Genomic DNA, 227,391 nt, shown 5'->3' with positions numbered 1-227,391 from the left:
GCGCCGGGCTGTCCCTAGGGCGCGTGGCGATCGCGCGCGCCGAGGCCCTCGTCGTCGACGTCCGACCACAGCGCACTGTTGTACGGCGCGTCGGGGACCGGAACCATCTCGGGGCGTGGTCGCTCCTCGGGAGCGGTCTCGCGCAGGAGGGCGAGGCTCTCGCGGAGGTGGTCCGCGTCGGTGCGGACACGGCGTATCTCCAGCCCGCCGGCGCCCACCCGCTGCTCCAGCCGGGAGACGGAACGGACCAGGTCATCGAGACAGCGCTGGACGGCCGTCAAGTCGTCGTTCAAGGACATGACTTGCCCTCACTTCCGCGGTTGCGGTTGGCGACGCTCATGCGACAGCGAGTGTTACGCGCCACGGTCGTGGTTGTGAAGGGATCTGTCGCGATTGGCGGCGCCACCGGCGCGATTCCGCCGCCGCGCGCCGGAGTGCGCGCCCGCCGCATTGATCCGGACGGGTGATCCTTTCCCCTCATGGCCGTCTCCATGGCCTTCTCGGCGTGCTGTCCCATGAACCGTCGCTTTGAGTGAGGAGTATATGCGATCAGCGTCACACTATGCCAAATGCGCATATATCCGTCACCCTGCGGAGGTACGAGCCATGCCCCTCACCAAGCGCCGCCGCGCCATGCTGCTCGCCACGGGGGTGATGCTGCCGCTGCCCGTACTGGCCGGCTGCAGCTCGGACGACGACGGCCCACCGCCGCCCGCCGCCTGGGACATCGCCTCCGCGCCGCGCAGCGCGACTTCCGGCACCGGCACCCTGCGCTGGGCCCTGGACACGGCACCCACCACCCTCAACGCGTTCCAGAAGACCGCGGACACGGGCACCCAGCGGATCGCGGGTGCCGTGCTGCCCTCCCTCTACACCCTCGACGCCCGGGGCAGGCCGCAGCGCAACGGCGACTATCTGGCCGCCGCCGACGTCACCTCCTCCGACCCCAAGCAGGTCGTGGTCTACAAGCTCAACCCCAAGGCGGTGTGGAGCGACGGCCGCCCGATCGGCGCGGAGGACTTCCAGGCCCAGTGGCGGGCGCTGCGCGGCACCGACGAGGCGTACGGGACGGCGCGCAACGCCGGCTACGACCGGATCGCCAAGATCGAGCCCGGGGACAAGGAACACGAGGTCAAGGTCACCTTCGCCAAGCCGTACACCGACTGGCGCTCGCTGTTCACCCCGCTGTACCCGAAGAGCGTGATGGGCAACCCGGCGGTCTTCACCGCACCGGCCACCAAGGGGCTCGCGGTCGGCGCCGGGCCCTTCATGGTGCGCGAGGTCTCGGACGGCTCGGTCACCCTGGTCCGCAACCCCCGCTGGTGGGGCGACCGGGCCCGGCTGAGCCGGCTGGTCTTCCGGGCGGTGCCGGCCGAGAAGCGGGACGAGGCCCTGATCGACGGGCAGCTGGACCTGGCCGAGGTGGACCGGGCCACCGCCCGGCGCATCCGGGCCACCGCCCCGGACAAGCAGGCCGCGGGCACCCGGCAGGGCTCCTCGGCCCCGGGCAAGGCGGGCGCGCCGGAGCCGTCCACCGGCGGGCGGGAGGCGGCCGGAGCCGAGGGGGCGGCCACCGGGGCCACCGGGGACACCGGGGCCACCGGGGACACCGACAAGAACCGGTCGCAGACCCGGGCGCTGAGCAGGTTCACCCTGCGCAAGGCCCTGGACTCCGCCTACACCCAGCTCGCCCTCAACGGCACCAAGGGCCCGCTCGCCGATGAGCGGGTGCGCCGCGCGGTGGCCCGCGCGATCGACCGGAAGGCCCTGGCGAAGCTGGTCCTCAAGCCGATGGGGCTGCCGTCCGAGCCGCTCGGCAACCATCTGCTCATGGCGGGCCAGCCGGGCTACAAGGACCACAGCGGCGCCCTCGGCGACCCGGACACCAACGCCGCGCAGTCGCTGCTCGCCGACGCGGGCTGGCGGGCGGGCGACGCCAATAGGCAGAAGGCGGTCGACGGCAAGACGGACGACCGGGGCAGGCGGCACAGCGCCCCGACCGCCACGGCCACGGACGGCGCCACGGACGGCGCCACCGGTACGGACGCCGCCACGGACCCGGCTACCGGCAGCGCCTCCGCAAGCGCGTCCGCCTCCGCCACGAACTCCGCCACGCACTCCGAGCGCCGCTCCGACGCCGCCCCCGCGGCCGGTGACGCCGGGCGGTCCGGACGGCTCGGCGAGGCGGCCGTCGTACGGAAGAAGGGGCGGCCGCTGGTGCTGCGCTTCGTCCTCCCCGACGACCGCACCGCCGCCCCGCTGAGCACGGTGGGTGAGCGCATCGCGCGGATGCTGGAGAAGATCGGTGTCCGGACCGAGATCACCAAGGTCCCGAGTGAGAGCTACTTCCGGGACCACATCGCCACCGGCGACTACGACCTGGCCCTCTACTCCTGGCCCGCCTCCGCCTACCCGGCCACCGACGGCCGCCCCATCTACGCCAAGCCGCAGCCCGCCGCGGACGGCTCGCTGGTCGTCGAGCAGAACTACACGCGGGTGGGCACCGACCAGATCGACCAGTTCTTCGACCAGGCGCTCTCCGAGTTGGACGGCGGCGCCTCCCGCTCCCTGGTCAGCCGCGCGGACTCCCGGATCTGGGCGGCGGCTGGGTCGATTCCGCTCTATCAGCGCCCCCAGCTGATCGCGATGCGCAAGGGCCTGGTCAACGCGGGAGCCTTCGGCTTCGCCACCCCCCGCTACCAGGACATCGGCTTCCGCCGCTAGGGGGTGGCGGCGGGCTCTTCCCTTCCCCGCCCCTTCCCGGAACTGGGACTCCGCCCCAGGCCCCGGTCCGGGGCTCTGCCCCTGCCAAACCAGCCCCTCCGGCGTTTGAGGGGCGGGGTCCGGGGCGGAGCCCCGGTGGGGGGGGCCAGGGGCGGAGTCCCTGGTGGCGGGAAGGGGCGGGGAGGGGAAAGACCCGGCGGGGACGGGCTGCGGCATCCGTCTCCGCGCCGTCCCCGTACCATGGGGGTGAGGCCGAGGCGTGATCAGCCCGGCGGAAGGCGCGTCGCACAAGGAGCGCGCCGCCACCCACGAAACCGGGAGAAGCGCGCTTCTATGCCCACGCGCCACGACATTCGTAACGTCGCCATCGTCGCCCACGTCGACCACGGCAAGACGACCCTCGTCGACGCCATGCTCAAGCAGGCGGGTGCGTTCGCCGCCCACCAGCAGGTGGACGACCGGGTCATGGACTCCAACGACCTGGAGCGCGAGAAGGGCATCACCATTCTCGCGAAGAACACCGCCGTGAAGTACCACCCGGCGGACGGCGGCGACCCCGTCACCATCAACATCATCGACACCCCCGGCCACGCCGACTTCGGCGGTGAGGTCGAGCGCGGCCTGTCCATGGTCGACGCCGTGGTCCTGCTGGTGGACGCCTCCGAGGGGCCGCTGCCGCAGACCCGCTTCGTGCTGCGCAAGGCGCTCCAGGCCAAGCTGCCGGTGATCCTGTGCATCAACAAGACGGACCGCCCGGACTCCCGGATCGACGAGGTCGTCAACGAGGCGTACGACCTCTTCCTGGACCTGGACGCGACCGAGGAGCAGATCGAGTTCCCGATCGTCTACGCCTGCGCCCGTGACGGTGTGGCCTCGCTGACCAAGCCGGAGGACGGCACCGTCCCGGCCGACAGCGACAGCCTCCAGCCGTTCTTCTCCACCCTGCTGGAGACCGTCCCGGCGCCGGAGTACGACGCCGCCGCGCCGCTGCAGGCCCATGTCACCAACCTGGACGCGGACAACTTCCTCGGCCGGATCGCGCTGCTCCGGGTCGAGCAGGGCGAGCTGAAGAAGGGGCAGACGGTCGCGTGGATCAAGCGCGACGGCACCATCTCCAACGTCCGGATCACCGAGCTGCTGATGACCGAGGCGCTCACCCGCAAGCCCGCCGAGGTGGCCGGCCCCGGTGACATCTGCGCGGTCGCGGGCATCCCGGACATCATGATCGGCGAGACCCTGGCCGACCCGGAGAACCCGATCGCGCTGCCGCTGATCACCGTCGACGAGCCCGCGATCTCGATGACCATCGGCACCAACACCTCCCCGCTGGTCGGCCGCGGCCCCGGCGGCAAGGGCGCCGACAAGTCGGCCGTGAAGGACCGGAAGGTCACCGCGCGGCTGGTCAAGGACCGGCTCGAGCGCGAGCTGATCGGTAACGTCTCGCTGCGCGTGCTGCCCACCGAGCGCCCGGACGCCTGGGAGGTGCAGGGTCGCGGTGAGCTGGCGCTGGCGATCCTGGTGGAGACCATGCGCCGGGAGGGCTTCGAGCTGACCGTCGGCAAGCCGCAGGTGGTCACCCGGGAGATCGAGGGCAAGGTCCACGAGCCGATCGAGCGCATCACCATCGATGTGCCCGAGGAGCACATGGGCGCCGTCACCCAGCTCATGGGCACCCGCAAGGGCCGGATGGACAACATGTCCAACCACGGCTCCGGCTGGGTCCGCATGGAGTTCATCGTCCCCTCCCGCGGTCTGATCGGCTTCCGTACCGAGTTCCTGACCGCGACCCGCGGCACCGGTATCGCGCACTCCATCCACGAGGGCCACGAGCCGTGGTTCGGCGAGCTGAAGACCCGTAACAACGGGTCGCTGGTGGCCGACCGCTCGGGCGCGGTGACCGCCTTCGCGATGACCAACCTCCAGGAGCGCGGCGTGCTGTTCACCTCGCCGGGCACCGAGGTGTACGAGGGCATGATCGTCGGCGAGAACTCCCGCGCCGACGACATGGACGTCAACATCACCAAGGAGAAGAAGCTCACCAACATGCGGTCCTCCACCGCGGATGTGACCGAGTCCCTGGTCCCGCCGCGGCTGCTCTCGCTCGAGCAGTCCCTGGAGTTCTGCCGCGACGACGAGTGCGTCGAGGTGACCCCGGAGACGGTCCGGATCCGCAAGGTGGTGCTGGACCAGAAGGAGCGCGCCCGCTCCGCCGCCCGCGCCAAGCGCTGACGCTCGCGCCCGGGCGCCGGGCGCCGGGGCCGGCCCGGAGCGCCGATGCGCACTCCGGAGCCGATCACGGAGCGTAGGCGCCCCCCGGTGCGTCAGTGAGCTGTCAACGGCCCGGACTCCCCGCTTCCGCAGCGGGGGCCCGGGCTGTTGTCATGTCAGGAAGGTGCCAGTCAAGCGGTTATCCGGATCCGAGCGTCCGGGTATCGGATCCCAGGCTCCGCATGATGTGTTAACAGTCCGTTTCGCGTGTGTCTGTCTGGGGCAGTTTTGTCCGGATTTCGAAGCTCCGCGCGTAGATGCTGTGACCAAAGCGAGACCCATAAGGTGTGGTTTAAGGGCCGGACGTGCTCAATCATGGGGTCCATTGAGCTCGGGTCAATGGGTCACACGCTGTGGGGAGCGCGGACCTACGAGCGCATCTGGGGGGTTCCGGTCCCTTTCGCTGTCAGGGGTGTCAGCGTGTCTCCGGGCGCCCCCTCTCGTAGTGACAGTGGACTCCTGAGGAGGCAAACCCATGCGCGGTGCCAAGAGCGCCAAGTGGGTCGCGTTGGCAGCTGTCGTGGCGCTGGCCGCGACCGCCTGCGGTGGTAACGACAGCGACAGCGGCAGCAACGATATGAACAAGGGCACGGCGGACCCGAACGGGATACTCACCGCCCAGCTCGGCGAGCCGCAGAACCCGCTGCAGCCGGCGAACGCGAAGGAGAGCCAGGGCAGCCGCGTGCTGCGGGCGATCTTCGCGGGGCTGGTGGACTACGAGCCGGGCACCGGCAAGCTGGTGTACGTCAACGCCGAGTCGGTCACCCCCAACAAGGACTCCTCTGTCTGGACCGTCAAGCTCAAGCCGGGCTGGAAGTTCCACAACGGCGAGGCCGTGACCGCCAAGTCCTACGTGGACTCCTGGAACTGGTCGGCCAACGTCAAGAACAACCAGACCAACTCCAGCTGGTTCCAGGACATCAAGGGCTACGAGGACGTCCACCCGGAGAAGGGCGCGCCCAAGGCCGACAAGATGTCCGGCCTGAAGGTCGTCAACGACAACGAGTTCAAGATCGAGCTCAACAGCTCGGTCTCGTACTTCGCCTACAAGCTGGGCTACGACGTGTGGGCCCCGCTGCCCACCGGGTTCTTCAAGGACCCCAAGGGCTTCGGTGAGAAGCCGGTCGGCAACGGTCCCTACAAGTTCGTCTCCTGGGACCACAAGAAGATGATCAAGGTCCGGAAGTTCGACGGCTACCAGGGCCCGAACAAGGCCAAGAACGGCGGCATCGACTTCAAGAACTACACCACCGCCGACGCCGCCTACTCGGACCTGCGCTCCAACAACCTCGACTGGATCGAGCAGGTCCCGACCACCGCGCTGACCAACTACAAGTCGGACCTGGGCAAGCGCGCGATCGACGAGGAGTACTCGGCGGTCCAGTCGATCGTCCCGGCCTTCTACACCAAGCAGTTCAAGGACATCGACCCCAAGGTCATCCAGGGTCTGTCCATGGCGATCGACCGCAACACGATCACCAAGACCGTGCTCCACGGCTCCCGCACCCCGGCCGACAGCTTTGTCGCCCGCGGCGTGCTCGGCTACAAGGCCGGCGCGCTCAAGGAGCAGGTCTCCTACGACCCGGCCAAGGCCAAGGCCCTCATCAAGGAGGGCGGCGGTGTCCCGGGCAACAAGATCTCGATCCAGTTCAACGCCGACCAGGACCACAAGCCCTGGGTGGACGCGGTCTGCAACAGCATCCGCAAGGCCACCGGCGTCGACTGCGTCGGCGACTCCAAGCCCGACTTCCAGGCCGACCTGAACGCGCGCGACAAGCACCAGGTCAAGTCGATGTACCGCGGTGGCTGGGTGCTCGACTACCCGGTCAACTCGAACTTCATGAGGGACCTGTACGGCTCCAAGGCGGCCGGTAACACCAGCGGTTACGCCAACAAGCAGTTCGACGAGCTCGCGAACAAGGCCGACAAGGCCGCCACCCTGGACGAGACCGTCAAGCTCTACCAGCAGGCGGAGCAGGTCCTCGCCAAGGACATGCCGGCGATCCCGCTGTGGTTCTACAAGGTCAACAGCGGCCAGTCCAACAAGGTCCTGGGGAAGATCCCCTACGGCCAGGACGGTGACCCCATCTTCACCGACGTTCAGGTGAAGAAGAAGTAATCATCGGGACCGCCGGCCGGTGCCGCCACTCCTCCCACCGGGGAGCGGCGGCACCGGCCCGCAGGCGTGAGGCCCGCAGCTCATCCCCCCACCCGCGTGGCGCAGACGAGACGTGGCCTCCGCCGCCCCCCAACGGCATGGAGGCATGATGGGGCGCTATGTCGCCAGGCGACTGCTCCAGATGATCCCGGTGTTCATCGGGACTACTCTGATTATTTTCCTCATGGTCCACGTACTGCCCGGTGACCCTATCCGGGCGATGTGGGGAGACAAGGCCGCGGACCCCGCGCAGGTCGCGTCCCTCCGCCATGAGTTCGGGCTGGACCAGCCTCTGTGGAGGCAGTACATCGACTACATGGTCAACCTCTTCCAGGGAGACTTCGGCAAGACCTTCGGCGGTCGCCCGGTCTCCGAGGAGATGGGGATGGCCTTCCCGGTGACCCTCCGCCTCGCGGCGGTGGCCCTCACCATCGAGATCATCGTCGGCATCGGGCTCGGTGCCTGGGCCGGTCTCAAGGCCGGCCGCGCCGTGGACACCGGCGTCCTGATCTTCACGCTGATCGTCATCTCGATGCCGGTCTTCGTGCTCGGCTATCTGGCCCGGTTCATCTTCGCCGACGAGCTCGGCTGGCTGCCACCGAACGTGCAGGACTCGATGGACGTACAGCAGCTACTGCTGCCCGGCTTCGTCCTCGCGATGCTCTCCATGGCGTATGTGGCCCGGCTGACCCGGACCACGTTCGCCGAGAACCTGCGCGCCGACTACATGCGCACCGCGCTCGCCAAGGGCCTGCCGCGCCGCCGCATCATCGGCGTCCACCTGCTGCGCAACTCGCTGATCCCCGTGATCACCTTCCTCGGCACCGATGTCGGCGCGCTGGTCGGCGGCGCGGTGGTCACCGAGGGCATCTTCAACGTCCAGGGTGTCGGCAATCTGCTGTTCAACGCGCTCGGACGGCGGGAGGGCTCCACGATCGTCGGGGTCGTGACCGTCTTCGTCCTCGTCATCCTGCTGATCAACCTAGTCGTCGACCTGCTGTACGCGGTCCTGGACCCGAGGATCCGGTATGCCTGACGTGACCAAGACCGAGGCCAAGACCGACACGGGGGTCGACGCCGGACCCTTGCAGGCTGCTGCGGACGCCGTCCTGGCCCCCGGCGGCGCCTCCCAGGGCAAGCCGCGCTCGCTGTGGGGCGACGCCTGGTTCGAGCTGCGCCACCGGCCGCTGTTCTGGGTCTCGGCGGTGCTGCTGGTCCTGCTGCTCAGCATCGCGATGTTCCCCGGTCTGTTCAGCGGCGCCGACCCCAAGGACGGCGACCTGACCAACCACTTCCTGACCAAGCCGGAGCTGACGCACTTCTTCCAGGCCGACTGGTTCGGCTACGACGGGCAGGGCCGCTCCATCTACGCCCGCGTCATCTACGGCACCCGCGCCTCCATCATGGTCGGCGTCGGGGTGACGGTCGTGGTCACCATCTTCGGTGGCCTGCTGGGCATGCTGGCCGGGTACTTCGGCGGCTGGATCGACTCGATCGTCTCCCGCATCGTCGACATCTTCTTCGGTCTGCCGTTCCTGCTCGGCTCGATGGTCGTGCTGAACGCGTTCACCGAGCGCAAGGTGTACGTGGTGATCGCGGCGCTGGCCTTCCTGGGCTGGACCACCATCGCCCGGGTGATGCGCAGTTCGGTGATCACGGCCAAGCAGGCGGACTACGTCACCGCGGCGCGCGCCCTCGGCGCGGGCACCAACCGGATCCTGTTCCGGCACGTACTGCCCAACGCGCTCGCGCCCACCATCGTGGTCGCGACGATCTCGCTCGGTGCCTATATCTCCGCCGAGGCCACGCTGTCGTACCTGGGTCTCGGCCTCGCCGACCCGACGATCTCGTGGGGCATCGACATCTCGTCGGCCAAGGACGCCATCCGGGACAACCCGCATGTGATGCTGTTCCCGGCCGGAATGCTGAGCCTCACGGTCTTCGCATTCATCACGCTCGGCGACGCGGTGCGCGACGCCCTCGACCCCAAGCTGCGCTGAGGAGGGCGTACGTGACCACCATCGAGAAGACCGCGGACGACGCCGTCCGCGAGGGTGCCGGCGACGACGGCACCCCCCTGCTGGAAGTCCGCGATCTGCATGTGGAGTTCCACACCCGGGACGGTGTCGCCAAGGCCGTCAACGGCGTGAACTACAGCGTCGACGCCGGTGAGACGCTCGCCGTCCTCGGCGAGTCCGGCTCCGGCAAGTCGGTGACCGCCCAGGCGATCATGGGCATCCTCGACATGCCGCCCGGAAAGATCCCGCAGGGCCAGATCCTCTTCCGCGGCGAGGACATGCTCACCATGTCGGGGGAGGAGCGCCGGAAGATCCGCGGCCGGAGGATCGCCATGATCTTCCAGGACGCGCTCTCCTCGCTGAACCCGGTGCTCTCCGTCGGCTATCAGCTCGGCGAGATGTTCCGGGTCCACCAGGGGCTGTCCAAGAAGGACGCCAAGGCCAAGGCCATCGAGCTGATGGACCGGGTCCGCATCCCGGCGGCCAAGGAGCGGGTGAGCGACTATCCGCACCAGTTCTCCGGCGGTATGCGCCAGCGCATCATGATCGCCATGGCGCTCGCGCTGGAGCCGGACCTGATCATCGCCGACGAGCCCACCACGGCCCTCGACGTCACCGTCCAGGCCCAGGTGATGGACCTGCTCGCGGAGCTCCAGCGCGAGTACAACATGGGTCTGATCCTGATCACCCATGACCTGGGCGTGGTCGCGGACGTCGCCGACAAGATCGCCGTGATGTACGCGGGCCGGATCGTCGAGACCGCCCCCGTGCACGAGCTCTACAAGCGCCCGGCCCACCCCTACACCCGGGGCCTGCTGGACTCCATCCCGCGCCTGGACCGCAAGGGGCAGGAGCTCTACGCGATCAGGGGGCTGCCGCCCAACCTGCTCAAGATCCCCTCGGGCTGTGCCTTCAACCCGCGCTGCCCCAAGGCGGAGGACATCTGCCGTACGGACGTCCCCGCGCTGGTGCCGGTCACCGAGCAGGACGGCACGGAGCTGCCGGGCCGCGGCAGCGCGTGCCACTTCTGGAAGGAGACCCTCCATGGCTGACACCGAGAAGAACGAGGCCGCCATGGAACCGGCCATGGAACCGGCCGTGGACGCCACCCCCAACGTCACGGAGGTGGAGACGGTCGACGCCGCCACCGAGGACGAGGCGGTCGCGGCCCTCGAGGCCAAGGTCGACCGCGGCGAGCCGATCCTGCAGGTGCGCAATCTGGTCAAGCACTTCCCGCTGACCCAGGGCATCCTCTTCAAGCGGCAGATCGGCGCGGTCAAGGCGGTCGACGGAATCTCCTTCGACCTCTACCAGGGCGAGACCCTCGGCATCGTGGGCGAGTCCGGCTGTGGCAAGTCCACGGTCGCCAAGCTGCTGATGACCCTGGAGACCGCCACCGCGGGCGAGGTCTTCTACAAGGGCCAGGACATCACCCGGCTGTCGGGCCGCGCGCTGCGGGCCGTCCGCCGCAACATCCAGATGGTGTTCCAGGACCCGTACACCTCGCTCAACCCGCGGATGACGGTGGGCGACATCATCGGGGAGCCCTTCGAGATCCACCCCGAGGTGGCTCCCAAGGGCGACCGGCGCCGCAAGGTCCAGGAACTCCTGGACGTCGTGGGCCTCAACCCCGAGTACATCAACCGCTATCCGCACCAGTTCTCCGGCGGTCAGCGCCAGCGCATCGGCATCGCGCGCGGGCTCGCCCTCAACCCGGAGATCATCATCTGCGACGAGCCGGTCTCCGCGCTCGACGTCTCCGTCCAGGCACAGGTCATCAACCTGATGGAGGGTCTGCAGGACGAGTTCAACCTGTCCTACATCTTCATCGCCCACGATCTGTCCATCGTCCGGCACATCTCCGACCGGGTCGGCGTGATGTACCTGGGCAAGATGGCCGAGATCGGCTCCGACACCGAGATCTACGACCACCCGACGCACCCCTACACCCAGGCGCTGCTGTCGGCCGTCCCGGTCCCGGACCCTCAGGCGCGCGAGGGCCGCGAACGCATCATCCTCACCGGCGACGTCCCGTCCCCGGCCAACCCGCCCTCCGGCTGCCGCTTCCGCACCCGCTGCTGGAAGGCCGAGGACAAGTGCGCCAAGGAGATCCCGCTCCTGGCCATCCCGGAGCGCTTCGCCGGATCGGACTCGCCCGCGGCACACGAGTCGGCATGCCACTTCGCGGAGGAAAAGGACGTGGTCCACGCCTGACGCCCCTTTCGCGGGCCGCAGTGTGAACGACGAGGGCCGCCCGGGACGTGGATCACGTCCCGGGCGGCCCTCGCCGTCGTTCAGGCCGTGTCCGACTCAGGCCAATGCTGTACGTGCGCGGTGGGCTGTGTGCTCACGGCGCTGTCTCCTCCGGTATGCCGTAGGTCGTCCACGTAGGGTGATCGCTTCAGGCCGCGTTCATCCAGTTTGCCCCATCACGTGTGGCGGCGGGGTCAGCGTGAACCATACGGCCTTGCCGGTGACGCCCGTGTCCTTGTCGGTGTAGTCGTGCACGCCCCAGGTGTCGGAGCACGACTCGACGAGTGTGAGCCGAACTCGCCGCCGACCCCACCGGCACTCCTCACCTCCGCGAAAGCGACGACCCGGAGGTCGTCATATCCGCGCACCCCGCCGCGCTCCGTGCGTCCCTGCGGGCCGCGAAGGCGGGGGAGTTCGACCGGCTCGAAGGGTGAGCCGCGCCCCTTCCGGCACCTGTTCCGAAAGTGCTTGATCTGGCGCAACTAATTTGTCAATCGTTTTCCAGAGGGGTACCCCACCCCCCCCGCCAACCGCCAATTCGGAAGCGGCCCGGCAGTCCGGCAACGGCCCCGGCCCCCCGAGCACGGACGCCGCCACCGGCGTCCACTCCTCGGCGGCCGGCGCCCGGCGACGGCGCGCCGCCCGTCACCCCCCGCCCCATGTTCAAATGCGCCGAAGGCGCGAGACGAAAGCCGCGCCCGACCGAGCCGAGGAGCCGAGCAGGCTGCCCGTCCCCTCGTTCGGATGAACCGCCCTCAGCCCGCGCCCAGAACGGACGGGCCGCCCGTATGATCGCCAGTATGAGCCTCGAGCGTGTCACGATCACGATCCCGAGCGAGACCCTGAGCGCCGCCAAGGAGGCGGCGGACCGTGAGGGAATGAGCGTCTCGGCCTGGCTCTCGCGCGCGGCCGAGCGCGCGGCCAAGATCGAGGCAGGGCTGACCGCGGCGGAAGAGGTGCTGGCGGAGATCGGTCCACCCACTCCGGACGAGCAGGCCTGGGTGGATGAATTCATGGACACGGTCACGAGGCCGACGGCGGGTGACAGCTCCGGCGCTGACGATCACGCGGCTTGATGTCGTCAGCGCCGGGGGGATAACCGATGTCCGCATTGCGTCCTGTTGTCTACGACGCGGGGATGTTGATCGCTGCCGAGCGTTCTCAGACCAAGGTCTGGAGAGCGCACCGGGCCTATCTCACGGCGGGCGGCGTGCCTCAGGTGCCCGCGGCTGTGGTCGCCCAGGTGTGGCGGGACGGAGCGCGGCAGGCGCGCCTGGCGCAATTGCTCAAGGGGTGCGATGTGGCGGTCATGGACGAGACGGCGGCGCGGGAGATCGGGGAATTGCTGGCTCTGGCGGGAACGTCGGATGCGGTGGACGGAGCGGTCGCGGTGCTCGCCGTGCGGCAGGGGGCGGCGATCGCCACCTCCGACCCCGACGACATCCGGCATCTGCTCGACCGGTTCGGCAGCCGAGGCAAGCTGGTGGCCGTGCAGCAGGTCTGAAGACCAGTCGCCCCCCCCCGGGCGGACCCGGGCCGGGTCGGCGGTCCGCCGGGGGCTCAGGGCTCCGGTACGGGGCCGTAGACGGCCGCAGGCGCGGCCGTGGACCAGGCCCAGTAGCGGTCGCCGTAGGACCAGTGCCACCACTCGGTGGGGTAGTTGACCATGCCGACCGAGAACAGCGCCTCGATCATCAACGCCCGGTTCCCACGGGCCCGTTCGGGCACGTCGGGGGCGTGGGTGTAGCAGGCCCCGGCGCTCTCCTCGGGGGTCGCGGCCTCCGGGCTGCCCATGTCGATCTCGGCGCCGTCGCGGGTGCATACGGTCAGGTCGATCGCCGCCCCGGCGACGTGTCCGGCCGTCTCCGCCGGGGCGCACCAGCGGCTGGTGGCCGTGTGGATCCGCTCCTCGTCGGCGTCCGGGTCGAGTCGGCGCAGCGTGGCCGCGTAGCCGTCGAAGATCTCCTGCTGGAGGGCCCGGGGCCGGTAGCCCTCGACCAGCAGCCAGCGCCAGCCGTTCGGCAGCAGCTTCTCGGCGCGCTCCAGGCGTTCGACGACTCCGGACCGGAGGTGCGCGAAGTGTCCCGCGGGGTCGGCCCGGCGGGTGTCCACGCGCAGTCGGCCCCGGCAGTCGACCAGCGGTTCGCCGCAGTCGCGTACCGGGACCGCCCTGACGCGTGGGTCGCCGATCAGGACGATCCGGTGGTCCGCCGGGAAGGGCGAGTTGGTCATCGGGCTCTCCTCGCGGGTGCTGGTCGGCCGTCCTCCCTACCTGCCCAGCGGCTCGTTCGCATGAACCGCCGTCCGTGGGTGCCCGCAGGGGGCGGGGTCGGCTTCCCTCACGTACCCCACGCCATGTTGACGAGGGCCACGCACATCACGAGGACCATGCCCACACCCTGCACGGCCGTGCCCCAGGCAGGCATGGACTCGCCCCTCCGGGTCGCAGAACGCCGCGCGAAGAAGGAGGTCACCAGCGCGATGACGCCGATGGGAGCGAACACGATGGACAGCCAGTCGGCTTGCACAGGGGTCATGGCGGACTTCCTTGGTTTCTCACCTCGACGACAGGGCGGCCATCATCCGCCGGAATGCTCGGGACCCCTCCCGAGCAGGGGGCCACCGGTAAGGGCCCCGGTCAGCGCAGGGCGCGGAAGAACGTCCGTACGTCACCCACCAGCAGTTCCGGGACCTCCATCGCCGCGAAGTGGCCGCCCGCCTCGAACTCCGACCAGTGGGTGATCGTGTGGTGCGGCTCGGCGAGGCGGCGGATCGCGGTGTCGCCCTGGAAGACCGCGACGCCGGTGGGGACGCCGGAGCGTTCGGGGGGTGTGCCCCAGACCGAGGCGGCCTCCTTGTAGAGGCGGGCGGAGGGGCCCGCGGTGTTGGTGAACCAGTAGAGGGAGACGTTCGTCAGGACCGCGTCGCGGTCGAGGGCGTCCGGTTTGTCGCCGTGGGCGGCGAACCAGTCGAGGTTCCAGGCCAGTTGGCCGGAGGGCGAGTCGGCGAGGCCGTAGGACAGGGTCTGCGGACGGGTGCCCTGGACGGCGGCGTAGCCGGACAGCTCGCGGTGCCAGCGCTCCCGCCCGGCGAGGCGGGAGCGCTCCGCCGGGGTCAGCTCCTCCGGCCCGGCCGGGTCGGCCGGACCTACGGTCACCAACGCGTTGACGTGGACGCCGACGACCCGGGACGGCGCCACCCGGGCCACCTCGGGGGAGATCAGCGAGCCGAAGTCGCCGCCCTGTGTGCCGTAGCGCTCGTACCCCAGGCGCCGCATCAGCTCCGTCCACGCGGTGGCGATGCGGCGGATGCCCCAGCCGGGTTCGCGGGGCGGGGCGGAGAAGGCGAAGCCGGGGAGGGACGGGATGACGACGTGGAAGGCGTCGGCCGGGTCGCCCCCGTGCCCGCGTGGATCGGTCAGCGGGCCGATGACCTCGGTGAACTCCGCGACCGAACCGGGCCAGCCATGGGTGATCAGCAGCGGCAGGGCATCCGGCTCGGGCGAGCGGACATGGAGGAAGTGCACCCGCTGCCCGTCGACCTCCGTCGTGAACTGGGGGAACGCATTCAGCCGCGCCTCCTGCGCCCGCCAGTCGAACCCGGTGGCCCAGTACCCGGCCAGCGCGCGGACATGGTCGAGTGAGGCCCCGTCGGACCAGCCGGGGCCCGGGAGCGGTTCCGGCCAGCGGGTGTTTTCCAGGCGCCGGCGCAGATCGTCGAGGTCGGACTGGGGGACGGCGATGCGGAAGGGATGGATCTCCATGGCCCGCACGGTAGAGGCGATCGCGGACGGGGAGCGTCCGCGACTCTCGGCGGCCTGCGGCGTCCGGGGCCTGCGGCGTCCGGGGCCTGCGGCGTCCGGGGCGTGCGGCGTCCGGGGCGTGCGGCGTCCGGGGCCCGCCACCCCGGACAGCGGTCATCGACGTGCGCCGTCGCCCCGGTGGATGTCAGATGGGGCCTAAGGCGGATCTTGGACCGGATCCTCGGGAGGCGCCATGCGCGGAGCCCCGTATTCCCTGCGTGCCCGGCGCGCGCTGTCCGCGCTCTGCGTGTCCGCCGTCGCCCTGCCCCTGACGGCCTGCGGCGGCGGGGACGGCGGTGCCGAGGACGGTGTCGTCCGTTCGTCCTGGGGCGATCCGCCCAATCCGCTGGAGCCGGCCAATATCAACGACGTCCAGGGCGGCAAGGTCCTCGACATGATCTTCCGTGGGCTCAAGCGCTACGACCCCAGGACCGGCGAGGCCAAGAACGCGCTCGCGGACCGGATCGAAAGCTCCGACCAGCGGAACTACACCATCACCCTCAAGAAGGACCGGCGGTTCGCCAACGGGGAGAAGGTCACCGCCGCGTCCTTCGTGAACGCCTGGAACTACGGCGCCCGGATCGACCACGAGCAGCGCAACGCCTACTTCTTCGAGTACATCGAGGGCTACGACAAGGTCCATCCCGCCTCCGGCGGCGCCCCCACCGCCAAGACCCTCTCCGGGCTGCGGGTCAAGAACGAGCGGACCTTCACCGTCCGGCTCACCCAGAAGTTCTCCACCTGGCCCAAGACGCTGGGCTACAACGCCTATGCGCCGCTGCCCCGGGCGTTCTTCGAGGACCATGCCGCCTGGCTGAGGAAGCCCGTCGGCAACGGCCCGTACCAGGTGCGGTCGTACATCAAGGGCTCGGTGATGAAGCTGCGCGCCTGGGACGGCTACCGCGGTCCGGACAAGGCCCGTAACAAGGGCGTCGATCTGCGTGTCTACACCGACAACAACACCGCCTACACCGATCTCCAGGCGGGCAATCTCGATCTGGTCGACGATGTCCCGGCGCAGCAGCTGAAGTTCGTCCGCTCCGATCTCGGCGACCGCTACATCAACCAGCCCGCCGGGATCATCCAGACCCTCACCTTCCCGATGTACGACCGCGCCTGGAGCGGCCCGGCCAAGGCCAAGGTCCGCCGGGGCATCTCGATGGCGATCAACCGCGCGCAGATCACCGAACGGATCTTCCACGGCACCCGCACCCCGGCCACCGACTGGACCTCGCCGGTCCTGCGCCGCCAGGGCGGCTATCAGCCGGGGCTGTGCGGGGACGCCTGCCGCTACGACCCGGCCCGGGCGCGCAAGCTGATCAAGGCAGGTGGCGGGCTGCCCGGCGGCCGGATGACGATCACGTACAACGCCGACAGCGGCTCCCACAAGGACTGGGTGGACGCGGTCTGCAACAGCGTCAACACCGTGCTGAGAAGCGACCGGGCCTGTGTCGGCAAACCGATCGGCACCTTCGCCGACTACCGCAACAAGATGGCGGGCAAGGAGATGACCGGGCCGTTCCGGGCCGGCTGGCAGATGGACTATCCGCTGATCCAGAACTTTCTGCAGCCCCTGTACTACACCGGCGCCTCCTCCAACGACGGCCACTTCAGCGACACCGGCTTCGACCGGATGGTGAACCAGGCCAACGCCGCGTCCGCGGACGGCCGGGCCATCGCCGGCTTCCGGGACGCGGAGAAGGTCCTCGCCGAGCAGATGCCCGCCATTCCGCTGTGGTACCAGAACGGCAGCGCGGGCTATTCGCGGCGGCTCAGCGAGGTGGCGCTCAACCAGTTCAGCGTCCCGGTCTACGCACAGATCAGGGTCGGCTGAGCCATGGGCCGCTACGCACTGCGCCGACTGCTGCAGATGATCCCGGTGTTCATCGGCTCCACCTTCCTGATCTTCTTCATGGTGTACGCGCTCGGCGATCCGGTCGCCGCGCTCTTCGGCGACAAGGCCCCCGACCCCGCCACCGCCGCCCGGATCCGCCAGGACCTCTATCTGGACGAGCCGCTGTGGCGTCAGTACGCGCACTACATGGGACAGGTCTTCAGCGGGCAGTTCGGCACGGCCTTCAACGGGCAGCCGGTGACCGAGCTGATGGCGAGCGCGTTTCCCGTCACCCTCCGGCTCACCGTGGTCGCGGTCGTCTTCGAGATGGCGCTGGGCATCACCCTGGGCGTCCTCAGCGGGCTGCGCCGCGGCCGGGGTCTCGACACCTCGGTGCTGCTGCTCACCCTGGTCGTGGTCGCCGTCCCGACCTTCGTCAGCGGCACGGTGCTGCAGTATCTGTTCGGCGTGACCTGGGGGTGGGCCAGGCCCTCGGTCTCCCCGGAGGCGCCGCTGGCCGAACTGCTGCTGCCCGGGGTGGTGCTGGGGCTGGTGTCACTCGCGTACACCACCCGCCTCACCCGCACCTCCATCGTGGAGAACGCCCGCGCCGACTACGTCCGCACCGCCGTCGCCAAGGGGCTGCCGCGCCACCGCATCGTCACCCGCCATCTGCTGCGCAACTCGCTGATCCCGGTGGTGACATTCATCGGCACGGACATCGGCGCGCTGATGGGCGGGGCCATCGTCACCGAGCGGATCTTCAACATCCACGGCGTGGGCTACCAGCTCTACCAGGGCATCCTGCGCCAGAACTCGCCGACCGTCGTCGGCTTCGTGACCGTCCTGGTGATCGTCTTCCTGCTCGCCAATCTGCTCGTCGACCTCCTCTACGCCGTGCTCGACCCGAGGATCCGGTATGCCTGAGCCCCTTGACCCGCGCTACGACATGACCGAGGCGATCGCACCGGCCGGCAGCGGCGGCGGTCCCGTGGACCTCACCACCTCCGGCCCCCAGAGCCTGAAGGGCGGACCACGGCGCGGCCCCTGGCGCCTCCCCCTCCCGTGGCGCAAGGAGCCCGGCCGCCGCCCCGGCGGACCGGCCGCGCCCACCGGCCGGGGGCTGTGGTCGGACGCCTGGCACGATCTGCGCCGCAACCCCGTCTTCATCGTCTCCGCGCTGACCATCCTCTTCCTCGTCCTCATCGCGATCTGGCCGCAGCTGATCGCGAGCGGCAACCCGTACCACGGCGACCTCGCCAGGGCGCAGGACGGCCCGGCCCCCGGCCACCCCTTCGGCTACGACCTCCAGGGCCGCGACGTCTACACCCGCACGGTCTACGGCGCCCGCGCCTCCATCACCGTCGGCATCTGCGCCACCCTCGGCGCGGCGCTGCTGGGCAGCGCGCTGGGCGGGCTCGCCGGGTACTTCGGCGGCTGGTGGGACGCGCTGCTCTCGCGGATCGCCGATGTCTTCTTCGGCATCCCGATCCTGCTGGGCGGCCTGGTCTTCCTGTCGGTGGTCACCAGCGGCTCGGTGTGGCCGGTCGTCGGCTTCATCGTGCTGCTGGGCTGGCCGCAGATCTCCCGGATCGCGCGCGGCTCGGTGGTCACCGTCAAGGAGCACGACTACGTCCAGGCGGCGCGGGCGCTGGGCGCCGGCAGCGGCCGGACGCTGCTGCGCCATATCGCGCCCAACGCCGTGGCCCCCGTGATCGTCGTCGCGACCATCGCGCTGGGCACCTACATCTCGCTGGAGGCCACGCTGTCGTTCCTCGGCGTGGGGCTCAAACCGCCCACCGTCTCCTGGGGGATCGACATCTCCTCCGCCGCCACCCAGATCCGCAACGCCCCGCACATGCTGCTGTGGCCCGCCGGGGCGCTGTCGGTCACGGTGCTGGCGTTCATCATGCTCGGCGACGCGGTGCGCGACGCCCTCGACCCCAGACTGCGGTAGGTCCGGCCATGACCCGCCTGCTGGAGGTCCGGGACCTCCGCGTCGAATTCCGCACCCGGGACGGGGTCGCCGAGGCCGTCGGCGGGGTGAGCTACGGCCTGGACGCGGGCCGCACCCTCGCCGTGCTGGGCGAGTCGGGGTCCGGCAAGTCCGTGACCGCCCAGGCCGTCATGGGCATCCTCGACTCCCCGCCCGGCCGCGTCACCGGCGGCCAAGTGCTGTTCCGGGGACGGGATCTGCTGACGATGGGCGCACAGGAGCGCCGCCGGATCCGGGGCGCCGCGATGGCGATGATCTTCCAGGACGCGCTCTCCGCCCTCAACCCGGTGCTCCCCGTGGGCGCCCAGCTCGCCGAGATGTACGAGGTGCACCGGGGGATGTCCCGCAAGGACGCGCGGCGGCGGGCGGTCGAGCTGATGGACCGGGTCCGCATCCCGGCGGCGGGGCAGCGGGCCGGGGACTATCCGCACCAGTTCTCCGGGGGGATGCGCCAGCGCATCATGATCGCCATGGCGATGGCCCTGGAGCCGGAGCTGATCATCGCCGACGAGCCGACCACGGCCCTGGACGTCACCGTCCAGGCCCAGGTGATGGACCTGCTCGCGGAGTTGCGCCGGGAGTACGCCATGGGGCTCGTCCTCATCACCCATGACCTGGGCGTGGTCGCGGACGTGGCCGACACCATCGCGGTGATGTACGCGGGCCGGATCGTGGAGACCGCGCCGGTGCGCGACCTCTACCGCCGCCCCGCCCATCCGTACACCCGCGGCCTGCTGGACTCCGTGCCGCGCGTGGACCATCGGGGCCAGCGGCTCTACGCGATCAAGGGCGCGCCGCCCAGCCCCCTCGCCATGCCCTCCGGCTGCCCCTTCCACCCGCGCTGCCCGCGCGCCCAGGAGGTCTGCCGCACCGAACGGCCGCCGCTGTACGAGGTGGTGGCGGACGCGTCTCCCGGGTCCGGGGCGCACGGTGCGTCTGCCGTATCCATTGCGTCCTCCGCGTCCCCCGGGTCCGGGGCGTCCCCCGCACCCGGCGGGCGGACCAGCGCCTGCCACTTCTGGAAGGAGGAACTGCATGGCTGAGCCCGATGGGCCGGTCCTGGAGGTCCGCGATCTGGCCAAGCTCTATCCCCTGACCCAGGGCGTGGTGGTCAAGCGGCGGATCGGCGCCGTCCGGGCGGTCGACACGGTCTCCTTCGCCCTGCGGCGCGGGGAGACGCTCGGCATCGTCGGCGAGTCCGGCTGCGGCAAGTCCACCGTGGCCAAGCTGCTGGTCAGCCTGGAGCGGCCGACCGCCGGGACGATCCTCTACCGGGGCGAGGACATCACCCGGCTCTCGGGCCGCGCGCTGCGGGCCGTCCGCCGCAACATCCAGATGGTCTTCCAGGACCCGTACACCTCGCTCAACCCGCGGATGACGGTGGGCGACATCATCGGGGAGCCCTTCGAGATCCACCCCGAGGCGGCCCCCAAGGGCGATCGGCGGCGGGCGGTCCAGGAGCTGCTGGAGGTGGTGGGGCTCAGCCCGGAACACCTCAACCGCTACCCCCACCAGTTCTCCGGCGGCCAGCGCCAGCGCATCGGCATCGCCCGGGGCCTGGCGCTACGGCCGGAGGTCATCGTCGCGGACGAGCCGGTCTCGGCGCTGGACGTATCGGTGCAGGCGCAGGTGGTCAATCTGATGGAGCGGCTGCAGGACGAGTTCGGCCTGGCGTACGTCTTCATCGCCCACGACCTGTCGGTGGTCCGGCACATCGCCGACCGGGTCGCCGTGATGTACCTGGGCCGCTTCGCCGAAATGGGAACCGGCCCCGAGATCTACGACCACCCCACCCACCCGTACACCCAGGCCCTGCTCTCCGCCGTCCCGGTCCCCGACCCCGTGGCCCGCACCCGCCGGACCCGCATCCTGCTCCCCGGCGACGTCCCCTCCCCGGCCAACCCGCCCTCCGGCTGCCGCTTCCGCACCCGCTGCTGGAAGGCAGCGGACCGCTGCGCGACGGAGACCCCGCTGCTGGCGGTGCCGAGCGCCCTGGCAGGCCCCGCCGCCCACGCCTCGGCCTGCCACTTCGCGGAGGAGCGCGCGGGGGTCAGGGCATGATGTCGAAGATGCTCCCGCCGGACCCGTACCCCGGACTGCCGCCGTACCCCGGCCCGCCGCCCTGCCCCGGGCGCACCCGGTGCACCGGGTGGACCCGCAGCTGAACGTGCGGGGCGAACGCCCGCACCGCGGCGGAGAGCCGGGCGTGGTCCACCTTCCAGAAGACGATGACGCGGTTGTTCCTGACGACCGGGTACTCGATATGCGGCGCCGCACTCGCGGCGGCCTGCGGGCTGATCTTCGCGTCGGGGCCGGGAACGTCCGGCACACCAGGCCGCAACTTCAGACCTATCCGCCGTATCGGCCGCTCCATGTCCTTTTTCGTGGCCCATACGACGACGGCTTCGATGTCCCGCCACGGCACGACGCCGGTGAACCGGCGGTATCGCGTCACCGGGCCGCCCAGGGTGACGCCCGACTCATCGGCCCGGAAGGCCACCAGCCGCTTCCAGCCGACGCCGGAGAAGAGCTGGAAGGGTGTGCGGGTGTAGTACTCCTGATAGACCGGAGGATGAGGAACAGCCATGCCAGAACCCTATGATGTGCGGCGCGCCCAGGACTTCCGGATCTCCTTTGCCCGTCGTCAGGCCGGTGAGGTGCGGGAGGTGCCGGGGGGATTCCTGGTGCTGCACGGGGGTTACGCGCGCTCCCATGAGCACAATCAGCTGCATATCGTCGGGCCCGCCGACCCCGAGGGGCTGCCCGCGCTCGCCGACGAGGTCATGGCCTTCCTTCCGCACCGCCGGATCACGGTCCATGACGAGGCGCTGGGACTTCTCTGTGTGCCCGCGCTCGAAGGGGCCGGGTACGGCCATATGACCGAGGTGCTGATGGTCCACACCGGGCCGGTGCCGGAGGCCACGGCGGCGGATGTGGTGGAGCGGGAGCTGGGGCCGGATCCGCACGGGCCGCTGCGGCGGGCGGTGACGGCGCAGCAGCGGCGGTGGATGCCGGACGCGGACGAGCGGACCGTGCACGACCTCGTGGAGCGGCGTACCGCGCGGCGGGCCGGGGCCGAGGAGGTGCTCTTCCTCGCCGCCCACGACGACAGCGGCGAGGTCGCCTCCTGGGCCGATCTGTATCTGGAGCCCGCCACCGGGATCGCCCAGATCGAGGAGGTGGCGACCGCCGAGCCGTATCTGCGCCGCGGCTACGCCGACGCCGTCCTGACCGCGGCGCTGCGCCGCGCGGCCGCCGCGGGGTGCGGGCTGCGGTTCCTCGTCGCCGACCAGGACGACTGGCCGCTGCGCTGGTACGGCCGCCGCGGGTTCACCGCCATCGGCCGTGCGCATGCCTTTTCGCGCTTCTGAGACCGAGAGGCCAGTTCCTTACGGCTCCTCACGGCTCCTCACGGCTCCTCACGGCTCCTTGCGCGGTGGCGCTCCCGTCCCCGACTCCGCCGCGATCAGCGCCGGGTCGAGGACGACGTCCTCCTCGCGGGCCTCGAGGGTCGGGTCCTCGGGGAAGTGACAGGCGGACAGATGGCCCTCGCGGTTGCCCTCCAGGCGCAGAAGCGGCGGCTCCTCCCGCGCGCACTTGTCCCGGGCCTTCCAGCAGCGGGTGCGGAAGCGGCAGCCGGAGGGCGGGTTGATGGGGGAGGGGACGTCCCCGGCGAGCCGGATGCGTTCGCGGCGGGCGGTCTCCTCGGTGGCCGGGGCGTCCGGGGCGTCCGGGGCGTCCGCTGTGTCCTTGACGTTCTCGGCCATCACCGCCGCCGCGTCCGGCACCGCGGACAGCAGGGCGTGGGTGTACGGGTGGCGGGGGCGGCGGTAGATCGAGTCGCGGTCGCCCACCTCGACCACCTTGCCCAGGTACATCACGGCGACCCGCTGCGAGAAGTGGCGTACGACGGCGAGGTCATGGGCGATGAACAGGAAGGCGATGCCCAGCTCCCGCTGGAGCTTCTGGAGCAGATTGACGACCTGCGCCTGGATGGAGACGTCCAGCGCCGAGACCGGCTCGTCGGCGACGATCAGCTTGGGTTCCAGGGCGAGCGCGCGGGCCACGCCGATGCGCTGGCGCTGGCCGCCGGAGAACTCGTGCGGGAAGCGGTTGTAGTGCTCGGGGTTGAGGCCCACGATCTCCAGCAGTTCGCGCACCCGGGCCTCGCGGCCGCCCGGCGGATTGATGCCGTTGATCTCCATGGGGCCGGAGATGATGGTGCCGACGGTCTGCCGGGGGTTCAGCGAGGAGTACGGATCCTGGAAGATCATCTGAATCTCGGAGCGGATCGGGGCCAGCTCCTTGCGGCCCGCGTGGGTGATGTCCCGGCCCCGGTAGGTGATCTTCCCGGCGGTGGGCTCCAGCAGCCGGGTCAGCAGCCGGCCCGTGGTGGACTTGCCGCAGCCGGACTCGCCGACCAGCCCGAAGCTCTCCCCGGCGTGCACGGTCAGATCGATCCCGTCCACCGCCTGCACGGCCCCGACCTTCCGCTTGAACGGAAAGCCGCCCATGATCGGGAAGTGTTTGGTCAGCTTCTCGGTGACCAGGAGGGGTTCGGGTGTGCCCGACTCGATGCTCATGCGTCAGCGCTCCTAGGCCCTAGCCCAGCCGGGGCTTGATCTGCTCGGTGAAGAGGGTCTGTTTCCGCTCGGCGCTCAGGTGGCAGGCGGCGCCGCGGCCGTCCGGCAGCACGGGCCGCTCGGTGGCGCAGCGGTCGCCCTCCACCTGGTCGGTGTAGTGGCACCGCGGATGGAAGGGACAGCCCGGCGGGGGGCTGAGCAGGCTCGGCGGGGAGCCGGGGATGGGGTTCAGCGGCTCGTCCACGGCGGAGGTCAGCCGCGGCATGGAGCCCAGCAGCCCCCAGGTGTACGGGTGCTGGGGCGCGCGCAGCACCTCGCGGACCGTACCGCGCTCCACGGCCCGGCCCGCGTACATCACCAGCAGATCGTCGGCGGTGTTGGCGACTACGCCCAGGTCATGGGTGATGAGGATGATCGCGGAGCCGAACTCCTGCTGGAGGTCCTTCAGCAGATCCAGGATCTGGGCCTGGACGGTGACGTCGAGGGCGGTGGTCGGCTCGTCGGCGATCAGCAGATCGGGGTCGCAGACCAGCGACATCGCGATCATCGCGCGCTGCCGCATCCCGCCGGAGAACTGGTGCGGATAGTCGTCCACCCGCAGCCGGGGGTTGGGGATGCCGACCTTCTCCAGCATCTCGATCGCCCGGGCACGGGCCTCGCTCTTGGAGGCGCCGGTGTGCTTGCGGTACGGCTCGGCGATCTGGCGGCCCACCGTGTAGTACGGCGACAGGGCGGTCAGCGGATCCTGGAAGATCATCGCCATGGTGTTGCCGCGCAGCCGCTCCAGGGTGCGCTCGGGCGCCCCGGTCAGCTCCTGCCCGTTGAGCAGGATCTCGCCGCTGACGGTGGTGGTGCGCGGGTCGTGCAGGCCCAGGACGGTGAGGTTGGTGACGGACTTGCCGGAGCCGGACTCGCCGACGATGCCGAGCGTCCGGCCGCGTTCGAGGTCGAAGGAGAGGCCGTCGACGGCCTTGACGACGCCGTCCTCGGTCGAGAACCGGACGTACAGATCGCGTACGGACAGGAAGGCGCCGTCGCCGGGGCCGGCCGGTGGGGGCGTCGCGCCGTCGTCGGGCTTGGTGAGTGTGGTCATCTCGGCAGCTCCGGGTCTGTCAGGCGAGGCGCACGCGCGGGTCGATGAAGGCGTAGGCGGCGTCGACCAGGATGTTGAACACCACGATGGCCGCGGAGCTGACCAGCATCACACCCATCAGCATGGGCAGATCGGTGAGCTGGACGGATTCCACCGCCAGCCGCCCGATGCCGTGCAGGGTGAAGGTGTACTCGGTGACCATGGCCCCGCCGAAGAGCGATCCGAGGTCGATGCCGAAGATGGTGACGATGGGGGCGATGGCGCCGCGCCAGGCGTAGCGGAAGAAGACCGTACGGCTGGAGAGCCCCTTGGCTCTCGCCGTGCGGACATGGTCCTCCTGCAGCTGCTCGACCATCTGGGAGCGGGTCATCCGGCTGTAGTTGGCCAGGAAGATCAGTGACAGCACCACCCAGGGCAGCAGCATCCCGCTGAACCACTTCGCCGGATTGTCGGTGAAGGGGTAGTAGGCCGGCTGGTCCATGATCCCCAGACCGCTGACGAACCAGGCCAGGGCGAGCACCCCGACGAAGTAGATCTGCATCGAGGCGCCGAGCAGCGACAGCGAGCTGAAGAACTTGTCGATCCAGGTGCCGCGCCGCCAGGCCGCGATCATGCCGATGCCGATCCCGCAGACCAGGAACACGGCGGCACCGCCGAGGGCGAGCGAGAGGGTGGTGGGGAAGCGGTCGGCGATGGTGCCCCAGACGGGCTCCTGGCTGACGAAGGAGTAGCCGAAGCAGGGGGCGCTGCAGTGCCCCACGGCGAAGTCCCGCCCGGCGACGATCCCCACCATGAACTTCGCGTACTGGACCGGCACCGGCTGGTCCAGGCCGAGGTTCTTGTTGATCATGGCGAGCGAGACGGGGTCGCAGTTCTTGCCGCAGGCGAGCCGGGCCGGTTCGGCGGGCAGGGCGAAGAAGAGGAAGAACGTGATCGCGCTGATCAGGATCAGGATCACGATCGCGCCGAGGGACCGGCGGGCGAGGAATCTCAACATGACGTCGGTGATCTTCCGCTAGAGGGTCCCGGCCGCACCCGCCGATACGGGTGCGGCCGGGGTCTGCGCTGCCTGGGTTCGGCCGCGGCTACTTGATGAAGATGGCCGTCGGGTCCACGGCCCCGTAGACCGAGTTGAACTTCACTCCGCCGATGCCCGAGCCCCAGAGGGTGAACAGCCGGTTGTAGAAGGTCGGGACCGCGGGGACCTCATCGGTGAGGATCTTCTCGCTGAGCTTGATCCACTCCGAGGTGGCCCGGCCGAGGTCGCTGACCTTGGCGACCTTGCCGATCTCCTTGTTGATCGCCGGGACGTTGAGGTGCGAGTAGTTAGAGGAGTCGTCGTAGACGTTCTCGCCGCCGTACACCGGCGGGACCACGGTCGAGGCGGACGGCCAGTCGGCACCCCACGAGGACCGGTACAGGTCGAACTTGTTCTTGACCTTTCCGATCTGCGTGTAATAGGTCGACTGGTCGATCTCCTTCTTCTGCACCTTGAACCCGGCCCGCTCCAGGGCCTGCTGGACGACCACCGAGGCGTCCTGGTGGGTGTCGCCGTTGCCGTAGGCGTAGACGAGCTCGTAGTTCTCCTTGCCCGCCTCCTTCAGCAGCTCCTTGGCCTTCTTGGCGTTGCCGCCGGGGTACTTCTTCTTCTGGAACGGGTCGAACGAGGGGTCGTAGCCCTTGAGTGTCGGGCCGACCAGCCCGCCGCCGACCTCACCGCCCTTGGGGCCGCCGAACTGCTGGAGGTACTGCCCGCTGGGGAAGGCCCAGGCGATCGCCTCGCGCACCTTCTTGTCCTTGACCCGATCGGTGTTGATCGAGACGACGTCCACATAGGGCTGCGTCTCGGTCAGCGACCGGGCCATCGCCTCCTTGTCCTTGAGGACCGTGGAGATCTGCGAGGGGTCGACCGCGTTGGTGAGCGTCATCCCGTTCCGGTCGGCGCCCTTGCTGGCCTGGAGCCGGCGGGTGGAGTCCACCCACTGGTGGCCGAAGGAGACGTCGAACTTGTCGACGTACTGATGGCGTATCGAGTCGGTCTTGGGGTCCCACTGGTCGTTCTTGACGAACTCGACGCCCTTGCCCGACTTGAAGTTTTGGACCTTGTACGGGCCCGAGGCCAGCGGCGCCTTGTCGTACTTCTCCTTGGTGTCCTTGCCCGGCGGCACCGCGGTGATATTGGGCATGGCCACCGCGAACGGCACCTCGGCGCGCGGCTGGTCGAAGTGGAAGACGATGGTCTTGTCGTCCGGGGTGTCCAGCACCGACGAGGGCAGATGCTTGCCCTTGTAGGGGCCGTCCGGAAGCGCCTTGCGGTACTTCTGGCCCTCACCGGAGAGCCACTGCTGCAGATAGGTCGGCCCGTTCGTCTGGTACGGCGCGTAGAGCCGCTCGACGGCCTGCCGGACGTCCTTGGAGGTGATGGGCGAGCCGTCCTCGTACTTCAGCCCGTCCTTGAGGGTGTACGTCCAGGTGCGGCCGCCGTCGGAGGACTTGCCGGTGTCGGTGGCGAGGTCGCCGACCAGCTTGGCCTTGCCCGTCTTGTCGTCGAACTGGTAGTTCGTCAGCGTCCGGTTGTAGAGGGTCTGCGCGATCAGCTCGTCGCTGACGTAGATCTGCCCCGGGTCCAGATGCTCGAAGGCGTCCCGCTGCAGCACCGTGACGGTGCCGCCCTTCTTGGCGCCCGGCAGGTCCTTGGCCGGTCCGGTGGAGTCGGCGGCGGTGCCGAGGGTGACGTCCTGGGACTCCATCTTGGGCTCGTTCGACCCCTTGGGGTCAGAGCCGCCGCCTCCGCTGCTGCACCCGGCGAGCGCCAGGGCGCCCGCGGTCAGGGCGACGGCGTAGGTACGGGCTCTGCGACTGTTCTTCTTCGGCGTCATCGTGGTCACTGCACCTGCCTCATCGGACGGAAGACTTGCCGTTCTCTGCCTTGGGACCTCCGGCCCCCCGGTCACCGCGTGGTCTTCGGGTCCATCGCGTCCCGGACCGAGTCCCCGAGCAGGTTGAAGGCGACCACGAAGACCACCATGGCGATGCCGGGGAAGAACATGTAGGTGATGTCGCCCTCGTAGAAGTTCGCGCCCTTGGCGAACATCCGGCCCCAGTCGGGGGTCGGTTCCACCACGCCGACGCCGAGGAAGGACAGTGCCGCCTCCGTCGTCACGAAGTTCGGCAGCATCAGCGTGGACTGCACCAGGATCGGCGTCACGAGGTTGGGCAGCAGCTCCTTGCGGACGATCCGCCACGGCGAGGCGCCGGTCACCCGGGCCGCCTCGACGAACTCCCGCTCCCGCAGGGACAGCACCTGGCCGCGCAGCAGCCGGGCCAGCTGCATCCAGCCCAGCAGCCACAACACCATCACCAGGGCCGTCACCCGGAAATAGGTGGGCGTCTCCTTCTGCGGGCTGACGAACAGCGCGGTGACCACCGGCATGAAGGCGACGAAGAACAGCTGCTGCGGAAAGGACAGCAGCAGATCGATGAGCCGGCCGAGGAAGTAGTCGGTGCGGCCGCCCAGATAGCCCGCCACCACGCCGATCACGATGCCGGTGACCGTGGACAGCACGGTCGCGGCCAGCCCGATCAGCAGCGAGGTGCGGATGCCGTAGACCAGCTGGGTCAGCACATCGCGGCCCAGCTTGGGCTCGATGCCGAACCAGAACTCGCCGTCGATGCCCCCGTTGGGCTTCATCGGATAGCTGGTGAGGGGGTCCAGCAGCTCGGGCCGGTCCAGGCCATAGGTGGTGTACGGATCCTTGCCGTACAGCCAGGAGATCACCGGGGCCAGCACGGCGACGGCGAAGAAGAAGATCACCACACCCGCGGAGATGACACCCGTACGGTCACGTTTGAAGCGCCGCCACATCAGCTGGCGGGGCGCCAGACCGGCCGGCGCCTCGCCCTCCGCGCCCGGTGCGGTCTTCTCGACCACGCCGGACTGGGATGGACTCGTCATCGCGTAGCGTCCCCCCGCACTGGTGTCACACCGTCAACTCGCGCTATCTATGCGCGTCATGTCGCCGCCCGCTCGCCAAGGTGGTGCGTGCGTACCGGGTTGAGCGGACTTTCGCAATCGGGGAACGGCCCAGTCAAGAGGCCGGGGAGGGCGGATGTGCTGCTCATTCGAGTCTTGAGCGAAGATTTGGCAGATCGAGGTCCGGGCGTGCTTGACAGGGATCCGCCATGAGGGACAAAGCATGTTCTATGGGCAGGAAGCGCGTTAACACACCGGCAACTCACCCGTCGCAACACCGATATACGGACGCGTCAGGCTGAACTGCGTACGGCCGTGCGGGTGCCGTGGACCGGCCGGGGCGCGCCATGTGGCCCCGGCCGGTCGCACCCCGGCCGGCGGCCTCCGGACGGCCACGATCCGTATTTTTCTTCGCCCCGCGACGGTTGCCCGGGGTACGAGGCGGGGGAAACCTACGGCTATGGGGCAGGGACGGATACTCAACAGCGGAGGGCGCCTTTTCGGGGCGCTCGTCTGCGCGGTCCTCGGGCTGATCTCGCTGGCGTGGATCATCCACGACCTGGACAAGGCCGACGAGGCGAACCATCTGTGGTGGACATGGGCGGGGCTGCCGTTCCGGGCCACCGGAGGGATCTTCGGTTCCTCCCTGCTCGACCTCGTGCTGCTGCTGGTCTACGCGGTCGTCGGAATCACCGCCCTGCGCTCACCGGCCGCCGCGGGCGCGCTCGGCACGGTCGCGGTGGTGACCGTCGCGGTGCGCCTGCCCAGCCTGTGGAACCTGAACTCCGACTGGCTGCAGGGCATCCCCGGCGATCTGAAGACGCGGGGGAACCTCAGCGCCTGGGCGCAGGTGGTGCTCGGGGGGCTGCTGCTGGCCGTGGTGGCCGCCGCCCGCCGCCCCGCCGACCTCGCCCCGCCCGGACATCTGGCCTCGCCCGCCGACCGGCCGCCGGGCCGCCCCTCGCCCGGAGCGGCGGTCACCGGCGCGCTGTTCCTGGGCGCCGCCGGGGTCGTCATCGCCGCCTGGCAGATCTACTGGGCCCAGGAGCGGGGCTGGGAGATCTACAAGTACCTGCTCACCGGCAAGCACACGCTGCCCACCCTGCTCTCGCCGCCCGGTGCCTGGACGGCGTGGGCGGCGGTCGCGCTGTGCCTGGCCGCCGCGGCGGCCGCGCTCGGGCGTGCGCCGCTGGCACGGCCGCTGGGGATGACGGCGGCGGCGCTGGTCATGGCGACGGGGATCAGCGAGGCCTCGCTCTACATCAAGCTGGACTACGTGGACCACCTCAGCGATCTGCCGACGGTGGGCGTGCTGAGCGTGCTCACCGGCTTCTTCGAGGCGATCGCGGGGCTGATCGCGCTGCTGGCGCTGGCTCGGCGGGGCCTTGAGGAGGGCGCGGGGTTCATCGGGGAGCCGGGGCCGGGCGCCCCGGCGTACGGCGGCTATGACGGCTATGGGTCCGGGGGTTATGACGGCTATGGGCCCGGGGGCTACGACGACGGCTCCGGGGCCGGGGGCTACGGCGGTGGCTCCGGGGCCGGGGGTTACGGGAGTGGTGGCTACGGGAGCGGTGGCTACGGCGGGGGTGGTGGTGGTTACGGCGGGGGTGGTTACGGCGGCGGGGGTTACGGCCCGCCGCCGCCCAGCACCCCGCCGCTGGTGCCCCCTCCGCCCGGAGCCCCGCCCGCCGCGCCCCCGCCACCGTCCGCACCGCCCGCGCCCCCCGCACCACCGCCGGGCTGGTGACGGCGGTTCGGCGGGCCCCGGGGCCCAAGCGGATCGGCGGAAGTCGGCTGCGGTTCGGGTGCGCCCCGAAGGGGCGCGGGGAACTGCGCGACCGGCCACGATGGCGCCGCGGACGGTCGACGGCAGGCCAGGGCACTTCCAGCGGAGCGCTTAGCCCCTGTCCGGTGCGGTTCGGGTGCGCCCCGCAGGGGCGCGGGGCTGTGCCGATGTGCGGCTTCGCCGCGGCTGTGCCGATGTGCGGCTCCGCCGCGTGGGCGACCAGCCACGACGCAGCCGCGGACAAGGGACGGCAGCTCGCGGCCCTCCCCGCGGAGCGCTACCGCATCCCGAGGGACCGCTTGAGGAAGTCCACCTGCAGCAGGAGCAGATTCTCCGCGACCTGCTCCTGCGGGGTCATATGGGTCACCCCGGACAGCGGCAGCACCTCGTGCGGACGGCCCTCGGCCAGCAGCGCCGAGGAGAGCCGCAGGGTGTGCGCGGCCACCACGTTGTCGTCCGCCAGACCGTGGATGATCATCATCGGCCGGACGGTCTCCGCGGCGCCGGACAGCCCCTCGTCGGTCATCAGCGCGTTGGCGGCGTAGACCTCGGGCTGTTCGTCCGGCAGGCCCAGATACCGCTCGGTGTAGTGGGTGTCGTACAGCCGCCAGTCCGTCACCGGGGCGCCCACCACGCCCGCGTGGAAGACATCGGGGCGCCGCAGCACCGCCAGCGCGGCCAGATAGCCGCCGTAGGACCAGCCGCGGATGGCCACCCGGCCGAGGTCCAGCGGATAGCGCTCGGCGAGCGCCGTCACCGCCTCGACCTGGTCCTCCAGGGTGACCGCGGCCAGCTCGTCGCGCACCGCCTTCTCCCAGGCGGGGGAGCGGCCGGGGGTGCCGCGGCCGTCGGCGACGATCACCGCGAAGCCCTGGTCGGCGAACCACTGCGAGGTGAGGTGGGCGTTGTGCGAGGCGACCACCCGCTGGCCGTGCGGTCCCCCGTAAGGATCCATCAGGACCGGCAGCGGTCCGTCGCCCTCCCGGTGGCCGCTGGGCAGCAGCACGGCACAGGGGATGTCCCGCTTGCCCGCGAAGAGGAGCTCGGGGCGGGCGGTGATGACGGGCCGCTCCGCGTACGAGGGGATCTGGGCGATGCGCTCGGCCGCGCCGTGGTCGGCGGGCCGGAGGAGCTCCACGCTCACCCCGGGCCGCTCCAGCTCGGTGTACGCCAGCGCGAGCACCTCACCGCCGCGCACGGCGGAGTGGACCGCCGGGACGGGCCGCTTGCCGACCGGCTCCCAGCCGCCCTGGTCGCCGCTGCCGCGGAACCAGGCGCGGTAGACGTCGATCTCGCCAGGCCGCTCGGGCAGCGGGGCACCGGCCCCGGGGGAGGCGGAGAACAGCACGTCGTCCGTGCCGATGTCGAGGACCGCGCGCACGTGGAGGGCGCCGGACGTCAACTTGCGGTCACCGACCATCAGCACCCGGGCGCCGCCCTCGTCCGCGATGCGGACCAGTCGTCCGTCCTCCGTCCAGGCCGGCACCCCGGGGAAAAGATCCAGCCAAACCGCGTCCTCGTCCACATGGACCGTGCTGGTCCGTCCGGTGTCGGTGTCCACGGCCAGATAGAGCTGGCTGCGCTGGTCCCTGGCCTGGACCAGAAGCAGGGGCGGACCGTAGGCCGACCAGTGCACCCGCGCGAGGTACGGATAGCGCTCCCGGTCCCACACGATCTCCGTACGGGAGCCGTCCAGACCGAGCAGAACCAGCCGCACCTCGGCGTTGGCGGTGCCCGCGGCCGGATAGGCGGCCTCCGCGGGCTTCCGGCCAGGGTGGGCCGGGTCGGCGGTCCACCAGCGCTGTACGGGGGCGTCGTCGGCCCGGGCGGCCAGCAGGGCGTCGCTCCGCGGCGACCACCAGAAGCCGCGTGCGCGGTGCATCTCCTCGGCCGCGATGAACTCCGCCAGGCCGTAGGTGACGGTGTCCTCCTCCGGCTCCGCGAGCGCCCGGTCGCCCTCGCCGTCGGCGCCCGTGACCCGCAGCGCGCCGCCCGCCGCATAGGCGATGTGGCGGCCGTCGGGCGAGGGGCGCGGGTCCACGACCGGGCCGGGGACGCGCAGCTCACGGGTGGTGCCCGCGGGCAGATCGGTGGTGAAGAGCCGTCCGGAGAGGGCGAACGCGGCCCGCTCGACGGCGGCGTCCACCGCGTAGCCGACCACCCCGGCCGACCCCTCGCGGCTGCGCTCGCGCCGCGCCCGCTCCTCGGGGGACAGCTCCTCGCCGGCGCCGCCGAGCAGCTCGGCCGGGTCGGCGGCGGGGTACTCGCGCTGCCCGGCGAGGTCGTGCACCCACAGGAGGCCGGTCCGGTCGGTGCCCGAGCGGGAACGCAGGAAGACGACGCGTGAGTCGTCGGGGGCCACGGTCAGGGCCCGCGGTGCCCCGAGGGTGAAGCGCTGGGTCCGCGCGTGCTGCCGTGGGAACGAGAGCTGTCCGGTCATAGGGCGAGCGTACGGCTCAGGATCATCGCGAGGGAGGGTACGGATCGGTAGGCCGGGGCGGCATTGCCCCTGGCACGGTCCGGCCGGAACGGCGCGGGGGCCAACCGGCCCCGCCCGATGGCGAGATGGCGCATAACCACCGAGAAACCGCCCCGGGGGCGCGGAAGTTCGTGCGATCAGGCATGCGCCCCTGTCATGCTCCCGTGCACCGAGTCGTGTGCACAGCGCCATAGTTATGATCGATTGCGCATAGTGGGTAGGCCCCCTGTGGCATCAATATGTTGTCCGTCCGAGTGCGTGTATCTGGAGGTGAGCCGCTGTGGCGCTCTCGATCTCGATGTCAGTGCTGCTGCTGATCATCGTCTTCATGCTCGTAAACAAGGCAGGGCTGAAGGCGGTTCATGCGGTCGTCTGCGTCCTCCTCGGCTTCTACCTGGCGAGTTCTTCGGTGGCCCCGACGATCGACGACCTCACCACCAATGTGGCGGACATGATCGGCGGCGTGAAGATCTGACCCCGAGCGGGGCCGGGACGTGCGACCCGTGGGCACTGGTGTGCGAATCGTAGGCTGTGCCCATGACCGCTCTTCCCGCCCGTCGTCTGCTGCTGGTGCACGCACATCCGGACGACGAGTCGATCAATAACGGCGCGACCATGGCGAAGTATGCCGCCGAGGGCGCACACGTCACCCTGGTGACCTGCACCCTCGGTGAGGAGGGCGAGGTCATCCCGGCTGCCCTCGCGCATCTCGCCGCCGACCGCGACGACGCGCTCGGTCCGCACCGGATCGGCGAACTCGCCGCGGCCATGGACGCCTTGGGGGTCGTGGACCACCGCTTCCTGGGTGGTCCTGGCCGCTATCGCGACTCCGGGATGATGGGCGCCCCGCAGAACGACCGGCCGGACTGCTTCTGGCAGGCCGACCTGGACGAGGCCGCGGGGCACCTGGTGGCCGTGGTCCGCGAGATCCGGCCACAGGTTCTCGTGGCGTACGACACCCATGGGGGGTACGGCCACCCCGATCACATCCAGGCGCACCGCGTGGCGATGCGCGCCGTGGAGCTGGCCGCCGACGCGGACTTCCGCCCGGAGCTCGGCGAGCCGCACGACATCGCGAAGGTGTACTGGAACTGCGTACCGCGCTCGGCCGTCGAGGAGGGCTTCGCCCGGCTGCGGGCCGCGGGCCGCGACTCCCTCTTCCCCGGCGTCGCCACGGTCGACGACATCCCCGGAGTGGTGGCGGACTCGGACGTCACCGCGTTCATCGACGGCACCGCCCACGCCGGGGCGAAGGCGGCGGCGATGCGCGCCCACGCCACCCAGATCGCGGTGGACGGCCCCTTCTTCGCGCTCTCCAACGACCTGGGCCAGCCCATGTTCGTCCATGAGCACTATCGGCTCGTCAAGGGCGAGGCCGGGGCGGACCGCGAGGACGACCTGTTCGCGGGGGTGGCGGCATGACGGCCCTGCGCCTGGGCGGATACGCCCTGCTCGCCGTGGCCGGGGTGCTGGTCGGCGCCGCGGGCGCGCTGGTCCAAGCGGCATGGTTCCCCGGCGGATTGCTGCTGGCGCTGCTCGCGATCGCGGGCCTGTGCTACGGCGGGGTCAAGGCCACGGGTGCCCGGATGGGCGGCGGAGTGCCCGCGGGGGCCTGGACGGTGGCCGTGTTGCTGCTCACTTCCTCCCGCTCCGAAGGGGATTTCCTTTTCGGTGCCGGGCTGGGGTCGTACGCTTTCCTCCTCGGCGGAATGTTCATCGGTGTGATGTGCGCCACGTTGCCTTTGGTGCCGCAACCTCCTGGTCCGCCGGTCCGACTTGGTAAGTGACGTGACGTTTTCGGCACGACGTCCCCGGCACTTGGCGGCCCTTCGGACATGCGGCGAAGGGTGCGCCTCGGGCGTACCGGATGCGGTGATCCGGCGGCCGTCAAGTGCGCGTCCGCACCGCCCAGTATGGTGGTGCCGCCGCCGAGCCGCCCGCGCGAGGTCTGACGGGCGGCGGAGCTAACTGGGAGAACCTGCTTTGAGCCGTGAATCTGACAGTTCGTCCTCCGGGCCCCGGGAGGGAAGCGGCGGTGCCGCCTACCCGTCGGGCACCCCGCCGTACGGATCCCGCCAGTACCCCTCGCCGAACCCCACGCAGGAGGCTCCGCAGGAGTTCGCCGACGACGGGCAGGCGCGGGCCGCGGCCAAGCCGGAGGAGCCGAAGACCGAAACCACGCTGACGACCCGGATCAAGATCAACATTCCGGGGTCGCGGCCCATCCCGCCGGTGGTCATGCGCACGCCCGTCGCGGAGGACGGCGTACCCGCGCCGCGTTCCGGCGGGGACGACGAGGCCCCCGAGCCCACCGGCGCGCTGCCCCGGGTCGACTACACGCCGACGCCGGAGCGCGGTGTGCCGGCCGAGCCCGGCGGGTCCGGCGAGCCTTCCGAGAGCCGCGAGAAGAAGGACGAGGGCGAGCAGCGGACCAGCGACTGGTTCTCGCCCCGCAAGCCCAGGGGCGGTTCGTCGGCCACCGGCAGCACGCCGACGCCGCCCCCGGCCCCGGACACCACGCAGGGATTCCCCGCCCCGGACACCACGCAGGGATTCCCCGCCCCGGACACCACGCAGGGATTCCCGGCCCCGGACACCACCCAGGGGTTCCCCGCTCCGCAGCAGGGCGGCGGCCCCGTCGCCGACCTGCCGTACTTCACCGACGCCCAGGCCCCGTCCGGCCACCCCGAGCCGACCGGGCCCACCACCGGCCCGATGACCGGCGACATGTTCATGCCGCCGTCCGGCCCCGGTGCGGGCCCGCACGACAGCGAGTTGCTGGCCCCGCCCGGACCGGGCCCGGCCGGCGGCCCGTACGGCGGTGACCCGCAGACGCCTCCGGGCGGTGTGGGGCCGCTGGCCGGCGGCGGCCCGGGCGCCCAGCCACCGACCCCGCCGGGCGGCTCGCCGATGTCCGGCAGCCTCGGCGCCACCACCGGCGCGGGCCCGCGGACCGGCCCCGGGGACGGGTTCAGGGACGACCTCGGGAGCGATCCGTCCCCTTCGCTGTTCCGTGACCCCGAGCCCACACCGGGCAGCGGGGTGCCGTCGGACCAGATCTCCAGCGACACGCTGGTCAGCGGGGTGCCCGTGGTGCCGTCGGCCGAGGGCCGGTCCAGGCCGCCGGCGCCGCCCGCCCCGGGCGGTCCGGGAGCCCCGGCGCCCGGCGGCGACAGCGCCCCGGCGCCGTCCGCCCCGAAGGCCGGCAAGCCCAAGAAGAAGGGCCGCTCCAAGGTCGTCATGGTCGCGGGCCTGCTGTTCGTGATCGCGGGCGGGGCCTACGCCGCCGGTCTGGTGATGAACCACGCCGATGTGCCGAACGGCACCACCGTCCTCGGCGTCGACATCGGCGGCAGCTCCAAGGAGGTCGCCGTCGACAAGCTGGACACCGCGCTGGGCACGCGCACCACCGCCCCGCTGACGGTGTCGGTCGACGGCCAGCAGAAGGAGATCAAGCCCTCCGTCGCGGGCCTGGCGCTCGACACCGAGGCCACGGTCCGGGACGTCGCGGGCCGGGACTACAACCCGGTCACCGTGATCGGCTCGCTCTTCGGCGGCACCCATGAGGCCGACCCCGCGGTCACGGTCGACGAGGAGAAGCTGCGGGACGCCCTGGAGCGGCTCGCGGGCGACTCCGGCACGGCCCGCGAGGGCGGCATCGACTTCAGCTCCGGCAAGCCCGTCGCGGTGTACGGCAAGGAGGGCAAGGGGCTGGACGTGGACAAGGCGGTCAAGGCCGTCTCGGACGGGTTCCGCCTGCGCGCCGAGACCGGCCGGAACAAGGCCATCACCCTGCCGGTCGCCGTGCGCCGCCCCACGGTCAGCGACGCCGAGGTCGACCGGAAGATGAAGAGCTTCGCCAAGCCCGCGATGTCCGGTCTGGCCACGGTGCGGACGGACGCCCAGCACTCGATTCAGTTCGGCCCGGACAAGTCGCTGCCGAAGATCCTTTCCATGAAGGTGGTCGACGGCAAGCTGGTGGAGCACTACGACCTGTCCGTCATGAAGCAGCTGTACGGCAGCACCTTCGACGGCGTTCTGCTCGAACGGGGCGACGGCAGCAAGAAGCCCGTCACCCCGGAGGACGTGGAGTCCGCGCTGCGGCAGGCGCTGCTCGGCAAGACGCCCAGCGAGCGCGTCGGGGTCATCGGCAAGGACAACTGAGCGGGCCCCGCTCGTTCGTTCACCACGCGGCCCCCGCCCGGCACCGGGCAGGGGCCGCGTGGTTTTCTCCCCGGTCTTGTCGGGTCGGGCGGGTCGTGTCGTGTTTCCCGGGTCGCGTCGTGCCTCCTGGCCGCCTCGTGTTTCCCGGGTCGCGTCATGCCCCGACCCATGACATCTGTCATCCCCAGGTCACGACCGCTGACACTGCCGGGCACCGCCCACCCTCGGCCAGGCTGGTGGCATGACCGCAACGACCGCTGTTTCCGCCCCTGGCACCGGGGCCGCCACCACGGGCGCCCCGCCCGTAGTCCGCTTCGAGCAGGTGAACAAGAGCTACGGCAGCGTGCGCGCCGTGGCCGATCTCGATCTCACGCTGTACCCGGGGGAGACCGTCGCCCTGCTGGGCCCCAACGGCGCCGGCAAGTCCTCCAGCCTCGATCTGCTGCTCGGCCTGCGCCACCCCGACTCCGGCCGGGTGGAGGTCTTCGGCACCACCCCGCGCCAGGCCATCGTCCGCGGCCGGGTCGGCGCGATGCTGCAGAGCGGCGCTCTGATGGAGGACGTGACGGTCCGCGAACTGGTCGGACTGGCCTGCGATCTGCACCCCAAGGGCCACCCGGTGGACGAGGTGCTGGAGCGCGCGGGCATCGCCGAGATCGCTTCCCGCAAGGTGAACAAGCTCTCCGGCGGTCAGGAGCAGCGGGTGCGCTTCGCGTTCGCCACCGCCGGCGCCTCGGATCTGATCGTGCTGGACGAGCCCACGACCGGTATGGACGTGGCGTCCCGGCAGACCTTCTGGGGCGCGATGCGGGAGCAGACGAAGCAGGGCCGCACCATCCTGTTCGCCACCCACTACCTCGAAGAGGCCGACGCCATCGCCGACCGGGTGATCGTGCTGCACGGCGGCCGGGTGCTGGCCGACGGCTCGTCAGCCGAGATCAAGGCGATGGCCGGGGCCCGACGGATCTCCTTCGAGCTGGACGGGCCGATCGACGAGACGGCGCTGCGCGCCCTGCCCGCTCTGACCGGGATCGACATCTCGGGGCGTACCGTACGGATCCGGTCCACCGACGCGGACGCGACCGTGCACGCGGTCTACGGGCTCGGGCTCTATCCGCGCGGCCTGGAGGTCACCGGGCTCGGCCTGGAGCAGGCGTTCCTCGCCATCACCGATGCCGCCGCCGGTACGGCCACCGAGACGGCCCCCGATACGGCTACCGACGCCGCTCCGACAGTTGAGGAGTCCGCCCGATGAAGGCGCTGGTCAAGCTGGAGATCGCGCGGACCCTGCGCAATCGCAAGTTCATGTTCTTCACGATCATCTATCCGTCCGTGCTCTTCCTGCTGATCGCGGGCAGCACCGACGCCGACGACCGGGTGCCCGGCACCGGGCTGTCCATGCCGCTCTACTACATGGTCGCGATGGCCTCCTTCGGGGCGCTGACCGCCGGGCTGATGGGCAACGGCGAACGGATCGCCAAGGAGCGCGAGGGCGGCTGGACCCGGCAGCTGCGGCTGACCCCGCTGCCCGGCCGCGGCTATGTGGCGGCCAAGATCGCGGTGGGTGCGGTGGCCACCCTGCCGTCGATCGTGATCGTCTTCGTGGTGGCCGCCGCCCTCAAGGGCGTACGGCTGGACGCCGCCTGGGAGTGGGCGGCGTTGACCGGCGCCATCTGGGCGGGCTCCCTGGTCTTCGCCGCGCTGGGGGTGGCCATCGGCTATCTGGCGACCGGGGACGCGGTACGCCCGCTGACGATGATCATCTACTTCGGTCTGTCGATCCTCGGCGGGCTGTGGATGCCGACCACGTCGTATCCGCAGTGGCTGCGGAACATCGGCGACTATCTGCCCACCCACGCCTACACCGCCCTCGGCCAGGCGATCGAGCTGGGCGGCGCCCCGCACGTCAAGGACGTCGCGCTGCTCGTCGGCTATCTCGCGCTCTTCGCGGGCGGCGCGGCGTGGCTGTACCGCAAGGACACTCGTAGGGCGTGAGGACGTCGACCGTAAGGCGTGCAGGACAGCCGTAAGGCGTGAAGGACGGCCGTAAGGCATGACCGGGGGCGTGATCCGAAGCGTGACCCGAGGCGTGATCCGAGGAGAGAAGAACCATGGCTGACCGGGCCGAGTGGACCGACGACGGCGATCCGGAGCGCCGCCCCGGCGTGCGCGGTCGGCTGACCTGGTGGGCCGACGCGATGGCGTACGACGACGAGAACGACCGGCTGGCCGCCATCGGCCAGAGCCCCGAGAACCGCCGGCAGGCCCTGATCAAGCTGATGTGGATCGGGATCTGGATGGCCTATATGGGCGCGCCGGTGAGCGATCTCGCCGATGGCCACCACGCCGTCCCCGCCACCGTGTGCGGTGCGCTCGGTCTGCTGGCCTTCGTCGCCATCTATCTGGTGCTGATCTTCCGGCACACCGGCCGGGCGCTGAGCCGGGCCGCGGTCTTCGGGGCGCTGGGCACGTCCTGCGTGCTCGCCGCCGTTCTCACGCTCACCATGGGCGACGCCTGGCTGGTGCTGTGCGTCTATGTGTCCGTCGCCTACGGGGCGGTGCTGCCGCTGCGGCTCGCGCGGTGGGCGATTCCGCTGAACACCGCGTTCATGGTGGCCGTCGGGGTGCTGGTGCGCGGCTCGCACGGGCTGTTGTCCGCCCTGGTGATCCCGTCGCTGCTCGGCGGGTTCGCGATGAGCGGGGTGCGGCAGATGGTCCGCACCACCCGGGCGCTGCGCGCCGCCCGCGCCACGGTGGCCCAGCTCGCCGCGAACGAGGAGCGGTTGCGGCTCGCCCGCGATCTCCACGATCTGCTGGGCCACTCGCTCTCCCTGATCACGCTCAAGAGCGAGCTGGCGGGCCGGATGCTGCCCGACAAGCCCGAGCAGGCGGCGCGGCAGGTCGCCGATATCGAACGGGTCAGCAGACAGGCGCTGGTGGACGTGCGGGAGGCGGTCAGCGGCTTCCGGCGCCCCACGCTGGAGGCCGAGGTCGCCGGGGCCCGTACCGCCCTCGCCGCCGCGGGCATCGCCGCCGACCTGAGCCGGGCCGCCACCCACCACCCCGACCTCCCGCCCGACCAGGAGGGGGCGCTGGCCTGGGCGCTGCGCGAGGCGGTCACGAATGTGGTGCGGCACAGCGGGGCGCGCCGCTGCGCGGTCACGCTCGACGAGACGGACGACGAACTGTGCCTGACCGTCACCGACGACGGCCGCGGCGCGACCGGCCCGCACGGCAACGGGCTCACCGGGCTGGCCGAGCGGCTCCAGCTGGCCGACGGCCGCCTGGAGACCGGCCCCGGCGAGCGCGGGGGCTTCACCCTCCGCGCCCTGGTCCCGCTCTCCCGCGGCGTCCGCGTCGAAGTGCCCTCGCGGGCCGCGCCATAGCGCGGGCCGCGCCGTAGGGGGGCGGCCGGGCGCCGGGGGCCGCGTTGCCGGGGTCCGCGTCGGGGGCCGGGCGGTGGGGTCTGCGTCGGCGGGGCTGTTCGGCGGGGGTCTGTGTTTGGCGGGGCTGCTGGGTGAGGATCCGCACCGGCGGGGCGGCTCGGCGGGCGTCCGCGTCGGCGGGGCTGCTCGGCGGGGTCTGTGTTTGGCGGGGCTGCTGGGCGAGGATCCGCACCGGCGGGGCGGCTCGGCGGGGGTCCGCGTCTGGCGGGGCGGCTTGGTGGGGTCCGCGTCGGCGGGGCTGCTCGGCGAGGATCCGCACCGGCGGGGCGGCTCGGCGGGGGTCCGCGTCTGGCGGGGCGGCTTGGTGGGGTCCGCGTCGGCGGGGCTGCTCGGCGAGGATCCGCACCGGCGGGGCCGCTCGGCGGGGGTCCGCGTCTGGCGGGGCCGCTCGGCGGGCCGCGCCGTCAGACCGCGCGGAGGGAGCGTGCGGTAGAGCGGATACGCTGCGGGGCGTGATCCGGGTACTGCTGGCCGAGGACCAGTCCATGGTGCGGGAGGCGCTGGCCGCGCTCCTCGGGCTCGAGGACGAGATCGAGGTCATCGCGCAGGTGGCCCGCGGCGACGAGGTCGTGGACGCCGCCCGGACCCATCGCCCCGATGTGGCGCTGTTGGACATCGAGATGCCCGGTATGAGCGGGATCGAGGCCGCCGCCGCGCTGCACCGGGCCGCGCCCGGGATCCGGATCGTGATCCTGACCACCTTCGGCCGTCCCGGCTATCTGCGTCGCGCCATGGAGTCCGGCGCCGATGCCTTCCTGGTCAAGGACGCCCCGGCGGCCCAGCTCGCCGACGCGATACGGCGGGTACTGCGCGGGGAGCGGGTCATCGACCCCACGCTGGCGGCCGCCGCGCTCGTGGACGGGGCCAGTCCGCTGACCGCGCGGGAGCGCGAGGTGCTGCACGCCTCGGCGGACGGCTCGACCAACGCCGAGCTGGCCCGGGCCCTGCACTTGTCGCCGGGTACGGTCCGCAACTACCTCTCCACGGCCATCCAGAAGACCGCGGCCCGGAACCGGGCCGAGGCCGTCCGTATCGCCCGCGAAAAGGGTTGGCTGTAGCGGCGCGGGCTGGGCGTGGCGGCGCGGGCTTTCCCTCCCCGCCCCTTCCCGTAACCGGGGCCCGGCCCCGGCCCCCGCCGGGGCTCCGCCCCCGGGCCCCGGCTCCTCAAACGCCGGAGGGGCTGGAAAGCCGGGCCGCCGCCCCGCGACGGTCGGCCCGCCGGAGGGGCCAGGCCGCCTTGCCCGGCGGGATGTTCCGGGGCCCACGACGCCCGTACGACGCCCCCGCGTCCGCCACTGGCCCCCGGCCACCACCGGACAGCCGCCAGGCCCCGCCCGGTGGATCTTCCCGGGCCCCCGCACCCGGATGGCCCCGGCCACCGGGCCGGACGCGGCGGGCCGACGGTGCCCGGCACGGCGCCCCAGCGCTCGTCACTGGGCCGCTGGCCACCACCGGGAGGCGCCGCCCCCTGTACCGGGCGCGCCGAGCCGACGATGCCCGGCATGGTGTTCCTAGCGCTCGTCACTGGGCCGCTGGCCATCACCTGGAGGCGCCGTCCCCTGTACCGGGCGCGCCGAGCCGACGATGCCCGGCATGGTGTTCCTAGCGCTCGTCACTGGGCCGCTGGCCACCACCGGGAGGCGCCGTCCCCTGTACCGGACGCGCCGAGCCGACGATGCCCGGCATGGTGTTCCTAGCGCTCGTCACCGGGCCCCGGCCACCATCAGGAGGTGGCCCCCGCCGCGAGCCGACGACGCCCGGCACGGCGCCCCAGCGCCCGCCACTGTGCTCCCGGCCACCACCGGGACACGCCGCCTGCCCCAGAGGCCGCGGCCCCGGGGCCGAGCCGCCACCGATCCCACAGGCGCGAAGACCCACCAGCCATCGCCTGGTGAAGGCTCACCAGGCACCCACTAGCGAAACCCACCAGGCACCGGCTAGTGAAGACCCACCAGGCAGCGGCAGACGCTAGTTCAGCATCGCGCGGGCGGCGCGCGCCTCGTGGCGTACGGTCTCGGCGGCGTCGGGTCGCACCGCCTCCATCACCTCCGCGTACTCCTCCAGCTCCTTGGCGCCGGTCATGAAGTCGCCCCGCTCCACCAGGAGTTGCGCCCGTTCGTAGCGCAGCTCGGCGGGATGGCTGGGCAGCAGCAGGGAGAGCTCGACCGCCCACAGCCGGACATCGGTGCGTTCGGGGCGGGCGGATGCCCAGGCGCGGATGTTGTTGAGGATCCGCAGGACGATGTCCAGCGACCCGGCCGGGCTCAGCATCGACGCGGAGAGCGGGGCGCCCGTGGCGCCCGACACCAGGGTCGCCGCGTCCTCACGGGACAGCGGCCGCCCGCCGTCGAAGGGATCGGCCAGCACATGGCTGCCGTAAGGATCGCCGAAGCCGACCACGAAGTGGCCGGGCAGCGCCACCCCGTACACCGGCGCGCCCGCCCGCCGTGCCACCTCCATCCACACCACGGACAGCAGGATCGGCAGTCCCCGGCGGCGCCGCAGCACCGTGTGGAGGAGCGAGGACCCCAGCCGCCGGTAGTCGGCGGGGCCGCCCCGGAAGCCATGGCGCTCGCCGAGGAGGCGGTTCAGCGCGGCGGCCCAGTCCTCGGGGCCGCCGGGGGAGAAGGGGAGCTGACCGGCCAGCCGGTCGAGCTCGATCTGCGCTTCGTCGATTCCGGTCTCGTCCAGTCCGGAATCGGCCTCCATGCCGACCAGCAGGCACAGCAGCGCCAGATCGGGGCGCTCTTCGCGGGCCGCGTCGGCGAACCGCCGGCGGCGGGACGTGTCGTTCATCCGTGGCATAGCCGACTCGTACCCTGCTCAGCGCGGATCGTGTCGGGATGCGCGCCAGTGATGGTAGCTGTGGTGGACGGTGAAGCCCATGCCCTCGTAGAGGGCGTGCGCACCGTCATTGTCCGTCTCCACCTGGAGATACGCGGCCGAGGCGCCCTCGTCGAGCGCCTTGCGGGCCAGCGCCGTCATGACGGCCTTGGCCAGGCCCTGGCGCCGCCGCTCCGGGGCGACCTCCACGGCGGTGAACCCGGCCCAGCGGCCGTCCACCACACAGCGCCCGATCGCGGCCGGGGTGTCCCCCTCCCGCCCCGGCACGGTGGCGAACCACACGGACGGGCCACCCGACAGCACAGTCCGCGCCTCGGGGGAGGGCTCGCCGGAGGACCGCTGGTAGCGGGTCAGCCAGGCGTCGTCGAGCCGGCGGGAGAGCGTCACCGCCGAGGTGTCGGCGTCCTGGTCCCCGATGGGGGCGAGCGCCGCGATGCGTATCAGCGACGAGACCTCCCGCGTCCAGCCGCGGGTCTCCAGCTCGGCCGCGAGCAGCTCCTGGGTGCCCTCGGCGCCCGTGCTGACCTGGAGGTACGCGGGCAGCTCCCGCGCCGCGTACCAGTCGGTCACCCGGCGCAGCGCCTCGTCGAGAGCCATGCCGGGGTCGCCGAGGGGCAGCACCGAATTGGCGCGCCGGGTGAATCCGCCGGAGGCGCGCAGCGTCCACTCGCCCAGCGGCTCGCTGACCAGGGGCGGCCAGGCCCGGGCGGCGACCCGGTCCAGCTCGGGCGCGGTCGCGGCGGGGCCACGGCGGCGGGCCGGAGCGGCGGGCACCACCTTCCCCGCCACCAGGGATGACTCGGCGATCCGCACCGCCTCACCGGTGCGCCGCGTGATGGAGAGCGAGCCCTCGGTCCACGATGTGAGAACACCGACCACGTCGGTGAAGGTGGGGGCGGGCTCACGCTCTCCGGTGATCAACCTGACCGAGACGCGTTTTCCCACGTCATCCGGGGTGATCCGGACTTCGAGACGTCCGCCAGTGGTGAAATCCACAGCTCAGTCAGCCCCTCATGTGCGTCTGGTGCCCAAGAACGGAGATACTAGGTGCGGGCATCGACGACGCCGCGCTCCCGCGCGATAGCAGCCCTAACGAGGAGGAACGACAGCGTGACCTACGTCATCGCGCAGCCTTGTGTCGACCTGAAGGACAAGGCGTGCATCGAGGAGTGCCCCGTCGACTGTATCTACGAGGGCCAGCGGTCCTTGTACATCCACCCGGACGAATGCGTCGACTGCGGGGCCTGTGAGCCGGTTTGCCCGGTCGAGGCGATCTTCTACGAGGACGACACTCCCGAGGAGTGGAAGGACTACTACAAGGCGAACGTCGAGTTCTTCGACGAGCTCGGTTCGCCCGGTGGCGCGAGCAAGCTCGGCCTGATCGAGCGGGACCACCCCTTCATCGCCGCGCTTCCGCCGCAGGAGCACGACGAGTAACCCTGCCCCCGGCGTCAGCGCCCGGAAGCAGCCGGCGGTCCCGTATGGCCTGTGGCCTGCGGGACCGGGCTGTTTCCCGGGCGCTCCCGGCGCTTCCGGCGTTCCCGTGGGTCCCGGGTCTCCCCGGGGTCCACGGATTCGGCCGGAATCCACCGGGTTCCCGGGCCCTCGGCCCGGGCAGTTCCGAAGAACCCGGGCAGTTCCGAAGAACCCGGGCAGTCTGAAGAAAGTGAGCCACCCCGTGCCACCCGTATCCGCCCGCCTCCCGGTCTTCCCCTGGGACCGGCTCGAACCGTACAAGGCGATCGCCGCGGCCCACCGCGACGGCATCGTCGACCTCTCGGTGGGCACCCCCGTCGACCCGGTCCCCGAGCTGATCCGCGCGGCCCTCGCCGACGCCTCGGACAGCCCCGGCTATCCGACCGTCTGGGGCACGGCCGCGCTGCGCGACGCCCTCACCGGCTGGGTGGAGCGGCGGCTGGGCGCGGCCGGGGTGACCCACACCCAGGTGCTGCCGGTGGTCGGCTCGAAGGAACTGGTGGCCTCCCTGCCCGCGCAGCTGGGCCTCGGCCCCGGCGACCGGGTCGCCTTCCCGCGGCTCGCCTATCCGACGTACGAGGTGGGCGCGCGGCTGGTGGGCGCCGAGCCGGTGCCGTACGACGAGCCAACCGATCTCGAGCCCGCGGGCCTGAAGCTGCTGTGGCTCAACTCCCCGTCCAACCCCACGGGCCGGGTGCTGTCCAAGGAGGAGCTGCGCACCGCGGTCGCCTGGGCCCGCGAGCACGGGGTGCTGGTGGTCAGCGACGAGTGCTATCTGGAGCTGGGCTGGGAGGCGGACCCGGTCTCCGTGCTCCACCCGGACATCTCCGGCGGGTCCTTCGAGGGGCTGGTGGTCGTCCACTCGCTGTCCAAGCGGTCCAATCTGGCGGGCTACCGGGCGGCCTTCCTCGCCGGTGACGAGGCGGTGCTGGGCGAGCTGCTGAAGATCCGCAAGCATGGCGGGATGATGGTGCCCGCACCCGTGCAGGCGGCCACGGTCGCGGCGCTCGGCGACGACAAGCACGTGGCCGAGCAGCGCGAGCGCTACGAGCGGCGCCGGGCCGCGCTGCGGTCGGCGCTGGAGGGCCGGGGCTTCCGGATCGAGCACAGCGAGGCGTCGCTGTATCTGTGGGCGACGCGGGACGAGCCGTGCTGGGACACCGTGGGCGCCCTTGCCGAACTGGGCATTCTGGTGGCTCCGGGCGAGTTCTACGGCACGGCGGGGGAGCGGCACGTCCGGGTCGCGTTCACGGCGACGGACGAGCGCGTGGCGGCGGCGGTACGGCGGCTGGCGGGCTGAACAGCGCGAGCCAGTTGGCGGGCTGAGCGGCAGAAGCGAGTTGGCGGGCTGAACAGCGGAAGCCGACTGGTTGGGCTGAATGACCAAGAGGGCCCCGGGGAGTACGAGACTCCCCGGGCGCCCGTGTTTGGACCTGCGGGATCAGCCGAGCAGCGGCAGGCCCTTGATCGGCAGGTCCTTGACCGGGAGGTCCGGGCCCTGCGGGGCGGGCGCGGGGGCCTGCGGGGCGGCGGCCTGAGCGGGCTTGGCCGCCTTGGCGGCCTTGCCCTTGCCCTTGGCGTGGGCGCCGCCCTTGCCCTTCCCCTGTCCGAGGGCCTTGCCCTCGCCCTTACCGGCGGGCTTGGCGTGGGCGGCCCTGGCCGGGGCCTTGGCGGCCTTGGTGGTCTTGGTGGCCTTCGCGCCCTTCGCAGGCTTCGCGGGCTTGGCCGGGGCCGCCGTCGCCGGGGCGGTCTTGCTCGGCAGGATCCCCTTGACGGTCCCGCCGGCCTTGCTGCTGACGTCACCCGCCGTGCTCCCGACCTGCTTCGAGGCGACGTCGGCGACCTCACCGACCGAGGCGGGGTCCAGCGAGGACAGCCCCAGGTTGGAGGACTGCGGCTGAGCCGGCTCCGCCGCACTCGCGACGCCGGCGGCGCCGACGACGGGTGCCGCGCTCGCCGCGACCAGCAGTGCGGCGCGGGCGATCCGACGGGTGAGAGGGAGGGACATGGTTCTCCTTTGGCGGAGGGACAATTGGCGTGCGGTGCCCGGCGATTCGGACGCAGTGAATACCGCGTGAACCTCGCGAAGGTTGCGGTGAGACAAGGCAAAGAGTTGGCAATGCGTCGCATTATCCGGTTCTGCGTGTAATACGTCCGGCCCATTCCTCCGTACGTGCCGCACAACGCGCCGTCAACCGCCCTGAACTGCGGTGATTCCCTGCGCTATCGCATGGTGACGATCCGCACTTCCGCCCCGGAAATCGCCTTGACCCGACGCCAACCCGCCGCGGAATTCCTGGCGTTCCATTCGCGCTCGCCGTAAGAGACACGTTCGATGCGCAACTCGTCCGAGTGGGCCACCGCCCAGTGTGCGATCTCCCAGCCGCGCTGCCCCGCGCGCCCCGGAGCCGCCGCCTTCGGCACCGGAACCACCACCGTGTGCGGCGAGGGGGCGGCCTGTTTGCCGCCGCCGTGCCCGGCCGCGGCCGGCCGCGCCTCCGTCTCGGAGCCGAACTCCCGCTTCAGCGATGCCCGTACCCGCAGGGGATCGCCCGCCTGGCCGTCGTCCGGCGGCCCCGGGCAGCTGAGGGCCGCCCCGGAGCGCCCGGTGAGTGCGCCGGTCAGCACCACCGCTTCGGTCTCGTGCTTGGCGTACGCCTGGGGGAACCCGCTGCGCTGCACCCGCTGCGCCGCCACCGTCAGCGGCAGCCGCGAATAGCCGGGCATCCGCACCAGGTCGTCGTAGAACTTCCCGGCGGCGTAGACCGGATCGCGGATCTGCCGCACACTGCCCCAGCCCTGGGAGGGGCGTTGCTGGAACAGCCCCTGCGAATCCCGGTCCCCGTGGCGGATGGTGCGCAGCCCCGACTCCTGCAGGGCGGTGGCCAGCGCGATGGTGACGGCCCGTTCCGGCAGTCCGCGGGAGGCGGCCACGGCCTCGATCGTGGCGGCGTTCACGGTCTGTTCGGGGGAGAGCCGCACATCCTCGCCGTTCGCCCGTACGACACAGCGCGGCGGCCCCACACCACCCGTCAGCAGTTGCGCCGCCAGATATCCGGCCAGCGCCAGCAGTACGGCACAGGCGACCGCGGCCCGCAGCAGTCGGGCGCGTTGGGAGAAGACGGACAGGGGCACGCGCCACACGGTACTGGAGCTCACGCGGCCCCGCCGGATCACGGGCGCGGGGTGGGGAACGCCACGTCGCGAGCGGCTTGAGGGCCGGGATGTTGGGCGCGGGGATTCGCTGGCTTGAGGCCGCCCGGGGTCGCCGGGCGGGGGCCGCTGGGGTCTTCGGGGCGCCCGGGGCGTCGGACCAGGACCGGCCGGACCGCCGGGCCGGGGCCGGGGTCGTCGGGCCGGGGCCGTCGGGGGCCGGGGCCGACCGCTAGGGTCGGCCGTATGGCACATCCAGAACTCGACCTGTCCCTGGACGCGGCCCGGCTCACCGCCCGGCTCGTCGACTTCCCCTCGGTCAGTGGTGAGGAGAAGGCGCTCGCCGACGCCGTGGAGCAGGCCCTGCGAGCCCTGCCGCATCTGACCGTCGACCGGGACGGGGACGCCGTCGTCGCCCGTACGAACCTCGGGCGGGACGAGCGGGTCGTGCTGGCGGGCCATCTGGACACCGTGCCGATCGCCGACAACGTGCCGTCCCGCCTCGACGACGACGGCCTGTTGTGGGGCTGCGGCACCTCCGACATGAAGTCCGGCGTCGCCGTACAGCTGCGCATGGCCGCCACCGTGCCCGAGCCCAACCGCGACCTCACCTTCGTCTTCTACGACCACGAGGAGGTCGCCGCCGAGCTCAACGGGCTGGGGCGGCTGGCCAGGAATCACCCCGAGTGGCTGGCCGGGGACTTCGCCGTGCTGCTGGAGCCCACCGACGGCAAGGTCGAGGGCGGCTGCCAGGGCACCCTGCGGGTACGGGTGAGCACGCAGGGGCGGCGCGCCCACTCCGCGCGCAGCTGGCTCGGTGAGAACGCCATCCACAAGGCCGCGCCGATCCTGGACCGGCTGGCCGGGTACGTCCCCCGGCGGGCGGAGATCGACGGGCTCACCTACCGCGAGGGCCTCAACGCGGTACGGATCGACGGCGGCCACGCGACCAACGTCATCCCGGACTTCTGCACGGTGACGGTGAACTTCCGTTTCGCCCCCGACCGCTCCGAGGAGGAGGCGCTCGCGCACGTCCGCGAGGTCTTCACCGGCTTCGACATCGAGCTCACCGACAGCGCGCCCGGCGCCCTGCCCGGTCTCGCCCACCCGTCGGCCGCCGCGCTCGTGGCGACGCTCGGGGTGGAGGTGGCCCCCAAGGACGCCTGGACCGATGTCGCCCGCTTCTCGGCGCTGGGCGTGCCCGCGGTGAATTACGGGCCCGGCGATCCGAAGCTGGCCCATACCCGTGAGGAGCACGTGCCGGTCGCGGCGGTCCTGGAGGCCGAAGAGCGACTGCGCGCCTGGCTGGTCGGTTAGCGCCAGCGGCGCGCCGGGCGGTTGGCCCCGCCGCTGGGGCCCGGCGCGCCTTTCCCCTCCCCGCCCCTTCCCGCAGCATCGATATGCGGCTCCGCCGCGTGGCGGGGCCCGGCCCCGGCCCCCCGCTGGGGCTCCGCCCCGGACCTGGCTCCTCAATCGCCGGAGGGGCTGGAGTACCGCCGCGTGGGGCTCGGTCCTGGCGCCTGCTGGGGCTCCGCCCCTGGCCCTCGCTCCTCAATCGTCGGAGGGGCTGGGTTGCGTCGATGTGCGGCTCCGCCGCGTGGCGGGGCCCGGCCCCGGCCCCCCGCTGGGGCTCCGCCCCGGACCTGGCTCCTCAATCGCCGGAGGGGCTGGAGTACCGCCGCGTGGGGCTCGGTCCTGGCGCCTGCTGGGGCTCCGCCCCTGGCCCTCGCTCCTCAATCGCCGGAGGGGCTGGGTTGCGTCGCGTCGTAGGGGCTGGGTTGCGTCGATGTGCGGCTCGGTCGCGTGGGGACGCGGCCCCGGCCTCCGCCGGGGCTCCCCCAGACCTCGGCGGCGGGGTCTGGGGGAGCCCCGCACGCTACGGAGCCGCATATGTTGGGGGGCGGGGAGGGGAGCGGCCCGCCGCAGGCGGCTAGGTCCGTCGGGCACCCTCTGACGCCGCTTCGCGGCCGTTGGACCTGTGATCAGCGGTTCGGTGGGTGAGCGTGGCCGGGATTTCGGCTCGAAGCCGCCCGGGGGGCCTACCCTGAACCACAGATCTTTGACCAGATCTTGGTCTTGGCGAAGGGAGCACACAGTGGGCAACGCCGAAGAAGAGCGAGCGCTGCACGAGCAGCGTCTGGGCCCGGTCGTGCGCCGCCGCCATCAGATGCGACCCGAGACGACCGATCAGCGGCTCCTGGACACCCAGGGGGCCACGCACTGGGTGCACGAGGACCCGTTCCGGGTGATGCGCATCCAGTCGGAGTTCGTCGAGGGCTTCGGCACCCTGGCGGAGCTCGGCCCGGCGATCAGCGTGTTCGGCTCCGCCCGTACGCCCGAGGGGTCCCCGGAGTACGAGGCGGGGGTGCGGATCGGCCGGGCCCTCGTCGAGGCGGGCTTCGGGGTGATCACCGGCGGCGGCCCCGGCGCGATGGAGGCCGCCAACCGCGGCGCGACCGAGGCGGGCGGCGTCTCGGTCGGCCTGGGCATCGAACTGCCGTACGAGCAGGGCCTGAACCCGTACGTCGACATCGGCGTCAACTTCCGCTACTTCTTCGTGCGAAAAACGATGTTCGTGAAGTACGCCCAGGGGTTCGTGGTGCTTCCCGGCGGGCTCGGCACGCTCGACGAGTGCTTCGAGGCGCTCACCCTCGTCCAGACCAAGAAGGTCACCCGCTTCCCGATCGTCCTCTTCGGCAGCGCCTACTGGAAGGGCCTGGTCGACTGGCTCACGAACACCCTGATCGCGGAGGGCAAGGCGTCCCCGCACGATCTGGACCTGTTCCACCTCACCGACGACATCGACGAGGTGATCGACCTGGTGACCAAGGAGTCCGGCGTCTGACGGCGCCCGCTCCTGGTCGCCCCGCTGGGCCGGTCCCGAGTGGGCCGGTCCAAGCGGGCCAGCCTCAAGCGGGCTGGCCCCAAGCGTGCCGGCCCCAAGCGGGCCGGTCCGCGGCGGGCTTCCTCAGGCCAGTCCCCGGCGGGCGACCGCCGGGGGCCGGTGGCCCGCGATGGACGACACCATGTCCAGCACCTGACGGGTCTCGGCCACCTCGTGCACCCGGTAGATCTGGGCCCCCAGCCAGGCCGATACGGCGGTCGTCGCGAGCGTGCCGATCAGCCGTTCCTTGACCGGCCGGTCCAGGCTCTCGCCGACGAAGTCCTTGTTGGACAGCGAGACCAGGACGGGCCAGCCGGTCTCCGTCAGCTCGCCCAGCCGGCGCGTCGCCTCCAGTGAGTGGCGGGTGTTCTTACTGAAGTCATGGCCCGGGTCGATCATGATCCCGTCGCGCCGCACCCCCAGTTCGAGGGCGCGCTCCGCGAGGTCCAGGGTGACCCGCAGGATGTCCTCCACCACATCCTCGTAGCCGATCCGGTGCGGGCGGGTGCGCGGCCGGGCCCCGCCCGCGTGGGTGCACACCAGCCCGACGCCGTGGCGGGCGGCGACCTCGGCCAGCTTGGGGTCCACCCCGCCCCACGCGTCGTTGAGCACATCCGCGCCCGCGGCGCAGACCGCCTCGCCGACCTCATGGCGCCAGGTGTCCACGCTGATCACCACGTCCGGATGGCGCCTGCGCACCTCGGCCACGAAGCCCACCGTGCGGCGCGCCTCCTCCTCGGCGCTCACCTCGTCACCCGGTCCGGCCTTGACGCCGCCGATGTCGATGATCGCGGCGCCGTCCGCGATGGCCTGCTCCACGCGGGCCAGGGCGGGCTCGTCGCGGAAGGTCGCACCCTGGTCGTAGAAGGAATCCGGCGTCCGGTTCACGATCGCCATGATCACTCGATCGTTCTCGCCGAACTCACGTCGTCCCAGCCGCAGCATCCGAACTTCCTTCATGTCTTCTTCCAGGTTGCGGGCAGCGACGATAACTGTCGGAGGGGCATGGCACGATCGGGGCAGACAGTTATCGAGGCCGACGGACACAGACTCAACCATGCATCTGACGGGGAGACGATCACCGTGTTCTTGTTCTTGCTGATCGCGCTGGTCGTGGTGGTCGGCGGGGTCACGCTCGCCGTCGTCGGCGGCGGTGACGGACCGCTCACCGAGGCGCCCCCGGACCGGCTGGACGAGCCGCTGCCCGCCGACCGGCCGCTGGCGCGCGCCGATGTGGAGGCGCTGCGGCTCCCCATGACGCTGCGGGGCTACCGGATGGCGGATGTCGACGATGTGCTGGGCCGCCTCGGTGCCGAGCTCGCCGAGCGCGACGCCCGGATCGCCGAGCTGGAGGCAGCGCTCACGGGCCCGCATCCGAAGCCGTCGTCGCCCCCCGGGCCCGGCCCCGATCCCCTGTCGGCCCCGGAGAGCGACCACGGCTTCGGGCGGGGCGGCCGCGAGGGCCCCGGCCCCGAGTGGCCCGGCTTCGACGAGGACGGCTTCGACGAGGACGGCTTCGAGGGAAACCTCTTCGAGGGGCGCGGTTACGACGGGCGCGGCCTTGAGGGACACGGCTACGAAGGGCATGGCGCATGAGCGGGCAAGGTGTGGTTCCGGGGCCGGACGGGCTGTTGCGCTGTCCCTGGGGGCTGGAGGCCGAGACCATGGCCGACTACCGCGTCTACCACGACACGGAGTGGGGCCGCCCGGTCCACGGCGATGACGCGCTCTATGAGCGGATCTGTCTGGAGGCGTTCCAGTCCGGGCTGTCGTGGCTGACGATCCTGCGCCGCCGGGAGGGGTTCCGGGCCGCCTTCGCCGATTTCTCGATCGCGAAGGTCGCGGAGTTCACCGAGGCCGATGAGCAGCGGCTGATCGACGACCCGGGGATCATCCGCAACCGGGCCAAGATCGCCGCCACGATCTCCAACGCCCGCGCCGCGGCGGCCCTGGCACCCGGTGAGCTGGACGAGCTGATCTGGTCCCATGCCCCGGCCCCCGACGGCCGCCCCGTCCCGCGGACCGCCGCCGATGTCGCGGCGATCACCCCGGAGTCCACGGCCCTCAGCCGCGACCTCAAGAAGCGCGGCTTCCGCTTCGTCGGCCCCACCACGGCCTATGCCCTGATGCAGGCATGCGGCCTGGTCAACGACCATCTGGCCGACTGCCACAGCCGCGACACGGTCTGATCGCCCGGGCCGCGACACGGTCTGATCGCCCGGGCCGCGACACGGTCTGATCGCCCGGGCCGCGACACGGTCTGATCGCCCGGGCCGCGACGCGGCCCGATCGCCACAGCCGGGACGCGCTCCGAGCTCCGGCCGCGACACGCTCGGGTCCCCGGCCGACCGGGACGCGCTTGCGCCCCGGCGGCCGGGGCGAGCCGGTCAGCGGCCGGTGAACCTGGGCTTCTCCTTGTTCACGAACGCGTTCACCGCGATGGCGTGGTCCTCCGAGGCCCCCGCGCGGCGCTGCAGTTCGTCCTCCATGGCCAGCGACTCGGTGAGCGTGTGGCCCGCGGCGAAGGCCAGGGACTCCTTGAGCGCCGCGTAGGCCGCGGTGGGGCCCTCGGCCAGCCGCCGGGCGACCGCCGCCGCCTCGGCGGCCAGCTCGTCGGCCGGGACCACCCGGTGGGCGATGCCCAGGTCGAGCGCCTCCTGGGCGTCGATACCGCGCGGGAAGAGCAGCAGATCCGCCGCGCGGCCGTAGCCGATCAGCCGCTGGAGGGTCCAGGAGACCCCCGAGTCGGCGGTCAGCGCGACCCCGGCGAAGGAGGTGTTGAAGGAGGCGGTGTCGGCGATGATCCGGTAGTCGGCGGCGAAGGCGAAGCCCGCCCCGGCGCCCGCCGCGACACCGTTGACGGCGGCGACCACCGGCTTCGGCATCCCGGCGATCGCGGTGACGATCGGGTTGTAGTGCAGCGTGACCGTGCTCATGGTGGAGCCCTCGCCGCTGCCGTCACGGTCGGCGGCCAGCAGGCCGATGTGCTCCTTGAGGTCCTGGCCGACGCAGAAGGCCCGCTGCCCGGAGCCGGTGAGCAGCACCGCCCGCACCGCCGGGTCCTCCGCGGCCTGCAGCAGCGCGTCGCGCAGCGCCACCTTGGTGTCGATGTTCAGGGCGTTCATCGCGTCGGGACGATTGAGCGTGATCGTCGCGAGGCCCTCGGCGAGGTCGTAGAGCACGGTGTCGGCCATGGCGGTCCTCCGGCGGTGGGGCGGGGCGAGTTGGCGGGTGGCGCGGGCTGCGGCCGCACCGGCGGGCCCGGAAGGGACCCGTCGCGGCGGTCAGCGCACAGCATGCCGGAGATCATGACCGACCGACATGTGACCTGCGTCAAAGAACCGACCCTTCGTTCGGTGACGGCGGGCGTACGCTACCGCGACCCCCTCCCCGAATTGGGTGGTTTTGGGGGAGCGCCTCGTACAGGCGTTGCCGACCGATGTTGGTCATCGGGTCATGCCATGCGGGATAATGAGAGTGAAGCAACGTGTTCGATGCCGGTGACACCTGGGTTGTCGGCTGCGATGAGCTGGTTTCAGGAAGGGGAACGAGCATGGCGGCCATGAAGCCGCGGACGGGCGACGGCCCGCTCGAGGTGACCAAGGAGGGGCGGGGCATCGTCATGCGCGTTCCGCTCGAAGGCGGCGGTCGGCTCGTCGTCGAGCTGACACCGGACGAGGCCGACGCCCTCGGCGACGCCCTGAAGAAGGTCGTCGGCTGACGGCTTGCGGCCCACCATCACCCGCGCGCTGCCCCGGCGGCCGGTACGTCAGGTACCGACCGCCGGGGCAGCGCATGTAAGGGGTTCCGGGGGTTCCGCCACGAGGCGGGGGACCGGCCGGGCCGGCCGTTTCAGCCCCGCTTGACCGCGCAGAGCAGGCCGTCGCCGACCGGCAGCAGGGATGACTGCAGCACGGTGGACTCCCGTACGGTCCGCAGCAGCTCGCGCACCCGCAGCACCTCCGTGGGCTGGGCGGCGGAGTCCACGGTCCGGCCGTTGGTGAAGACCCCCTCGAAGCAGACCAGCCCGCCGGGCCGCAGCAGACGCAACGATTCGGCGAGGTAGTCCAGGCACTCCAGCCGGTCGCCGTCGCAGAAGACCAGGTCGTATCCGCCGTCGGCCAGCCGGGGCAGCACATCCAGGGCGCGGCCGGGGATGAAGCGCGCCCGGTTCCCGGTGAACCCGGCCTCGCGGAACGCCTGCCGGGCGAACTGCTGCATCTCCGGTTCGGTGTCCACGGTGGTCAGCACGCCGTCCGGGCGCATTCCGCGTAGCAGATGGATCCCCGAGACGCCCGTCCCGGTGCCGATCTCGGCGACGACCTTGGCATCGGCGGCGGCAGCGAGCAGCCGCAGCGCGGCGCCGGTGCCCGCCGACACCGAGCGCAGCCCTGCCTCCCGGGCCCGGTCACGGGCCCAGTGAAGGGCTTCGTCCTCGGCGACGAACGCGTCGGCGAACGCCCAGCTCGTCTGCCGGTTGCCGGTAATGTCCCTCTCCTGTCCCCGTAGTTGGCGCAACGGTGACTGTATCCGCTGCGCACGGGAACCCGCAGATGGGACCAGGCGTTGGAGAAGCCGGGGGGACCGTATGGATCACGACCAAATGCAGGTCAAAAATGCTTATCCGGAGCTAACGGGCGAGGTGGATATGGTAGGGGCTCTACTGGACACCACCAGAGCCGACAGGGGAGGTGCGGCTGCGGCCGGTGACCGGCGAGTGCTGAAGCGCTTTCGCAGGTCAGTGGGCGAGCCGAAATCCGTGACCAACACCGCTGACCGTTCTCGCCCCCGTAGCCCAAAGGGCACGGGAGGTGCGCCCCTCGCCGAGCCCGCCACCACCGCGACCTTCGCCACGGACGCGGACGCGCCGGCGTGGACGCCTCCTACCTGGGAGGAGATCGTCAGCACGCACAGCGCACGGGTCTACCGCCTCGCCTACCGGCTCACCGGTAACCAGCACGACGCCGAGGACCTCACCCAGGAGGTGTTCGTCCGCGTCTTCCGCTCGCTGTCGACGTACACCCCGGGCACGTTCGAGGGCTGGCTGCACCGCATCACCACCAATCTCTTCCTCGACATGGTCCGCCGTCGGCAGCGCATCCGCTTCGACGCCCTCGGCGAGGACGCGGCGGAGCGGCTCCCCAGCCGCGAGCCCTCTCCCCAGCAGCACTTCAACGACACCCACTTCGACGCCGATGTGCAGCAGGCGCTGGACACCCTCGCCCCGGAGTTCCGCGCCGCCGTGGTGCTCTGTGACATCGAGGGGCTGTCCTACGAGGAGATCGCCGCCACCCTGGGCGTCAAGCTGGGCACCGTGCGCAGCCGCATCCACCGCGGCCGCTCGCATCTGCGCAAGGCGCTGCAGCACCGTGCCCCCGCGGCGCGGACCGGTCAGCAGCATGAGGTCGCCGCGGTGGCGCCGCGTGTCACGGCCCCCCGGCTGAGCGGGGAGGTCGGAATCGCGTGACCCGATCAGGCGGTCCGTCCCCCGCCGAGCAGCATCTCGGCGACCGCCTTGCGGCTCTGGTCGACGGTGAGCTGGGGCATGACGCGCGTGAGCGCGTCCTCGCCCATCTCGCCACCTGCTGCAAGTGCAAGGCGGAAGCCGATGCTCAGCGTCGGCTGAAAAACGTGTTCGCCCAGACGGCGCCCCCGGCACCGTCCGAGGGCTTTCTGGCGCGTCTGCAGGGCCTGCCGGCCGCGGGCGACGACGGTATGGGCGGCTCCGCCTTCGGGGGCCCGAGCGTCTTCGGCCCGCGCGAGATGCGCGGCACCCCACGGGACGTGCGCGAGCTGCGCGACGTCCGGGAGCCGGAGGAGAGACGGGAGCGGGCGTTCGCCTTCGTGCCCGCGATGCCCCCGGGCACCGCGATCGCACCGGCGGCATCGGCCCGTGCCTCACGTCAGCGCGGCTTCAGGATCCATGAGGTCGAGCGCCTCGCCCCGCGCCGCAGGTTCGCCTTCGCGGCGGCCGGAGCGGTCTCGCTGGCGGCCTTCGCGCTCGGCGCCGCCCTTCCGCTGGACGCGGCCGTCGACCCCCCGGGAAGTTCGGCCGACGGCGCCGACACCGCGGTCGCCCCGGTCGAGGCCGACACCGCGGTGAGCACCGGCGTGCGGGAGCGGACCCGCCAGGAGGTGGGGCTGCTGGCCACCACGGGCACCCGGACGGGCACCCCGTCCCCGACGGCCACCCCGCATCCACCGGCCCTGCGCCAGCCCGTCGGGGCGGCGCTGAATCCGCTGATACAGCCGATTCTCTCGGTCACCGAGCTGCTGCGGACAGCGAGCTCCACGCCCCCGGCCCCCGCGCCGACCCAGCTGGAGGTCCCGTCCCGGCCCACCTCGGGTGGCTCGCCGTATCTCGGGGTCAGCGCGCCCCCGAAGTAGTGCGACGGCGGTGACGGTGCGATGTCGCCGGCCGCCCGTCCCTTTGCCGATCATGACAAGGTCTTTTCGTCCGCCCTGCGCGAGCGCCGACGGACCTGATTGAATCGGCTCCGGGCAGCGCGGCTTGGGCGGGTGAGCCTAGGGGCGCGGTGCCCTGGTCCCGGGTGCTTGGCCTTACCGGCCGGGGGGCATTCCCACGGTGGCTGGGGTAAGCCGAAGGGCGCCGTATTGTTTCCGGGTGCTTGGGCTGACCGGCCGGGGGCACCTCCCAGCGGTAGCTGGGGGCGAGCCGAAGGGGCGCGTCGCTGTCGAAAGGGAGACGCGCACAGGGAGCGAGGGCTGCGATCGATATGCGGCTGCCGCCGCGTGGGCGACCGAGCACGGTCGACCGTCGACAGGGGGCACCTCCCAGCGGTAGCTGGGGGAGGCTATTGCGCCCCGGAGGCCAACCGAGCCCTCAAAAAAGGGGAGATCATGGACGAGCCGAAGGCCCCCAAGCCGAAGTGGTGGAGCCGCCCGGTCGCCGCACGACCCGGCGACCGGTCGGGCGATGCGGCCCAGGGAGCCGAGGAGCGTACGGAGGCTGCCGCCGCGCAGGCGCCTCCGGAGCCGGTGGACGCGCCCGTGGAGGGCCGCACGCCCGAGGAGGCGGCGCCCCGGCCGTTGCACGAGCCCGACCCGTACAGCACCCCGCCCTACGGCGGCCCCGGGCCATGGGCCCCGGCCCCGCCCGTCCAGCACCCGGTGGCGACCCCCGCGCAGGGCACGCATGTCCCGCCCGGGATGGCTCAGACACCGCCTCCGGCCCCCGGCATGGCCCAGACCCCGCCCCACGCCTCCGGAATGGCCCAGACGCCGCCTCAGGCCCCCGGGATGACCCCGCCCCACGGCACCACCCTGCCGCCCGCCGCGGGCCCCGTACCGGCGCAGAGCGCGCCCGTACCCATGCCGTCGCACCCCGGGATGACCCCGCCGCACGGCACACAGCTGCCCGCGGGCCCCGGAGAGCCCCACCGGCCTGCCGCCACGATGGCGCAGCCCGCCCCGACCGCCCAGTGGCGCGGCTACGACCCCTGGACCGTGGTCCCGCCCGCCGCCCCCAAGACGCGGAAGACGGTCTCCCGCCGTGGCGCCTGGATCGCCGTGCTGCTGATCGCCCTGGTCGCGGGCTGTATCGGCGGCGGCATCGGCGCGTACGCGGAGCGGGACAACGCCTCCGGGGGCGTCGATGTGAAGCTGCCGCAGGCCCCGGTCGAGAAGGAGGCCAGGGCCCCGGGCAGCGTCGCCGGGATCGCCGCCGCCTCGCTGCCCGGCGTGGTGACGATCCATGTGCGCGGCAGCTCGGAGGAGGGCACCGGCACCGGCTTCGTCCTCGACAAGCAGGGCCATATCCTCACCAACAACCATGTCGTCCAGCCCGCCGGCGCGGACGGCGACATATCGGTGACGTTCAACAGCGGCCAGGACGCCAAGGCCGAGATCATCGGCCGCGACGCCGGCTATGACCTGGCGGTCGTCAAGGTCGACCGCGTCTCCGGGCTCACCCCGCTGCCGCTGGGCAACTCCGACTCGGTGCGCGTCGGCGACCCCGTCGTGGCCATCGGCGCCCCCTTCGACCTGGCGGGCACCGTCACCTCGGGGATCATCAGCGCCAAGGAGCGGCCGATCACCGCGGGCGGCGAGAAGGAGGACGGCAGCGACGTCAGCTATGTCGACGCGCTGCAGACCGACGCCCCGATCAACCCGGGCAACTCCGGCGGTCCCCTGGTCGACCGGAAGGGCCGGGTCATCGGGATCAACAGCGCGATCCGGGCGGCCGATGACGGCTCGGGCCTCGGCGGCGGCCAGGGCGGCAGCATCGGCCTGGGCTTCGCCATCCCGATCAACCAGGGCAAGCGGGTCGCCGAGGAGCTGATCAACACCGGGAAGGCCACCCATCCGGTGATCGGCGTGACCCTCGACATGGGCTACACGGGCGACGGTGCGCGGGTGAACACCAAGGGCGCGGGCAGCGGCCCGCCGGTCACCTCCGGCGGCCCCGGCGACAAGGCGGGGATCAAGGCCGGTGACGTGATCACGGAGGTGGACGGCGTCCCGGTGCACAGCGGACAGGAGCTGATCGTGAAGATCCGCAGCCACCGCCCCGGTGACCGGCTCGCGCTCACCGTCGAGCGCGCCGGTAAGAAGCGCACCGCGGAGCTGACCCTGGGTTCGGCGAGCAGCGGCTGACGCGCGATGTTGGCCCGGCCGTCTCCCGCGCCGACCCCGCCGCCAGGTACGGTGTTGAGTGGCCCAGGCCGGGGCCCCAGACGTCTTGAGGAGCTGCAAGGTGTTGGACATAGGACCTCTCGAGCTTGTCGCGCTCGTTGTCCTTGCGGTGCTCGTCTTCGGCCCGGACAAGCTCCCGAAGGTGATTCGGGACGTCTCGCAGTTCATCCGGAAGATCCGGGAGTTCTCCGACAGCGCCAAGGAGGACATCCGCTCCGAGCTGGGGCCGGAGTTCAAGGACTTCGAGTTCGAGGACCTCAACCCCAAGACCTTCGTGCGCAAGCATGTGCTGGACTCCGATGAGCTCGGCCTGAAGGAGATCCGTAACGGCTTCGACCTCCGTAAGGAGATGGCGGAGGTCGCCGACGCGGTGCACGGCCGGGAGAGTGATCCGCCGCAGGGCTCTTCAGGGGCTTCCGGCACCACCCCGCCGTCCCTGTCCAAGGGCGACTCCAGCACGCCTGACCTGCTGCGCAAGCGCGAGGAGCCGAGCCGCGAGGAGCGTCCGCCTTTCGACTCCGACGCCACTTGATCCCCCCGTATGCCCGGCCTGGTTGACCCGTATGGCTATCCTCCCTTTGTCCGGGGTGAGGGTCGCCCGAGGGGGGCGGGCCGCCCACAACGCAGGGCAACGAGGAGGCCGCGCGCACATGGAGACCACGGGTCGGCTAGGGGAACGAGGGGTGGCAGCGGCTGCGCAGGGGTTGCCCGCCGAGGCCCGGCGGAGCGTCGACGGCTATCTGATGGCCGGCTTTCCCTGGTACGGGCTTGACGAGGCGTTCACCGGCCCCCGCTGGCTGATGCAGGTGGGCGCGGCGGCCGACGGCATCGTCGAGTACGGCTCGACCGGCCATGGCGAGGAGCCGTCGCTGCGCGTCGAGACCGATATGGACCAGCAGCGCTTCACGGTGGTCGTCACCGTCGCCAGCCGCCCGGGGCGGGACAGCGCCGACGGCACCGGCAAACTGGAGGCCACCTCGGTCTCCTCCGCCGCCTGGCTGGCCGGCTCCGGTCTGTTGTCGTGCACCTGGCCGACGCGGATGGAGCGGGCGCTGCGCCAGGACTGGCTGGACCAGCAGACCGCGATCGCCTGGGAGCTGGCGGACGATCTGGAGGGCGAGAGCTGGTCGCAGCTGTCGCTCCCGGTGGACGGGGTGCCGACCGACTTCCACTACCGCGAGTCGGAGTACGGCTGGGTGCTGGCCGGAACGGCGGGCGAGGACGTGCACATCGGCGCGTACGGGCGCGGGATGAGCGCTTACGGCCTGGGGTTCGCGGTGGTCAAGGACATCACCCGCTACGACGCGTAAGGCGGGCGCCAAAGGCTCAGGGGCGGCTTCCCGAGGAAGCCGCCCCTGAGCCGTAGGGCCGTGGCCGAGCGCGCACCCGGAGCTTGAAGCTCAGAGCTTGGCGCTCAGGCCCTGGCGCCCAGACCTTGGCGCTCAGGCCCTGGCGCTCAGAACTTGTTGCGCGGGGTGACGCCCAGCGACATGCCCGCGAGGCCGCGCTGCCGTCCGCCGATCTTGCCCGCGATCGCCTTGAGCGCGCTGCCCGCCGGGGAGTCGGGGTCGGTCAGCACGACCGGCTTCCCCTCGTCGCCGCCCTCGCGCAGCCGTACGTCGATCGGGATGGAGCCCAGCACGGGCACCGTCGTGCCGGTGGTCCGGCTGAGCCCGTCGGCGACCACCTGGCCACCACCGGTGCCGAAGACGTCGACCATCTCGTCGCAGTGCGGGCAGGGCAGCCCGGACATGTTCTCCACGACGCCGACGATCTTCTGATGGGTCTGGACGGCGATCGCACCGGCCCGCTCGGCGACCTCGGCGGCGGCCTGCTGCGGCGTGGTCACCACCAGGATCTCGGCGTTGGGCACCAGCTGGGCCACGGAGATCGCGATGTCGCCGGTGCCCGGGGGGAGGTCGAGGAGCAGCACATCGAGGTCGCCCCAGTAGACATCGGCCAGGAACTGCTGGAGCGCGCGGTGCAGCATCGGGCCGCGCCAGACCACCGGGGAGTTTCCGGGAGTGAACATCCCGATCGAGATCACCTTCACGCCGTTCGCCGACGGCGGCATGATCATGTTCTCGACCTGGGTGGGCCGTCCGTCGGCGCCCAGCATGCGGGGCACCGAGTGGCCGTAGATGTCGGCGTCCACCACGCCGACCTTGAGCCCGTCGGCGGCCAGCGCGGCGGCCAGGTTGACCGTCACCGACGACTTGCCGACGCCGCCCTTGCCGGACGCCACCGCGTAGACCCGGGTCAGCGAGCCGGGCTTGGCGAAGGGGACCTCGCGCTCGGCCTGGCCGCCGCGCAGCGAGGTGGCCAGCTCACGGCGCTGCTCGTCGCTCATCACATCGAGTTCGACCGTGACTCCGGTCACGCCCTCGACCTCGGCGACCGCGGTCCGCACGCTGTTGGTGATCGTGTCCCGCATCGGACAGCCGGAGACTGTGAGGTAGACCACCACGGCGACCGAGCCATCCGCCGCGATCTCGACGGATTTGACCATGCCGAGGTCGGTGATCGGCTTGTGGATCTCCGGGTCGTTGACCGTCGCGAGCGCGGCGCGTACCGCGTCTTCGCTCGGCGCTGGGAGGGTGTCGGTAGCCATACGGAGATGGTACGGCGCCGCGGGCGGGACGCGGGATGGCCGTCAGCGGTCGCGTTCCTCACTCGGCCGTGGGCGTTCGCCGTGGACACCGGGCCGTGGGGCGCTCCGTCCGCCGTCCGGCTCCCGGCGCAGGTCCTCCAGCTGGTCGCGGAGCCAGTCGCGGGTGGCGACCTCGCCCAGGCCCGTCCGCAGCGCCGCGATCTCCCGGGTGAGGAACTCGGTGTCGGCGATCGACCTCTCGTTCTGCTTGCGGTCCTGTTCGAGGTTGACGCGGTCGCGGTCGGCCTGGCGGTACTGGGCCAGCAGGATGAGCGGGGCGGAGTACGACGCCTGGAGCGAGAGCATCAGCGTCAGGAAGATGAACGGGAACGGGTCGAACCGCAGCCGCGGCGGCGCCAGGATGTTCCAGGCCAGCCATGTCGCGACGAAGGCGGTCATCCAGGCGATGAACCGCCCGGTGCCCAGGAAGCGCGCGATCCGCTCCGACGCCCTGCCGAACGCCTCGGGGTCCCAGCGCGGCAGCGGGCTGCGGCGCCGCGCCTTGGGCCGGTCCAGCCGGATGCCCTCACCGTCCATCGGCGGCCTCCGGCAGCGCCATCCCGGCGTACAGCTCGCGCTCCCGCCAGTCGGACGGCAGCAGATGGTCCAGCACGTCGTCGACCGTCACGGCGCCGAGCAGGGAGCCGGTCTCGTCCACGACGGGCGCCGCGAGCAGGTTGTAGGTGGCCAGATGGCCGGCGACGACGGGCAGCGGGGTGTCCGGCGGCAGCGTCGGCAGATCGGTGTCGACGGACGCCCCGACGAGGGTGAACGGCGGGTCGCGCAGCAGCCGTTGGAAGTGGATGGTGCCCAGATAGCGGCCGGTGGGCGTCTGGTCGGGCGGGCGGCACACATAGACCTGGGCGGCGAGCGCGGGCGTCAGGTCCTGGTCGCGCACCCGGGCGAGCGCGTCCGCGATGGTGGCGTCCGGGCGCAGCACGATCGGCTCGGTCGTCATCAGACCGCCCGCCGACCCCTCCTCGTACGACATCAGCCGCCGCATGTCGGCCGCGTCGCGCGGGCGCATCAGGTCCAGCAGCCGCTCCTTGTCGGGCTCGGGGAGCTCGGAGAGCAGATCGGCCGCGTCATCGGGGTCCATGGCCTCCAGGACGTCGGCCGCGCGCTCCTCCTTGAGCTTGCCGAGGATCTCCACCTGGTCGTCGTCGGGCAGCTCCTCCAGGACGTCGGCGAGCCGCTCGTCGTCCAGGGCCGCCGCCACCTCGCCCCGGCGCTTGGCGGACAGGTGGTGCAGCACATTGGCCAGGTCGGCGGGGCGCAGCTGCTCGAAGGTGGCCAGCAGGTTCTCCGCGCCCTGGCCCTGCTCCTCCAGTGAGAAGCCGGTGACCGCGGACCAGTCCACGGTCAGCGCCTCGCCGCGGCGGCGCAGGGCGCCGGTCTTGCCGCGGCGTACGAAGACCTTGTCGATCTCCCACTCCCGGCGCGCGGGCAGCTGGGTCATCGCCACGTCGAGGACCGTCACCGGCTCGCCGGTCTCGACCAGGTGCACCGTGCGGTCGAGCAGTTCGCCGAGGACCAGGGTTTCGGTGGGGCGCTGTTCGAAGCGGCGCATGTTGAGCACACCGGTGGTGATGACCTGGCCGGACTCCACACCGGTCACCCGCGTCATGGGCAGGAAGATCCGGCGGCGGCCGACCACCTCGACCACCAGGCCGAGCACCCGCGGCGGGCGGCCGGCCAGCCGCAGCATCGCCACGACATCGCGCACCCGCCCCACTTGGTCGCCGTTCGGGTCAAAGACGGCGACGCCCGCGAGATGCGAGACGAAGACCCGGGGGGCGCCTGCCGGCATGCCCTGCCTCCCCTCGTATATGGGGCTTTGTGGTCATTCAAGGTAATGATCCGCTCTTCACCGGGTTCAGGCTAGCGTGCCCGCACCTGCCCTGCCGCCGGGCGAGGGCAGTGCGGCACCCTGCGGACACCGCGGGACGGCACCGGTACGCTGCCCTACTGCACCGGCATCAGGAGGCAGAGCGGACGTGCGCACCCGGAACAGGGCTGTCGTTGCGGCGATGTGCGCGGGGTTGGCCGCCACGCTCGCCGCGTGTGGCGGCGGCGGTGGGGAACAGGACCCCGACGCGGGGACGAACGGCGTGGGAAAGCTCCCCGCCACGAAGATCGAGAGCAAGGTCCGTCAGGCGGTCGCCGGCGCCAGTTCGGTGCGGCTCTCCGGCACACTCGTCACCCAGGGAGCCACCTACAAGCTGAACATGCGGCTCAAGGCCGACGGCGGCACCGGCCAGGTCTCCACCAAGGGCTCCAGCTTCGAGCTGCTGCGCGTCGGCAAGGAGCTCTACCTCAAGGCCGGCGCGGGCTTCTGGTCCCACGACGGCGGGGACGAGGGACACAGCGGCGCGGCCGACGCGGCCGGGAAGCTGGACGACAAGTATGTGAAGGTCCCCTCCGGCGACCCCTCCTACCAGCGGCTCAGCGGTTTCACCGATATGAAGCTGCTGCTGGACGGGCTGCTCGGGCTGCACGGCAAGGTCGCCACCGGCGACCACGGGCAGGTGGACGGCGTACGGACGATCCGCATCAGCGCGGGCAAGGCCGGTGAGGGCGGATCGCTCGATGTCTCCCTGGAGGGCCGGCCCTATCCGCTGCGGCTGCAGCGGGCGGGCGGCGCGGGCGTGATCCAGCTCGCGGACTGGAACAAGGGCTTCGAGCTCGCCGCCCCGGAGAAGGGCCATGTGCTCGACTACGGGCAGCAGATCCCGGAGGCGCCGTAGTCGGGCCCGCGGGCGCCGTAGCCGCGAGCACGACCGTAAGGGCGGCGAGGGCGCGCCCTTGAAACCGGGGCGCGTCCTTGAAGCCGGGGCGCGTCCTTACGGCGGGCGTCAGGGCTGGACCGCGGCCTTACCGGGCGCCGGAGCCAGGACGCGGCCTCACCCGGCGTCAGAAGCCACGTCAGAAGCTACGACGCGTCCTTACGGGCGCCACGGCCGCGCTTCTTACGGCGGGCGAGGAGCTTTGGGAGCGCCGCCGGGATCGGCCGGCGGGTGGTCGCCGGGGACGGCAGCGGGGTCGCCGCCAGGGAGCCGGTGGGGTGTTCGGCGAGTGCTCCGGGCGCGGGCTCCAGCCGCAGCACCCGGCATTCGCGCGCCCAGCGCTCCGCGATGTGGTCGGCGTCCGGCGCGTTCAGCCGCTTGCCCTTGAGCTCGTCGACCGCCGAGGTCCACGCCTCGCCGCCGGGGGCCAGCTCGACCACCCGCGCGGGCCAGCTGACCAGGCGCCCGCCCTTGTCCTTGCTGCGCACGGTCACCGTGGCGGTTCCGCCGTCGGCCAGCCCGAGGCCCTGGAGGGGCTGTTCCAAGGGCCCGTCCCCGACGAGGCAGGCCGCGCCCTCGTGCCAGATGTGCCACAGGGCGCGCGGGGCGCCCTCGGTGCCCTGGACCCAGATGAGGGCGGACTTCTTGGCCGCCTCCTCGACAAGGGCACGGTCCATCGGCGTCTGCGTCATGCCGACAGCCTAGGCCAGTCGGGCACCCGTCCCAGCCTGTGAAATGTCAGTTCCGTCGCCTGCTCATGCGCCTTACGCTGGCGCCGTGCCCACCGCCCGCGCCGCGCGCACCCCAGCCCCCGCCACCACCCCCGCCGCACCCGGTGAGGGCGGCCGTCCCGGTGGTGGCGTTCCCCTCGACATCGCGCTCCTTACGGTCGCCATCGCCGGTGTCTCGCTCTCCGCGCCGCTGGCCGCCGCGACGGTGGCGCCCGCGCTCGCCATCGCCTTCTGGCGCAACGCCATGGCGGTGGGCGCGCTCACCCCGTTCGCGCTGTGGCGCCACCGGGGCGAGCTGCGCGGGATGGGCCGCCGGGCGGCACTGCTGTCGGTCGGGGCGGGGGCGCTGCTCGCGGTGCACTTCGGGGCCTGGCTGCCGAGCCTGCACATGACCTCCGTGGCCTCATCGACCGCGCTGGTGACCACGACCCCCATCTGGACGGCGCTGCTGCTGCGGCTGCGCGGCCACCGCCTCCCCACGCCCGCCTGGCTGGGCATGGGACTCGCGATCCTCGGTGTGGTGATCCTCACCGGGGTCGATCTGTCCGCTTCCCCGCGCGCCCTGCTGGGTGACGCGCTCGCGCTGCTGGGCGGGGTGGCGGCGGCCGGGTACGTGCTGCTCGGGGCGGAGGTGCGGCGTTCGGTGAGCACCACCGCGTACGCCTACGTCTGCTACGCCACCACCAGCGTGCTCCTGCTGCTCACCTGCCTGGTGGCGGGCGCGCGGCTCGGCGGCTACAGCGGCACCACCTGGCTGCAGCTGGCCCTGCTGACGGTCACCGCGCAGCTGCTGGGGCACACCCTCATCAACCGGGTGGTCAAGGGACTCGGCCCCTCCATCACCTCGACCGCGATCCTGCTGGAGACGCCGGGGGCGGCCCTGATCGCGGCCCTGTGGCTGGGCCAGATGCCGCCCGTGGCCGCCTATCCGGCGCTCGCGGTGATCCTCGGCGGGCTCGCGCTGGTCATCATGGCGGACGGCAGGAAGCCCCGCCCAAGCTGATGAAGGCCCCCTCGGACGGGCCCGGCCGCTAAGAGCCCGTCCGACAGGAGCCCAGCCGCTGAGGGCCCGGCCGATGAGGGCCCGTCCGCTCGGCTCGGGGAGCGGGCCGGCTCTACAGCCAGCCGTTGCGCTTGAAGCCGCGGTGGATCGCGAAGCAGATGCCCACGGTGACGACGAGCACGGTCGGGTAGCCGAACTTCCAGCGCAGCTCCGGCATGTAGTCGAAGTTCATGCCGTAGATCCCCGCGATCATCGTCGGCACGGCGAAGATCGCCGCCCAGGACGTGATCTTCCGCATGTCCTCGTTCTGCGCGACCGTGGCCTGCGCCAGATTGGCCTGGAGGATCGAGTTCAGCAGGTCGTCGAAGGCCAGCACCTGCTCGTTGACCCGCGCCAGATGGTCCGCGACATCCCGGAAGTAGGTCTGGATGTCCGGGTCCACCAGCCGCATCGGCCGCTCGCTCAGCAGCTGCATCGGCCGCAGCAGCGGCGAGACGGCCCGCTTGAACTCCAGCACCTCGCGCTTGAGCTGGTAGATCCGGCCCGCGTCGCCGCCCCGCCGGGAGGTCGCGGCCGAGAAGACATCGATCTCGACCTCGTCGATGTCGTCCTGGACCGCGTCGGCGACCGCGAGATAGCCGTCGACGACCTGGTCGGCGATGGCGTGCAGCACCGCCGAGGGACCCTTGGCGAGCAGCTCGGGGTCCTGCTGGAGCCGGTGGCGCAGGGCGCGCAGCGAGCCCTGGCCGCCGTGCCGCACGGTCACGATGAAGTTCCGGCCGGTGAAACACATCACCTCACCGGTCTCCACCACCTCGCTGGTCGAGGTGAGTTCGGCGTGCTCGACGTAGTGGATGGTCTTGAAGACGGTGAAGAGGGTGTCGTCGTACCGCTCCAGCTTGGGCCGCTGATGGGCCTGCACGGCGTCCTCGACCGCCAGCGGGTGCAGCCCGAACTCCTGGGCGATCCCCGCGAACTCGCGCTCGGTCGGCTCGTGCAGCCCGATCCAGGCGAACCCGCCCTCCTCGCGGACCCGCTCCATGGCCTGCGCCGGGCTCACGTGGTCGCTGACCCGCTTGCCGTCGCGGTAGACCCCGCAGTCGACCACGGCGCTGGTGACCGACGGGTCACGCGTCGCGTCGTAGTCGCTGGAGGTACGGCCCCGGCGCAGGGCGGGACGGACGGCTGCACGCAGGTCACGGATCATCGACATGACGGGCTCCTTCACGGGCCGGCCGTCAGCGGCGGGCGCGCGGCGCAGCGCTGCGCCCGGAAGGTGGACGTACGACACCCGGTGCCCGTACGTCCGCAAAGCGGGCGGCGCTCCGTGCGATGGCGCTGACGGAAGTTCGCGGAACTGAACAAAGCGGTACGAAGGCGCTCTACCGTCAGCTGCCCTGGATGCGAGGTGACTTCGCGTGTTTCACCGCCGGGGGGCGGGGTACGGAAGGCTTCAGATCATGGAGTCGCATACCAAGGGGAAACGACGGGAGAACTGTCGGTACTGCACGGTCGACTAGGATCCACCGCAGCCCCACCTCCTCCGGCCGGTCCCCCGTGAGGGACGACGTGTAACTCCCTGGGCAGGGATTAAGGCTATCAGTCGGCAGAACCGTTACGTCGCCGCTTTGCCCGTTCGATACGCGATCTATGCTCACCGCATGTCAGACGTTCTTCAGCTGGTCGAGGCCCGGTTGATCACCGCGCTGGGCGAGCCGGACGCCCGCGCCGCCATCACTTTCGTCGGTACGGACCGCATTGACGTGCTGCGATTCCGGGACGAGAGCGATGTGATCCGTTACGCCACTCTCGGTATGTCGGACCATCCGATGACCAGCCCGACCGCCGCCGTCGCCGACCCGCTGCGCGGGCCGCGCGCCGAGCTGGTGCTGACCGTACGGGCCGGCGGCCGCGGCCCCGACCTGGCCGTTCTCGACGAGGTGCTCCGCCCGCTCGCCGTGCTGGCCGCCTCCCCCCAGGTCGAGGGGGTCGTGGTGGCCCCTGGCGCGTCGCTGGAGCTCGGCGGGCCGCTGTGGCCCGGGGCGTCCTTCAGCTCCGTCCTGGTCGCCGAACCGGGCGGCCTGGTCGAGGACTTGGAGTTGCTGGAGCCGATGGAGCCGGTGCGCTTCCTGCCGATGCTGCCGATGACCGCGAACGAGGCGGCGTGGAAGCGGGTGCACGGCGCCGGCGCCCTCCAGGACCGCTGGCTGCGGCACGGTACGGATCTGCGCGACCCGGTGCGATCCGGGGTGCCGCTGACGGGCTGAGGCCCGTAAGGACGTCCCTCGCCGGGCCGCCGCTGGGCCGCCGGAGTCCTGAGAACGTCGGCGGCGACGGCCCATCCCTCCCGGGCCGGGCGCCGGACGGGGACTCCCGCCGGACCGGACGGGAACTCCTGAGGGAAGTGACCTCCGGACGGGTGATCGTCCTTGACGCGACGACGACCGGGGAGGACCGTGGGGGCCTATGAGGGGCGAACCCAGTTGCCCGAAATGCGGTGGCCGGGTGCGAGCACCCGGTCTCTTCGCCGACTCCTGGCAGTGCGGAGTGCACGGCACGGTGCACCCTCTCCAGCCGGTCGTTCCGCCGAGCGTCGAAGCGCTCGTGGTGGTCACCAATCGCGCCCGGGTGCCCGTATGGATGCCGTGGCCGCTGCCCGTGGGCTGGCTGTTCACCGGTGTGGCCTGCGCCGGGGACGACCGTAGCGGCGGCCGCGCCACCGCCGTGGCCTGCTCCGGCCCGGGACCGCTGGGCGGCCCGGGGGAGCTGCTGCTGATCGCCGAGGAGCTGGGCGTCGGGCTCGGCGCGCGTTTCGCGGGCATCCCGGGGCCCGATCCGGGGCCGGGGATGCGGGTCGACAAGCCGCCGCACGTCAAGGTGCTGGCCGCCGGGCGGCCCACCCCGCTGTGGCATGTCGAGGGCACCCCGGACGACCGCGCCGTCTTCGCGGGCGAGGCGTGCGGGCTGTGGCTGTGGGCGGTCGTCTGGCCCGAGCAGACCGGGCTGCTGATGTACGACGAGATGGTGCTCACCGATCTGCGGGACGCGGGGGCCGAGGTCGATCTGGTGCCGTGCGGGGCGCTCTCGCCGAGGCTGCTCTCGCCCTGATCCGCCTCACCTGATCCGTTCCCCCCTGATCCGCCCCGCCGTCGGAGCCGCACGCCGGGAGCCGCGCCGTCGGAGCCGCACGGCGGGAGCCGCGCCGTCGGAGCCGCACGCCGGGAGCCGCGCCGTCGGAGCCGCGCCGTCGGAGCCGCGCGGCGGGAGCCGCGCCGTCACCGCCGGAGCCTCGCCGCTGGTGGCGGCTCCAGCGCAGGTCAAGGGGGGCTGACCCGGGCATCTCCGGGCGTGGTTATGCTGAGGCGTCCCACCGGTCCGTCCCGAACGCAGCTTGGAGCCCGTGCCGTGCGCATCGATCTGCACACCCACTCCACTGCCTCGGACGGTACGGACACCCCCGCCGAGCTGGTGCGCAATGCCGCCGCCGCGGGGCTGGACGTCGTCGCCCTCACCGACCACGACACCGTCGGCGGCCATGCGGAGGCGACGCGGGCGCTGCCCTCCGGGCTGACCCTGGTCACCGGCGCCGAGCTGTCCTGCCGCCTCAACGGGGTGAGCCTGCACATGCTGGCGTACCTCTTCGACCCGGACGAGCCCGAGCTGGCCGCCGAGCGCGAGCTGGTGCGCGACGACCGGGTGCCCCGGGCCCAGGCGATGGTCGCGAAGCTGCGCGACCTGGACGTGCCGATTACCTGGGAGCGGGTGGCGGAGATCGCCGGGGACGGGGCCGTCGGACGGCCGCACATCGCCACCGCGCTGGTCGAGCTGGGCGTCGTGGAGAGCGTCTCGGACGCCTTCACCCAGGACTGGCTGGCCGACGGCGGCCGGGCGCATGTGGAGAAGCACGAGTCGGACCCCTTCGAGGCGATCCGGCTGATCAAGGGCGCCGGCGGGGTCGCGGTCTTCGCGCATCCGCGGGCCGTCAAGCGAGGCCAGTGCGTTCCCGAGAGCGCGATCGGCGAGCTGGCGGCGGCTGGCCTCGACGGTATCGAGGTCGACCACATGGACCACGACGAGGACACCCGCGCGCGGCTGCGCGGCCTCGCCGCCGAGCTCGGCCTGCTCACCACCGGCTCCAGCGACTACCACGGCAGCCGTAAGACCTGTCGGCTCGGCGAGTACACGACCGACCCCGAGGTCTACGGGGAGATCGTGCGCCGCGCGACCGGGGCCTTCCCGGTGCCGGGCGCGGGCGGCTGAGCGCGCCCCTCCTGCTCCCACCTCACCTTCTTCCGCTTCCCCCCATTTCCCGTACCGCATCAGCGGCGCACCGCTGCCCGTCCCCGCAAGGCCATTCACCGTGTTCGACGTCGCCGTCTTCGGCTCCCTCTTCCTCACCCTGTTCGTGATCATGGACCCGCCGGGCATCACACCCATCTTTCTCGCGCTGACCTCGGGCCGTCCGGCCAAGGTGCAGCGCAGGATGGCGGGCCAGGCCGCGGCCGTCGCCTTCGGTGTCATCGCCGTCTTCGGCATCGGCGGTCAGCAGATCCTCGACTATCTGCATGTCTCCGTCCCCGCGCTGATGATCGCGGGCGGGCTGCTGCTCCTGCTGATCGCGCTCAGTCTGCTGACCGGTAAGAGTGACGAGCCGAGCCAGACCAAGGACGTCAATGTGGCGCTCGTCCCGCTCGGTATGCCGCTGCTGGCCGGGCCGGGCGCGATCGTCTCGGTGATCCTCGCCGTCCAGCACGCGCCCGGGCTCGCCGATCAGGTGGCGGTGTGGTCCGCGATCGTGGCCATGCACGTCGTGCTGTGGCTCACCATGCGCTACTCGCTGCTGATCATTCGCGTGATCAAGGAAGGGGGAGTGGTGCTGGTCACCCGGCTGTCCGGGATGATGCTCTCCGCCATCGCGGTCCAGCAGATCATCAACGGGGTCCTCCAGGTGGCCCATACCGCCTGACATCACACAAGCGCCCCCGTACCGTCGCGGTACGGGGGCGCTGAACGCTCTGTGCTGCTGGCGGAGGGCCTTACGGCACTACCGGGCTGCGGTCTCGGCTGGGCGGATGTAGATGCGCTGACCGATAGCGGCGGCCTGCTGCACGATCCGGTTGACGGAGGCGGCGTCTACGACGGTGCTCTCGATGGCACTGCCATCGACATCGTCAAGGCGCATGATCTCGAAGCGCAAGTGGCTTCTCCCTTCGTCTGATCCTCCTGAAGGAGAACTGATGTGTACGGAGCCGCGCAGCGTCGCTGCCGCGCCCTCCTGTACGTGTTCAACGAGAGGGTCCCCCAAAAACATTCCCTACGCTAATAAAATTTTTTCGCAGCCTAAGTATCTGCTGGTGACCAGGGCGGGGTCCGGTTGTGCCCCTCACGCGGCCGCCCGGAGAATGAACCGCGTATGAGTGAAGCGATGCCTCCGGGCCAACCAGACCTCGCCTCGATCGTCACGGGCATCGAGCGCACCAACGAGCTGCTGCAGCGCGTGCTCGCCGAGGTCGCGACCACGCCCTCGACGCACGCGATCTTCGTGGACGCGGGGTATGTCTACGCGGCCGCCGGCCGGCTCGTCGCGGGCACGGAGGACCGCCGCGCGTTCGAGCTGGACGCCGAGGGGCTCATCGAGGCGTTCATCGACAAGGCGCGCACGATCTTCCCGGACAGCAGGCTGCTGCGCGTCTACTGGTTCGACGGCGCCCGGCGCCGGATCCACACCCCGGAGCAGCAGAGCATCGCGGAGCTGCCCGACGTCAAGGTCCGGCTCGGCAACCTCAACGCCAACAACCAGCAGAAGGGCGTCGACTCGCTCATCCGCTCCGACCTGGAATCTCTCGCCCGCCACCGCGCCATCGGCGACGCCGTGCTGATCGGCGGCGACGAGGACCTGGTCTCCGCCGTCGAGGCGGCCCAGGGCTACGGGGCACGCGTGCATCTGTGGGGCATCGAGGCCCTGGACGGGCGCAACCAGGCCGAGCCGCTGCTGTGGGAGGTCGACAGCCAGCGCACCTTCGACCTCGACTTCTGCAAGCCGTACGTCACCCGGCGGGCCACCGGCTACGAGCTGAACGGCGACTCGCCGCTGTGCGGGCCCGCCCCGACCCGGGACGAGGTGCGCTTCGTGGGGGCGCAGATCGCCGCCCAGTGGCTGTCCGCACGCGGCCGCGAGACGCTCGCGGAGCTGCTGCCGGGCCATCCGTATCTGCCCGGCTCCGTGGACCAGGAGCTGCTGATCGACGCGGAGGGGCTGCTGCGGCTCTCGCTGCGTGCCCACGCCGATCTGCGGCGCGCCCTGCGGGATGGCTTCTGGGAGCATCTGCAGGCGCAGTACTGAGCCTTAGGCCTTTCCGGGCGCTTCCGAGCCGCCGTTGGCGGCTTCCGCGCCGCCTTCGGCGCAGCCCGTGTCGCCCGGGCCGCGTCGCTCAGCCCGTGTCGCTCGGGCCGCGTCGCTCGGCCGTGTCGCTCAGCCCGTGTCCCTCGGGCTTCGTCGCTCAGCCCGCGTCGCGCCAGAAGGAGACCAGCGCGTCGGCGGTGGGATGGGCCCGCTCGGTATTGGGGGAGTGTCCGGCGCCCTCGATCACGGTCCGGCGGGCGGCCAGCCGCTTGGCCATCTCGTCGATCAGCGGCACCGGCCAGGCGTAGTCCGACTCGCCGGAGATCACATGGGTACGCAGCCGCAGCGCCGCCAGCTCATCGACCCGGTCCGGCTCATCGGACAGCTGCCGCCCCGTGACGATCAGCTGCTCCGGTACGGTCCCGAGCCAGCGCTGATGCAGGAACTCCGCCACCCCGGGCGGTGTCGCCGCGTCGGCCGCCTCGGGCGGATCCAGCTCGCGCATCGCCTGCCATACGGACTCCATGTCCATCACGGTCAGCGCGTCGATCAGCAGCTTGATCCGGGCACACTGCGGGGCGGAGATGGCCGCCGGGCCGGAACTCATGATCGTCAGTGAGGCGAACGCCCCAGGGTCGCGCAGTACGGCCGCCCGCGCGATCAGCCCGCCGAGCGAATGCCCGAGCAGATGGACCGGGTCCTCGGTCGCCGCGCTCAGGGCGGTGGCCTGCGCGAGCAGGTCCTGGGCCAGCTCGTCCTGGGCGTACGCGGCCTCCTTACGGGGGCCAGGACTCTCGTGCTGCCCCCGCCCGTCGATGGCGACGACCCGGAAGCCGGCCGAGGAGAGCGGCTCCAGCAGCGCGATGAAGTCCTCCTTGCTCCCGGTGAACCCCGGGACCAGCAGGACGGTCCCGCGCGCGGCCGAGGCGGGCCGCGCGTCATGGACGGCGAACTCCCCGCGCGCGGTCCGGAGGCGGTACGCACGGGCGCCCGCGGGCAGTGTGAGAAAGGGCGGCCTGCTCATGGGATGAGGCTATACAGGTCGCGGGAAACGGTACGTGAACGCCCAGGGGCCCGCCCCGCGGTGTCGCGGAACGGGCCCCTGGCCATGCGCTGTGGCGCGGTCGGGCATCAGCCCTCGGCCGCGGCCTCGACGGCCTCGGCAGCCTTGGCGCGGGTCCGGCGCCGGGGCTTGGCGGGCGCGGCCTCGGCCTCGTCCGCCGCCGGTGCCGCCGTGTCGGCCTTCGTGGCCTTGGCGCGGGTCCGGCGCGGCTTGGCGGGGGCCTCGGTGGCCTCCGTCTCCGGCTGTGCGTCGGCGGTGTCGGCCTTGGCGGTGGCGCGGGTGCGGCGCCGGGGCGTGGCCGCCTCGGCGGTGCCCTCGGCCGTCTCCACTGCCGTCTGCGCGGCCTCCGCGGCCTTGGCGCGCGTACGGCGCCGCGGCTTGGCGGCTTCGGCGGCGTCGGTGGCCTCGGCGGTGCCTTCGGCCGTGTCGACAGCGGCCTCCGCGGCCTTCGTGGCCTTGGCGCGGGTGCGCCGCGGCTTGGCGGGGGCCTCGGTGGCCTCCGTCTCCGGCTGTGCGTCGGCGGTGTCGGCCTTGGTGGCGGCGCGGGTGCGGCGCCGGGGCGTGGCCGCCTCGGCGGTGCCCTCGGCCGTCTCCACTGCCGTCTGCGCGGCCTCCGCGGCCTTGGCGCGCGTACGGCGCCGCGGCTTGGCGGGGGCCTCCACGGCCTCCGGCAGTGCCTCGACGGTCTCGACGGCCTTCACCGCGTCCGTCGTGCCCTCGGCCGTTTCCACGGCGGCCTGGGCCGCCTCGGTGGCCTTGGCGCGGGTGCGGCGGCGCGGCTTGGTGGGTGCCTCTACGGCAGCCTCCGTGGCCTCCACCGTCGTCACCGCGGTCGGTGCCGGCTCGACGGCGACGGCGCCCGCGGACTCCTGTGTGGCGCCCTCGGTGCCCTCGGCCGTCTCGACGGCCGCCGTGGCCGCCTCGGCGGTCCTGGCGGCGCCCCGGGTGCGGCGGCGGCGCGGCTTCGCGGCGGCCTCGGCGGCCTCGGTGGGCTCCGCCTCCGGCTGGGCCGCCTCCGCGGTGTCGACGGCGGCCGTGGCCGCCTCGGGGTGGGCCGTCGCCGCACCGCCGCGCGTACGGCGGCGTCGGCGGGGCCGACGGGGCTCGGTGGCACCCTCGGCGGTGTCGGCGGCGGACTCGGCCGCCGCCGCGCCCTCAGGGGCGCCCGTGCCGTCCGTGGACAGACCGCCACGGGTGCGGCGGCGCACCCGGCGGTTGCGCGGGGGGCGCTCCTCGGTGGCCGGGGCGGCGGCCCGGCGGCCGCGGCCACCCCGGCCTCCGGTCTCGCCCAGGTCCTCGATCTCCTCGGCGGCGAGCCCCGCACGGGTGCGCTCACCCCGCGGGAGCACACCGGTGGTGCCCTCGGGGATGTTCAGCAGCTCGAAGAGGTGCTCGGAGGTGGAGTAGGTCTCCTCCGGCTCGTGGAACGCCAGGTCCAGCGCCTTGTTGATCAGCTGCCAGCGCGGGATGTCGTCCCAGTCGACGAGCGTGATCGCGATACCCGAGGCGCCCGCGCGGCCCGTACGGCCGATGCGGTGCAGATAGGTCTTCTCGTCCTCGGGCGACTGGTAATTGATCACATGCGTGACGCCCTCGACGTCGATGCCGCGCGCGGCGACGTCGGTGCACACCAGCACGTCGACCTTGCCGTTGCGGAAGGCGCGCAGAGCCTGCTCGCGCGCTCCCTGGCCGAGGTCGCCGTGGACCGCGCCGGAGGCGAAGCCTCGGCGCGCGAGCTGATCGGCGATGTCGGCGGCGGTCCGCTTCGTACGGCAGAAGATCATCGCGAGGCCGCGGCCCTCGGCCTGCAGGACCCGCGCCACGACCTCCGGCTTGTCCAGGGAGTGGGCGCGGAAGACATGCTGGGTGATGTTGGCCACGGTCGCGCCCTCGTCGTCCGGCGCGGTGGCCCGGATGTGCGTGGGCTGCGACATGTAGCGCCGGGCCAGCGAGATGACCTGGCCCGGCATGGTGGCCGAGAAGAGCATCGTCTGGCGTTTGGCGGGCAGCAGCTGGATGATCTTCTCGACGTCGGGCAGGAAGCCCAGGTCGAGCATTTCATCGGCCTCGTCCAGGACGAGCGCCTTGACGGAGGAGAGCCGCAGCTTCTTCTGGCCCGCCAGGTCCAGCAGCCGGCCCGGGGTGCCGACGACCACGTCGACGCCCTTCTTCAGGGCCTCGACCTGCGGTTCGTAGGCGCGGCCGCCGTAGATCGACAGGACGCGGACCGCGCGGACCTTACCGGCGGTCAGAAGGTCGTTGGTCACCTGCTGGCACAGCTCGCGGGTGGGGACGACCACGAGCGCCTGCGGGGCGTCGGTCAGCTGCTCGGGCTTGGCCCGGCCCGCCTCGACGTCCGCGGAGACGACAACGCGCTCCAGCAGGGGCAGGCCGAAGCCCAGCGTCTTGCCGGTGCCGGTCTTCGCCTGGCCGATGACGTCGGTGCCGGAGAGGGCAACCGGAAGCGTCATCTCCTGGATGGGGAACGGGGACGTGATGCCGACGGCTTCCAGGGCCTCGGCCGTCTCGGGGAGGATCCCGAGTTCTCGGAAAGTGGTCAGGATGCTTGCCTCTTCTGTGAGACGCGGCGAGAAGCGGCGAAGGGGGTCGCACGGCGCCCGGGTGCACCGGCCTTGGGGATGGCCGGTTCGGCGCGGGACCACGGCCTTCGCTCGAGCGCTCACGCCGCGAGCGGGTCCCTCCTGCCGTGCGCATAGGTGATGCGCGCCGCGCGGAGGGCGGTCGGGTTTGGAGCCGATCGGGCCACCGACCGGGCATCCGCATTCGTGGAACAACCCGCCGATACTCGACGGGCGCATTTATCACTGTACCCCGGAAGCACGCATCTGTGACCGGGCAGTCCGATGCGGGGCATCCATGGGCATGGCTGACCAGGGCCTTCCCCGTGGCGCGGAGCGGGCTATTGTGCGCTCCATGGAGACGCCTGACACGCCTGAGACGCCCGCCGGGGACCACGCCGGGGACCACGCAGCTTCGGGGGAGGGCAGCGGGGAGAAGGCCCCGGAGCCCACCGGGATCGCCGCCCAGAACTGGGACACGGCGGCCGCCGATCCGCAGTACCGGGCCGCCGTGGTGGATCTGCTCGGCGCCCTCGCCTACGGCGAGCTGGCCGCCTTCGAGCGGCTGGCGGAGGACGCCAAGCTGGCGCCCACCCTCGAGGACAAGGCGGAGCTGGCGAAGATGGCGTCCGCCGAGTTCCACCACTTCGAGCGGCTCCGGGGCCGGCTCTCGGCGGTCGGCGAGGAGCCGACGGCGGCGATGGAGCCGTTCGCGGCCGCCCTGGACGGGTTCCACCGCCAGACCGCGCCGTCCGACTGGCTGGAGGGTCTGGTCAAGGCGTACGTGGGCGACTCGATCGCCAGTGACTTCTACCGCGAGGTCGCGGCCCGGCTGGATTCCGACACCCGCGATCTGGTGCTCCAGGTGCTCGACGACACCGGGCACGCCTCGTTCGCGATCGAGAAGGTGCGTGCCGCGATCGAGGCCGATCCGCGGGTCGGCGGGCGGCTGGCGCTGTGGGCGCGGCGGCTGATGGGCGAGGCGCTGTCGCAGGCCCAGCGGGTGGTCGCGGACCGCGACGCGCTCTCCACGATGCTGGTCGGCGGGTTGGCGGACGGCTTCGACCTGGCGGAGGTGGGCCGGATGTTCTCACGGATCACCGAGGCCCACACCAAGCGGATGGCCGCCCTGGGGCTCGCCGCCTAGACCCTTACGGCGGATCTTCGCGCCTGTGACCTCGGCGACGGCTGACGCCGCGGGGCCCGCGGCGTCCGGAGCAGGGGCGCCTCCCAGGGGGCGCCCCTGGCGGTATCCGGAAGCACCGTGTCAGGCGCCGCGGGCCCGGGGCGCTGCCGGGCCGGGCCTACGCAGTGACCGGACGGTGCCTACGCCGTGACCTGACAGGGCCTACGCCGTGACCGACCGTCCGCGGCGCGTCCTGGCGGGGCGGATGAGCAGCGACAGCAGGGCCGCGGCGAAGCCGAGCGCGACGAGCAGCACCGGCGCCGTGTGCCCGGAGCCCAGCACCGTATGGGTCAGCAGGGCGCCCAGCAGCGCGGCGGCGGGGCCGGTGGCCAGGACGAGGCGCCGCGCGGGCAGCCTTCGGGGGAGCCGGTGGAGCGCCCCGTACGCGATGACGAGACCGATCAGTACCGAGGCGAGCGCTTCCCAGAACAGCATTGGCGCGTCCTTCCCGTAAGCGGATCGGAACCGACACGTGATCACGCGCCGGTCGGACCCGTCCTACCCGCGCCCGACCGGGGGCAACCCTGCCCACGGGGGCGGTCTGTGGTGCCCGGCGTGCCGGGGGCGTGCGAGCGCGCGCACAAACAGCGGCGGGGTTTGGTGGAACATTCCACCAAACCCCGCCGCTGTCGGCTGAATACGTCAGGCCGCGCCGAAACCGACCTTACGGGCGCTCGGCTCGCCGAGCTCGATGTAGGCGAGCCGGTCGGCCGGGACCAGGACCTTGCGGCCGTGGCTGTCCTCCAGGATCAGCACCTGAGCCTTGCCGCCGAGCGCCTCGGACACCAGGCGCTCGACCTCCTCGGCAGACTGCCCGCTCTCCAAGGTGATCTCGCGGGGCGCGTGCTGCACGCCGATCTTGACCTCCACGGCCTTGTCCCTCCGACGGTCAATTGGGGTAGCGCGGCCATCCGCGCTGTACCCAGCACACACTAGCCGTGCCGGGACACCCGCCGGGGGCCGCGGGCGCACGCCAGAAGCGAACACGCCCGCCGCCGCGAACACGCCCCCTCGCGCCCCCGAGCGCTCAGGGGGCCTGAGCGCTCGCGGCACCGCGGCCTCGCGCCCGTTCGTGCCCGCGCGTGGCCGGAAATGGCGCCCCCCGTCGCTCAGTGGCCGCCTTCGGCCCCGTGCAGCGGGAAGCCCGCGATACCGCGCCAGGCCAGCGAGGTGAGCAACTGCACAGCGGACTCCCGCGGCACCTCGCTCTCGCTGGAGAGCCAGTAGCGCGCGACCACCTGGGAGATCCCGCCGAGGCCCACGGCCAGCAGCATCGATTCGTCCTTGGACAGCCCGGTGTCCTCGGCGATGACCTCGCTGATCGCCTCGGCGCACTGCAGCGAGACGCGGTCCACGCGCTCGCGCACCGCGGGCTCGTTGGTCAGATCGGACTCGAAGACGAGCCGGAAGGCGCCGCCTTCCTCCTCGACGTAGGCGAAGTACGCCTCCATGGTCGCCGCGACGCGCTGCTTGTTCTCGGTGGTCGAGGCGAGCGCGGTGCGCACCGCGTGCAGCAGGGACTCGCAGTGCTGGTCGAGCAGGGCCAGATAGAGCTCCAGCTTGCCCGGGAAGTGCTGGTAGAGCACCGGCTTGCTGACCCCGGCACGCTCGGCGATGTCATCCATCGCGGCCGCGTGGTAGCCCTGGGCCACGAAGACCTCCTGAGCGGCCCCCAGGAGCTGATTACGTCGGGCTCGGCGCGGAAGGCGCGTACCCCGTGGGCGCGCCTCGGTCTGCTCGATGGCTGTCACGCCGCCTCCCAATGAATGATCCCTATGCACGATGTCCATCGCGTCCGCCATCGTACTTTTCGGTAACAGCGCGGCGCGCGGTTCGTGCGGAGAATTTCACGGACCGGACTCTATGAAAAGCCCACAAATGACGCAGGTCATCGGTAGTCCTCCTCGTTCACCTCGACCACCCGGGCCTGTTCCGCGCGGTCGGCCTCGTTGGCTTCCACGAACTCGTCCGTCCTGGGCCGTTCGTCGCGGTGGGCGATCACCTCCCGATGTTGTTCGGCGGCGTCCGCCTCGGGAGCCTCGACGTCGTACACGACGGTCTCATCGGTGTTCTCGACGGCGTCCTCGAAGGTGTCGGGGTCGGTTGGGTCGATGGACATGTACTCCCCTTCCCTGTGCCCTGTGGCGGCTGCCACTGACGGCCACCCGTGGTGGCCTCCTACTGACGGCTTACCCACTGGCGACTACCCAGGGGCGAGGCGATCGCCCCTGTGACTTACGAGCCTAGGAGAGGTCACTTTCGGACGCTACGCGGTCTGTGAGCGTGAACACACGGTCGCGCGCGTGATCGTCTCGTAACATTGGCGCATGTCTTCGACCGAGCCGCCGGAAGCCCGCATCGTCGCGGCGGTGCCGCCCGCGAGGTCCGTGCGGGTCGGAGCGGGTGAGAAGCTGCGGACCGCCTCCCTTCCGGGGCTCACGATGACCGTGCGCTGCCGTCCGCCGGCCACCTCCGGGCTGCCGCCCGCGCTCTTCGTGCACGGCCTCGGCGGCTCCTCGCAGAACTGGTCGGCGCTGATGGAGCTGCTCGCCGACCGGGTGGAGGGCGAGGCGCTCGACCTCCCCGGCTTCGGCGACTCCCCGCCGCCGGACGACGGCAACTACTCCATAACGGCCCACGCCCGTGCCGTGATCCGCTATCTCGACGCGCAGGACCGCGGGCCCGTCCATCTGGTCGGCAATTCGATGGGCGGCGCGATCGCCACGCGCGTCGCCGCGGTGCGGCCGGATCTGGTGCGCACCCTCACTCTCGTCTCGCCCGCGCTGCCCGAGCTGCGCCCGCAGCGCACGGCGGTGCCGACCGGTCTGCTCGCGGTGCCCGGGGTGACCCGGCTGTTCACCCGCATGACGAGGGACTGGGATGCCGAGCGGCGCACCCGCGAAGTGATGTTCCTCACTTTCGGTGACCCGTCTCTTGTCAGCCGGGAGGACTTCGCCTACGCGGTCGAGGAGTTCGAGCGACGGCTCGCCCTCCCGTATTTCTGGGACGCGCTGAGCCGCTCGGCACGCGGTGTCGTCGACTCGTACACCCTCGGCGGCCAGCACTCTCTGTGGCGTCAGGCCGAGCGGGTGCTCGCCCCGACGCTCCTCGTCTACGGCGGCCGCGACCAACTGGTGTCCCTGAGGATGGCGCAGCGGGCGAACGCCACCTTCCGCGACTCGCGTCTGCTGACGCTGTTGGACGCCGGGCATGTGGCGATGATGGAGTATCCCGAAGCGGTGGCGCGCGGGATGCGCGAGCTGCTCGATGGCGTTGAAGAACGAGATGACCGGGACAGCCGGAAGGCGCGGGGGGCCGTACCGGCGTCCGGTGCGGACGGGAGCGGTGCGGCGCGTGGGTAAACACAGCGCACGTGGCAGCCAGGAGGGCCGGGAACGCCGGTCCGCGGCGGCGGGCTCCGGACAGGGGCGAGGCTCGGGCCCCGAGTTCGTCGAGCACATCGCATCCGGCGAGGCCCAGGAGGACGACAGACCGGGCAGCGGACGGCGCCGCGCCGCGGCGGGGCCGGGCGCCATGGATCCCGGTGTGACCCCGCCGCAGGGCGTGCCGAGGCTGCCCTACGGAGTGGGCGGCCCCGCGGCGCGCACCAGGGGCGGTCATCCCGAGCAGCGCGAGGCGGGCGGCGGCTGGGGCGCGGTCGGTGGCCGCGGCGGCGGCCCGGGCGGGGGCAGGGGCCCCGGCGGTCCCGGCGGCCAGCGACCCCCTTACGGCATGCGCACCATGAACCCGCCGCAGCGCCCGACCACGGGCGGCACGGGCGGCGCGGCCGGTCTGATGCCCGGCCCCCGCAAGGAGTACGTCGAGGCGTTCGACACCCCCGACGCCCTGGACTGCGACGGCGATGACGTCTTCGCCGCGGGGGCGCCGGGCGGAGTTCCCCCGCAGCGCCGTACGCAGCGGGCGGCCACCCCCTCCGACGGGATCGGCGGCGGCTCCGGCGGCGACGGCGGGAGCGGACCGGACGACGACGGGACGGGCCCCGCGGGCAAGGGGGCGCGCGGCGTCACCAAGAGCGGTAAGGGGCGCACCTTCACCGGTGTCGCCGCCGCGGCCGTGACCACCGTGCTGGCCGTCGTGGTGGCCGGACAGGTCGCGAGCGGACCGCACAGCGGCGGTAAGGCGCAGGCCCGGGGCGGCCCGGAGCGCGGCGACGCCGACGCCCGCGGCGCCCGCGCCGACGACGGCCGCGGGGCGGCCCGTTCGGCGGGCCCGGCGGCCCCCGTCACCTACGACGCGAAGATGGCGACCGTCTTCCCGCTCGACGCCAAGCTGCGCGGCTCCGGCTCCTTCCAGGCCGTCGGCGGGCACGACAAGGCCCCCGGCCGGGGCCAGGTGATGCGCTACCGCGTCGATGTGGAGAAGGGACTGCCGCTCGACGGCGAGCTGTTCGCCGAGGCCGTGCACAAGACGCTCAACGACGACCGCAGTTGGGGGCACGGCGGCGTTCGCACCTTCGAGCGGGTCTCGTCCGGCCATGCGGACTTCGTCATCACCCTCGCGAGTCCCGGGACCACGGCGGCGTGGTGCGCCAAGTCCGGCCTGGACACCACCGAGGACAACGTCTCCTGCGACTCGGCGTCCACCGAGCGCGTCATGATCAATGCCTATCGGTGGGCGCAGGGCGCCAAGACCTATGGCGACGACAAGATGCACCTGTACCGCCAGATGCTCATCAACCACGAGGTCGGCCACCGTCTCGGGCACAACCACGAGATCTGCTCCAAGCAGGGCGCGCTGGCGCCGGTGATGATGCAGCAGACCAAGTTCCTGTCGACGGACGGCGCCACCTGCCGGCCCAACGCCTGGCCGTTCCCCAAGGGCTGACGGCCCCGCACCGGCCCATATAGCGCGTCGCAACGCCTGAATCCCCGATAGGTCACGTGCGTTCACCCCTTCCGGTGGTGCGACGGACAACCGTCCGTCGCACCGGGGCTCTGCGCGCATAACGTGCTCCCGCTGCCTGACGGCGGCCGCCGCCGGTGACGGCGGCAGTTCGACGGCCCGTTTGGGAGATCGGGGGTGCGCTCATGCGCGTAGGACTGCTTACGGAGGGTGGCTATCCGTATGCGACCGGTGATGCGCGGGTGTGGTGCGACCGGCTGGTGCGCGGGCTCGCCCAGCATGAGTTCGAGGTGTACGCGCTCAGCCGCGGCCCCGGCCAGGAGGCCGGAGGCTGGGGCGATCTGCCGCGCCACGTCGGCCCGGTGCGCACCGCGCCGCTGTGGGGAGAGCCGGAGCGCCGGCGGGGCGGGCGGGGCGGCCGTCGGCAGCGGCGGCGGTTCGCCGAGCACTTCGGGGAGCTGGCCGCGGCGATCAGCGCGCCCTACGGTTCCGGCGCGCCCCATGGATCCGGTGTGCCCGGCCGCTCCACTGCCGAGGCGGACCGTTTCGCCAATGGTCTCCACGGCCTCGCGGACCTCGCCGGGGAGTACGGCGGACTGTCCGCCGCGCTCCGCTCCGAGGACGCGTTGAGGACGCTGGAGCGGGCCTGCCGCACCCTCGGGGCGCCCCACGGCACGCACCAGGTGCGGGTCGCCGATCTGCTGACCGTCACCGAGGCGCTGGAGCGCGCGCTGCGCCCGCTGTCGCTCGACTGGTACGGCGACGGCGCCGGAGGCGATCCGGGACTGTCCGGAGTGGATCTGTGCCACGCCGCGACCGGCGGCGCGGCCGTGCTCCCCGGGCTGCTGGCCAAGCGCCGCTTCGGCACACCGCTGCTGCTCACCGAGTACGGCGTACGGCTGCGCGAGTGCTATCTGGCGGGCGCGGCCGGCGCTGCGGGCAGCCCGCTCCCCGGGCCCGTACGAACCCTGCTGACCGGGTTCCACGGCCGGCTGGCCGCCGAGGCGTACGCCCGGGCGGATCTGATCACCCCGGGCAATACGCATACGCGCCGCTGGCAGGAGCGGTGCGGCGCCGAGCGGGAGCGGCTGCGCACCGTCTACCCGGGGATGGACGCCGCCCGCTTCGCGGAGGTCGGCGAGCAGGGCGCGGCCCCGTCCGGCGGCGACGACCGGACGCTGGTGTGGGTGGGCCGGATCGAGCCCTCCAAGGACGTCATCGCCCTGCTGCACGCCTTCGCGGAGGTGCGCAGGTGGCAGCCGGACGCCCGGCTGAGGATCATCGAGACCCGGCGCGGCGAGGATCCGGCTACGGACGGCTATCCGGCCCACTGCCGGGCGCTGGCCGAGCATCTCTTCCCCGACGAGGCGGCGGACGCCCACTCCGCCGGTGACAACCCGGTCTCCTTCGAGCGGCTCGGCGACCCCGAGGTGCCGACCCTGGCCGACGCCTATGGGGCCGGCGGCATCGTGGTGCTGTCCAGCGTGGTCGAGGGCTTCCCGGTCGGGCTGGTCGAGGCGATGTTCTGCGGCCGGGCCACGGTGTCCACGGATGTGGGCGCGGTGTGCGAGGTCATCGGCGGCACCGGGCTCGTGGTGCCCCCGCGCAATCCCCGGGCGCTCGCGGACGCGTGCCTGGCGATGCTGGGCGACCCCGAGCGCTGTGCGCGCCTGGGCGCCGCCGCGCGCGCCCGTGCGCTGGAGCTCTTCACCGTGGAGCAGAACGTCGCGGCCTTCCGTGGCATCTATCTGGAGCTGATGTCGCACTGCCCGGTGCGGCGCGAGGAGGTCGGTGAGGGCGGCGGGCCGCTGCCGTTCGCCCGCCCCGCCGAGGCCCATGTCCCGGGGCGCTGGACCGCGGGCCGCGACGGCGACGGCTTCGGCCACTGGCTGCCCGGCCCGCTCGCCTCCCGCTCCACCCCGGAACACACCCCCACCTGGGCCGGCCCACCGCCGCGTGAGCCGCTGGGCGTGGGCCCGCGGCCGTCCGAGGAGGGCGCATGACCACGCCTCCCCGGTGGAACGGCCCGTTCGGTCCGGCCTCCTCCGACCGTGGCCTCGGCGCCCTGTCCGAGGTCCGGGTGCCGGTCTCCCGGCGGCCGGACGAGGCCTCCGCGCGCACCGGCGCCGGAAGGGGACAGGGGAAGGGGCGGCGGGGGCCCGCCGATCCGGTGCGGGCGCTGATGCACCACCACCACGACCTGTGCGCCCGCGCCGTCGATCCGCTGGAGATCGCCGCCGGGCTGGAGGCCCACGGTGTGACCGACCGCACCGCCGCGCGCTTCCGGCACCGCGATGTCTTCTCGCTCGCCGAGGAGTTGTACGCCCGGGTGCCGCGCGCCGAGGAGCCCGCACCCCCGGCCGCCCCCGCGCCGGGGCGCGCGCTCGCGGCGCGCATCGCGCTCGGGGCGCTGTGGCTGCTGCCGGGCGCCCTGTGCGCGGCGGCCGCCTCCGCCGCCCTCCGCGTCGATGCCATCCGTAAGGACGCCACCGTCGGCCTCGCCGTGGGCGCGGGCGGCGCCGCCCTGACGGTCATCGCCCTGTGGCTGTGCCTGCGCCGCGGGCCCCTGCGCGTCCATGGGCGCGGACGAGGGGGCCGTATCGCGTACGCCCTCGGCACCGGCTGGCTCCTCGGCTACGCCGCCGTCGGGGACTGGCTGCTCACCGGGCTCCTCGACGGCCGCCGCCCCTACGAAGCGGTGCCCGCGACGCAGACCGCCGTCCTCCTCGCCCTGGCCGTCGCGCCCGCCGCGTGGTGTGCCCGCTGGTTCGCCGTAAGGGCGCGCCGCAGGCTGGCGGTCAGCCGTGGTCTCGAGGAGTTCGCGGCGGGGGTGCGCCCGCTGTTCGCGGGTGTGGTGACGGCCTTCCTGTGCGCTCTGGCGGGCCTGGTGCTCGCGGCCCGGCTGGCCGTGCCCGGATCACCTCCCGTCGCCACGCCGCCCTCGATGGCCGAGACGGCCGTCCTGGCCCTCTGCGGGCTGCTGTTCCTCGCCCGGCTGCTCGCCGTCCACGGCTTCCGCAGAGCAGCGCTGATCGGCACCGCCGTGGCCTGTGCGGTCCAGGCCGTGGCCCTGGCGACGGCCGCGGCCGCCCGGCTGCCGGGCGCCGCGCCGCTCGGCGCGCCCGTGGCCCGGCTGACCGCCGCCCAGGGCGCGGCCGCCATCCCCGTGGCCGCCTGCGGCGCCGCCGCGCTCGCGCTGCTGATCCACGCGTTCGGCGCCCTGTGCCGGGCCTCCGCCCACGGCGGCCCCGGCGCGCGTACCGCCCGTACCGCCCCTGCCACCGGCACCGCCCCGAACCGCGCCCCGTAAGGCGCCCACCGAACCCGCCACCCCCCGTCCTTCCCCCTTAAATGAGTCCGAGGAGCAACCACATGAGCTGCGACACGACCGATCAGCGTGCCCGCACGGGGAGGCGCGAGCGATGAGAGTCCTGTTGCTCGGATCCGGCGGATTTCTCGGCCGCTATGTCGCCGAACACCTGCTTGCCGACCCCGCTGTCCAGCTCACCGCGCTCGGGCGCGGCGATGACGCCGATGTGCGGTTCGACCTGTCCAACGGCAGCCCCGGGGCGCTCACCCGCTTCCTCAACGCGGTCCACCCCGGCGTCGTGATCAACTGCGCCGGGGCGACCCGCGGCGGGGCGCGCGAGCTCACCCGGCACAACACCGTCGCCGTGGCGACCGTCTGCGAGTCGCTGCGCCGCAGCGGCTGCGGCGCCCGCCTGGTCCAGATCGGCTGCTCCGCCGAGTACGGGCCCTCGCAGCCCGGCTCCTCGACCGCCGAGGACGCCGTGCCGCGCCCCGGCGGCCCGTACGGCGTGAGCAAGCTCGCCGCGACCGAGCTGGTGCTGGGCTCCGGTCTTGACGCGGTGGTGCTGCGGGTCTTCTCGCCCGTGGGGCCCGGCACTCCGGCCGGTTCGCCGCTGGGGCGGCTGGCCGAGGCGATGCGGCGCGCGATGCAGTCCGGGGAGAGCGAGCTCAAGCTGAGCGGCCTCGGCGTGCAGCGCGACTTCGTGGACGTACGGGACGTGGCGCGGGCGGTCCACGCGGCCTCGCTGTCGGCCGCGCAGGGTGTCGTCAACATCGGCAGCGGGCGCGCCGTACGGCTCCGCGAGGCGGCCTCCGTGCTCGCCAGGGTCGCGGGCTTCGGCGGCGCCCTGCACGAGATCGACGGCCCGCCTGGGCGCGTCCCGGCCGCCGCCGGCCATATCCCGGCGCCCGCCCACCCCCATGGCACGGCCCACGCCCATGCCACCGCCCACGGCCACGCGCCCGCTCACCCCCAGACGGCGGGCGAGCACGGCGGCGTCCCGGCAGGCTCCGGCAACGCGACCACCTTTCCCTACCCGGACGGCTGCGGCAGCTGGCAGCAGGCCGATGTGCGCACCGCCCGCGACCGGCTCGGCTGGCGCTCCCGGATCCCGCTGGAGGAGTCCCTCGCCGACATCTGGATGGAGGCGGCATGTCGCATCTGATCCCCGCGGGCCCCTCGCAGGACGCCCCGGCCACCGCCGACCGGCTGGGCTTCGGCGTGCCCGGCTACGCCCACCCCCTGGTCGCGCCCACCGAGTGGGCCGAGCTCACCCGCCCCGGCACGCCCCTGCACTGGGCCGTCCTCAACGTCTCCCGCGGCCCCGGCACCAGCCGGGATCCGCACTGCCTTACGGCGGCGTCGAGGCTGCGCGCCACGGGCGTACGAGTGCTGGGCCACCTCGATCTGCGGTGCGGCACCCGGCCCTTCGGCGAGCTGATCAGTGACGCGAACCACTTCCTGGACTGGTACCAGGTGGACGGCTTCTGTCTGGACCGCTGCCCGGTGGACCGCCCCGGTCTGCCGGACGTCCGCCGCACGGTGGCCACGCTGCGGGCGCTGCTGGGCGGGGCGTATCTGGTCCTCGGCCAGGGCATCCACCCGCATGAGGGCTATATGGAGCTCGCCGATCAGCTGGTGACCTTCCGGGGGTCGTGGGCGGACTACCGTTGGTCCCAGGTGGCCGAGTGGACGGCGGGCTATCCGCCCGAACGGTTCTGCCACCAGGTGCACGGCGTCCCCCGCCGTCACCTCGAGGAAGCGCTGAGGATCGCCCGCTGGCAGGGCGCGGGCACGATCTACTTCACCGACCGTACGGCGCATCCTGAGGGGCGGACCTGCGCGGATGCCCCCTGGAAGGCCCTGCCCGGCTACTGGGACGAAATCGTCTCGCGACTCGGACCACGTGTCATGGAATGAGATGGGGCGTGGCAGTGTTACGAGAAGAAAACCTCCCCGCTCACGCGGGGGTGAACCGTTTGCTCCCTTCCCTTACGGAGTCCCCGTGTCGCTGCCACCGCTGGTCGAGCCGGCTTCCGAGCTCACCGTCGACGAGGTCCGCAGGTACTCACGCCATCTGATCATCCCGGATGTCGGGATGGACGGGCAGAAGCGGCTGAAGAACGCCAAGGTGCTCTGTGTGGGCGCGGGCGGCCTCGGCTCTCCGGCCCTGATGTACCTCGCCGCGGCCGGCGTGGGCACCCTCGGCATCGTGGAGTTCGACGAGGTCGACGAGTCCAACCTGCAGCGCCAGATCATCCACAGCCAGTCGGACATCGGCCGCCCCAAGGCGGAGTCCGCCCGTGACTCGGTCCTCGGCATCAACCCGTACGTCAACGTCGTGCTGCACGAGGGCCGCCTCGAGGCGGACAACGTGATGGAGATCTTCTCCCAGTACGACCTGATCGTGGACGGCACCGACAACTTCGCCACCCGCTATCTGGTCAACGACGCGTGCGTGCTGCTGAACAAGCCGTACGTCTGGGGTTCGATCTACCGCTTCGACGGCCAGGCGTCGGTCTTCTGGTCCGAGCACGGCCCCTGCTACCGCTGCCTGTACCCGGAGCCCCCGCCCCCCGGCATGGTCCCGTCCTGCGCCGAGGGCGGCGTGCTGGGCGTGCTGTGCGCCTCCATCGGCTCGATCCAGGTCACCGAGGCCATCAAGGTGCTCACCGGCACCGGGGACCCGCTGGTCGGGCGTCTGATGATCTACGACGCCCTGGAGATGACCTACCGCCAGGTCAAGGTCCGCAAGGACCCCGACTGCGCGGTCTGCGGTCCGAACCCGACCGTCACCGAGCTGATCGACTACGAGGCGTTCTGCGGTGTGGTGTCGGAGGAGGCCCAGGAGGCGGCCGCCGGTTCGACGATCACTCCCAAGCAGCTCAAGGAGTGGATCGACGACGGCGAGAGCATCGACATCATCGATGTCCGCGAGCCGAACGAGTACGAGATCGTCTCGATCCCCGGCGCCCGGCTGATCCCGAAGAACGACTTCCTGATGGGCGGCGCCCTCCAGGACCTGCCGCAGGACAAGAAGATCGTCTTGCATTGCAAGACGGGTGTCCGGTCGGCGGAGGTCCTGGCCGTCCTGAAGTCCGCGGGCTTCTCCGACGCCGTCCATGTGGGCGGCGGCGTGATCGGCTGGGTCAATCAGATCGAGCCCGACAAGCCGGTCTACTGATCTCCTGACGCACCGCGCACCAGGGGGCCGGACCGCCGCGCCGACGGCGATCCGGCCCCCTGGCCGTTTCCATGAGCCCCTTACGGCGATCCGGGCCTCTCCATGCTCCCTGCGCCCCTTACCGGCAGGTCGTGCCGCTCGCGGGCACCTTCCCGTCCAGCAGATAGGCGTTCACGGTCTTCGTCATACAGGCGTTGCCGCTGTTGTACGCGCCATGGCCCTGCCCCCTGTAGGTGACCTCGACGCCCACGCCCTTGCCCAGCTCCTCGACCATCTTCCGCGCCCCCTCGTACGGGGTGGCCGGGTCGCCGGTGTTGCCGACCACGAGGATCGGCGCCGAGCCCTTGGCGCTGACGTCCGGGGTGTCCGTGGTGCCCTCCACCGGCCAGTCGGTGCAGCCGAGCAGGCCCCAGGCCAGATACTCGCCGAAGACCGGTGACGCCTTGCGGAAGCGCGGCAGCTGCGCCTTCACATCGGTCACCGTGTAACGCTGCCTGTCGTCCACGCAGTTGATCGCGGCATTGGCGGCGTTGATGTTGCTGTAGTGGCCGTCGTCGTCGCGGCCGGACATGGAATCCGCCATCGCGAGCAGCAGATTGCCCTCGTCGAGCTGGATCGCCTCCTGCAGCCCGAGCGTCAGGTACTTCCAGCTCTCCTTGTCGTAGAGCGCGGCGGCGATCCCGCTCAGCGCCCCGTCCTGGGTGAGCTTGCGGCCGCTCTCGGTGGACAGCGGCTTCTTGTCGAGCCGCTTCAGGAAGTCGACGATCCGGTCCGTGCCGGCCGCCGGATCGCCGCCGGTCGGGCAGGCCGCGCCCTTCTTGGCGCAGTCCTCGAGGTAGTTGTCCAGCGCGAGCTGGAACCCCTTCGCCTGGCCGTAGGAGCCCTGCTCGGGGTCCTCGGTGGGGTCGACCACGGCGTCCAGGACCGCGCGTCCCACCCGGCCGGGGAAGAGGTGGGCGTAGACGCCGCCGAGTTCGGTGCCGTAGGAGATGCCGAAGTACGAGAGCTTGTCGTCGCCGAGCACCTGCCGCATGAGGTCCATGTCACGGGCGGCGCTCACGGTGTCCACATGGGCGAGCACCGTGCCGGAACGCTTCTGGCAGCCCTTGATGAACGCCCTGGCGTCCGCCATCGCCGTCTTGACCTCGGCGTCGTCGTCCGGAGTGCCGTCGACGGAGTCGGAGGCGTCGATCTGCTTGTCGCTCTGGCAGGTCACCCCGGCGCTCTCCCCGACCCCGCGCGGATCGAAGCTCACCAGGTCATAGCGGGAGCGCAAGGTGTCGTAGGCGGCGGCGAAACCGGGCAGCGAGGAGACACCGGAGCCGCCGGGTCCGCCGAAGTTGAACACCAGGGAGCCGATGCGCTTGCCCCGCCCGTTCGCCTTGGCACGGATCATGGCCAGATCGATGGTCTCGCCCTTGGGCTTCGCGTAGTCGAGCGGCGCCTTGAGCGTGGCGCATTCCCACTCGTCTCCGGGCTTCTCACCGGTGCCCTGGATCGCGGTCGGGGCAGGGCAGGACGACCAGTTGAGCTTCTGACCGGTGAGCGAGCCCGGCAGCCCGGAGCCCGAGGGCGCGGCCGGGGCCGGCGCCGAGGGCTTGGCCGAGGCCTTGCCCTGCTCGCTTCCCCCGTCTCCGTCGCAGCCCGCGACGGCGATGAGGGCGACCATGGCGGTCATGGAGACCAGCGCCCTGGTCCGTATGGTGCGTGGGGAACTCGGCATATCCGGAGATCCTATGAGGAGGCGGGGGCGGAATCGTCCGAACTTCTTCTCAATGCCGTCACGGTTCGCGAGCGCGGGCCCGGGCGCGGCCCCGGGGCCAGGGTCTGTCGTTCGGATCAGGTCCTAGCCGCAGACCTTGCCCTTCTCCGGCACCTTGCCCTGCAGCAGATAGGCGTTGACGGTCTTTCGGACGCAGGCGTTGCCGCCGTCGTACGCCCCATGGCCCTCGCCCTTGTAGGTGAGCTCGACCCCGACCCCCGGCCCCAGCTCCTTCGCCATCCGCCCCGCGCCCTCGTACGGGGTGGCCGGGTCACCGGTGTTGCCGACGACCAGGATCGGGGCGGCCCCCTTGGCGCTGACGTCGGGCGTGGTCCAGGCGCCGCGGACCGGCCAGTCGGTGCACTGCGTCAGGCCCCACGCCATCATGTCGCCGAAGACGGGGGAGACCTTACGGAAGGTGGGCAGCTTCCGCTCGATGTCGGCGACCGTATAGCGCTGCTTGAAGTCGGCGCAGGTGATGGCGGTCAGCGCGGACTGCAGGGTGCTGTAGTGGCCGTCCGGGCCGCGGCCGTTCAAGGCGTCGCCCAGGGCCAGCAGGATTCTGCCGTCGCCCTGCTGGGCGCCCGCGATCCCCTGGGTGAGGTACTGCCAGTAGTCCCGGGAGTACAGGGACTGCGCGATGCCGCCGTCGGCCAGGGACTCGGTCAGCTTCCGGCCGCCGTAGCCGCGCACCGGACGGCTGTCGAGCCGCTTCAGCAGCGTGCGGATCCGGGGCTGGGTGGGGCAGCTGGAGACGGTGCTCTTGGTGCACGCCTTCAGATAGTCGCTCAGGGCGCGCTGAAACCCCTTGGCCTGGGCGAGCGCGCCCTGCTCGGGTGTCTGCATGGGGTCCACGACCCCGTCGAAGAGGGCGCGCCCCACCTTCTTCGGGAACAGATGGGCGTAGACGCCGCCGAGTTCGGTGCCGTAGGAGACGCCGAAGTAGTGCATCTTCTTGTCGCCGAGGACGCCGCGCATGAGGTCCATGTCGCGGGCGGCGTTGGTGGTGCCGACGTAGGGCAGGATCGGGCCGGAGTTCTTCTCGCAGGCGGCGGCGTAGGTCTTGACCCGGCGGAGCTGGCTCTGCACCTCGGCCTTGTTGTCCGGGGTGGAGTCGGCGGCGTAGTAGGCGTCGAGCTGCCGGTCCCCGAGGCAGCGCACCCCGCTGCTGCGGCCGACGCCGCGCGGATCGAAGCTGACCAGGTCGTAGCGGGTGCGCAACTGCTTGTAGCTGTTGGCGAGGGCCGGGAGGGTGGCCACGCCCGAACCGCCGGGGCCGCCGAAGTTGAAGATGAGCGAGCCGATCCGGTGGCGCCGGTCGGTGGCCTTGGCGCGGATCATGGCGATGCCGATGGTCCGGCCGTGCGGCTTGCGGTAGTCCAGCGGTGCGTGGAGCGTCGCGCACTCCCACTGCCCGCCCGGGGCCTTGGTGGCGGCCGCGTCCTGGTCCGGGGAGGGGGCGGGGCAGCTGGACCAGTTCAGCTTCTGGTGGGCCGAGGTGTCCGGCCGTCCGCCGCCGCCACCGCATCCGGCGGCCAGGACGGCCAGCAGCAGGGCGGTGGACAGCGCACCGAGGCGCAGAGGTCGGGACACGGCGGCCCTCCCGGGGGTGGCGGCGTATCGCCATCCTGCGGGCGGCGGCCGCCCCGCGCGCGCACAGCGGGGGCGTACGGGTGAGACGGGTGGCCGGGCGGCCGGTGGCCGCGGGAGGGCTCCGGCGGGGCCTCCAGGGCCCCTACAGCGCCTCTTTGCGGGTGAGGTGGGTGAAGGCCACCCAGCCGGGCAGCACCGGCAGCCAGAAGACCATCAGCCGGAAGAGCAGCACCGCGGGCGCGGCGGTCTCGTACGGCAGCCCGGCGAAGGTCAGACCCGCGATCAGGGCGGCCTCGACCGCGCCCACACCGCCGGGGGTGGGCGCCGCCGACCCCAGGGCGTTGCCCGCGAGGAAGACGACGGCGATGCTCGCGTAGCTCAGCTCTCCGCCGAACGCCCGGATCGCGGAGTCGAGGCACATCACGTTGGCGGCGGTCAGCAGCAGGGTGCCGCCGATGCCGGTGAGCAGCTTCTTGGGCCGCTGCAGCACGTCCAGCATGCGCGGGACGACGCCCGCGAACAGCGACCGCACCCGGGTGGACACGAACTTCCGCAGGACGGGGATCGCGGTCACCACCAGGACCAGCACGGCGGCCGTCAGCAGCCCGGCGATCACCGTCCGGGACGGCGAGAGCGCCGGGGTGCGCTCGGTGCCGGTGATGTAGCCGAAGGTCAGCAGCAGCACGATATGGCTGGCGAGCCCGAACAGCTGGGAGGCGCCCACGCTGGCCACCGCGAGCCCCGGCCGCACCCCCGCGCGCTGCAGGAAGCGGGTGTTGAGGGCGACGCCGCCGACCGCCGCGGGCGCCACCAGCTTCACGAACGAGGCGGCGACCTGCGCCAGCACCGTCCGCGGCAGCGGCACCTTCTCCGGGACGAAGCCGAGCAGGCTCAGTGCCGCGGCCAGATAGGTGAGCGCGGAGAAGACGAGCGCGAAGACGACCCAGATCCAGTTGGCCTCGCCGACCAGGGCGCCCAGCTTGAGATGGGTGAACTGGGAGAGCAGGAAGTAGGCGGCGAAGGCCCCGGCGCAGAAGCTGACCAGGGTGCGCGGCTTGATGCGCTCCAGCCGCTCGGGCTCTATCGGCGCCTGCGGCCTCACCAGCAGCACCTGCTGTCGGATCTGGGAGAGCAGATCCTCCTCGCGGGCGTCCTCCATCGCCTCTTCTATGGCGCGCTTCTCCGCCTGCTTCTCGGCCTTGCTGGTCCTGCGGTCGCTGGTGGCCGCCTCCGTGGCCCCGGCCTCCTGGGCCGTCTCCTCGGCCTCCCGCGCCTCCTTGGCCTCCTTGGCGGCGTGGGAGGCCTCCAGGACGGCGTCCCGCTGGCGCTGGGCGCGCTCGCGCGCGAGCTGCCGCAGGGTCGCGCGGGTGCCCCGGCCGAGCGCCAGGGGCTGCAGCAGCGGCAGGCTGTCGGCGACCGCGTCCGGGCCGAGGACCGCCACCGCGGCGGCCACGGAGCGCTCGGCGCCCACGCGCAGGCCCAGGGTGGTCAGCAGCTGTGCGACGTCCATCCGCAGCACCACGTCACCGGCCGCGATCTCACCGCCGCGCAGATCGGTGAGGATGACCGTGCCGTTGCGGTCGACCAGGAGGGCGTCGCTGTCCAGCCGCCGGTGGGCGATCCTCCGCGACTGGAGCGCCTGGACCTGGTGCCAGGCCCCGGCCAGCAGCTCGTCGGTGATCGCCTCGTCCGGCAGGGCGTGCAGCGGACGTCCGCCGACATGCTCGTAGACCAGCATCACGGCGTCCGGGCCCAGCTCGGAGGTGGCGATCAGCTTGGCCGCGTTGGCCCCGGCCGCGATGGCCGCGTAGGCGAGCAGCGCCTCCTGCTCCAGGGCCTGGCGCAGCGACTGGAGGCTGCGCGGCGGGGTGATCGTCCGCAGGGTCAGCCGCTGCCAGACGCCGTAGAAGAAGCCCTGGGCCTGCTGCTCCCGGTCGACCACGGTGACGTCCAGGGGCGGGCCGTCCTCCAGGGTGACCAGATAGCGGCGGCTCCGGTCGCCGTGGCCGCCGTGCTCGTCCTCGGGCTCCTCGGCGCGCATGGCGCTGACCGGGTTGAAGCCGACCCGGCGCAGCCCGCCGAGCAGGTTCTGGCCCGTGGGGCGCACATTGGGGGAGCCGACCGCGTAGAGCGTGCCGTAGGCCACCGCCCAGCCGATGAGCACCGTAAGGATGATCGAGAACGGTGTGGTGTAGCCGCCCACGAGCACCGCGAAGGCGTCGAGCAGCAGGACGCACCACATGGCCACCCGCCAGCGCGGGCGCCGGGCCATGCCGACGGCCGTCATATAGGCGATGACGGGGGCGAGATAGCCGTGCACGGGGTCGCTGAAGGCGCCGCCGGGCGCGGGCTGGGTGAGCGCTTCGCGGATCGAGTCGGGGGCGGCCCTGGCGACCCAGAGGTCCGTGGCGAGCGACACCCCGTGGGCCAGCACCGCGGCCAGCACGCCGTCGGCGATCCGCAGCCCGTCCCGTTTGATCAGCCGCTCGAAGGCGAAGGCCACCGGCAGGACGAGGACGGCCACCCCGGCCGTGAGCCCCGCGAAGTCGATCAGGAGTGGGGGCGCCTGGTTGGCGCCGTGCCCGATGTCCTTCTCCAGACCCGCGGTGGTGCCGTGGGCGAAGGCCGCGATGGCCAGGACGACGGCCATGCCGAGGACCCCGAGCAGCAGCCGCAGCAGATCGGCGGGGCGGTGGACACGGGCGGGCAGCAGCGGCTCGTCCCCGGAGACCCGGTCCACATGGCCCTCCGGTCCGTCCGGGCCGCAGTCATCCCCCGCCTCCGGGGGCTCCTGCCGGCCGCCGGACGGCGCCTTGGAGTGCGGCAACGACTCCGGGGTGCGGGCCTCCTCCTCCGGAGGCTGCGCACCCTGCTGCTTCGCCGTCTCTTCTTGATCTCGTATCACCAGTCACCGCCCGGAAGATGGTGGCATGCCCGGGCTGCGGAGGGGGGCATCAGGGTGCATTTCGGGGACGTGGACCCCGAATGGTACGCCCTGCTGAGGATTCCCGCACAATGCGTGATCGAACCGCAATCGGCCCCGGAGCGGGCCTCTCGCCACGGCTCGCGGGGCGCTCGGCGGGGCGCTCGGCACGGCTGTGGGCGCGGTTGTGAGCGCGGCTGTCGGAGGGGTGCGGCAGGATGGGGCGGATGAGCCGAGTGAGTGGGGAGAGCGGGGAGCCGGCGGACGGGGACGGCGCCCACGAGCTGCCCGAGTACGCCGAGCGGGTGCTGGACGTGGCCGAGTCGATTCCCTCCGGCCGGGTGATGACCTACGGGGACGTCGCGGAATGGCTGGAGGAGGGCGGGCCGCGCCAGGTGGGGCGGGTGATGGCGCTCTACGGGGGCGCCGTGCCGTGGTGGCGGGTGGTGCGCGCGGACGGTGTGCTGCTGCCCGGCCACGAGCTGCGCGCTCTTGACCACTATCGCGAGGAGGGCACCCCGCTGCGCGAGGCGGCGCGCTCGGCCGAGGGCCATGTGCCGCGGATCGACATGGCCAGGGCGCGGTGGGACGGGGGCGGGCAGGACCACGGCCGGTAGGGGGGCCGCACGCGGCGGCGGGACCACAGCCGCCGGCGTTCCGGGCCCGCGGTCGTCGTACCGGCGGTATCCACAGCCATCCGGGTGAGGCCCCGCCGTGCATGAGAGGCTGTCCCGCACCCAGCCAACCCACCAGGACCGGCGATCCAACGTGAGCTCCTCCCCCTCGTCCCTTCCACGGCAGCGGCAGGCGCGGCAGCCCTCCTCACGGCAGTCGGCCTCGGGCGTCTACCGCCTGCTCCGTCATCGGCCGGAGCCAGGAACCCTTCCTGTCCTGGACGCACGGCAGCGCGCTGTGGTTGAGCATCGGGGCGGTCCATTGCTGGTGCTCGCCGGGCCCGGCACGGGCAAGACGACGACGCTCGTGGAGGCGGTGGCCCGCCGGGTGCGCGAGGGCGCGGACCCCGAGCGGCTCCTGGTGCTCACCTTCAGCCGTAAGGCCGCCGTCGAGCTGCGCGACCGCATGGCCGCGCGCCTGGGCGGCGCGAGCGCCCCGCGGGCCACGACCTTCCACTCCTACTGCTACGCCCTGGTCCGCGCCCACCAGGACGTCGACCTCTTCGTCGATCCGCTGCGGCTGCTCTCCGGACCGGAGCAGGACGTCGTCGTCAGGGAGCTGCTCGCCGGTCAGGCAGAGCTGGCGCGCGAGGGCCGGGCCTCCGTCCGCTGGCCCGACGACCTGCGCGCCTGCCTGACCACCCGGGGCTTCGCCGACGAGGTGCGCGCGGTGCTCGCCCGCAGCCGGGAGCTGGGCCTGGGCCCGCGGGCGCTGGGGGAGTTCGCCGAGCGCACCGGGCGCCCCGACTGGTCCGCCGCGGCCGGTTTCCTCGCCGAGTACCTCGACGTCCTGGACGCCCAGGGGGTGCTGGACTACGCGGAGCTGGTGCACCGCGCGGTGCTGCTCGCCGGTCGGCCGGAGGTCGCGGCCGAGCTGGCGGGGCGGTACGACGCCGTGTTCGTCGACGAGTACCAGGACACCGACGTGGCCCAGGGCCGGCTGCTGGGGGCGCTCGCGGGCGGCGGCCGGACCCTGCTCGCCTTCGGCGACCCCGATCAGTCGATCTACGCCTTCCGGGGCGCCGACGTGGGCGGCATCCTCCGCTTCCGCGAGGACTTCCCGCGGGCGGACGGCCGGCCCGCCGACATGGAGGTGCTCACCGTCTCCCGCCGTTCGGGGGCCGCCCTGCTCGCGGCCACCCGGCGGATCACCGGCCGGATGCCGCTCACCCGGCTGCCCGCGCGAGCCGTAAGGGCGCATCGGGAACTCGCGGCCGTCCGCGACGGCGGCCGCGCCGAGGCGTACACGTACCCCACCGCGGGCGCCGAGCTCGACAACGTGGCCGACATCCTGCGCCGCGCCCATCTGGAGGACGGGGTGCCATGGCGCGAGATGGCCGTCCTGGTGCGCGCCGGGGGGCGCTCGATCCCCGGGGTGCGCCGGGCGCTCACCTCGGCGGGCGTCCCCGTCGAGGTGGACGGCGATGACATCCCGCTGCGCCATGAGCCCGCCGTGGCCCCCCTGCTGACCGCGCTGCGCGCCGCCGCCACGGCCGCGCTGCCGGACAGCGGCGGGCTGTCCGCGGTCCTCGGCGTCGAGACCGCACTGACCCTGCTCACCTCGCCGCTGGGCGGTATGGACGCCGCCGATCTGCGCCGCCTGGGCCGTGCGCTGCGCGAGGAGGAGCGGTCCGCCGGACGCACGGTGCCGCGCCCCTCCGACGTCCTGCTCGCCGAGGCGCTCGCCGAGCCGGAGCGGCTGGCCGTCCACGACCCGGCGTACGCACGCGGCGCCCAGCGGCTCGGGCTGCTGCTGCGTACCGCCCGGGAGGCACTGGCCCGGGGCGGCACCGCCGAACAGGCGCTGTGGCGGCTGTGGGACGGCACCTCCTGGCCCGGCCGGCTGGAGCGGGCCGCGCAGCGCGGCGGCACCGCCGGGCGAAACGCGGACCGCGACCTCGACGCGGTGTGCGCGCTGTTCGAGACCGCCGCCCGCGCCGAGGAGCGCACCGGCGGCCGCGGCGCCCTCAACTTCCTGGAGGAGATCGACGCCCAGGACATCGCCGCCGACACCCTCTCCCGCCGGATGGTCCGCCCCGACGCCGTACGGCTGATGACCGCCCACCGCTCCAAGGGGCTCGAATGGGCCCTGGTGGTCGTCGCGGGGGTACAGGAGGGGCTGTGGCCGGATCTGCGGCGGCGCGGCTCGCTCCTGGAGGCCGACCGGATCGGCCGGGACGGGCTGGCCGAGCCGCTGCCGCCGGGCGCGCTGCTGGCCGAGGAGCGGCGGCTGTTCTACGTGGCGGCGACCCGCGCCAAGGAACGGCTCGTGGTCACCGCCGTCAAGGCCGCCTCCGAGGACGGGGACCAGCCCTCCCGATTCCTCGCCGAACTGGGCGTCCCGCCCACCGACGTCACCCAGCGGCCGCGCCGCCCGCTGTCCGTCGCCGCGCTCGTCGCCGAGCTGCGTGCCACCACCGTCGACCCGGACGCCTCGGAGGCGCTGCGCGACGCTGCCGCGCGCCGGCTGGCGCGGCTCGCGGCGCTGCGCGACGAGGAGGGCCGGCCGCTGGTCCCGGCCGCCCACCCGCACCGCTGGTGGGGGCTGCACGAGCCGACCCACAGCGAGGTCCCGCTGCGCGACCGGGACCGGCCCGTGGCGCTGTCCGGCAGCGCGCTCGACCAGCTCGTCAACACCTGCTCGCTCCAGTGGTTCCTGGGGCGCGAGGTGAAGGCCGACGCGCCCTCGACGGCCGCCCAGGGCTTCGGCAACGTCGTGCACGTCCTGGCCGACGAGGTCGCCTCCGGCCGCACCCCGGCCGATCTCGCGGTCCTCATGGAGCGCCTGGACTCCGTATGGGACGCGCTCGCCTTCGACGCCCCCTGGAAGTCACGGCAGGAGAAGGAGCAGGCACGGGCGGCCCTGGAGCGCTTTCTGCACTGGCATGTGATGGAGCGCGGCGGCCGCACCCCGGTCGCCACCGAGCACTCCTTCGACGTCACGCTCGAAGCCGACGTCTATAAGGTGCGCATCCGCGGCAGCATGGACCGCGTCGAGACGGATGGCGAGGGGCGCGCCTACGTCGTCGACTTCAAGACCGGCAAGCAGACCGTGAGCCGCGGCGATGTCGAGCACCACCCCCAGCTGGCGGCCTATCAGCTGGCGGTGCGCGAGGGCGCCGTCGACGACCTCTTCGAGGGCGGGCGCCCCGAGCCGGGCGGCGCGGAGCTCGTCCAGCTGCGGCAGGGAGCCGCCAGGAAGGACGGCGGCGACGAGATCCCCAAGGTCCAGGCCCAGGAGCCGCCGGACGGGGAGTGGGTGGGGCAGCTGCTCGCCACCGCGGCCGGGCGCGTCCTCGACGAGCGGTTCACCCCGACCACGGGCGACCACTGCGAGCGCTGCGCCTTCCGCGGCGCGTGCAGCGCCCGGGCGGAGGGGCGCCATGTGGTCGACTGACGCCTTCGCGTACCGGGCATGGACCCCGGGGCGGGCGCCCACCGGAGCGGCGGGGCGTGTCGGTGGGCACCGATAGCCTCACTGGAGTGTCAGCCCGCATCACCGATCCCGAGGAGCTCAAGGAACTCCTCGGGATCCCGTTCACCCCGGAGCAGGTGGAGTGCATCACCGCGCCGCCCGCCCCGCAGGTGATCGTCGCCGGGGCAGGCTCCGGCAAGACCACGGTGATGGCCGCCCGCGTCGTCTGGCTGGTCGGCACCGGACAGGTCGCGCCCGACCGGGTGCTCGGCCTCACGTTCACCAACAAGGCCGCCGGAGAGCTGGCCGAGCGGGTCCGCAAGGCTCTCGTCACGGCCGGCATCGTGGACCAGGACCCGGATCCGGGCGCCACCGAGGAGGCCGCGGGCGAGCCCGTCATCTCCACCTACCACGCCTTCGCCGGACAGCTGCTCAAGGACCACGGGCTGCGCGTCGGCCTGGAGCCGAGCGCCCGGCTGCTCGCCGACGCCACCCGCTTCCAGCTCGCCGCACGCGTCCTGCGCTCCGCCCCCGGCCCGTATCCGGCGCTCACCCGCCCCTTCTCCGACCTGGTCACCGATCTGCTCGCGCTCGACGCCGAGCTCGCCGAGCACCTCGTCCCCGCCGGGCGGCTGCGCGCGTACGACACCGAGCTGCTGCGGACGCTGGAGGGGGCGCGGCTCACCAACGAGGCGCTGCGCAAGGTGCCCGAGGCCGCCCACGCCCGCCAGGAGCTGCTGGGCCTGGTCGAGGCGTACCGCGAGGAGAAGCGGCGGCGTGATCTGCTCGACTTCGGCGACCAGATCGCCCATTCGGCCACCCTGGCCCTCGACCACCCGGAGGTCGGCCGGATCCTGCGCGAGCAGTTCGCGGTCGTCCTGCTCGACGAGTACCAGGACACCTCGGTCGCCCAGCGGCTGCTGCTGTCCGGCCTCTTCGGCGGCGGCACCGGACACCCCGTCACCGCCGTCGGCGACCCCTGCCAGGCCATCTACGGCTGGCGCGGCGCCTCCGTGGCCAACCTGGACGACTTCCCCGAGCACTTCCCGCACGCCGACAAAAGCCCGGCGCGGCGCTTCGCGCTCAGCGAGAACCGCCGCAGCGGCGGCCGCCTCCTGGACCTCGCCAACGGGCTGGCCGCCCCGCTGCGCGCGATGCACGAGGGCGTCGAGGCGCTGCGCCCCGCGCCCGGCGCCGAGCGGGACGGAGCGGTCCGCTGCGCCCTGCTGCCCACCCACGCCGAGGAGCTGGCCTGGCTCACCGACTCCATCGCCCACCTGGTGCGCACCGGCACCCCGCCCGGTGAGATCGCGGTCCTGTGCCGTACGGCGGGTGACTTCGCGCAGATCCAGGGCGCCTTGGTGGAGCGGGATGTTCCGGTGGAGGTGGTGGGCCTGTCGGGGCTGCTGCATCTGCCGGAGGTCGCCGATCTGGTGGCCGTCTGCGAGGTCCTTCAGGACCCGGGGGCCAACGCCGCGCTGGTCCGCCTGCTCACCGGGCCGCGCTGGCGGATCGGCCCCCGCGACCTCGCGCTGCTGGGCCGCCGCGCCCGCGCGCTGGTCTCCCACGGCGGGCCGGACGGTGCGGAGGACGATCCGGATCTCCGGCTCGCCGGAGCCGTCGAGGGCACCGACCCCTCCGAGGTGATCTCCCTGGCCGACGCCCTCGACACCTTCCTGGAGGCGGGCGGCGGCCCCGACGACGGGCTGCCCTTCTCGGCCGAGGCACGGATCCGGTTCGCCCGGCTCGCCGCCGAACTCCGCGAACTGCGCCGCACACTGGCCGATCCGCTGATGGACGTGCTCCACCGGGTCCTGGCCACCACGGGCCTCGAGGTCGAGCTGTCCGCCTCGCCGCACGCCCTGGCCGCGCGCCGCCGCGAGACGCTCGGCAACTTCCTGGACGTCGCGGCCGCCTTCGCGGGCCGGGAGGGCGGCGCGGCCCTGGAGGGCGAGGCCACCCTGCAGAGCTTCCTCGGCTTTCTGCGCACCGCCGCGCAGTACGAAAAGGGTCTCGACAACGCCCTCCCCGGCGGCGAGAACACGGTCAAGGTGCTCACCGCCCACAAGTCCAAGGGGCTGGAGTGGGACGTGGTGGCGGTGCCGGGGCTGGTCGCCAAGCAGTTCCCGAGCGAACAGTCCCGCGAGTCCTGGACGGCGAACGCGAGGGTCCTGCCGCATGAGCTGCGCGGGGACGCGCGGACCCTCCCGGACGTCACGGCCTGGGACAGCAAGGGGATCGCGGCCTTCAAGGACGCCATGAAGGGGCATCAGCGGACCGAGGAGCTCCGGCTGGGCTATGTGACCTTCACCCGGCCGCGGTCGCTGCTGCTGGGCTCCGGCCACTGGTGGGGCCCCACCCAGAAGCGGCCGCGCGGCCCGTCGGCCTTCCTGGACGCGCTGCGCGAGCACTGTGAGGCGGGGTACGGAGAGGTCGAGGCATGGGCCGAGCCGCCGGAGGAGGGCGCGGAGAACCCGGCCCTGCGGGAGTCGGCGGCCGACCGGGCCTGGCCGCTTCCGCTGGACCCGGCCGCGCTGCGCCACCGGCGCCGCGCCGCCGATGTGGTGCTCGCTCATCTGGCGCGCATCGAGACGGCGGGGGAGCGGGCGACCGCGCATGACGGGGGGCACCCTTCGGCTGACGGGGAGCCGTTCCCGGAGCCGCCGGACGACCTGGAGCCACCGGAGGAACCTGAGCCCCTGGAGGAGGAGTGGCCCGAGCCTCCGGAGGACCCTTACGAGGACGCGGACGGGCACCCGGACGAGGGCCCGTACGGTGAGGCGGCCGACGAGCCGTACGAGCCGTACGAGGACGAGCCGTACGGCGACGGCCCGCGCCTCGATCCTTACGGCGCAGCGGAACCAGGTGTGCCGGATATCACGCGGGAACCGGCCGAGGACGAGCTGGCGCCCGAGGAGGCCCGGCTGGCCGGCTCCTGGGACCGCGATCTGGACGCACTCGCCGGGGAGCTGCGCCGCGCCCGCGAGACCGTGCACGAGGTGCCCCTGCCGGGGACGCTCACCGCCTCCCAGCTGCTGCGTCTCGCCGCCGACCCGGACGGCTTCGCACGCGAGCTGGCCCGCCCCATGCCCCGGCCGCCGCGCCCCGCCGCCCGGCGCGGCACCCGCTTCCACGCCTGGGTCGAAGCGCGTTTCGAGGCGCTGTCGCTGCCCTTCCTCGGCCCCGACGAACTGCCGGGCGGTGAGGAGGACGAGGCGGAGATCGCCGACGAGCGGGATCTGACCGCGCTCAAGGAGGCGTTCGCGCGCACGCCGTATGCCCGTCGCACCCCTTACCGCGTGGAGGTGCCGGTCCAGCTGACCCTGGCGGGCCGCATCATCCGCGGCCGGATCGACGCGGTGTACCGCTCGTCCGGGACGGGCCCCGACGGGGGCCCGCGCTACGAGATCGTCGACTGGAAGACCGGCCGCTCCCAGGACGCCGACCCGCTCCAGCTGGCCATCTACCGCCTCGCCTGGGCCGAGCAGCATGGACTGCCCCTGTCGGCGGTCACAGCGGCGTTCGTGTACGTGCGCAGCGGTGAGGTCGTGCGCCCCGCCGGGCTGCCCGGCCGGGCCGGGCTCGAGCGCGTCCTGCTCGGGGAGCCGGGCGGCGAGGCCGGCGGCGGGACGCTCGGCGAGCCGGAGGACGGGGATGGGGGCGTGGAGGTGGACGTGGCCGGGGACGGGGCCGGGGACGGGGCCGTGGACGAGGGCGCGACCGGGAATGACCGTATGGACGCCGAAACCGTCACCGAGAGCGAGCGCTCATGAGCGCCCCGGAGGCCCCCGCCCGCGTCCCGCCGCGGGCCGGATAGGCTCACATCCATGAGCAACACCCCGGACACGGACAACGCCGTCCGCGCCTATGTGGACAGCCATCGCGCCGCCTTTCTCGCCGAACTCTCCGAGTGGCTGCGCATCCCGTCCGTATCCGCCGACCCGGCCCGCGCCGACGACGTCCGGCGCAGCGCCCAGTGGCTGAGGGACCACCTGGCCGCGACGGGCTTCCCGGTGGCTGAGATATGGGACACACCGGGCGCCCCGGCCGTCTTCGCCGAGTGGCCGTCCGGCGATCCCGACGCCCTTACGGTGCTCGTCTACGGTCACCACGACGTCCAGCCCGCCGACCGCGAGGACGGCTGGCGCACCGACCCCTTCGAGCCCGTCATCGAGGACGGCAGGCTCTACGCCCGCGGCGCCGCCGACGACAAGGGGCAGGTCCTCTTCCACACCCTGGGGATACGCGCGCATCTGGCCGTGACCGGCCGCCGCGCGCCCGCGGTGAACCTCAAGCTGCTGATCGAGGGTGAGGAGGAGTCCGGCTCTCCGCATTTCCCCGAGCTGATCCGCGCGCACGCAGACCGGCTGGCCTGCGACACCGTGATCGTCTCCGACACCGGGATGTGGTCCGAGGACACCCCGACCGTCTGCACCGGCATGCGGGGCCTCGTCGACTGCCAGATCGATCTCCACGGCCCCGGCCAGGACATCCACTCCGGCTCCTTCGGCGGCGCGGTCCCCAACCCGGCCACCGAGGCCGCCCGGCTGGCCGCCGCGCTGCACGACGCCGACCGTAAGGTGGCCATCCCCGGCTTCTACGACGGTGTCGTGGAGCTCACCGACCGCGAGCGCGCGCTCTTCGCCGAGCTGCCCTTCGACGAGGCGGGCTGGCTGCGGACCGCGCATTCGCGGGCCACGCTCGGCGAGGCGGGCCACTCCACCCTGGAGCGCATCTGGGCCCGTCCGACCGCCGAGGTCAACGGCATCGGCGGGGGCTACCAGGGGCCGGGCGGAAAGACCATCGTGCCCTCGGCCGCCCAGCTGAAGCTGTCCTTCCGGCTGGTGGCGGGCCAGGACGTGGAGAAGGTCCAGGCGGCCGTACGGGACTGGGTCGCCGCTCAGCTCCCGGCCGGTATCCGCCATGAGATCACCTATTGGGGCGCCACCCGTCCCTGTCTGACCCCGCTGGACCACCCCGCGCTCCAGTCCGTCGTCCGGGCCGTGGGGCGCGCCTTCGGCCAGGAGATCCGCTTCACCCGCGAGGGCGGATCGGGCCCCGCCGCCGATCTCCAGGACGTCCTCGGTGCCCCGGTGCTCTTCCTGGGCATCTCGGTGCCGTCCGACGGCTGGCACGCGCCCAACGAGAAGGTCGAGCTCGGCCTGCTCATGAAGGGTGCCGAGACGGCCGCCCACCTCTGGGACGATCTCGCCGAGAATGGACGGGAATAGCTCGCTTATGTACGTAAACCACCCATTTCGCTGGGGGAGTTGGAAGCAGCCGTGACCACCTGGACCGACCACGCCACCGACCGGCCGATCACGCTCGCTGCCCCGAGCGGCATCGACCGCTCCGCGCATCACCGCCTGGACGAGGCGTGGCTGGCGGCGGCGTGGAGTCACCCGACGACGCGTGTCTTCGTGGTCTCCGGCGGCCAGGCGCTGGTCGACGACACCCCGGACGGCCGCACCGAGCTCGTCATGACCCCGTCCTTCGAGGCCCCGCCCACCGAGACCCACCGCTATTTCCTGGGCACCGACGAGGAGGGCGTGCGCTACTTCGCGCTGCAGAAGGACTCCCTGCCGGGGCGGATGGACCAGTCGGCGCGCCCCGCCGGGCTGCGTGAGGCGGGCGCGCTGCTGTCCGAGCGCGATGCGGGGCTGCTGGTGCACGCGGTCGCGCTGGAGAACTGGCAGCGGCTGCACCGCTTCTGCTCACGCTGCGGTGAGCGCACGATGATCGCGGCGGCGGGCCATATCCGCCGCTGCCCCGCGTGCGGGGCCGAGCACTACCCGCGGACCGACCCCGCCGTGATCATGCTGGTGCGGGACGAGCAGGACCGTGCGCTGCTGGGGCGCCAGGTGCACTGGCCGGAGGGGCGCTTCTCGACGCTCGCGGGCTTCGTGGAGCCGGGCGAGTCGATCGAGCAGGCCGTGGTCCGCGAGGTGGCGGAGGAGGCGGGTGTCACGGTCGGCGAGGTCGAGTACGTGGCCAGCCAGCCCTGGCCGTTCCCGTCCAGCCTGATGCTCGGCTTCATGGCGCAGGCCACGTCCTCCCTGATCCAGGTGGACGGGGAGGAGATCCACGAGGCGCGCTGGTTCTCCCGGGACGACCTGCGGGCCGCGATCGAGTCCGGGGAGGTCCTGCCTCCGTCCGGTATCTCGATCGCGGCCCGGCTGATCGAGCTCTGGTACGGCGAGCCGCTGCCGCGAGGCTGACTCAGACGCCGACCTTGGCCTTGACCTGCGCCAGGGACGGGTTGGTCAGGGTCGACCCATCGGGGAAGAGGACGGTCGGCACGGTCTGGTTGCCACCGTTCGCCTTCTCGACGAAGGCCGCGGACTCCGGGTCCTGCTCGATGTTGATCTCGGTGTAGGCGATGCCCTCGCGGTCCATCTGCCCCTTCAGGCGGCGGCAGTAGCCGCACCAGGTGGTGCTGTACATCGTCACAGTGCCGGACATCGGTCTTCGCTCTCCTCGGGGTCGTGGTGGGTGGGCAGAAGGTGAACGCTCACCCTCCGCCGGTCATTCCCGGTATTCATATGACCGGAAGGGGATGGCTGTGGACAACCGGCACGGGGGTCCCAGGGGACCTGGCAGCATGGCGGGGTGACTGCAGCAACGTCCTCCACTCTGTTCCCGCAAGGCTCCACACCGGGTGCCTACGCGGCCACGCCGCGTGACGCCGACGCGGTGCTCGACGGGCTCGACCCCGAGCAGCGCGAGGTGGCGACGTCCCTGCACGGCGCGGTGTGCGTGCTGGCCGGGGCCGGCACCGGCAAGACCCGCGCCATCACCCACCGGATCGCCTATGGGGTGCGCGCGGGCATGCTCCAGCCCGCCAGCGTGCTGGCCGTCACCTTCACCAACCGGGCGGCGGGGGAGATGCGCGGCCGGCTGCGGCAGCTCGGCGCGGGCGGGGTGCAGGCGCGCACCTTCCACTCGGCGGCCCTGCGCCAGCTGCAGTATTTCTGGCCCAAGGCGGTTGGCGGTGAGGTGCCGCGGCTGGTCGAGCGCAAGGTGCAGCTCGTGGCCGAGGCCGCCGCGCGCTGCCGGGTCCGGCTGGACCGCAATGAGCTGCGGGACGTGACCGGCGAGATCGAATGGTCGAAGGTCACCCAGACCGTGCCCGAGGACTATCCGGCCGTGGCCGCCAAGTCCGGCCGGGAGGCCCCCCGCGACGCCGCCGAGATCGGCCGGATCTACGCCACCTATGAGCAGTTGAAGCGCGACCGCGGCGTCATCGACTTCGAGGATGTGCTGCTCCTCACGGTCGGTGTGCTCCAGGAGCGGCATGACATCGCCGATCAGGTCCGCCGCCAGTACCAGCACTTCGTGGTCGACGAGTACCAGGACGTCAGCCCGCTGCAGCAGCGGCTGCTGGAGCTGTGGCTGGGCGACCGGGACAGCCTGTGCGTGGTCGGCGACGCCAGCCAGACCATCTACTCCTTCACCGGCGCCACCCCCGACCATCTGCTGAACTTCCGCACCCGCCACCCCGGGGCCACGGTGGTCAAGCTGATCCGGGACTACCGCTCCACCCCCCAGGTGGTCCACCTGGCCAACGGGCTGCTCTCCCAGGCCCGTGGCCGGGCCGCCGAGCACCGGCTGGAGCTGGTCTCCCAGCGGGAGGCCGGCCCCGACCCGGTCTACGCCGCCTATGCGGACGAGCCGGCCGAGGCCGAGGGCACCGCCCGCCGGATCCGTGAGCTGATCACCCCGGTCGAGCAGGGGGGCGGGGGCGTCCCGGCGAGCCAGATCGCGGTCCTCTACCGGGTCAACGCCCAGTCGGAGCTCTATGAGCAGGCGCTGGCCGATGCCCAGGTGCCCTATCAGCTGCGCGGCGCCGAGCGGTTCTTCGAGCGTCCCGAGGTGCGCGAGGCGGGGCTGCTGCTGCGCGGCGCGGCCCGCGGGAGAAGTGCCGACCCGGCGCTGGCGGATGCCGACATCCCGTCCCAGGTGCGGGCCGTGCTGGGCACCCGTGGCTGGACGCCCGAGCCCCCGGCGGGGTCGGGCGCGGTGCGCGACCGCTGGGAGTCCCTGGCCGCCCTGGTGCGGCTCGCCGAGGACTTCGCGGGCAGCCGTCCCGGGGCCACGCTCTCCGATCTGGTGGCGGAGCTCGACGAGCGGGCGGCGGCGCAGCACGCCCCGACCGTCGAAGGTGTGACCCTCGCCTCACTCCACGCCGCCAAGGGCCTCGAATGGGACGCCGTCTTCCTGGTCGGTCTCACCGAGGGAATGATGCCGATCACCTACGCCAAGACGGACCAGCAGATCGAGGAGGAGCGCCGGCTGCTCTATGTGGGGGTCACCCGCGCCCGTCACCATCTGACGCTGTCCTGGGCGCTCTCACGGGCTCCGGGCGGCCGGGCCTCCCGTCGCCCCACCCGCTTTCTCAACGGGCTGCGGCCCGGCTCCCAGGCCGTGGGTGCCCGCACGCTCGGCGGGGCCGGCGGGATCGAGCGCGGGGCGGCTGCCCCGGGCGGCGGGGGCGGCGCGGTGCGCAGGCGGCGCGGTCCGGTCCACTGCCGGGTGTGCGGCCGGGCGCTGACCGACGCGGGCGAGATGAAGCTGATGCGCTGCGAGGGCTGCCCGTCCGAGCTGGACGAGGCGCTCTATGAGCGGCTGCGCGACTGGCGGGCGGAGCAGGCGGGGCTGCTGGGGCAGCCGGCCTATTGCGTCTTCACCGACAAGACGCTGCTCGCGATCGCCGAGGCCGTTCCGGAAGCCGCGTCGGAGCTCGCCCGCATCGCCGGTGTCGGACGGCGCAAGCTCGACCGGTTCGGAGCCGACGTTCTCGCACTGTGCGCGGGGCGGGAACTGCCCTCGGCAGCCGACGGCGAGGGTGACGACGGTGCCGGGGGAAGCCATTCGGGTGACCCTTGGCAAAACTCGACGGAAAAATAGTTTGCGCGCGCGGAGGCCATACCCATAGCCTTCCGAGCACGGAGACAACGGCCCTTCCAGGAGCCGAGGATTCCGTGTTGTACTTGAACACCCGGACTGGTTTCGATCGGTCCCTGAGACGCCGAGAGGAGGCGAAGACCAAATGATCAGCTTCATCAACACCATCAAAAAGGCCGATCGATCGGTCGTCGCCACCTGCCTGCTCGGCTCCGCGCTTCCTGGCGCCGGTATGCCCGGCGTCAATGAGGCGCGCCTCAGTGAGCGACCGATCCAGGCACCTGCGGTAGCGGCAGTGGCACAGGCAATGGCCTATGCCTTTGCGGCCAATGGTGCCGAATCCCGGACGCAGCAGCAGCACCACAAGACGTGGGCCTTCCGCAGGCTCGAACCCTGGAGTTATCCAGCCTGATCCAGGATCAGGTCGGCACCTTCCAGGGCCGCGGAACCCACACCGGGATCCGCGGCCCTTTTGATTTGCCAGAGCCCGGCCACCAGCCGGACCAAAGAGACGAGGACCACACACCGTGCAACTCAACGCACACGCCCCGTCCGCATCGACCGACCTGAACCGACCGCCTGACTCCTCGGAGGACTCCTTGATCCCGCTCACCGCCCTCACCGAACTCGATGAGGCCATCGAGAACCTGGGTGTAGCCGTTCCGTGCCGTTCGTACGACCCGGAGGTCTTCTTCGCCGAGTCCCCGGCCGACGTCGAGTACGCGAAGTCGCTGTGCCAGACCTGCCCGCTGCGTGAGGCCTGCCTCGCCGGTGCCAAGGACCGCCGTGAGCCCTGGGGCGTCTGGGGCGGCGAGCTCTTCGTCCAGGGCGTGGTGGTGGCCCGCAAGCGGCCGCGTGGCCGTCCGCGTAAGAACCCGGTTGCGGCATGAGCACCAACGGCACCATCGATCGCCCAGCGACGCACGACCCCATGAAGCAGGTCCCGACGATGACCCCACCGGTCTCCGACACCCCAGCACCAGAAACCTCCGGCGCGCCCGAGTCGCGCCAGAACAGGAACCGAGAGATGCAACTCATCCAAGAAGCCCTGGCGCGTGCGCATATGCACGACCGGCTGCAGGAGGCCGAGTCCGAACGGCCCGCCGCTCGGCTCGCCGCCGCGCGCCGGATGCAGCGCCGCGCGGAGCGCGCCTCGCTCCGCGCCCGCCGCGCCCTGGCCATCGCGGTCATGCAGTGACCCAGTGACCACCAGATGCGCCACCGACGGGAGTCGGGGCTGACATCACCAGACGCCGACGGGTCGTACCTCGACCCGTCGCGTGACCACACCACAGAGGGCCGGTCCGATCGGACCGGCCCTTTGGCTACCCCGAAGCGGCCGCGCTCCGGGGCGACGCCGCCCGGTGGCAGAGACCCGGCCGGCAGGCGCGCGTGCTCAGGCCGAGGTCTCCGCGGCCTCGGACTTCTCCTCGGCGCCTTGTGCGGCTTCGACGGCTTCCCCGGTTCCGGCGTCTACTTCGGCCTCGGAACCTTCCCCGGTTCCGGCGGACTCACCGGCCTCGGCGGCCTCCTCGGCGCCGTCCTCGGGCTCCGGCCCCTCGGCGAAGCCGGGGACCCATGCCTCGAGTTCATCCCGCAGCCGCACCGTGGCGCCCAGCTGGCACAGCACCCCGATGGTGCTCAGGGTCACCCGGTGGATCAGCAGATAGGCGGGCGGCAGATTCAGCTGATTGCCCAGCTCATAGACGGGGGAGTGACGATCGGCCACCCGCGCCGCCTGGCTGCGCAGCCACTGACGGTCGAAGACGAACGCGTCCACCTGGGCCGGTTCGAGCATCGGCACCAGAAAGTCCAGCAGGTCGTCGGGGTCCATCTCGATCGTCGGCTTGACGAACCCTTCCCCGCGCATCAGCTCGTAGACCCCCGTGGCATCGCCCTGGAGCGCCATGCGCAGTGCGATGCCGATGGGCTCCGGAAGCCCTTCCGGGAGCCGGTCCACCGAACCGAAGTCCAGCACCCCCAGCTTCCACCGCTCCGGCGGTCCGTCCGGGGCGTCACCGGTCAGCAGCCGGAAGTTCCCCGGATGCGGATCGGCGTGCAGCAGTCCGGTGCGGGACGCCCCCGAGAACAGAAAGCGGGCCAGCAGTTGCCCGGCGCGGTCCCGCTCCTCCTGGGTGCCGTCGGCTATCACCTCGGAGAGCGGTGTCCCCTCCATCCATTCGGTGATCAGTATCTGATCGCTCTGGTGCACCACGTCGGGCACCACGATCTCCGTGTCCTGTGCGTACTCCTCCGCATGGGCACGCTGGGACGCCGCCTCCAGTTCGTAGTCCAGCTCCTCGGCGACGCGCTCGCGCAACTCCGCGATCAGGGGCTTGACGTCCAGCCCCGGCACCAGCGGCCCCAGCACCCGGGCGAACCGGCTCAGTTGGTTGAGGTCGGACAGCAGGGCCTCGCCCGCCCCCGGGTACTGCACCTTGACCGCCACCACGCGCCCGTCGTGCCAGACCGCCCGATGCACCTGCCCGATCGAGGCGGCCGCCGCCGGCTTGTCGTCGAACTCCTGGAACAGCTCCGGCCAGTCCGGGCCCAGCCGCTCCTCCAGCGCCGCGTGGACCGTGCGGCTGGGCATCGGAGGGGCCGCTTCCTGGAGCTTGGTCAGCGCCGCCCGGTAGGGCCTGGCTATCTCCTCGGGCAGCGCCGACTCGAAGACCGACATGGCCTGCCCGAGCTTCATGGCCCCGCCCTTGAGCTCACCGAGGACCTTGAACATCTGCTCGGCGGTGCGCTGCTGTACCTCGCGCGCGACCATCTCCGCCGGCCGTCCCCCTATCCGCTTCCCGAGCCCCCACGTGGCGCGCCCCGCGAATCCCAAGGGCAGCGCCGCCAGTTTGGCGGTACGGGTGATCGCCTTGCGCGGCAGATCGGTCATGCGCCCCTCCAACTACAGCCGTGCCATCCCGGAGGGTGGCCCCCGGGCCCCCGTCGCCCACTCCACGGACGTGGGTCACCCGGACATTGTCGCGTGCGGTGCCTCTGCGGCCGAGGCATATACGGCATCCTCCTCCCCGGCCGCTCCGCAGCCGCAGCCGGGATGTGCTACGACCGGGCGCGCCTCCCAGACGAGGGAGGGAAGCGCCAATTCCCACCGGACCCCCGCGCCCCCGGAAGGCCGGCCGTCGAGGAACGCCAGCGCCTGCACCGCGGTGAGCCCCGCCACCACCATCGACAGCGCCGCGTCACAGGCCGGGGCGGTCCTCCGCCGCCCGGACCGCCACTGCGCGAGCATCCGCGGCCAGGCGGGCTCCCGCTCGGCACGGCCCGCCGCGGCACAGCCCGCACAGGGCGTCATGCCCGGCACCACCAGCGGCCCGACCACTCCCGTGGCCTCGATGACTCCCGCGTAGAGATGGGGTGTCCCGGAGACGAGAAGCGGCTGGGCCGGCTCCGGATCCGGTGCGTAGGCGGCGAGGCCGTCACGCGGGGCGATCACCACAAGGGCCAGACCGTGCTCTGCCGAGGGGGCCCGCTCTTCCGAGGAGGTCCGCTCCCGCGCCGACCGGCGCGGCAGCGGACCGGGTGCGGTCTGCCGCACCACGCGGCGCGCGGCCACATCCCGGCGCTCCCCGACCTGATCGGCGGACAGTCCGCCGGGAGCCACATCCCAGGGCTCGACACATCCCCCGTCCACCACATCGACCCGGCCGATCCCCGAGCCCGAGAGCGCGGCCGCGACCGCCGCCCCGACCCGGCCGGCGCCCCGCACCTGCACCCGCGTCGCCCGCCGCGCGGCGAGCAGCCGCGCCGCTGCGCCGGGCTCGGGATGCAGCACCGAGAGCGCCCCCGCGTCGGGGCGCAGCCGGTCCAGGGCCGCGGCTGGCTCACCGCCGTCCCTCGGCTCGTCCAGCAGACCGGCCGCCGCCAGCCGGTCCACCAGTGCGTCGGCCCGCCCCTCCGGCAGGCCGATGGCCCGGGCCTCCTGCCGCAGCAGCGGCAGACCGCGGGTGCCGTCCAGCAGCTCCAGAAAGCTGCCCGTGGCCGTGTCCACCGGCCCCATCACCACCGCATGCGCCCGGGCCACCCCGAACTGGACCGTGTCCCGGCTTCGCCAGCCGCGCCGCAGCGCGGGCTTGAGCATCGGATGCATCGCCGTCCCCCCGTTTGATGTTCTGTGCCTCTTCGTGCCTGTACTTGCCTATTCATCACTGTTAAAGCCGAACTGTTCGAAGTGCGCCGGTTCGCTTCCGTCGCACCGCCCTCAGCATGCGGGTAGGAGCCCGGAGCCCGCAGAGCGTTATCCACAGGCAGTGGAATAAGTCGTACGAACACCGGTCGTACAAGCCGTGCACACCGTGGAGTGGTTCGGTCCGCAACAAGGTGCGGGGCGGGACTTCCCCGGCGGCCACCGGGTAACGTCGGGGCGTGCCCGCCGATCCGTCCTCTCGCACCACGGGGGAGAGCTCCCGCAGCGCCGCGAGCGCACCGCGCACCGTCCCGAGCCCGCAGAGCCGCGGCTCGGGCGCGAGCGCGGTCGAGGTCCGCAGGAGCACCCGGCGGCGCAGGACGGTCTCCGCCTATCGCGAGGGCGACCGCACCGTCGTCCTCATCCCCGCCCGGATGTCCGAGGCGGAGGAGCAGCGCTGGGTGGGCGTCATGCTGGACAAGCTGGCCGCGCAGGAGAGCAAGCGGATGCTGGGCGACGCGGAGCTGGCCGCCCGCGCCGAGCTGCTCTCCGGCCAGTACCTGGGCGGGCGGGCCCGGCCCGCCACCGTCCGCTGGGTCACCAACCAGAACACCCGCTGGGGGTCGTGCACCCCCGCCGAGGGCAGCATCCGTCTCTCGCACCGGCTCCAGGGCATGCCCGAGTACGTCGTGGACTATGTGCTCCTCCACGAGCTGGCCCATCTGCTGGTGCCGGGCCACGGCCGGCGCTTCTGGCAGCTCCTGGAGGCGTATCCGCGGACCGAGCGGGCGCGGGGCTATCTCGAAGGGGTGGTCGCCGCCGGGCGGTTGCCGCACCTCACCGGGCCCGGGGACGACCAGCCGTAGGGGCCGACGCGGGTGCCGTAACGGAACCACCCCCGTGCCGTAACGGAACCACACCCGTGCTCCTCGGCGTCGCTCATAGTCGGCGGCAGCGGCTAGCCTGGCGCGCAATGCACTCACCGGTACGGCGATGGGGGACGGTCCTAACGTATGGCCAGGGAATTCCAGCGCGGCCACAAGGCCAGGATCAGTGATCTGACGGCCGGGAGGGATCTGTACGTCGGGGTGCAGATCGCCGGTCCCGGTCTGACGTTCGACATCAGCTGCTTCGGGCTCGACGCGGACGAGCGGCTGTCGGACGACCGCTACTTCATCTTCTTCAACCAGCCGAAATCCCCTGAAGAAGCGATACAGCAACTCGGGGCGCAGGCCGGTGACACGGATTCGTTCCGCGTCACGCTCGACAGCATCCCCTCCACCATCCACAAGCTCTCCTTCACCGCGACCATCGACGGCGCCGGGCAGATGTCGCAGATCGGCCCGGGCTATATCCGGATCGTCGCGGGCGGTGAGGAGGTGGCCCGGTACTCCTTCACCGGTTCGGAGTTCAGCACCGAACGCGCGGTGATGCTGGGCGACTTCTACCTCAAGGACGTCTGGCGGTTCGCCGCCGTCGGGCAGGGCTTCGACGGCGGACTGGACGCGCTGCTCAGGAACTTCGGCGGTGAGGTTGCCGAGGAGGAGCCCGCCCCCGCGCCCGCCCAGGGCGCCGCGCCCGGTTTCGCGCCGCCCGGCCAGGCGGCCCCCGCCCCGGGCTTCGCACCCCCGGCCGCGACCGCTGCCCCGGCCGCACCGGCGCCGCCCGCTCCCGCCTTCGGCGCTCCCCAGGGAACGCTGCCCCAGGGCACGCCGCCTCAGGGGATGCCGCCCCAAGGGGTGCCCGCCCCGGGTACGCCCCCGCAGGGAACGCCCCACGGCACGTCCCCGCAGGGCGTTCAGCCGCCCGCCCCCGGCACCCCGCAGATGCACGGCGCCCCGACCATCGCCGCACCCATCGCGCCGCCCGGCCCCGGCCAGGTGCCGCCGCCTGGGCAGGTGCCCCCGCCCCCACCGCCGGGCCAGTTCCCGGGCCAGCAGGCCCCCTTCGGACAGCCGGGCCAGACCCCGCCCGCCCCCGCGCCGTACGGCCAGCCGCCCGCCCAGCCGTACCCCGGCCAGGCCGGCCAGCCCGGTCAGCCGGGCCAGCCCGCTCCTTACGGTCAGCAGCAGGCCATGGGCGTCCCCCAGGGCGGCGGTGGCGCGCCCGGGCTCCAGGCCGCGCTCGCCCAGTACCGCGAGGCGCCCACCGGCCAGCGCTGGACGCCGCAGAACCCCCGGCTGATGCGGGTCGACCTCGGCGTCGGCGGGCAGCCCGTGCTCGCCCGCCAGGGCACGATGGTGCTCTACCAGGGCAAGGTCGACTTCAGCTACAAGGGCGCCGGCTTCCGTGGCCGGATCGTCGGCAACGCGACCGGCCAGGAGATGCAGCTGATGCGCTGCAGCGGCCAGGGCCAGGTCTTCCTCGCCGAGAACGCCGCGGAACTCCACCCGATCGAGCTCCAGGGCGACGCCATCTGTGTCGCCGCCGAGAACGTGCTCGCCTTCGACGAATCGCTGCACCACGAGGTGCGCCGGATCGAGGGCCACGGCATCCCCGGCGGCGCGCTGTTCACCATGCAGTTCCAGGGCACCGGCACCGTCGTGGTGAAGACCGAGGGCACCCCGGTCGTCCTCCCCGTCACCCCGACCACCTTCGCCGACAGCAACGCCATCGTGGCGTGGTCCGCCGGATCCCAGGTGATCATCTCCAGCCAGGTGCGGCTGCGCCGCAGCGCCTATCCCGGCCACAGCGGGGAGACCGTGAACCTCCAGTTCCGTGGCGCGCCCGGCAACTTCATCGTCGTCCAGCCCTACGAGGTCTGAAGGAGCCCGTCATGGACCAGCAAATGATCTCGGGCTTCGCACCCGCCCCGGTCGCCGCCCGGATGGAGAACCACGGCGCCAGCATGCTCAAGGTCGCCATGCAGAGCGGCCAGGACCTCTTCGCCCGCACCGGCTCGATGGTGGCCTACGAGGGCTTCGTCCAGTACGAGCCCAATCCGCCCGCGGTACGTCAGATGGCCTCCCAGTGGCTGACCGGCGAGGGCGCCCCGCTGATGCGGTGCAGCGGCGACGGGCTGCTCTACCTCGCCGACTACGGGGCCAACGTCGTCTGCATCAACCTCAACGGGGACGCGCTGTCGGTCAACGGCACCAATCTCCTCGCCTTCGACGCGCACCTCAAGTGGGGCGTCGAACGGGTCAAGGGCATCGCCAAGTTCGCCGGGCAGGGCCTGTTCAACGTGGGCGTCTCCGGCACCGGCTGGGTCGCCCTGACCTCCCGCGGCACCCCCATCGTGGTCGACTGCGGCCGCGGTGAGGACGAGACCTATGTGGACCCGGACGCGCTCGTGGCCTGGTCCTCCGGGCTCAAGGTGAAGGGCAAGCGCAGCTTCAAGGCGTCGTCCCTGATCGGCCGGGGCAGCGGCGAGGCGTATCAGCTCGGCTTCTCCGGGCAGGGCTTCGTCGTCGTACAGCCCAGTGAGGACAGCACCGACCGGCTCCGGGCCCGGGGCTGAGGGGGAGGGACACCAGATGCAGAGCCCGCTTTTCGCCTTCACCGAGGCCCAGACGCAGGACCGCTACGCGCTGCAGAACCCGCAGCTGCTGCGGGTCGCCCTGAGCGGCCATGAGGATGTGCTCGCCCGTAAGGGCAGCATGGTCGCCTATCAGGGGCTCATCGAGTTCGACGGCGAGTACCAGACGCCGGGGCAGCGCAGGACCCGCAGCCGCGCCGGTGAGGGTCTGGACCTGATGCGCTGCTCCGGGCAGGGCACGGTCTACCTCGCCAACCTCGCCCAGCACATCCATGTGATGGACGTGGACCACGACGGGCTGACCGTCGACAGCTCCTATGTGCTCGCGCTCGACTCCACGCTGCACTGGGAGACGATCGCGGTGGACAGCCAGTACGGGATCTCCGGCTCCGGCAAGTACAACCTCAACATCTCCGGCCGCGGCAAGGTCGCGCTCATGACCTCGGGGCAGCCGCTGCTGCTCCAGGTCACCCCCGACAAGTACGTCAATGTCGACGCGGACGCCATCGTCGCCTGGTCCAGCTCGCTGCGGGTCCAGATGCAGGCGCAGACGCACTCCTCGGGCGTCTGGCGGCGGCGCGGCAACACCGGCGAGGGCTGGGAGCTCAGCTTCCTCGGCCAGGGGTACGCCCTGGTGCAGCCCAGTGAGCTGCTCCCGCCGCAGAACGCGGTGGTCGGGGGCGGCATGGCAGCGCAGTTCGGCATGGGCCAGCAGGGCGCCCGCGGTCAGAACCAGGGCAACATCTTCAGCAACTGACCGAGGTCACGTCGACAACTGACCGAGGCCACGCCGATCACGTCGACGGAGCACGGCGGCCGCGGACTCCCGGTTCGCGGCCGCCCCGCTCCTCAGAGCAGCGCGCGGGTGCGCGTCACCAGGTGCCGCACCGACTCATCGGCCACGTCCGCCACCTCGTCGTAGTCGAACCAGCGCAGATCCAGTGACTCGTCGCTGATCGCCGCCACCGCGCCCCGGGGCGCGACCGCCGCGTACTGGACGTCCAGATGCCAGGCGCAGGGGGTGTGGTGCCGGTCGAGCCGCACCGGGCCGCCCGGCAGCAGCGTCAGCCCCTCGATCCCGGACTCCTCGGTGGCCTCGCGCAGCGCCGCGGCCGCGAGCGTGCTGTCGTCCGGCTCGCAGTGGCCGCCCATCTGCAGCCACATCCGCAGCTTCCGGTGCAGGGTGAGCAGCACGCGCTCCCGCTCCGGGTCGACCACCAGGGCGCTCGCCGTGATGTGGCCGTCCCCGCACGCCTTCCACATGCCGTCCGGATACGCGGCCAGATGGTCGCCGTAATGCCGCCGCAGCCGCTCCTGGGCGGCATCGGGCGCGGGCCACTCGGTGAGCACCCGCGCCGCGTCCTGGTGCAGACTCACTTCTCGCCGTCGCCCCGGTCGTCGTCCTCGCCGCTCTCGCCGCTCTCGCCGTCCTTACGGAGGTCGGGACGGTCGGGGTCGTCCTTACGGAGGTCGGGGCGCTCGGGGCCGTCCTTACGGTCCTCACCGCCCGCCGCCTCGCCGAGCATCTTGTCCAGCTCGGAGAAGTCCAGCTGCTCGCCGTGGACGAAGCCGTCCGGGTCGTCGAGGTCCTGCGCCGTCGGCAGCATGTCCGGATGCGCCCACAGCCCGTCGCGCCCCTCCAGGCCCCGGGCGTCGGTCAGCGAGGCCCACAGCCGGGAGGCGTCCCGCAGCCGGCGCGGCCGCAGCTCCAGGCCGATCAGCGTGGCGAAGGTCTGCTCGGCGGGGCCGCCGCTCGCCCGGCGCCGCCGCAGCGTCTCGCGCAGGGCGTCGGCGGAGGGCAGATGGGGCTTGGCGGCGGCGTGCACCACCGCGTCCACCCAGCCCTCGACCAGGGCCAGAGCGGTCTCCAGACGCGCCAGGGCGGCCTTCTGCTCGGGGGTGTCCTCGGGCTGGAACATGCCCTGCTGCAGGGCCTCCTGCAGCTGCTCGGGGTGGGTCGGGTCGAGCTGGCCGACCGCGTCCTCCAGCTTGGCGGTGTCGACCTTGATGCCGCGGGCGTACCCCTCGACCGCGCCGAAGAGGTGCGAGCGCAGCCACGGCACATGGGCGAAGAGCCGCTGGTGGGCCGCCTCGCGCAGGGCCAGATACAGCCGGACCTCTTCCTTGGGCACGCCGAGGCCGGAGCCGAGCGCCGCGATGTTGACCGGCAGCAGGGCCGCCTTGCCCGCCGGGCCCAGCGGCAGCCCGATATCGGTCGAGCCGACCACCTCGCCGGCCAGCACGCCCAGCGCCTGCCCGATCTGGGTGCCGAACATGGCGCCGCCCATCGAGCGCATCATCCCGAGCAGCGGGCCGGCCATGGCCTGCATCTCCTCGGGCAGCACATCGCCCATGGCGGCGCCGACCCGCTCGGCGACCGGGTCCACCAGGTCCTTCCACACCGGCAGGGTCGCCTCGACCCATTCGGCGCGGCTCCAGGCCACGGCGCTCCCGGAGCCCGAGGGCAGCGAGGTGACGCCGTCCAGCCACAGATCGGCCAGGCGCACGGCCTCCTGGACCGCGGCGCGATCCGCGGGCCCGACGCTCTCGTCCTTACTGCCGTCGGCGGTGCCGCGCGCCACCGTCTGGCGCGCGATGTCCTTGGCCATGTCCCAGTTCACCGGGCCGCCCTCGTAGGAGAGCATCTGCCCGAGCTGCTGGAAGGCGGCGCCCAGGTCGCCCGGATTCAGCGAACCGAACATCGCGGCGAACGGATTGTCCGCGCCGCCCGCTCCGCCGGGTCCGCCGCCGAACCCGAAGGGATTCGCGGGGCCCTGCTCGCCGCCCTGGCCGCCCTTCTTCTTGCCGTCGTCGCCGTCCTCCGGCTCCTCCGGCGGAAGGCCGAATCCGAATGGGGTGTCACTCACGGGTTTCCTCGGCTCGTTGGGCCACCGGCTCCCGGGCCGGTGGCGGATGCCCGACATCACCACCCAGCCTAGACACCTCGCCGGTTTCCGGGCTCGGTGCTTCGCTGATCGCCGCCCTGCGGCAGGATGGACGTCACCTGGTACGTATGCGTGCATGCGCTCCGTACTGAAGACAACCGCTGGAGACGCCCGGTGAGTTCCCCAGACCGAGAAGTTCGCGCTGCGCGAAACGATACGGCTCGCACCGCACGACGGCCCGTCGTGGCGGTGACCGGTGCCGCCTCGGGCCCAGGTGCCCTGCTCACGCAGCGGCTCGCGGAGTCCGAAGAGGTCAAGCAGGTCCTGGCCATCGATGAACGCCGCGGTGAGGTGAGCGAGGCGCAGTGGCATGTGCTGGACGTCCGCGATCCGGCCATCGCCGAGAAGCTGCGCGGCGCGGACGTGGTGGTCCACCTCGCCGTCGACCTGGACCTGGGCACCGACGCGGCCGCCCGCACCGCTTACAACGTGCGCGGCACCCAGACCGTTCTCACGGCCGCCGCGGCGGCGGGGGTGCGCCGGGTGGTGCTGTGCACCTCGGCGATGGTCTACGGGGCGCTCCCGGACAACGCCGTGCCGCTCGCCGAGGACGCGGAGCTGCGGGCGACCGCCGAGGCCACCGGTGTCGGCGATCTGCTGGAGATCGAGAGGCTCGGGGAGCGCGCGCCCCGGGCGCATCCGGGGCTGAATGTCACCGTGGTGCGCCCGGCGATCCTGGTCGGCGGCACGGACACCGCGCTCACCCGCTACTTCGAGTCACCGCGTCTGCTGGTCGTCGCCGGATCCCGTCCCACCTGGCAGTTCTGCCATGTGGAGGACCTGGTCGGGGCGCTGGAGTACGCCGCCCTGGAGAAGGTCGAGGGCGAGCTGGCGGTCGGTTGCGAGGGCTGGCTGGAGCAGGAGGAGGTCGAGGAGCTGTCCGGAATCCGGCGCATGGAGCTGCCCTCGGCGGTCGCCCTGGGCGCCGCCTCCCGGCTGCACCGGCTCGGTCTGACGCCGTCCCCGGCCGGCGATCTCGCGTACACCATGCATCCGTGGGCGATCAGCGGCAGCAGGCTGCACGCGGCGGGCTGGCGGCCGCGCTGGACCAACGAGGAGGTCCTGGCGGAGCTGCTGGAGGAGGTCTCCGGCCGCCATACGGTCGCCGGTCGGCGTCTGGGCCGTAAGGACGCCACGACGCTCGGCGCCGCGGGTGCGACCGTGGCCCTGGTGGGCACCGCGGCGATCGTGCGCCGCGCCCGTAAGGCGCGCCGCCGCGCCTGAGACGGGCCCGACACGGGTCTGAGACGGGCCCGACACGGGCCTGAGAGGGGACTGGCGCGGGCCCGACACGGGCCTGATCCGGACAGGCCTGCACCGGAAGATGCTTTCCGGGATCCGGTATTACGTGAAGACGGGACGGTGCGGCACGATGGACGGCATGGCACATTCGTACGATCACCCCGGCGAACTCGCGGCCGCCAACCCCATCCGGCTGCTCGCCGTCCGTGACACCCCCCTCTCCGTGGACGAGGTGTTCGGGGCGGTGGGCGATGCCGCGGCGGGCGGTACGGCGCTGTTCGTGGGCACCGTGCGCAATCACGACGGGGGCGCGGAGGTCGGCGCCCTCGGCTATTCCGCGCATCCGACCGCCGAGGCCGAGCTGCGCCGGGTGGCCGAGAAGGTCGCGGCCGACTTCCCGGTCCGCGCGCTGGCCGCCGTGCACCGGGTGGGCGATCTGGCGATCGGCGATCTGGCCGTGGTGGTGGCCGTCTCCTGCCCGCACCGCGCGGAGGCGTTCGCCGCCTGCCGCCGTCTGATCGACGACCTCAAGCGCGAGGTACCGATCTGGAAGCACCAGTCTTTCGCGGACGGGACAGAGGAATGGGTGGGCGCGTAGCGCCTCGTTGGGGGGTGGTGGTCGGGTGACGGGAGGGCGGGTGGGCGCGTAGCGGGAATGCGGAGGAGCACGGAAGGGTGTACTCCACTTGCGTAACCCCCACCCTGCCGTGAGCGTTGACCTGGCAGAGGACTAATCTGCTCATCTGTCAGTCGCGGTCGTCTACCGCGATTTTTCCAGGGGTCGGGAGGCTGCTGTGGGTGCGCTTCTCTGGTTGCTCATTCCGCTGTTCGCGGCGATAGCCGCGGCGATATACGCGGGCATAGCCGCCCGAGCCGTAAAACGGAAGTCCGGGGGAGACGTAGCTGAGTTGGCCGGATACGCCCGCTTCCGCGAGGCGATGGAGCGCCGGCCCTCCGATTCGGACGCCGCGGCCTGACCGCGCCCCGTCCGCGCCGCCCCTCGTACGGACGGCCCCGACGGTGGACTGACGGACGGGTCCCGTACTGTCGTTCCATGCCACGCCGCACTGCGACGATGCTCGCCTCCCTTCTGATGCTGATCGCGCTGCTCTGCGCAGGAGTGCTGATCCCGGTGCCGTACGCGGAGATGTCTCCCGGGCCGACGTACAACACCCTGGGCGAGCACAACGGGGAGTGCGTGCTGCAGATCTCGGGCCGCAAGAACTGCGAGACCACGGGTGGCCATCTGAACATGACCACGGTCCGCGTCACCGGCTCCGAGTACCGGATGAACCTCGTGGAGGCCGTCTACGGCTGGCTGGCGCACGATGACGTGGTCGTGCCGCACAGCACCCTCTACCCGGACGACAAGACCCCGGACCAGGTCGACCAGCAGAACGCCGAGGAGTTCACCCAGTCCCAGGAGTCCGCCAAGGTCGCGGCGCTGCGGGCGCTGAAGAAGCCGGTCACCGCGCATGTCATCGTCGGGGCCGTCCAGAAGGGCGCCCCGGCCCAGGGCAAGCTGCACGCGGGCGATGTGATCAAGTCGGTGGACGGCACCGCGGTGCGCGAGCCCGATGACGTCGCCAAGCTGGTCACCAAGCACAAGCCGGGCCAGAAGGTGACCTTCTCGGTCGTCCCGGCCAAGGACGTGGCAGCGGCGGAGAAGCGCGGCAAGCAGCCCACCGGCGAGGAGCGCGTCACGATCACCACCGCGAAGGCGGACCAGGGCCGCTCCCGCGCCATCGTGGGCATCCAGGCCGGGGTCGACTACACCTTCCCGTTCCGGATCGACATCAAGCTGGCGGACGTGGGCGGGCCCAGCGCGGGTCTGATGTTCGCGCTCGGGATCGTGGACCGGCTGTCGGCCGGCGACCTCACCGGCGGGAAGTACATCGCGGGCACCGGCACCATCGACGACAAGGGCACGGTCGGCCCGATCGGCGGGATCGAGATGAAGACGATCGGCGCGCGCGACGCGGGCGCGCAGTACTTCCTCACGCCCAAGGAGAACTGCGCGGCCGCCGCCAAGGACGTGCCGGGCGGGCTGAGGCTGGTCAAGGTGCACACGATCGACGACGCCCTCAAGGCGCTCGAGAAGATCCGTAAGGGGGACACCGCCGGTCTGCCGAAGTGCACGACGGGCTGAGCGGCGCCCCCCGCTCAAGCGGTCAGTCGGTGGCGAAGGTGGCGCTGAGCGCGTCCGCCAGGCCCGGCACCAGGCCGGCGCCGGTGAGCACCTCGGTCGGAGAGTCCTTGTCCCGCAGCCGCAGGGCCGACTCGCGCGTGCCGTCCCGCAGCACGGCGACGGTCATCCGGACCTCCTGGCGGTCCGGGTGCTCGGCGACCCACTTGGCCAGCTCGGCGTCGGCCAGGCCCTTGGGCACGGAGCCCTCGGCGGACGGCGGCAGCATCTGCCGCTCGACGGTCAGGGCGCAGCCGGTCACGGCGTCGGGCCAGGCGATGGTGGCGAGGAACTCGTCCAGCGGGGCGCCGGAGGGCAGCTCGTCCTGCTCGATGGGGGTCAGGGAGGCGATCTCCTCGCCGCCCTCGTCAAGGCCGAGCTGGGAGGCGAGGCCGGGCTCCTCGGCGCGCAGCCGGGCGGTGTCGACGAGGGCGAAGAGCCGGGCGGGCTGGTCCCAGCCGAGCCCTGAGGCGTACTCGTCAATTTCGAGGACGGCTCGGGTCAGAGGATTCGAGGCCAGCGGGTCGGTGCCGGGGGTTGCGTTGGACATGGTTCATATCGTGCCCTGTTCGGACCCGGAAACGGGAACTGAGTAAAGCCTGAGTAAGTTGCATCAGGTGGGCCCTGGAGTTCAGGGTCCCTCAATCGACAGCGAACTTCGAGGTGCGCACCTTGGCTTTCCAGATGCCGGACCGCGGCGGAGGCCCGACGGGGCCGCGGATGAGAGTCGGCCGACCGTCCCGGCGTGCCAGGACCCTGCTCATGACCCTGGGCGTGCTGGCCGTATTGGCCATGCTCTTTGTCATGTTTGCCGGGTTTTGGACGGATTGGCTCTGGTATCGCTCGCTTCATTACTCGTCCGTCTTCAGTACGACCCTGAAGACGAAGATCGGGTTGTTCTTCGTCTTCGGCGTGCTGATGGCCACGGCGGTGGGGATCAACATCTGGCTGGCGCACCGGCTGCGGCCGCCACTCAGCGCGATGTCCATGGAGCAGCAGAGCCTGGACCGCTACCGGATGGGTATCGCCCCGTTCAAGAAGTGGGTGCTGCTGGCGGTCACCGCCCTGGTCGGGCTGATCGCGGGCGCCTCGGCGGCCGGCCAGTGGCGGATCTGGCTGCTGTGGGTCAATGGCGTGCCGTTCGGCCAGAAGGACCCGCAGTTCCACAAGGACGTGGCGTTCTACGCCTTCGATCTGCCCTGGTACCGCTTCCTGCTGAGCTTCGGCTTCGCGGCCACGGTGCTCTCGCTCATCGCCGCCGCCCTGGTGCACTACCTCTACGGGGGCCTGCGGGTCACCAGCCCGGGCGCCCGCGCGACCGCCGCGGCCACCGGCCATCTGTCGGTGCTGCTGGGCGTCTTCGTCGCGCTCAAGGCGGTGGCGTACTGGCTGGATCGCTACGGCCTCGCGGTGAAGTCCAGCGACTTCAAGGCGACGGGCAACTGGACGGGGCTGCGCTATGTGGACGCCAACGCCTATCTGCCCGCCAAGACGATCCTGTTCTGCATCGCGGCCATCTGCGCGGTGCTCTTCTTCGCGACGCTGTGGCGCCGCACCTGGCAGCTGCCGGTCATCGGCTTCGGGCTGATGGTGCTGTCGGCGATCCTCATCGGCGGGCTCTACCCGGCGATCGTGCAGAAGTTCCAGGTCCAGCCGAACGAGCAGGCCAAGGAGGCGCCGTACATCCAGAAGAACATCGAGGCCACGCGCCAGGCGTACGGCATCGATGACTCCAAGGTGGCGGACTACTCCGGCAAGAACGACAGCGAGGGCGGCGAGAAGCTCCGTAAGGACGCCAATACGACGGCCAGTTACCGGCTGATCGACCCGAGCGTCATCTCGCCGACCTTCCAGCAGCTCCAGCAGGAGCGGAAGTACTACCAGTTCCCCTCGACGCTGGACGTCGACCGCTACAAGGGTGCCGACGGCAAGGATCAGGACACCGTCGTCGGTGTGCGCGAGCTGAACCTCAACGGCATCCCCAAGCGGAACTGGATCAACGACCACTTCACCTACACCCATGGCTACGGCATGGTGGCGGCGAAGGGCACCACGACCGATCCCAACGCGGACCCGGCCGGCTCGCCGGACTTCACCGAGTCCGGGCTGCCCACCAAGAGCTCCAGCGGCGGCGGGGTCGGCACCTACAAGCAGCAGGTCTACTACGGCGAGAAGACCGATCAGTACTCGATAGTCGGTGGCCCCCAGAAGGAGCTCGACTACGAGAAGAACGGCGAGAAGACCACCAGCTACCAGGGCAAGAGCGGGGTCAGCCTCTCCAACCCGGTCAACCGCGCCGCCTACGCGGTGGCGTTCGGCGAGCCCCAGATCCTCTACTCGGGCGCGATCGGCGACGGTTCGCGGATCCTGTACAACCGCACCCCCAAGGAGCGCGTCGAGAAGGTCGCCCCCTGGCTGACCATCGACGGCGACGCCTATCCGGCGGTGGTGGGCGGCCGGATCAAGTGGGTCGTCGACGCGTACACCACGACCAACGGCTATCCGTACGCCTCGCGGACGACCCTGGGCGACAGCACGGCCGACTCGCTGAGCGACGGAGACCGCTCGGTGGTCGCCCAGCAGAACAAGGTCAACTACATCCGCAACTCGGTCAAGGCGACCGTGGACGCCTACGACGGCACGGTCAAGCTCTACGAGTGGGACACCAAGGATCCGGTCCTCAAGACCTGGGAGAAGGCGTTCCCGGGCACGGTCGAGCCCAAGGAGAAGATCAGCAAGGACCTGATGGAGCATCTGCGGTATCCGCAGGACCTCTTCAAGGTCCAGCGCGAGCTGCTGACCCGCTACCACGTCACCGACCCGACGCAGTTCTACAGCGGCAGTGACGCCTGGCAGGTCCCCGAGGACCCGACCCACAAGGACGGGAACGCGGTACCGCCGTACTACCTCAGCATGAAGATGCCCGACCAGAAGGGGCAGACGTTCTCGCTGACGACGACCTTCACCCCCAACGGGCGTCCCAACCTGGGCGCGTTCATGTCGATCGACGCGGATGCCAACAGCAAGGACTACGGCACGATAAGACTGCTGAAGGTCACCTCCAACGTGCCGGGGCCACAGCAGGTGCAGAGCGAGCTCAACGGTGATCCGGAGGTCGCCGAGTTCGTCCGGAACCTCAGAGGCACCGACTCCGACATCGAGTACGGCAATCTGCTCACCGTGCCACTGGACAACGGCTTCCTGTACATCGAGCCGGTCTACGCCCGCGGTGGCAGCGCCAACTACCCGCTGCTGAAGAAGGTGGGCGTCTCCTACGGCAAGGAGACCGTCTTCAAGGACACCCTGGGTGAGGCCCTGGACGCCGTCTTCGGCGAGTCGTCCGGGGAGCATCAGCCACCGGGCGACGGCGGGCAGGAACCGCCGTCGAGCGCCAACCCCACGGTGAAGGAAGCCCTCAAGGACGCCCAGGAGGCGTACCAGGCCGGCCAGGACGCGCTCCAGAAGCAGCCGCAGGACTGGGAGGCGTACGGCAGGGCCCAGGACGATCTGAGGAACGCTCTGAACCGCGCAGCCAAGGCGGAGGCCAAGGCGGGCGAGAAGCCGGGGCAGAAGCAGAACCAGCCACAGAGCCAGAGCACCGACGGTTCCGGCAAGAAGGGCGGCTGACCCTCTGACGACCTGCGAGAACGGCCGGGCGGCCGACCCCGCGCACCGTGATACGGTGGTGACAACACAGCGCGGGGTGGAGCAGCTCGGTAGCTCGCTGGGCTCATAACCCAGAGGTCGCAGGTTCAAATCCTGTCCCCGCTACTGACAGACACGGCCCGGATCCGCAAGGATCCGGGCCTTGTTGTGTGTTCTGTGCGCGTCCACTCGGGGAATGCGGATACAAGCGTTTGGGTTGTCTCTCTGTGGGCATGTCGACAAAACGCTGAAGTGACCTCCTCGGCTGCGGTATACCAGGTGTACGCCGGATGCGGGTGATGTCACGATGGGATTTATGGGGGACAGGGTCAGTCTGTTGGAGACAGGGCGTTTTGCGCACACGCATGACGATGCCGAGGAGGAGACCCGGCACCGTCGTGCCGCCGAGGCCGGTGACACCGCCGCGATGAGCGCGCTGGGCGCGCTGCTGCTGCGCCGTGGTGACGTCGACGGTGCGGAACCGCATCTGCGGGGAGCCACCGCGGCGGGCGATCGCGCCGCCGCCAACAACCTCGGCGTCCTGCTGCACCAGCGCGGCTACGCCGACGAGGCGGCCGGCTGGTGGCGGATAGCCGCCGTCGCCGGATCCGCCGCCGCGGCCCACGCCCTGGGCCGGCACCACCGTGAGCGGGGCGATGAGCCCGCCGCCGAGTACTGGCTGCGTCAGTCCGCCGAATCCGGCCACACCCTGGGCGCGTACGCGCTGGGCGATCTGCTGGAGCACCGCAGCGACATCGGCGCCGAGCGCTGGTTCCGCGCGGCCGCCGAGCGCGGCCACCGCGAGGCCGCGTACCGCCTCGCCCGCATCCTGGACGACCGCGACGAGGGCGACGAGCCGGTGGCCGAGCGCCGCCGCGGCGCCGACGGGGCCGGGCGGGAGGAGGCCGAGCAGTGGTACCGGCAGGCCGCCGCGCGTGGCCACCGGCGCGCCGCCCTCCACCTCGGCACGCTGCTGGAGAAGCGCGGTGAGACCAAGGAGGCCGGCCGCTGGTACCTGATGTCCGCCAAGGACGGTGAGTCCCGCGCCGCCTGCGCGCTGGGCTTCCTGCTGCGCGACGCGGGCGACACGGACAGCGCGGCGGTCTGGTGGCACCGGGCGGCCCAGGACGGCGACGGCAACGCCGCCAACGCGCTCGGCGCGCTGCACGCCGACCGGGGCGAGCCCCAGACCGCCGAGCGCTGGTACCGCGCCGCGCTCGACGCCGGGGACATCAACGGCGCCTACAACCTCGGGCTGCTCTGCGCCGAGCAGGGCCGCACCGCACAGGCCGAGCAGTGGTACCGCCGCGCCGCCTACGCGGGCCACCGCGAGGCCGCCAACGCGGTCGCCGTGATGCTGCTGCAGCGCGGCGACGCGGCGGGCGCCGAGCCGTGGTTCTCCAAGGCGGCCGAGGCGGGCAGCGTCGACGCCGCGTTCAACCTGGGGATCCTGTACGCGGGCCGGGGCGAGGGCCGGGCGGCCCGGCAGTGGTACGAGCGGGCCGCCGCCGCCGGGCACACCGAGGCGGCGCTGCAGGTCGGCCTCGCCCTGCAGCGGGACGGCGACCTCCAGGGCGCCGAGCGCCATCTGCGCTGCGCCGCGGGCGGCGGCAGCGCCGAGGGCGCCTTCCGGCTGGCCGCGCTGCTGGACCGCTCGTCGGTCGGCGGCGACCCGGCGACCGGCACCGGCTTCGGCAGCTCGTCGGGGACGCGCTTCCCGACCCCGCCGCCGGACGACGGCTCGGGGCCGCACGTCCCCGAGTACGAGGAGTGGTACGAGCGCGCCGCGCGCCAGGGCCACCGGCGGGCCCAGGTGCGGGTGGGCATGTTCGCCGCCGCGCGCGGCGACGTGGTCGAGGCCGCGCGCTGGTACCGGGCGGCCGCCGAGGCGGGCAGCAGCAACGGCGCGTTCAACCTGGGGCTGCTGCTGGCCCGGGAGGGCAGCGAGCCGGAGGCCGCCCTGTGGTGGACGCGTGCCGCCGAGGCGGGGCACGGCCGGGCCGCGCTGCGGCTCGCGCTGCTCGCGGCCCGCCGCGGGGCGCTCACCGAGGGACAGCGGTGGTGTGCGCGGGCGGTCGAGCTGGGGCCCGCGGAGGTCGCCGAGCGCGCGGCGCGGCTGCGGGACGCGCTGCAGCAGGAGCTCACGGCGTAAGCAGGAGCTCACGGCATAAGCAGGAGCTCACGGCGTAAGCAGGAGCCCACGGCGTAGCGGCGCTCGCACGTGGCGGCGTAGCCGGAGCCGGGGCGTCACAGCAGCTCACGGCGTTGTGCTCCGGGCCGGAACCCCCGGCCCGGAGCCACTGGCGGGCGTCCCGCCGGTAACCGGTTTGCTCCTGCTGTCCACCCCGGGTTAAGGTTGCAACACAACGACGCGGGGTGGAGCAGCTCGGTAGCTCGCTGGGCTCATAACCCAGAGGTCGCAGGTTCAAATCCTGTCCCCGCTACCAATGCGAAAGGCCCGGATCCTCCAGGATCCGGGCCTTTCGTCTGTCCCGGCGTCTCAGCCGCCTGTCGTGAGCGCTCTCAGGCCGCACAGTCGGGGCACAGACCCCGGTAGGTCACCTCGACCGCGGAGATCGCGAAGCCGTAGCGCTCCTGCGTGGGCAGGTCGGCGAGCAGATCGCCGGAGGGGTGGACATCGCGGATCGTGCCGCACTTCGCGCAGACCAGGTGCTGATGCGCGTGGTGTGCGTTCGGGTCGTAGCGCTTGGCCCTGCCGTCCGTGGTGACCTCGATCACCTCACCGAGCGAGACCAGCTCGCCCAGGGTGTTGTAGACGGTCGCGCGGGAGATCTCGGGCAGTCGCTCGGCCGCCGCCGCGTGGACTTCGTCGGCGGTGTAGTGCACATGGTCCCCGTCGAGGACCTCGGCGACGACACGCCGCTGCGCCGTCAGCCTCCAGCCGCGTCCCCTGAGCCGTTCCAGCAGGTCACTCATGCCATTCACCTATCAGTCAGATAAGGACCAGGGTAGCAGCGGACGAGTCCTTGACCAGATCGGGTACGAGTTTCCAACGCTTCTTGACTTAGACATTGTCCAATGTAGGATCGAGAACAGCCCCAGACCAAGGGACAGAATGCGACGACGCAGGAGGCGCACGTGACGGTCCAGGACAACATCACTGGTCCGCTGACCACGGAGTCCGGGGCTCCGGTGGCGGACAACCAGAACAGCGAGACGGCGGGCGTCGGCGGTCCGGTCCTCATCCAGGACCAGCACCTGATCGAGAAGCTCGCCCACTTCAATCGCGAGCGGATCCCGGAGCGGATCGTGCACGCCCGCGGAGCCGGTGCGTACGGCACCTTCACCGTGACCGCGGACGTGACCGAGTACACCCGCGCGTCGTTCCTCTCCGAGGTCGGCAAGCAGACCGAGACGTTCCTGCGCTTCTCGACGGTCGCCGGCAACCTCGGCTCGGCGGACGCGGTGCGCGACCCGCGCGGCTTCGCGCTCAAGTTCTACACCGAGGACGGCAATTACGACCTGGTCGGGAACAACACCCCGGTGTTCTTCATCAAGGACGCCATCAAGTTCCCCGACTTCATCCACACCCAGAAGCGCGACCCGTACACCGGCTCGCAGGAGGCGGACAACGTCTGGGACTTCTGGGGGCTCTCGCCCGAGTCCACCCATCAGGTGACCTGGCTGTTCGGTGACCGCGGCATCCCCGCCTCGTACCGCCACATGAACGGCTACGGTTCGCACACCTACCAGTGGAACAACGCCGCGGGCGAGGTCTTCTGGGTGAAGTACCACTTCAAGACCGACCAGGGGATCAAGAACCTCACCACCGCCGAGGCGGCCGAGACCTCCGGTCTGGACCCGGACAGCCACCAGCGCGATCTGCGCGAGGCCATCGAGCGCGGTGACTTCCCGACCTGGACCGTGCAGGTGCAGATCATGCCGGCGGCCGACGCGGCGAACTACCGCTTCAACCCGTTCGACCTGACCAAGGTCTGGCCGCACGAGGACTATCCGCCGATCGAGATCGGCAAGCTGGAGCTCAACCGCAACCCGCGGAACATCTTCGCCGAGGTCGAGCAGTCGATCTTCTCGCCGGCCCACTTCGTGCCGGGCATCGGCCCGTCCCCGGACAAGATGCTCCAGGGCCGCCTCTTCGCGTACGGCGACGCCCACCGCTACCGCGTCGGCATCAACGCCGACCACCTGCCGGTGAACCGCCCGCACGCGGCCGAGGCACGCACCTACGGCCGGGACGGCTTCCTGTACGACGGCCGGCACGCGGGCGCGAAGAACTACGAGCCCAACAGCTTCGGCGGCCCGGCGGAGACCGGCCGGCCGCTGTGGGAGCCGTCCGCGGTCTCCGGCCGGACCGGTGACCACGAGGCGCCCTCGCACGCCGAGGACGACGACTTCGTGCAGGCGGGCAACCTCTACCGGCTGATGTCGGACGGCGAGAAGGAGCGCCTGATCGAGAATCTGGCGCAGTTCATCGCCAAGGTCTCCCGCGATGACATCGCACAGCGGGCGATCGAGAACTTCCGCAAGGCGGACGCCGACTACGGCAAGCGGCTGGAGGCCGCGGTCCAGGCCCTGCGCGGCTGACGGACGCTTGTCGTATCAACCGAAGAGGCCGGACGCCGTTGGGCTCCGGCCTCTTCGGGTGCCGGATGCGGGGCGCCGGATGCGGGGTGTCGGGTGCGAAGTCCGGGTCCGGTTCCGGTTCCGGTCCGCCGGGGTGCCTCAGGCCGGTACGGGCTGGGGGACCGGGGCCCAGCAGCGGATGATGTCGCGCACCGACACCACGCCGACGGGGCCGCCCGCGTCGAGGACGACCAGATGGCGGAAGCCGCCCTGGGTCATCGTGCGGGCCGCCTCGTCCAGCGTCCACCCGGGGGCGGCGAAGACGACGTCGGCGGTGGTGTGGTCGTGCGCGGTCTCCTGGTCGGGGTCCTGGCCCGCCCCCACTGAGTTGAGGATGTCGCGCTCGGTGAGAATCCCCAGGCCGCAGGTGTCGGGATCGAGCACGATGGCCGATCCGACCCGGCGTGCGGACATCAGCCGGGCGGCCTGACGGAGCGTGTGCGCGGGGCCGATGGTGAGGACCACCGAGCTCATGGCGTCACGGACGTGCATGGGCATGGATGGAGACACCTCCTTGGTGAACCCATTCGAGAATGGATTCACAAGTTCACAAGGTCTTGGATTCTCATGTTCACATGCCTTGGTGGATCCAACAAGGGCGCGCGGTAGCCGACGGTCGGCTGAGCGCGCCCCCGCGCTCCGGTTCACACTCCGGTTCTCTTCCGGCCCTGCGCCGGTGGGCTTTTCAGGGCCGCAGGTAGTCCAGCATCGCCCCGTGCAGCAGCCCATTGGACGCCGCCGCGTCGCCGCTGTTCGGGCCCGGTACGCCGTCGAGCCCGGTGAAGCGGCCGCCCGCCTCCTGGACGATCACCGCGTTGGCCGCCATGTCCCACAGCGACAGTTCCGGTTCGGCGCAGATGTCGACCGAGCCCTCGGCGACCATCATGTACGGCCAGAAGTCGCCGTAGCCGCGGGTGCGCCAGCAGGCGCGCGTCAGATCGAGGAAGCCGTTCAGCTTGCCGCGCTCCTCCCAGCCACTGAGTGAGGAGTACGCGAAGGAGGCGTCGGAGAGGTTGTTCACCTTCGAGACCGCCAGCCGCGACGCGGAGGACAGGCTGCGCCCGGTGTACGCCCCCAGCCCCTCGGCGGCCCACCAACGGCGTCCCAGCGCCGGTGCGGAGACCACCCCGACCACCGGCCGGTCGCCGCCCTCGCCGCGCTCCATGAGGGCGATCAGGGTGGCCCAGACCGGGACCCCGCGCACATAGTTCTTGGTGCCGTCGATCGGGTCGATCACCCAGCGCCGCGGGCCGGTGCCCTCGCTGCCGAACTCCTCGCCGAGCACCGCGTCGCGCGGCCGGGCGCGCTGGAGGGAGCTGCGGATCAGCTCCTCGGCCGCCTTGTCGGCCTCGCTCACCGGCGTCATATCGGGTTTTGTCTCGACCTTCAGGTCGAGCGCCTTGAACCGCTCCATGGTGGTCGCATCGGCGGCGTCGGCGAGGACATGGCCGAGACGCAGGTCATCGTGGTAGTCGGGCATGGCCGAACAGTATCGAGCGGAAAAGACCCGGAGCCACGCGACTCCACATGACCAGGGGCTGGGGGCCGTACGGGTCGGCCCGTGCGGGGCCCTTGACTTCATCTGGCGGCCCGTCAATTCTGTCGGGCACATGTCGCCGGGAGGCGGCGATGCCCGCTCTGGGAGGCGACGATGCCCGCAGCGCGTGAATCCTTACTCGACGCGGCCTTCGCCGCGCTCGAGGGCCGTCCGTGGCCGAGGGTCAAGATGGCCGAGGTCGCGGCGGCGGCCGGGGTCTCCCGGCAGACCCTCTACAACGAGTTCGGCAGCAAGCAGGGCCTCGCCCGCGCTCTGGTGCGGCGCGAGGCCGACGCCTATCTGAGCGGCGTCGAGCGGGCGCTGTCCGGGGCGTCCGGCGCGGCGGGCCCCAGGGAGCGACTGGCCGCCGCGGCGGTGTGGACGGTCCGCTCGGCGACCGAGAATCCACTGGTGCGGGCGGTGCTCACGGGCTGCTGGAACGAACGGCTGCCGACGCCCATGGCGCCCATGGCGTCCGTGACGTCGGTAAGGACGGCATCGCCCGGCCCGCTGCCCGCGCCGGGCGAGCTGCTCGGCCAGGCGCGGGACCGCGCGGTGCGACTGCTGGCGGGCGACTGGCCGCCCGGCGCCGTCGAGCTGCCGCTGGCCTGTGAGGCGGTCGCCAGGCTGGCCCTGTCCTACGTGGTGGCGCCCGCCCCGGCGGCGGATGTGGCCCGTATGGTGCGCACGGTGCTGGCCTGAGCCGACCCGGCTGCCGGGCTCAGTGGGCCGAGCCGGAGAGCTGGAGCCCTATCACGCCGATGATCACCAGGCTGATGGAGACGATCTTGAGCATGGAGACGAGATCGTCGAGGAAGATCATGCCGTAGATCGCGGTCCCGGCCGCCCCGATCCCCGTCCACACGGCGTACGCGGGCCCCACGTCGAGCTTCTTCAGCGACAGCGTCAGCAGCCCGAAGCTGCCGAGCGCGAACGCGCAGAACGCGACCGTCGGCCAGAGGCGGGTGAAGCCGTGCGAGAGCTTGAGACAGACGGCGAAACCCGTTTCGAGAAGCCCGGCGACCACGACCAGCAGCCACGCCATAGCCCTGCCCTCCCGTGTCGCCGTCGGCCGCCGTCGCCCGGGACACGCCCGGTCGCCTGACTCCTTGATGCGATTATCCATTTACCGTCCCGGGTGGACGGCAAACACGCTCCCCAGGAGGTGGCCGCGGTTCGCTGGCGCCCCGAAGGGGCGCGGGGCCGTGTCGTTATGCGGCTCCGCCGCGGCTGTGTCGATCTGCGGCTCCGCCGCGGCCGGGTCGTTATGCGGCTCCGCCGCGTGGCCGGCCACGACACAGCCGCGGAGGAACGACCGCACCTCGCGGCACTTCCCGCGGAGCGCTTAGTCGCCCTCCCGCCGCTCCCGGGTCGCCAGCAGCCGTCGCAGGGAGTACAGCCGGGCCGGTTCGGCGTGGCCGTCGGCCACCCACTGGTCCAGCGCGCAGTCCGGCTCGTCGTGGCTGCAGGCGCGCGGACAGCCCTCGGTGCCCGGCTCCAGGTCCGGGAAGGCGTGGATGACCCGCGCCGGGTCCACATGGTGCAGCCCGAAGGACCGTACGCCCGGGGTGTCGATCACCCACCCCTTGGTGTCCGGCAGGGGCAGCGCCAGCGCGGAGGTGGTGGTGTGGCGGCCGCGGCCGGTGACCGCGTTCACCCGGCCGGTGGCCCGCTGGCGGTCCGGGACCAGCGCGTTCACCAGCGTCGTCTTGCCCACGCCCGAATGGCCGACGAAGACCGTGATCCGGTCCGTCAGCCGCTCCCGCACCCGGTCGGCGGTGTCGCCGTCGGCCAGCTCGTCACGGCTGGTGACGACGAAGGGGATGCCGAGCGGCTCATAGGTCTTCAGCATTTCCTCGGCGGGCGCCAGATCGGACTTGGTGAGCACGAGCAGCGGCTCGAGCCCCGCGTCGAAGGCGGCCACCAGACACCGGTCGATCAGGCGCGGCCGCGGTTCCGGATCGGCGAGCGCGGTCACGATCGCGAGCTGGTCGGCGTTGGCGACCACGACCCGCTCGTACGGATCGTCGTCGTCGGCGGTCCGGCGCAGCACGGAGGTGCGCTCCTCGACCCGTACGATCCGGGCGAGCGTGTCCTTGTCGCCGGTCAGATCCCCGACGACCGCGACCCGGTCGCCGACGACGACGCCCTTACGGCCGAGCTCGCGGGCCTTCATGGCGGTGATGGTGCGGTCCTCGACCAGGACCGTGAGCCGGCCGCGGTCGATCGTCAGCACGAACCCCTCGGCGGCGTCCTCGTGCTTGGGGCGGATGTTGGTGCGCGGCCGGTTGCCCTTGCGGTTGGGGCGGACCCGAACGTCATCCTCGTCGGTGTGCTTGCCGTAGCGGCGCATGAGTCCAGGCTCTCAGGATCTCCGCGCCGAGGTCGTCGTCGCGTCGAGCATCCCGGACCAGAGGCCGGGGAAGTCGGGAAGGGTCTTGGCGGTGGTGGCCACGTTCTCGACCAGGACACCGTCGACGGCGAGGCCGAGTACGGCGGCGGCGGTGGCCAGCCGGTGGTCCTCGTAGGTGTGGAAGATCCCGCCGTGCAGCGGCCGGGGGCGGATCAGCAGTCCGTCCTCGGTCTCGGCGACGTCCCCGCCGAGCTCGTTGATCTCCTTGGCGAGGGCGGCGAGCCGGTCGGTCTCATGGAGCCGCAGATGCGCGATGCCGCGCAGCACCGACTCGGAGTCGGCCAGCGCCGCGACCGCCGCGATCACCGGGGTGAGCTCGCCGACCTCGTGCAGATCGGCGTCGATCCCGGTGATCCGGCCCGTTCCGGTGAAGGTCAGGCCGGTGTCGGTGAGCTCGCAGGAACCGCCCATCTCGGTGAAGATGCGCCGCAGTTCGTCCCCGGGCTGGGTGGTGCGCTCCGGCCAGTCCGGGATGGTCACCCGGCCGCCGGTGACCAGGGCGGCGGCCAGGAACGGCGCCGCGTTGGACAGATCGGGCTCGACGACCAGGTCGCGGCCGAGCAGCGCGCTCGGCGCCACCCGCCAGACGCCCCGCTCGCCGCCCGCCTCCGCGGTGTCCACCCGCGCGCCCGCCGCGCGCAGCATGTCGACGGTCATCCGGATGTGCGGCAGGGAGGGCAGCGCGGCGCCGATGTGGCGCACCTCGACACCCTGGTTGAAGCGCGGCGCGGACAGCAGCAGCGAGCTCACGAACTGCGAGGACGACGAGGCGTCGATGCGGACCGGGCCGCCGTCCAGTGCCCCGCCGCCGTGCACGGTCATCGGCAGCGTGCCGCGGCCGTCGTCGTCGATGCGGGCGCCTAGGGCGCGCAGCGCGTCGATCACGCCGTGCAGCGGGCGCTCGTGGGAGCGGGGGTCGCCGTCGAAGTGGACGGGGCCGTCGGCCAGGGCGGCGACCGGCGGCAGGAAGCGCATCACGGTGCCGGCGTTGCCGACGTCGATGGTGGCCGGGCCGTGCAGCCCCGCCGGGATGACCCGCCATGCCTCGCCGCCGCCGGAGGGGCCGCCCGAGCCGAGGGCGCCGTCGGACACCGTCTCCTCGATGCCGACGCCCATGGCGCGCAGCGCGGCGGCCATCAGGAGGGTGTCGCGGGAGCGGAGCGGGCGGCGCAGCCAGCCGGGTTCGGCGGCGAGCGCGGCCAGGATCAGACCGCGGTTGGTAACCGACTTGGATCCGGGCACGGTGACGGTCGCGTCCACCGCTCCATCGGCGGTCGGAGCGGGCCAGAGGGCGGTGTGGTCGCCCGGGGAGGTCTCAATGCCGGTCATGGGTCTCACTTTAGTGGTTCGCCCGGAGTGCCAATCTTGATAGAAAGTGGCGAAACCCAGTCGAAACACGGCGCTGCTACCGGGCGCGGAGGGCGACGCAGTATGCGCCGGGGTGGCGCGCCGGACATGCGTACGGGTCACAGCCCCAGCAGCCAGCGGCCGCCGGCGAGCAGCGAACACAGCGAGACCACGTGGAAGAGCAGCAGCCAGGCGCCGGCCGGAATGCCCGTCAGCCGGGCCAGTTGGTCGGGGTCGGAGTCGTACGCGCCCCCGTGCCGGCGCTTGCGCTGGAGCTCGAAGGGCGGACGCACACCCCCCAGGAGGAGGAACCAGACCACGGCGTACGCGAACCCCGCCTGGACGTCCGGCCCGGTCAGCCAGGAGACGAGGAAGAAGGCGGCCCCGCTGATGACGACCGTAAGGACGCCATACGCGTTGCGGATCATCACCAGCATCGCGACGAGCAGCGCCGTCGTCCCCCACAGCAGCAACGTGATGTGGTTCGCCGCCAGCAGCCAGGCGCCGCCGAGGCCCAGCAGGGAGGGGGCGGTGTAGCCGGACGCCGCCGTGAGGATCATGCCAAGGCCCGTGGGCTTGCCGCGGGAGACGGTCAGCCCCGAGGTGTCCGAGTGCAGCCGTATGCCGTCCAGCCGCCGCCCGCTGAGCAGGGCCACCAGGGCGTGCCCGCCCTCGTGGGCGATCGTGACGGCGTTACGGGCTATTCGCCAGGCGGTACGGAAGACGACGACCGCGAGCGCGACCACACCGGTGGAGACGACCAGCCAGGTGGTGGGGTCGGGCTGGGCGCCGGTCACTCGGTCCCACAGATCGGCGGCGTTCGTTGCGTCCATGTGCGGGCGGCTCCTCGCGTCGGTAGGGGTCGTGGCAGTGTGGCACCTATGTGCGGTCGATACGCAGCGAGCCGGAAGCCGGAGGATCTCGTCGGGATCTTCGGAGTGGAGAAGTGGGAACCGGAGGAGACTCTGGCGCCGGACTGGAACGTCGCGCCCACCAAGGACGTGTACGCGGTGCTCGAACGCCCCCTCAAAGACGCCGACGAGCCGCGCCCGGTTCGCCAGCTCAGGACATTGAAGTGGGGGCTCGTGCCCTCCTGGGCGAAGTCCCCCGAGGGCGGGGCGAAGATGATCAACGCACGGGCCGAGACCGTGCACGAGAAGCCCTCCTACCGGCGCCCGTTCGCCTCCCGGCGCTGCATCCTGCCCGCCGACGGCTACTACGAGTGGGTCACCGCGGCGCAGGAGCGGCAGCTGGAGGAGAAGGGCAAGCGCAAGCGGCCCCGCAAGCAGCCGTACTTCGTGACCCCGGTGGACGGCTCGGTGATGGCCCTGGCCGGGCTGTACGAGTTCTGGCGGGACCGGACGCTGCCGGACGACCATCCGCGGTCGTGGTGGGTGACCTGCACGGTGATCACGACCGAGGCGGACAAGGAGCCCTTCGGCGGCGCGAGCGACGACGAGGGGCCGCGGTCGCTCGCCGAGATCCACCCGCGGATGCCGCTGATGCTCACCGAGGACCGCTGGGCCTCCTGGCTGGATCCCGCCCGCACCGACCCCGACGACCTGCTGCCGCTGCTGGCGCCGCCGCCCTCCGGGCTGCTGCGGGCCTACCCGGTGTCGACCGGGGTGAGTGATGTCCGTAACAACGGCCCCGAGCTGCTGAAGGAGCTCGAGGCCCCGGAGGAGGGCACGCTGTTCTGATGGCCGCCAAGAAGACGGATACCCCAGGGGGGACGGCCGAGGTGACGACCGAGACGGTGCCGACCCCGGCCGGGGACGCCCGGATCACCTGGCACCACGCGCCCGGCGCCCATGCCCTGCTCGCCGCGAGCCACGGCGCCGGCGGCGGCATCGAGGCCCGCGACCTGCGCGCGCTGGCCGGGGTGCTCCCCGGGCTCGGGGTGAGCGTCGCGCTGGTCGAGCAGCCGTGGCGGGTGGCGGGCAAGAAGATCGCGCCCGCGCCCTCGACCCTGGACACCGGATGGCGCGCCCTGTGGCCCGCACTGGAGCAGGCCGGGCTGCCGATCGTGGCGGGCGGCCGCAGCGCCGGGGCGCGGGTGGCCTGCCGGACCGCCCGTGAGCTGGGCGCGAAGGCCGTGCTGGCGCTGTCGTTCCCGCTGCACACACCCGGCAAGCCGGAGCGCTCCAAGGCCGATGAGCTGCTGGCCACGGGGGTGCCGACGCTGATCGTCCAGGGCGGCCGGGACCCCTTCGGGCGGCCGGAGGAGTTCCCGGAGCTGCCCGTGGACATGGAGCTCGTGACGGTGCCGTACGGCGATCACGGCTTCGCCCTGCCGAAATCGGCGGACCTCGACGAGCCGGCGGCGCTCGCCCTGATCACCGGCGCCGTCGCCGACTGGCTGCCCCGCGCCCTGGCCTGACCTGGGGGCCCAGAGGGAGGCGGGGCCCGGCGCGGGGCGTCGGCCCAGGGAGGCGGGGCCCGGCGCCGGGCGCGGGAATGCGACGGACGGGTCGCGTGTTGTAAGGGCCGTTGGTACTCACCGTGTAAGAGGCACTGATACGCGGAATACGAGGAAAGGGAGTTCCCCGCATGGGTTCGCTTGCTTGCCCGGCCCGTCCGCACGGCGCTGACCTCGACTGGTCGCAGCTGCAGGCGGCACAGGCTGTGAAGATCGGAGCGGCGGGCGCACCGGATCGTCGTCTATTCTCCGATTCGAGCGGGTCCACATCCGGACCCGACGCGAAGCTGGAGGAGGTGGGTCAGGTCACTGGGACCGACGCAGGGACCGACGGCGTTACCGAGGGAGAGCCGGTCGAGCGGTCACAGGAGACGTCCTCGGAGCGTAACGCGCGCTTTGAGCGGGACGCCCTTGCCTTCCTGGACCAGATGTACTCGGCCGCGCTGCGGATGACGCGGAACCCGGCCGACGCCGAGGACCTGGTGCAGGAGATGTACGCCAAGGCGTACGGGTCCTTCCACCAGTTCCGCGAGGGCACCAACCTCAAGGCGTGGCTGTACCGCATCCTGACCAACACCTTCATCAACTCGTACCGCAAGAAGCAGCGGGAGCCCCAGCGCAGCGCGGCCGAGGAGATCGAGGACTGGCAGCTCGCGCGCGCCGAGTCGCATATGTCGACCGGTCTTCGTTCCGCCGAGTCGCAGGCCCTCGACCACCTGCCGGACTCCGACGTCAAGGCAGCCCTTCAGGCCATCCCCGAGGAGTTCCGCATCGCGGTCTATCTCGCGGACGTCGAGGGCTTTGCCTACAAGGAGATCGCGGACATCATGGGTACACCCATCGGTACGGTGATGTCCCGACTGCACCGTGGACGCCGCCAGCTGCGCGATCTGCTGGAGGACTACGCCCGTGGGCGCGGGCTGGTCCCCGCGGGCGCGGCCGCCGGGGCGGACGAGTCGCACGATCGGAAAGGCGCGGACTCATGAGCTGCGGAGAGCCGCATGAGACGGACTGCTCCGAGGTTCTCGATCACCTCTACGAGTTCCTCGACCACGAAATGCCGGACGGCGACTGCGCCAAGTTCGAGGTGCATTTCGACGAGTGCTCTCCGTGCCTGGAGAAGTACGGCCTCGAGAAGGCCGTGAAGAAGCTCGTCAAGCGGTGCTGTGGCCAGGACGACGTGCCCAGCGACCTCCGCTCGAAGGTCATGGGGCGGATCGAGCTGATCCGCGCCGGGCAGGTCGTGCCCGAGCGTGAGGTCACCGCGGAGACGAACGCTCCGACCAGCACCCAGGAGTGACCTCCGCCTAGGAGTGACGTCCGCCTAGGAGTGACCTACGCCTAGGAGTGGCGTCCGCCCAGGCGTGCGCCCCGCCCAGGAGCGCCCCCGGCCTTGAGCGCCGGTGGATCGTCAGTCGATGACCGTGCGTCGATCGGCTGTCCGTTGGCGACTGTCCTTCGACCGTCCGTCGATCGACCGTCCGCCGGTCCTCGACCGGCCGGGCGTTCCTCGACGAGCCGGGCGGGTTCCCGGTCCCACCTTCGGTGATCAGATCATCACTCGAAGGGGTGTAATCGGACAGTCCCTCCGATCTCATCCGCCCCAGTCCGGCCTAAGCTCCCCAACCACCTGACCCGCCCCCGTCCTGGAGGGGCGGCGCAACGGACGTGGATGGGGAGGAGAACACCGTGCGGGCACTTCCCCATGGGGCGCGCGCCTATGTCCTGTGCGCCGTGCTCGCCGGGGGGCTCTGCGCCGCCCCGGCCGTACGGCCCGGAGCGGCCGTCCCCTGGGCCACGGCCGCCCTGCTCGCCGTGGTGCACGCGGTGGGTTCCAGGGTCCGCGCCCGCTGGCCCGAATGGTGCAGCCCCGTCCTTCTGGCCGGGGCTTTTCTGCTGCCGCCCGCCGCCGCGGCGCTGGTCGCCGTGCCCGGTGCGCTGCTCGCCCGCGTCGAGCGGCCCCCGGCCGGGGCGCGGCGGGCCTGGCGCGCCGCACGGCTCTCGCTGGCCGTCTGGGCCGCCTCGTGCGCCTTCGCGGCTCTGGACGGCCCTCGGGCCCTCGGCGCCCTGTGGGAGCTCGGTGGCGGCGCTCAGGACCCCGCTGTGCGGCTCGCCGCCGCCGAGGCATCCGGTACGCCCGGCTTCGCGTACGCCCTGGTGGCCGCCGTCGCCGCCGCGCTCGTCCTGGGGCTGACCGCCACCGCCCTGGAGGGCGGGGTGCTGGTCACCGCCGAGCGCCACTCCCCGCGCGCCGCCTGGTGCGGCCGGCTGCCCGGCGCGCTCGCCCCGTATCTGGTGCACGGGCCCGCCGCGCTCGCCATGGCGGTGCTCTGGCGCAGCCCTTACGGACCGGCGGCGGCCCTGCTGGTGCTGCTGCCGATGTACGTCTGCGCCTGCGGCTTCGTGCTCTACCGCCGCGAGAGCGCCGCCCATCAGGCCACCATCCGGGCCCTGGTCCAGGCGGTCGACATCAAGGACCGCTACACCCGGGGCCACAGCGAGCGCGTCGGCCGGGCCTCCGCGATGATCGCCCGCGAGCTGGGCATGAGCGGCGACCGGCTGGAGGCGGTGCGGATCGCGGGCATCCTCCACGACGTGGGCAAGCTCGGCGTGCCGACGCGGCTGCTGCGGAAGAACGGCCCCCTCACCCCCGATGAGCGCCGGGTGATCGAGCTCCACCCCGAGTACGGCGACGAGATGGTGCGCGGCATCGGCTTCCTGGGCGAGGCGCGGGCCGCGATCCTCCACCACCATGAGCGGCTGGACGGCAGCGGCTATCCGTACGGGCTCGCCGGGGCGCAGATCCCCGAGTTCGCCCGGGTGGTCGCGGTGGCGGACGCCTTCGACGCGATGACCTCGACGCGTACGTACCGCAGGGCCCGGCCGGTGGACACGGCCGTGGAGGAGCTGAAGCGGTGTGCGGGCTCGCAGTTCGACCCCCGGATGGTGCGGGCTCTCAGCACCGCCCTGGACCGCCACGGCTGGCATGCTGCGGTCACCGCGGACGCCCCCGAGGAGCGCGGAAACGTCCCGCCAGATCCCCTGAGCCCGCCGCTGGAGCTGCCACCGCTGGTACGCGCGGCGGCCCCCGGCCCGGCAGACGCCCCCGACCTCCGCCCCGGCCACGACGGCCACGACGGCCCCGGCGGTGCGCCATGAGCCCCACCCAGCACCCGCCCACCGAGCCCGGCGGCTCGGACGGACACCCTCGCCCCGCCGCTTCGGGCGGCTCCGCCCCCGGGACGCCCTCGGCACGGGCCGGGGGAGAGCCGGGTGCCCCGGGCGTGGCGGATGCGCCGCCGGGTGCTCCGGACGCGCCGGAGGCCCCGTCCCGGCCTCGGCGGTGGGACATGGGCCCCACCCCCACCCAGAAACCGCCCGTCACGCCCGGCCCGGACGGCCCGGGCCGGGCCCCCCGGCCCGGGTGGCGCCCGCACCGCGCCACCCAGCAGGGCCCCACTCCCGGGACGGCCCCGGCACGGGCCGGGGGAGAGCCCGCCCCGCCAGGTGCCCCAGAGGCACCGGGTGCGCCGGACGTCCCGGGCCCGCCGGAAGCCCCGGGTGCCCCGGACGCCCCAGAAGCCGGGGACGGCGGCGAGGCCCGTGGCACGGCCCGCCCCGGACCGCGCGACCGGGATGAGAGCGCGGCCCAGTGGCCGTCCAGGGCGGTCCGCCCCGTCCCGGCACCGGCCGCCCCCCGCCTCCCGAACGCCCTCCGCGGCAGCCTCGGCCGACTCGCGGAACGACACGACCGAGCCCTCCACCGCGCCCGCCGACAGCAAGGCGAGCCCGCGACCGCCCATGAGGAAGCCCGGCCCGCGGCCGCCGACGCGGGCGGTGGCCCCGCTGCGGATGTCCCCGGGGGAGACCAGGGCGCAGGCGCCCGCCAAGCGGGCCGTGACGCAGGCGTTCGCGGGAACGGCCGTGGTGTGGGCCTCCCCGAGGAAGGCCGGGGCTCGGGCGCCGCCGAGGAAGGCCGGGGCTCGGGCGTCCGCCAGGGAGCCCCAGGCTCGGGCGTCCGTATGGGAGCCCAGGCCGCAGGCGTCCGCGGAGAGGGTCGGAGCGCGGTTGTCCGTAAGGGCAGTGCGGGCGCCCGCGGGGCGCGCCGCGGCGAGGGCATCCGTAAGGGCGGCGCGGGCGTCGGCCGAGCGGGCCGGGGCGCGGGTGTCCGTAAGGCCAGCCGGGGCGCCGACTACCGCGAACGGGGCGTGGGCGTCCGCTGGGGGAGCCGGGGCGGGAGTGGCCGCAGCGGCTGCGAGAAGGGTGTGGCGGCGCGGGAGCGGATATCGGGGCGCCGTCATGGCGGCCTTACCGTCGTCGCCGTGTACGGCGCGGCCGGGGCGCTTGCCGTGGTCGCGCTGGTGTGGACCGAGTGGCACGGGGTGCGGCAGCCGGAGGCGGCGCTCGCCTTTGGGGCGCTCATCGCCGTGGGGGAGGCGATCCGGTGCGTGGAGGCTCCCCCCGCGCTTCCGGGGGGCAGCGGGGTGCCCGATCCGCGTGGGGAGCCCGCGCCCGTAGCCGCCGCGGGCGCCCTCGGCTACGCCCTGCTCGGGCGGCTCGGCGGGGAGCCGACCACACACGGTGTCCTCCAGGTGGTCACCGTCGTCGTGGCCGCCTCCCTGGCGGGCCTTGTGGCGCCGCTGGCGCTCGGCTGCCCGGTCGACCCCGGCCACACCGCCCGCCGGGTGCTGACCGTCGCGTTCGCCGCCGTCTGCTTCCAACCGCTGCACCGGACCGGCCTCTTGGGCTCCTGGTTCGGCCACAGCCCGTATCTCGTCGGCTATTTGCTCGCCCTGCTGGCCCTGACCGCCCTGTGCGACGCGGTCCTGGCCGCCGCGCTCGCCCGCGCCCGTACCGGCTGGCCCTACGGACCGCTGCTCCGCGACGAGCTGCGGTCGCTGCCGGGCGTGGCGGCGGCGGTCTGCGCGACCGCGGTGGTGATGCCGCTCACCGTGGCCGTCGCCGGGCTGTGGCCGGTGCCGGTGCTGGCGGTGCCGCTGCTGCTGATCCAGTACTCCTACCGCCGCTACGCGGGGATACGGGCCACCTACCGCCAGACCATCGCCTCCCTGGCCCGGTCGACGGAGATAGCCGGCTACACCCCGACGGGCCACGCCCGTGAGGTGGCCGCGTTCAGCCGGGCGGTCGGGCGTGAGCTGGGGCTCTCCGAGCCGCGGCTGACCGTGCTGGAATACGCGGCGCTGATGCACGACATCGGCCAGCTGTCACTGGTGGACCCGGTGCCCGCCGGGGCCACCGAGCCGCTGCCCGCCGCCGAGCAGCGCAAAATCGCGCTGCTCGGCGGCGCTGTGGTCCGCCAGACCGGGGTACCCGCGGAGGTGGCACAGGTCGTGGAGCGCCAGGCGGACCCGTACCGCGAGCAGCCGCTCGCCGCGCGTATCGTGCGCGCGGTGAACGCGTATACCGAGCTGGTCAGCGGGCCCGGGGCCGAAGGGGCGGCCGGGGCGGCCGCCCTGCGCGCCCTGGAGCGGCTGCGGCTGGCCACGGCGCGCGACTTCGACCCCATCGTGGTCGAGACGCTCGCCACGGTGCTGTCGCGCCAGGTGTACGGCCGGCCCCCGGTGAGAACTGAGAACTGAGAACTCGCCGGTAATGAGCGGGGCTCCGGAGGGGCATGGTTGGATGCGAGGAGAGGGGTGCCAGGCCGAATGGCCGGTGGCAAGGAGGTGTGGAGGGCTTCGCATCCCGGCCGGAGGGTGAGGGGCCGGGCTGAGATGTCCGCGAATGTGTGGCAGGTTGTCTTCGAGGGAGGGCGACGCCGTCCGCGAAGGCATCTGGTACGGGACGACTTCGATACCGGCAGGCGGGAATCGTGAAGATCTTCGGCAAGGTACGGCACCGGCCGTCCGCCTCATGGCGGCAGGCCACGGACCGTGCGTTCACGCTCATCGGCGACGGCCGGTACGAGGACGCGGGAGCGCTGCTGACCCGCGCCGCCGACCTGGAGCCGTGGCTGTCGGAGTCCTGGTTCAACCTGGCGCTGCTGCACAAGTTCCGGCACGACTGGGAGCAGGCGCGCGCCGCGGGGCTGCGGGCGGTCGCGCTGCTGGACCGCGAGACGGGCGCTCCGGACTGGTGGAACGTGGGCATCGCGGCCACCGCGCTGCAGGACTGGCCGCTGGCCCGCCGCGCCTGGCAGGCGTACGGGCTGAAGGTGCCCGGAGAGGCGTCCGCGTCCGGGGAGCCGCTCGGCATGGAGCTGGGCAGCGCGGCGGTAAGGCTGTCCCCGGAGGGCGAGGCCGAGGTCGTCTGGGGCCGCCGGCTGGACCCCGCCCGGCTCGAGGTGCTGTCCATCCCGCTGCCGTCGTCCGGGCGGCGCTGGGGCGAGGTGGTGCTCCACGACGGCGTACCGCACGGTGAGCGCGTGACCTCCGCGGGCCCCTCGTACCCGGTCTTCGACGAGATCGAGCTGTGGGCGCCGTCCCCGGTGCCGACCTGGGTGGTGCTGCTGGAGGCGGCCACCGAGGCCGACCGGGACGCCCTGGAGCGGCTCGCGGCGGACGCGGGCTTCGCGGCCGAGGACTGGTCGTCGTCGGTGCGGCTGCTGTGCCGCTCCTGCTCGGAGAGCCGGATGCCCAGCGACGAGGGCGAGGGCGAGCATCTGGATCCGCACGACCACAGCGAACCGGGCCACCCCGGGCCGCTGGGCCACCGTATGGCGGGCTCCGGCTCGCTGTGGGTCCCCGAGCGCGAATGCGGGATCGCGGCGCCTGGGGGGCTGGTGCGGGGGTTGCTGGACGGGTGGGTCGCGGATAGCCCGGACACGCGGGAGTGGCGGGATCTGGAAGAGGTCTGCTGACCGCCTGGGGGCTGGCGGTGCCTTGGGGGCCTGGGGGTGGGGGGATCGGCGGGCGGTGACGCCTGCGGCGGGCTGTTCCCCACCCCGCCCCTTCCCGAAACCGGTGCTCCGCCCCGGCCCCCGGCCCGGTGCTCCGCCCCCCGCCCCGGTTTGGGGCTTCGCCCCCGGCCCCGGTTTGGGGCTCTGCCCCCCGCCCCGGTTTGGGGTTTCGCCCCGGGTCCCGGTTTGGGGTTTCGCCCCGGGTCCCGGTTTGGGGTTTCGCCCCGGGTCCCGGTTTGGGGTTTCGCCCCGGGTCCCGGTTTGGGGTTTCGCCCCGGGTCCCGGTTTGGGGTTTCGCCCCGGGTCCCGGTTTGGGGTTTCGCCCGGGTCCCGGTTTGGGGTTTCGCCCCGGGTCCCGGTTTGGGGTTTCGCCCCGGGTCCCGGTTTGGGGTTTCGCCCCGGGTCCCGGTTTGGGGTTTCGCCCCGGGTCCCGGTTTGGGGTTTCGCCCCGGGTCCCGGTTTGGGGTTTCGCCCCGGGTCCCGGTTTGGGGTTTCGCCCCGGGTCCCGGTTTGGGGTTTCGCCCCGGGTCCCGGTTGGGGTTTCGCCCCCGGCCCCGGTTGGGGTTCCGCCCCCGACCCCGGTTTGGGCTCTGCCCCGGGCCCCGGGCTGGAGCTTCGGCCCGGGTCCCGGTTTGGGGTTTCCGCCCCCGGGCCCCGGTTTGGGGCTTCGCCCCCGGGCCCCGGTTTGGGGCTCTGCCCCGGGCCCCGGTTTGGGGCTCTGCCCCCCGCCCCGGTTTGGGGCTCTGCCCCCGGGCGCCGGGTTGGGGCTTCGGCCCGGGGTCCCGGTTGGGGCTTCGCCCCCGGGCCCCGGTTTGGGGCTCTGCCCCCGGCCCCGGTTTGGGGTTCCGCCCCGGGCCCCGGTTTGGGGCTCTGCCCCCGGGCGCCGGGTTGGGGCTTCGGCCCGGGGTCCCGGTTGGGGCTTCGCCCCCGGCCCCGGATCGGTGCTCTGCCCCCGGCCCCGGATCGGGGCTTCGCCCCCAGCCCCGGCCTGGGGCTTCGCCCCTTCCCGGAGCATTGATGTGCGGCTCCGTCTCAGACTCCGGCCGGGTGGCCCGGATGGGCGCGGGGCTTTGCCCGGCCATCCGCTGCCGTGACGGTCGGCTCCTCGGCAGCCGGGGTCCAGGGGCGGAGCCCCCTGGTTACGGGAAGGGGCGGGGAGGGGAAAGACCCCACCCAGGGCCCGTGGAGGCCCGCTCACAGTGCGTAACCGCACCGCGCCCGACCGCGTCGTGCCCGTACCCTGTAGGGCGACGCATCACGGTTGAGGGAAGGCACACGGCGGACGATGTCGCAGCAAGGGACGAAACAGCAGGTGGTCGACGATTTCATCGTGGACACGGAGGACTGCGAGGAGCGTGAGCGGGCCTTCCGTGAGCGCGGCACCGCCCGCCCGATCACCGTGTACGGCAACCCGGTCCTGCACAAGGAGTGCCGGGACGTGACCGTGTTCGACGAGGAGCTGGCGCGGCTCGTCGACGACATGTTCGCCAGCCAGCGGGCGGCGGAGGGCGTGGGCCTGGCCGCCAACCAGATCGGTGTCGACCTCAAGGTCTTCGTCTACGACTGCATGGACGACGAGGGCGTTCGCCATGTGGGCGTGGTGTGCAACCCGGTGCTGGAGGAGCTGCCCGCCGACCGCCGGGTGCTGGACGACTCCAATGAGGGCTGTCTGTCCGTCCCCACGGCCTACATGGAGCTGGCCCGCCCCGACTACGCGGTGGTGCGCGGCCAGGACCTCGACGGCGAGCCGATCGCGGTGCGCGGCACCGGCTACTTCGCGCGCTGTCTGCAGCACGAGACCGATCACCTGTACGGCTACCTGTACATCGACCGGCTGTCCAAGCGCGACCGTAAGGATGTGCTGAAGCAGATGGCCGAGGGCACCGCCCGCTATGAGACGGTGCCCAACGACTGAGGGTGCCGTACTACCTCACAGGGCGGGCCGGACCCACGCGGGGTCCGGCCCGCCCTGTGGTGTCGGCTCCCGCCCTGTGGTGTCGGCTCCCGCCCTGTGGTGTCGGCTCCCGCCCTGTGGTGTCGGCTCCCGCCCTGTGGTGTCGGCTCCCGCCCTGTGGCGTCAGCGCCCGCCCTGTGGTGTCGGCTCCCGCCCTGTGGTGTCGGCTCCCGCCCCGTGGCATCAGAAGTCGTCGTCGAACGCGACCGACCCCTCGACCGCGACCTGGTACGCCGAGGCGCGGCGCTCGAAGAAGTTGGTCAGCTCCTGGACGTTCTGCAGCTCCATGAAGGAGAACGGGTTCTCCGAGCCGAAGACCGCGGGGAAGCCGAGGCGCTGCAGGCGCTGGTCGGCCACGCACTGCAGATACTCCTGCATCGAGGCGGTGTTCATGCCCGGCAGCCCGTCCCCGCACAGGTCGCGGGCGAACTGCAGCTCCGCCTCGACGGCCTCCTTCAGCATGTCGGTGACCTGCTGCTGGAGTTCGTCGTCGAAGAGGTCCGGCTCCTCCTCGCGGACGGTGTCCACGACCGAGAAGGCGAACTCCATGTGCATCGACTCATCGCGGAACACCCAGTTGGTGCCCGTCGCCAGGCCGTGCAGCAGCCCGCGCGAGCGCAGCCAGTACACGTACGCGAAGGCGCCGTAGAAGAACAGCCCCTCGATACAGGCCGCGAAGCAGATCAGGTTGAGCAGGAAGCGGCGGCGGTCCGCCTTGGTCTCCAGCCGGTCGATCTTCTCCACCGAGTCCATCCAGCGGAAGCAGAACTCCGCCTTCTCCCTGATGGAGGGGATGTTCTCGACGGCGGCGAAGGCCGCGGCGCGGTCGTCCGGGTCGGGGAGGTAGGTGTCCAGCAGCGTCAGATAGAACTGGACGTGCACGGCTTCCTCGAAGAGCTGCCGCGACAGATACAGCCGCGCCTCGGGGGAGTTGATGTGCTTGTAGAGCGTCAGCACCAGGTTGTTGGCCACGATGGAGTCGCCGGTCGCGAAGAAGGCGACCAGTCGGCCGATCAGATGCTGCTCTCCGGGGGAGAGCTTGGCGAGGTCGGCGACGTCGGAGTGGAGGTCGACCTCCTCCACGGTCCAGGTGTTCTTGATCGCGTCGCGGTAGCGGTCGTAGAACTCCGGGTACCGCATCGGCCGAAGAGTCAGTTCGAAGCCCGGGTCGAGCAGGTTCTTGGTGTCACTCATGGTTACTGGCACGCCTCGCAGGACTCGGGGTTTTCCAGGGAGCAGGCGATGGCGTCGGCCTCGGCCGGAGCCTGCTGAACGGGGATGGGGGCAGGGGCGGGGGCGTTGGTCGCGGCGCCGCCGCCACGGGCGCTCTGGGCGATCCGGGTGGCCGGTCGCGAGCGCAGGTAGTACGTGGTCTTGATGCCGCGCTTCCAGGCGTACGCGTACATCGAGCTGAGCTTGCCGATGGTCGGCGAGGCCATGAAGAGGTTCAGCGACTGGCTCTGGTCGAGGTACGGGGTGCGGGCCGCCGCCATCTCGATCAGGGCGCGCTGCGGGATCTCCCACGCGGTGCGGTACAGCTCCCGTACGTCCGCGGGCACCCAGGAGAACTCCTGGATCGAGCCGTTGGCCTCGCGCAGCGCCTCGCGGGTCTGGGCGTCCCAGACGCCCAGCTTCTTGAGGTCGTCGATGAGATAGGAGTTGACCTGCAGGAACTCCCCGCTGAGCGTTTCGCGCTTGAAGAGGTTGGAGACCTGCGGCTCGATGCACTCATACACGCCCGCGATGGACGCGATGGTGGCGGTCGGCGCGATCGCCAGCAGCAGCGAGTTCCGCATCCCGGACTTCGCCATCCGGGTGCGCAGCGCCTCCCAGCGCTCCGGCCAGGTGGCCACCGCGTCCGTGTAGTGGTCCGGGTGCAGCACACCGCGCGCGGTGCGGGTCTCGGACCAGGCCGGGTGCGGGCCGTGGCGCTCGGCGAGCTCGCAGGACGCCTCGTACGCGGCGAGCATGATGCGCTCGGAGATCCGCGTGGAGAGCGCCTTGGCCTCGGGCGAGTCGAACGGCAGCCGCAACCGGAAGAAGACGTCCTGCAGCCCCATCAGGCCCAGACCCACCGGGCGCCAGCGCGAGTTGGAGGCCCCGGCCTCGTCCGTGGGGTAGAAGTTGATGTCCACCACGCGGTCGAGGAAGGTCACGGCGGTGCGGACGGTGGCGTCCAGGCGCTCCCAGTCCACCTGCCCGTCCTCGTCCAGGTGGGCGGCGAGGTTGACCGAGCCGAGGTTGCACACGGCGGTCTCGCCGTCGTCGGTGACCTCCAGGATCTCGGTGCAGAGATTCGAGGAGTGGACGACCCTGCCGGGCTCGGCGGTCTGGTTGGCGGTGCGGTTGGCGGCGTCCTTGAACGTCATCCAGCCGTTGCCGGTCTGCGCGAGGGTGCGCATCATCCGGGCGTAGAGCTGCCGCGCCGGGACCTGCTTGACCGCCCGCCCCTCGGCCTCGGCCTTCCGGTACGCGGCGTCGAACTCATCGCCCCACAGGTCCACCAGAGCGGGCGCGTCGACCGGGGAGAACAGCGACCAGTCGGCGTCCGCCTCGACCCGGCGCATGAACTCGTCCGGGATCCAGTGGGCGATGTTGAGGTTGTGGGTGCGACGGGCCTCCTCGCCCGTGTTGTCCCGCAGCTCCAGGAACTCCTCGAGGTCCGCGTGCCAGGTCTCCAGATAGACGCAGGCCGCGCCCTTGCGCCGACCGCCCTGGTTGACGGCGGCCACCGAGGCGTCGAGCGTGCGCAGGAACGGCACGATGCCGTTGGAGTGCCCGTTGGTGCCCCGGATCAGCGAACCGCGGGCCCGGATACGGGAGTAGGACAGGCCGATGCCGCCCGCGTGCTTCGACAGCCGGGCCACCTGGTGGTAGCGGTTGTAGATCGAGTCCAGCTCGTCCAGCGGCGAGTCCAGCAGATAGCAGGACGACATCTGCGGATGCCGGGTGCCGGAGTTGAACAGCGTGGGGGAGCTGGGCAGATACGACAGCGTGCTGGTGAGCCGGTACAGCTCGGCCACATCGTCCAGCGCCCGCTCCGAGAGGTCCTCGGCGAGCCCGCAGGCCACCCGCAGCAGGAAGTGCTGCGGGGTCTCGATCACCTGACGGGTGATCGGGTGGCGCAGCAGATAGCGGCTGTAGAGGGTGCGCAGTCCGAAGTAGCCGAAGCGCTTGTCGGCGCCGTCGGCCAGGGCCCGCTCCACCAGTGCGTCCAGCCGGGCGGCGTGGGCGGCGGCGAACTCCGCGGTGGAGTCGGCCAGCAGGCCCTCGCGGTGGCCCACCTGGACGGAGGTGGAGAAGGAGACCGCGCCCTGCCCGGCCGCCTCCTCCGTGATGGTGAGCGCCAGCAGCCGCGCGGCCAGCCGCGAGTACTCCGGCTCCTCGGCGATCAGCCCGGCCGCGGCCTCGGTCGCCAGGTCACGCAACTCCGCCTCGTCCGAGCCGGGATGGCGGCCGCGCAGGGCGGCGGCCGCGACCTTGCCGGGGTCGGTGGCGGGCAGGTCGGCGGTGAGTCCGGTGAGGATCCGCAGCAGGGCGGTTCCGGGCGCGTCATGCGCTGCCTGAGAAACCGCCTGCTCTGAAACCGGATCTGCGGGCGCGATGGTCACTGAGGTGCTCTCCCTCGCTCGGCCGGGGCCACGAGGGAGGTGCGATGGGCGCGTACGGGCATGCCGATGCCGCACTCCTCGTACGTCGGGCACACCACGCAGCGTCCATCGGCCCAACCCTCGAGGCCGGGGGACGTGTTCACACAGGGCCGTCGGCAGGTGCTCGGACTTACGGGCACGCCGCATAAGCGCACACGTACACCGTTGCGGGACAGTTCCGGATTCCCACCGGATTCCCCTGCGGCGACAGCGAGGACGAGCATACATCTTGTGTCGGCCGACGCACGCACCCCCATATCTTGTGTCGCGAGGTGCGGAGTTTCGTATGAATGTGCTAGTGCGTTCCGGAGGTGGCCCGTGACCTGGGGCCCGTGGCGGCCCGTGGCCCGGCGCGCACACGAGCCCATGGCCCAGGGCGCGCGGCACCGGTCGTCACAGCTCCACCGTGAACGCCCACAGGGTGAGGTCCAGCTTGGCTATCGGCGACCAGTCCCGCTCCGGGGCCCGCACGAACCCCAGCCGCTCGTACAGCCGGTGGGCGGCGGTCATGGACCGCTGGCTGCTGATCACGATCCGCTCGAGCCCCAGCGCGCGCCCCCGGTCCAGGCAGGCGCGCACCAGCGCCTCGGCCACCCCGCGCCGCCGCGACTGAGCCCGCACGGCCAGCATCCGGAACTCGCCCTCGCCGGGCCGGGCCAGCTCCGCATACGCCCCGCCGTACACGGCGAACGCCACGGCCCCCAGCACCTCGTCGCTCGCCGCGTCCGCCGCGACCAGCAGCTCGGCCTCGGCGGCCCGGCGCCGGGCGTCGCGCAGGGTGGTGAGATATGGATCACTGTCCCCGAAGTCCAGGAGCCCGTCCCCGAGATACACCTGCGCGGTGAGCTCGCCGATTCCGTCCAGCTCCGCGTCCTGCGCCCGCCTGATCGTGATGTCCATGGCCGCAGTCTGCCGCACACCACTGACAGCGGGCCCGCCATGCGTCTGGCGCCGGTCTTCGCCGTCACGCGGTCACGCGCCGGTCTTCGGCGTCACTGGACGGCGGTGTTGATCACTCCGGTGGAGCCCGCGCGCTTGTTGGCCGCGTCGGCCTCCTGATAGGTGAAATAGCGCCGGACCGTGCCGTCCGGCAGCGTCAACTCATAGACGACAACGGGTCGCGGGCCACGCGCCCCTCCGCCGCAGTTGCAGGCCATGGCTGCCGTTCCTTTCCCTCGAGTCTCCCTCGAGCCCAGTTCAGGCTCGAGCCCAGTACAGGTCGGTGTCAGTCCAGCCACCGCGAGGCGAGCCCGGCGAGGTAGGAGAGCGTCAGGGCGGTGGCCGGGAGGAGGAACCAGGCGGTGGTGTGCAGCAAGGAGGCGTAGACGGCGATGGCGCCGGCGACCCAGGTGCTGGTGCACCAGCCGCAGTTGACGAGGTAGGTGGGCCGGGAGTCGTCGCCGAAGCGGTCGGCGACCCAGGTCCTGAACCCCGCCGCCAGCGTGTCCTTGGTGATGAAACGGGTGATACGGCAGGTGGTGCCGAGGGCGAGGAGGAATGCGGCGAGGCTCATCGGATCGCTCCCTCCCCGGGTGGTCCCGCACGGGTTGGCACTGCCGATGTCACTCATTAGAGGCACGGTGGAGGACGGCAGACCATAGTCCGGCCGCGCGTTCCCCCGAATAGCGGAGCGCTTGTCATACAAGCTCGCCGCCAGGCGCGCCCAGATGCGCCAAACGAGTGATGGCAGCCCCGGAACCTTGAGCGATGGGGGTCGGCGTGGATAACTGGAAACGTGCCGCCGAGGGTGCCCCATACCTCGTAGGCCAGCCAGGAGCCGGGCGTTCGTCCCGTAGCTCCGCTCTCATCCGGCGCATCGATTCCGCGCCCTGACCGGCCGCCCGGCGGCTTTCCGTTCCTCCGGTGCCGGCCTGCCTCCACCGCGCCCGCCTCGACCGCGCGGCGACGACAAGGCGTTGACCAGCGGCCTGCCCACGACATCGGCATGCCGTCGGCGCCTCTCACCCGAACCCTTCCCCGGGAGGACCAACCATGATCTCGACCGCTCTCGCGACCGCCGCCCCCACCGCGGCCAACTGGCCCCCGTCCCAGGTGGGGCCGCCGTTGCTGCTGTCCGTGACGCCCAACTCGGGTCCCGCCGCCGGTGGGAACCTCGTCCAGCTCTACGGGCAGAACCTGCGCAACGTCATCAGCGTGACCTTCGGCGGTGTGCCCGCCCAGATCGTCAGCCAGAGCAGTTCCGGTGGCGGCGGCTGGGATGGTGACTGGGGCGGCGGCTGGGGCGGCGGTGGCTGGCCCGGAGGCGGCTGGCCGGGCAACCCCACCAACGACATCGTGGTGGTGATAGCCCCGCCGCACGCGCCCGGGCCGGTCCAGGTCCTGGTCACCACGACCGCCGGCACCAGCAACAGCCAGGTGTACACCTATGTGGCGCCGACGCCGCCCACCGCCGTCTCCATCACCCCGACCGTGGGACCGACCACCGGCGGCACCCTGTACTTGATCACGGGCACCAATCTGACCGGCGTCACCAGTGTCACCTTCGGCGGGGTCCCGTCGGCCATCCTGACCATCAACCCGGGCGGGACCAGCCTGATCGGCATCACCCCGGCGGGCCCGCCCGCGGGCGGCAATGTCGCCGTCGTGCTGAGCGGCCCCAACGGGACCGCCACCGTCCCCGGTGGTTTCACCTACTTCGTCGCGCCGCCCGCCCCGGCGCCCACCAACATCACGCCCAATACCGGCCCCGCCGCCGGCGGCACCGCGTTCACCATCAACGGCACCAACCTCGGCGGCGTGCTGAGCGTGCTGTTCAACGGCGTCCCCGCCACCAGCGTGGCCGCCACCGCCACCACGGTCACCGGCGTCACCCCGGCCGGGGTGCCCGGCAACGCGACCGTCACGCTGGTGACGGCCAACGGGACCGTCACCGTCCCCGGCGGCTTCCTCTACGTCTGACGTACGTCTGACGCGCACATCCGGCCGAATCGCGCCGGTCACCGGGCCCCTTCCGTCAGGGCCCGGTGACCGGCGTCATCCATCTCAAGCTGTGCCGAGGTGGTCGAGTCTCCCGGCCTTGGCGCTGCGTATGAGGGCGCTCAGGGCGGTGGGGGTGGTGGTGAGGATGGTCTCGGGTTCGTCGCTCTCGCGGAGCCGGATGGTGGTGTTGTCGGGTGCGGAGAGGTAGAGGCAGGCGTTGCCTTCGGAGCTGTACGAGGACTTTCGCCAGTCGTGGGCGGACATCTCATTCACCTTCCAGGGTGCTGACGATGTGCCGGATGAAGTCGCGGGATCGCTTCTCTGGCAGAGCGACCGCCTCCATGCGATCAAGCACGACGCGGTACTTCTCCAGCTGGGCCGCTGCATCGAGGAGTTCGGAGCCATACTCCGCATCGAGTTGCACCGTGTCCAGCTGAGGCACGGGCCCGGAGACGTAGCAAACGGACTGTCCCGAGCCTGGGAACGACCCGGCGTCGAAGGGGATCACCAGCACCTTGATGTTATCGTGCTCGCTCATGTCGAGGATGTGCTGCAACTGCTCTCGTGCCGTTACCGGTCCGCCGAAGCGCATCCGCAGGGCGGCCTCATGGACGATCGCCGTATAGGGCGTGGGCTTGTTCCGATAGAGGATGGCCTGGCGTTTGACGCGGTGCGAGACACGGTGTTCCACGTCTGGAGGAGGCAGGGGCGGCACGGCCTGCCGGAAGATTTCCCGAGCATGCTCGGAGGTTTGCAGCAGGCCGGGGATGTGCGCGATATACGCCGTGCGCAATGCGACAGCGTGGTGTTCGAGCTCGGCCAGGTCGAGCAACCCGGTGGGCAGGATTTCCCGGTACTCCTCCCACCAACCGCGCTTGCGTGGCGCCGTCATGTCGACGAGCGCCGCGATGAGAGCTTCGTCCGCGCACGAGTAGTTCCGCGCCAGCGCTCGCAGCCGCTCCGAGCTGACTCCGAACCTGCTCGCCTCGATGTTGCTGATGGCCGTCTGATTGGTGCCGAGTAGGCGCCCGGCCTCGGTCGACGTCAAACCGGCGCGCTCCCGGAGCCTGCGCAGCTCGGTGCCGAGACGGAGTTGGCGCGCTGTCGGAACACTTCTCTGAGGCATTTGCCGATTCTCTCTGCTCACGCGCAACAGGCGTGTCACTCACATGGGTGGTATACCAAGCACTTCGATCCATACCGTCGAATACCTTATGCGGTGAGGCTACGGTATGTGCCCGGGATCACAACCCAACTCCACGCACAGACCGGAGACTTCATGCCCGCCGCACCCCTGGAAAACCCCTGGTCGTACTCGCTACGCCTGCCCCACGACCCCCGTGCCGCAGCCATCGCCCGGACCACCCTCCGGGCCGTCCTCGCCCGGCACGGCATGGGTGGCCTCACCGACCCCGCGACCCTCGTGACCAGTGAGGTGGTCACGAATGCCTACCGCCACACCACCGGTCCGGCCGAAATGCGCATCCGCGCCGTGGAGGAGGGGCGTCTGCGGATCAGTGTGTGGGACACCAACCCCGACATCCCGCCGCCCTTCGACAAGCCCCCGGCCCTCTTCGACCGCTCGTGCGCTCTCGCCGAGGCCGCCGCGAACACCGAGGCCACGTACGGGCGCGGCCTGCTCATCGTCCGGATCTGTGCCGACAACTGGGGCGGCTACACCCTCGCCGACGAGCTGTTCGGGCGGAGCGGCAAGCTGCTCTGGTTCGAACTCGCACCGCAGTCGCCCCGCGACGCCTACGAGATCGCCGCCTGACGTCCGCCGGGCGTCCTGGCCGGTGTCAGTCGCCGTCGAGGATGAAATCGGCCAGAGCGGCAGCGACGGCTTCGGGCTGCTCATCGGGGATGAAGTGTCCGGCGTCGGGCACGACCACTCCGGTGGCGTGGTCGGCCCAGGGGCTGATGGAGGCCGCCATGTCCGGGATGGAGCCGTGGCTGCTGGAGATTCCGAGGATGGGCACGGTCAGGTGCTGCCGCTTGAGCGCCTCGTGGTTCTTGCGCGCGGACTCGGTGGCGTCCCGGTAGTAGGCGAGGGACGCGCGGAGGCCACCGTCGGCGGCGACGGCCGCCGCGTAGTGGTCGAGCTCGGCGTCCTCGAATGTGTCGGGAGCGAGGGCCTTCACCTTCAGGAACCAGCCGACGTAGTCCCGTTCGCGGCCGGTGAGCAGCGTCTCGGGCAGGTCGGGCACCAGGTGGAACGCGAAATGCCAGGTCTTCCACGCCCGGTCCGGGTCGGTGGGGATCGCTTCGGGGAGGGTGATGCCGGGGATTCCGGCGTCGAGCAGAGCGACTCCGCGCAGGTGGCTCTCGAATCGGAGTGCGAGGGAGAAGGCGACCCAGGCGCCGATGTCGTGGGCGGCCAGCCAGTAAGTCGACACTCCGAGAGCCTTCACGGCGGCGTGGACGTGCGCGGCGACCGTGTGCGTGTCGTAGCTGTGCCGCTCCGGACGCTCGGAGTGGCCCTGACCCGGCAGGTCGATCGCGATGACGTGGAACCGGTCGGCGAGGCTGGGCATGACCTTTCGCCATGCCCACCAGGTTTGCGGGAATCCGGCGAGCAGGACAAGGGCCGGGCCGGTCGGCCGACCGCCTTCGACGGCGTGAAGGCGGACGCCGTCGGCGTCGACCCAGCGGTGAGTGAATCCCGCCAGGTCGTGCAGGGGCAGGTCGTGCAGGGGCAGCTCGCGGACAGGGTTGCTTTCGCTGACGTGCCGAGCGCTGGTCGCAGGGTCAGTCACGGGGATCCTCCGTCGGTGTGGGGTGTTCTGGTTCGGGGCTTCGCCCGAGAGGTCGCGCTGGGTGGGGGGCGCCCGACCATGGCCAGGCTTGGACGCTAACACATCTTGAACCGATCGGTTCAAGATAGGATGGTGCACAGCGCGGCCCGAAACATCGACACACCGGCAAGGAAGTGCCACGTGGCAGGCAAGAAGCAATTCGACATGGACACGGCACTCGACGCCGCGATGATCCAGTTCTGGCGCGCCGGCTACGCCGATACCTCAGTGGACGATCTGTCCCGGGCGACCGGCCTGAACCGCAGCTCCATCTACTCCTCGTTGGGCGGCAAGGACACGCTCTTCCTGCGCTGCCTGGATCGCTATGCCGCGCGCTATGGCGACAAGTACGACGCCGCCCTGTCGTGTGCGGCCTCGGAGCCTGCTGCGGCCGTGCGTGCGTTCTTCGACGTCACCCTCGAGCGCATCGCCGATCCCGAACTGCCGGATGGATGTCTGGTCGCCCAGGCGGCCATGGCGATTCCGGTGCTGAGCCAGGGCGTCGCGGCGCAGGCGAAGGAGGCGCTGGGCTTTCAGCGCTCACGTCTGCGCGCCGCGCTGAAGGCCGGCCGAATGACCGACCAGGACGCCGAGGCCTTCGCCGAACACGTGGCCGCCGTGAACCAGTCTCTCGCCGTCATGAGCAGAGCCGGGGCGGGTCCGGCGCAGCTCCGGGCCATTGTGGGGGTGACCGTCGACGCGCTCTCACAGGCGTTGCGCACGCGCACGTAGCGCTGGATCTCGATGAGCCGGGGCGGTGCCCCGGGTATGAGCGGCAACTCCCACCGCTCACGCGCTCCCGACGGCGAACGGGCCGTCGGCCCCCGCCAAGGGGAGCCGACGGCCCGTTCACCGTCCATCAGTGCGGCAGTCCGCCGTAGGGCGTCAGTGGCCGCCGGGGGAGCCCGCCGTGGCCGGCGGGAGGTCGGCCTGGACGCCCGGGTCGCCCGCGTCCGCCTTGTAGTCGGCGGCGGTGGTCTCGTCGATGCCGTCGGGGGCCTTGAGCGCGCGCAGCACCACCGTCAGGACGACGGTCACCAGCACGTTGAGGGCGATCGCGGTGAAGCCGATGTAGCCGATCTCCCCGATGGCGGGCATATCGGCGGTGTTGCCGAAGTGCTTCTGGGTGCCGCTCGGGGTGTCGTACGCCTTCCACGTGCCGTAGACCATGCCGACCGCCCAGCCCGCCAGCAGCGCCCAGCGGTGGAACCAGCGGGTGAACAGGCCGCCCACCAGCGCCGGGAAGGTCTGGAGGATCCAGATGCCGCCCAGCAGCTGGAAGTTGATCGCGACGGTCTTGTCCATGCCCAGCACGAAGATCAGCGCGCCGACCTTCACCAGCAGCGAGACCAGCTTGGAGACCTTGGTCTCCTCCTGCGGCGTGGCGTTCGGCCGCAGGAAGTCCTTGTAGATGTTGCGGGTGAAGAGGTTCGCCGCGGCGATCGACATGATGGCCGCCGGGACGAGGGCGCCGATGCCGATCGCGGCGAAGGCGATGCCCGTGAACCAGTCGGGGAACATGTCCTCGAAGAGCTGGGGGATGGCCAGCTGGCCGTTTTCGACCTTCACCCCGGCTGCGATGGCCATGAAGCCGAGCAGCGCCAGCAGCCCCAGCATCAGGGAGTACAGCGGCAGGATCGTGGTGTTGCGGCGGATCACCTCACGGCTGCGGCTGGAGAGCGTCGCGGTGATCGAGTGCGGATACATGAACAGGGCGAGCGCCGAGCCCAGGGCCAGGGTGCCGTAGGCCCATTGCCCCTCCGCCGGGGGTGCGAGCGATCCCGCTCCCGCCTTGGTGAACTTGTCGTTCGCCGCGCTGAAGATGTCGTCGAAGCCACCCAGCTTGATCGGGATGTAGATGATCGCCACCGCGATGACGATGTAGATCAGGGTGTCCTTGACGAAGGCGATCAGCGCGGGCGCGCGCAGCCCGGAGGAGTAGGTGTACGCCGCGAGGACGCCGAAGGCGATCAGCAGCGGCAGGTCCTTGATGAACCAGTTGGTGTTCTCCCCGCCGCCGACGCCCATCACGTCCAGCACCGCCTGGATGCCGACGAGCTGGAGGGCGATGTACGGCATCGTCGCGAGGATGCCGGTGATCGCGACGGCCAGCGAGAGCCCCTTGGAGCCGAAACGGCCGCGGACGAAGTCCGACGTGGTGACATACCCGTGCTTATGGGACACCGACCACAGGCGCGGCAGGAAGGTGAAGATCAGCGGGTAGACCAGGATGGTGTACGGGACGGCGAAGAAGCCGGACGCGCCCGCCGCGTAGATCGCCGCCGGGACGGCGACGAAGGTGTACGCGGTGTAGAGGTCGCCGCCCAGCAGGAACCAGGTGATCCAGGTGCCGAAGCTGCGGCCGCCCAGTCCCCATTCGTCGAGGTTGTTGGCGTTCTCGGCGCGGCGCCAGCGCGCGGCCAGGAACCCCATGGCCGTGACGACCACGAAGAAGAAGATGAAGACGGCGAGTGCGACGCCGTTCACTCCGCCGTTCATGCCGACTCACCCCCCGTGCGCGCCCGCTTCTCACGGCGGACCAGGACGTAGGCGACCGAGGTCAGCACGGCCGAGATCGGTACCCAGAGCATCTGGTACCAGTAGAAGAACGGGATCCCGATGAGGGTCGGCTCGACCTTGGCGTACGAGCCGACCCAGAGCATCCCAACAAAGGGTGCGATCAGGCACAGGGCGGCCACGACGCGCGTAGGCGTCACGACCGGTCTCCTGCCGGGTGAAGCGGACGTGTCTGACATGCGGCGGGCTCCAGTCCCCTCGGCTCATCACCTGCGTCACGGTCGATCACCTGGGTTCCAGCTGATCATTTGTGTAATGCGCAGGAAATCTAAGCCCCCGGCCCGGCGGTCGTCACTACCCGTCCGTATATCGGTATGAGAAAGAAAGCAGGTGGCCGTGGCGTGGCCCGGCCGTGGCGCGGGTCGGTCGCGGTGCGCCCGGCGTGGCGCGGCTCAGCCGTTCGGCCGCTGGAGCCGGGCCACGAACTTGTAGCGGTCCCCGCGGTAGACCGACCGCACCCACTCCACCGGCTCCCCGGACGCGTCCCGCGAATGGCGCGAGAGCATCAGCATCGGCAGCCCCACATCGGTGCCCAGCAGCCCCGCCTCGCGCGGGGTGGCCAGCGAGGTCTCGATGGTCTCCTCGGCCTCGGCCAGGCGGACGTCGTACACCTCGGCCAGCGCCGTGTAGAGCGAGGTGTACTTCACCAGGCTGCGGCGCAGCGCGGGGAAGCGCTTGGCGGACAGATGGGTGGTCTCGATCGCCATCGGCTCACCGCTGGCCAGCCGCAGCCGCTCGATGCGCAGCACCCGCCCGCCGGCGGCGATGTCCAGCAGCCCGGAGAGCCGGTCGTCGGCGGTGACATAGCCGATGTCCAGGAGCTGGGAGGTGGGCTCCAGGCCCTGGGCCTTCATGTCCTCGGTGTACGAGGTGAGTTGCAGCGCCTGGGAGACCTTGGGCTTGGCCACGAAGGTGCCCTTGCCCTGGATCCGCTCAAGACGCCCCTCGACGACCAGCTCCTGCAACGCCTGGCGCACGGTGGTGCGCGAGGTGTCGAACTCGGCGGCCAGGGTGCGCTCCGGGGGGACCGGGGTGCCGGGTGGCAGCGTCTCGGTCATCTCCAGCAAGTGGCGCTTGAGGCGGTAGTACTTCGGGACGCGTGCGGTCCGCGCCCCAGCGGAGCCGTTGCCGTCGCTCTCGGCCGTCGTGATGGCCGCCGTTGCCGCCGTTGCCCCCTCGGTCTCCATCGCGCGCCCTTCCGACTCCTGGTCCACTGCCGTCACCGGCGTCTGCCGCCGTCACCGGTCTCCTGAAGAATCCAGCGCCTCACATCGTGGCACGGTCCCGGCTCCGGGCATCCGCTCGGTCCGGATGTCGGGAAGTGTCGGTCCGGTAACGGAGCCGCCGGTGACTCTTATACACCCTTGACACCCCAAAAGGTCTAGGCCAAGCTGCGGGCACTGGTCTGGACCATTAAACCTCCTGATCCGGCCTTCTGAGGAGAGTGCTGTGAAGCGTGGGCTCATAGCGGCGACGGGTGTCGCGGCAATGCTGGTATCCGTCGCGGCCTGTGGGTCCGACGGCGACGACAAAAAGGCCGGAGCGGACGGTTTCAAGGGCGAGACGCTGACCGTCTGGGCGATGGACGGCTCCACGCCCGAAGGCTGGACGAAGGATGTCAAGGCCGCTTTCGAGAAGAAGACGGGCGCCAAGCTGAAGCTGGAGATCCAGCAGTGGAACGGCATTCAGCAGAAGGTGACCACCGCTCTCTCGGAATCCAATCCGCCGGACGTCCTGGAGATCGGCAACACCCAGACGCCGTCGTACGCGCAGACCGGCGGACTGGCCGAACTGGATGACCTGAAGAAGTCGATCGGCGCCGACTGGTCGGAGTCGATCAACAAGTCCGCGGTCTACGACGGCAAGCAGTACGCGGCGCCGTGGTACGCGGCCAACCGGGTCGTCCTCTACAACAAGAAGATCTGGGCCGAGGCCGGGATCAAGGACACCCCCAAGACCCGTACCGAGTTCTTCAAGGACCTCGACACCATCGGGAAGAAGACGGACGCCGAGCCGCTCTATCTCCCGGGTCAGAACTGGTACTTCTTCGACGGGCTGACCATCGGCACCGGCGCCGACCTCGTCAAGAAGGACGGGGACAAGTGGGTCTCCAACCTCGCCGACCCCAAGGTCGCCAAGGCCATGGACATCTACAAGCAGTACCAGGCCTTCAGCAAGGCCCCCAAGGACAAGGACGAGGCCACCCCGCAGCAGGGCGAGGTCTTCGCCAAGGGCAAGACCGGCGCGTTCATCGGCATGGGCTGGGAAGCCGGTATCGCGATCAAGGCCAACCCGAAGATCGAGAAGGACATCGGCTACTTCACCATCCCGGGTGAGACCGCCGGCAAGCCGGAGGGCGTCTTCCTCGGCGGCTCCAACCTCGCGGTCGCCGCGGGCAGCGAAAAGCAGGAGCTGGCCAAGGAGTTCCTGAAGATCGCGCTCAATGACACCTACGAGGGACAGCTCGCCAAGGAAGGCGGCGTCATCCCCAACAAGGAGTCGCTCCAGGCGCAGCTCAAGGGCAACCCCGCAGGGCTCGCCGCCGCACCGGCCGCCGCGACCGGCGGCACCACCCCGCTGATCCCCGAATGGGCCCCGGTGGAGAACGCCCCGAACCCGGTCAAGACCTATATGACCGCGGTGCTCACCGGTAAGTCGCCCGCCGAGGCGGCCAAGTCGGTCGAAGGCGAGCTGAACAAGCGCCTCAGCCAGGAGCGTTGAGCCGGATGTCCGTAGCGACCGAACGCCAGGACCCCGGCCCGGCGGCGGCCGGGGTCCGCCGGAGCGGGGAGCCGCCAGGCACCCGCCGCCCGGCCCCGGGCACCCCCGGGCGCGGACGGCTGACCGGCGCCGCCCCGTACCTCCTGCTGCTGCCCGCGCTGGTGGCGACCGTGCTGCTGCTGGGCTGGCCGCTGGTCAAGGACGGCCTGCTGTCGTTCCAGAACCTCAATATGCGGCAGCTCATCCAGCACCTCACCGAGTGGAACGGCGTCGACAACTACCGCGAGACGCTGACCAGCGAGGACTTCTGGCGGGTCACCCTCCGGTCGGTGATCTTCACCGCGGTCAACGTCGTGCTGATCATGCTGCTCGGCACCCTGGTCGGACTGCTGCTGGCCCGCCTCGGCAGCACGATGCGGCTGCTGCTCTCGGTCGGTCTGGTGCTCGCCTGGGCCATGCCGCCCATCGCCGGCACCACCGTCTTCCAGTGGCTCTTCGCCGCCCGCTTCGGGGTGGTCAACTGGGTGCTGGACGCGCTCGGCTGGCACTCCATGGCGCACTACAACTGGACCGGCAGCCAGTTCTCCACCTTCTTCATCATCACCCTGCTGATCGTCTGGCAGTCGATCCCCTTCGTGGCGATCAACCTCTACGCCGCGACCACCACCATCCCCGGCGAGCTCTACGAGGCGGCCGCGCTCGACGGCGCCGGCACCTGGAAGAGCTTCACCTCGGTGACGTTCCCCTTCCTCAAGCCGTTTCTGCTCGCCACGACGTTCCTCGAAGTCATCTGGGTCTTCAAGGCGTTCACCCAGGTCTTCGCGATCAACGAGGGCGGCCCGGACCGGCTCACCGAAACCCTTCCCGTCTACGCCTTCATCGAGGGCGTGGGCAATCAGCACTACGGCATGGGCGCCGCGATCTCGCTGCTGACCATCGCCGTCCTGCTGGCGCTGACCTCCTACTACCTCCGGATCGTGCTCAGGCAAGAGGAGGACGAGCTGTGAAGCGCTCGCCGCTCGCCCGGCTGTGGCCCAACGCGACCGCCGTCGTGCTCTTCATCGGCTTCGCGTTCCCCGTCTACTGGATGTTCACCACGGCCTTCAAGCCGACCTCGGACGTCATCACCGAGGACCCGGTGTGGTTCCCGACCAGCGCCACCCTGGACCACTTCCAGAAGGCCCTGGACGCCGAGAACTTCTGGACACTGGTGGGCAACTCGCTCACCGTGACCCTCTCGGCGGTCGCCCTCTCGCTGGTGATCGCGCTGCTCGCGGCGTTCTCCCTGGCCCGGATGCGGTTCAAGGGGCGCCGCGGCTTCCTGGTGACCTTCATGATCGCGCAGATGGCGCCCTGGGAAGTCCTGGTCATCGCCATCTACATGCTCGTCCGCGACGGCGACATGCTGAACAGCCTGATCCCGCTCACCCTGTTCTACATGGTCATGGTGCTGCCCTTCACGATCCTCACGCTCCGCGCCTACGTGGCCGCGATCCCCAAGGAGCTGGAGGAGTCGGCGATGGTCGACGGCTGCACCCGTCCGCAGGCGTTCGTCCGGGTGATCTTTCCGCTGCTGGCGCCCGGGCTGATGGCCACCTCGCTCTTCGGCTTCATCACGGCCTGGAACGAATTCCCGCTCGTCCTCATCCTGAACAAGGACCCGGCGGCCCAGACGCTTCCGCTGTGGCTGTCCAGCTTCCAGACCGCCTTCGGCGACGACTGGGGTGCCACCATGGCGGCGGCCTCGCTGTTCGCCATCCCGATCCTGGTGCTGTTCCTGTTTCTGCAACGCAAGGCGGTCGGTGGGCTCACTTCCGGCGCTGTGAAGGGATGATCCCGGTTTATGACGACCCTCGCGCATGACTCCGCCACCCTCACCCGCGACGCTCTCACCGTTCTGCAGCCGGGCTTCACCGGCACCACCGCCCCCGACTGGCTGCTGCGGCGGCTCGGCCAGGGGCTCGCCTCCGTCGGCCTCTTCGGCCGGAACATCAGCTCGCCCGAGCAGCTGGCCGCCCTCACCGCCCAGCTGCGCGCCGAGCGGGACGACGTCCTGGTGGCCATCGACGAGGAGGGCGGCGACGTCACCCGGCTCGAGGTGCGCGCCGGCTCGTCCTTCCCCGGCAACCTGGCGCTCGGCGCCGTCGACGACCCGGAGCTGACCCGCGCCGTCGCCCGCGAGCTGGGCCGCCGCCTCGCGGAGTGCGGCGTCAACCTCAACTGGGCGCCCTCCGCCGACGTCAACTCCAACCCCGACAACCCGGTCATCGGCGTGCGCTCCTTCGGCGCCGAACCCGGGCTCGTCGCCCGGCACACCGCCGCGTACATCGAGGGCCTGCAGAGCGCCGGGGTCGCCGCCTGCACCAAGCACTTCCCCGGCCACGGCGACACCGCCGTCGACTCCCACCACGCCCTGCCGCGCATCGACGCCGGGCTCGACACCCTGACCGCCCGCGAACTGGTGCCCTTCCGCGCCGCCGTCACCGCCGGGACCAAGGCCGTGATGAGCGCGCACATCCTGCTGCCCGTGCTCGACCCCGACCTGCCCGCCACCCTCAGCCCCGCCGCCCTGCACGGCCTGCTGCGCCGGCCGGTGGCCGACGGCGGGCTCGGCTTCGACGGGCTGATCGTCACCGACGGCATGGAGATGCGGGCCATCGCCGACGCGTACGGCATCGAGCACGGCAGCGTCCTGGCGATCGCCGCGGGCGCCGACGCGATCTGCGTGGGCGGCGGACTCGCCGATGAGGACACCGTGCTGCGGCTGCGCGACGCGCTGGTCACGGCCGTCATCGAGGGCCGGCTGGCGGAGGAACGGCTGGCCGAGGCGGCCGCGCGGGTGCGCGCCCTGGGGGAGTGGACACGGCACTCCGCCGGACCGCGCGCCGCCCATGGCATCGAGCCCGCCGCGGGGGTGGGGCTCGCCGCCGCGCGCCGGGCGCTCAGAGTCACCCCGGCCGGGCTGTCGTACGAGCCGGTGACCGGGCCCGCCTACGTCGCCGCCTTCACCCCGGTCGCCAACATCGCGGTCGGCGAGGAGACCCCCTGGGGCGTCGGCGCCGAACTGGCCCGGCTGCGCCCCGGCACCCAGGCCGCCACCTACGGGCTGCAGGACGCCGAGGCCCAGGGCGTCCCCGCACTGATCGAAAATATGCTCGACACCGCGGCGGACCGTAGGATCGTCGCTGTGGTCCGCGATGTCCACCGGCACCCCTGGATGGCCGACGCGCTGGACGCCCTGCTCGCCGCCCGGCCGGAGACGGTCGTCGTCGAGATGGGCGTGCCCCAGGCGCCGCCCGCCGGAGCGCTGCACATCGCGACCCACGGCGCCGCCCGGGTATGTGGACGGGCAGCGGCCGAGGTGATCGTCGGCATCGGCGCCGGTGACCACCCCGGGGACTGACCCCTCAGCCCCCCGAGCACAGCCGGCACAGAGCCACCTGGAGGCACCCAGCATGTCCGCCACGACGACGGCCCAGCGCAGCGACCAGCCGGGCCGGATCATGTCCGGCGAGATGGCCGAGCAGCCCGCCGTGCTGCGCCGCATCCTCGACCAGGGCGCCCCGAGGATCCGCGAGGTCGCGGAGCGGATCGCCGCCCGCAACCCGCGCTTCGTCCTCCTCACCGCCCGCGGCACCTCGGACAACGCGGCGCTGTACGCCAAGTACCTGCTCGAGGTGCTGCTCGGCAAGCCGTGCGGTCTGACCTCCATGTCCACCACCACCGCCTACGGCGCCCAGCCGGACCTCACCGATGTGCTGGTGATCACCGTCAGCCAGTCCGGCGGCTCTCCGGACCTGGTCGCCTCCACCGAGGCCGCCCGCGCGGCCGGCGCGATCACCCTCGCGGTGACCAACAACGCCGACTCGCCGCTCGCGGCCGTCTCCGAATTCCACATCGACGTCCTGGCCGGGCCGGAGAAGGCGCTGCCCGCGACCAAGACCTACACCGCCGAACTCCTCGCCCTCTACCTCTTCGTGGAGGGGCTGCGCGGCGGCGACGGCGCGGCCGCCAAGGTACTGCCCGACCTCGCCCAGCAGATCCTCGACCGCCAGGACGAGGTCCGGCAGCTCGCGGCGCGCTACCGCTTCGCCGAGCGGATGGTCCTCACCTCCCGGGGCTACGGCTATCCGACCGCCAAGGAAGCCGCCCTGAAGCTGATGGAGACCAGCTACATCCCGGCGCTCTCCTACTCCGGTGCCGATCTGCTGCACGGTCCGCTCGCCATGGTCGACAACATCTCGCCGGTGATCGCGATCGTCACCGAGGGCAAGGGCGGCCAGGCGCTGCAGCCGGTCCTGGAGCGGCTGCGCGGCCGGGGCGCCGACCTCGTCGTCATCGGCAGCGCGTCGGAGGTGGAGCGGGCCTCGGCGGGGTTCGCCCTGCCGACGGACGGGGTCGCCGAGGAGCTCCAGCCGATCCTGGAGATCCTCCCGCTGCAGATGCTGGCGTACGAGGTGACGATCGCGCGCGGCCAGGACCCGGACGCGCCGCGGGCGCTGGCGAAGGTGACGGAGACCCGCTGAGGCGTACCGCTGGGCGTGGACAGCCCTGCTGGGGGTGCGGAAAAGGCTCCCGCGGCCTTCGAGGAGGTGCGGGAGCCCGAGTACGGACGGGTGCGCGGGAGCGTTGCGTACGACGGGTGCGCGGGAGCCTTGAGCAACGGCGGCCGGGACACCCGCGGGCCGCGGCGCCAGGGCGGGACCCTCAACCCACCCGGCACCGCAGCCCGGAGTTGCATCGGCCGAGCGGCCGACCAGAGGACCCCGGGCGGTCAGGGCAGAGCGCTCCGGGCTCCTCGATCCGCCCTCCTGTGCGGGGAGAGCGGAAGATCGCAGTGCTCGATATTCTGGACTAGACCACTGCTGTCTGTCCATGCTTATGCGCGAATAGGCTAATCCACCGGTGAGGGTAGGCTCACAACGTGCCCTCCATGAACGACCTCGTACGCCAGCACACCGCACTCGACGACTCCGACCTCGAGTGGCTCCACCTGCTGGTCTCGGAGTGGCAGCTGCTCTCCGACCTCTCGTTCGCCGATCTGGTGCTGTGGGTCCCCACCAGCGACGGCACCCGGTATGTCTCGGTGGCCCAGATGCGGCCGAACACCGGGCCCACCTCCTACCAGGACGACATGGTCGGCCATCTCGTCCCCCGCGGCCGCCGTCCGATGCTCGACGCCGCCCTCGACGAGGGCCGGATCGTCCGGGAGGGCGACCCCGAGTGGCGCGAGGAGGTGCCGGTCCGGGTGGAGTCCATCCCGGTCCGGCGGGAGAGCCGGGTCCTCGGGGTGATCGCGCGGAACACCAATCTGCTGACCGTACGGACCCCCAGCCGGCTGGAGCTCACCTATCTCCAGAGCGCGTCCGACCTCGCCCAGATGATCGCCGCCGGATCGTTTCCGTTCCCCCATCAGCAGATCGACATGGACGCGTCACCGCGCGCGGGCGACGGGCTGATCCGGCTCGACGCGGACGGGGTGGTCCAGTACGCGAGCCCCAACGCGCTCTCCGCCTACCACCGCCTCGGGCTCGCCGCCGATCTCGTCGGCCACCATCTGGGCAAGACCACCGCCGAACTCGCCCCGGTGCGCGGCCCGGTGGACGAGGCGCTGGTCAAGCTGGCCAGCGGCTGGGCGCCCCGGGAGTTCGAGGTCGAGGGCGGCGACGGGGTCATCCAGCTGCGGGCCATTCCGCTCAAGCCCAAGGGGCTGCACATCGGCTCGCTGGTGCTGCTGAGGGACGTCACCGAACTGCGCCGCCGCGAGCGCGAGTTGATCACCAAGGACGCCACCATCCGGGAGATCCACCACCGGGTGAAGAACAACCTCCAGACGGTGGCCGCCCTGTTGCGGCTGCAGGCCCGCCGGATGGACTCGGCGCAGGGGCGGGAGGCGCTCAACGAGGCGGTGCGCAGGGTCGGCTCGATCGCGATCGTCCACGAGACCCTCTCCCAGAACCTCGATGAGCGGGTCGAGTTCGACGACATAGCCGATCGGGTGCTGGCCATGGTGGCCGAGATAGCGCCCGGAAAGGTGACCGGCCGCCGCACCGGGCGCTTCGGCATCCTCGAGGCCGAGGTCGCCACCCCGCTGTCCATGGTCCTGACCGAGGTGCTGCAGAACGCGCTGGAGCACGGCTTCGGACCGGGGGAGCAGGGCACGGTCGAGGTCACGGCGGTGCGCGGGGGCGGCGGTGAGGAGAGCCGGCTGGTGGTGACCGTCCAGGACGACGGGCGCGGGCTGCCCGAGGGGTTCGACCCCCAGCGGGCCGGAAACCTGGGCCTGCAGATCGTCCGCACCCTGGTAGAGGGGGAGCTGGGCGGCACGTTCGACATGGTGCCCGCCCCGGAGCGGGGCACCCGTGTGGTGCTGGACTTCCCGGTGCGAGCCGAGAAGCACTGACGTTTCGTGCCGGGTGCGGTACTGAGGCGTCGGCCACCCTTCCGCAACTGCCGGACGGGCACCGCCCCGTACCCCGGAAAGCACTGAGTCCCGGAAAGCACTGAGCCCCGGACCCATCTGGTCCGGGGCTCAAAGCTCAATGTGCTGTGCGCATCGGGGGTACTACGCGCTGCGGCTCGGGGGCCACGGGGTGCGGGCTTCAGGCGCTGGCGTTGCGTGCCCGGTTGCGAGCGGCACGGCGCTTCATCGCGCGGCGCTCGTCTTCGCTCATTCCACCCCAGACGCCGGAGTCCTGGCCGGACTCAAGCGCCCACTGCAGGCACTGCTCCATGACGGGGCAGCGGCGGCAGACGGCCTTGGCTTCCTCGATCTGCAGCAGCGCAGGACCGGTGTTGCCGATGGGGAAGAACAGCTCGGGGTCTTCCTCGCGGCAAACGGCGTTGTGACGCCAGTCCATGGCTGCTCCATCTCCTCGTATTGCGGGCTCGTTGCTTGTGAATGTGAACGCTTTCACGAATCCCCCCGCAAGGGTAGGGACGCCGACCAGTTGGGGCTGGTGCAGTCCCGTGGAATGAGGTGGGGGTTCGGGCTCTCAAGGGGGCCTTCTGGAGGCCGTCCCGATCGCCAAGAAGAGACTCGCAAACCTCGGCGGCGGATACAACCCCTTCCGGAAAGTTTTTTTTGATTCCTTGGTGTCGACTCGGTCACAGCCGTACTTCCGGTGGGTGGAGGCCAGCCTAAACGTTCGAGTGGAAGGACTTTTTGCGCTCTCACTCACACAATCACACGCAGTGCCCGGCGTACGCCTGTGAACGTCACGCTCGTACGCAGTCCCAGATGGTCACCGTCCATCTGGAACGGCAGTGGCGCCTGGGATTGCAAGGTGAAGTCCTCCACGTCGTGGAGCCCCACCACATGCTTGCCGCGCGGGCCGCGCTCGGGCGTCGACATCAGCAGCTGGGTCGCGTAGCGGGTCACCGCCGACGTCGACAGTTTGGTGAGTCCCAGCACGTCGAGGGCGGTGTCGAAGGACGCCTGGGGGGACGCGTAGACCGGGCGGTTGCCCAGGAACGTCCACGGGGAGGTGTTGCAGACTATCGACAGCGCCAGCCCCTCGATCGGGTCCTGGCCCGGCCGCCGGATGGTGATGGCGCCCTGCCGCCGATGCGGCTCCCCGATGAACTGCCGCACCATCTGCCGTATATAGAGCGCGTGGGTGGACCGCTTGCCGCGCTCGCGCTGCTGCTCGACCCGGCCGATGACGCTCGCGTCGAAGCCGAGCCCGGCGCAGAAGGTGAACCAGCGGGCCGGGACCGACTCGTCCGGAGTGCCGGGGGTGCCGGCCGCGAGTCCGAGGCCCACGGTGCGCTCGGTGCCGTCCCGCAGCGCGTCCAGCAGGGCGCCGGTCGCCTCGACGGCGTCATTGGGCAGCCCGAGCGCGCGGGCGAAGACATTGGTGGAGCCGCCCGGGACGACCGCGAGCCGGGGCAGCTCGCGTGGGGCGGGGCCGTGGTGGAGCAGTCCGTTGACGACCTCGTTGACGGTGCCGTCGCCGCCGAGGGCCACGACCAGTTCATGCGTGCCGCCGTCGACCGCCCGCCGGGCCAGGTCGCGCGCATGGCCCCGGTACTCGGTGGTCACCACGTCCAGCTTCAGATCGCTGGCGAGTGCGTGGAACAGAACATCCCGAGTGCGAGCACTGGTGGTGGTTGCTGCCGGATTGACCACAAGAAGCGCGCGCATGCGCGCCAGCCTACCTATCCGGGACGACCGGCCCGAGGGGGGTAGGGTCCCGGCGGCCCGGAGGCGGCTAGGCTGCTGGGGTGAGCAGTAAGAAGTCCGCTACCGCGAAGAAGGCGCAGAGGGCTACGGCGCGGAAGGCGACCGAGCGGAAGGCCGCGTCTCGGCCGGAGGCCGGAGCCGGAGCCGGAGTCCGGGCCGGAGCCGGGGCCGGGGCCGCCAAGGCGACCGGCGCCGTTGCCGCTGACGCCGACGCCGCGCCCGTCGGGCCCCGCCCCAACCGGCTGACCGTCGCCGCGGTGCTGGCCGCCGCGGAGGGCGTGGTGCTGCTGGGCTTCGGTGTCTACGTACTGATCATGGGGCTGACCGGCGACCCGGAGAGCCCCCAGCAGGCGGAGATGCTCGGGGTCACCGTGGTCGCGCTGGCCCTGCTGCCGCTGCTGGCGGCCCGCGGGCTGTGGCTGCGGCGCCGCTGGAGCCGCGGCCCGGCGATGATCACACAGCTGATGGCGCTGCCGGTGGCCTGGACGCTGGTGCAGAACGGCGGCGGGTTGATCGTCGCTGGGGTGGCCACCGCGGTTGCGGCTCTCGCCGTTATGGCGCTGCTGATCAATCCGACGGCGACCGAGGCGCTTGGCATCGGTCCCCGCGACGCGTAGCCGCTCTTACCTGGGGCGTGTCCGGCGGATTGGGGCGCCTGCGGCGGGCTGTTCCCCTCCCTGCCCCTTCCCGAAACTGGGGCTCCGCCCCAGACCCCGCTCCTCAAACGCCGGAGGGGCTGGGAGGGTCGCGGGGGGGCTGGGAGGGTCGCGGGGGGGCTGGGAGGTGGGGCTCCGCCCCGGACCCCGCTCCTCAAGCGCCGGAGGGGCTGGACCCCGGGGCCTGGGGCGGGGAGGGGAAGGAACCACGGGGCACCCCGCGCGCTTGCTACTCCTCGACCAGCAACTTGTCGCGCAACTGCGCGAGCGTGCGGGCCAGCAGTCGGGAGACATGCATCTGGGAGATGCCGACCTCCTGCGCGATCTGCGACTGCGTCATATTGCCGAAGAAGCGCAGCAGCAGGATCTTCTTCTCGCGCGGCGGCAGATCCTCCAGCAGCGGTTTGAGCGATTCGCGGTACTCGACGCCTTCCAGCGCCTCGTCCTCCGCGCCGAGGGTGTCGGCGACCGCCGGGGACTCGTCGTCCGTGTCCGGTACGTCAAGGGACAGGGTGCTGTAGGCGTTGGCGGACTCCAGCCCCTCCAGCACCTCCTCCTCGGAGATGGACAGATGCTGGGCCAGCTCATGGACGGTCGGAGCGCGGCCATGGCGCTGGGAGAGCTCCGCGGTGGCCGTGGTCAGTGACAGCCGCAGCTCCTGCAGCCGGCGCGGCACCCGCACCGCCCAGCCCTTGTCACGGAAGTGGCGCTTGATCTCACCGACGACCGTGGGTGTCGCATAGGTCGAGAACTCCACCCCGCGGTCCGGGTCGAACCGGTCCACGGATTTGATGAGCCCGATGGTGGCGACCTGGGTGAGGTCGTCCAGCGGCTCACCGCGGTTGCGGAAGCGCCGGGCCAGGTGCTCCACCAACGGCAGATGCATACGCACGAGGTGGTTGCGCAGCTCGGCCCGCTCGGTGGAGCCTTCCGGCAGCCCGCGCAGCTCGAGGAACATCGCCCGCGCGCCGCTCCGGTCATGTGGATCGTGCTGCTGATGCACCTGCTCGTGCTGATCCATGTGGTCCGCCCGCTCTGGTCGGTCTCCTGCCGCCTCCGAGTCCGCGGGATGCGGTCGGGCCGGCGGGTGCGGGATGGCCGGGGTACCCACTCCCCGCGATGATGCAGTGCTCACGGAGCCCCCTTTTTCCGTCACGGCTGTCCGGGGCCGGCGCCGCGCTCCTTGTACAGGCTGATGCTGACCGTTCGGTCCTCGGCCACGGTCGAGTCCACCTTGCCCGCCAGTGCGGAGAGCACCGTCCAGGCGAAGGTGTCGCGCTCGGGGGCGCGGCCGTCAGTGGTGGGAGCCGAGACGGTGACCTGCAGTGCGTCGTCGATCAAGCGGAAGACGCAGCTCAGCACACTGCCGGACACGGCTTGCTGCAGCAGGATCGCGCATGCCTCGTCCACGGCGATACGCAGATCCTCGATTTCGTCGAGGGTGAAGTCCAAGCGGGCTGCGAGGCCGGCGGTCGCCGTACGCAGCACCGACAGATAGGCACCCGCAGCGGGCAGCCGGACTTCCACGAAGTCCTGGGTCCCGGGCTCGCCTGCGATCTGGGACACCCTCACCTCCAAGGTGACACAAGCTGATTGAGCTGAGCTGATTGGAGCGTCGGCCCCGAACCCTTATGGTGGAGGGTGGACGGACCGGCGCTGTATGTACTTTGGCTGCGACGCTATCGCGATCTGCGGTTCGATGTCGCCCGGACGAAGCACGGCCCCCATCACGGGTGAACCCCGGCCCACAGAGCCGCGATATCACTCATAGTAAGCACATGAGTACGCAGCGTGGCTAGAGGGTTTGCGGTCTCAATTCGAAAGAGATGTCGCCTCACTCAGGGAATCGCTGGTCACGGCGGTGCCCATGGCCTGAGCGGCCAGCTCTCGCAGGGGCTCTCCCGAGAGCCTGCGCACCGTCCATTCGTCCATCGGCTCCGCGCCGAGCGCGGCGTAGAAACCGATCGCGGGCTCGTTCCAGTCGAGCACCGACCATTCGAAACGGGCATAGCCCCGCTCCACACAGATCCGCGCCAGCTCGGCGAGCAGCGCCTTGCCGTGGCCACCCCCGCGGGCCCGCGGGGTGACGTACAGGTCCTCCAGATACACGCCATGGGTGCCTGTCCAGGTGGAGAAGTTACGGAACCAGAGGGCGAACCCCACCGGCCCGCCGGGCTCTCCGGCGCCGCCGGTCTCCTCGGCGATCAGCGCGAACACCGCGGGATGCGCCCCGAAGAGCGCCTCGCGCAGCTGCTCCTCGGTGGCCTTCGCCTCCTGCGGAGCCCGCTCGTAGTCCGCCAGCTCGCGGATCATCGCATGGATCGCCGGAACGTCGGACGGCTTCGCTGATCGGATCATGTGGTGAAGGCTAGCGGCCCGGGCCGACAAACGCGGAGGTCGATCTCCCACAATGCGCGGAAAACGCCACGACCAGGGCGTTCGCGGGGCCGGGCCTACACGATGAGCTGATCCACGTAGCACCACTGCCACTTCTCGCCCTCCTCGAAGCTGCGCATCACCGGATGACCGGTCTCCTCGAAGTGCCGGGTCGCGTGCTGGTACGGCGAGGAGTCGCAACAGCCCACGTGGCCGCACACCAGACATTTCCGCAGCTGGACGGGGTGGCTGCCGACCGCCAGGCATTCGGGACAGGTGTCGGACCGCGGCTCCGGCTCGGGGCGCGGTAGTGCGGGAACATGCAGGCACTCGCTCATGATTGCCAGACTAAAGCGCCGCGTGGGCGGATCACATGGACGACCGTCGGCACGACCGGCGGGGACGGGTCGGTCGATGGACGTATTGCCGTTGTTGATGCTGGTCGCGGGCAGCGCGGTGGTCGCCGGCGCGGCCCGCAGGACCCCGGTGCCCGCGCCGCTGTTGCTGGTCGTGGTCGGGCTCATCGGCTCGTACGTCCCGGGAGTGCCCGATTACACCCTGGACCCGCATATCGTGCTGCCCCTGGTGCTGCCGCCGCTGCTGCACAGCGCCGCGCTGGACAGCTCGTATCTGGATCTGCGGGCCAATCTGCGGCCGATCGCGCTGCTCTCGGTCGGGTATGTGCTCTTCGCCACGGTCGCGGTCGGCGTGGTCGCCCATCTGCTGATCCCGGGGCTGCCGCTGGCCCCCGCCCTGGTGCTGGGCGCGGTGGTGGCGCCGCCGGACGCCGTGGCCGCCACCGCCATCGCCCGCCGGATCGGGCTGCCCTCCCGGCTCACCACGCTCCTCCAGGGCGAGTCCCTGTTCAACGACGCGACCGCGATCACCGCCTACCGGGTGGCGCTGGCCGCGGCGGTGGGGGAGGGTGTCAGCTGGGCCGAGGGGGTGCGGGAGTTCGCCTTCGCCGCCGTGGGCGGCGTCGTGGTCGGTCTGATCCTGATGGTGCCGCTGCACTGGCTGCGCATCCGGATGCGGGATCCGCTGCTGCAGAACACCCTCTCGCTGCTCATCCCCTTCGTGGCCTACGCCACCGCCGAGCAGTTCGAGGCGTCGGGTGTGCTGGCCGTCGTGGTGGTCGGGCTCTACCTCGGACACCACTCCTGGCAGGTCGACTTCGCGACCCGGCTCCAGGAGGCCGCGGTCTGGCGCATGATCGACTTCGTGCTGGAGTCCGCGGTGTTCGCGCTGATCGGGCTGCAACTGCGGGTCGTGGTGGGCGGCCTGGGGGAGTACAGCGCGGGCGAGGCCGCCTGGTACGCGGCCGTGGTCTTCCTGGCGGTGGTGGCCGCCCGTTTCGTCTGGGTCTTCCCGTCGACCTTCGTGCCGCGGATGCTCTTCCCCGGGATCCGCGAACGCGAGCCCGGCACCAACTGGACCGCGCCGGTCGTCATCGGCTGGGCCGGGATGCGCGGGGTGGTCTCGCTGGCCATCGCCTTCTCGATCCCGCAGACCGTTCACGGCGGGGAACCCTTCCCGGCCCGCAATCTGATCCTCTTCCTGACCTTCACGACCGTCATCGGCACCCTGGTCGTCCATGGGCTCACCCTGCCGTCCCTGATCCGGCTGCTGGGGCTGCCGGGCCGCGATCCACGGGCCGAGACGCTCGCCGAGGCACAGGCGCAGAACCAGGCGTCACTGGCGGCCGAGAGCCGGCTGGGGGAGTTGCTCGACGACGAGCGCAACGCCCTGCCGCCGCCGCTCGCCGACCGGCTGCGCACGGTGCTGGAGCAGCGCCGCAACGCCGTATGGGAGCGGCTCGGGGCGGTCAACGAGGTGACCGGCGAATCGGCGGACGACACCTATCGGAGGCTGGCCCGGGAGATGATCGAGGCCGAGCGGAAGGTCTTCGTGGATCTGCGGGACGCCCGGCGGATCGACGAGGAGATGCTGCGGTCGCTGCTGCGGCGGCTGGATCTGGAGGAGGCGGCGCTTTACCGGGAGGGGGCGACGGAGGAGGGGGCCTGAGGGTTGTCGCCGCTCCGCGGCTGTCTGCCGGGTCCGGGCCTGTACCCGGGCCCGGGCCTGTGCCCGGTGCGAGGGGTGTCCGGCGGGTCGTGGCGCCTGCGGCGGGCTGTTCCCCTCCCCGCCCCTTCCCGAAACTGGGGCTCCGCCCCAGACCCCGCTCCTCAAACGCCGGAGGGGCTGGAAGCGGAGGGGCTGGAAGGCCAGGCCCCGTTGCTCAAGTGGCGGAGGGGCTGGGGGGCGAACCGCTGGTGGCGGGGAGGGGGCTGGCCTACGGACACCCCGGCGGCTAGGGGCTACTTGAGCCGTTCGTGGATTCGGTCGCGCATCGCGGCCATGGTGAAGCCTCGTGGATCCACCTTGCCCGGCTGCCATTCGAGGTGGCCGATCACCGAGCGCTCCGTCCAGCCGTGGTGGCGGCACACGGCCGCCGCGGCCCGGGCGATCGCGTCGAGCTGGGCCTCGGGCCAGGGGTCCTCGCCGTCGCCCAGGTTCTCGCATTCGAAGCCGTAGAAGGCGCGGTTGCCGTCGGTGTTCGCCTCGTTGTCGGGCGGCAGGGCCCGCTCGGCGATCACCGCCCGCAGGACGTCGTCGTCGCCGAGACCGGCGTGGTTGGCGCGGCCGTAGCCGACCAGATGGACCCCTCCGTCCTTGGCGATCACGCCGTGGCACAGCGGGCCGGGCAGCCCCTCGAAGCCGTCCCGGCAGATCTCCACCGTCTCCTCGGTGCCGGAGGTGACGGTGTGGTGGATCATCACCCCGTGCACCGGGCCCCACGGGCCCTTGTGGTTTCTGTTGTGGTCCCGCCAGTCGCCGACCTGCGTCACCCGCACGCCCTCGGCCGTCAGCGCCGCCAGGAAGTCCCCCGCGGACATGGGTGAGGCCATGACCGCCTCCGTTCCGCTCGTACGGCGGGCCCCGGTCGCGGCCCGCCTCGTTCACCCGGTTGCTTACCCATCGCACGCACATAAACACATGGGGTGACCGATGGTGGGGGGCGCGTTATCGTGCGAGCCGATCCATCCGTTCCACAACGCACCGGGAGACGCACCGCACCATGGACTACCAGGCAGTGCTGGAGGAGGTCGCGGCCCAGGTGAAGCCGCAGATCGGCCGGGGCCGGGTGGCGCAGTACATCCCGGCGCTCGCCTCGGTGGACGCGGACCGCTTCGGGATCGCCCTCGCCGACGTCGACGGCCATGTGGCCGGGGTCGGCGACTGGGAGCGGCCGTTCTCGGTGCAGTCCATCTCCAAGGCGTTCAGCCTCGCGCTCGTCCTCGCCGACGACGGCGAGAAGCTGTGGCGGCGGGTCGGCCGGGAGCCGTCGGGCAACCCCTTCAACTCCCTGGTGCAGCTGGAGTACGAGAACGGCATCCCGCGCAACCCGTTCATCAACGCCGGGGCGCTCGTCGTCACCGACCGGCTGCAGACCCTTACCGGCGACGCCAGCACCACCATGCTGGACTTCCTGCGCGCCGAGAGCGGCAATCCGGACCTCGCCTTCGACCAGGAGGTCGCGATCTCCGAGTCCGCCCATGGCGACCGTAATGCCGCCGTCGCCCACTTCATGGCGAGCTACGGCAACCTCCACAACCCGGTGCCGACCGTCCTGGAGCACTACTTCTGGCAGTGCTCGATCGAGATGAGCTGCCGCGATCTGGCCCTGGCAGGCGGCTTCCTGGCCCGTCACGGGCTGCGCGCGGACGGCTCGCGGCTGCTGTCGCGGAGCGAGGCGAAGCGGGTCAACGCGGTCATGCTCACCTGCGGTACGTACGACGCGGCGGGCGACTTCGCCTACCGCGTCGGGCTGCCCGGCAAGAGCGGCGTCGGCGGCGGCATCGTCGCGGTGGTCCCCGGCCGCTGCACGCTGTGCGTCTGGAGCCCCGGCCTGGATGCCCGGGGCAACTCGGTGGCCGGAGTGGCGGCCCTGGACCACTTCACCACGCTGACCGGCTGGTCCGTCTTCTAGCGGCGGCGGGCGTGGCGGCGGAGGTGGCGCCCGGCCTGGCGCGGCGGGAGCATGGAGAGTAGTGGTGGTGAGCAGGAGGTGTACCGCCATGCTGCACGAGATGCGCGCCGAATACGAGGAGGGCAGCTCCGGTCGGGTCGCGGGCGCGCCCGTCAAGATCTGGCACATGGTCCGCGGCAACGGAACGACCGCGATGTGCGGGCGGGAGCTGGACCCGGACGCCGAGACCCAGGCCGCCGATCTGTGGGCCACGGGTGACTCGGGGCCCTTCTGTCATTCCTGCGGTGCGATGTATCTGCGCGAGGTCCCTTGAGCGAGCACCGGGAGCGCGGAGACCGGGAGCACGAAGACCGGGAGCGTGAAAACCCGGCGTGCGAGTACCGCGAGCGAGGGGCGCTGATCGGTCGCGGCGCCGCGGTGTGGGCCCGTACGGCCGGCACCGGGCCGCAGCGGGTGCTCCCGGACGGCTGCACGGATCTGATCTGGACCGAGGCGGGGCCCGACGGCGAGCTGCTGGTCGCCGGGCCGGACACCCGCGCCCGTCTCGCCCCGGGACCGCCCGGCACCCGCGCCGTGGGCCTGCGCTTCGCCCCAGGTCAGGGCCCCGCCGTGCTCGGCGTACCGGCGCATGAACTCCGCGATCAGCTGGTGCCGTTGGCCGCGCTCTGGCCGGGCGCGGAGGTCCGGCGGCTGGCCGAGCGGATCGCCGACGCTCAGCGGACGGCCGAGGCCCAGCGGACGGCCGGGCGGCAGGCGGCTCAGGGCCGTCTGCTGGAGGACGTCGCCCTGAGCCGCCTGCGGACGGCGGAGCCGCCCGATCCGGTGCTCGCCGCCATCGTCGCCGGGGTCTCGCGCGGGACGGGCGTGGCCGGGATCGCCGCCGCCGTGGGGCTGGGGGAGCGGCAGCTGCACCGCCGCTCCCTCGCCGCGTTCGGCTACGGCGCCAAGACGCTCGGCCGGGTGCTGCGGCTGAACCGGGCCCTGGACCTGGCGCGCACCGGCGTCCCCTACGCGGCGGTCGCGGCCACGGCGGGCTACGCCGACCAGGCGCATCTCGCCCGCGAGGTCAGGACCCTGACCGGCGTCCCCCTGGGCCGTCTGCTCCAGGGGTCAGGAGGGTAGCGGCGCGAAGAGGTCCACGCCGTTGCCGTCGGGGTCGAGGACCGTCGCGTAGCGCTGGCCCCACGGCGCGTCCCACGGCTCCTTCTTGCCGCGTACGCCCGTGCCCACGAGGTCCTGGTAGGTCTTGTCCACATCGGCCGGGCGATCGCAGGCGAAGGCCAGCGCCACCCGGTGGGAACCGCTCGGCGGCGTCCACTCCGGGTCGAAGGAGCGCACCGTCTCGACCGGGTCCCACATCAGCCGCGCCCCGCCGGGCAGGGCGGCCTCGGCGTGCGGCTGGGCGTCGGCCTCGGCGGGGATGTCGAGGCCGAGACGGCGGTAGAAGGCGAGGGAGGCGGCCAGGTCGGCGACGACCAGGCCGATGGCGTTGAATCGTGCTGTCATACGGGCAGCGTAGGCAGCGGGCCGACGGCCGGTCTTGAACGAATCGGACGTCATGCGTGGGGTCGGTCCGGGCGCCGTCAGGGCCCGTGGCGGACGCGGCCGTCAGGGGCAGCGGATGACCTGGCCCGCGTACGACAGATTGCCGCCGAAGCCGAAGAGCAGCACCGGGGCGCCGGAGGCCACCTCGCCGCGCTCGACGAGCTTGGAGAGGGCGAGCGGAATGCTGGCCGCCGAGGTGTTGCCGGACTCCACCACATCGCGGGCGATCACCGCGTTGACCGCGCCCAGCTTCTGGGCGACCGGCTCGATGATCCGCAGATTGGCCTGGTGCAGTACGACCCCGGCCAGCTCCTCCGGGGAGGTCCCGGCCCGTTCGCACACCTCCCGCGCGATCGGCGGCAGATGGGTGGTGGCCCAGCGGTAGACGGTCTGGCCCTCCTGCGCGAAGCGCGGCGGTGTGCCCTCGATACGGACCGCGCCGCCCATCTCCGGGACCGAGCCCCACACCACCGGGCCGACGCCCGGCCGCTCGGCGGCCACCACGACGGCCGCGCCCGCGCCGTCGCCGGTCAGGACGCAGGTGGAGCGGTCGGTCCAGTCGGTGGCCGCGCTGAACTTGTCCGCGCCGATCACCAGGGCCGCGGTGGCCGCCCCGGCCCGGATGGTGTGGTCGGCGGTGGCGAGGGCGTGGGTGAAGCCGGCGCACACCACATTGAGGTCCATGGTGGCGGGGTGGGCGAGTCCCAGCCGGGCGGCGACCCGGGCCGCCATGTTGGGGCTGCGGTCGATCGCGGTGCAGGTGGCGACGAGCACGAGGTCGATGTCGGAGGGGGCAAGACCGCTGTGGGCCAGCGCCTTGGCGGCGGCCGCCGCGGCCATCTCGTCGACCGTTTCGTCGGGGCGGGCGAGATGCCGGGTGCGGATGCCGACCCGGCTGCGGATCCACTCGTCGCTGGTGTCGACCATGGCCGCGAGGTCGTCGTTGCCGAGCACCTTCGCGGGCTGGTAGTGGCCGAGTGCCAGTACGTGTGAGCCGGTCATCGGTCATCCCCTTCGCGCCAGTGCCGACGTATCCGCGCCGTTTGCGGAGATCTCGACGGACAGTCTGCGGTGTGTCCAGTCTTGAGCGGAGCAGACGTGCCGTGCGCTCGGCCTACTCACCAATCTTGGGCGTCAAGATCTGGAGTTTTCGGCATGTCCCCGGCGGGGGGCGATGGGCGGTGGCGGAAGGGGATGACCTGACCGTGGCTCAGGAAAGCTGGCCGTCGTAGTCCGGGAGCTTGAAGGACTTCTCGGCGTGGCCGCCACTGATGTCGGTGGGGCTGTTGCCGATGTTGGCGATGATCGTGTAGCCGTTCTTCTCGATCTCCGCCCGCTTGGCGGTCTTGTAGTCGGCCACGTCCTGGAAGAGATCCGGCAGGTGGCGCACGTACAGACCGGCGACCGGGTAGCCGACCTTCTCCAGGTTGTACTCGGTCGGCCAGGAGATGATGCCGGGCCGCGCGGTGACGAAGAAGATGGCCACGCCGCGGTCGTGCGCGTACTGGGAGAGCTTCAGGACCGGCTCGACCGGGGGCTGGGGGAAGGTGGAGCCGAAGTCCGTCTCCAGCGAGGTGTTGTCGATGTCCAGGACGATGGCCTGCTTCTCGCTCGACGGGTTGGCGGTGCGCTCCTCGACGTAGGGGCGCGCCTGCTCGTCGATGATGGCGCGAACATCACGCTGCCAGGTCTCGTAGTCGACGTCCTCGGCGGCGGTGGCGTTCGACGGCGCGGCCGCGGCCGTCGTGGTGGTGGTGCCGGTGGTGCCGGGCGTGGCGGCGGTCGCCGTGGTGGCCGTTCCGCCGACGCCGATGGCGAGGGCCACGACCACCGTCGTCATGCCGAGCCGCCGTGATCGCACGCGTCCTGCTGTCATCGGTCACATCCTTCGCTTCGAGGCGATTGCCGGATGGCATGCTCACGGCTTCCGGTGGACTTGAGGAGACCTCTGCTTTACCGGTGAGTAACAGTTCGCGCCCGAGGGGCCTTAATAGGCCAACGACACGTGCCGGACCGTTCGTTGACTGGTCAGCCGGGTAGATGGGTATGTCATCTACTGAAGGGCCGGCCTGGACCCCGGCGATGACCGGCGTGGCCGCGGGCTCCGGTGTCGCGCGCCTCCACCAGGTCAAGGAGGCTTGCATGTTCGATGATCGGCCCGCCTTCGGCGTCCGGGTCCATGCGCTCGGCGGTGTCACCGTCGCCGAGATCGCGGGGGAGTTGGACATCTTCGCCGCGGGGCGGATCGTGGCTCGGCTCGATTCCCTTATCCAGGCACGGTGTCCGGATCTGGTCCTGGACCTACGACCGGTCACGTTCCTGGACTGTGCCGGATTGTCGTTACTGTGCCGATTGCGCAATCGCGTGCTGGAGCGGGACGGGCGGCTGCGGCTCGTCATCGACGAACCGCGGTTTGTGCGGCTGCTGCGCATGGTCCGGCTGGACGACGCGTTCGAGGTACTGGAGGATCTGACTCCGGCGATCGCGGGGGTGGCGGGTCCGGCGACCGGAGGCGGCGGTGATGCCTTCGCCTAGTCGCGTCTGACCAAGTGTCAATAGTAAGAACCGAAATTCACTCGAACGAGCGGTATTCACCCGCGGAATGCTGCGTCCCTACCTCTGTAACCGGGGGTCACCCCTTTACGCTCGCGAGACGTCGCCCAAGGACCCGGCGGATTCACACCCGATGCCCGACCCTGCCCGCTTCCGGGACCCTGACGAAGGTGAGAGGGGGCAGTGTGCCGTTCCGAGGGGATATCGCGATGACGCAGCAAGGCGCTCCCCGTGATGCGCCGGTGCCGCTGGAGCGCGGTGCCCAGAACGCCGCACGGGAGCCCGTGGGCGGGGCGGGCGATCCGGCCGTCGAGGACGGCGCCGCCGCCGACGACACCGCTCCCCGCGCCCATACGTACCGGGTCGGCGGGTACACCGTCGTGGAGCTCCACGGTGAGATCGACATCGCCGGGGTGGGAAGTGTCGGACCGGCGCTGGACGCGGCCACGGCCGGGGACGAGCCCGCGGTGATCGTGGACTTACGTCCGGCCGCGTTCTTCGACTGCTCGGGCCTGGGACTGCTGTGCCGGGCCCATCGGCGTGTAGAGGAGCGGGCCGGGCGGATGCGGCTGGTCTGCGACAACGCCCTGGTCCTCCGCACCCTGCGGGCCGGGCGGATGCTGGAGGTGCTCGAGCCGGTGGCCACGCTGGACGAGGCGCTGCGCGCGGAGGAGTAGGGCGCCCCGCGAGGCCGGGACGCGGCGGAGGTGCGGCCGGGAGGCCGGGACGCGGCGGCGGAGGTACGGCCGGGACAGGGCCGAGAGAGGGCCGGATTCAGGTGCGGCGGTCCTGGGGAGGCGTGACCCCTTGGCCCCGGCCCTGCCGCCGGCGGCTCCAGGGGCGATGGTGCGGCCGCCCGCCGGCCGGGGAATCGTCGTGGCTCTCGGCGGACATGCGGTTGCCGTTCTGGACATTGGTCCGGTGGATCAGCAGCGCGCCCACCCCGATCAGCGCGAGGATGACGACCACGGTGATCAGGGTCTCCATGGTGCTCACTCCCTGGGGCCGGGCCCCAGCTGGAGGGAATCCGGCCGGTTTGTGCGAAATGCTCCTGGTGTCTATACGGTACCTCCGGCCGGAGGCGGCGTCGCTTCCCGTGCGCTTCCTCTGCGCTTTCCGTGCACCAGGGCCCGGCGCACGCGGGGGACGGCCCCGTACACGCCGACCGCCCGCACTCGGCGTCGGGAACCGGGTGCGGGCGGTCAGGCCCTGATCCAGCGGATCAGTGGCTCGGCGGTCTCAGTGGCTCGGCGGTCTCAGCGGTCTCAGCGGGCTCAGTGGGACTTGGCCAGCTGCTTCTCGAGCTTGGCCAGGCCATTGGCCCAGAGCTGGTTCACGCGGCTGATCTCGTTCTGGTCGGGCTGGGAGTTGGTGCAGGACGGGCCGGGGCCGCCACCGGACATCAGCTCGCTGCACGGGCCCTCGTAGTGGTCCGGCAGACCCAGCACGTGGCCGGTCTCGTGGGCGGTGACCCGCGTCGAGTCGTACTCCTGGTTCTGGGCGTAGTCCAGGAAGACATAGCCGCTGCCGTGGCCGTCGGTGCTCGCGTACGAGCCCCGGGGGTCGTTGCCCTCGCGGTAGCTGAAGTCCGCGTTGCTGCCCGCCTGCAGCTTCACGTTGCTCACCGAGGAGTTCCAGATCTGGGCGGAGCGGGAGATCTGCGCCTGGAAGGTCGGGGCCTGGCTGGCGTCGTAGGTCACGGTGACGGCCGCCGCCCCGCGGGGGGCCTTGGCCTGCTTGGCCAGCGCCGACTTCATGACGGCCTTGATGAAGGCGTCGGTGTCGGCCTTCTCCTCGCCGCTCGCCGTGTAGCCGGCGGCCGCGGCGCTGCGCTGGGTCGTGGAGTGGTCGGGCGTGGCCGCGGACGCGGGCACGGCGGACAGGGCGGCCGCCAGGCCGAGGCCGAGGGTCGCGGACAGCGCGAGCTTGGGGAGTGACATGTGGGGGGCTCCTCATCGTCCTCGGGCCCCGGTCGCCGTGTGGGGTGGCGGCCGGGGCCGTGGGATGAACTCTTGGCTGACGCCGAGTCTTGAGGAGATCGAGCCGTACGCGGAGATATCAACTGGTGATAGTACGAAGGCATATCCCCCGCCGGGCTCTCAAGCCCTCTGCTGGAACGGCCGTTTGACGTCCCGTTGACCGGTGTTTGACCACCGATTGATCGATTCCGCTATGGGTTGGAGTGGTTTCAGAGTCTGGTGTGACCGACAAGGGCGCAGATATGCTCCCGCCGTGGAGCTCGAGGTGAGGCACCTCCGTGCACTGTGCGCCATCGCCGACACCGGCAGCCTACGGAAGGCGGCGCGCCAACTGGGCATGACCCAGCCATCCTTGACGACCCAGCTCCGGCGCATCGAGAACACCATCGGCGGCCGGCTGTTCTCACGGGAGGTCACCGGCAGCAGGCCGACCCCGCTGGGGCGGTCCGTGCTGTGCCGCGCCCGGCCGATCGTGGCCGAGATGACCGCCTTGCTCAGCGAGGTCCGGCTGGAGGCGGGACAGGCCGCCGACGCCCGGTTGCGCATCGGCAGCACCGGCAGCCGGGCCGTGGTGGGCTGGCTGCGCAGGCTCCGCGACCGCTATCCCGACGCGGACACCACCATCCACATCGACGTCTCCGCCAACGCGCTGCTGCAGATGGTCGCCCACAACCAGCTCGACGTCGCCTTCGTGCACGAGGTCGAGGGTGCGCCGCTGCGGGTGCCCGAGGGCGTGGAGCGCCGGGTGCTCGTGGAGCGGGAGCCGCAGTTCGTGGCGCTGGCCGAAACCCATCCGGCCGCCGCGCGGCCCGCGGTGCGGCTCGCCGAGCTCGCCGCCGACCAGTGGATGGTCGACCCCAGCGTGGACGGCGAGGGGCCCGGGCTGCGCCGGGTCCTGGCCGCCGCCGGGCTCAATCCGAGGGTGGTGTACGGGGACTATCTGACCGCCGCCGACCTGGTCGCCTCGGGCGAGGTGGTCACCCCCTGCCAGCCCACCGCGCGGTCCCGCCAGGACGTGGCCGTCCGTCCGCTGCACGGGGATCCGCTGACGGTCCGGCTGTTCCTGGCCTCACGGGCGGTCCCGGCGGCCCGCACCGGCGCCGCCGGAGCCGACCCGGACACGGCGCTCCCGGCCGGCCCCGAGGCCACCGGACCCGACGACCCGGGCACCGCGCCCGGCGCCCCGCTCGACGTCGACGCCCTCTTCGGCGATCTGGCGGACGCGTACTTCGAGATCGCCTGGGCCAGCTCCGCGTACCGCCAGTGGCTGGTCCGCAACGAGAGCCCGCTGCTGCGCTCCCATGAGCCCCGGGCCCGCGACGCGCTCGACGTCCTGGGGCTCGCCGGGCCCGCCGAGGTCTCGTGAGCCCCCTCCCGAGGGGCGGGTGGAGACGAGCGATGAGTTTCGCTCCGCCGGGCGGTCCAAGCACACGGGACCGCACCGGACCGCGGGCCATGCCACCCGAGGAGCGAGCAGATGATCACGGAGCACGATCCGCAGACCGCGCTGGACACCCGCTTCAGCAGCCCGGAGGCCACCGCCACCACCTGGCCGGAGGGGCGTGAGGCGCTGGCGGCGGCGGAGCTGTACTGGCTGTCCACCGTCCGCCGGGACGGCCGCCCCCATGTCACCCCGCTCATCGCCGTCTGGTGCGACGGCGCGCTCTGCTTCTGCACCGGCCCCGAGGAACAGAAGGCCCGGAACCTCGAGCACGACTCGCGCTGCGTCCTCACCACGGGTGCGGGTGTGCTGCACGAGGGGCTGGATCTGGTGGTCGAGGGCGAGGCCGAGCCGGTGCGGGACGACGCCACGCTCCGGCGGATCGCCGCGGCGTACGTGGCGAAGTACGGCGCGGAGTGGACCTTCCAGGTGCGCGACGGCGCCTTCCACCACGACGGCCATACGGCCCTGGTGTTCCGGGTCGCCCCGGCCACGGCGTTCGGCTTCCGCAAGGGCGCGTACGGCCAGACGCGCTGGCGCTTCTGACGCGGGCCGACAGCCCCCTGTACAGCGCTGAGGGCCCCGCCCCGCCCCCGGCCGCTCAGTCCAGGCCCGGCAGCCCGCCGGGCAGCCCGACCGGGAGGGTCTGCTCCGACCAGATCGTCTTGCCCTCGGCGGTCTGCCGGCTCCCCCAGCGCTGGCTGAGCCGCGCGACCAGCAGCAGCCCGCGGCCGCCCTCGTCGAAGGTGCGGGCGCGGCGCATATGCGGGGCGGTGCTCGAGGAGTCGGTGACCTCGCAGATCAGCGAGTGGTCATGGATCAGCCGCAGCCGGATGGGCGGGACGGCGTGCCGGATGGCGTTGGTGACCAGCTCGCTGACGACCAGCTCGGTGGTGAAGACGGCCTCGTCGAGCCCCCATTCGGTCAGCCGCTCCGTCACGTTCCGGCGGGAGCGGGCCACCCACGCCGGGTCGGCGGGCACGTCCCAGGTGGCCACGTGCGCCTCGCCCAGCGAGCGGGTGCGGGCGAGCAGCAGCGCGACGTCGTCGAGCGCGCCCCCGTCGGGGAGGAGCGTGCGCAGAACGGCGTCGCAGGTGCCGTCCAGGGAGTCGCTGGGGTGGGCCAGCGCATTGGTCAGCAGCAGCCGGCCCTCGTCGATATCGCGGTTCCATACGGCCATCAGCCCGTTGGTGTAGAGGGCGAGCACGGCGTTCTCGGGCAGCTCGGTGTCCATCGACTCGAAGGGCAGCCCGCCGACCCCCAGCGGCGGTCCGGCCGGCACCGGAAGGAACTCCACGGCGCCGTCGGGCCTGGCCAGCGCCGGGGGCGGATGCCCGGCCGCGGCCAGTGAGCAGCGGTGCGAGACGGGGTCGTAGACCGCGTACAGACAGGTGGCCCCCACATCCCCGGTGGACTCCTCGGCCCCGGTCTCCGCGGCCAGATGGATCACCAGGTCGTCCAGGTGGGTGAGCAGTTCGTCCGGCGGCAGATCGACGTCGGCGAGGGTACGGACCGCCGTGCGCAGCCGGCCCATGGTGGCCGACGCCTGGATGCCGTGGCCGACCACATCGCCCACGACCAGCGCGACCCGTGCCCCGGAGAGCGGGATGACGTCGAACCAGTCCCCGCCCGCCCCCGCGTACGGGCCCGCGGGCAGATAGCGGGAGGCGACCTCGACGGCCGGCGGCTGGGGGAGGGTGCGCGGCAGCAGACTGCGCTGCAGGGCCAGGGCGGTGTCCCGCTCCCGGGTGAAGCGGCGGGCGTTGTCGACGCAGACGGCGGCCCGGGTGGTGATCTCCTCGGCCAGCACCACATCGTCCTGGGTGAACGGCTCGGGGGTGTGGTGACGGGCGAACACGGCCACCCCGAGCGTCGTCCCCCGCGCCCGGATCGGCACCGCCATGATCGAGTGAATGCCGAACCGCCGGATCGAACGGGCCCGGGCGGGCTTCAGCGCACCCCACTTGGCGATCACGGGGTCGGCGGCCGCGTAGATCAGTGGCCGCTGCACCACCAGGCATTCGGCTATCGGCGAGACCTGCGGATAGGTGTCCACCTTCCCCACCGGCACCACGGATTCGGGGCAGCCCTCGTAGAGCGACTGCAAGGCGGCGCGGCGCAGCACGATCGGGCCGGTGAGCGGCCCGGACGGCAGCTCCTCGTCCTGGGCCAGCCGGTCCAGCAGGTCGATGCTGGCGTAGTCGGCCAGCCGCGGTACGCAGACGTCGGCGAGTTCCTGCGCGGTGTGGTCGATGTCGAGGGTGCTGCCGATCCGTTCGCTGGCCGCGCTCAGCAACAGCAGCCGCTGGCGGGCCAGATACTGCTCGGTGATGTCATGCGCCGCCATGCAGACCGCGTAGACCTGGCCGTCCCTCGCCTTCAGCGGGGAGAACGCGGCCGACCAGGCGTGCTCCTTGGACTCGCCGCCGGTGCGCAGGTAGGTCTCCACCTCGCGTGGCTCGCCGGTGGTCAGTACATGCCGCATGACGCCTTCGAGCCGCTCGCTCTGGAGCTTGCCCCCGATCTCCGACAGCCGCAGATCGCGGATCTCCGCTTCGGGGAGGCCGATGACGCGGGCCATCTCGGAGTTCACCTTGCGCAGCCGCAGATCGGCGTCGTAGATCGCCATCGGACAGGGCGACTGCGTGTAGGCCCAGAGCATCAGCGCGTCGTTCCAGGACTCGGGGGGCAGCTCCGCCCGGGGGGCCGCGGCCACCAGCAGCCAGTCGCCCTCCGGCCCTCTGCGGTGTGCCAGCAGCCGCACCGGCATCTCGTGGCCGTCCTGGTGGCGCAGCGCCACCGTTCCGTGCCACCGGGTGAGCCGGTCGCGGGCGCGGCGGGCCCCGGCGCCCGCCGCGCGGGCCGGATCGGCCAGCAGCTCGGCGGCGGGCCGCCCCACGACCCGCGGGGGCGGATAGCCGAGCAGCCGACGAGCACCGTCGTTCCAGCTGGTCAGCGTCCCGTCATCGGTGACGGTGGCCCTCGCCGTATCCGTTTCGACTGTTTCGTTGAAGCCATCCCGCTCCCGCGCGGGGCCGCTGTCGTGGCGCATCATGGTCGCCCATCCCTCCGGGGACGGCACCGGGTCCGTCCACCAGGGTTCCCTTCCAGACTCGTCCACTCCGGTCCGGGCATCAACCACAGTCCGGGCCGGATCGGGCCCCGCCTCCGGGTCGGGCGGGCAGGGGGTCAGGCGGGCAGGGGGACAGACGGGGGCAGGCGGGTCAGGCGGCCGCGGGCCGCAGATGCCGCCCGGCCCATTCGGCGAAGCCGGTGAGCGGAAGGCCGAGGGCGCGCGCGAACGCGGGGCGGGCGGGCTGGCCGGCCTCGTTCAGCCACACATGCCCGACGCCCCACTCCGGCATCCCGGCGGCGAGCGCCTCGTCGGCGGTCATCGACGGGGCGGTCACCCGGGTGCCCACGACGTCGGAGAGGACCTCGGCGACCCGGGTCATCGTCGTGCACTCGCCCGCCAGTTCCAGCTCGACCTCGTGGAACCGCTCGGGGTCGGCGAAGGCCGCGGCGGCCGCCGTGCCGATGTCGGCGACGGCGATGAGGGCGAGCTCGGTGCCGGGCTGGAGGACGGTGGCCAGGCCGCCTTCGGGGCCGTTCGGGAGCAGGGAGAGGAAGTTCTCCATGAAGAAGGCGGGCTTGAGGAGCGTCCAGTGGCGGAAGCCCGCCTCGCGGACCCGGTCCTGGAGGCCGGTCTTGGTCGCGTAATAGTGCTCCAGCGCCGCCCAGCGGCCCTCCGCCCAGCCGGGCGCGGTGTGGTGCTGCCCCGCCCCCGAGACGGAGGTGTGCACGAACTGCGCCACTCCCGCGTCCCGCGCGGCGTCGATCAGGTTGCGCCCCTGGACCCACTCGGAGTCGCCTTGGAGGTCGTTCAGATCCGGCATCTGGATCGAGAAGACGGCGCGCGCCCCCTCGGCGGCCCGCCGCACCGAGTCGAGGTCGAGCAGGTCGCCGGTGACCAGCTCGGCACCGAGCGCCGCCACGGCCCTGGCCCGCTCGGTGGCCGGGTCGCGGACCAGGGCCCGTACGGGAACGCCCGCCGAGAGCAGGGCGCGGGCGGTGGCGCCGCCCTGCTGTCCGGTGGCGCCGGTGACCAGAACGGGGGCGGACGGGGCGGGCGTCGGGGAGTTCATGGGCATGCTGCTGCTCCTCGGGCATGGGTGTATCGACGTATCGACTGCGCGAACACGAAAACGGCGGGCCCCGCCACTTATCCCTCGGTATGATACGGAGGGCCCCGCCATTTAGCAACCCGGAGGTGACGCCATGCCCGCCCAGCGCGCGGACGCCCGGCGCAACTACGAGCGCATCCTCGCCGTGGCCGAGGAGGAGGTCGCCGCCCACGGCGCCGACGCCTCCCTGGAACAGATCGCCCGCACCGCCGGAGTCGGCTCGGCCACCGTGCGCCGCCACTTCCCCACCCGCGGCGCCCTCCTGGAAGCCGTCTTCCGCGAGCGGATCGAGGTCCTGGCCGCCCGCGCCCGGGAGCTCGCCAGGCAAGAGGACGTACGGGCCGCGCTGCTGGAGTGGCTGGACGCGCTCACCGTCTACTCCGCCTCGGTGCAGGGCCTGGCCACCGCCCTGCTGCGGAACGGGGAGCTCGACCCGGAACATGCGAACCCCTGCGTCAACACGCTCGCCGAGGCGGGCGGGCCGCTGCTGCGGCGAGCCGAGCGAGCCGGTGTGATGGCGCCCGGGACGACCGCGGTCGACCTGGTCACCCTGATCGCCGGAATCGCACTGGCCACCCAGCACTACCCCGACCCCGCCGCCGAGGCGGACCGGCTGCTGGGCCTGGCCGTGGCGGGGATCAGCCCGCGGGGGTGAGGGGCGGGGTCGGTCAACCCCCGCGCCCATCAGGGACGTTCCCCCGAACAGAAGACCGCACCCGGGCCACTCGGGGCGGCTCGGGTGCGGTCTGGCCGTACAAGGGAAGAGCGGTCAGCCCTTCTTGGTCTCCCAGAAGATCTTGTCGATCTGGGCGATGTAGTCCAGGGCCTTCTGACCCGTGGCCGGGTCGGTCGAGCCCTTGGCCGCGCTCAGGGCCTTGAGGGTGTCGTTTACCAGCTGGTGCAGCTCCGGGTACTTCTCGAAGTGCGGGGGCTTGAAGTAGTCACTCCACAGCACCGAGACGTGGTGCTTGGCGAGCTCCGCGCGCTCCTCCTTGATGGTGGTGGCACGGGCGCGGAAGTGCGGGTCCTCGTTGGCCTGGTACTTCTCCTGGATGGCCTTGACGGACTCGGCTTCGATACGAGCCTGGGCCGGGTCGTACACACCGCAGGGCAGGTCACAGTGCGCGCTGACCTGAACCTTCGGGGCGAACAGGCGGGAGAGCATAGAGCTGTCCTTCCATTCGTGATCGTCTTCTCAGGTGCGAGATTACTCCGTGGGGGAAGCCTTTTCTCGGGTGCCCCGGGGGGCTTAGGTCAAAAGTCCGGTGACAGTCTGGGATGCCTGGGATCGTGATGGTGCGGGGTTGAGGACCGGAGGTGCCGTGATGCGGGAGCAGCTGGGCGATCGCGGGCAGGAGCCCGACCGCGACCAGCGCGGACTGCTGCGGATCGGGCTCGCGGAGGTGTACAACCCGTCGATGCAGCCGACGCTGTACCCCGGCGACCAGTTGGTGGTCCGCTACGGGGCGCCCGTGCGGCCGGGGGACGTGGTGGTGGTGCGCCATCCGTTCCGGCAGGACCTGCTGATCGTCAAGCGCGCGGTGGAGCGGCGCGAGGGCGGCTGGTGGGTCAAGGGCGACAACCCGTACGTGGAGAACGACAGCCGGGAGTTCGGCGTCGTGCCGGACGAGCTGGTGGTCGCCCGGGCATGGCTGCGGCTGCGGCCGCGGCCGGGTGCCGGGCGCGGTGGTCAGCGGTCCAGGGCCGGGCTGGTCTCCTGGGCGGTGTCCGCGGTGCGGCCGGTGGGCTCGCGGTCCTGGCGCCGGCTGCGCTCGGCGCCGGCCGACCGCTCGGCGTCCAGGCGTTTGCGCGCGCGGTAGGCGGCCACGTTGGCGCGGGTCGCGCAGCGGTCGGAGCAGTAGCGCCGGGATCGATTGGTCGAGGTGTCGAGATAGGCGTTGCGACAGGGTGACGCCTCACAGATGCCCAGCCGGTCGGCGCCCAGTTCGGTGAGGTGGAAGGCCAGGCCCATCGAGGCGGTCGCGGCGTATCCGGAGCCCGCGTTGGCGGCGTAGTCCGCGATATGCATATGCCAGTCGGGGCGGCCGTCGTCGTCACGGGTCTCATGGCCGGAGATCTGCGGGCTCACCGGGAACTCGATGAGCAGCGCGTTCAGCAGGTCCACCGCCAGCACCTCGTCGCCGCCCGCCGCCGCCTCGAAGACGGCGCGCAGCCGGGCCCGGACCGACCTCAGCCGGGTGACATCGGCGTCCGTCGCCCGCCGGGCCGCCTGCCGGCTCTCCCCGAAGAGCGCCCGCACGGCCTCCACCGAGGTCAGGGTGTCGGTGCCGCGGTGTGGCTCCTCGCTGTTGACCAGGCGCACGGCGAGATCCGAGTAATAAGCCAGTTCCACTTGTGGTCCTTACGACAGGGCATCTAGAGTCGGGTAAGAGGCGTTCTGCCTACGAGGGTATTACGGGGCGGCTGCGCCGGAGACGATGACGCATGGCGTACGACGCAAGGCTTGGAGGGGCTCGATGACGGACACCGTCGCCGTGGCGGACTGGCAGGCGTGGCAGCGGAGCTGGGACCGGCAGCAGGAGTGGTACCTCCCCGATCGTGAGGAGCGGTTCCGGGTGATGCTCGACGCGGTCGAGGCCGTCGTCGGCCCGGAGCCGAGAATCCTCGACCTGGCGTGCGGTACGGGCAGTATCTCGGACCGGGCGCTGCGCCGGTTCCCGGGCGCCACCAGCACCGGCGTGGACCTGGACCCCGCACTGCTGACGATCGCCCGCGGCCACTTCGCGGCCGAGCCGCGCGCCGAGTTCGTGACCGCCGATCTGCGCGACCCCGGGTGGACCGGGCGGCTGCCGCACCGCGGGTACGACGCCGTGCTGACCGCCACGGCGCTCCACTGGCTGCGCTCGGACGAGCTGCGGGTGCTGTACGGGCAGATCGCGGGCGTCGTACGGGAGGGCGGGGTGTTCCTCAACGCGGACCACATGCCCGACCCGGCCACGCCCCGGCTCAACGCCGCCGACCACGCGTTCCGGAAGGAGCGCCAGGCCCGGGCCCAGGCTCAGGGCGCGCAGGACTGGGCCCAGTGGTGGCAGGCCGCCGCACGGGACGAGGTGCTGGCCGGGCCGGTGGCCGAGCGGTTCACGATCTTCGGTAATCCGGCCAACGGCGACCATGCGGACGGGGAGACGCAGTCCGTCGCCTGGCATGCCGAGGCGCTGCGCGAGGGCGGCTTCGGGGAGGCGCGGGCCGTATGGTGCTCGCCCTCGGACGCGATGGTGCTCGGGCTGAAGTGACCCCGGCGCGGCGTGCGTGAGGGCGGTGCGGGCGGGTGCCCGTACCGCCCTCACGGCCGTGACGGCGTCTGCCTCGCGGCCGTGACAGCGCCTACAGCACCTTGGAGAGGAACGACTTCGTCCGCTCGTGCCGCGGATTGGTCAGCACCTCCCGGGGGTGCCCGGACTCCACCACCACGCCGTCGTCCATGAAGACGACCGAGTCCCCGACCTCGCGGGCGAAGCCCATCTCATGCGTGACGACGATCATCGTCATGCCGTCCTCGGCGAGCCCGCGCATCACATCGAGCACATCGCCGACCAGCTCAGGGTCGAGCGCCGAGGTGGGCTCGTCGAAGAGCATCAGCTTCGGCTCCATGGCCAGCGCCCGCGCGATCGCGACCCGCTGCTGCTGGCCGCCGGAGAGCTGGGAGGGGTAGTTGGCCGCCTTGTCGGCGAGGCCCACCCGGTCCAGCAGCTTCAGCGCGCGCTCCCGCGCGACCGCCTTGGTCTCGCGCTTGACCTGGACCGGCGCCTCGATCACGTTCTCCAGCGCGGTCATGTGCGGGAAGAGGTTGAAGCGCTGGAAGACCATGCCGATGTCGCGCCGCTTCTCGGCGACCTCGCGGTCCTTGAGCTCGTAGAGCTTGTCGCCCTTCTGGCGGTAGCCGACCAGGTCGCCGTCGACGTACAGCCGCCCGGAGTTGATCTTCTCCAGGTGGTTGATGCAGCGCAGGAAGGTGGACTTGCCGGAGCCGGACGGGCCGATCAGGCAGAACACCTCGCGCGGGGCGACCTCGAGGTCGATGCCCTTGAGGACCTGTACCGGGCCGAAGGACTTGTGGACGCCCTCGGCCTTCACCATGGCGGTCATGCGCCGACACCTCCGGAGCGGTTGCTGAAGGAGAGCAGATTGGCCCGGACCCGCTGCAGCGGGGTGGCCGGCAGGCTGCGGCTCGAGCCGCGCGCGTAGTAGCGCTCCAGGTAGTACTGGCCCACGCTCAGGACCGAGGTGAGGATCAGGTACCACGCGGCCGCCAGGAAGAGCATCTCCGCGGTGGCGCCGGAGTTCTGGCCGACCTCGGAGGTGGCCTGCAGCAGATCCCAGTACTGCACCGCGATCACCAGCGAGGTGGTCTTGAGCATGTTGATGAACTCATTGCCGGTCGGCGGCACGATCACCCGCATCGCCTGCGGCAGCACCACCCGGCGCAGCGTCTTGGCGTGGCTCATACCGAGCGCCTGGGCGGCCTCGGACTGACCCTCGTCGACCGACTGGAGGCCCGCCCGGCAGATCTCGGCCATGTACGCGGCCTCGTTCAGGCCCAGGCCCAGCAGGGCGGCCAGGAACGGGGTCATGAAGTCCGACCACTCGTCCTTGTAGATCGGCATGATGTTGATGTAGTCGAACACCAGGCCGAGGTTGAACCAGACCAGCAGCTGCACATAGACCGGGGTGCCGCGGAAGAACCAGATGTAGCCCCAGGCGATGGAGGCGGTCACCGGGTTCTTCGACAGCCGCATCACCGCCAGGATGATGCCGAGGACCACGCCGAGCACCATCGCGAGGATGGTGATCCAGACGGTGTTGCGGACGCCCCTGAGGACCTCGCCGTCGAAGAAGTAGTCCGGGATGGCGTCCCAGTTCACATCGCCGCGGGCGAACGCGGAGATGAGCAGGAAGAGCACGGCGATGGCGATGACCGCGGATACCCAGCGGCCGTAGTGCCGCACCGGGATGGCCTTGATGTTCTCCGCTGCCGGCGGCGGGGCGTCGACCGGACCCGCCTTGTCAATCTTTGTCGTCACGGATGGTGCCTTTCAGCGCGAGCGTGGACGGGGGAGGGCCGGATCACTTGCCGCCATTGACGATGGCCTTGGTGACCGCGCCTTCCTTGACGCCCCACTTCGCGATGATCTTGTCGTATTCGCCGTTCGCGATGATCAGGGCGAGGGCCTGCTTGATGGCGTCGCGCAGCTGGGTGTTCTTCTTGGCGATGGCGATGCCGTACGGGGCCGCCTCCACCTGCTCGCCGACGAGCTCGAAGTCCTTGCCGCCGCCGGAGGTCTTCACGGCGTACGCGGCCACCGGGAAGTCGCTGGAGCCGGCGACGGCGCCACCGCCGCGCAGCCGGGTCTGGGCCTCGGTGTCATTGCCGAACGCCTCGATCGAGATCTTGCCCTTGCCGTCCTTCTGGCAGGTCTTCGACTGGGCCTTGGCCAGGTCGTGGGAGACGGTGCCGCGCTGCACGACGACCTTCTTGCCGCACAGGTCGTCCCACGTCTTGATGCCGGTGTTGGCGCCCTTCTTGGTGTAGATGGAGACACCCGCGGTGAAGTAGTCGACGAAGTCGACACCCTCGCCCGCCTTCTTGCCGGTGTCCGGGTCCACACCCTCCTGGCGGCCCTTGGTGTCGGTCATGGCCGACATGGCGATGTCGTAACGCTTGGAGCGCAGGCCCGAGAGCAGGGTGTCGAAGGTGCCGTTGTTGAACTCGAACTTCACCCCGAGCTGCTTGCCGAGGGCGTCGGCGATGTCCGGGTCGATGCCCATGACCTCGCCGTTCTTCTTGAACTCGACCGGCGGGTAGTTGATGTCCGAGCCGACCTTGATCACCTTGGCGCTCTGGATCTCCTTGGGGAGCTGGTTGAAGAGCGGGGCCGCGTTCGTGTTCGACCCACCGGTGGCCTTGTCGGTCTGGTCGCCGCAGCCCGTCAGCAGCAAGGCGCCTGCCACCGCTATCGCGCCGACGGAGGCCATCCGGGACTTCAGGGTGGCCCCACGGGGCGTGAAGCTGGCGGTCATGCTGATTCCTCCGGCAGGGTGAGGGGGTGAGATCTCGGGAACACGTTTGTGGGTGTCGCGATCTCGTGTGATTGGGGCATCTTGTCATCGGACGGGCCCGTGCGGACCGCTGGCCATGTCAAAATCGGATAACGGGCGATCCCCGTGGTGCACAACCGGACAGCGGCACCGGCCGGACAGCGACGGCCGGAGGCGCGGGGTGGGCTCATGATCACGCGGAGAACAGCGCGTGACAGAGGCATGGACTTTCCCTAGAGATTCGCCCGCCTTCAGCCGTAATGCCTGCTTTTCCGGCGTCACCGCACCAGAACTCGCTCGTCGCTCGACGCGCGCTTCAGGTAGAACAGACGGCACCCCTCACCCGGGGCTCAGGGCGTGTGTGCGACGCGCCCGGCGTTCGTACCCAGACCCATGCGGTGGTCATCCGCTGAATGGGACGACGCGGTGCCCGCCCGCTCCGAACCTGGGGCGGATACCCTCGACAGAAAAACGACAAAGGGGTCAAACAGTGGCAGCGGAGATGGTCAATCCTCGCAGCGACAGCACAAGCGGCAGTGGCGAAGGAGCCGACGGCGCGACCGGCGGAGAGCCCTTCGATCCGGCTTTCGCCCTGCACCGCGGTGGCAAGATGGCCGTCCAGGCGACCGTGCCCGTGCGCGACCGGGACGATCTGTCCCTCGCGTACACACCGGGCGTGGCCAAGGTCTGCAGCGCCATCGCCGAGCAGCCCGAGCTGGTCCACGACTACACCTGGAAGTCCCAGGTCGTCGCCGTGGTGACGGACGGCAGCGCGGTGCTGGGGCTCGGTGACATCGGCCCGGAGGCGTCCCTCCCGGTCATGGAGGGCAAGGCGATCCTCTTCAAGCAGTTCGGCGGGGTGGACGCGGTGCCGATCGCGCTCGACTGCCGGGACGTGGACGAGATCGTGGAGACCGTCGCCCGGTTCGCGCCCTCGTTCGGTGGCGTCAATCTGGAGGACATCTCCGCGCCCCGCTGCTTCGAGATCGAGCGCAAGCTCCAGGAGCGGGTGGACATCCCGATCTTCCATGACGACCAGCACGGCACGGCGGTGGTCACCCTCGCCGCGCTGCGCAACGCCGCCAGGCTGACCGACCGCGCGCTGGGGCAGCTGCGCGCCGTCATCTCCGGGGCGGGCGCCGCCGGTGTGGCCATCGCCCGGATCCTCACCGAGGCGGGCATCGGCGATGTGGCCGTGTGCGACCGCAAGGGCGTCGTCTCCCAGGACCGCGAGGACCTCACCGACGTCAAGCGCGAGCTGGCCGGGTTCACCAACAAGGCCGGGCTCACCGGGTCCCTGGAGGCCGCGCTGGACGGCGCCGACGTCTTCATCGGCGTCAGCGGCGGCACGGTGCCGGAGGACGCGGTGGCGAAGATGGCCTCCGGCGCCTTCATCTTCGCGATGGCCAACCCCAACCCGGAGATCCACCCGGACGTCGCCCACCGGTACGCGGCCGTGGTCGCCACCGGGCGCAGCGACTTCCCGAACCAGATCAACAACGTCCTCGCCTTCCCCGGCATCTTCGCGGGTGCCCTCCAGGTCCGGGCCTCCCGGATCACCGAGGGCATGAAGCTCGCGGCGGCCGAGGCGCTGGCCGCGGTGGTGGCCGATGAGCTGAGCGCGGACAAGGTCATCCCCTCGCCGTTCGACGACCGGGTCGCCCCCGCCGTGACCGCGGCCGTCGCCGCGGCCGCCCGCGCGGAGGGCGTCGCCCGCCGCTGACGCCCGCCAGGGCCAGGTGCCGTCGCGGGCCTGGCCATCGCGGGCCCTGCCATTACGGCTGTGCCATTACGGCTGTGCCATCACGGGCCGGGTCGCCCCTCCTCCGGAGGGGCGACCCGGCCCGTGGGCTTGTGCCCGGTGGGCGAGCGGGGTCACACCGTGGCGTGGTTCCGTGGGGTCGCCGTGCGGCCTAAGGTCGGGATCATGTTCGCTGCCTATGCCGCACGTATCGACCGTGACCAGCCGCTGAGCGGCCTCGAACTGGGGGAGCGCCCCGAGCCGCAGGCCCGGCCCGGCTGGACGACCGTGAACGTCAAGGCCGCCTCGCTCAACCACCACGACCTGTGGTCGCTGCGCGGTGTGGGGCTCGGCGAGGAGTCGCTTCCGATGATCCTCGGCTGCGACGCGGCCGGGATCGACGAGGAGGGCAACGAGGTCGTCCTCCACTCCGTCATCGGCCAGAGCGGACACGGCGTCGGCCCGAAGGAGCCCCGCTCCATCCTCACCGAGCGCTACCAGGGCACCTTCGCCGAGAAGGTGACCGTCCCCAGCTGGAATCTGCTGCCCAAGCCCAAGGAGCTCTCCTTCGAGGAGGCCGCCTGTCTGCCCACCGCCTGGCTGACCGCGTACCGCATGCTGTTCACCAACGCGGGGGTGCGCCCCGGCGACAGCGTCCTGGTCCAGGGCGCCGGTGGCGGTGTGGCCACCGCCGCGATCGTGCTGGGCGCGGCCGGCGGGCTGCGGATGCTGGCCACCAGCCGTGACGAGGCCAAGCGGGCCCGCGCCGTCGAGCTGGGCGCCGAGAGCGCGTACGAACCGGGGGAGCGGCTGCCGCGCCGGGTGGACGCCGTGATCGAGACGGTGGGCGCCGCGACCTGGTCGCATTCGGTGAAGTCCCTCAAGCCCGGCGGCACCCTGGTGATTTCCGGCGCCACCAGTGGCCCCAACCCGAAGGCCGCCGAGCTCAACCGGATCTTCTTCCTGGAGCTGAAGGTCGTCGGCTCCACGATGGGCGGGAAGGACGAGCTGGAGGACCTGCTGAGCTTCTGCGCCGCCCGCGGTGTACGACCGGTGATCGACTCGGTGCTGCCGCTGGACCGGGCCCGGGAGGGGTTCGAGAAGATGGCGGGCGGCGATCTGTTCGGCAAGGTCGTATTGACGATCTGAATACCGAGTCGCCCGCCACGGCCGCAATGTGGGGTCGGGGATTCGCGGGGGAATTCGAACAGACCCGGTGGATCCGGTCCGCGCCCAGAGGCGGCAAGAGGACGCCGAGAGGGCGGCCAGAGGAAGCCGAGAGGGCGGCGCGCATATGCCGGAGGCTTTGGCGCGGAGCCCGCGCGTTGATCTACCGGGCCCCGCGCTCCGGCGAATTCGCGGAATTCCCGGACGCCGCCGACGGTGGTACGAAGCTCCGCCGGAAGTGATAGGAGCGGGACGAGGCCCCCACCCGACCGGGGAAGTCGCGCACCCGGTCCCAGAGGGACGAGCCGCCGCCGCGCGGCCCGTCGGCCGCTATCGCCGCCTCGTAGGTCTCCGCGTCGCTCCAGCGGGCGTAGTTGAGCACCCGGGCGCGGTCGGTGCTCAGATGGCGTTCGCCGTCGACGATCAGATGGAAGTCGGCGGAGATCAGGCCCGGGTCGGGCTCGTTCTCCAGGGCCTCGATGACCAGGTCGGTCCAGGACCGGCGGAGCTCGGGATCGGGGTCGTCGAAGTCGATCTCGACCACGACGATCAGCCCGGCGTCCGACCCGGCGTCCGGCGTATCGCCCTGGGCGGCCGGTGCCCGGAAGCTGCGGTAGTGGCGGTACGAGGAGAGGCCGAGCCGCTTGACGTCCGGGACCGCGCTGTCGATCGCGTCGTTGCGCTCCTGGCGCTGGGTCCGGACGAAGGCGTGGTACGCGGCCTCACTGGCCCACTGGGAGTGGTGCAGCAGGGTATCGCCGTCCGTACCGGCGTAGAGGTTGTAGGAGAGCAGCTCGGACGCCGGCCAGGGGCGGCTGTCCCAGGTGGCGGCGATGGCGTCGATCGCCGCCCGCTGGCGTTCCGGTGTGCGCAGGCTCCAGGTGCTGAACAGCGCGGCGCCCACATCGGGCCGGGTGAGATCGGGCAGCGGACCGGAGCTGCGCAGGGCGGACATGAGGGTCTCCTCGCGGTCGGGAAGAGCTGAGAAGCAAAAAGGGGATCGGAACCGGAGGGGCGCCCCCGTGGTGCGCCCCTCCGACCCCGATCCTGGAACTTCAACCGCGGTTCAAGTCAAGCGGTGGATGCAAGCCGTCCTAGCCCTGGTCCCCCCGCAGCAGCGCGGTGATCCGAGCCGCGGTCGCGCCCAAGTGGTGGCGGGCCTCGGCCAGTTGGGCGTCCGTCACCCCATGGTCGCGGGCCGCGTCGCGGATGTCGTCGCGGAGCCGGTCGAGCAGCCGCTCCAGATCGCGGGCCGGGGCGTCCGAGGGGGTGAAGTCCCTGGCCCACACGGACTCCTGAACCCCGGCCGCGCCGCCGTCGCCGTCCCCACTGCTGCCACCGGCCGGCGTCTCCTCCTCGCCGCCGCCCTTCGGCTTGGTCATGTCCATCCGCTCGACCTTGGTTTCCGGCCCGGACGTCTCGTCGTCCCAGCCCCAGCCCCAGTCCGAGCGCGAGGTGCCCTGGCGGGAGATGCGGCTCATCCCGCGCGACACCTCGGCCAGCCCCTCGCGCACCGCCTGCTGCCAGTCGCCCGCCCGGAGGTGCTCCTGCGTCTGCTCCTGGACCCGCCGGGCGATCCGCTGGACCTCCTCGCGCGCGAAGTCCTGTGCGTCCTTGGCCTGCTTACGGGCGCGCTGGGCGTCCTGCCGGGCCCGCCGGCTCTCCTCCTTCGCCCGGCGCGCCTGCTCCTTCCACTCCTCCTTCGCGCGCCGCATGTCCTCCTTCGCCTGGCGCCAGGTCTCCTTGTCGCCCCACGGCCCCTCCCACGGGCCGTGCTTCTCCTGGGAGCCGCCGGTGCCGCCGGAGGCGCGGGCCTGCTGCGCGGCCTCCCGCATCTCCCGCCGCAGATCGCTCGCGGAGCCGCGGACGTCCTCCCGGATCTCGGCCGCGAGTTCGGCGACCGACTCGCGGATCTCCAGCTCCAGATCGGCGAGCTCACCGCCGCGGTCGGCCAGTTCGGCGCGTCCGGCGTCGGTGATGGAGTAGACTTTGCGGCCGCCCTCGGTGGTGTGGGTCACCAGACCCTCGGCCTCCAGCTTGGCCAGCCGCGGATAGACGGTGCCGGCCGAGGGCGCGTACAGCCCCTGGAACCGCTCCTCCAGCAGCCGGATGACCTCGTAGCCGTGGCGCGGCGCCTCGTCGAGCAGCTTGAGGAGATACAGGCGCAGTCGGCCGTGGGCGAATACGGGGGGCATCAGAGGACCTTTCCCTGGGTGCCGTCGGTGGTGTCCGTGTCGTCCTCGGACGGCGGACGGCGCAGCAGCGCGATGGAGCCCGAGACGGTGGTGGCCTTGAGGCTGCCTTTGCCCGCCCCGAGCCGCCCGGTGATCCGTTTGGCCCCCCACTGGCCGCTGACCCGCAGATCGTCGAAGCCGTTGGAGACCGAGCCGGTGGCCGTATTGGCCTCGATCTCCGCGTCGGCGGGGTGCGGCAGCCGGATGGCGATCTCCCCGGAGACGGTGGTGAGGTCGATGTCGGAGCACTTCGGGGCGGGGGCGAGATCGAGCACCATATCGCCACTGACCGATTCGGCCCGTACCGAGGGCCCGGAGCCCTCGATGACGGTGAGGTCGCCGGAGACGGAGTGGAACCGCAGCTCGCCGGTGACGGCCTGCGCCTCGACCCGGCCGGAGACGGTCTCGGCCCGCACCGGCCCGGTCAGCCCGAGCAGGGTGAAGTCGCCGGAGACACCGCGCAGTTCGGCGCGGCCGGCCAGCGCGGAGACCACGGCGGAGCCCCCGATCACGCCGACCGTGGCGCTGGTGCCGACGGGCACGGTGAGGGTGACATGGGCGCTGCGGTTCCACTGCCCGAGCCACTTGCGGAAGCCCTTCCAGGACAGGTCGTCATAGCCCACGCTCAGGGTGCCGTCGACATGGGAGACCTTCAGCGCCGGGCCGTCGATCTCCGAGACCTCGAGACGGGCGGGGCCATGGTCGGTGCCGACCACATTGACCGTGCCGCCGGCGATACGGACGTCGAGGGTCGACACCGGGTCGTCGAAGGTGAGCTTCTGTGGTGCGGTGATCGACCACTGTGATCCGGCTGACATCCCTGGCCTCCCCTGACTGGACGTGCGGCGCGTCACGACGACGCAACATATCGTGTCTCTACTGAACACGATATATCGCGGTCCTGCGGAGTCAAGCCCGGGTCGGCCCCGGCCCGGGAGGGTGGCGCCCGGCTGTCGCCCGCCCCGGTGGCGGCCGTCTCCGGGGTGACCGCGTACCTGTGCACGATCGCGCGAGCCGGGGACAGATGCATGGCACAGCCATCGTTTCCTGTGGACCGGATCACCCTTCTTCGAGAAAATCCTGCTCCCCGCGAAATCCCCGCTAGGGTCTCGCTAGAGCACCGGTAGAGCGTCATGGAGACAAATGTTTGGGACTGTTACCTTCGTGGCCTCAGAATCGGGAAGGAAGAGGGCCGTGGGGGAATGACGTCACAACCCTTGAATACCTCGGCACCAGCGGCACCGGAGGAAGACCCGGAGCCGCTCTCAGTTGCCCAGTTGCTGTTGCGGGCGGCGCGCGACCACGCCGATTCCGGGGTGCGCTATCTGGTCGGCCCCACGGCGAGCGAATCCGTGCGGCAGTCCTACCCGGAACTCCTGGAATCGGCGCTCGGCCTCCTCTCCGCACTCCGGGGCCGGGGATTGCGGCCGCGGGACACGGTGGCCCTGCTGCTGGACCGCCAGCCGGAATTCCTGACCGCCCTCTGGGCCTGTCTGCTGGGCGGCTTCGTGCCCTGCCCGATGGTGCCCATCTCCGGTGACCCGGCCCGCTGGTCGGCCCAACTCGCCCATGTCAACGGGCTGTTGGACGGCCCCCTGCTAGTGACCACCGAGGCGATGCGCGCCGAGCTGCCGACGGTGCCCGGCCTCGCGGTGGCCGTGGTGGAGGAGCTGCGCGACGAGGCCGAGGACCCCTCCGGCGCCGGGCGCGGGCAGTCGTCCGCCGTGCACTCCGCGGCCCCGGAGGACCTCGCCCTGCTGGTGCTGACCTCCGGCTCCACCGGGAATTCCAAGGCGGTCAAGCTCACCCATGGAAATATCCTGGCGTCGATGGCCGGAAAGGCGGGGAAACAACAGCTCACCGCCGCCGACACCACCTTCAACTGGATTTCCTACGACCATGTGGCCGCGCTTCTGGAAGCGCATATGCTGCCGCTGTACGTGGGCGCCGAGCAATTGCACGCGGAAGCCTCGGTCATTCTCGAGGAGCCGCTGCGCTTTCTCCGCATCATCTCCCGCCACAAGGTCACGATGACCTTTACGCCGAACTTCCTCCTCGGCCCGCTCAATTCCTCCGTCCAGGAGATAGCGGAGGAGATATCGGCGGGCGGTGAAGGGCTCGATCTCAGCGCGCTGCGCCATATCGTCAGCGGCGGTGAGGCGAATGTCGTCGCGACCGGTGAGGCATTCCTCGCCCATTACGCTCCGTATGGACTGCGGGAGGGAGCCCTCTGGCCCGCCTTCGGCATGACCGAGACCTGCGCCGGATCGATCTACAACCGCGCGTTCCCGGTCACCGACGTGGGCCAGGAGTTCGCCAACCTCGGCACCCCCGTCGAGGGGCTGCGGATCCGGGTCGCCGACGACGACCACCGCGCGCTGCCCGCGGGCGAGATCGGCGAGCTGCAGCTCAGCGGGCCGATGATCACCACCGGCTACTACCACGACGAGGCCGCCACCGAGGCGGCCTTCACCCCCGACGGCTGGTTCCGCAGCGGCGATCTGGGCCGGATCGACGAGGGCCGGCTGACCCTCGTCGGGCGCAGCAAGGACAGCGTCATCGTCAATGGCGTCAACTACTTCAGCCATGAGATAGAGGCCGCGCTGGAGCAGCTCGACGACGTGGCGAGCGGCTATGTCGCGGCGTTCCCGACCCGCCGCCCCGGCAGCGACACCGAACAGCTGGTCATCGCCGTCAGCCCCGAACCGGCGGACGACGACGAGGCCGGGCTGCACCGCATGATCACCGCGGTCCGCTCCACCGTCGTGATGCACTGGGGCTTCCGGCCCTACCTCATCCTGCCGCTGCCCAAGGACGCCTTCCCCAAGACCAGCCTCGGCAAGACGCTGCGCCGGCGGATGCGCCACCGTCTGGAGTCCGGCGGATACGACGAGGTCATCGAGCGGGTCGCGGAGCTGACCACCCGCCGGCTCGGCGGCCACACCCCGCCCGAGGGCGAGACCGAGCGGATCCTCGCCGAGATCTACGCCGAGATGTTCGACACCGCCCCCGAGCGGATCAGCGCCACCGCCGGCTTCTTCGACCTGGGCGGCACCTCGCTGGACATCCTTCGGCTGCGCCGCCAGGTCCACCGGCGCCTGGGCGTGGCGGACCTGCCGGTCATCACGGTGCTCACGGCGCCCTCGGTACGGCAGCTCGCCGCCCGGCTCGGCGACGGCGGCTCGCCCGGCGCCGCCGCGTACGACCCGGTCGTACCGCTGCAGACCGGCGGCGAGAAGACCCCGCTGTTCTGTGTCCACCCCGGCGTCGGCGAGGTGCTGGTCTTCGTCAACCTCGCCAAGTACTTCGTCGGCGACAGGCCGTTCTACGCGCTGCGCGCGCGTGGCTTCAACGAGCACGAGAAGCCCTTCACCAGCTTCGAGGAGATGGTGGAGTGCTATGTGGAGGCCATCCGCGCCCGCCAGCCGCACGGGCCCTACGCCGTCGCCGGCTACTCCTACGGCGGCGCCGTGGCCTTCGAGATCGCCAAGGCGCTGGAGGCCCAGGGCGAGCGGGTCGACTTCGTCGGCAGCTTCAACCTTCCGCCGCACATCAAGTACCGCATGGAGGAGCTCGACTTCGTCGAGACCGCGACCAACCTCGCCTTCTTCCTCGACCTGATCAACAAGAAGCAGTCGCTCGACCTCCCGGCCGAGCTGCGCCCCCTGCCCCGCGAGGAGCAGCTGGCGCAGCTGCTGCGGATCGCCCCGCGCGGCCGGCTGGACGAACTCGACCTGGACCTCGGCACGTTCACCGCCTGGGCGGAGCTGGCCCACGGCCTCACCACCCTGGGCCGCGACTACCACCCCAGCGGCACCACCCGCTCCATGACGGTCTTCTACGCGATCCCGCTGCGCGGCACCAAGGAGGACTGGCTGGAGAACGAGCTGCGCCGGTGGGACGAGCACACCACGGAGCCGAACCGGTATCTGGACGTGCCCGGCGAGCACTACACACTGATGGGCCCGCGGCATGTCGCGGCCTTCCAGGCGGTTCTGCGCAGGGAACTCGACCGTGCGCTGGGCGACGCCGACCGGGCCCGGACCGCGGGCCAGGCATAGGCCCGGGCGGGCCAGGCAGCGGCCCCGACGGGGTCAGGCAGCGGCCCGATCGGGCCAGGCAGCGGCCCGACCGGGCCCGGCACAAGGAGAAGAGCAGGGTGGAAGGCAAGAAGATCCTGGTCACCGGGGGCACCGGGCAGGTCGCCCGGCCGGTGGCCGAGGCGCTGGCCGAGCGCAATGAGGTGTGGTGCCTCGGCCGGTTCGGCACCCCCGGTGTCGAGAAGGAGCTGAACGACCAGGGGATCACCACGTTCCACTGGGACATGAACGACCTGGGCGCGGCCGCGTACGAGGGGCTGCCGGACGACTTCACCCATGTCTTCCACTCGGCGGTGCGCCGCGGTGAGGACGGCGACGTCAACGCGGCCATCGAGGTCAACTCGGTGGCCACCGGCCGGCTGATGAGCCACTGCCGGCGGGCGGAGGCGTTCCTCTTCGTCTCCACCGGAGCGCTCTACAAGCGGCAGACCCTCGACCACGCGTACACGGAGGACGACCCCGTGGACGGGGTGGCCGACTGGCTGCCCGCCTACCCGGTGGGCAAGATCGCCGCCGAGGGTGCGGCACGGGCGTTCGCCCAGGTGCTGAACCTGCCGACGACCATCGCCCGGCTCAACATCGCCTACGGCCCCGGCGGTTACGGCGGAGTGCCGATGCTCTACTTCAAGCGGATGCTCGCGGGCGAGCCGATACCGGTGCCCATGGAGGGCCAGAACTGGTGCTCGCTCCTCCACACCGACGATCTCGTCGCCCACGTCCCCCATCTGTGGCAGGCCGCCGCGGCCCCGGCCACGCTGGTCAACTGGGGCGGTGACGAGGCGGTCGGGATGACCGACTGCGTGCGTCATCTGGAGGAGCTCACCGGAGTGCGGGCCCGGCTGGTGCCCAGCGAGGTCACCCGCGAGACCTATCAGTTCGACCCCACCCGGCGGCGCGAGATCACCGGACCCTGCCGGGTGCCGTGGCGCGAGGGCGTGCGGCGTACGCTCCAGGCGCTCCACCCCGAGCACCTTCCGTCCGAGCCGCCGCGGCACACCGCCGTCTGAGGAGTGGCGACCACCATGGCATCAGCGAACATCGAGGCCATTCGCGCCTCCTACGCGGGTTTCCGCGACCGCGACATCGAGGGAATCCTGTCGGGCATGCACCCCGATGTGGAGTGGGTCCATCCGGAGGGGATGGCCAAGTACGGGCTCGGCGGCACCAAGCTGGGCCATGCGGGGATCAAGGAGTTCCTCGCCCATGTGCCCACCGTGCTGGGCGGGATGAAGCTCGCGCCGCGGGAGTTCATCGAGCAGGGCGACCGGGTCGTGGTGTTCGGCACCCGTGAGGTGACCTCGCGCCGCGGTACGACCGTGACGCTGGACTTCGTCCACTCGTGGACGATGCGGGACGGCAAGGCGGCGAGGATGGAGGACATCTTCGACACCGTGGCGTTCCATGAACTGATCGAGAGCTGACCGAAACCGGCAAGCCCCGCCGACCGTCCGCTCCCGCGCCGAGAGGCCACGGGAGCGGACGGCCGTTCTTCCGGACGGGGTCTCAGACGGTGCGGACGACCTCGTCGTACTCCAGCCGCGGCAGCCGGCCCATCCAGGCGTCCGGACCCGGCTTGCCGATGTTGACCACACAGACCGCCGCGTGCCGCCCGTCCTCGAAGAACTCCTTGGAGACGGCCGCGTGGTCGAAGCCGATCATGGGCCCGGCGGCGAGCCCCGCGGCCCGCACGCCGAGGATGAAGTAGCCCACCTGCAGCGCGGTGTTGAAGCGTGCCGATGCCTCCCGCATCCCGGGGTCGGCGAAGATCTGCTGCGGGTTCTCCATGAACGGCACCAGCCGCGGCAGCTCCTCATGGAAGTCCAGGTCCGCGGCGAGCACCGCGACCAGCGGCGCCTTGGCCGTCTTCTCCTGGTTACGCCCCGTCATATGCGCGACCAGCCGGGCGCGCGCCTCCTCCGAGCGCACCAGGACCACCCGGAGCGGCTGCTGGTTCATCGAGGTGGGGGCGTACTTGACCAGCTCGTGGATCGCGCGGACCTGCTCGTCCGTCACCGGCTCGTCGGTGAACGTGTTGGCCGTCCGGGCCTCCAGGAACAGCTGCCGCTGCGCCTCCGGTGCCAGGGTGAGGGGGCTCAGGGCCCCGCTGCTCTCCGGTGCGCTCATGGGAGCTCTCCTTGTGAAGCGGTGCGGAAACGGCATGATCTGCCGATGAATTAATTGGACTGGACGGGCTAGTCCATTGCAGTAAACGAAGGCTAGACTCACACGTCCATCGAGGGCAAGACCGGCTCGGAGCGAGGAGGTTGGGCCGTTGCGGACGGACAGCGGTCCCCGGCGCAGCGCCGTGGGGCGGCCCGCGGGCCCCCAGCCCGCCAAGCGGCAGGCGATATTGGAGGCGGCCGTGGCCGTCTTCCTGCGCGAGGGATACAACCGGGCGAGCGTGGACGTCATCGCGGACGAGGCCCGCGTGTCCAAGCAGACCGTCTACAACCACTTCGGCGACAAGGAACGGCTGTTCATCGCCGCCGTCGAGGAGGAGCGGGAGCGGGTCGCGGCCGGTTTCGCCGCCGGTTCCCCGTACGCCCTCGGACCGGACGGCAGCGGGCCCCCCGAGGCGTACGACGACGGCGACGCCCGCACCGCGCTGATCCACTTCGGCCACCGGGTGCTCGCCGTCCTCCTCGACGAACGGGCCTCCGCACTGCGCCGCCTGGTCATCGCCGAGGTCGCCCGCCACCCCTCGCTGCGCCCCGCATGCGCCGAGGGAGAGCCCCAGCAACTGGTGACGTACCTCGCCGAGATGCTCGGCCGGCGCACCGGCCGCGGCGAGCTGAACGTGCCGGAACCGGCCACCGCCGCCCGCCAGTTCGTGGCCCTGATCGTCCAGCAGGGGCTCTACCAGTCGATGTACGGCACCTGCCCGCTCGCCGACGCGGCGGCCGCGGCCGTCTGCGAAAGCGCCGCCGACCTGCTCGTCCGTGCCTACCGCCCATGAAGCCCGAAGAGAGGTGCCACCCATGCGGGTGAGCGTGCTCGGACCGCTGACACTCGGCCTCGGCACCCGCTCCGGGGTGCCCAGCGCGATGAAGCCGCGCAAGGTCCTGTCCCTGCTGCTGCTCCACGCCGGCCGGATGGTGCCGGTGCAGTCGCTGATGGCCGAGCTGTGGGGCGACCATCCGCCGCGCACCGGGCTGACCACGCTGCAGACGTACATCCTGCATCTGCGCAAGCTGCTCGCCGAGGTGCTGGGGATGCCGTCGGCCGTCGTCACCCGGGATGTGCTGCAGACCCGGCCCGGGGGCTACGCCATGGTGGTGGGGCCGGGCCAGCTCGACGTCCACGAGTACCGCGCCCTGGTCGCCGAGGGCGAAGGGGCGCTGGAGGCCGGCGACGAGCGGACGGCGGACCTCTCCTTCCGGCGGGCGCTGGCCCTCTGGCAGGGCCCGGCCCTGGTCGACGTCACCCCGCACGGCCGCCCGCTGCAGGCGGAGGTCGCCCGGCTGGAGCAGTCCCGGCTCACGGTCACCGAGCGCGGGATCGAGACCCGGCTGCGGCTCGGCGGCCATCTCGAGGTGCTGAGCGACCTCGCCTCACTGGTTGTGGAGCACCGCTTCCACGAGGGCATGCACGGGCAGTACATGCTCGCCCTCCACCGCTCCGGCCAGCGCACCCGCGCCCTGACCGTCTATCAGCGGCTGCGGATGGCGATGACGGAGGAGCTGGGTCTTGAACCCTCGGCGAAGCTGCAGCGGCTGCAGCAGGCGGTGCTGGTCTCCGACCCCCGGCTGGACCACGAGGCGGGGGCGCCGGGGCGCGGTCCGGTGGTGGCGTGACGGGTGGGTGACAGGGCCGCGTCGCGCTGAGGTGCGGTCGGGCCGAGGCGCGGCCTCAGACGTCGTCGTCCTCCTCGTCGAGCCGGGCCAGCCAGGTCGCCAGCCGCTCCACCGGTACCTCGAAGTCCGGGTTCAGGTCGACGAACGTCCGCAGCTGCTCGGCGAGCCACTCGAAGGTGACCTCCTCGGTGCCGCGTCGCTGCTCCAGCTCCTCGATACCGCGATCGGTGAAGTACAAGGGTCGCTCCGGTGGGGATGGGGTGGATCTACCCGCCCAGGATATGCGGCGCCGCGGCCCGGTGAGCGACCCGAGGGCCGCCGGAGTTGACCTTGACGCGGGCGGCAATGTTTACGGTGCGTTGACATGACAGACATGACAGCCGCACACTTCGACGGCACAGCGGTGATCGTCACCGGTGGGGGCACGGGGATCGGCCGGGCCGCCGCGCGGACCTTCGCCGAGCAGGGCGCCCAGGTCCTGGTGGTCGGCCGCACGGCGGCCCGGCTCGCCGAGACGGCCGCCGACGCGCCGGGCATCCGGCCGCTGGTGGCCGACGTCGCGGCGCCCGGCGCCGCCGAACTGATCGTGAACACCGCGCTGGAGGCGTTCGGCCGCCTCGACGTGCTGGTCAACAACGCCGCCGTGGTCCGGCAGGCACCGCTCGGCGACATCCGGCGGGAAGCCGTGGACGAGATGCTCGCCGTCAATCTGCTCGCGCCGATGTACCTCACCGAGGCCGCCGTTCCGCATCTGACCGAGAGCGCCGGTGTCGTGATCAACGTCAGTACGGCGATCGGCCAGCGCGGCTGGCCGATGCCCGGCACGGAGCTGTACGCCGCGCTGAAGGCGGCCCTGGACACCCTGACGCGCAGCTGGGCGGTGCACCTCGCGCCGCGCGGCGTGCGCGTCGCCGGTGTGGCCCCCGGCCCCATCGCCACCTCGATCGGGCGGCACCAGGGGCTCGACACCGAGCAGATCGACGCCCTGCGGACGACCCTGATCGAGCACGTCCCGCTGGGGCGGCTCGGCCGGGTGGACGAGGTCGCCTTCTGGATCACCCAGCTCGCCCGGCCCGAGGCGGGCTACACCACCGGCGTCGTCCTGCCCGTGGACGGCGGGGCGCTGGTGGGCTGAGCGCTCCGCGGGGGTGTCGCGAGGTGCGGTCGTTCCTCCGCGGCTGTGTCGTGGCCGGCCACGCGGCGGAGCCGCGTATCGACACAGCCGCGGCGGAGCCGCGTATCGGCACAGCCGCGGCGCAGCCGGATATCGGCACAGCCGCGGCGCAGCCGCATATCGCCCGCGGCGGGCTTCTCCCCTCCCCGCCCCTTCCCGCAACTCGGGCTCCGCCCCAGACCCCGGCCGGACGACCTGGACGGCACGGTCGTCCGGCCGGTGAGCTGATCGCGGCGGCGGTCGGCTCGTCGCACCCCGGTACCAGCGGGAAGGGGCGGGGAGGGGAAAGAACAGCCGGACCCCGTCCGCCGGTAGTGTCGCCGCATGCGGATAGGGGAATTGGCGAAGGCCACCGGTGCCACCACCCGGGCCCTGCGCTTCTACGAGGAGCGAGGGCTGCTGAGCTCCACACGCGCGGCCAACGGCTACCGCATCTACGACGAGCGGGCGATCCAGCGGGTGGCCAACATCCGCTATCTGCTGGACGCCGGGCTCACCCTGGAGGACATCGAGCACTTCGGCGCCTGTCTGGACGGCGATCTGCCGGGCAGCCGCCCCTCCGAGGCCATGCTGAACGTCGGGCGCCGCCGCCTGAGCGTGCTGGACGACCGGATCGCCACCCTCGCGCGGGTGCGCGACGAACTCGCCGAGCGGCTGGCCATCGCCTCCGGCGACCGGGCCGCGGTCACTGCGTCGTCCGGCTGAGCAGCCAGGACACCAGCGCGCGTACGGCGCCGGAGAGCACGGCGGCGGTGAGGGTGAGAAGGGCGGGACGGGGGCGGTTCGGCATCGTCGATCTGCTTTCGTGAAACCGGCCAAGGCGCCGGGGGTACGTTTCACGATGTGCGGGCTCTGGGGCGTTGCGGCAGTCCGCACGCGTTGCAGAGCGCCGCAACGGGGGAGGGGCGACCCATGGAGGACGGACCCGTCGGCGGGGAGCTGGTGCCGGAGCCGGGCGCGGCGCGGCGGATCGGGGATCTCAAGCCGATTCCCGGGCAGGTGAGATCGGAGTGCCGGGCGCTGGCCGAGAGCCTGCGGGAGCTGTTCGGCGCCGTCGGAGTGTCGCTGCGAGTCTTCGCCGTACGGCTGCACTACGACGCCGGGACCGTCTCGCGCTATCTGAACGGCACCGTGGTGCCGCCCGCCGAATTCGTGGACCAGCTCCTCGCCCATGCCGCCAAGGCCACCGGACGGCCCTCCTCGACCGAGGTGATGGCCCATGTGCACACCCTGCAACGCCGGGCGTTGCAGGCCACCAACAAGGTCGGCTGGGAGCTTCAGCGGCTGCGCGACCAGCTCGCCGACGCCGACCGGCAGCGCCAGCAGGCCGAGGTGCGGGCGGAGGCGCTGTCGGAGGCGTTGCTGGTGCGGAAACAGCGCATCGCCGAGATGGAGGTCGAGCGGCGGCGGATCGCGGTCGCGGCGGCGGACCGCGGGGCCCGGAGCGCGGAGCTGGACCGCCTGCGGCAGGAGCGCGAGGACCTGACGGCCGAACGGGACCGGCTGCGGGAGGAAGTCGCCCGGCTGCAGGGCGCGTTGACCCAGGCCCGGCGGCAGGCGCTGGACGCCGAGCGGCGCTGCGAGGCGCTGGAACACCAGCTGCAGACGGAGGAGGAGGCGGCCGGGGCGAAGGCCGCGGCCGAGGACCCGGTCGCGCACCGGCTGCGGCTCGCGGAGGAGCAGGCCGTCGCCGCGCAGGAGCGGGCCCGGCGGCTCGAAGGGGAGCTGGCGGCGTTACGGGGCGGCGACGCCGACCCCGGCGGCCGCACATCGATGGACGACGGGCAGGTTCCCCACGTCTGGGGTGGTGTGCCGCGCCGCAATCCGCGGTTCACCGGGCGGGACGCGCTGCTCACCGAGGTGTACGACCGGCTGGAGGCCGCGCCCGCCGACACCGCCGTGGTCGCCCTCGTCGGGCCGCCGGGCATCGGCAAGTCTCAGCTCGCCGCCGAATACGCCCACCGCTTCGCCGCCCGCTATGACGTCGTCTGGTGGAGCACCGTGGACGGGCGGCCACCGCTGGAGGCACGGCTCGCGGCGCTGGCGCCCGTGCTGGTGAGGGTGGTCGGGGAGGTCGGCGTCCGTCAGGACGCCAAGGACGCGGACCTGGCCCGCGCCGCGCTGGAGGCGCTGCGCCGGGGCGATCCGTACCGGCGCTGGCTGATCGTCCTGGACGACGCCGACGACCCGGAGGCCATCGCCGGCCTGCTGCCCGCCGGGGGCGGCCATGTGCTGATCACCTCCCGCAACCGGGCCTGGGCCGACCACTACGCCGAGCTGCTGGAGATCCCGCCGCTGAACCGGACGGAGAGCGTCGCCCTGGTACGCCGCCGGGCGCCGCGCATCGGACCCGAGGACGCGGACCGGCTGGCGGCGGCCGTCGAGGACCTGCCGCTGGCGCTGGACCAGACGGCGGGCTGGCTGGACGGCGCGTCCACGCCCGTCGCCGAGTACGTGCGCATGGTGAGCGACGGCGAGCCCAACCCGGTACGGCCCGCCGCCGATTACCCGATGCCGTACCACGCCGCCTTCAAGGACCTGATCACCCGACTGCGGGAGACCACGAAGGCGGCGGCCGAACTGCTGCGGGTGTGCGCCCTGTTCGGCCCCGGCCCGGTGCCGCTCGCCCTGCTGCGGGCCATCCCGGCGGGTCAGGTCTCCCCGGCGGTCGCGGCACTCCTGGAGAACCCCAGCCAACTGGAGCTGGCCATCGGGAAGCTGGCCCAGTGGTCCGTGATGCGGTGGTCGGCGCTGGAGGACGAGGCGGTCTGGATGAGCCGCTTCGTACGGGACGCGGTGCGGCGGCGGACCCCGGAGGACAAGCGGGAGAAGGACGCCCGGGTCGTCCGCGGCGCCCTCGTCGCGGCCGATCCGCGGCGCCCCGACGACCCGGCGGCCTGGTCGCGCTACGCCCGGCTCGTGCCGTACCTGGAGCAGTCGGGCGCGCTGGAGTCACCGGACGCCGCCTCGCGCCGGCTGGTCGTCGGCTTCCTCACCTACCTGACCCTGAGCGGCGACTACGAGACGGGCACCCACCTCGCCGAACGCGCGGCTAACGCCCATCCGGACCTGATGGCCCACCGTGCGGCCCTGCTGCGCGAGACCGGGCACTACGTCGCCGCGGAGGCGCTGGACCGGTCGGTGCTGGCGAGCCTGACCGAGTCGGACGCGCCGGGCGCACTCGTCGCGACGGCCAGGCTGGCCGCGGACCTGCTGGGTCTTGGCCGCTACGCCGAGGCGTACCGGCTGGCCCGCCGGCAGCATGACCTGTGCGCCGTGCACCGTCCGGAAGAGGGTGCGCAGATGCGGATCGCCCAGCGCAGTCTGTCCCGCTCGCTGCGGATGCTCGGCTCCTACGCCGAGGCCGCGCAGCTGTCCGGGAAAGCGCTGGACGGCGCGCGGGCGGAACTGGGCCCGACGGCGCTGGTGACGCTGGCGTGCGAGACGGAACTCGCCTACGACCTGCGGCTGTCCGGCCGCTACGAGCAGGCGCTGGCGCTGCAGGTGCCCAGCGTCGAGCGGCATCGCGCCCTCCTGGGCGCCGGGCATCCATGGACCCTGGCCGCCCAGTACCACCTGTGGCTGTGCGATGAGGGCCGCGACACCGACATCCATGCCCTGTCGCATCGGGCGAGGCGCCTGCTGGGCGAGGACGCCCCGCTGACGCTGATGATCGGGACGGGAGCCGCCCGCGTCCTGCGGCACGCGGGTGAGCTGGAGCGGGCCAAGAGCGTCGCCGAGGAGACCATGGCCCGTTACCGGGCCGCTCTGGGCGACCGGCACCCGTACACCATCGGTGCCCGCGCGAACCACGCGTGCACTCTGCCCGCGGGTTTCGCGCTGGAGGTTCTGGACACCTCGCTCATGGAGATGACGGCTGCCGTCGGCGAGCACCACCCGTGGACGCTGGGGATCGCGCTCAACACCGCCGCCAAGTACCTCGCGATGGGGCGGCAGGAGGAAGCCTGCGCGATGGGCCGGGAGACCGCGCGGCGCGCTGCCGAAGCGCTGGGCGAGCGGCATCCGCTCACGCTGATGGCGCGGCTCGCGCTCGCCGCCGATCTGGGGGAGACCGAGGGCGGGCGGGACGAGGCACGGACCGTGAGGCGGGGAGCCACCAGCGCCCTTGAAGCCCAGTGGGGGCCGCGACACTCCCAGGTGCTGGCCGCCTGGCAGCACCACCGCCCCGTCTGGGACTTCGAGCCGCTGCCCATCTGACCGTAAGGGCGCGCCCCGAACGGCCGGAAGGCCCGGCCCCGCGATGCGCGGGACCGGGCCTTCCGGGTTCGAACGGGGTGGATCGGGTGGGGTGGATCAGATCTCGAAGACCTCGTTCACCAGCGCCTGCTGCTCCGACTGGTGCCGCTTGTTCGACCCCACCGCGGGCGAGGATGAGTGCGGACGGGAGACCCGGACCAGGCGCTCGGCGGCGGGGACGTCCGCGCCGACCGACAGCTCCAGGTGGTCGATCAGGTTGAGGGCGATGAACGGCCAGGCACCCTGGTTGGCCGGCTCCTCCTGCGCCCACACGAACTTCTCGACACCCGAGTACTTGGCGATCTCGGCCTGCAGCTCCGTACCCGGCAGCGGGTACAGCCGCTCCAGACGGATGATCGCCGTGTCGTTCGCACCGCGCTTGTCCCGCTCCGCGGCCACGTCGTAGTAGACCTTGCCGGAGCAGAAGACCACCTTGCGCACCGCGGCCGGGTCGACCGTCTCGTCGCCGATGACGGGACGGAAGGAGCCGTTGAGGAACTCGTCGGTCTTCGACGCCGCGGCCTTCAGACGCAGCATCGACTTCGGGGTGAAGACGACCAGCGGCTTGTGGTGCGGGTTGTGGACCTGCCAGCGCAGCAGGTGGAAGTAGTTCGACGGCAGCGTCGGCGCGGCGACCGTCATGTTGTTCTGCGCGCACAGCTGGAGGAAGCGCTCGATACGGGCCGACGAGTGGTCCGGCCCCTGGCCCTCGTAACCGTGCGGCAGCAGCAGCGTGACACCAGAGGTCTGGCCCCACTTCTGCTCGGCCGAGGAGATGAACTCGTCCACGATGGTCTGCGCGCCGTTGACGAAGTCACCGAACTGTGCTTCCCACATGACCAGCGCGTTCGGACGGGCCAGCGAGTAGCCGTACTCGAAGCCCATCGCCGCGTACTCGCTGAGCAGCGAGTCGTAGATGTTGTACCGCGCCTGGTCCTCGGTGAGGTACAGCAGCGGGGTGTAGTCATCGCCGGTCTCGCGGTCCACCAGCACCGCGTGGCGCTGGCCGAAGGTGCCGCGGCGGGAGTCCTGGCCGGCGAGCCGGACCGGGGTGCCCTCCATGAGCAGCGAGCCGATGGCGAGGGTCTCGCCCATGCCCCAGTCGATCGAGTCGTCCTCGATCATCGCCGCGCGCCGCTGGAGCTGCGGGAACAGCCGCGGGTGGACGGTGATCCGGTCGGGGGTGTTGACCTGGGACTCGGCGATCCGCTTGACGACCTCCTGGGAGACGGCCGTCTGGACCGTGACCGGGAACTCCGCCTGCGGCTCGGGGACCTCGGCCGGGGCCGGGGCCGAAACCGCGTCGCGGACCTCGGTGAAGACCTTCTCCAGCTGGCCCTGGAAGTCCTGCAGCGCCTGCTCGGCCTCTTCCAGGGTGATGTCGCCGCGCCCGATCAGCGACTCGGTGTAGAGCTTGCGCACCGAGCGCTTCTTGTCGATCAGGTCGTACATCAGCGGCTGGGTGAAACCGGGGTTGTCGGTCTCGTTGTGGCCGCGGCGGCGGTAGCAGATCAGGTCGATGACCACGTCCTTGTTGAACGCCTGGCGGAACTCGAAGGCGAGCCGCGCGACGCGCACCACGGCCTCCGGGTCGTCGCCGTTCACATGGAAGATCGGCGCCTCGATCATGCGCGCGACGTCCGTGGCGTACATCGAGGAGCGGGACGCGGCCGGGGCGGCGGTGAAGCCGACCTGGTTGTTGATCACGATGTGCACGGTGCCGCCGGTGCGGTAGCCGCGCAGCTGCGACATGTTCAGCGTCTCGGCGACCACGCCCTGGCCCGCGAAGGCCGCGTCGCCGTGGAGGGCGACGGGCAGCACCGTGAAGTCGGTGCCGGCCTTGCCGATGATGTCCTGCTTGGCGCGGACGACGCCCTCCAGGACCGGGTCCACGGCCTCCAGGTGGGAGGGGTTCGCGGTCAGCGAGACCTTGATCTGCTCGCCGTCCAGGCCGGTGAAGGTGCCCTCGGCGCCCAGGTGGTACTTCACGTCGCCGGAGCCGTGCATGGACTTCGGGTCGAGGTTGCCCTCGAACTCGCGGAAGATCTGCGCGTACGACTTGCCGACGATGTTGGCCAGCACGTTGAGCCGGCCGCGGTGGGCCATGCCCACGACGACCTCGTCCAGGCGCGACTCGGCGGCCGCGTCCAGCACCGCGTCCAGCAGCGGGATGACGGACTCGCCGCCCTCCAGGGAGAACCGCTTCTGGCCGACGTACTTGGTCTGCAGGAAGGTTTCGAACGCCTCGGCCGCGTTCAGCCGCCGCAGGATGCGCAGCTGCTCCTCGCGCTCCGGCTTGTCGTGGCTGCGCTCGACGCGGTCCTGGATCCACTTGCGCTGCTTGGGGTCCTGGATGTGCATGAACTCGATGCCGGTGGTGCGGCAGTACGAGTCGCGCAGCACGCCCAGGATGTCGCGCAGCTTCATCATGGTCTTGCCCGCGAAACCGCCGACCGCGAACTCGCGCTCCAGGTCCCACAGGGTGAGCCCGTGCTCGATGATGTCCAGGTCGGGGTGCTTGCGCTGGCGGTACTCCAGCGGGTCGGTGTCGGCCATGACATGGCCGCGGACCCGGTAGGAGTGGATCAGGTCGAAGACCCGCGCCGCCTTGGTGACGTCGTCGTCGTGGCTGACGTCGATGTCCTTGAGCCAGCGGACCGGCTCGTAGGGGATGCGCAGCGCCTTGAAGATCTCGTCGAAGAAGTCGTTCTCGCCGAGCAGCAGCTGGTTCATGATCCGCAGGAACTCGCCGGAGGCGGCGCCCTGGATCACCCGGTGGTCATAGGTGCTGGTCAGCGTCATGACCTTGGAGATGCCCAGCTTGTTCAGGGTGTCCTGGGAGGTGCCCTGGAACTCGGCGGGGTACTCCATGGCGCCGACGCCGACGATCAGGCCCTGCCCGGGCATCAGCCGCGGCACCGAGTGGACGGTGCCGATGCCGCCGGGGTTGGTCAGGGAGGCCGTGACGCCGGTGAAGTCGTCCATCGTCAGCTTGCCCGAGCGGGCGCGGCGGACGATGTCCTCGTACGCCTGCCAGAACTCGAAGAAGTTGAGCGTCTCGGCCTTCTTGATCGCGGCCACGACGAGCTGGCGGTCACCGTTGGGCTTGACCAGGTCGATGGCGAGACCGAGGTTGATGTGCTCGGGCTTGACCAGGGTCGGCTTGCCGTCCTTCTCGGTGAACGAGTGGTTCATCGAGGGCATCGCCTTCAGCGCCTGCACCATGGCGTAGCCGATCAGGTGCGTGAAGGACACCTTGCCGCCGCGGGCGCGCTTGAGGTGGTTGTTGATGACGATGCGGTTGTCGAACAGCAGCTTCACCGGGACCGCGCGGACCGAGGTGGCCGTCGGCAGCTCCAGCGACGCGTTCATGTTCTTCGCCACGGCGGCGGAGGGGCCGCGCAGCGTGACCAGCTCGGGGCCGGCGGAAGGTCCGGCGGGCTCCTTCTTGGAGACCGTCGGCTCGGCCGGGGTCGGCTTGACCGGAGCGGGCTTGGCCGGGGCCGCCGGAGCCGCCGGGGCGGCCTTCGCGGCGGGGGCCGCGGGCTGCGCCGGTGCGGGCTTCGGGGCGGCCGGGGCCGCCGCGGCGGGCTTGGCCTCGGCGGGCTTCGCGGCCGGGACGGCGGGCTTGGCCTCCGCCGGCTTGGCCGGAGCCGCCGGGGCGGCGCTCGCGGCTACTCCCTGTGGTGGCGTGGCCACCGCGGAGCCGGTGTCCTGACCCGGCTTGTAGTCGGCGAAGAAGTCCCACCAGGCTCGGTCGACCGAGTTCGGGTCCTGGAGGTACTGCTGGTAGATCTCGTCGACGAGCCACTCATTGGGGCCGAAGGCAGCGGCAGGGTTACTTCCCTGCCCGTCCTGTTCATCGGTCGAGACGCTCGAGGTGTTGGGGGACTGTGGCGACACGGCGGCAACCGCCCTCTTCCGCTTCCTAAGGTGGTGGACAGCGGAAATAAAGGCTACGCCCCTTGGACCCTTACGTGCAGGCCGCACTGGTCATCGTCGCGCAAGTCACATTGATTGGCGGGTTTCAGCGCATGACTCACCGGGAAACACCCGGGGTTTCGTGTGTTTCCTCACGCGGGGCAGCGCAAACGTGCATCCCTGCCGCTCGTATGTGCGCGACAGGGTCGACTTTACTTCAACTTTGATCTCAGGGGGTGGCCGGTTTGGATTCCGGTGCCGGTCCAGGGAGGCTGACCTTGATCCGGCAGCCCCGCGGGGACTCCGCCACGCCTATCCGCCCGCCGTGCAGGTCCACCGCCCAGCGCGCGATCGCCAGCCCCAGACCGGTGCCGCCGTCGCTGGCCGGGCCCGGGCGGCGGCGGCCCCCGGCCGCCGCGCTGTCGGGGGAGAGCCCGCCCCGGTTGAACCGCTCGAAGACCCGGTGCCGCTCCGCCTCCGGGATGCCGGGCCCCTCGTCCAGCACCTCCAGGTCCAGGCTCTCCGGGCCGCCGTCACCGCGCCGGGCCCGCACGGTCACCCGGCCGTGCGCCGGACTGTGCTTGACCGCGTTGTCGATGAGGTTCGCCATCACCTGGTGCAGCCGCTCGGCGTCGGCGTGGGCCGTCAGCTCGGGCGGCGAGACGTCCAGGTTGAGGTGGACGTCCGTACGGGTGTGCGCGCCCGACTGCGATTCCGCGCCCTTGGCCATGCTGGCCTCCTTGAGGATCCCGGCCAGATACGGCCAGACCTCGAACCGCCGCGCGTGCAGCGGAACCACTCCGTTGTCGAGGCGGGAGAGATCGAGCAGCTGATCCACCAGGCGGCCCAGGCGCTGGGTCTGCCGCAGCGCGACCCGCATGGTCTCCGGATCGGCCTCCGAGACCCCGTCCACCACGTTCTCCAGCACGGCGCGCAGGGCCGCGATGGGGGTGCGCAGCTCATGCGAGACGTTGGCGACCAGCTCCTTGCGGTGGGTGTCCACCGCCTCCAGATCGGCCGCCATCCGGTTGAACGCGGTCGCCAGGTCGCCGAACTCGTCCCGGCGCTGCGCCGCCCGCACCCGCCGGGTGTAGTCGCCGTTCGCCATCGCCCGGGTGACCTCGGTCATCTCGTCCAGCGGGGCGGTCAGCCCGTGGGCCACGAACTGGGTGATCAGCAGCGAGGCGATGATCGAGAAGATGGTGATCACGCGCAGCTCGGTATCGGAGTGCACCGCCGCGAAGACCAGCCAGGTGGTGATGATCACCGAGCCGATGACCAGCGCCCCCAGCGCCGCCTTGACCGAGCGGTACGGGTCGAAGGGCCGCAGCGCCTCCCAGATCCGGGCCCAGGTGGCGCGGGACCACGCCCGCCGGCCCCTGGAGTCGGCGTACATCCGGCAGACCTTGGGAACCCGGGCCCCGGGGACCCGCCAGGCCTGGGGAACCCTGCGCGCCCAGCGGCCCTTGCTCATGCCGCCGGGGTCTCCAGGGCGTAGCCGACGCCGTGCACCGTACGGATCCGCTCCGCGCCGATCTTCCGGCGCAGCGCCTTGATGTGGCTGTCCACGGTGCGGGTGCCCGAGGCGTCCGCCCAGTCCCACACCTCGGCCAGCAGCTGCTCGCGCGAGAGCACCGCGCGCGGGGTGTTGGCCAGACAGACCAGCAGATCGAACTCGGTCGGGGTCAGATGCACATCCGAACCGCGCACCCGCACCCGGCGCTGGGCGTGGTCGATCTCCAGCTCGCCCAGGCGCAGGATCCCGCTGCGCGGGGTGTGCGCGGCCAGCGCCGCCCGCTCCACCCGCCGCAGCAGCACATGCACCCGCGCGGCCAGCTCGCGCATGGAGAACGGCTTGGTCATGTAGTCGTCGGCACCGACCCCGAGCCCCACCAGCATGTCGGTCTCGTCGTCGCGCGCGGTCAGCATCAGCACCGGCACCGGACGGCGGGCCTGCACCCGGCGGCAGACCTCCAGACCGTCGAAGCCCGGCAGCATCACGTCGAGGACCAGCAGATCGGGCTGCCATGCCTCGGCCGTGTCGACCGCCGCCGGACCGTCTCCCGCCGTCTGGACCTGGAACCCCTCGGCACGCAGCCGGGCCGCGATGGCGTCCACTATGGTCGGATCGTCCTCGACGACGAGGACCCGGCGCTGTGCGCCAGGGGTGGTCGTGGCGGCCCCGTTGTGACCGTTGTGAGTCTGCTCCATACGCCCGCCCCTGCGTCTTCCGGTGAAACCCGCGGCTCGCGCCTGGTCATCGCTCAGCCGCGTTTGGTAGGCAAGCAAGCGTAAAGCCAGCGTACGCGGCTTTGCTACGCGCCCCGAACGGCAAGATGCACGACGTCGGGAACACCCCGGGCAACGGTGACCTCTTCCGTACGCACCCGCGTGAACCCGGCATTACGGAGAGATTCCTCGAAGGCGGGTGACGGCTGGGCCGACCATACGGCCAGCACTCCGCCCGGTGCGAGGCGCGCCGCGCAGGCGGCCAGTCCGGCGGGGGAGTAGAGGCCGTCGTTGTCCTCGGTGACGGTCCAGTCGGGTCCGTTGTCGATGTCCAGGCACAGCGCGTCGTAGCTGTGCGGGGCGGCCCGCGGGGTCTGCGGCGCGGTCCGCAGCCAGGCGACCAGATCGGCGTGGACGATCTCGGTGCGCGGATCGGCCAGCGCCCCGGCGGTCACGGCCGCCAGGGGTCCTTCGCGGTGCCAGTCGATCACCGCCGCCTCCCGCTCGACCACCGCGATCCGCCCCCACCGGGGCTCCGCCACCGCCTCGACCAGCGAAAACCCCACGCCGAGCCCGCCGATGAGCAGCGCGGGGGAGGGCCGGTCGGCGGGCAGCGCGCCGAGCGCGGCGCGGATGAGCAGCCGCTCGGAGCGGCCGTCGGAGGTGTCCATGAGGAAGCACCCATTGGCGATGATCTCGAAGACGGCGTCCCCCGGCGGCCCTCCGCCACCGCGCCGCCGCAGCACCACTTCGCCGTACGGACCCTCCCGGCGGTCGACGGTCACCGGCCGGTCGTCGTCGGCGGGGTGGAGGTCGTACGGCGGCTGCGGTCGCGGCTGCATGGGGTGGGGTCCTCCCGGGGCGGTCCTGATGCCGCCATCCTCGCGCCGGGCCCTTGCGCCGGTCCAACCGATTCCGGCGGCGGTCCGGCGGCGCGACGTCGTCCGCGTCACAGCCGACGCCACGGTGACATGACTCACGGCCCCCGGGTTGTTGTTCCCGTGGATGCGGATATGCGGAGAGCAGAGGGAGTGAGGAAGGGGCGCGGGCGTTGACAACATCGATACGCGGGACGACGGACGCGGAGGCCGCTGGGGCGGCGGAGTCGGTGGGGCCGTCGCCGGGTGCCCCGGTGCCCCCTCCGGCCGTCCCGGGCGGGCGGGCGGCGGACGGCGATGACCTGGGTGGGCAAGGGGCGGCCGCCACCGCTCGTCCGTGCGCCGGCTCGGCCGGTCGGCGGCGGGCGGCGGGGCTCACCGGGCCGGCCGCCGCCGGGGCCAGTACGCCGCAGGGGCCGGCGGCCGGGGCGGACCGCGGGCGCCTTACGGTCGCCGCGAAGGATCGCGGGCGCCTTACGGCTGCCACGGCGGGTCGCGGGCGCCTTACGGCTGCCACCGCGGCGGGCCCGAGCGCGCTGCCGCGCCTCGGCAACCCGCACCCGCCGCTCCTCACCACGCTGCCGCGCACGCTCATCAGCGTGCCGTTCACCCTCGGCTACACGCTCGTCCTGCTCGGCACCGGGCTCTACGCCCGCCTCGGCGACCCCGGCACCGTGCACGATCTGCTCGCGGACTCCAGCACCGATGTGTCCCACCTCTCCCAGCGGCCGCTGCTGACGCTGCTGGTCAGCGCGTTGTGGGTGGTGGGTGGGATCACCTCGCCCTATCTGGTCGTCTTCCCGCTGGTGCTCGGCGCGCTGGAGCGGCGCATCGGCGGGGTGCGGACCGCCGGGGTGTTCCTGCTCGGCCATGTGCTGGCGACGCTGCTCACCGAGCTCCCGGTGGCCGCCTCCGTCGCCGTCGGGCATCTCCCGGACAGTTCGCTGCGCCGCCTCGACTACGGGGTCAGCTACGGCCTGATCGCCTGCGCCGCCGCGCTCGCCGGGCTGCTGGTGCCCCGGCTGCGCTGGGCGCTGCTCGGCGGGATCGGCCTCGCGCTCGCCGCAGGCAGCCTCGTCGACTTCGATCCGCTCACCGAGTGGGGCCATGGGCTCGCCCTGCTGATCGGCATCGTCTGCTGGCCGTATGTCCGGCGAAACGCCAGGTGGCGGCCGTCCTCGAAGGGCAGCGCGGCGGCCGGGGGCGGCTTCGCTCACAGCGAACGAGCGCCCGGGAACACCTGAGGCCCCTCCGTGCATTGAGTGGGCATTGATTATTTGAGTCTCACCGACTCAAGTTGCCTGCCGAAGGGGAGATCATGGCTTCGCTGTCCACACCGCTCACCCTGCCCGTACTGCCTCTGGACGACGAGGTCGTGCTGCCCGGCATGGTGGTGCCGCTGGACCTTTCCGATACCGAGGTACGCGCCGCGGTGGAGGCCGCCCAGGCCGCCGCACGCTCCAGTGGGAGCGGCAGCGGTAAGCCGAGGGTGCTGCTGGTGCCGCGCGTCGACGGCACCTACGCGGGCATCGGCACGCTCGGCACCATCGAGCAGGTGGGCCGGCTCTCCGACGGCGACCCCGGCGCGCTGATCCGCGGTGTGCGCCGCGTCCGCATCGGGGCCGGGACCACCGGACCCGGGGCGGCGCTGTGGGTGGAGGGGACCACGGTCGAGGAGATCGTGCCCGACCCGCTGCCCGGCGCCGTCACCGAACTGATCAAGGAATACAAGGCGCTGGCCACCAGCTGGCTGCGCAAGCGCGGCGCCTGGCAGGTCGTGGACCGGGTGGCGCAGATCGACGATGTCGCGCAGCTCGCCGACAACTCCGGCTACTCGCCCTTCCTGAGCGTGGCCCAGCGCGTCGAGCTGCTGGAGACCGCCGACCCGGTGGCCCGGCTCAAGCTGGCCGTCACCTGGCTGAGCGACCACCTCGCCGAACAGGACGTCGCCGAGTCGATCGCCAAGGACGTCCAGGAGGGCGTCGACAAGCAGCAGCGCGAATTCCTGCTGCGGCGCCAGCTCGAAGCCGTCCGTAAGGAGCTCGCCGAGCTGAACGGCGACCCCGAGGACGAGTCCGGAGACTACCGGTCCCGGGTCGAGTCCGCCGCCGATCTGCCGGACAAGGTGCGCGAGGCGGCCCTCAAGGAGGTCGACAAGCTGGAGCGGTCCAGCGACCAGAGCCCCGAGGGCAGCTGGATCCGCACCTGGCTGGACACCGTCCTGGAGTTGCCCTGGAACGAGCGCACCGAGGACGCGTACGACATCCAGGGCGCCAAGGCCGTGCTCGACGCCGACCACGCGGGCCTGGACGACGTCAAGGAGCGGATCACCGAGTACCTGGCGGTGCGCAAGCGCCGCGCCGACCGGGGCCTCGGCGTCGTCGGCGGCCGCCGCGGCGGCGCGGTGCTCGCGCTGGTGGGCCCGCCCGGCGTCGGCAAGACCAGCCTGGGCGAGAGCGTCGCCCGCGCGATGGGGCGGAAGTTCGTCCGGGTCGCGCTCGGCGGCGTCCGCGACGAGGCGGAGATCCGCGGCCACCGGCGCACCTACGTGGGCGCGCTGCCCGGCCGGGTCGTCCGGGCCATCAAGGAGGCGGGTTCCATGAACCCCGTCGTCCTCCTGGACGAGATCGACAAGGTGGGTTCCGACTTCCGCGGCGACCCGGCCGCGGCCCTGCTGGAGGTCCTGGACCCGGCCCAGAACCACACCTTCCGCGACCACTACCTGGAGGTCGAACTCGACCTGAGCGACGTGGTCTTCCTCGCCACCGCCAACGTCCTGGAGGCCATCCCGGAGGCGCTGCTGGACCGCATGGAGCTGGTGCGCCTGGACGGCTACACCGAGGACGAGAAGGTCACCATCGCCCGGGACCACCTGCTGCCCCGTCAGCTGGAGCGGGCCGGTCTGGAGCCGGGCGAGGTCACGGTGGCGGACGAGGCGCTGCGCAAGCTGGCGGGCGAGTACACCCGCGAGGCGGGCGTACGGACCCTGGAGCGCTCCATCGCCCGGCTGCTGCGCAAGGTCGCGGCCCAGCACGAGCTCGGCGAGCGCGAACTCCCCTTCACCGTCGGTGTGGAGGAGCTGCGCCCGCTGATCGGCCGGCCGCACCACACCCCCGAGTCCGCCCAGGACCCGGCCGAGCGCCGCACCGCCGTCCCCGGCGTGGCGACCGGGCTCGCGGTCACGGGCGCGGGCGGTGACGTGCTGTTCGTGGAGGCGTCGCTGGCCGACCCGGAGACGGGCGGCGCGGGGCTGAACCTCACCGGTCAGCTCGGCGACGTCATGAAGGAGTCCGCCCAGATCGCGCTCTCCTTCCTGCGCTCCCACGGCGCGGAACTGGAGCTGCCGGTCGGCGACCTGAAGGAGCGCGGCATCCACCTCCACGTCCCGGCGGGCGCGGTCCCCAAGGACGGCCCGAGCGCGGGCGTCACCATGACCACCGCCCTGGCCTCGCTGCTCTCCGGCCGCCAGGTGCGCCCGGACGTGGCGATGACGGGCGAGGTCTCCCTGACCGGGCGGGTGCTGCCCATCGGCGGCGTCAAGCAGAAGCTGCTGGCGGCGCACCGCGCCGGGGTGACCACGGTGATCATCCCCAAGCGCAACGAGCCCGACCTGGACGACGTCCCCGCCGAGGTCCTGGACAAGCTCGACGTCCACCCGGTCTCGGACGTCCGCCGGGTCCTGGAGCTGGCCCTCGAACCCGCCCGGGCGGCCGCCCCCGAGGTCCCGGCAGCGGCGTGACGGACGCTGCCGGTGGCGCCGTGGCCCGGGGTCCCGTGTCGAACGGGATTCCGGGCCACGCGTGACCTGCCGGCCGTGCGTATCGTTGGACTAACCGGCCGCGGCTTCTGTGTTCGCGGCGGGGAGGAGCGGCACAGTGACCGTCATGGCGATTGACAGGATCGAGATGGCCGACAGCAGCGACGCACTCACCTTGGACGCGATGTTCGAGGCGCTCGAGAAGATGCCCGTCCCCGAGGGAATCAAGGTTGAGATTGTCGAGGGGAACATCTTCATGTCGCCGCAGCGGGATACGCACTGGGACATCACTTTGGACGTCGTCGAGCAACTGCGGACACAGTACCCGCGCAAGCGGATCAAGTCGGATGTCCGCATCGACTACCCCGGCTATCTCAACGGCTTCGCGACCGATGTGACCCTGGTTGCCGAGGGCGCCGTGAAAAACGACAAGGGGCTCTGGCTCTGCCAGGACGTCGAGTTCGTCGCCGAGGTGATCTCCAAGAGCACGAAGGGGAACGACTACGGCCCGAAGAAGGCGGCGTACGCGACCGCCGAGGTCCCCGTCTATTTGATCGCCGACCCGTATACCGGCCGGTGCCACCTCTTCACCGAGCCGAAGGACGGCGACTACCTCACGACGCTGACAGTGCCTTTCGGTGCCGAACTCGACCTGACGAACACCGTCGTCGGGGTGACGCTCAAGACCGACGAGTTCCCCCGCGATTGACCCGGGCCCGGGCCCGATCGCTGGCAGCCAGACAGGTCTGTCTGGTAGCTTCGGCCGTGAGACAGACAGACCTGTCTGTTCACGTCTGCCCTCCCGGAGAGACCCGTGCCGCGCACCCTGCTCGTCCTCGCCCACCCCCACCTCGCCACGTCCCGCGTCAATGCCGCGCTCGCCGAGGCCGCCCGGCCGGTGGACGGGGTCACCTTCCATGATCTCTACGCCGAATATCCCGATCTGCGGATCGATGTCGAGCGCGAGCAGCGGCTGCTGCTGGAGCACGACCGGATCGTGCTGCAGTTCCCCTTCTACTGGTATTCGGCGCCGCCGCTGCTGAAGAAGTGGCTGGACGAGGTGTTCCTGCGCGGTTTCGCCTACGGCAGCGGCGGCACCTCGCTGCGCGGCAAGTCGCTGCTGGTGGCCACCTCGACGGGCTCCGCCGAGGAGCAGTACCGGCCGGACGGGCTCCACCGCTTCCCGGTCGTCGAGCTGCTCAGGCCCTTCGACAACACCGCCCACCTCACCGGGATGCGCTACGAGGAGCCGATCGTCGTGCACGGCACCCATACGCTCGACGACGCCGAGCTCGCCGCGTACCAGGACCGCTATCGCGAGCTGCTGGCCTCCGGCGTGATACGGGAGCGCGAGCTGACCGCCGTGTGAGCGTCTGAGCCACGCGTCACGCCGGAGCCGCGCCACACGGCGAAGGGCCCGGCCGCACCTCATGGGTGCGGCCGGGCCCTTCGCGTACGTACGAGAGCCATACGGCCATACGTGCGGAGCCAGACGCCGTGCAGGGGAGCCGGACGCCGCGTACGAGGGCTACACCCGCGCCGGGCACGCCTCCGCGACCAGCGCCCGCGCCGCGTCCTGGGCCGCTTCCGCGCACTCCGGCCTCGGCTCCAGCGCGGCCGCCGCCATCGTCCCGTCCACGAGCACGGAGATCTGCAGGCCGAGCCGCTCGGGGTCGGCGGCCCCGGCCTCCCGGGCCAGCTCGGTCAGCCAGGTCCGTACGGCGCGCTTGTGCTCGGCCGTCGCGGCGTGCGGGGCGGTGCCCGGCTCGGTCTCGCCCGCGGTCCTGGTGAACGCGCAGCCGCGGAATCCGTCCCGCTCGGTCGTCGCGATCAGCGCGTCGAAGAGTCCGACGAGACGGTCCCGGGGATCGGCGCCGGCCGCCTCGGCGGCCTGCCGCAGCGCCCCCCGCCAGTGCCGGTCCGACCGGTGGAGATAGGCCAGGACCAGATCGTCCTTGGTGCGGAAGTGGGAGTAGAGCGTCGCCTTCGCCACGCCCGACTCGGCGATGATCCGGTCCACGCCGACGCCGCGCACCCCATGGGCGTTGAACAGCGCGGTCGCGGTGGACAGGATCCGCTCATGGGCGGAGGGGCGGGCGCTGCTCATGATCATGCTCCTTGACTCGGCCGTAGGACGACCGACGCCCTCCAGCGTACAGACAGACCTGTCCGTACACCGGAGGGCGGACGCGCCGGATGTGGGGGGTGAGGAGGCGCGGGCTCAGCCGTTGGCGAGCGCCTGCAGCCGGTCCATGGCGCCGTTGAACTTGTTGTGGTCGCCGACCGTCGGGCCGGACGAGGTGTACTGCCAGATGGTGTGGAAGCCCCAGCCCGCCGGAAGCTCGCCGACGGACGAGCCGTAGCGCGGAATCCACAGGGGGTTGACGCCACCGAAGGCGGCGGAGTTGCCCGTGCAGCTCTTCCACCAGCTGGTGGAGGTGTAGATCACCGGGTCGCGGCCGGTGCGCGCCTTGTAGGTGCTGTTGAAGGACTTGATCCAGTTGACCATCGCGCTGGCGCTCAGCCCGTAGCAGCTGGCGCCGTAGGGGTTGTACTCCATGTCGAGCGCGCCCGGCAGCGTCTTGCCGTCCTTGGACCAGCCGCCGCCGTGGTCCACGAAGTAGTTGGCCTGGGCGGCGCCGCTCGAGTTGTTCGGCAGGGCGAAGTGGTACGCGCCGCGGATCATGCCGACGTTGAACGAGCCGTTGTACTGCTGGGCGAAGTACGGGTTGGTGTAGCTCGTGCCCTCGGTCGCCTTGACGTAGGCGAACCGGACCCCGCTGCTCCACAGGGTCGACCAGGTGACATTGCCCTGGTGGCTGCTGACGTCCACGCCCTCGACGGTGGCGAGCAGCCCCGTGGGCGCCTCGCCGGCCGTGGATCCGCCCTCGTGCTTGAGTATCTGTGAACCCGCCCAGTCGTCCTCGGGATGGGGGATGGCCTTGTCGCCCTGGCCCTGGGCGGCGAATGCCGCACCGGGCAGTGCGATGGTCATGGCGAGGAGAGCGGCGAGGATTCCGATCAGCGCACTGAGGGCGCGTCGGACCGAACCAGGTCTGTGCACGAGCATGGCGTTGCCTCCGAAGCCTCGGTGGGGGGAGAGAGGGACGTCAGATTGGTATGACCATGTCAGGGCTGACGCTACGGGCGTAGATAGG

At 71.8% G+C, this 227,391-nt stretch carries 202 protein-coding genes, 2 tRNA genes, 1 pseudogene and 1 riboswitch; of the genes and pseudogenes, 118 read left to right on the top strand and 87 right to left on the bottom strand.

Annotated features, from left to right (window positions below; genetic code table 11):
- Positions 1-14: 14 nt before the first annotated feature.
- Entirely contained in the window at positions 15-299 is a 285-nt protein-coding gene (locus J8403_RS16320) for a hypothetical protein (protein WP_069864407.1), read from the bottom strand.
- Between the two features lie 307 nt (positions 300-606).
- Between J8403_RS16320 and J8403_RS16315 the strand changes: the two genes are divergently transcribed.
- The 9 genes from J8403_RS16315 to J8403_RS16275 all read left to right on the top strand — a co-directional run bounded on the left by J8403_RS16315 (position 607) and on the right by J8403_RS16275 (position 12,925).
- Positions 607-2,724, top strand: coding sequence for an ABC transporter family substrate-binding protein (locus J8403_RS16315; protein WP_211123820.1), 2,118 nt, complete (start codon positions 607-609; stop codon positions 2,722-2,724).
- A gap of 333 nt (positions 2,725-3,057) precedes the next feature.
- On the top strand, positions 3,058-4,953 hold the full coding sequence (gene typA / locus J8403_RS16310) for a translational GTPase TypA (protein ID WP_211123819.1): 1,896 nt from the start codon (positions 3,058-3,060) through the stop codon (positions 4,951-4,953).
- A 514-nt stretch (positions 4,954-5,467) separates the two neighbouring features.
- Positions 5,468-7,111 (top strand): peptide ABC transporter substrate-binding protein, encoded by a 1,644-nt coding sequence (locus J8403_RS16305; RefSeq protein WP_211123818.1) that lies wholly within the window; start codon positions 5,468-5,470, stop codon positions 7,109-7,111.
- Positions 7,112-7,259: 148 nt separating this feature from the next.
- Positions 7,260-8,186: an ABC transporter permease gene (locus J8403_RS16300; RefSeq protein WP_211123817.1), complete on the top strand. Its 927-nt coding sequence runs from the start codon at positions 7,260-7,262 to the stop codon at positions 8,184-8,186.
- Positions 8,179-9,150 (top strand): ABC transporter permease, encoded by a 972-nt coding sequence (locus J8403_RS16295; protein ID WP_211123816.1) that lies wholly within the window; start codon positions 8,179-8,181, stop codon positions 9,148-9,150. Before J8403_RS16300 ends, J8403_RS16295 begins: the two co-directional genes overlap by 8 nt.
- A gap of 11 nt (positions 9,151-9,161) precedes the next feature.
- A complete protein-coding gene (locus J8403_RS16290; protein WP_211123815.1) occupies positions 9,162-10,220 on the top strand; it encodes an ABC transporter ATP-binding protein in 1,059 nt (352 codons plus the stop codon).
- On the top strand, positions 10,213-11,382 hold the full coding sequence (locus J8403_RS16285) for an ABC transporter ATP-binding protein (RefSeq protein ID WP_246585860.1): 1,170 nt from the start codon (positions 10,213-10,215) through the stop codon (positions 11,380-11,382). Before J8403_RS16290 ends, J8403_RS16285 begins: the two co-directional genes overlap by 8 nt.
- 839 nt (positions 11,383-12,221) lie before the next feature.
- A complete protein-coding gene (locus J8403_RS16280; RefSeq protein ID WP_211123814.1) occupies positions 12,222-12,497 on the top strand; it encodes a hypothetical protein in 276 nt (91 codons plus the stop codon).
- 26 nt (positions 12,498-12,523) lie between these two features.
- Complete coding sequence (locus J8403_RS16275; RefSeq protein WP_211123813.1) at positions 12,524-12,925, top strand: twitching motility protein PilT; 402 nt, start codon at positions 12,524-12,526, stop codon at positions 12,923-12,925.
- Between the two features lie 56 nt (positions 12,926-12,981).
- Here J8403_RS16275 and J8403_RS16270 read toward each other — a convergent pair whose 3' ends face one another.
- From J8403_RS16270 to J8403_RS16260, 3 genes are all read right to left on the bottom strand, one after another.
- The gene (locus tag J8403_RS16270) at positions 12,982-13,653 is read right to left on the bottom strand and encodes a M15 family metallopeptidase (protein ID WP_211123812.1); all 672 of its coding nucleotides are present in this window, start codon (positions 13,651-13,653) and stop codon (positions 12,982-12,984) included.
- 107 nt (positions 13,654-13,760) lie between these two features.
- The gene (locus J8403_RS16265) at positions 13,761-13,958 is read right to left on the bottom strand and encodes a hypothetical protein (RefSeq protein ID WP_093464431.1); all 198 of its coding nucleotides are present in this window, start codon (positions 13,956-13,958) and stop codon (positions 13,761-13,763) included.
- 101 nt (positions 13,959-14,059) lie between these two features.
- Positions 14,060-15,184 (bottom strand): epoxide hydrolase family protein, encoded by a 1,125-nt coding sequence (locus tag J8403_RS16260; RefSeq protein ID WP_211123811.1) that lies wholly within the window; start codon positions 15,182-15,184, stop codon positions 14,060-14,062.
- 232 nt (positions 15,185-15,416) lie between these two features.
- On the opposite strand from J8403_RS16260, the gene J8403_RS16255 reads away from it, so the two are divergent.
- From J8403_RS16255 to J8403_RS16235, 5 genes are read left to right on the top strand one after another with little or no spacing between them, the layout of a single operon-like run.
- Positions 15,417-17,057 carry a peptide ABC transporter substrate-binding protein gene (locus J8403_RS16255; RefSeq protein WP_211123810.1) on the top strand — a complete coding sequence of 547 codons (1,641 nt, stop codon included), beginning with the start codon at positions 15,417-15,419 and terminating at the stop codon, positions 17,055-17,057.
- 3 nt (positions 17,058-17,060) lie between these two features.
- Positions 17,061-17,984: an ABC transporter permease gene (locus tag J8403_RS16250; RefSeq protein ID WP_211123809.1), complete on the top strand. Its 924-nt coding sequence runs from the start codon at positions 17,061-17,063 to the stop codon at positions 17,982-17,984.
- Positions 17,977-19,014: an ABC transporter permease gene (locus tag J8403_RS16245; RefSeq protein WP_211123808.1), complete on the top strand. Its 1,038-nt coding sequence runs from the start codon at positions 17,977-17,979 to the stop codon at positions 19,012-19,014. Before J8403_RS16250 ends, J8403_RS16245 begins: the two co-directional genes overlap by 8 nt.
- A gap of 8 nt (positions 19,015-19,022) precedes the next feature.
- A complete protein-coding gene (locus tag J8403_RS16240; protein WP_211123807.1) occupies positions 19,023-20,096 on the top strand; it encodes an ABC transporter ATP-binding protein in 1,074 nt (357 codons plus the stop codon).
- Positions 20,089-21,114 carry an ABC transporter ATP-binding protein gene (locus tag J8403_RS16235; protein WP_211123806.1) on the top strand — a complete coding sequence of 342 codons (1,026 nt, stop codon included), beginning with the start codon at positions 20,089-20,091 and terminating at the stop codon, positions 21,112-21,114. Before J8403_RS16240 ends, J8403_RS16235 begins: the two co-directional genes overlap by 8 nt.
- On the opposite strand, the gene J8403_RS16230 is transcribed toward J8403_RS16235, so the two are convergent.
- Positions 21,104-21,640 (bottom strand): hypothetical protein, encoded by a 537-nt coding sequence (locus J8403_RS16230; protein WP_211123805.1) that lies wholly within the window; start codon positions 21,638-21,640, stop codon positions 21,104-21,106. The genes J8403_RS16235 and J8403_RS16230 overlap by 11 nt on opposite strands.
- Between J8403_RS16230 and J8403_RS16225 the strand changes: the two genes are divergently transcribed.
- Positions 21,639-22,424, top strand: a complete 786-nt coding sequence (locus tag J8403_RS16225; protein WP_246585859.1) for a GNAT family N-acetyltransferase — start codon at positions 21,639-21,641, stop codon at positions 22,422-22,424. The genes J8403_RS16230 and J8403_RS16225 overlap by 2 nt on opposite strands.
- Positions 22,425-22,472: 48 nt before the next feature.
- On the opposite strand, the gene J8403_RS16220 is transcribed toward J8403_RS16225, so the two are convergent.
- The 5 genes from J8403_RS16220 to J8403_RS16200 form a co-directional block, all read right to left on the bottom strand.
- On the bottom strand, positions 22,473-23,636 hold the full coding sequence (locus J8403_RS16220; RefSeq protein WP_211123804.1) for an ABC transporter ATP-binding protein: 1,164 nt from the start codon (positions 23,634-23,636) through the stop codon (positions 22,473-22,475).
- 19 nt (positions 23,637-23,655) lie between these two features.
- Positions 23,656-24,729: an ABC transporter ATP-binding protein gene (locus tag J8403_RS16215; RefSeq protein WP_211123803.1), complete on the bottom strand. Its 1,074-nt coding sequence runs from the start codon at positions 24,727-24,729 to the stop codon at positions 23,656-23,658.
- A gap of 19 nt (positions 24,730-24,748) precedes the next feature.
- On the bottom strand, positions 24,749-25,726 hold the full coding sequence (locus J8403_RS16210; RefSeq protein WP_093464438.1) for an ABC transporter permease: 978 nt from the start codon (positions 25,724-25,726) through the stop codon (positions 24,749-24,751).
- Between the two features lie 88 nt (positions 25,727-25,814).
- The gene (locus tag J8403_RS16205; RefSeq protein ID WP_211128277.1) at positions 25,815-27,608 is read right to left on the bottom strand and encodes an ABC transporter substrate-binding protein; all 1,794 of its coding nucleotides are present in this window, start codon (positions 27,606-27,608) and stop codon (positions 25,815-25,817) included.
- Positions 27,609-27,679: 71 nt separating this feature from the next.
- The gene (locus J8403_RS16200) at positions 27,680-28,684 is read right to left on the bottom strand and encodes an ABC transporter permease (RefSeq protein WP_211123802.1); all 1,005 of its coding nucleotides are present in this window, start codon (positions 28,682-28,684) and stop codon (positions 27,680-27,682) included.
- Positions 28,685-29,162: 478 nt separating this feature from the next.
- Between J8403_RS16200 and J8403_RS16195 the strand changes: the two genes are divergently transcribed.
- Positions 29,163-30,449 carry a hypothetical protein gene (locus J8403_RS16195; protein WP_211123801.1) on the top strand — a complete coding sequence of 429 codons (1,287 nt, stop codon included), beginning with the start codon at positions 29,163-29,165 and terminating at the stop codon, positions 30,447-30,449.
- A 316-nt stretch (positions 30,450-30,765) separates the two neighbouring features.
- Here J8403_RS16195 and J8403_RS16190 read toward each other — a convergent pair whose 3' ends face one another.
- Positions 30,766-32,928, bottom strand: coding sequence for an alpha/beta fold hydrolase (locus J8403_RS16190; RefSeq protein ID WP_211123800.1), 2,163 nt, complete (start codon positions 32,926-32,928; stop codon positions 30,766-30,768).
- A gap of 319 nt (positions 32,929-33,247) precedes the next feature.
- On the opposite strand from J8403_RS16190, the gene J8403_RS16185 reads away from it, so the two are divergent.
- The 9 genes from J8403_RS16185 (at position 33,248) to J8403_RS16145 (ending at position 41,635) form a co-directional block, all read left to right on the top strand.
- Positions 33,248-33,442 (top strand): hypothetical protein, encoded by a 195-nt coding sequence (locus tag J8403_RS16185; RefSeq protein WP_069864354.1) that lies wholly within the window; start codon positions 33,248-33,250, stop codon positions 33,440-33,442.
- A 62-nt stretch (positions 33,443-33,504) separates the two neighbouring features.
- Positions 33,505-34,389 (top strand): N-acetyl-1-D-myo-inositol-2-amino-2-deoxy-alpha-D-glucopyranoside deacetylase, encoded by an 885-nt coding sequence (gene mshB, locus J8403_RS16180; RefSeq protein ID WP_211123799.1) that lies wholly within the window; start codon positions 33,505-33,507, stop codon positions 34,387-34,389.
- Positions 34,386-34,754 (top strand): DUF6113 family protein, encoded by a 369-nt coding sequence (locus J8403_RS16175; protein ID WP_211123798.1) that lies wholly within the window; start codon positions 34,386-34,388, stop codon positions 34,752-34,754. The genes mshB and J8403_RS16175 overlap by 4 nt, the downstream gene beginning before the upstream one ends.
- A 196-nt stretch (positions 34,755-34,950) precedes the next feature.
- Positions 34,951-37,131, top strand: a complete 2,181-nt coding sequence (locus J8403_RS16170) for a peptidoglycan binding domain-containing protein (RefSeq protein ID WP_211123797.1) — start codon at positions 34,951-34,953, stop codon at positions 37,129-37,131.
- Positions 37,132-37,372: 241 nt separating this feature from the next.
- On the top strand, positions 37,373-38,386 hold the full coding sequence (locus J8403_RS16165; protein WP_211123796.1) for an ABC transporter ATP-binding protein: 1,014 nt from the start codon (positions 37,373-37,375) through the stop codon (positions 38,384-38,386).
- The gene (locus J8403_RS16160; protein WP_211123795.1) at positions 38,383-39,126 is read left to right on the top strand and encodes an ABC transporter permease; all 744 of its coding nucleotides are present in this window, start codon (positions 38,383-38,385) and stop codon (positions 39,124-39,126) included. The genes J8403_RS16165 and J8403_RS16160 overlap by 4 nt, the downstream gene beginning before the upstream one ends.
- A gap of 116 nt (positions 39,127-39,242) precedes the next feature.
- Positions 39,243-40,517 (top strand): sensor histidine kinase, encoded by a 1,275-nt coding sequence (locus J8403_RS16155; protein ID WP_211123794.1) that lies wholly within the window; start codon positions 39,243-39,245, stop codon positions 40,515-40,517.
- A gap of 202 nt (positions 40,518-40,719) precedes the next feature.
- A complete protein-coding gene (locus tag J8403_RS16150; RefSeq protein ID WP_211128722.1) occupies positions 40,720-41,010 on the top strand; it encodes a hypothetical protein in 291 nt (96 codons plus the stop codon).
- A gap of 19 nt (positions 41,011-41,029) precedes the next feature.
- Positions 41,030-41,635 carry a response regulator transcription factor gene (locus tag J8403_RS16145; protein ID WP_374212273.1) on the top strand — a complete coding sequence of 202 codons (606 nt, stop codon included), beginning with the start codon at positions 41,030-41,032 and terminating at the stop codon, positions 41,633-41,635.
- A 910-nt stretch (positions 41,636-42,545) separates the two neighbouring features.
- Here J8403_RS16145 and J8403_RS16140 read toward each other — a convergent pair.
- Complete coding sequence (locus J8403_RS16140; RefSeq protein ID WP_211123793.1) at positions 42,546-43,382, bottom strand: transglutaminase family protein; 837 nt, start codon at positions 43,380-43,382, stop codon at positions 42,546-42,548.
- A gap of 18 nt (positions 43,383-43,400) precedes the next feature.
- The gene (locus J8403_RS16135; protein WP_211123792.1) at positions 43,401-44,417 is read right to left on the bottom strand and encodes a GNAT family N-acetyltransferase; all 1,017 of its coding nucleotides are present in this window, start codon (positions 44,415-44,417) and stop codon (positions 43,401-43,403) included.
- Positions 44,418-44,531: 114 nt separating this feature from the next.
- Between J8403_RS16135 and fdxA the strand changes: the two genes are divergently transcribed.
- Both fdxA and dapC read left to right on the top strand, forming a co-directional pair.
- Entirely contained in the window at positions 44,532-44,858 is a 327-nt protein-coding gene (gene fdxA, locus J8403_RS16130) for a ferredoxin (RefSeq protein WP_014054705.1), read from the top strand.
- A 241-nt stretch (positions 44,859-45,099) separates the two neighbouring features.
- Entirely contained in the window at positions 45,100-46,197 is a 1,098-nt protein-coding gene (dapC, locus tag J8403_RS16125) for a succinyldiaminopimelate transaminase (protein ID WP_211123791.1), read from the top strand.
- Positions 46,198-46,338: 141 nt separating this feature from the next.
- Here dapC and J8403_RS16120 read toward each other — a convergent pair whose 3' ends face one another.
- Positions 46,339-46,905 (bottom strand): ATP-binding protein, encoded by a 567-nt coding sequence (locus J8403_RS16120; protein ID WP_211123790.1) that lies wholly within the window; start codon positions 46,903-46,905, stop codon positions 46,339-46,341.
- Positions 46,906-47,120: 215 nt separating this feature from the next.
- Positions 47,121-48,041, bottom strand: a complete 921-nt coding sequence (locus tag J8403_RS16115) for a VldE C-terminal domain-containing protein (protein WP_211128275.1) — start codon at positions 48,039-48,041, stop codon at positions 47,121-47,123.
- A gap of 255 nt (positions 48,042-48,296) precedes the next feature.
- Here J8403_RS16115 and dapE point away from each other — a divergent pair, with 255 nt between their 5' ends.
- Positions 48,297-49,367 carry a succinyl-diaminopimelate desuccinylase gene (gene dapE, locus J8403_RS16110; RefSeq protein ID WP_211123789.1) on the top strand — a complete coding sequence of 357 codons (1,071 nt, stop codon included), beginning with the start codon at positions 48,297-48,299 and terminating at the stop codon, positions 49,365-49,367.
- A 778-nt stretch (positions 49,368-50,145) separates the two neighbouring features.
- The gene (locus J8403_RS16105; protein WP_137967308.1) at positions 50,146-50,895 is read left to right on the top strand and encodes an LOG family protein; all 750 of its coding nucleotides are present in this window, start codon (positions 50,146-50,148) and stop codon (positions 50,893-50,895) included.
- Positions 50,896-51,018: 123 nt separating this feature from the next.
- On the opposite strand, the gene folP is transcribed toward J8403_RS16105, so the two are convergent.
- Positions 51,019-51,879, bottom strand: a complete 861-nt coding sequence (folP, locus tag J8403_RS16100) for a dihydropteroate synthase (RefSeq protein ID WP_211128274.1) — start codon at positions 51,877-51,879, stop codon at positions 51,019-51,021.
- Positions 51,880-52,017: 138 nt separating this feature from the next.
- Here folP and J8403_RS16095 point away from each other — a divergent pair, with 138 nt between their 5' ends.
- Complete coding sequence (locus J8403_RS16095) at positions 52,018-52,530, top strand: DivIVA domain-containing protein (RefSeq protein WP_211123788.1); 513 nt, start codon at positions 52,018-52,020, stop codon at positions 52,528-52,530.
- A complete protein-coding gene (locus J8403_RS16090) occupies positions 52,527-53,123 on the top strand; it encodes a DNA-3-methyladenine glycosylase I (RefSeq protein ID WP_211123787.1) in 597 nt (198 codons plus the stop codon). Before J8403_RS16095 ends, J8403_RS16090 begins: the two co-directional genes overlap by 4 nt.
- Positions 53,124-53,321: 198 nt before the next feature.
- Here the strand turns inward: J8403_RS16090 and chcB are convergent, their stop codons facing one another.
- Positions 53,322-54,128, bottom strand: a complete 807-nt coding sequence (gene chcB, locus J8403_RS16085; RefSeq protein WP_211123786.1) for a 2-cyclohexenylcarbonyl CoA isomerase — start codon at positions 54,126-54,128, stop codon at positions 53,322-53,324.
- A 359-nt stretch (positions 54,129-54,487) separates the two neighbouring features.
- Between chcB and J8403_RS16080 the strand changes: the two genes are divergently transcribed.
- On the top strand, positions 54,488-54,655 hold the full coding sequence (locus tag J8403_RS16080; protein WP_003966491.1) for a DUF3117 domain-containing protein: 168 nt from the start codon (positions 54,488-54,490) through the stop codon (positions 54,653-54,655).
- Between the two features lie 131 nt (positions 54,656-54,786).
- Here J8403_RS16080 and J8403_RS16075 read toward each other — a convergent pair whose 3' ends face one another.
- The gene (locus J8403_RS16075) at positions 54,787-55,452 is read right to left on the bottom strand and encodes an O-methyltransferase (RefSeq protein WP_093464465.1); all 666 of its coding nucleotides are present in this window, start codon (positions 55,450-55,452) and stop codon (positions 54,787-54,789) included.
- A gap of 130 nt (positions 55,453-55,582) precedes the next feature.
- On the opposite strand from J8403_RS16075, the gene sigE reads away from it, so the two are divergent.
- The 5 genes from sigE to J8403_RS16050 all read left to right on the top strand — a co-directional run bounded on the left by sigE (position 55,583) and on the right by J8403_RS16050 (position 60,899).
- Positions 55,583-56,401, top strand: coding sequence for an RNA polymerase sigma factor SigE (sigE, locus tag J8403_RS16070; RefSeq protein WP_079059467.1), 819 nt, complete (start codon positions 55,583-55,585; stop codon positions 56,399-56,401).
- Positions 56,398-57,321 (top strand): anti-sigma factor family protein, encoded by a 924-nt coding sequence (locus J8403_RS16065; RefSeq protein WP_211123785.1) that lies wholly within the window; start codon positions 56,398-56,400, stop codon positions 57,319-57,321. Before sigE ends, J8403_RS16065 begins: the two co-directional genes overlap by 4 nt.
- A gap of 474 nt (positions 57,322-57,795) precedes the next feature.
- Positions 57,796-59,550 carry a trypsin-like peptidase domain-containing protein gene (locus J8403_RS16060; RefSeq protein WP_211123784.1) on the top strand — a complete coding sequence of 585 codons (1,755 nt, stop codon included), beginning with the start codon at positions 57,796-57,798 and terminating at the stop codon, positions 59,548-59,550.
- A 100-nt stretch (positions 59,551-59,650) separates the two neighbouring features.
- Positions 59,651-60,121: a sec-independent translocase gene (locus tag J8403_RS16055; RefSeq protein WP_059145246.1), complete on the top strand. Its 471-nt coding sequence runs from the start codon at positions 59,651-59,653 to the stop codon at positions 60,119-60,121.
- A gap of 118 nt (positions 60,122-60,239) precedes the next feature.
- Positions 60,240-60,899 carry a hypothetical protein gene (locus tag J8403_RS16050; RefSeq protein ID WP_211123783.1) on the top strand — a complete coding sequence of 220 codons (660 nt, stop codon included), beginning with the start codon at positions 60,240-60,242 and terminating at the stop codon, positions 60,897-60,899.
- 146 nt (positions 60,900-61,045) lie between these two features.
- On the opposite strand, the gene J8403_RS16045 is transcribed toward J8403_RS16050, so the two are convergent.
- The 3 genes from J8403_RS16045 to J8403_RS16035 are packed head-to-tail and all read right to left on the bottom strand — an operon-like array spanning position 61,046 to position 64,049.
- On the bottom strand, positions 61,046-62,200 hold the full coding sequence (locus J8403_RS16045) for an Mrp/NBP35 family ATP-binding protein (protein WP_211123782.1): 1,155 nt from the start codon (positions 62,198-62,200) through the stop codon (positions 61,046-61,048).
- A 42-nt stretch (positions 62,201-62,242) separates the two neighbouring features.
- Positions 62,243-62,776: a DUF1003 domain-containing protein gene (locus J8403_RS16040; protein ID WP_211123781.1), complete on the bottom strand. Its 534-nt coding sequence runs from the start codon at positions 62,774-62,776 to the stop codon at positions 62,243-62,245.
- Complete coding sequence (locus J8403_RS16035; protein ID WP_211123780.1) at positions 62,766-64,049, bottom strand: magnesium transporter MgtE N-terminal domain-containing protein; 1,284 nt, start codon at positions 64,047-64,049, stop codon at positions 62,766-62,768. Before J8403_RS16035 ends, J8403_RS16040 begins: the two co-directional genes overlap by 11 nt.
- 187 nt (positions 64,050-64,236) lie before the next feature.
- Between J8403_RS16035 and J8403_RS16030 the strand changes: the two genes are divergently transcribed.
- Positions 64,237-64,986, top strand: coding sequence for a hypothetical protein (locus J8403_RS16030; protein WP_211123779.1), 750 nt, complete (start codon positions 64,237-64,239; stop codon positions 64,984-64,986).
- A gap of 185 nt (positions 64,987-65,171) precedes the next feature.
- Here J8403_RS16030 and J8403_RS16025 read toward each other — a convergent pair whose 3' ends face one another.
- The gene (locus tag J8403_RS16025) at positions 65,172-65,717 is read right to left on the bottom strand and encodes a hypothetical protein (RefSeq protein ID WP_211123778.1); all 546 of its coding nucleotides are present in this window, start codon (positions 65,715-65,717) and stop codon (positions 65,172-65,174) included.
- A gap of 85 nt (positions 65,718-65,802) precedes the next feature.
- Between J8403_RS16025 and J8403_RS16020 the strand changes: the two genes are divergently transcribed.
- Positions 65,803-66,759: a DMT family transporter gene (locus tag J8403_RS16020; RefSeq protein ID WP_246585858.1), complete on the top strand. Its 957-nt coding sequence runs from the start codon at positions 65,803-65,805 to the stop codon at positions 66,757-66,759.
- 112 nt (positions 66,760-66,871) lie between these two features.
- Here the strand turns inward: J8403_RS16020 and J8403_RS16015 are convergent, their stop codons facing one another.
- Positions 66,872-67,972, bottom strand: a complete 1,101-nt coding sequence (locus J8403_RS16015; protein ID WP_211123776.1) for a magnesium and cobalt transport protein CorA — start codon at positions 67,970-67,972, stop codon at positions 66,872-66,874.
- Between the two features lie 448 nt (positions 67,973-68,420).
- On the opposite strand from J8403_RS16015, the gene J8403_RS16010 reads away from it, so the two are divergent.
- The 4 genes from J8403_RS16010 to J8403_RS15995 all read left to right on the top strand — a co-directional run bounded on the left by J8403_RS16010 (position 68,421) and on the right by J8403_RS15995 (position 71,725).
- The gene (locus J8403_RS16010; protein WP_211123775.1) at positions 68,421-69,026 is read left to right on the top strand and encodes a suppressor of fused domain protein; all 606 of its coding nucleotides are present in this window, start codon (positions 68,421-68,423) and stop codon (positions 69,024-69,026) included.
- A gap of 199 nt (positions 69,027-69,225) precedes the next feature.
- Entirely contained in the window at positions 69,226-69,867 is a 642-nt protein-coding gene (locus J8403_RS16005) for a DUF6758 family protein (protein ID WP_211123774.1), read from the top strand.
- A 297-nt stretch (positions 69,868-70,164) separates the two neighbouring features.
- Positions 70,165-71,019, top strand: coding sequence for a PHP domain-containing protein (locus tag J8403_RS16000; RefSeq protein ID WP_211123773.1), 855 nt, complete (start codon positions 70,165-70,167; stop codon positions 71,017-71,019).
- 100 nt (positions 71,020-71,119) lie between these two features.
- The gene (locus J8403_RS15995; protein ID WP_014054731.1) at positions 71,120-71,725 is read left to right on the top strand and encodes a MarC family protein; all 606 of its coding nucleotides are present in this window, start codon (positions 71,120-71,122) and stop codon (positions 71,723-71,725) included.
- A gap of 78 nt (positions 71,726-71,803) precedes the next feature.
- Here J8403_RS15995 and J8403_RS15990 read toward each other — a convergent pair whose 3' ends face one another.
- The gene (locus tag J8403_RS15990; RefSeq protein ID WP_086708585.1) at positions 71,804-71,956 is read right to left on the bottom strand and encodes a hypothetical protein; all 153 of its coding nucleotides are present in this window, start codon (positions 71,954-71,956) and stop codon (positions 71,804-71,806) included.
- A 216-nt stretch (positions 71,957-72,172) separates the two neighbouring features.
- Between J8403_RS15990 and J8403_RS15985 the strand changes: the two genes are divergently transcribed.
- The gene (locus tag J8403_RS15985; protein WP_211123772.1) at positions 72,173-73,102 is read left to right on the top strand and encodes an NYN domain-containing protein; all 930 of its coding nucleotides are present in this window, start codon (positions 72,173-72,175) and stop codon (positions 73,100-73,102) included.
- Between the two features lie 157 nt (positions 73,103-73,259).
- On the opposite strand, the gene J8403_RS15980 is transcribed toward J8403_RS15985, so the two are convergent.
- Positions 73,260-74,126, bottom strand: coding sequence for an alpha/beta fold hydrolase (locus J8403_RS15980; protein WP_211123771.1), 867 nt, complete (start codon positions 74,124-74,126; stop codon positions 73,260-73,262).
- Positions 74,127-74,233: 107 nt separating this feature from the next.
- Positions 74,234-76,636 (bottom strand): DEAD/DEAH box helicase, encoded by a 2,403-nt coding sequence (locus J8403_RS15975; RefSeq protein ID WP_246585857.1) that lies wholly within the window; start codon positions 76,634-76,636, stop codon positions 74,234-74,236.
- A gap of 454 nt (positions 76,637-77,090) precedes the next feature.
- On the opposite strand from J8403_RS15975, the gene J8403_RS15970 reads away from it, so the two are divergent.
- Positions 77,091-77,891 (top strand): ferritin-like fold-containing protein, encoded by an 801-nt coding sequence (locus tag J8403_RS15970; protein WP_425519896.1) that lies wholly within the window; start codon positions 77,091-77,093, stop codon positions 77,889-77,891.
- A 201-nt stretch (positions 77,892-78,092) separates the two neighbouring features.
- Here J8403_RS15970 and J8403_RS15965 read toward each other — a convergent pair whose 3' ends face one another.
- From J8403_RS15965 to J8403_RS15950, 4 genes are all read right to left on the bottom strand, one after another.
- Positions 78,093-78,365, bottom strand: coding sequence for a hypothetical protein (locus J8403_RS15965; RefSeq protein ID WP_211123769.1), 273 nt, complete (start codon positions 78,363-78,365; stop codon positions 78,093-78,095).
- A 207-nt stretch (positions 78,366-78,572) separates the two neighbouring features.
- Complete coding sequence (locus J8403_RS15960) at positions 78,573-78,800, bottom strand: DUF3107 domain-containing protein (protein WP_211123768.1); 228 nt, start codon at positions 78,798-78,800, stop codon at positions 78,573-78,575.
- Between the two features lie 239 nt (positions 78,801-79,039).
- Positions 79,040-79,681, bottom strand: coding sequence for a TetR/AcrR family transcriptional regulator (locus J8403_RS15955; RefSeq protein WP_211123767.1), 642 nt, complete (start codon positions 79,679-79,681; stop codon positions 79,040-79,042).
- 137 nt (positions 79,682-79,818) lie between these two features.
- Positions 79,819-80,049, bottom strand: a complete 231-nt coding sequence (locus J8403_RS15950; RefSeq protein WP_211123766.1) for a hypothetical protein — start codon at positions 80,047-80,049, stop codon at positions 79,819-79,821.
- Positions 80,050-80,257: 208 nt separating this feature from the next.
- Here J8403_RS15950 and J8403_RS15945 point away from each other — a divergent pair, with 208 nt between their 5' ends.
- The 7 genes from J8403_RS15945 to moeZ all read left to right on the top strand — a co-directional run bounded on the left by J8403_RS15945 (position 80,258) and on the right by moeZ (position 89,287).
- Positions 80,258-81,292 carry an alpha/beta fold hydrolase gene (locus tag J8403_RS15945; protein ID WP_211123765.1) on the top strand — a complete coding sequence of 345 codons (1,035 nt, stop codon included), beginning with the start codon at positions 80,258-80,260 and terminating at the stop codon, positions 81,290-81,292.
- Positions 81,276-82,775: a DUF3152 domain-containing protein gene (locus J8403_RS15940; RefSeq protein WP_211123764.1), complete on the top strand. Its 1,500-nt coding sequence runs from the start codon at positions 81,276-81,278 to the stop codon at positions 82,773-82,775. Before J8403_RS15945 ends, J8403_RS15940 begins: the two co-directional genes overlap by 17 nt.
- Positions 82,776-82,978: 203 nt before the next feature.
- A complete protein-coding gene (locus J8403_RS15935; protein WP_211123763.1) occupies positions 82,979-84,796 on the top strand; it encodes a DUF3492 domain-containing protein in 1,818 nt (605 codons plus the stop codon).
- Complete coding sequence (locus J8403_RS44355; protein ID WP_211123762.1) at positions 84,793-86,103, top strand: hypothetical protein; 1,311 nt, start codon at positions 84,793-84,795, stop codon at positions 86,101-86,103. The genes J8403_RS15935 and J8403_RS44355 overlap by 4 nt, the downstream gene beginning before the upstream one ends.
- A gap of 112 nt (positions 86,104-86,215) precedes the next feature.
- Positions 86,216-87,268: an SDR family oxidoreductase gene (locus J8403_RS15925; RefSeq protein ID WP_211123761.1), complete on the top strand. Its 1,053-nt coding sequence runs from the start codon at positions 86,216-86,218 to the stop codon at positions 87,266-87,268.
- Complete coding sequence (locus J8403_RS15920) at positions 87,256-88,023, top strand: spherulation-specific family 4 protein (RefSeq protein WP_211123760.1); 768 nt, start codon at positions 87,256-87,258, stop codon at positions 88,021-88,023. The genes J8403_RS15925 and J8403_RS15920 overlap by 13 nt, the downstream gene beginning before the upstream one ends.
- An 85-nt stretch (positions 88,024-88,108) precedes the next feature.
- The gene (moeZ, locus tag J8403_RS15915; RefSeq protein WP_211123759.1) at positions 88,109-89,287 is read left to right on the top strand and encodes an adenylyltransferase/sulfurtransferase MoeZ; all 1,179 of its coding nucleotides are present in this window, start codon (positions 88,109-88,111) and stop codon (positions 89,285-89,287) included.
- A gap of 118 nt (positions 89,288-89,405) precedes the next feature.
- Here the strand turns inward: moeZ and J8403_RS15910 are convergent, their stop codons facing one another.
- The 3 genes from J8403_RS15910 to J8403_RS15900 form a co-directional block, all read right to left on the bottom strand.
- Complete coding sequence (locus tag J8403_RS15910) at positions 89,406-91,010, bottom strand: alpha/beta hydrolase (protein ID WP_211123758.1); 1,605 nt, start codon at positions 91,008-91,010, stop codon at positions 89,406-89,408.
- Positions 91,011-91,133: 123 nt separating this feature from the next.
- The gene (locus tag J8403_RS15905) at positions 91,134-92,642 is read right to left on the bottom strand and encodes an alpha/beta hydrolase (RefSeq protein ID WP_211123757.1); all 1,509 of its coding nucleotides are present in this window, start codon (positions 92,640-92,642) and stop codon (positions 91,134-91,136) included.
- A gap of 142 nt (positions 92,643-92,784) precedes the next feature.
- Positions 92,785-95,547, bottom strand: a complete 2,763-nt coding sequence (locus tag J8403_RS15900; protein WP_211123756.1) for a lysylphosphatidylglycerol synthase transmembrane domain-containing protein — start codon at positions 95,545-95,547, stop codon at positions 92,785-92,787.
- A 245-nt stretch (positions 95,548-95,792) separates the two neighbouring features.
- Between J8403_RS15900 and J8403_RS15895 the strand changes: the two genes are divergently transcribed.
- From J8403_RS15895 to nudC, 5 genes are all read left to right on the top strand, one after another.
- Positions 95,793-96,182 carry an MGMT family protein gene (locus J8403_RS15895; RefSeq protein WP_211123755.1) on the top strand — a complete coding sequence of 130 codons (390 nt, stop codon included), beginning with the start codon at positions 95,793-95,795 and terminating at the stop codon, positions 96,180-96,182.
- 235 nt (positions 96,183-96,417) lie between these two features.
- Positions 96,418-99,636: an ATP-dependent helicase gene (locus tag J8403_RS15890; protein ID WP_246586338.1), complete on the top strand. Its 3,219-nt coding sequence runs from the start codon at positions 96,418-96,420 to the stop codon at positions 99,634-99,636.
- A gap of 86 nt (positions 99,637-99,722) precedes the next feature.
- A complete protein-coding gene (locus J8403_RS15885; protein ID WP_246585856.1) occupies positions 99,723-103,427 on the top strand; it encodes an ATP-dependent helicase in 3,705 nt (1,234 codons plus the stop codon).
- 54 nt (positions 103,428-103,481) lie between these two features.
- The gene (locus tag J8403_RS15880) at positions 103,482-104,885 is read left to right on the top strand and encodes a dipeptidase (RefSeq protein WP_211123753.1); all 1,404 of its coding nucleotides are present in this window, start codon (positions 103,482-103,484) and stop codon (positions 104,883-104,885) included.
- A 51-nt stretch (positions 104,886-104,936) separates the two neighbouring features.
- Positions 104,937-105,872, top strand: coding sequence for an NAD(+) diphosphatase (gene nudC / locus J8403_RS15875; protein WP_162003866.1), 936 nt, complete (start codon positions 104,937-104,939; stop codon positions 105,870-105,872).
- A 1-nt stretch (position 105,873) separates the two neighbouring features.
- On the opposite strand, the gene J8403_RS15870 is transcribed toward nudC, so the two are convergent.
- Entirely contained in the window at positions 105,874-106,116 is a 243-nt protein-coding gene (locus tag J8403_RS15870) for a mycoredoxin (RefSeq protein WP_020868579.1), read from the bottom strand.
- Positions 106,117-106,263: 147 nt separating this feature from the next.
- Here J8403_RS15870 and J8403_RS15865 point away from each other — a divergent pair, with 147 nt between their 5' ends.
- The 4 genes from J8403_RS15865 (at position 106,264) to J8403_RS15850 (ending at position 109,756) form a co-directional block, all read left to right on the top strand.
- Positions 106,264-108,561, top strand: coding sequence for an ATP-dependent DNA helicase UvrD2 (locus J8403_RS15865; RefSeq protein WP_281427924.1), 2,298 nt, complete (start codon positions 106,264-106,266; stop codon positions 108,559-108,561).
- A gap of 142 nt (positions 108,562-108,703) precedes the next feature.
- Entirely contained in the window at positions 108,704-108,970 is a 267-nt protein-coding gene (locus tag J8403_RS15860; RefSeq protein WP_211123752.1) for a hypothetical protein, read from the top strand.
- A gap of 115 nt (positions 108,971-109,085) precedes the next feature.
- Positions 109,086-109,448 carry a WhiB family transcriptional regulator gene (locus tag J8403_RS15855; protein WP_211123751.1) on the top strand — a complete coding sequence of 121 codons (363 nt, stop codon included), beginning with the start codon at positions 109,086-109,088 and terminating at the stop codon, positions 109,446-109,448.
- Positions 109,445-109,756, top strand: a complete 312-nt coding sequence (locus J8403_RS15850) for a hypothetical protein (RefSeq protein ID WP_093464526.1) — start codon at positions 109,445-109,447, stop codon at positions 109,754-109,756. The genes J8403_RS15855 and J8403_RS15850 overlap by 4 nt, the downstream gene beginning before the upstream one ends.
- A gap of 198 nt (positions 109,757-109,954) precedes the next feature.
- Here the strand turns inward: J8403_RS15850 and J8403_RS15845 are convergent, their stop codons facing one another.
- Together J8403_RS15845 and J8403_RS15840 are read right to left on the bottom strand one after the other, a co-directional pair.
- Positions 109,955-111,451: an ABC1 kinase family protein gene (locus J8403_RS15845; RefSeq protein ID WP_211123750.1), complete on the bottom strand. Its 1,497-nt coding sequence runs from the start codon at positions 111,449-111,451 to the stop codon at positions 109,955-109,957.
- Between the two features lie 75 nt (positions 111,452-111,526).
- Positions 111,527-112,666 carry a ThiF family adenylyltransferase gene (locus J8403_RS15840; RefSeq protein ID WP_211123749.1) on the bottom strand — a complete coding sequence of 380 codons (1,140 nt, stop codon included), beginning with the start codon at positions 112,664-112,666 and terminating at the stop codon, positions 111,527-111,529.
- Between the two features lie 275 nt (positions 112,667-112,941).
- On the opposite strand from J8403_RS15840, the gene J8403_RS15835 reads away from it, so the two are divergent.
- The 4 genes from J8403_RS15835 to J8403_RS15820 all read left to right on the top strand — a co-directional run bounded on the left by J8403_RS15835 (position 112,942) and on the right by J8403_RS15820 (position 116,937).
- On the top strand, positions 112,942-113,568 hold the full coding sequence (locus J8403_RS15835) for a M48 metallopeptidase family protein (protein ID WP_211123748.1): 627 nt from the start codon (positions 112,942-112,944) through the stop codon (positions 113,566-113,568).
- Between the two features lie 147 nt (positions 113,569-113,715).
- Positions 113,716-115,467 carry a TerD family protein gene (locus J8403_RS15830; protein WP_211123747.1) on the top strand — a complete coding sequence of 584 codons (1,752 nt, stop codon included), beginning with the start codon at positions 113,716-113,718 and terminating at the stop codon, positions 115,465-115,467.
- Between the two features lie 11 nt (positions 115,468-115,478).
- The gene (locus J8403_RS15825) at positions 115,479-116,162 is read left to right on the top strand and encodes an AIM24 family protein (RefSeq protein ID WP_211123746.1); all 684 of its coding nucleotides are present in this window, start codon (positions 115,479-115,481) and stop codon (positions 116,160-116,162) included.
- A 16-nt stretch (positions 116,163-116,178) separates the two neighbouring features.
- On the top strand, positions 116,179-116,937 hold the full coding sequence (locus J8403_RS15820; protein WP_211123745.1) for an AIM24 family protein: 759 nt from the start codon (positions 116,179-116,181) through the stop codon (positions 116,935-116,937).
- A gap of 92 nt (positions 116,938-117,029) precedes the next feature.
- Here the strand turns inward: J8403_RS15820 and J8403_RS15815 are convergent, their stop codons facing one another.
- Positions 117,030-117,557, bottom strand: a complete 528-nt coding sequence (locus J8403_RS15815; protein WP_211123744.1) for an NUDIX hydrolase — start codon at positions 117,555-117,557, stop codon at positions 117,030-117,032.
- Positions 117,554-119,047: a zinc-dependent metalloprotease gene (locus tag J8403_RS15810; RefSeq protein WP_211123743.1), complete on the bottom strand. Its 1,494-nt coding sequence runs from the start codon at positions 119,045-119,047 to the stop codon at positions 117,554-117,556. The genes J8403_RS15815 and J8403_RS15810 overlap by 4 nt, the downstream gene beginning before the upstream one ends.
- Before the next feature lie 192 nt (positions 119,048-119,239).
- Here J8403_RS15810 and J8403_RS15805 point away from each other — a divergent pair, with 192 nt between their 5' ends.
- From J8403_RS15805 to J8403_RS15795, 4 genes are all read left to right on the top strand, one after another.
- Complete coding sequence (locus tag J8403_RS15805; protein ID WP_211123742.1) at positions 119,240-120,349, top strand: NAD-dependent epimerase/dehydratase family protein; 1,110 nt, start codon at positions 119,240-119,242, stop codon at positions 120,347-120,349.
- 157 nt (positions 120,350-120,506) lie between these two features.
- Positions 120,507-120,965, top strand: a complete 459-nt coding sequence (locus tag J8403_RS15800) for a molybdenum cofactor biosynthesis protein MoaE (protein ID WP_374212102.1) — start codon at positions 120,507-120,509, stop codon at positions 120,963-120,965.
- A gap of 196 nt (positions 120,966-121,161) precedes the next feature.
- Positions 121,162-121,344, top strand: a complete 183-nt coding sequence (locus J8403_RS43655; RefSeq protein ID WP_208518180.1) for a hypothetical protein — start codon at positions 121,162-121,164, stop codon at positions 121,342-121,344.
- A 77-nt stretch (positions 121,345-121,421) separates the two neighbouring features.
- Positions 121,422-122,516 (top strand): YlbL family protein, encoded by a 1,095-nt coding sequence (locus J8403_RS15795; protein WP_211123740.1) that lies wholly within the window; start codon positions 121,422-121,424, stop codon positions 122,514-122,516.
- Between the two features lie 22 nt (positions 122,517-122,538).
- On the opposite strand, the gene J8403_RS15790 is transcribed toward J8403_RS15795, so the two are convergent.
- Positions 122,539-123,102: a PPA1309 family protein gene (locus J8403_RS15790; protein ID WP_137967344.1), complete on the bottom strand. Its 564-nt coding sequence runs from the start codon at positions 123,100-123,102 to the stop codon at positions 122,539-122,541.
- A gap of 134 nt (positions 123,103-123,236) precedes the next feature.
- On the opposite strand from J8403_RS15790, the gene J8403_RS15785 reads away from it, so the two are divergent.
- The 4 genes from J8403_RS15785 (at position 123,237) to J8403_RS15770 (ending at position 128,644) form a co-directional block, all read left to right on the top strand.
- A complete protein-coding gene (locus tag J8403_RS15785) occupies positions 123,237-126,179 on the top strand; it encodes a UPF0182 family membrane protein (RefSeq protein ID WP_211128270.1) in 2,943 nt (980 codons plus the stop codon).
- A 70-nt stretch (positions 126,180-126,249) separates the two neighbouring features.
- Positions 126,250-126,323 (top strand) — tRNA-Met (locus tag J8403_RS15780).
- Between the two features lie 181 nt (positions 126,324-126,504).
- Complete coding sequence (locus J8403_RS15775; RefSeq protein ID WP_211123739.1) at positions 126,505-128,349, top strand: tetratricopeptide repeat protein; 1,845 nt, start codon at positions 126,505-126,507, stop codon at positions 128,347-128,349.
- 218 nt (positions 128,350-128,567) lie between these two features.
- A tRNA-Met gene (locus tag J8403_RS15770) sits at positions 128,568-128,644 on the top strand.
- Positions 128,645-128,720: 76 nt separating this feature from the next.
- On the opposite strand, the gene J8403_RS15765 is transcribed toward J8403_RS15770, so the two are convergent.
- On the bottom strand, positions 128,721-129,134 hold the full coding sequence (locus tag J8403_RS15765) for a Fur family transcriptional regulator (protein WP_059149453.1): 414 nt from the start codon (positions 129,132-129,134) through the stop codon (positions 128,721-128,723).
- A gap of 162 nt (positions 129,135-129,296) precedes the next feature.
- On the opposite strand from J8403_RS15765, the gene J8403_RS15760 reads away from it, so the two are divergent.
- On the top strand, positions 129,297-130,763 hold the full coding sequence (locus J8403_RS15760) for a catalase (RefSeq protein ID WP_211123738.1): 1,467 nt from the start codon (positions 129,297-129,299) through the stop codon (positions 130,761-130,763).
- A gap of 138 nt (positions 130,764-130,901) precedes the next feature.
- Here J8403_RS15760 and J8403_RS15755 read toward each other — a convergent pair whose 3' ends face one another.
- A complete protein-coding gene (locus J8403_RS15755; RefSeq protein WP_211128269.1) occupies positions 130,902-131,294 on the bottom strand; it encodes a CBS domain-containing protein in 393 nt (130 codons plus the stop codon).
- Between the two features lie 193 nt (positions 131,295-131,487).
- Positions 131,488-132,282: a histidinol-phosphatase gene (gene hisN / locus J8403_RS15750; RefSeq protein ID WP_211123737.1), complete on the bottom strand. Its 795-nt coding sequence runs from the start codon at positions 132,280-132,282 to the stop codon at positions 131,488-131,490.
- Between the two features lie 171 nt (positions 132,283-132,453).
- Here hisN and J8403_RS15745 point away from each other — a divergent pair, with 171 nt between their 5' ends.
- Positions 132,454-133,041, top strand: coding sequence for a TetR/AcrR family transcriptional regulator (locus tag J8403_RS15745; RefSeq protein ID WP_211123736.1), 588 nt, complete (start codon positions 132,454-132,456; stop codon positions 133,039-133,041).
- Between the two features lie 19 nt (positions 133,042-133,060).
- Here J8403_RS15745 and J8403_RS15740 read toward each other — a convergent pair whose 3' ends face one another.
- The 4 genes from J8403_RS15740 to J8403_RS15725 all read right to left on the bottom strand — a co-directional run bounded on the left by J8403_RS15740 (position 133,061) and on the right by J8403_RS15725 (position 136,932).
- Positions 133,061-133,384, bottom strand: a complete 324-nt coding sequence (locus J8403_RS15740) for a DMT family transporter (RefSeq protein WP_014054781.1) — start codon at positions 133,382-133,384, stop codon at positions 133,061-133,063.
- Positions 133,385-133,684: 300 nt separating this feature from the next.
- A complete protein-coding gene (gene rsgA, locus J8403_RS15735) occupies positions 133,685-134,692 on the bottom strand; it encodes a ribosome small subunit-dependent GTPase A (protein WP_211123735.1) in 1,008 nt (335 codons plus the stop codon).
- 12 nt (positions 134,693-134,704) lie between these two features.
- Positions 134,705-136,081: a 3-phosphoshikimate 1-carboxyvinyltransferase gene (aroA, locus tag J8403_RS15730; protein WP_211123734.1), complete on the bottom strand. Its 1,377-nt coding sequence runs from the start codon at positions 136,079-136,081 to the stop codon at positions 134,705-134,707.
- Positions 136,082-136,218: 137 nt separating this feature from the next.
- Positions 136,219-136,932 (bottom strand): M50 family metallopeptidase, encoded by a 714-nt coding sequence (locus tag J8403_RS15725; protein ID WP_078643485.1) that lies wholly within the window; start codon positions 136,930-136,932, stop codon positions 136,219-136,221.
- A 48-nt stretch (positions 136,933-136,980) separates the two neighbouring features.
- On the opposite strand from J8403_RS15725, the gene J8403_RS15720 reads away from it, so the two are divergent.
- From J8403_RS15720 to def, 8 genes are all read left to right on the top strand, one after another.
- On the top strand, positions 136,981-137,799 hold the full coding sequence (locus tag J8403_RS15720) for an SOS response-associated peptidase (RefSeq protein ID WP_211123733.1): 819 nt from the start codon (positions 136,981-136,983) through the stop codon (positions 137,797-137,799).
- Positions 137,799-138,479 (top strand): alpha/beta hydrolase family protein, encoded by a 681-nt coding sequence (locus J8403_RS15715; protein WP_211123732.1) that lies wholly within the window; start codon positions 137,799-137,801, stop codon positions 138,477-138,479. Before J8403_RS15720 ends, J8403_RS15715 begins: the two co-directional genes overlap by 1 nt.
- A 335-nt stretch (positions 138,480-138,814) precedes the next feature.
- Positions 138,815-139,504: a sigma-70 family RNA polymerase sigma factor gene (locus J8403_RS15710; protein WP_043235475.1), complete on the top strand. Its 690-nt coding sequence runs from the start codon at positions 138,815-138,817 to the stop codon at positions 139,502-139,504.
- Positions 139,501-139,818, top strand: coding sequence for a mycothiol system anti-sigma-R factor (gene rsrA, locus J8403_RS15705; protein WP_211123731.1), 318 nt, complete (start codon positions 139,501-139,503; stop codon positions 139,816-139,818). The genes J8403_RS15710 and rsrA overlap by 4 nt, the downstream gene beginning before the upstream one ends.
- A 389-nt stretch (positions 139,819-140,207) precedes the next feature.
- Complete coding sequence (locus tag J8403_RS15700) at positions 140,208-141,677, top strand: HD-GYP domain-containing protein (protein ID WP_211123730.1); 1,470 nt, start codon at positions 140,208-140,210, stop codon at positions 141,675-141,677.
- 863 nt (positions 141,678-142,540) lie between these two features.
- The gene (locus tag J8403_RS15695; RefSeq protein WP_246585855.1) at positions 142,541-144,118 is read left to right on the top strand and encodes an HD-GYP domain-containing protein; all 1,578 of its coding nucleotides are present in this window, start codon (positions 142,541-142,543) and stop codon (positions 144,116-144,118) included.
- Between the two features lie 233 nt (positions 144,119-144,351).
- Positions 144,352-145,338 (top strand): tetratricopeptide repeat protein, encoded by a 987-nt coding sequence (locus tag J8403_RS15690; protein WP_211123729.1) that lies wholly within the window; start codon positions 144,352-144,354, stop codon positions 145,336-145,338.
- A 1,324-nt stretch (positions 145,339-146,662) separates the two neighbouring features.
- Positions 146,663-147,292 (top strand): peptide deformylase, encoded by a 630-nt coding sequence (gene def, locus J8403_RS15685; protein ID WP_059147799.1) that lies wholly within the window; start codon positions 146,663-146,665, stop codon positions 147,290-147,292.
- A gap of 222 nt (positions 147,293-147,514) precedes the next feature.
- Here def and J8403_RS15680 read toward each other — a convergent pair whose 3' ends face one another.
- The 5 genes from J8403_RS15680 to J8403_RS15660 form a co-directional block, all read right to left on the bottom strand.
- Positions 147,515-148,525: a ribonucleotide-diphosphate reductase subunit beta gene (locus J8403_RS15680; RefSeq protein ID WP_211123728.1), complete on the bottom strand. Its 1,011-nt coding sequence runs from the start codon at positions 148,523-148,525 to the stop codon at positions 147,515-147,517.
- 2 nt (positions 148,526-148,527) lie between these two features.
- Positions 148,528-150,942 carry a ribonucleoside-diphosphate reductase subunit alpha gene (locus J8403_RS15675; protein ID WP_211123727.1) on the bottom strand — a complete coding sequence of 805 codons (2,415 nt, stop codon included), beginning with the start codon at positions 150,940-150,942 and terminating at the stop codon, positions 148,528-148,530.
- 137 nt (positions 150,943-151,079) lie between these two features.
- Positions 151,080-151,237, bottom strand: a riboswitch (cobalamin riboswitch).
- A gap of 137 nt (positions 151,238-151,374) precedes the next feature.
- Positions 151,375-151,881 carry a GNAT family N-acetyltransferase gene (locus tag J8403_RS15670; protein ID WP_211123726.1) on the bottom strand — a complete coding sequence of 169 codons (507 nt, stop codon included), beginning with the start codon at positions 151,879-151,881 and terminating at the stop codon, positions 151,375-151,377.
- A gap of 92 nt (positions 151,882-151,973) precedes the next feature.
- Positions 151,974-152,138, bottom strand: a complete 165-nt coding sequence (locus tag J8403_RS15665) for a DUF7196 family protein (protein ID WP_014054796.1) — start codon at positions 152,136-152,138, stop codon at positions 151,974-151,976.
- A gap of 68 nt (positions 152,139-152,206) precedes the next feature.
- On the bottom strand, positions 152,207-152,494 hold the full coding sequence (locus tag J8403_RS15660) for a hypothetical protein (protein ID WP_211123725.1): 288 nt from the start codon (positions 152,492-152,494) through the stop codon (positions 152,207-152,209).
- Between the two features lie 479 nt (positions 152,495-152,973).
- Here J8403_RS15660 and J8403_RS15655 point away from each other — a divergent pair, with 479 nt between their 5' ends.
- Positions 152,974-153,900 (top strand): IPT/TIG domain-containing protein, encoded by a 927-nt coding sequence (locus J8403_RS15655; RefSeq protein ID WP_211123724.1) that lies wholly within the window; start codon positions 152,974-152,976, stop codon positions 153,898-153,900.
- Positions 153,901-153,984: 84 nt separating this feature from the next.
- On the opposite strand, the gene J8403_RS15650 is transcribed toward J8403_RS15655, so the two are convergent.
- Positions 153,985-154,185 (bottom strand): DUF397 domain-containing protein, encoded by a 201-nt coding sequence (locus J8403_RS15650; protein WP_211123723.1) that lies wholly within the window; start codon positions 154,183-154,185, stop codon positions 153,985-153,987.
- A gap of 1 nt (position 154,186) precedes the next feature.
- Positions 154,187-155,047: a helix-turn-helix domain-containing protein gene (locus J8403_RS15645; protein WP_211123722.1), complete on the bottom strand. Its 861-nt coding sequence runs from the start codon at positions 155,045-155,047 to the stop codon at positions 154,187-154,189.
- A 153-nt stretch (positions 155,048-155,200) separates the two neighbouring features.
- Here J8403_RS15645 and J8403_RS15640 point away from each other — a divergent pair, with 153 nt between their 5' ends.
- A complete protein-coding gene (locus J8403_RS15640) occupies positions 155,201-155,695 on the top strand; it encodes an ATP-binding protein (protein WP_211123721.1) in 495 nt (164 codons plus the stop codon).
- A gap of 25 nt (positions 155,696-155,720) precedes the next feature.
- On the opposite strand, the gene J8403_RS15635 is transcribed toward J8403_RS15640, so the two are convergent.
- Positions 155,721-156,677: an alpha/beta fold hydrolase gene (locus J8403_RS15635; RefSeq protein ID WP_211123720.1), complete on the bottom strand. Its 957-nt coding sequence runs from the start codon at positions 156,675-156,677 to the stop codon at positions 155,721-155,723.
- A 180-nt stretch (positions 156,678-156,857) separates the two neighbouring features.
- On the opposite strand from J8403_RS15635, the gene J8403_RS15630 reads away from it, so the two are divergent.
- The gene (locus tag J8403_RS15630; RefSeq protein ID WP_211123719.1) at positions 156,858-157,448 is read left to right on the top strand and encodes a TetR/AcrR family transcriptional regulator; all 591 of its coding nucleotides are present in this window, start codon (positions 156,858-156,860) and stop codon (positions 157,446-157,448) included.
- 153 nt (positions 157,449-157,601) lie between these two features.
- On the opposite strand, the gene mctP is transcribed toward J8403_RS15630, so the two are convergent.
- From mctP to J8403_RS15615, 3 genes are all read right to left on the bottom strand, one after another.
- Complete coding sequence (gene mctP / locus J8403_RS15625) at positions 157,602-159,215, bottom strand: monocarboxylate uptake permease MctP (protein WP_211123718.1); 1,614 nt, start codon at positions 159,213-159,215, stop codon at positions 157,602-157,604.
- Positions 159,212-159,472 (bottom strand): DUF3311 domain-containing protein, encoded by a 261-nt coding sequence (locus J8403_RS15620; protein WP_211123717.1) that lies wholly within the window; start codon positions 159,470-159,472, stop codon positions 159,212-159,214. Before J8403_RS15620 ends, mctP begins: the two co-directional genes overlap by 4 nt.
- 213 nt (positions 159,473-159,685) lie before the next feature.
- Complete coding sequence (locus tag J8403_RS15615) at positions 159,686-160,480, bottom strand: GntR family transcriptional regulator (RefSeq protein WP_211128267.1); 795 nt, start codon at positions 160,478-160,480, stop codon at positions 159,686-159,688.
- Positions 160,481-160,742: 262 nt separating this feature from the next.
- On the opposite strand from J8403_RS15615, the gene J8403_RS15610 reads away from it, so the two are divergent.
- The 6 genes from J8403_RS15610 to J8403_RS15585 all read left to right on the top strand — a co-directional run bounded on the left by J8403_RS15610 (position 160,743) and on the right by J8403_RS15585 (position 168,417).
- Positions 160,743-162,014, top strand: a complete 1,272-nt coding sequence (locus J8403_RS15610; RefSeq protein ID WP_211123716.1) for an extracellular solute-binding protein — start codon at positions 160,743-160,745, stop codon at positions 162,012-162,014.
- Positions 162,015-162,019: 5 nt separating this feature from the next.
- Positions 162,020-163,021 carry a carbohydrate ABC transporter permease gene (locus tag J8403_RS15605; RefSeq protein WP_211123715.1) on the top strand — a complete coding sequence of 334 codons (1,002 nt, stop codon included), beginning with the start codon at positions 162,020-162,022 and terminating at the stop codon, positions 163,019-163,021.
- The gene (locus J8403_RS15600) at positions 163,018-163,848 is read left to right on the top strand and encodes a carbohydrate ABC transporter permease (protein ID WP_211123714.1); all 831 of its coding nucleotides are present in this window, start codon (positions 163,018-163,020) and stop codon (positions 163,846-163,848) included. The genes J8403_RS15605 and J8403_RS15600 overlap by 4 nt, the downstream gene beginning before the upstream one ends.
- A gap of 9 nt (positions 163,849-163,857) precedes the next feature.
- A complete protein-coding gene (locus J8403_RS15595) occupies positions 163,858-165,417 on the top strand; it encodes a glycoside hydrolase family 3 protein (RefSeq protein ID WP_211123713.1) in 1,560 nt (519 codons plus the stop codon).
- A gap of 52 nt (positions 165,418-165,469) precedes the next feature.
- Positions 165,470-166,540 carry an SIS domain-containing protein gene (locus tag J8403_RS15590; protein ID WP_093464572.1) on the top strand — a complete coding sequence of 357 codons (1,071 nt, stop codon included), beginning with the start codon at positions 165,470-165,472 and terminating at the stop codon, positions 166,538-166,540.
- Between the two features lie 407 nt (positions 166,541-166,947).
- Positions 166,948-168,417, top strand: a complete 1,470-nt coding sequence (locus J8403_RS15585) for a sensor histidine kinase (protein ID WP_211128266.1) — start codon at positions 166,948-166,950, stop codon at positions 168,415-168,417.
- A gap of 199 nt (positions 168,418-168,616) precedes the next feature.
- On the opposite strand, the gene J8403_RS15580 is transcribed toward J8403_RS15585, so the two are convergent.
- Both J8403_RS15580 and J8403_RS15575 read right to left on the bottom strand, forming a co-directional pair.
- Complete coding sequence (locus J8403_RS15580) at positions 168,617-168,874, bottom strand: WhiB family transcriptional regulator (RefSeq protein ID WP_014054815.1); 258 nt, start codon at positions 168,872-168,874, stop codon at positions 168,617-168,619.
- Between the two features lie 317 nt (positions 168,875-169,191).
- Positions 169,192-170,160: a diacylglycerol/lipid kinase family protein gene (locus tag J8403_RS15575; RefSeq protein WP_078643522.1), complete on the bottom strand. Its 969-nt coding sequence runs from the start codon at positions 170,158-170,160 to the stop codon at positions 169,192-169,194.
- Positions 170,161-170,240: 80 nt separating this feature from the next.
- Here J8403_RS15575 and J8403_RS15570 point away from each other — a divergent pair, with 80 nt between their 5' ends.
- Complete coding sequence (locus J8403_RS15570; RefSeq protein WP_211123712.1) at positions 170,241-170,816, top strand: hypothetical protein; 576 nt, start codon at positions 170,241-170,243, stop codon at positions 170,814-170,816.
- Positions 170,817-171,084: 268 nt separating this feature from the next.
- On the opposite strand, the gene J8403_RS15565 is transcribed toward J8403_RS15570, so the two are convergent.
- From J8403_RS15565 to J8403_RS15550, 4 genes are all read right to left on the bottom strand, one after another.
- Positions 171,085-171,990, bottom strand: a complete 906-nt coding sequence (locus J8403_RS15565) for an RNA polymerase sigma factor SigF (RefSeq protein ID WP_374212103.1) — start codon at positions 171,988-171,990, stop codon at positions 171,085-171,087.
- Positions 171,991-172,007: 17 nt separating this feature from the next.
- Positions 172,008-172,421: an ATP-binding protein gene (locus J8403_RS15560; protein WP_014054819.1), complete on the bottom strand. Its 414-nt coding sequence runs from the start codon at positions 172,419-172,421 to the stop codon at positions 172,008-172,010.
- A 246-nt stretch (positions 172,422-172,667) separates the two neighbouring features.
- The gene (locus J8403_RS15555; protein WP_211123711.1) at positions 172,668-173,213 is read right to left on the bottom strand and encodes a GNAT family N-acetyltransferase; all 546 of its coding nucleotides are present in this window, start codon (positions 173,211-173,213) and stop codon (positions 172,668-172,670) included.
- A gap of 95 nt (positions 173,214-173,308) precedes the next feature.
- Positions 173,309-173,569 (bottom strand): UBP-type zinc finger domain-containing protein, encoded by a 261-nt coding sequence (locus J8403_RS15550; RefSeq protein WP_211123710.1) that lies wholly within the window; start codon positions 173,567-173,569, stop codon positions 173,309-173,311.
- Positions 173,570-173,645: 76 nt separating this feature from the next.
- Between J8403_RS15550 and J8403_RS15545 the strand changes: the two genes are divergently transcribed.
- Positions 173,646-175,256 (top strand): Na+/H+ antiporter, encoded by a 1,611-nt coding sequence (locus tag J8403_RS15545; protein WP_211123709.1) that lies wholly within the window; start codon positions 173,646-173,648, stop codon positions 175,254-175,256.
- Between the two features lie 293 nt (positions 175,257-175,549).
- On the opposite strand, the gene J8403_RS15540 is transcribed toward J8403_RS15545, so the two are convergent.
- On the bottom strand, positions 175,550-176,140 hold the full coding sequence (locus J8403_RS15540; RefSeq protein WP_211123708.1) for a peptidoglycan recognition protein family protein: 591 nt from the start codon (positions 176,138-176,140) through the stop codon (positions 175,550-175,552).
- A 170-nt stretch (positions 176,141-176,310) separates the two neighbouring features.
- On the opposite strand from J8403_RS15540, the gene J8403_RS15535 reads away from it, so the two are divergent.
- From J8403_RS15535 to J8403_RS15525, 3 genes are all read left to right on the top strand, one after another.
- On the top strand, positions 176,311-177,222 hold the full coding sequence (locus J8403_RS15535) for a glutaminase (protein ID WP_211123707.1): 912 nt from the start codon (positions 176,311-176,313) through the stop codon (positions 177,220-177,222).
- Between the two features lie 88 nt (positions 177,223-177,310).
- Positions 177,311-177,535: a hypothetical protein gene (locus tag J8403_RS15530; protein ID WP_211123706.1), complete on the top strand. Its 225-nt coding sequence runs from the start codon at positions 177,311-177,313 to the stop codon at positions 177,533-177,535.
- The gene (locus J8403_RS15525) at positions 177,532-178,344 is read left to right on the top strand and encodes a helix-turn-helix domain-containing protein (RefSeq protein WP_425519794.1); all 813 of its coding nucleotides are present in this window, start codon (positions 177,532-177,534) and stop codon (positions 178,342-178,344) included. The genes J8403_RS15530 and J8403_RS15525 overlap by 4 nt, the downstream gene beginning before the upstream one ends.
- Here the strand turns inward: J8403_RS15525 and J8403_RS15520 are convergent.
- The 3 genes from J8403_RS15520 to J8403_RS15510 form a co-directional block, all read right to left on the bottom strand.
- Complete coding sequence (locus J8403_RS15520) at positions 178,333-178,728, bottom strand: VOC family protein (protein ID WP_211123705.1); 396 nt, start codon at positions 178,726-178,728, stop codon at positions 178,333-178,335. The two genes, J8403_RS15525 and J8403_RS15520, sit on opposite strands and share 12 nt — an antisense overlap.
- Positions 178,729-178,830: 102 nt before the next feature.
- Positions 178,831-179,769, bottom strand: coding sequence for a beta-ketoacyl-ACP synthase III (locus tag J8403_RS15515; RefSeq protein ID WP_211123704.1), 939 nt, complete (start codon positions 179,767-179,769; stop codon positions 178,831-178,833).
- A gap of 208 nt (positions 179,770-179,977) precedes the next feature.
- Positions 179,978-180,643 (bottom strand): HAD family acid phosphatase, encoded by a 666-nt coding sequence (locus J8403_RS15510; protein WP_211123703.1) that lies wholly within the window; start codon positions 180,641-180,643, stop codon positions 179,978-179,980.
- A 266-nt stretch (positions 180,644-180,909) separates the two neighbouring features.
- Here J8403_RS15510 and J8403_RS15505 point away from each other — a divergent pair, with 266 nt between their 5' ends.
- The gene (locus tag J8403_RS15505; protein ID WP_211123702.1) at positions 180,910-181,302 is read left to right on the top strand and encodes an STAS domain-containing protein; all 393 of its coding nucleotides are present in this window, start codon (positions 180,910-180,912) and stop codon (positions 181,300-181,302) included.
- A 227-nt stretch (positions 181,303-181,529) separates the two neighbouring features.
- Complete coding sequence (locus J8403_RS15500) at positions 181,530-181,997, top strand: STAS domain-containing protein (RefSeq protein WP_211123701.1); 468 nt, start codon at positions 181,530-181,532, stop codon at positions 181,995-181,997.
- Positions 181,998-182,094: 97 nt separating this feature from the next.
- Here J8403_RS15500 and J8403_RS15495 read toward each other — a convergent pair whose 3' ends face one another.
- Both J8403_RS15495 and snpA read right to left on the bottom strand, forming a co-directional pair.
- A complete protein-coding gene (locus J8403_RS15495) occupies positions 182,095-182,307 on the bottom strand; it encodes a hypothetical protein (RefSeq protein WP_211123700.1) in 213 nt (70 codons plus the stop codon).
- A 287-nt stretch (positions 182,308-182,594) separates the two neighbouring features.
- Complete coding sequence (snpA, locus tag J8403_RS15490) at positions 182,595-183,260, bottom strand: snapalysin (protein ID WP_211123699.1); 666 nt, start codon at positions 183,258-183,260, stop codon at positions 182,595-182,597.
- Between the two features lie 304 nt (positions 183,261-183,564).
- On the opposite strand from snpA, the gene J8403_RS15485 reads away from it, so the two are divergent.
- Both J8403_RS15485 and J8403_RS15480 read left to right on the top strand, forming a co-directional pair.
- Positions 183,565-184,665, top strand: coding sequence for a LysR family transcriptional regulator (locus J8403_RS15485; protein WP_211128263.1), 1,101 nt, complete (start codon positions 183,565-183,567; stop codon positions 184,663-184,665).
- 111 nt (positions 184,666-184,776) lie between these two features.
- Positions 184,777-185,286 (top strand): pyridoxamine 5'-phosphate oxidase family protein, encoded by a 510-nt coding sequence (locus tag J8403_RS15480; RefSeq protein WP_211123698.1) that lies wholly within the window; start codon positions 184,777-184,779, stop codon positions 185,284-185,286.
- A gap of 55 nt (positions 185,287-185,341) precedes the next feature.
- On the opposite strand, the gene J8403_RS15475 is transcribed toward J8403_RS15480, so the two are convergent.
- Together J8403_RS15475 and J8403_RS15470 are read right to left on the bottom strand one after the other, a co-directional pair.
- The gene (locus tag J8403_RS15475) at positions 185,342-187,795 is read right to left on the bottom strand and encodes a SpoIIE family protein phosphatase (protein ID WP_211123697.1); all 2,454 of its coding nucleotides are present in this window, start codon (positions 187,793-187,795) and stop codon (positions 185,342-185,344) included.
- Positions 187,796-187,964: 169 nt separating this feature from the next.
- Positions 187,965-188,891: an NmrA family NAD(P)-binding protein gene (locus tag J8403_RS15470; protein ID WP_211123696.1), complete on the bottom strand. Its 927-nt coding sequence runs from the start codon at positions 188,889-188,891 to the stop codon at positions 187,965-187,967.
- Between the two features lie 127 nt (positions 188,892-189,018).
- On the opposite strand from J8403_RS15470, the gene J8403_RS15465 reads away from it, so the two are divergent.
- Positions 189,019-189,579, top strand: a complete 561-nt coding sequence (locus J8403_RS15465) for a TetR/AcrR family transcriptional regulator (protein ID WP_211123695.1) — start codon at positions 189,019-189,021, stop codon at positions 189,577-189,579.
- 114 nt (positions 189,580-189,693) lie between these two features.
- Here J8403_RS15465 and sodN read toward each other — a convergent pair whose 3' ends face one another.
- Positions 189,694-190,089 carry a superoxide dismutase, Ni gene (gene sodN / locus J8403_RS15460; protein ID WP_037965025.1) on the bottom strand — a complete coding sequence of 132 codons (396 nt, stop codon included), beginning with the start codon at positions 190,087-190,089 and terminating at the stop codon, positions 189,694-189,696.
- Between the two features lie 160 nt (positions 190,090-190,249).
- On the opposite strand from sodN, the gene sodX reads away from it, so the two are divergent.
- Entirely contained in the window at positions 190,250-190,744 is a 495-nt protein-coding gene (gene sodX, locus J8403_RS43650; protein WP_237510660.1) for a nickel-type superoxide dismutase maturation protease, read from the top strand.
- Positions 190,745-190,788: 44 nt separating this feature from the next.
- On the opposite strand, the pseudogene J8403_RS15455 reads toward sodX, so the two are convergent.
- Positions 190,789-191,247, bottom strand: a pseudogene (locus J8403_RS15455) (CGNR zinc finger domain-containing protein); the annotation flags it as partial.
- Between the two features lie 154 nt (positions 191,248-191,401).
- Between J8403_RS15455 and J8403_RS15450 the strand changes: the two are divergent.
- The gene (locus tag J8403_RS15450) at positions 191,402-192,178 is read left to right on the top strand and encodes a class I SAM-dependent methyltransferase (RefSeq protein ID WP_211123693.1); all 777 of its coding nucleotides are present in this window, start codon (positions 191,402-191,404) and stop codon (positions 192,176-192,178) included.
- Positions 192,179-192,269: 91 nt separating this feature from the next.
- Here the strand turns inward: J8403_RS15450 and J8403_RS15445 are convergent, their stop codons facing one another.
- From J8403_RS15445 to J8403_RS15435, 3 genes are read right to left on the bottom strand one after another with little or no spacing between them, the layout of a single operon-like run.
- Positions 192,270-193,022, bottom strand: a complete 753-nt coding sequence (locus J8403_RS15445; RefSeq protein WP_059147812.1) for an amino acid ABC transporter ATP-binding protein — start codon at positions 193,020-193,022, stop codon at positions 192,270-192,272.
- A 5-nt stretch (positions 193,023-193,027) separates the two neighbouring features.
- Positions 193,028-193,966, bottom strand: a complete 939-nt coding sequence (locus J8403_RS15440) for an amino acid ABC transporter permease (protein WP_211123692.1) — start codon at positions 193,964-193,966, stop codon at positions 193,028-193,030.
- Between the two features lie 43 nt (positions 193,967-194,009).
- Positions 194,010-194,963, bottom strand: coding sequence for an ABC transporter substrate-binding protein (locus J8403_RS15435; protein WP_211123691.1), 954 nt, complete (start codon positions 194,961-194,963; stop codon positions 194,010-194,012).
- A gap of 508 nt (positions 194,964-195,471) precedes the next feature.
- Between J8403_RS15435 and J8403_RS15430 the strand changes: the two genes are divergently transcribed.
- Positions 195,472-196,704 (top strand): NAD(P)-dependent malic enzyme, encoded by a 1,233-nt coding sequence (locus J8403_RS15430; protein WP_211123690.1) that lies wholly within the window; start codon positions 195,472-195,474, stop codon positions 196,702-196,704.
- Between the two features lie 204 nt (positions 196,705-196,908).
- The gene (locus J8403_RS15425) at positions 196,909-197,871 is read left to right on the top strand and encodes a zinc-binding dehydrogenase (RefSeq protein WP_211123689.1); all 963 of its coding nucleotides are present in this window, start codon (positions 196,909-196,911) and stop codon (positions 197,869-197,871) included.
- Between the two features lie 181 nt (positions 197,872-198,052).
- On the opposite strand, the gene J8403_RS15420 is transcribed toward J8403_RS15425, so the two are convergent.
- The 3 genes from J8403_RS15420 to J8403_RS15410 form a co-directional block, all read right to left on the bottom strand.
- Complete coding sequence (locus tag J8403_RS15420; RefSeq protein ID WP_211123688.1) at positions 198,053-198,844, bottom strand: antibiotic biosynthesis monooxygenase; 792 nt, start codon at positions 198,842-198,844, stop codon at positions 198,053-198,055.
- Positions 198,845-198,983: 139 nt separating this feature from the next.
- Positions 198,984-200,084, bottom strand: a complete 1,101-nt coding sequence (locus J8403_RS15415) for a PadR family transcriptional regulator (protein WP_211123687.1) — start codon at positions 200,082-200,084, stop codon at positions 198,984-198,986.
- Positions 200,084-200,941, bottom strand: a complete 858-nt coding sequence (locus J8403_RS15410) for a DUF4097 family beta strand repeat-containing protein (RefSeq protein WP_211123686.1) — start codon at positions 200,939-200,941, stop codon at positions 200,084-200,086. The genes J8403_RS15415 and J8403_RS15410 overlap by 1 nt, the downstream gene beginning before the upstream one ends.
- 384 nt (positions 200,942-201,325) lie before the next feature.
- Between J8403_RS15410 and J8403_RS15405 the strand changes: the two genes are divergently transcribed.
- From J8403_RS15405 to J8403_RS15395, 3 genes are all read left to right on the top strand, one after another.
- Complete coding sequence (locus J8403_RS15405; RefSeq protein WP_211123685.1) at positions 201,326-204,184, top strand: non-ribosomal peptide synthetase; 2,859 nt, start codon at positions 201,326-201,328, stop codon at positions 204,182-204,184.
- A 98-nt stretch (positions 204,185-204,282) separates the two neighbouring features.
- Complete coding sequence (locus tag J8403_RS15400) at positions 204,283-205,230, top strand: NAD-dependent epimerase/dehydratase family protein (protein ID WP_211123684.1); 948 nt, start codon at positions 204,283-204,285, stop codon at positions 205,228-205,230.
- A gap of 15 nt (positions 205,231-205,245) precedes the next feature.
- Positions 205,246-205,644: a nuclear transport factor 2 family protein gene (locus J8403_RS15395; RefSeq protein ID WP_211123683.1), complete on the top strand. Its 399-nt coding sequence runs from the start codon at positions 205,246-205,248 to the stop codon at positions 205,642-205,644.
- An 82-nt stretch (positions 205,645-205,726) separates the two neighbouring features.
- Here the strand turns inward: J8403_RS15395 and J8403_RS15390 are convergent, their stop codons facing one another.
- Positions 205,727-206,347, bottom strand: coding sequence for a malonic semialdehyde reductase (locus J8403_RS15390; RefSeq protein WP_211123682.1), 621 nt, complete (start codon positions 206,345-206,347; stop codon positions 205,727-205,729).
- A gap of 148 nt (positions 206,348-206,495) precedes the next feature.
- Here J8403_RS15390 and J8403_RS15385 point away from each other — a divergent pair, with 148 nt between their 5' ends.
- Positions 206,496-207,179: a TetR/AcrR family transcriptional regulator gene (locus J8403_RS15385; protein WP_211123681.1), complete on the top strand. Its 684-nt coding sequence runs from the start codon at positions 206,496-206,498 to the stop codon at positions 207,177-207,179.
- A gap of 22 nt (positions 207,180-207,201) precedes the next feature.
- Entirely contained in the window at positions 207,202-208,017 is an 816-nt protein-coding gene (locus J8403_RS15380) for an AfsR/SARP family transcriptional regulator (protein WP_211123680.1), read from the top strand.
- A 55-nt stretch (positions 208,018-208,072) separates the two neighbouring features.
- On the opposite strand, the gene J8403_RS15375 is transcribed toward J8403_RS15380, so the two are convergent.
- On the bottom strand, positions 208,073-208,255 hold the full coding sequence (locus J8403_RS15375) for a DUF6104 family protein (RefSeq protein WP_078643568.1): 183 nt from the start codon (positions 208,253-208,255) through the stop codon (positions 208,073-208,075).
- Positions 208,256-208,381: 126 nt separating this feature from the next.
- On the opposite strand from J8403_RS15375, the gene J8403_RS15370 reads away from it, so the two are divergent.
- The 3 genes from J8403_RS15370 (at position 208,382) to fxsT (ending at position 213,409) form a co-directional block, all read left to right on the top strand.
- The gene (locus J8403_RS15370; RefSeq protein ID WP_211123679.1) at positions 208,382-209,152 is read left to right on the top strand and encodes an SDR family NAD(P)-dependent oxidoreductase; all 771 of its coding nucleotides are present in this window, start codon (positions 208,382-208,384) and stop codon (positions 209,150-209,152) included.
- Positions 209,153-209,515: 363 nt separating this feature from the next.
- Entirely contained in the window at positions 209,516-209,896 is a 381-nt protein-coding gene (locus tag J8403_RS15365; protein WP_211123678.1) for a MerR family transcriptional regulator, read from the top strand.
- 207 nt (positions 209,897-210,103) lie between these two features.
- Positions 210,104-213,409, top strand: a complete 3,306-nt coding sequence (gene fxsT / locus J8403_RS15360; RefSeq protein ID WP_211123677.1) for an FxSxx-COOH system tetratricopeptide repeat protein — start codon at positions 210,104-210,106, stop codon at positions 213,407-213,409.
- A 96-nt stretch (positions 213,410-213,505) separates the two neighbouring features.
- Here fxsT and J8403_RS15355 read toward each other — a convergent pair whose 3' ends face one another.
- From J8403_RS15355 to J8403_RS15340, 4 genes are all read right to left on the bottom strand, one after another.
- Complete coding sequence (locus tag J8403_RS15355; protein WP_211123676.1) at positions 213,506-217,351, bottom strand: multifunctional oxoglutarate decarboxylase/oxoglutarate dehydrogenase thiamine pyrophosphate-binding subunit/dihydrolipoyllysine-residue succinyltransferase subunit; 3,846 nt, start codon at positions 217,349-217,351, stop codon at positions 213,506-213,508.
- Between the two features lie 247 nt (positions 217,352-217,598).
- A complete protein-coding gene (locus J8403_RS15350) occupies positions 217,599-218,765 on the bottom strand; it encodes a sensor histidine kinase (RefSeq protein WP_211128262.1) in 1,167 nt (388 codons plus the stop codon).
- 74 nt (positions 218,766-218,839) lie between these two features.
- A complete protein-coding gene (locus J8403_RS15345; protein WP_086709713.1) occupies positions 218,840-219,580 on the bottom strand; it encodes a response regulator transcription factor in 741 nt (246 codons plus the stop codon).
- A gap of 104 nt (positions 219,581-219,684) precedes the next feature.
- Positions 219,685-220,440, bottom strand: a complete 756-nt coding sequence (locus J8403_RS15340) for a spermidine synthase family protein (protein WP_211123675.1) — start codon at positions 220,438-220,440, stop codon at positions 219,685-219,687.
- A 209-nt stretch (positions 220,441-220,649) separates the two neighbouring features.
- Here J8403_RS15340 and J8403_RS43645 point away from each other — a divergent pair, with 209 nt between their 5' ends.
- The 4 genes from J8403_RS43645 (at position 220,650) to J8403_RS15320 (ending at position 225,602) form a co-directional block, all read left to right on the top strand.
- Positions 220,650-221,720 (top strand): rhomboid-like protein, encoded by a 1,071-nt coding sequence (locus J8403_RS43645; protein ID WP_246585853.1) that lies wholly within the window; start codon positions 220,650-220,652, stop codon positions 221,718-221,720.
- A 74-nt stretch (positions 221,721-221,794) separates the two neighbouring features.
- The gene (lon, locus tag J8403_RS15330) at positions 221,795-224,215 is read left to right on the top strand and encodes an endopeptidase La (RefSeq protein WP_211123674.1); all 2,421 of its coding nucleotides are present in this window, start codon (positions 221,795-221,797) and stop codon (positions 224,213-224,215) included.
- Positions 224,216-224,351: 136 nt separating this feature from the next.
- Positions 224,352-224,942: a Uma2 family endonuclease gene (locus J8403_RS15325; RefSeq protein WP_211123673.1), complete on the top strand. Its 591-nt coding sequence runs from the start codon at positions 224,352-224,354 to the stop codon at positions 224,940-224,942.
- Positions 224,943-225,047: 105 nt separating this feature from the next.
- Positions 225,048-225,602 carry an NAD(P)H-dependent oxidoreductase gene (locus J8403_RS15320; RefSeq protein WP_211123672.1) on the top strand — a complete coding sequence of 185 codons (555 nt, stop codon included), beginning with the start codon at positions 225,048-225,050 and terminating at the stop codon, positions 225,600-225,602.
- A 159-nt stretch (positions 225,603-225,761) separates the two neighbouring features.
- Here J8403_RS15320 and J8403_RS15315 read toward each other — a convergent pair whose 3' ends face one another.
- Together J8403_RS15315 and J8403_RS15310 are read right to left on the bottom strand one after the other, a co-directional pair.
- Positions 225,762-226,340 carry a TetR/AcrR family transcriptional regulator gene (locus J8403_RS15315; RefSeq protein WP_211123671.1) on the bottom strand — a complete coding sequence of 193 codons (579 nt, stop codon included), beginning with the start codon at positions 226,338-226,340 and terminating at the stop codon, positions 225,762-225,764.
- A 114-nt stretch (positions 226,341-226,454) separates the two neighbouring features.
- Positions 226,455-227,303 carry a lysozyme gene (locus J8403_RS15310; RefSeq protein WP_211123670.1) on the bottom strand — a complete coding sequence of 283 codons (849 nt, stop codon included), beginning with the start codon at positions 227,301-227,303 and terminating at the stop codon, positions 226,455-226,457.
- Positions 227,304-227,391: the final 88 nt, after the last annotated feature.

The sequence above is a fragment of the Streptomyces yatensis genome (assembly GCF_018069625.1).
Lineage (GTDB): Bacteria > Actinomycetota > Actinomycetes > Streptomycetales > Streptomycetaceae > Streptomyces > Streptomyces yatensis.
The sequence above is the reverse complement of the archived record's forward strand: the minus strand, read 5'-3'. Positions and strand labels throughout refer to the sequence as shown.

What these genes read in the sequence shown, in the direction of transcription:
- J8403_RS16320 (WP_069864407.1), bottom strand. Translation starts at nt 299, where the DNA reads ATGTCCTTGAACGACGACTTGACGGCCGTCCAGCGCTGTCTCGATGAC.
- J8403_RS16315 (WP_211123820.1), top strand. Translation starts at nt 607, where the DNA reads ATGCCCCTCACCAAGCGCCGCCGCGCCATGCTGCTCGCCACGGGGGTG.
- typA (WP_211123819.1), top strand. Translation starts at nt 3,058, where the DNA reads ATGCCCACGCGCCACGACATTCGTAACGTCGCCATCGTCGCCCACGTC.
- J8403_RS16305 (WP_211123818.1), top strand. Translation starts at nt 5,468, where the DNA reads ATGCGCGGTGCCAAGAGCGCCAAGTGGGTCGCGTTGGCAGCTGTCGTG.
- J8403_RS16300 (WP_211123817.1), top strand. Translation starts at nt 7,260, where the DNA reads ATGGGGCGCTATGTCGCCAGGCGACTGCTCCAGATGATCCCGGTGTTC.
- J8403_RS16295 (WP_211123816.1), top strand. Translation starts at nt 8,179, where the DNA reads ATGCCTGACGTGACCAAGACCGAGGCCAAGACCGACACGGGGGTCGAC.
- J8403_RS16285 (WP_246585860.1), top strand. Translation starts at nt 10,213, where the DNA reads ATGGCTGACACCGAGAAGAACGAGGCCGCCATGGAACCGGCCATGGAA.
- J8403_RS16280 (WP_211123814.1), top strand. Translation starts at nt 12,222, where the DNA reads ATGAGCCTCGAGCGTGTCACGATCACGATCCCGAGCGAGACCCTGAGC.
- J8403_RS16275 (WP_211123813.1), top strand. Translation starts at nt 12,524, where the DNA reads ATGTCCGCATTGCGTCCTGTTGTCTACGACGCGGGGATGTTGATCGCT.
- J8403_RS16270 (WP_211123812.1), bottom strand. Translation starts at nt 13,653, where the DNA reads ATGACCAACTCGCCCTTCCCGGCGGACCACCGGATCGTCCTGATCGGC.
- J8403_RS16265 (WP_093464431.1), bottom strand. Translation starts at nt 13,958, where the DNA reads ATGACCCCTGTGCAAGCCGACTGGCTGTCCATCGTGTTCGCTCCCATC.
- J8403_RS16260 (WP_211123811.1), bottom strand. Translation starts at nt 15,184, where the DNA reads ATGGAGATCCATCCCTTCCGCATCGCCGTCCCCCAGTCCGACCTCGAC.
- J8403_RS16255 (WP_211123810.1), top strand. Translation starts at nt 15,417, where the DNA reads ATGCGCGGAGCCCCGTATTCCCTGCGTGCCCGGCGCGCGCTGTCCGCG.
- J8403_RS16250 (WP_211123809.1), top strand. Translation starts at nt 17,061, where the DNA reads ATGGGCCGCTACGCACTGCGCCGACTGCTGCAGATGATCCCGGTGTTC.
- J8403_RS16245 (WP_211123808.1), top strand. Translation starts at nt 17,977, where the DNA reads ATGCCTGAGCCCCTTGACCCGCGCTACGACATGACCGAGGCGATCGCA.
- J8403_RS16240 (WP_211123807.1), top strand. Translation starts at nt 19,023, where the DNA reads ATGACCCGCCTGCTGGAGGTCCGGGACCTCCGCGTCGAATTCCGCACC.
- J8403_RS16235 (WP_211123806.1), top strand. Translation starts at nt 20,089, where the DNA reads ATGGCTGAGCCCGATGGGCCGGTCCTGGAGGTCCGCGATCTGGCCAAG.
- J8403_RS16225 (WP_246585859.1), top strand. Translation starts at nt 21,639, where the DNA reads ATGCCAGAACCCTATGATGTGCGGCGCGCCCAGGACTTCCGGATCTCC.
- J8403_RS16230 (WP_211123805.1), bottom strand. Translation starts at nt 21,640, where the DNA reads ATGGCTGTTCCTCATCCTCCGGTCTATCAGGAGTACTACACCCGCACA.
- J8403_RS16220 (WP_211123804.1), bottom strand. Translation starts at nt 23,636, where the DNA reads ATGAGCATCGAGTCGGGCACACCCGAACCCCTCCTGGTCACCGAGAAG.
- J8403_RS16215 (WP_211123803.1), bottom strand. Translation starts at nt 24,729, where the DNA reads ATGACCACACTCACCAAGCCCGACGACGGCGCGACGCCCCCACCGGCC.
- J8403_RS16210 (WP_093464438.1), bottom strand. Translation starts at nt 25,726, where the DNA reads ATGTTGAGATTCCTCGCCCGCCGGTCCCTCGGCGCGATCGTGATCCTG.
- J8403_RS16205 (WP_211128277.1), bottom strand. Translation starts at nt 27,608, where the DNA reads ATGACGCCGAAGAAGAACAGTCGCAGAGCCCGTACCTACGCCGTCGCC.
- J8403_RS16200 (WP_211123802.1), bottom strand. Translation starts at nt 28,684, where the DNA reads ATGACGAGTCCATCCCAGTCCGGCGTGGTCGAGAAGACCGCACCGGGC.
- J8403_RS16195 (WP_211123801.1), top strand. Translation starts at nt 29,163, where the DNA reads ATGGGGCAGGGACGGATACTCAACAGCGGAGGGCGCCTTTTCGGGGCG.
- J8403_RS16190 (WP_211123800.1), bottom strand. Translation starts at nt 32,928, where the DNA reads ATGACCGGACAGCTCTCGTTCCCACGGCAGCACGCGCGGACCCAGCGC.
- mshB (WP_211123799.1), top strand. Translation starts at nt 33,505, where the DNA reads ATGACCGCTCTTCCCGCCCGTCGTCTGCTGCTGGTGCACGCACATCCG.
- J8403_RS16175 (WP_211123798.1), top strand. Translation starts at nt 34,386, where the DNA reads ATGACGGCCCTGCGCCTGGGCGGATACGCCCTGCTCGCCGTGGCCGGG.
- J8403_RS16165 (WP_211123796.1), top strand. Translation starts at nt 37,373, where the DNA reads ATGACCGCAACGACCGCTGTTTCCGCCCCTGGCACCGGGGCCGCCACC.
- J8403_RS16160 (WP_211123795.1), top strand. Translation starts at nt 38,383, where the DNA reads ATGAAGGCGCTGGTCAAGCTGGAGATCGCGCGGACCCTGCGCAATCGC.
- J8403_RS16155 (WP_211123794.1), top strand. Translation starts at nt 39,243, where the DNA reads ATGGCTGACCGGGCCGAGTGGACCGACGACGGCGATCCGGAGCGCCGC.
- J8403_RS16140 (WP_211123793.1), bottom strand. Translation starts at nt 43,382, where the DNA reads ATGCCACGGATGAACGACACGTCCCGCCGCCGGCGGTTCGCCGACGCG.
- J8403_RS16120 (WP_211123790.1), bottom strand. Translation starts at nt 46,905, where the DNA reads ATGTCCCTCCCTCTCACCCGTCGGATCGCCCGCGCCGCACTGCTGGTC.
- dapE (WP_211123789.1), top strand. Translation starts at nt 48,297, where the DNA reads ATGGCACATCCAGAACTCGACCTGTCCCTGGACGCGGCCCGGCTCACC.
- folP (WP_211128274.1), bottom strand. Translation starts at nt 51,879, where the DNA reads ATGCTGCGGCTGGGACGACGTGAGTTCGGCGAGAACGATCGAGTGATC.
- J8403_RS16090 (WP_211123787.1), top strand. Translation starts at nt 52,527, where the DNA reads ATGAGCGGGCAAGGTGTGGTTCCGGGGCCGGACGGGCTGTTGCGCTGT.
- chcB (WP_211123786.1), bottom strand. Translation starts at nt 54,128, where the DNA reads ATGGCCGACACCGTGCTCTACGACCTCGCCGAGGGCCTCGCGACGATC.
- J8403_RS16080 (WP_003966491.1), top strand. Translation starts at nt 54,488, where the DNA reads ATGGCGGCCATGAAGCCGCGGACGGGCGACGGCCCGCTCGAGGTGACC.
- sigE (WP_079059467.1), top strand. Translation starts at nt 55,583, where the DNA reads ATGGTAGGGGCTCTACTGGACACCACCAGAGCCGACAGGGGAGGTGCG.
- J8403_RS16060 (WP_211123784.1), top strand. Translation starts at nt 57,796, where the DNA reads ATGGACGAGCCGAAGGCCCCCAAGCCGAAGTGGTGGAGCCGCCCGGTC.
- J8403_RS16050 (WP_211123783.1), top strand. Translation starts at nt 60,240, where the DNA reads ATGGAGACCACGGGTCGGCTAGGGGAACGAGGGGTGGCAGCGGCTGCG.
- J8403_RS16045 (WP_211123782.1), bottom strand. Translation starts at nt 62,200, where the DNA reads ATGGCTACCGACACCCTCCCAGCGCCGAGCGAAGACGCGGTACGCGCC.
- J8403_RS16040 (WP_211123781.1), bottom strand. Translation starts at nt 62,776, where the DNA reads ATGGACGGTGAGGGCATCCGGCTGGACCGGCCCAAGGCGCGGCGCCGC.
- J8403_RS16035 (WP_211123780.1), bottom strand. Translation starts at nt 64,049, where the DNA reads ATGCCGGCAGGCGCCCCCCGGGTCTTCGTCTCGCATCTCGCGGGCGTC.
- J8403_RS16025 (WP_211123778.1), bottom strand. Translation starts at nt 65,717, where the DNA reads ATGACGCAGACGCCGATGGACCGTGCCCTTGTCGAGGAGGCGGCCAAG.
- J8403_RS16015 (WP_211123776.1), bottom strand. Translation starts at nt 67,972, where the DNA reads ATGTCGATGATCCGTGACCTGCGTGCAGCCGTCCGTCCCGCCCTGCGC.
- J8403_RS16010 (WP_211123775.1), top strand. Translation starts at nt 68,421, where the DNA reads ATGTCAGACGTTCTTCAGCTGGTCGAGGCCCGGTTGATCACCGCGCTG.
- J8403_RS16005 (WP_211123774.1), top strand. Translation starts at nt 69,226, where the DNA reads ATGAGGGGCGAACCCAGTTGCCCGAAATGCGGTGGCCGGGTGCGAGCA.
- J8403_RS15985 (WP_211123772.1), top strand. Translation starts at nt 72,173, where the DNA reads ATGAGTGAAGCGATGCCTCCGGGCCAACCAGACCTCGCCTCGATCGTC.
- J8403_RS15980 (WP_211123771.1), bottom strand. Translation starts at nt 74,126, where the DNA reads ATGAGCAGGCCGCCCTTTCTCACACTGCCCGCGGGCGCCCGTGCGTAC.
- J8403_RS15975 (WP_246585857.1), bottom strand. Translation starts at nt 76,636, where the DNA reads ATGACGCTTCCGGTTGCCCTCTCCGGCACCGACGTCATCGGCCAGGCG.
- J8403_RS15965 (WP_211123769.1), bottom strand. Translation starts at nt 78,365, where the DNA reads ATGCTGTTCTGGGAAGCGCTCGCCTCGGTACTGATCGGTCTCGTCATC.
- J8403_RS15950 (WP_211123766.1), bottom strand. Translation starts at nt 80,049, where the DNA reads ATGTCCATCGACCCAACCGACCCCGACACCTTCGAGGACGCCGTCGAG.
- J8403_RS15945 (WP_211123765.1), top strand. Translation starts at nt 80,258, where the DNA reads ATGTCTTCGACCGAGCCGCCGGAAGCCCGCATCGTCGCGGCGGTGCCG.
- J8403_RS15935 (WP_211123763.1), top strand. Translation starts at nt 82,979, where the DNA reads ATGCGCGTAGGACTGCTTACGGAGGGTGGCTATCCGTATGCGACCGGT.
- J8403_RS44355 (WP_211123762.1), top strand. Translation starts at nt 84,793, where the DNA reads ATGACCACGCCTCCCCGGTGGAACGGCCCGTTCGGTCCGGCCTCCTCC.
- J8403_RS15925 (WP_211123761.1), top strand. Translation starts at nt 86,216, where the DNA reads ATGAGAGTCCTGTTGCTCGGATCCGGCGGATTTCTCGGCCGCTATGTC.
- J8403_RS15920 (WP_211123760.1), top strand. Translation starts at nt 87,256, where the DNA reads ATGTCGCATCTGATCCCCGCGGGCCCCTCGCAGGACGCCCCGGCCACC.
- J8403_RS15910 (WP_211123758.1), bottom strand. Translation starts at nt 91,010, where the DNA reads ATGCCGAGTTCCCCACGCACCATACGGACCAGGGCGCTGGTCTCCATG.
- J8403_RS15895 (WP_211123755.1), top strand. Translation starts at nt 95,793, where the DNA reads ATGAGCCGAGTGAGTGGGGAGAGCGGGGAGCCGGCGGACGGGGACGGC.
- J8403_RS15880 (WP_211123753.1), top strand. Translation starts at nt 103,482, where the DNA reads ATGAGCAACACCCCGGACACGGACAACGCCGTCCGCGCCTATGTGGAC.
- J8403_RS15870 (WP_020868579.1), bottom strand. Translation starts at nt 106,116, where the DNA reads ATGTCCGGCACTGTGACGATGTACAGCACCACCTGGTGCGGCTACTGC.
- J8403_RS15860 (WP_211123752.1), top strand. Translation starts at nt 108,704, where the DNA reads ATGATCAGCTTCATCAACACCATCAAAAAGGCCGATCGATCGGTCGTC.
- J8403_RS15850 (WP_093464526.1), top strand. Translation starts at nt 109,445, where the DNA reads ATGAGCACCAACGGCACCATCGATCGCCCAGCGACGCACGACCCCATG.
- J8403_RS15845 (WP_211123750.1), bottom strand. Translation starts at nt 111,451, where the DNA reads ATGACCGATCTGCCGCGCAAGGCGATCACCCGTACCGCCAAACTGGCG.
- J8403_RS15840 (WP_211123749.1), bottom strand. Translation starts at nt 112,666, where the DNA reads ATGCATCCGATGCTCAAGCCCGCGCTGCGGCGCGGCTGGCGAAGCCGG.
- J8403_RS15830 (WP_211123747.1), top strand. Translation starts at nt 113,716, where the DNA reads ATGGCCAGGGAATTCCAGCGCGGCCACAAGGCCAGGATCAGTGATCTG.
- J8403_RS15825 (WP_211123746.1), top strand. Translation starts at nt 115,479, where the DNA reads ATGGACCAGCAAATGATCTCGGGCTTCGCACCCGCCCCGGTCGCCGCC.
- J8403_RS15820 (WP_211123745.1), top strand. Translation starts at nt 116,179, where the DNA reads ATGCAGAGCCCGCTTTTCGCCTTCACCGAGGCCCAGACGCAGGACCGC.
- J8403_RS15800 (WP_374212102.1), top strand. Translation starts at nt 120,507, where the DNA reads ATGGCACATTCGTACGATCACCCCGGCGAACTCGCGGCCGCCAACCCC.
- J8403_RS15795 (WP_211123740.1), top strand. Translation starts at nt 121,422, where the DNA reads ATGCCACGCCGCACTGCGACGATGCTCGCCTCCCTTCTGATGCTGATC.
- J8403_RS15790 (WP_137967344.1), bottom strand. Translation starts at nt 123,102, where the DNA reads ATGTCCAACGCAACCCCCGGCACCGACCCGCTGGCCTCGAATCCTCTG.
- J8403_RS15785 (WP_211128270.1), top strand. Translation starts at nt 123,237, where the DNA reads ATGCCGGACCGCGGCGGAGGCCCGACGGGGCCGCGGATGAGAGTCGGC.
- J8403_RS15775 (WP_211123739.1), top strand. Translation starts at nt 126,505, where the DNA reads ATGGGATTTATGGGGGACAGGGTCAGTCTGTTGGAGACAGGGCGTTTT.
- J8403_RS15765 (WP_059149453.1), bottom strand. Translation starts at nt 129,134, where the DNA reads ATGAGTGACCTGCTGGAACGGCTCAGGGGACGCGGCTGGAGGCTGACG.
- J8403_RS15755 (WP_211128269.1), bottom strand. Translation starts at nt 131,294, where the DNA reads ATGCACGTCCGTGACGCCATGAGCTCGGTGGTCCTCACCATCGGCCCC.
- hisN (WP_211123737.1), bottom strand. Translation starts at nt 132,282, where the DNA reads ATGCCCGACTACCACGATGACCTGCGTCTCGGCCATGTCCTCGCCGAC.
- J8403_RS15745 (WP_211123736.1), top strand. Translation starts at nt 132,454, where the DNA reads ATGCCCGCAGCGCGTGAATCCTTACTCGACGCGGCCTTCGCCGCGCTC.
- J8403_RS15740 (WP_014054781.1), bottom strand. Translation starts at nt 133,384, where the DNA reads ATGGCGTGGCTGCTGGTCGTGGTCGCCGGGCTTCTCGAAACGGGTTTC.
- rsgA (WP_211123735.1), bottom strand. Translation starts at nt 134,692, where the DNA reads ATGCGCCGCTACGGCAAGCACACCGACGAGGATGACGTTCGGGTCCGC.
- aroA (WP_211123734.1), bottom strand. Translation starts at nt 136,081, where the DNA reads ATGACCGGCATTGAGACCTCCCCGGGCGACCACACCGCCCTCTGGCCC.
- J8403_RS15725 (WP_078643485.1), bottom strand. Translation starts at nt 136,932, where the DNA reads ATGGACGCAACGAACGCCGCCGATCTGTGGGACCGAGTGACCGGCGCC.
- J8403_RS15720 (WP_211123733.1), top strand. Translation starts at nt 136,981, where the DNA reads ATGTGCGGTCGATACGCAGCGAGCCGGAAGCCGGAGGATCTCGTCGGG.
- J8403_RS15715 (WP_211123732.1), top strand. Translation starts at nt 137,799, where the DNA reads ATGGCCGCCAAGAAGACGGATACCCCAGGGGGGACGGCCGAGGTGACG.
- rsrA (WP_211123731.1), top strand. Translation starts at nt 139,501, where the DNA reads ATGAGCTGCGGAGAGCCGCATGAGACGGACTGCTCCGAGGTTCTCGAT.
- J8403_RS15695 (WP_246585855.1), top strand. Translation starts at nt 142,541, where the DNA reads ATGGGAGCCCAGGCCGCAGGCGTCCGCGGAGAGGGTCGGAGCGCGGTT.
- def (WP_059147799.1), top strand. Translation starts at nt 146,663, where the DNA reads ATGTCGCAGCAAGGGACGAAACAGCAGGTGGTCGACGATTTCATCGTG.
- J8403_RS15680 (WP_211123728.1), bottom strand. Translation starts at nt 148,525, where the DNA reads ATGAGTGACACCAAGAACCTGCTCGACCCGGGCTTCGAACTGACTCTT.
- J8403_RS15670 (WP_211123726.1), bottom strand. Translation starts at nt 151,881, where the DNA reads ATGGACATCACGATCAGGCGGGCGCAGGACGCGGAGCTGGACGGAATC.
- J8403_RS15665 (WP_014054796.1), bottom strand. Translation starts at nt 152,138, where the DNA reads ATGGCCTGCAACTGCGGCGGAGGGGCGCGTGGCCCGCGACCCGTTGTC.
- J8403_RS15660 (WP_211123725.1), bottom strand. Translation starts at nt 152,494, where the DNA reads ATGAGCCTCGCCGCATTCCTCCTCGCCCTCGGCACCACCTGCCGTATC.
- J8403_RS15655 (WP_211123724.1), top strand. Translation starts at nt 152,974, where the DNA reads ATGATCTCGACCGCTCTCGCGACCGCCGCCCCCACCGCGGCCAACTGG.
- J8403_RS15650 (WP_211123723.1), bottom strand. Translation starts at nt 154,185, where the DNA reads ATGTCCGCCCACGACTGGCGAAAGTCCTCGTACAGCTCCGAAGGCAAC.
- J8403_RS15645 (WP_211123722.1), bottom strand. Translation starts at nt 155,047, where the DNA reads ATGCCTCAGAGAAGTGTTCCGACAGCGCGCCAACTCCGTCTCGGCACC.
- J8403_RS15640 (WP_211123721.1), top strand. Translation starts at nt 155,201, where the DNA reads ATGCCCGCCGCACCCCTGGAAAACCCCTGGTCGTACTCGCTACGCCTG.
- mctP (WP_211123718.1), bottom strand. Translation starts at nt 159,215, where the DNA reads ATGAACGGCGGAGTGAACGGCGTCGCACTCGCCGTCTTCATCTTCTTC.
- J8403_RS15620 (WP_211123717.1), bottom strand. Translation starts at nt 159,472, where the DNA reads ATGTCAGACACGTCCGCTTCACCCGGCAGGAGACCGGTCGTGACGCCT.
- J8403_RS15615 (WP_211128267.1), bottom strand. Translation starts at nt 160,480, where the DNA reads ATGGAGACCGAGGGGGCAACGGCGGCAACGGCGGCCATCACGACGGCC.
- J8403_RS15605 (WP_211123715.1), top strand. Translation starts at nt 162,020, where the DNA reads ATGTCCGTAGCGACCGAACGCCAGGACCCCGGCCCGGCGGCGGCCGGG.
- J8403_RS15595 (WP_211123713.1), top strand. Translation starts at nt 163,858, where the DNA reads ATGACGACCCTCGCGCATGACTCCGCCACCCTCACCCGCGACGCTCTC.
- J8403_RS15590 (WP_093464572.1), top strand. Translation starts at nt 165,470, where the DNA reads ATGTCCGCCACGACGACGGCCCAGCGCAGCGACCAGCCGGGCCGGATC.
- J8403_RS15585 (WP_211128266.1), top strand. Translation starts at nt 166,948, where the DNA reads ATGAACGACCTCGTACGCCAGCACACCGCACTCGACGACTCCGACCTC.
- J8403_RS15580 (WP_014054815.1), bottom strand. Translation starts at nt 168,874, where the DNA reads ATGGACTGGCGTCACAACGCCGTTTGCCGCGAGGAAGACCCCGAGCTG.
- J8403_RS15575 (WP_078643522.1), bottom strand. Translation starts at nt 170,160, where the DNA reads ATGCGCGCGCTTCTTGTGGTCAATCCGGCAGCAACCACCACCAGTGCT.
- J8403_RS15555 (WP_211123711.1), bottom strand. Translation starts at nt 173,213, where the DNA reads ATGATCCGATCAGCGAAGCCGTCCGACGTTCCGGCGATCCATGCGATG.
- J8403_RS15550 (WP_211123710.1), bottom strand. Translation starts at nt 173,569, where the DNA reads ATGAGCGAGTGCCTGCATGTTCCCGCACTACCGCGCCCCGAGCCGGAG.
- J8403_RS15545 (WP_211123709.1), top strand. Translation starts at nt 173,646, where the DNA reads ATGGACGTATTGCCGTTGTTGATGCTGGTCGCGGGCAGCGCGGTGGTC.
- J8403_RS15540 (WP_211123708.1), bottom strand. Translation starts at nt 176,140, where the DNA reads ATGGCCTCACCCATGTCCGCGGGGGACTTCCTGGCGGCGCTGACGGCC.
- J8403_RS15535 (WP_211123707.1), top strand. Translation starts at nt 176,311, where the DNA reads ATGGACTACCAGGCAGTGCTGGAGGAGGTCGCGGCCCAGGTGAAGCCG.
- J8403_RS15530 (WP_211123706.1), top strand. Translation starts at nt 177,311, where the DNA reads ATGCTGCACGAGATGCGCGCCGAATACGAGGAGGGCAGCTCCGGTCGG.
- J8403_RS15520 (WP_211123705.1), bottom strand. Translation starts at nt 178,728, where the DNA reads ATGACAGCACGATTCAACGCCATCGGCCTGGTCGTCGCCGACCTGGCC.
- J8403_RS15515 (WP_211123704.1), bottom strand. Translation starts at nt 179,769, where the DNA reads ATGACCGGCTCACACGTACTGGCACTCGGCCACTACCAGCCCGCGAAG.
- J8403_RS15510 (WP_211123703.1), bottom strand. Translation starts at nt 180,643, where the DNA reads ATGACAGCAGGACGCGTGCGATCACGGCGGCTCGGCATGACGACGGTG.
- J8403_RS15505 (WP_211123702.1), top strand. Translation starts at nt 180,910, where the DNA reads ATGTTCGATGATCGGCCCGCCTTCGGCGTCCGGGTCCATGCGCTCGGC.
- J8403_RS15500 (WP_211123701.1), top strand. Translation starts at nt 181,530, where the DNA reads ATGACGCAGCAAGGCGCTCCCCGTGATGCGCCGGTGCCGCTGGAGCGC.
- J8403_RS15495 (WP_211123700.1), bottom strand. Translation starts at nt 182,307, where the DNA reads ATGGAGACCCTGATCACCGTGGTCGTCATCCTCGCGCTGATCGGGGTG.
- snpA (WP_211123699.1), bottom strand. Translation starts at nt 183,260, where the DNA reads ATGTCACTCCCCAAGCTCGCGCTGTCCGCGACCCTCGGCCTCGGCCTG.
- J8403_RS15480 (WP_211123698.1), top strand. Translation starts at nt 184,777, where the DNA reads ATGATCACGGAGCACGATCCGCAGACCGCGCTGGACACCCGCTTCAGC.
- J8403_RS15475 (WP_211123697.1), bottom strand. Translation starts at nt 187,795, where the DNA reads ATGATGCGCCACGACAGCGGCCCCGCGCGGGAGCGGGATGGCTTCAAC.
- J8403_RS15470 (WP_211123696.1), bottom strand. Translation starts at nt 188,891, where the DNA reads ATGCCCATGAACTCCCCGACGCCCGCCCCGTCCGCCCCCGTTCTGGTC.
- J8403_RS15465 (WP_211123695.1), top strand. Translation starts at nt 189,019, where the DNA reads ATGCCCGCCCAGCGCGCGGACGCCCGGCGCAACTACGAGCGCATCCTC.
- sodN (WP_037965025.1), bottom strand. Translation starts at nt 190,089, where the DNA reads ATGCTCTCCCGCCTGTTCGCCCCGAAGGTTCAGGTCAGCGCGCACTGT.
- sodX (WP_237510660.1), top strand. Translation starts at nt 190,250, where the DNA reads ATGCGGGAGCAGCTGGGCGATCGCGGGCAGGAGCCCGACCGCGACCAG.
- J8403_RS15450 (WP_211123693.1), top strand. Translation starts at nt 191,402, where the DNA reads ATGACGGACACCGTCGCCGTGGCGGACTGGCAGGCGTGGCAGCGGAGC.
- J8403_RS15445 (WP_059147812.1), bottom strand. Translation starts at nt 193,022, where the DNA reads ATGGTGAAGGCCGAGGGCGTCCACAAGTCCTTCGGCCCGGTACAGGTC.
- J8403_RS15435 (WP_211123691.1), bottom strand. Translation starts at nt 194,963, where the DNA reads ATGACCGCCAGCTTCACGCCCCGTGGGGCCACCCTGAAGTCCCGGATG.
- J8403_RS15425 (WP_211123689.1), top strand. Translation starts at nt 196,909, where the DNA reads ATGTTCGCTGCCTATGCCGCACGTATCGACCGTGACCAGCCGCTGAGC.
- J8403_RS15420 (WP_211123688.1), bottom strand. Translation starts at nt 198,844, where the DNA reads ATGTCCGCCCTGCGCAGCTCCGGTCCGCTGCCCGATCTCACCCGGCCC.
- J8403_RS15415 (WP_211123687.1), bottom strand. Translation starts at nt 200,084, where the DNA reads ATGCCCCCCGTATTCGCCCACGGCCGACTGCGCCTGTATCTCCTCAAG.
- J8403_RS15410 (WP_211123686.1), bottom strand. Translation starts at nt 200,941, where the DNA reads ATGTCAGCCGGATCACAGTGGTCGATCACCGCACCACAGAAGCTCACC.
- J8403_RS15405 (WP_211123685.1), top strand. Translation starts at nt 201,326, where the DNA reads ATGACGTCACAACCCTTGAATACCTCGGCACCAGCGGCACCGGAGGAA.
- J8403_RS15395 (WP_211123683.1), top strand. Translation starts at nt 205,246, where the DNA reads ATGGCATCAGCGAACATCGAGGCCATTCGCGCCTCCTACGCGGGTTTC.
- J8403_RS15390 (WP_211123682.1), bottom strand. Translation starts at nt 206,347, where the DNA reads ATGAGCGCACCGGAGAGCAGCGGGGCCCTGAGCCCCCTCACCCTGGCA.
- J8403_RS15380 (WP_211123680.1), top strand. Translation starts at nt 207,202, where the DNA reads ATGCGGGTGAGCGTGCTCGGACCGCTGACACTCGGCCTCGGCACCCGC.
- J8403_RS15370 (WP_211123679.1), top strand. Translation starts at nt 208,382, where the DNA reads ATGACAGACATGACAGCCGCACACTTCGACGGCACAGCGGTGATCGTC.
- J8403_RS15365 (WP_211123678.1), top strand. Translation starts at nt 209,516, where the DNA reads ATGCGGATAGGGGAATTGGCGAAGGCCACCGGTGCCACCACCCGGGCC.
- fxsT (WP_211123677.1), top strand. Translation starts at nt 210,104, where the DNA reads ATGGAGGACGGACCCGTCGGCGGGGAGCTGGTGCCGGAGCCGGGCGCG.
- J8403_RS15350 (WP_211128262.1), bottom strand. Translation starts at nt 218,765, where the DNA reads ATGTACGCCGACTCCAGGGGCCGGCGGGCGTGGTCCCGCGCCACCTGG.
- J8403_RS15345 (WP_086709713.1), bottom strand. Translation starts at nt 219,580, where the DNA reads ATGGAGCAGACTCACAACGGTCACAACGGGGCCGCCACGACCACCCCT.
- J8403_RS15340 (WP_211123675.1), bottom strand. Translation starts at nt 220,440, where the DNA reads ATGCAGCCGCGACCGCAGCCGCCGTACGACCTCCACCCCGCCGACGAC.
- lon (WP_211123674.1), top strand. Translation starts at nt 221,795, where the DNA reads ATGGCTTCGCTGTCCACACCGCTCACCCTGCCCGTACTGCCTCTGGAC.
- J8403_RS15315 (WP_211123671.1), bottom strand. Translation starts at nt 226,340, where the DNA reads ATGAGCAGCGCCCGCCCCTCCGCCCATGAGCGGATCCTGTCCACCGCG.
- J8403_RS15310 (WP_211123670.1), bottom strand. Translation starts at nt 227,303, where the DNA reads ATGCTCGTGCACAGACCTGGTTCGGTCCGACGCGCCCTCAGTGCGCTG.